Annotated in this window: 213 protein-coding genes, 2 tRNA genes and 1 pseudogene (1 of these 216 cut by a window edge); 102 read left to right on the top strand and 114 right to left on the bottom strand. The window is 56.1% G+C overall.

What is annotated here, in order from left to right:
* From CFA77_RS07320 to CFA77_RS07295, 6 genes are all read left to right on the top strand, one after another.
* Positions 1-129, top strand: the final stretch of a protein-coding gene (locus tag CFA77_RS07320; RefSeq protein WP_206992906.1) for a TrbI/VirB10 family protein. 1,131 nt of this gene lie to the left of the window's left edge; the window shows 129 of its 1,260 coding nt (coding positions 1,132-1,260); its start codon lies off the left edge, out of view; its stop codon occupies positions 127-129.
* Positions 126-362: a DUF2274 domain-containing protein gene (locus tag CFA77_RS07315; protein ID WP_206992905.1), complete on the top strand. Its 237-nt coding sequence runs from the start codon at positions 126-128 to the stop codon at positions 360-362. The genes CFA77_RS07320 and CFA77_RS07315 overlap by 4 nt, the downstream gene beginning before the upstream one ends.
* Before the next feature lie 2 nt (positions 363-364).
* The gene (locus tag CFA77_RS07310; protein ID WP_206992904.1) at positions 365-676 is read left to right on the top strand and encodes a DUF736 domain-containing protein; all 312 of its coding nucleotides are present in this window, start codon (positions 365-367) and stop codon (positions 674-676) included.
* A gap of 6 nt (positions 677-682) precedes the next feature.
* Positions 683-919, top strand: a complete 237-nt coding sequence (locus CFA77_RS07305; RefSeq protein ID WP_206992903.1) for a hypothetical protein — start codon at positions 683-685, stop codon at positions 917-919.
* A 270-nt stretch (positions 920-1,189) separates the two neighbouring features.
* Positions 1,190-2,179, top strand: coding sequence for an AAA family ATPase (locus CFA77_RS07300; protein ID WP_206992902.1), 990 nt, complete (start codon positions 1,190-1,192; stop codon positions 2,177-2,179).
* A complete protein-coding gene (locus CFA77_RS07295) occupies positions 2,176-4,659 on the top strand; it encodes a S8 family peptidase (protein ID WP_206992901.1) in 2,484 nt (827 codons plus the stop codon). The genes CFA77_RS07300 and CFA77_RS07295 overlap by 4 nt, the downstream gene beginning before the upstream one ends.
* Positions 4,660-4,690: 31 nt before the next feature.
* Here CFA77_RS07295 and CFA77_RS07290 read toward each other — a convergent pair whose 3' ends face one another.
* The 10 genes and pseudogenes from CFA77_RS07290 to CFA77_RS07245 all read right to left on the bottom strand — a co-directional run bounded on the left by CFA77_RS07290 (position 4,691) and on the right by CFA77_RS07245 (position 15,142).
* Positions 4,691-6,061: a site-specific integrase gene (locus CFA77_RS07290; protein ID WP_242517515.1), complete on the bottom strand. Its 1,371-nt coding sequence runs from the start codon at positions 6,059-6,061 to the stop codon at positions 4,691-4,693.
* 409 nt (positions 6,062-6,470) lie between these two features.
* Positions 6,471-6,839, bottom strand: coding sequence for a hypothetical protein (locus tag CFA77_RS07285; protein ID WP_206992900.1), 369 nt, complete (start codon positions 6,837-6,839; stop codon positions 6,471-6,473).
* Positions 6,840-6,939: 100 nt separating this feature from the next.
* Positions 6,940-7,764 (bottom strand): hypothetical protein, encoded by an 825-nt coding sequence (locus CFA77_RS07280; RefSeq protein WP_206992899.1) that lies wholly within the window; start codon positions 7,762-7,764, stop codon positions 6,940-6,942.
* Between the two features lie 421 nt (positions 7,765-8,185).
* Positions 8,186-8,980, bottom strand: a complete 795-nt coding sequence (locus CFA77_RS07275; protein WP_256434989.1) for a metallophosphoesterase — start codon at positions 8,978-8,980, stop codon at positions 8,186-8,188.
* Between the two features lie 925 nt (positions 8,981-9,905).
* A pseudogene (locus tag CFA77_RS17275) lies at positions 9,906-10,190 on the bottom strand (cyclic-phosphate processing receiver domain-containing protein); the annotation flags it as partial.
* Positions 10,191-10,201: 11 nt separating this feature from the next.
* On the bottom strand, positions 10,202-11,017 hold the full coding sequence (locus tag CFA77_RS07265) for a WD40 repeat domain-containing protein (RefSeq protein WP_206992896.1): 816 nt from the start codon (positions 11,015-11,017) through the stop codon (positions 10,202-10,204).
* Positions 11,018-11,173: 156 nt separating this feature from the next.
* A complete protein-coding gene (locus CFA77_RS07260) occupies positions 11,174-12,400 on the bottom strand; it encodes a PH domain-containing protein (RefSeq protein ID WP_206992895.1) in 1,227 nt (408 codons plus the stop codon).
* Between the two features lie 95 nt (positions 12,401-12,495).
* The gene (locus CFA77_RS07255; RefSeq protein WP_206992894.1) at positions 12,496-12,744 is read right to left on the bottom strand and encodes a hypothetical protein; all 249 of its coding nucleotides are present in this window, start codon (positions 12,742-12,744) and stop codon (positions 12,496-12,498) included.
* Positions 12,745-12,918: 174 nt separating this feature from the next.
* Positions 12,919-14,310 carry a HAMP domain-containing sensor histidine kinase gene (locus tag CFA77_RS07250; RefSeq protein WP_206992893.1) on the bottom strand — a complete coding sequence of 464 codons (1,392 nt, stop codon included), beginning with the start codon at positions 14,308-14,310 and terminating at the stop codon, positions 12,919-12,921.
* A gap of 46 nt (positions 14,311-14,356) precedes the next feature.
* The gene (locus CFA77_RS07245) at positions 14,357-15,142 is read right to left on the bottom strand and encodes a hypothetical protein (protein WP_206992892.1); all 786 of its coding nucleotides are present in this window, start codon (positions 15,140-15,142) and stop codon (positions 14,357-14,359) included.
* Positions 15,143-15,191: 49 nt separating this feature from the next.
* Here CFA77_RS07245 and CFA77_RS07240 point away from each other — a divergent pair, with 49 nt between their 5' ends.
* The 3 genes from CFA77_RS07240 to CFA77_RS07230 all read left to right on the top strand — a co-directional run bounded on the left by CFA77_RS07240 (position 15,192) and on the right by CFA77_RS07230 (position 18,085).
* Positions 15,192-15,941, top strand: a complete 750-nt coding sequence (locus CFA77_RS07240) for a response regulator transcription factor (RefSeq protein WP_206992891.1) — start codon at positions 15,192-15,194, stop codon at positions 15,939-15,941.
* Positions 15,942-16,002: 61 nt separating this feature from the next.
* Positions 16,003-17,361 carry a hypothetical protein gene (locus tag CFA77_RS07235; protein ID WP_206992890.1) on the top strand — a complete coding sequence of 453 codons (1,359 nt, stop codon included), beginning with the start codon at positions 16,003-16,005 and terminating at the stop codon, positions 17,359-17,361.
* A 40-nt stretch (positions 17,362-17,401) separates the two neighbouring features.
* Positions 17,402-18,085: a hypothetical protein gene (locus tag CFA77_RS07230; RefSeq protein ID WP_206992889.1), complete on the top strand. Its 684-nt coding sequence runs from the start codon at positions 17,402-17,404 to the stop codon at positions 18,083-18,085.
* 96 nt (positions 18,086-18,181) lie between these two features.
* Here the strand turns inward: CFA77_RS07230 and CFA77_RS07225 are convergent, their stop codons facing one another.
* The 12 genes from CFA77_RS07225 to CFA77_RS07170 all read right to left on the bottom strand — a co-directional run bounded on the left by CFA77_RS07225 (position 18,182) and on the right by CFA77_RS07170 (position 30,563).
* Entirely contained in the window at positions 18,182-19,426 is a 1,245-nt protein-coding gene (locus CFA77_RS07225; protein ID WP_206992888.1) for a type II toxin-antitoxin system HipA family toxin, read from the bottom strand.
* Complete coding sequence (locus CFA77_RS07220) at positions 19,423-19,737, bottom strand: helix-turn-helix domain-containing protein (RefSeq protein WP_206992887.1); 315 nt, start codon at positions 19,735-19,737, stop codon at positions 19,423-19,425. The genes CFA77_RS07225 and CFA77_RS07220 overlap by 4 nt, the downstream gene beginning before the upstream one ends.
* A gap of 121 nt (positions 19,738-19,858) precedes the next feature.
* Positions 19,859-20,272, bottom strand: coding sequence for a hypothetical protein (locus tag CFA77_RS07215; protein ID WP_206992886.1), 414 nt, complete (start codon positions 20,270-20,272; stop codon positions 19,859-19,861).
* Between the two features lie 3 nt (positions 20,273-20,275).
* A complete protein-coding gene (locus tag CFA77_RS07210; RefSeq protein WP_206992885.1) occupies positions 20,276-22,240 on the bottom strand; it encodes a conjugal transfer protein TraG in 1,965 nt (654 codons plus the stop codon).
* Between the two features lie 179 nt (positions 22,241-22,419).
* Complete coding sequence (locus tag CFA77_RS07205) at positions 22,420-24,483, bottom strand: hypothetical protein (RefSeq protein ID WP_206992884.1); 2,064 nt, start codon at positions 24,481-24,483, stop codon at positions 22,420-22,422.
* 149 nt (positions 24,484-24,632) lie between these two features.
* The gene (locus CFA77_RS07200) at positions 24,633-26,369 is read right to left on the bottom strand and encodes a DUF3363 domain-containing protein (protein WP_206992883.1); all 1,737 of its coding nucleotides are present in this window, start codon (positions 26,367-26,369) and stop codon (positions 24,633-24,635) included.
* Positions 26,370-26,809: 440 nt separating this feature from the next.
* Complete coding sequence (locus CFA77_RS07195; RefSeq protein ID WP_242517514.1) at positions 26,810-27,421, bottom strand: S26 family signal peptidase; 612 nt, start codon at positions 27,419-27,421, stop codon at positions 26,810-26,812.
* Positions 27,312-27,545: a helix-turn-helix domain-containing protein gene (locus CFA77_RS07190; RefSeq protein ID WP_206992881.1), complete on the bottom strand. Its 234-nt coding sequence runs from the start codon at positions 27,543-27,545 to the stop codon at positions 27,312-27,314. Before CFA77_RS07190 ends, CFA77_RS07195 begins: the two co-directional genes overlap by 110 nt.
* A 177-nt stretch (positions 27,546-27,722) precedes the next feature.
* Positions 27,723-28,046 (bottom strand): DUF736 domain-containing protein, encoded by a 324-nt coding sequence (locus CFA77_RS07185; RefSeq protein WP_206992880.1) that lies wholly within the window; start codon positions 28,044-28,046, stop codon positions 27,723-27,725.
* A gap of 484 nt (positions 28,047-28,530) precedes the next feature.
* A complete protein-coding gene (locus CFA77_RS07180) occupies positions 28,531-29,007 on the bottom strand; it encodes a hypothetical protein (RefSeq protein ID WP_206992879.1) in 477 nt (158 codons plus the stop codon).
* 2 nt (positions 29,008-29,009) lie between these two features.
* Complete coding sequence (locus CFA77_RS07175; protein ID WP_206992878.1) at positions 29,010-29,573, bottom strand: antirestriction protein ArdA; 564 nt, start codon at positions 29,571-29,573, stop codon at positions 29,010-29,012.
* A gap of 276 nt (positions 29,574-29,849) precedes the next feature.
* A complete protein-coding gene (locus CFA77_RS07170) occupies positions 29,850-30,563 on the bottom strand; it encodes a GIY-YIG nuclease family protein (RefSeq protein WP_206992877.1) in 714 nt (237 codons plus the stop codon).
* A gap of 136 nt (positions 30,564-30,699) precedes the next feature.
* Here CFA77_RS07170 and CFA77_RS07165 point away from each other — a divergent pair, with 136 nt between their 5' ends.
* Entirely contained in the window at positions 30,700-31,404 is a 705-nt protein-coding gene (locus CFA77_RS07165) for an IS6 family transposase (protein ID WP_206992876.1), read from the top strand.
* Between the two features lie 160 nt (positions 31,405-31,564).
* On the opposite strand, the gene CFA77_RS07160 is transcribed toward CFA77_RS07165, so the two are convergent.
* From CFA77_RS07160 to CFA77_RS07065, 20 genes are all read right to left on the bottom strand, one after another.
* On the bottom strand, positions 31,565-32,905 hold the full coding sequence (locus CFA77_RS07160) for a hypothetical protein (protein WP_206992875.1): 1,341 nt from the start codon (positions 32,903-32,905) through the stop codon (positions 31,565-31,567).
* A 153-nt stretch (positions 32,906-33,058) separates the two neighbouring features.
* Positions 33,059-35,425 carry a tRNA-dihydrouridine synthase gene (locus CFA77_RS07155; RefSeq protein ID WP_206992874.1) on the bottom strand — a complete coding sequence of 789 codons (2,367 nt, stop codon included), beginning with the start codon at positions 35,423-35,425 and terminating at the stop codon, positions 33,059-33,061.
* A gap of 30 nt (positions 35,426-35,455) precedes the next feature.
* On the bottom strand, positions 35,456-36,661 hold the full coding sequence (locus tag CFA77_RS07150; RefSeq protein ID WP_242517513.1) for an acyl-CoA dehydrogenase: 1,206 nt from the start codon (positions 36,659-36,661) through the stop codon (positions 35,456-35,458).
* Complete coding sequence (locus CFA77_RS07145; protein ID WP_206992873.1) at positions 36,654-37,055, bottom strand: RidA family protein; 402 nt, start codon at positions 37,053-37,055, stop codon at positions 36,654-36,656. Before CFA77_RS07145 ends, CFA77_RS07150 begins: the two co-directional genes overlap by 8 nt.
* Positions 37,048-37,479 carry a thioesterase family protein gene (locus CFA77_RS07140; RefSeq protein ID WP_206992872.1) on the bottom strand — a complete coding sequence of 144 codons (432 nt, stop codon included), beginning with the start codon at positions 37,477-37,479 and terminating at the stop codon, positions 37,048-37,050. Before CFA77_RS07140 ends, CFA77_RS07145 begins: the two co-directional genes overlap by 8 nt.
* A gap of 1 nt (position 37,480) precedes the next feature.
* Positions 37,481-38,686: an acyl-CoA dehydrogenase family protein gene (locus tag CFA77_RS07135; protein WP_206992871.1), complete on the bottom strand. Its 1,206-nt coding sequence runs from the start codon at positions 38,684-38,686 to the stop codon at positions 37,481-37,483.
* 4 nt (positions 38,687-38,690) lie between these two features.
* Positions 38,691-39,515 carry an enoyl-CoA hydratase family protein gene (locus CFA77_RS07130; RefSeq protein WP_206992870.1) on the bottom strand — a complete coding sequence of 275 codons (825 nt, stop codon included), beginning with the start codon at positions 39,513-39,515 and terminating at the stop codon, positions 38,691-38,693.
* Positions 39,512-39,976 carry a MarR family winged helix-turn-helix transcriptional regulator gene (locus tag CFA77_RS07125; RefSeq protein WP_206992869.1) on the bottom strand — a complete coding sequence of 155 codons (465 nt, stop codon included), beginning with the start codon at positions 39,974-39,976 and terminating at the stop codon, positions 39,512-39,514. Before CFA77_RS07125 ends, CFA77_RS07130 begins: the two co-directional genes overlap by 4 nt.
* 1 nt (position 39,977) lies before the next feature.
* A complete protein-coding gene (locus tag CFA77_RS07120) occupies positions 39,978-40,715 on the bottom strand; it encodes an SDR family NAD(P)-dependent oxidoreductase (RefSeq protein ID WP_206992868.1) in 738 nt (245 codons plus the stop codon).
* A 25-nt stretch (positions 40,716-40,740) separates the two neighbouring features.
* A complete protein-coding gene (locus tag CFA77_RS07115; protein ID WP_206992867.1) occupies positions 40,741-42,027 on the bottom strand; it encodes an NAD(P)/FAD-dependent oxidoreductase in 1,287 nt (428 codons plus the stop codon).
* Positions 42,024-43,067 (bottom strand): 4-hydroxy-2-oxovalerate aldolase, encoded by a 1,044-nt coding sequence (gene dmpG / locus CFA77_RS07110; protein ID WP_206992866.1) that lies wholly within the window; start codon positions 43,065-43,067, stop codon positions 42,024-42,026. The genes CFA77_RS07115 and dmpG overlap by 4 nt, the downstream gene beginning before the upstream one ends.
* Positions 43,057-44,010 (bottom strand): acetaldehyde dehydrogenase (acetylating), encoded by a 954-nt coding sequence (locus CFA77_RS07105; RefSeq protein WP_305798375.1) that lies wholly within the window; start codon positions 44,008-44,010, stop codon positions 43,057-43,059. The genes dmpG and CFA77_RS07105 overlap by 11 nt, the downstream gene beginning before the upstream one ends.
* Positions 44,004-44,798 (bottom strand): 2-keto-4-pentenoate hydratase, encoded by a 795-nt coding sequence (locus CFA77_RS07100; protein ID WP_206992864.1) that lies wholly within the window; start codon positions 44,796-44,798, stop codon positions 44,004-44,006. The genes CFA77_RS07105 and CFA77_RS07100 overlap by 7 nt, the downstream gene beginning before the upstream one ends.
* On the bottom strand, positions 44,795-45,058 hold the full coding sequence (locus tag CFA77_RS07095) for an Lrp/AsnC family transcriptional regulator (protein WP_206992863.1): 264 nt from the start codon (positions 45,056-45,058) through the stop codon (positions 44,795-44,797). The genes CFA77_RS07100 and CFA77_RS07095 overlap by 4 nt, the downstream gene beginning before the upstream one ends.
* An 11-nt stretch (positions 45,059-45,069) precedes the next feature.
* Positions 45,070-46,698, bottom strand: a complete 1,629-nt coding sequence (locus tag CFA77_RS07090) for an AMP-binding protein (protein ID WP_206992862.1) — start codon at positions 46,696-46,698, stop codon at positions 45,070-45,072.
* Between the two features lie 84 nt (positions 46,699-46,782).
* Positions 46,783-49,098 carry a TonB-dependent receptor gene (locus tag CFA77_RS07085; RefSeq protein ID WP_206992861.1) on the bottom strand — a complete coding sequence of 772 codons (2,316 nt, stop codon included), beginning with the start codon at positions 49,096-49,098 and terminating at the stop codon, positions 46,783-46,785.
* 44 nt (positions 49,099-49,142) lie between these two features.
* Entirely contained in the window at positions 49,143-49,943 is an 801-nt protein-coding gene (locus tag CFA77_RS07080) for a hypothetical protein (RefSeq protein ID WP_206992860.1), read from the bottom strand.
* Between the two features lies 1 nt (position 49,944).
* Positions 49,945-50,238: a hypothetical protein gene (locus CFA77_RS07075; RefSeq protein WP_206992859.1), complete on the bottom strand. Its 294-nt coding sequence runs from the start codon at positions 50,236-50,238 to the stop codon at positions 49,945-49,947.
* Entirely contained in the window at positions 50,235-51,107 is an 873-nt protein-coding gene (locus CFA77_RS07070) for an alpha/beta fold hydrolase (protein WP_206992858.1), read from the bottom strand. The genes CFA77_RS07075 and CFA77_RS07070 overlap by 4 nt, the downstream gene beginning before the upstream one ends.
* Positions 51,097-52,257, bottom strand: coding sequence for a Rieske 2Fe-2S domain-containing protein (locus CFA77_RS07065; RefSeq protein WP_206992857.1), 1,161 nt, complete (start codon positions 52,255-52,257; stop codon positions 51,097-51,099). Before CFA77_RS07065 ends, CFA77_RS07070 begins: the two co-directional genes overlap by 11 nt.
* A 150-nt stretch (positions 52,258-52,407) precedes the next feature.
* Between CFA77_RS07065 and CFA77_RS07060 the strand changes: the two genes are divergently transcribed.
* The 4 genes from CFA77_RS07060 to CFA77_RS07045 all read left to right on the top strand — a co-directional run bounded on the left by CFA77_RS07060 (position 52,408) and on the right by CFA77_RS07045 (position 54,511).
* Positions 52,408-53,094: a GntR family transcriptional regulator gene (locus tag CFA77_RS07060; RefSeq protein WP_206992856.1), complete on the top strand. Its 687-nt coding sequence runs from the start codon at positions 52,408-52,410 to the stop codon at positions 53,092-53,094.
* Positions 53,095-53,140: 46 nt separating this feature from the next.
* Positions 53,141-53,434 (top strand): hypothetical protein, encoded by a 294-nt coding sequence (locus tag CFA77_RS07055; RefSeq protein ID WP_206992855.1) that lies wholly within the window; start codon positions 53,141-53,143, stop codon positions 53,432-53,434.
* Between the two features lie 81 nt (positions 53,435-53,515).
* Positions 53,516-53,764, top strand: coding sequence for a hypothetical protein (locus CFA77_RS07050; RefSeq protein ID WP_371822981.1), 249 nt, complete (start codon positions 53,516-53,518; stop codon positions 53,762-53,764).
* 42 nt (positions 53,765-53,806) lie between these two features.
* Positions 53,807-54,511, top strand: coding sequence for an IS6 family transposase (locus CFA77_RS07045; protein ID WP_206992854.1), 705 nt, complete (start codon positions 53,807-53,809; stop codon positions 54,509-54,511).
* Here CFA77_RS07045 and CFA77_RS07040 read toward each other — a convergent pair.
* The 3 genes from CFA77_RS07040 to CFA77_RS07030 form a co-directional block, all read right to left on the bottom strand.
* Positions 54,456-54,869, bottom strand: coding sequence for a type IIL restriction-modification enzyme MmeI (locus tag CFA77_RS07040; RefSeq protein WP_206992853.1), 414 nt, complete (start codon positions 54,867-54,869; stop codon positions 54,456-54,458). The genes CFA77_RS07045 and CFA77_RS07040 overlap by 56 nt on opposite strands.
* Positions 54,870-54,872: 3 nt before the next feature.
* Complete coding sequence (locus tag CFA77_RS07035; protein WP_206992852.1) at positions 54,873-55,187, bottom strand: helix-turn-helix domain-containing protein; 315 nt, start codon at positions 55,185-55,187, stop codon at positions 54,873-54,875.
* Positions 55,188-55,305: 118 nt separating this feature from the next.
* A complete protein-coding gene (locus CFA77_RS07030; protein WP_206992851.1) occupies positions 55,306-56,238 on the bottom strand; it encodes a DNA -binding domain-containing protein in 933 nt (310 codons plus the stop codon).
* Between the two features lie 232 nt (positions 56,239-56,470).
* On the opposite strand from CFA77_RS07030, the gene trbB (CFA77_RS07025) reads away from it, so the two are divergent.
* The 11 genes from trbB (CFA77_RS07025) to CFA77_RS06975 are packed head-to-tail and all read left to right on the top strand — an operon-like array spanning position 56,471 to position 66,095.
* On the top strand, positions 56,471-57,466 hold the full coding sequence (trbB, locus tag CFA77_RS07025; RefSeq protein ID WP_206992850.1) for a P-type conjugative transfer ATPase TrbB: 996 nt from the start codon (positions 56,471-56,473) through the stop codon (positions 57,464-57,466).
* A complete protein-coding gene (locus tag CFA77_RS07020; protein ID WP_206992849.1) occupies positions 57,463-57,798 on the top strand; it encodes a TrbC/VirB2 family protein in 336 nt (111 codons plus the stop codon). The genes trbB (CFA77_RS07025) and CFA77_RS07020 overlap by 4 nt, the downstream gene beginning before the upstream one ends.
* Positions 57,798-58,052, top strand: a complete 255-nt coding sequence (locus CFA77_RS07015) for a VirB3 family type IV secretion system protein (RefSeq protein WP_206992848.1) — start codon at positions 57,798-57,800, stop codon at positions 58,050-58,052. The genes CFA77_RS07020 and CFA77_RS07015 overlap by 1 nt, the downstream gene beginning before the upstream one ends.
* Entirely contained in the window at positions 58,046-60,511 is a 2,466-nt protein-coding gene (gene trbE, locus CFA77_RS07010) for a conjugal transfer protein TrbE (RefSeq protein WP_206992847.1), read from the top strand. The genes CFA77_RS07015 and trbE (CFA77_RS07010) overlap by 7 nt, the downstream gene beginning before the upstream one ends.
* 11 nt (positions 60,512-60,522) lie before the next feature.
* Positions 60,523-61,242, top strand: coding sequence for a P-type conjugative transfer protein TrbJ (trbJ, locus tag CFA77_RS07005; RefSeq protein WP_206992846.1), 720 nt, complete (start codon positions 60,523-60,525; stop codon positions 61,240-61,242).
* Positions 61,242-62,549, top strand: a complete 1,308-nt coding sequence (gene trbL, locus CFA77_RS07000; RefSeq protein WP_206992845.1) for a P-type conjugative transfer protein TrbL — start codon at positions 61,242-61,244, stop codon at positions 62,547-62,549. Before trbJ (CFA77_RS07005) ends, trbL (CFA77_RS07000) begins: the two co-directional genes overlap by 1 nt.
* A gap of 3 nt (positions 62,550-62,552) precedes the next feature.
* Positions 62,553-63,245, top strand: a complete 693-nt coding sequence (trbF, locus tag CFA77_RS06995) for a conjugal transfer protein TrbF (protein WP_206992844.1) — start codon at positions 62,553-62,555, stop codon at positions 63,243-63,245.
* A 5-nt stretch (positions 63,246-63,250) separates the two neighbouring features.
* Positions 63,251-64,267 (top strand): P-type conjugative transfer protein TrbG, encoded by a 1,017-nt coding sequence (gene trbG, locus CFA77_RS06990; protein ID WP_206992843.1) that lies wholly within the window; start codon positions 63,251-63,253, stop codon positions 64,265-64,267.
* A 4-nt stretch (positions 64,268-64,271) separates the two neighbouring features.
* Positions 64,272-65,534: a TrbI/VirB10 family protein gene (locus tag CFA77_RS06985; RefSeq protein ID WP_206992842.1), complete on the top strand. Its 1,263-nt coding sequence runs from the start codon at positions 64,272-64,274 to the stop codon at positions 65,532-65,534.
* Positions 65,535-65,545: 11 nt separating this feature from the next.
* Positions 65,546-65,776, top strand: coding sequence for a DUF2274 domain-containing protein (locus CFA77_RS06980; protein WP_206992841.1), 231 nt, complete (start codon positions 65,546-65,548; stop codon positions 65,774-65,776).
* 4 nt (positions 65,777-65,780) lie between these two features.
* Positions 65,781-66,095, top strand: coding sequence for a DUF736 domain-containing protein (locus CFA77_RS06975; RefSeq protein WP_206992840.1), 315 nt, complete (start codon positions 65,781-65,783; stop codon positions 66,093-66,095).
* Between the two features lie 461 nt (positions 66,096-66,556).
* On the opposite strand, the gene CFA77_RS06970 is transcribed toward CFA77_RS06975, so the two are convergent.
* Entirely contained in the window at positions 66,557-67,591 is a 1,035-nt protein-coding gene (locus CFA77_RS06970; protein WP_206992839.1) for an SAVED domain-containing protein, read from the bottom strand.
* Between CFA77_RS06970 and CFA77_RS06965 the strand changes: the two genes are divergently transcribed.
* A complete protein-coding gene (locus CFA77_RS06965; protein WP_206992838.1) occupies positions 67,574-67,954 on the top strand; it encodes a hypothetical protein in 381 nt (126 codons plus the stop codon). The two genes, CFA77_RS06970 and CFA77_RS06965, sit on opposite strands and share 18 nt — an antisense overlap.
* Positions 67,955-68,060: 106 nt before the next feature.
* On the opposite strand, the gene CFA77_RS06960 is transcribed toward CFA77_RS06965, so the two are convergent.
* The 5 genes from CFA77_RS06960 to CFA77_RS06940 all read right to left on the bottom strand — a co-directional run bounded on the left by CFA77_RS06960 (position 68,061) and on the right by CFA77_RS06940 (position 71,567).
* Positions 68,061-68,957, bottom strand: a complete 897-nt coding sequence (locus tag CFA77_RS06960; protein WP_206992837.1) for a CBASS oligonucleotide cyclase — start codon at positions 68,955-68,957, stop codon at positions 68,061-68,063.
* Positions 68,954-69,463 (bottom strand): hypothetical protein, encoded by a 510-nt coding sequence (locus tag CFA77_RS06955; protein WP_206992836.1) that lies wholly within the window; start codon positions 69,461-69,463, stop codon positions 68,954-68,956. The genes CFA77_RS06960 and CFA77_RS06955 overlap by 4 nt, the downstream gene beginning before the upstream one ends.
* Entirely contained in the window at positions 69,460-69,927 is a 468-nt protein-coding gene (locus CFA77_RS06950) for a hypothetical protein (RefSeq protein ID WP_206992835.1), read from the bottom strand. Before CFA77_RS06950 ends, CFA77_RS06955 begins: the two co-directional genes overlap by 4 nt.
* The gene (locus tag CFA77_RS06945; protein ID WP_206992834.1) at positions 69,924-70,796 is read right to left on the bottom strand and encodes an AAA family ATPase; all 873 of its coding nucleotides are present in this window, start codon (positions 70,794-70,796) and stop codon (positions 69,924-69,926) included. The genes CFA77_RS06950 and CFA77_RS06945 overlap by 4 nt, the downstream gene beginning before the upstream one ends.
* Before the next feature lie 294 nt (positions 70,797-71,090).
* Positions 71,091-71,567 carry a hypothetical protein gene (locus CFA77_RS06940; RefSeq protein WP_206992833.1) on the bottom strand — a complete coding sequence of 159 codons (477 nt, stop codon included), beginning with the start codon at positions 71,565-71,567 and terminating at the stop codon, positions 71,091-71,093.
* Positions 71,568-71,601: 34 nt separating this feature from the next.
* Between CFA77_RS06940 and CFA77_RS06935 the strand changes: the two genes are divergently transcribed.
* Positions 71,602-72,306: a DUF2971 domain-containing protein gene (locus CFA77_RS06935; protein ID WP_206992832.1), complete on the top strand. Its 705-nt coding sequence runs from the start codon at positions 71,602-71,604 to the stop codon at positions 72,304-72,306.
* A gap of 150 nt (positions 72,307-72,456) precedes the next feature.
* On the opposite strand, the gene CFA77_RS06930 is transcribed toward CFA77_RS06935, so the two are convergent.
* Complete coding sequence (locus CFA77_RS06930) at positions 72,457-73,284, bottom strand: TetR/AcrR family transcriptional regulator (protein ID WP_206992831.1); 828 nt, start codon at positions 73,282-73,284, stop codon at positions 72,457-72,459.
* On the opposite strand from CFA77_RS06930, the gene CFA77_RS06925 reads away from it, so the two are divergent.
* Genes CFA77_RS06925 through CFA77_RS06915 form a run of 3 tightly spaced genes read left to right on the top strand, consistent with a single transcriptional unit; the run spans position 73,253 to position 78,821 of the window.
* On the top strand, positions 73,253-74,263 hold the full coding sequence (locus CFA77_RS06925) for an efflux RND transporter periplasmic adaptor subunit (protein ID WP_206992830.1): 1,011 nt from the start codon (positions 73,253-73,255) through the stop codon (positions 74,261-74,263). The two genes, CFA77_RS06930 and CFA77_RS06925, sit on opposite strands and share 32 nt — an antisense overlap.
* A 14-nt stretch (positions 74,264-74,277) precedes the next feature.
* Positions 74,278-77,397: an efflux RND transporter permease subunit gene (locus tag CFA77_RS06920; protein WP_206992829.1), complete on the top strand. Its 3,120-nt coding sequence runs from the start codon at positions 74,278-74,280 to the stop codon at positions 77,395-77,397.
* A complete protein-coding gene (locus CFA77_RS06915) occupies positions 77,394-78,821 on the top strand; it encodes an efflux transporter outer membrane subunit (protein WP_206992828.1) in 1,428 nt (475 codons plus the stop codon). Before CFA77_RS06920 ends, CFA77_RS06915 begins: the two co-directional genes overlap by 4 nt.
* Before the next feature lie 194 nt (positions 78,822-79,015).
* Here the strand turns inward: CFA77_RS06915 and CFA77_RS06910 are convergent, their stop codons facing one another.
* The 12 genes from CFA77_RS06910 to CFA77_RS06855 form a co-directional block, all read right to left on the bottom strand.
* Positions 79,016-80,395 carry a DUF6538 domain-containing protein gene (locus CFA77_RS06910; RefSeq protein ID WP_242517512.1) on the bottom strand — a complete coding sequence of 460 codons (1,380 nt, stop codon included), beginning with the start codon at positions 80,393-80,395 and terminating at the stop codon, positions 79,016-79,018.
* A gap of 397 nt (positions 80,396-80,792) precedes the next feature.
* Positions 80,793-82,415, bottom strand: a complete 1,623-nt coding sequence (locus CFA77_RS06905) for a hypothetical protein (RefSeq protein ID WP_139068737.1) — start codon at positions 82,413-82,415, stop codon at positions 80,793-80,795.
* Positions 82,416-82,468: 53 nt separating this feature from the next.
* Positions 82,469-84,634, bottom strand: a complete 2,166-nt coding sequence (locus CFA77_RS06900) for a PQQ-dependent dehydrogenase, methanol/ethanol family (RefSeq protein WP_206992827.1) — start codon at positions 84,632-84,634, stop codon at positions 82,469-82,471.
* A 158-nt stretch (positions 84,635-84,792) separates the two neighbouring features.
* The gene (locus tag CFA77_RS06895) at positions 84,793-85,899 is read right to left on the bottom strand and encodes a CaiB/BaiF CoA-transferase family protein (RefSeq protein ID WP_035551462.1); all 1,107 of its coding nucleotides are present in this window, start codon (positions 85,897-85,899) and stop codon (positions 84,793-84,795) included.
* A 6-nt stretch (positions 85,900-85,905) separates the two neighbouring features.
* Positions 85,906-87,063: an acyl-CoA dehydrogenase family protein gene (locus CFA77_RS06890; RefSeq protein WP_051599724.1), complete on the bottom strand. Its 1,158-nt coding sequence runs from the start codon at positions 87,061-87,063 to the stop codon at positions 85,906-85,908.
* On the bottom strand, positions 87,060-88,316 hold the full coding sequence (locus CFA77_RS06885) for a thiolase family protein (protein ID WP_241764176.1): 1,257 nt from the start codon (positions 88,314-88,316) through the stop codon (positions 87,060-87,062). The genes CFA77_RS06890 and CFA77_RS06885 overlap by 4 nt, the downstream gene beginning before the upstream one ends.
* Positions 88,317-88,343: 27 nt before the next feature.
* Entirely contained in the window at positions 88,344-89,150 is an 807-nt protein-coding gene (locus CFA77_RS06880) for an enoyl-CoA hydratase/isomerase family protein (RefSeq protein WP_051602658.1), read from the bottom strand.
* Positions 89,151-89,298: 148 nt separating this feature from the next.
* A complete protein-coding gene (locus tag CFA77_RS06875; RefSeq protein WP_206992826.1) occupies positions 89,299-90,360 on the bottom strand; it encodes an AraC family transcriptional regulator in 1,062 nt (353 codons plus the stop codon).
* 89 nt (positions 90,361-90,449) lie between these two features.
* The gene (locus tag CFA77_RS06870; RefSeq protein ID WP_206741172.1) at positions 90,450-92,120 is read right to left on the bottom strand and encodes a class I adenylate-forming enzyme family protein; all 1,671 of its coding nucleotides are present in this window, start codon (positions 92,118-92,120) and stop codon (positions 90,450-90,452) included.
* A gap of 57 nt (positions 92,121-92,177) precedes the next feature.
* Positions 92,178-93,683, bottom strand: coding sequence for an aldehyde dehydrogenase family protein (locus CFA77_RS06865; protein WP_241764175.1), 1,506 nt, complete (start codon positions 93,681-93,683; stop codon positions 92,178-92,180).
* Positions 93,602-94,375 carry an SDR family NAD(P)-dependent oxidoreductase gene (locus tag CFA77_RS06860; RefSeq protein ID WP_035551455.1) on the bottom strand — a complete coding sequence of 258 codons (774 nt, stop codon included), beginning with the start codon at positions 94,373-94,375 and terminating at the stop codon, positions 93,602-93,604. Before CFA77_RS06860 ends, CFA77_RS06865 begins: the two co-directional genes overlap by 82 nt.
* A gap of 92 nt (positions 94,376-94,467) precedes the next feature.
* Positions 94,468-96,930: a TonB-dependent receptor gene (locus tag CFA77_RS06855; protein ID WP_206992825.1), complete on the bottom strand. Its 2,463-nt coding sequence runs from the start codon at positions 96,928-96,930 to the stop codon at positions 94,468-94,470.
* Positions 96,931-97,178: 248 nt separating this feature from the next.
* Here CFA77_RS06855 and CFA77_RS06850 point away from each other — a divergent pair, with 248 nt between their 5' ends.
* Complete coding sequence (locus tag CFA77_RS06850; RefSeq protein ID WP_081806120.1) at positions 97,179-97,370, top strand: ion channel; 192 nt, start codon at positions 97,179-97,181, stop codon at positions 97,368-97,370.
* 65 nt (positions 97,371-97,435) lie between these two features.
* On the opposite strand, the gene CFA77_RS06845 is transcribed toward CFA77_RS06850, so the two are convergent.
* The 8 genes from CFA77_RS06845 to CFA77_RS06810 form a co-directional block, all read right to left on the bottom strand.
* On the bottom strand, positions 97,436-97,819 hold the full coding sequence (locus CFA77_RS06845) for a hypothetical protein (RefSeq protein WP_035551450.1): 384 nt from the start codon (positions 97,817-97,819) through the stop codon (positions 97,436-97,438).
* 4 nt (positions 97,820-97,823) lie between these two features.
* The gene (locus tag CFA77_RS06840; protein WP_035551448.1) at positions 97,824-99,785 is read right to left on the bottom strand and encodes a conjugal transfer protein TraG; all 1,962 of its coding nucleotides are present in this window, start codon (positions 99,783-99,785) and stop codon (positions 97,824-97,826) included.
* 118 nt (positions 99,786-99,903) lie between these two features.
* Positions 99,904-101,832 carry a DUF3363 domain-containing protein gene (locus CFA77_RS06835; RefSeq protein ID WP_081806119.1) on the bottom strand — a complete coding sequence of 643 codons (1,929 nt, stop codon included), beginning with the start codon at positions 101,830-101,832 and terminating at the stop codon, positions 99,904-99,906.
* Between the two features lie 217 nt (positions 101,833-102,049).
* Positions 102,050-102,550: a S26 family signal peptidase gene (locus CFA77_RS06830; RefSeq protein WP_206992824.1), complete on the bottom strand. Its 501-nt coding sequence runs from the start codon at positions 102,548-102,550 to the stop codon at positions 102,050-102,052.
* Positions 102,547-102,789, bottom strand: coding sequence for a helix-turn-helix domain-containing protein (locus tag CFA77_RS06825; protein WP_206992823.1), 243 nt, complete (start codon positions 102,787-102,789; stop codon positions 102,547-102,549). The genes CFA77_RS06830 and CFA77_RS06825 overlap by 4 nt, the downstream gene beginning before the upstream one ends.
* 177 nt (positions 102,790-102,966) lie before the next feature.
* Complete coding sequence (locus CFA77_RS06820) at positions 102,967-103,290, bottom strand: DUF736 domain-containing protein (protein ID WP_206992822.1); 324 nt, start codon at positions 103,288-103,290, stop codon at positions 102,967-102,969.
* A 413-nt stretch (positions 103,291-103,703) separates the two neighbouring features.
* Positions 103,704-103,850 carry a hypothetical protein gene (locus CFA77_RS06815; protein WP_206992821.1) on the bottom strand — a complete coding sequence of 49 codons (147 nt, stop codon included), beginning with the start codon at positions 103,848-103,850 and terminating at the stop codon, positions 103,704-103,706.
* 14 nt (positions 103,851-103,864) lie between these two features.
* Positions 103,865-104,428, bottom strand: coding sequence for an antirestriction protein ArdA (locus CFA77_RS06810; protein WP_206992820.1), 564 nt, complete (start codon positions 104,426-104,428; stop codon positions 103,865-103,867).
* Between the two features lie 348 nt (positions 104,429-104,776).
* On the opposite strand from CFA77_RS06810, the gene CFA77_RS06805 reads away from it, so the two are divergent.
* The 5 genes from CFA77_RS06805 to CFA77_RS06785 are packed head-to-tail and all read left to right on the top strand — an operon-like array spanning position 104,777 to position 114,874.
* Positions 104,777-104,971, top strand: coding sequence for a helix-turn-helix domain-containing protein (locus tag CFA77_RS06805; protein ID WP_206992819.1), 195 nt, complete (start codon positions 104,777-104,779; stop codon positions 104,969-104,971).
* 14 nt (positions 104,972-104,985) lie between these two features.
* Complete coding sequence (locus CFA77_RS06800; RefSeq protein WP_206992818.1) at positions 104,986-107,844, top strand: SNF2-related protein; 2,859 nt, start codon at positions 104,986-104,988, stop codon at positions 107,842-107,844.
* Positions 107,841-108,311 (top strand): hypothetical protein, encoded by a 471-nt coding sequence (locus CFA77_RS06795; RefSeq protein WP_206992817.1) that lies wholly within the window; start codon positions 107,841-107,843, stop codon positions 108,309-108,311. The genes CFA77_RS06800 and CFA77_RS06795 overlap by 4 nt, the downstream gene beginning before the upstream one ends.
* Positions 108,296-111,601, top strand: a complete 3,306-nt coding sequence (locus CFA77_RS06790) for a site-specific DNA-methyltransferase (RefSeq protein ID WP_206992816.1) — start codon at positions 108,296-108,298, stop codon at positions 111,599-111,601. Before CFA77_RS06795 ends, CFA77_RS06790 begins: the two co-directional genes overlap by 16 nt.
* Before the next feature lie 3 nt (positions 111,602-111,604).
* Positions 111,605-114,874, top strand: a complete 3,270-nt coding sequence (locus tag CFA77_RS06785) for a DEAD/DEAH box helicase (RefSeq protein WP_206992815.1) — start codon at positions 111,605-111,607, stop codon at positions 114,872-114,874.
* A gap of 24 nt (positions 114,875-114,898) precedes the next feature.
* Here CFA77_RS06785 and CFA77_RS06780 read toward each other — a convergent pair whose 3' ends face one another.
* Both CFA77_RS06780 and CFA77_RS06775 read right to left on the bottom strand, forming a co-directional pair.
* On the bottom strand, positions 114,899-116,290 hold the full coding sequence (locus CFA77_RS06780) for an exonuclease domain-containing protein (RefSeq protein WP_256434988.1): 1,392 nt from the start codon (positions 116,288-116,290) through the stop codon (positions 114,899-114,901).
* Between the two features lie 115 nt (positions 116,291-116,405).
* Positions 116,406-117,257, bottom strand: coding sequence for a DNA -binding domain-containing protein (locus CFA77_RS06775; RefSeq protein WP_206992813.1), 852 nt, complete (start codon positions 117,255-117,257; stop codon positions 116,406-116,408).
* A gap of 319 nt (positions 117,258-117,576) precedes the next feature.
* Between CFA77_RS06775 and trbB (CFA77_RS06770) the strand changes: the two genes are divergently transcribed.
* Genes trbB (CFA77_RS06770) through CFA77_RS06700 form a run of 15 tightly spaced genes read left to right on the top strand, consistent with a single transcriptional unit; the run spans position 117,577 to position 128,935 of the window.
* Complete coding sequence (trbB, locus tag CFA77_RS06770) at positions 117,577-118,572, top strand: P-type conjugative transfer ATPase TrbB (RefSeq protein WP_206992812.1); 996 nt, start codon at positions 117,577-117,579, stop codon at positions 118,570-118,572.
* Positions 118,569-118,904, top strand: coding sequence for a TrbC/VirB2 family protein (locus tag CFA77_RS06765; RefSeq protein ID WP_206992811.1), 336 nt, complete (start codon positions 118,569-118,571; stop codon positions 118,902-118,904). Before trbB (CFA77_RS06770) ends, CFA77_RS06765 begins: the two co-directional genes overlap by 4 nt.
* Positions 118,904-119,158, top strand: coding sequence for a VirB3 family type IV secretion system protein (locus tag CFA77_RS06760; RefSeq protein ID WP_206992810.1), 255 nt, complete (start codon positions 118,904-118,906; stop codon positions 119,156-119,158). Before CFA77_RS06765 ends, CFA77_RS06760 begins: the two co-directional genes overlap by 1 nt.
* On the top strand, positions 119,152-121,617 hold the full coding sequence (gene trbE / locus CFA77_RS06755; RefSeq protein ID WP_206992809.1) for a conjugal transfer protein TrbE: 2,466 nt from the start codon (positions 119,152-119,154) through the stop codon (positions 121,615-121,617). Before CFA77_RS06760 ends, trbE (CFA77_RS06755) begins: the two co-directional genes overlap by 7 nt.
* An 11-nt stretch (positions 121,618-121,628) precedes the next feature.
* Entirely contained in the window at positions 121,629-122,345 is a 717-nt protein-coding gene (gene trbJ, locus CFA77_RS06750; protein WP_206992808.1) for a P-type conjugative transfer protein TrbJ, read from the top strand.
* The gene (gene trbL / locus CFA77_RS06745) at positions 122,345-123,652 is read left to right on the top strand and encodes a P-type conjugative transfer protein TrbL (protein ID WP_206992807.1); all 1,308 of its coding nucleotides are present in this window, start codon (positions 122,345-122,347) and stop codon (positions 123,650-123,652) included. Before trbJ (CFA77_RS06750) ends, trbL (CFA77_RS06745) begins: the two co-directional genes overlap by 1 nt.
* Positions 123,653-124,342, top strand: a complete 690-nt coding sequence (trbF, locus tag CFA77_RS06740; protein ID WP_206992806.1) for a conjugal transfer protein TrbF — start codon at positions 123,653-123,655, stop codon at positions 124,340-124,342.
* Positions 124,343-124,347: 5 nt separating this feature from the next.
* A complete protein-coding gene (trbG, locus tag CFA77_RS06735) occupies positions 124,348-125,334 on the top strand; it encodes a P-type conjugative transfer protein TrbG (protein ID WP_206992805.1) in 987 nt (328 codons plus the stop codon).
* A gap of 4 nt (positions 125,335-125,338) precedes the next feature.
* The gene (locus CFA77_RS06730) at positions 125,339-126,598 is read left to right on the top strand and encodes a TrbI/VirB10 family protein (protein WP_206992804.1); all 1,260 of its coding nucleotides are present in this window, start codon (positions 125,339-125,341) and stop codon (positions 126,596-126,598) included.
* Positions 126,599-126,612: 14 nt separating this feature from the next.
* Positions 126,613-127,020: a hypothetical protein gene (locus CFA77_RS06725; protein WP_206992803.1), complete on the top strand. Its 408-nt coding sequence runs from the start codon at positions 126,613-126,615 to the stop codon at positions 127,018-127,020.
* The gene (locus CFA77_RS06720) at positions 127,020-127,250 is read left to right on the top strand and encodes a DUF2274 domain-containing protein (protein ID WP_206992802.1); all 231 of its coding nucleotides are present in this window, start codon (positions 127,020-127,022) and stop codon (positions 127,248-127,250) included. The genes CFA77_RS06725 and CFA77_RS06720 overlap by 1 nt, the downstream gene beginning before the upstream one ends.
* Positions 127,251-127,254: 4 nt before the next feature.
* Positions 127,255-127,569, top strand: a complete 315-nt coding sequence (locus CFA77_RS06715; RefSeq protein WP_206992801.1) for a DUF736 domain-containing protein — start codon at positions 127,255-127,257, stop codon at positions 127,567-127,569.
* Positions 127,570-127,588: 19 nt separating this feature from the next.
* Positions 127,589-127,786: a hypothetical protein gene (locus CFA77_RS06710; protein ID WP_206992800.1), complete on the top strand. Its 198-nt coding sequence runs from the start codon at positions 127,589-127,591 to the stop codon at positions 127,784-127,786.
* A gap of 50 nt (positions 127,787-127,836) precedes the next feature.
* A complete protein-coding gene (locus CFA77_RS06705) occupies positions 127,837-128,214 on the top strand; it encodes an antitoxin Xre-like helix-turn-helix domain-containing protein (protein ID WP_206992799.1) in 378 nt (125 codons plus the stop codon).
* On the top strand, positions 128,174-128,935 hold the full coding sequence (locus tag CFA77_RS06700) for an RES family NAD+ phosphorylase (RefSeq protein WP_206992798.1): 762 nt from the start codon (positions 128,174-128,176) through the stop codon (positions 128,933-128,935). Before CFA77_RS06705 ends, CFA77_RS06700 begins: the two co-directional genes overlap by 41 nt.
* A gap of 122 nt (positions 128,936-129,057) precedes the next feature.
* Here the strand turns inward: CFA77_RS06700 and CFA77_RS06695 are convergent, their stop codons facing one another.
* The 5 genes from CFA77_RS06695 to CFA77_RS06675 all read right to left on the bottom strand — a co-directional run bounded on the left by CFA77_RS06695 (position 129,058) and on the right by CFA77_RS06675 (position 137,032).
* Positions 129,058-131,376, bottom strand: a complete 2,319-nt coding sequence (locus tag CFA77_RS06695) for an AAA family ATPase (protein WP_206992797.1) — start codon at positions 131,374-131,376, stop codon at positions 129,058-129,060.
* Between the two features lie 116 nt (positions 131,377-131,492).
* Complete coding sequence (locus CFA77_RS06690; RefSeq protein ID WP_206992796.1) at positions 131,493-134,201, bottom strand: AAA family ATPase; 2,709 nt, start codon at positions 134,199-134,201, stop codon at positions 131,493-131,495.
* Complete coding sequence (locus CFA77_RS06685; RefSeq protein WP_206992795.1) at positions 134,198-135,340, bottom strand: metallophosphoesterase; 1,143 nt, start codon at positions 135,338-135,340, stop codon at positions 134,198-134,200. The genes CFA77_RS06690 and CFA77_RS06685 overlap by 4 nt, the downstream gene beginning before the upstream one ends.
* Before the next feature lie 41 nt (positions 135,341-135,381).
* Positions 135,382-136,833 (bottom strand): DUF6538 domain-containing protein, encoded by a 1,452-nt coding sequence (locus tag CFA77_RS06680; RefSeq protein ID WP_242517511.1) that lies wholly within the window; start codon positions 136,831-136,833, stop codon positions 135,382-135,384.
* 122 nt (positions 136,834-136,955) lie between these two features.
* A tRNA-Asp gene (locus CFA77_RS06675) sits at positions 136,956-137,032 on the bottom strand.
* 159 nt (positions 137,033-137,191) lie between these two features.
* Here CFA77_RS06675 and CFA77_RS06670 point away from each other — a divergent pair.
* Positions 137,192-139,492, top strand: coding sequence for an AsmA family protein (locus CFA77_RS06670; RefSeq protein ID WP_206992794.1), 2,301 nt, complete (start codon positions 137,192-137,194; stop codon positions 139,490-139,492).
* 10 nt (positions 139,493-139,502) lie between these two features.
* Here the strand turns inward: CFA77_RS06670 and CFA77_RS06665 are convergent, their stop codons facing one another.
* The 4 genes from CFA77_RS06665 to CFA77_RS06650 form a co-directional block, all read right to left on the bottom strand.
* Positions 139,503-141,902: a bifunctional diguanylate cyclase/phosphodiesterase gene (locus CFA77_RS06665; RefSeq protein WP_206992793.1), complete on the bottom strand. Its 2,400-nt coding sequence runs from the start codon at positions 141,900-141,902 to the stop codon at positions 139,503-139,505.
* Between the two features lie 126 nt (positions 141,903-142,028).
* Entirely contained in the window at positions 142,029-143,573 is a 1,545-nt protein-coding gene (locus CFA77_RS06660) for a cryptochrome/photolyase family protein (protein WP_206992792.1), read from the bottom strand.
* A gap of 12 nt (positions 143,574-143,585) precedes the next feature.
* The gene (locus CFA77_RS06655; protein WP_206992791.1) at positions 143,586-144,254 is read right to left on the bottom strand and encodes a DUF6134 family protein; all 669 of its coding nucleotides are present in this window, start codon (positions 144,252-144,254) and stop codon (positions 143,586-143,588) included.
* Positions 144,251-144,808, bottom strand: a complete 558-nt coding sequence (locus CFA77_RS06650) for a cupin domain-containing protein (RefSeq protein ID WP_206992790.1) — start codon at positions 144,806-144,808, stop codon at positions 144,251-144,253. Before CFA77_RS06650 ends, CFA77_RS06655 begins: the two co-directional genes overlap by 4 nt.
* 157 nt (positions 144,809-144,965) lie before the next feature.
* Here CFA77_RS06650 and CFA77_RS06645 point away from each other — a divergent pair, with 157 nt between their 5' ends.
* The 4 genes from CFA77_RS06645 to CFA77_RS06630 are packed head-to-tail and all read left to right on the top strand — an operon-like array spanning position 144,966 to position 149,420.
* Positions 144,966-145,970: a cysteine synthase A gene (locus CFA77_RS06645; RefSeq protein WP_206992789.1), complete on the top strand. Its 1,005-nt coding sequence runs from the start codon at positions 144,966-144,968 to the stop codon at positions 145,968-145,970.
* A gap of 3 nt (positions 145,971-145,973) precedes the next feature.
* The gene (locus CFA77_RS06640; protein WP_206992788.1) at positions 145,974-146,819 is read left to right on the top strand and encodes a sulfurtransferase; all 846 of its coding nucleotides are present in this window, start codon (positions 145,974-145,976) and stop codon (positions 146,817-146,819) included.
* Positions 146,816-147,970, top strand: a complete 1,155-nt coding sequence (metC, locus tag CFA77_RS06635) for a cystathionine beta-lyase (RefSeq protein ID WP_206992787.1) — start codon at positions 146,816-146,818, stop codon at positions 147,968-147,970. The genes CFA77_RS06640 and metC overlap by 4 nt, the downstream gene beginning before the upstream one ends.
* A 34-nt stretch (positions 147,971-148,004) precedes the next feature.
* A complete protein-coding gene (locus CFA77_RS06630; protein ID WP_206992786.1) occupies positions 148,005-149,420 on the top strand; it encodes a DASS family sodium-coupled anion symporter in 1,416 nt (471 codons plus the stop codon).
* A gap of 122 nt (positions 149,421-149,542) precedes the next feature.
* Here the strand turns inward: CFA77_RS06630 and CFA77_RS06625 are convergent, their stop codons facing one another.
* Positions 149,543-150,559, bottom strand: a complete 1,017-nt coding sequence (locus CFA77_RS06625; protein WP_206993185.1) for an NADP-dependent oxidoreductase — start codon at positions 150,557-150,559, stop codon at positions 149,543-149,545.
* A 54-nt stretch (positions 150,560-150,613) separates the two neighbouring features.
* Positions 150,614-151,054: a hypothetical protein gene (locus CFA77_RS06620; protein ID WP_206992785.1), complete on the bottom strand. Its 441-nt coding sequence runs from the start codon at positions 151,052-151,054 to the stop codon at positions 150,614-150,616.
* Positions 151,055-151,203: 149 nt separating this feature from the next.
* Between CFA77_RS06620 and polA the strand changes: the two genes are divergently transcribed.
* Complete coding sequence (gene polA / locus CFA77_RS06615) at positions 151,204-153,993, top strand: DNA polymerase I (RefSeq protein WP_206992784.1); 2,790 nt, start codon at positions 151,204-151,206, stop codon at positions 153,991-153,993.
* A gap of 189 nt (positions 153,994-154,182) precedes the next feature.
* Positions 154,183-154,968 (top strand): hypothetical protein, encoded by a 786-nt coding sequence (locus CFA77_RS06610; protein WP_206992783.1) that lies wholly within the window; start codon positions 154,183-154,185, stop codon positions 154,966-154,968.
* Between the two features lie 49 nt (positions 154,969-155,017).
* On the opposite strand, the gene nfsB is transcribed toward CFA77_RS06610, so the two are convergent.
* Together nfsB and CFA77_RS06600 are read right to left on the bottom strand one after the other, a co-directional pair.
* Entirely contained in the window at positions 155,018-155,683 is a 666-nt protein-coding gene (nfsB, locus tag CFA77_RS06605) for an oxygen-insensitive NAD(P)H nitroreductase (protein ID WP_206992782.1), read from the bottom strand.
* A 52-nt stretch (positions 155,684-155,735) separates the two neighbouring features.
* Positions 155,736-156,620, bottom strand: a complete 885-nt coding sequence (locus CFA77_RS06600) for a DUF4437 domain-containing protein (protein ID WP_206992781.1) — start codon at positions 156,618-156,620, stop codon at positions 155,736-155,738.
* Between the two features lie 148 nt (positions 156,621-156,768).
* Between CFA77_RS06600 and CFA77_RS06595 the strand changes: the two genes are divergently transcribed.
* The 4 genes from CFA77_RS06595 to CFA77_RS06580 all read left to right on the top strand — a co-directional run bounded on the left by CFA77_RS06595 (position 156,769) and on the right by CFA77_RS06580 (position 160,712).
* Entirely contained in the window at positions 156,769-157,101 is a 333-nt protein-coding gene (locus tag CFA77_RS06595; RefSeq protein WP_206992780.1) for a helix-turn-helix domain-containing protein, read from the top strand.
* A 136-nt stretch (positions 157,102-157,237) separates the two neighbouring features.
* On the top strand, positions 157,238-159,253 hold the full coding sequence (locus tag CFA77_RS06590) for a S9 family peptidase (RefSeq protein WP_206992779.1): 2,016 nt from the start codon (positions 157,238-157,240) through the stop codon (positions 159,251-159,253).
* A 159-nt stretch (positions 159,254-159,412) separates the two neighbouring features.
* Positions 159,413-160,105 (top strand): response regulator transcription factor, encoded by a 693-nt coding sequence (locus CFA77_RS06585; RefSeq protein WP_034813738.1) that lies wholly within the window; start codon positions 159,413-159,415, stop codon positions 160,103-160,105.
* Positions 160,077-160,712, top strand: coding sequence for an alpha/beta fold hydrolase (locus CFA77_RS06580; protein WP_206992778.1), 636 nt, complete (start codon positions 160,077-160,079; stop codon positions 160,710-160,712). Before CFA77_RS06585 ends, CFA77_RS06580 begins: the two co-directional genes overlap by 29 nt.
* On the opposite strand, the gene CFA77_RS06575 is transcribed toward CFA77_RS06580, so the two are convergent.
* A complete protein-coding gene (locus tag CFA77_RS06575; protein ID WP_206992777.1) occupies positions 160,657-161,136 on the bottom strand; it encodes a DUF3995 domain-containing protein in 480 nt (159 codons plus the stop codon). The two genes, CFA77_RS06580 and CFA77_RS06575, sit on opposite strands and share 56 nt — an antisense overlap.
* 109 nt (positions 161,137-161,245) lie before the next feature.
* On the opposite strand from CFA77_RS06575, the gene CFA77_RS06570 reads away from it, so the two are divergent.
* A complete protein-coding gene (locus CFA77_RS06570; RefSeq protein WP_206992776.1) occupies positions 161,246-161,710 on the top strand; it encodes a peptidylprolyl isomerase in 465 nt (154 codons plus the stop codon).
* A gap of 22 nt (positions 161,711-161,732) precedes the next feature.
* Positions 161,733-163,337: a stimulus-sensing domain-containing protein gene (locus CFA77_RS06565; RefSeq protein WP_206992775.1), complete on the top strand. Its 1,605-nt coding sequence runs from the start codon at positions 161,733-161,735 to the stop codon at positions 163,335-163,337.
* 4 nt (positions 163,338-163,341) lie between these two features.
* Here CFA77_RS06565 and acs read toward each other — a convergent pair whose 3' ends face one another.
* A complete protein-coding gene (gene acs, locus CFA77_RS06560; RefSeq protein ID WP_206992774.1) occupies positions 163,342-165,288 on the bottom strand; it encodes an acetate--CoA ligase in 1,947 nt (648 codons plus the stop codon).
* Positions 165,289-165,325: 37 nt separating this feature from the next.
* Positions 165,326-166,615, bottom strand: coding sequence for a DcaP family trimeric outer membrane transporter (locus CFA77_RS06555; protein WP_206992773.1), 1,290 nt, complete (start codon positions 166,613-166,615; stop codon positions 165,326-165,328).
* A 179-nt stretch (positions 166,616-166,794) separates the two neighbouring features.
* On the opposite strand from CFA77_RS06555, the gene CFA77_RS06550 reads away from it, so the two are divergent.
* Positions 166,795-167,430 carry a response regulator transcription factor gene (locus CFA77_RS06550; protein ID WP_206992772.1) on the top strand — a complete coding sequence of 212 codons (636 nt, stop codon included), beginning with the start codon at positions 166,795-166,797 and terminating at the stop codon, positions 167,428-167,430.
* Here CFA77_RS06550 and CFA77_RS06545 read toward each other — a convergent pair.
* The 4 genes from CFA77_RS06545 to CFA77_RS06530 form a co-directional block, all read right to left on the bottom strand.
* Positions 167,403-170,891, bottom strand: a complete 3,489-nt coding sequence (locus tag CFA77_RS06545) for a PAS domain-containing hybrid sensor histidine kinase/response regulator (protein ID WP_206992771.1) — start codon at positions 170,889-170,891, stop codon at positions 167,403-167,405. The two genes, CFA77_RS06550 and CFA77_RS06545, sit on opposite strands and share 28 nt — an antisense overlap.
* A 147-nt stretch (positions 170,892-171,038) precedes the next feature.
* The gene (locus tag CFA77_RS06540; RefSeq protein WP_206992770.1) at positions 171,039-172,814 is read right to left on the bottom strand and encodes a sodium:solute symporter family protein; all 1,776 of its coding nucleotides are present in this window, start codon (positions 172,812-172,814) and stop codon (positions 171,039-171,041) included.
* Positions 172,815-172,818: 4 nt separating this feature from the next.
* A complete protein-coding gene (locus tag CFA77_RS17110) occupies positions 172,819-173,085 on the bottom strand; it encodes a DUF4212 domain-containing protein (RefSeq protein ID WP_242517509.1) in 267 nt (88 codons plus the stop codon).
* 124 nt (positions 173,086-173,209) lie between these two features.
* Positions 173,210-173,425, bottom strand: a complete 216-nt coding sequence (locus CFA77_RS06530) for a hypothetical protein (protein ID WP_206992768.1) — start codon at positions 173,423-173,425, stop codon at positions 173,210-173,212.
* 209 nt (positions 173,426-173,634) lie between these two features.
* Between CFA77_RS06530 and CFA77_RS06525 the strand changes: the two genes are divergently transcribed.
* On the top strand, positions 173,635-174,288 hold the full coding sequence (locus tag CFA77_RS06525) for a 50S ribosomal protein L25/general stress protein Ctc (protein WP_206992767.1): 654 nt from the start codon (positions 173,635-173,637) through the stop codon (positions 174,286-174,288).
* A gap of 86 nt (positions 174,289-174,374) precedes the next feature.
* Entirely contained in the window at positions 174,375-174,977 is a 603-nt protein-coding gene (gene pth / locus CFA77_RS06520; RefSeq protein WP_206992766.1) for an aminoacyl-tRNA hydrolase, read from the top strand.
* A 9-nt stretch (positions 174,978-174,986) separates the two neighbouring features.
* On the opposite strand, the gene CFA77_RS06515 is transcribed toward pth, so the two are convergent.
* Complete coding sequence (locus CFA77_RS06515) at positions 174,987-175,910, bottom strand: Gfo/Idh/MocA family protein (protein ID WP_206992765.1); 924 nt, start codon at positions 175,908-175,910, stop codon at positions 174,987-174,989.
* Between the two features lie 169 nt (positions 175,911-176,079).
* Between CFA77_RS06515 and CFA77_RS06510 the strand changes: the two genes are divergently transcribed.
* The 3 genes from CFA77_RS06510 to CFA77_RS06500 all read left to right on the top strand — a co-directional run bounded on the left by CFA77_RS06510 (position 176,080) and on the right by CFA77_RS06500 (position 178,383).
* On the top strand, positions 176,080-177,102 hold the full coding sequence (locus tag CFA77_RS06510; protein ID WP_206992764.1) for an NADP-dependent oxidoreductase: 1,023 nt from the start codon (positions 176,080-176,082) through the stop codon (positions 177,100-177,102).
* A 2-nt stretch (positions 177,103-177,104) separates the two neighbouring features.
* Complete coding sequence (locus CFA77_RS06505; protein WP_206992763.1) at positions 177,105-178,016, top strand: hypothetical protein; 912 nt, start codon at positions 177,105-177,107, stop codon at positions 178,014-178,016.
* A gap of 100 nt (positions 178,017-178,116) precedes the next feature.
* Entirely contained in the window at positions 178,117-178,383 is a 267-nt protein-coding gene (locus tag CFA77_RS06500; protein ID WP_034813765.1) for an HU family DNA-binding protein, read from the top strand.
* A gap of 35 nt (positions 178,384-178,418) precedes the next feature.
* Here the strand turns inward: CFA77_RS06500 and CFA77_RS06495 are convergent, their stop codons facing one another.
* Positions 178,419-179,837 (bottom strand): MATE family efflux transporter, encoded by a 1,419-nt coding sequence (locus CFA77_RS06495; protein ID WP_206992762.1) that lies wholly within the window; start codon positions 179,835-179,837, stop codon positions 178,419-178,421.
* 12 nt (positions 179,838-179,849) lie between these two features.
* Positions 179,850-181,226, bottom strand: coding sequence for a class II 3-deoxy-7-phosphoheptulonate synthase (locus CFA77_RS06490; protein ID WP_206992761.1), 1,377 nt, complete (start codon positions 181,224-181,226; stop codon positions 179,850-179,852).
* A gap of 153 nt (positions 181,227-181,379) precedes the next feature.
* Between CFA77_RS06490 and CFA77_RS06485 the strand changes: the two genes are divergently transcribed.
* A complete protein-coding gene (locus CFA77_RS06485; RefSeq protein ID WP_206992760.1) occupies positions 181,380-182,678 on the top strand; it encodes an AAA family ATPase in 1,299 nt (432 codons plus the stop codon).
* Positions 182,679-182,743: 65 nt separating this feature from the next.
* Positions 182,744-184,318, top strand: coding sequence for a caspase family protein (locus CFA77_RS06480; protein WP_206992759.1), 1,575 nt, complete (start codon positions 182,744-182,746; stop codon positions 184,316-184,318).
* 27 nt (positions 184,319-184,345) lie between these two features.
* Here CFA77_RS06480 and gor read toward each other — a convergent pair whose 3' ends face one another.
* From gor to glmU, 3 genes are read right to left on the bottom strand one after another with little or no spacing between them, the layout of a single operon-like run.
* Complete coding sequence (gor, locus tag CFA77_RS06475; RefSeq protein WP_206992758.1) at positions 184,346-185,746, bottom strand: glutathione-disulfide reductase; 1,401 nt, start codon at positions 185,744-185,746, stop codon at positions 184,346-184,348.
* Between the two features lie 50 nt (positions 185,747-185,796).
* Complete coding sequence (gene rpiA / locus CFA77_RS06470; protein WP_206992757.1) at positions 185,797-186,498, bottom strand: ribose-5-phosphate isomerase RpiA; 702 nt, start codon at positions 186,496-186,498, stop codon at positions 185,797-185,799.
* Between the two features lie 6 nt (positions 186,499-186,504).
* On the bottom strand, positions 186,505-187,875 hold the full coding sequence (gene glmU, locus CFA77_RS06465; protein WP_206992756.1) for a bifunctional UDP-N-acetylglucosamine diphosphorylase/glucosamine-1-phosphate N-acetyltransferase GlmU: 1,371 nt from the start codon (positions 187,873-187,875) through the stop codon (positions 186,505-186,507).
* An 85-nt stretch (positions 187,876-187,960) separates the two neighbouring features.
* On the opposite strand from glmU, the gene CFA77_RS06460 reads away from it, so the two are divergent.
* The gene (locus tag CFA77_RS06460) at positions 187,961-188,641 is read left to right on the top strand and encodes an HAD family hydrolase (RefSeq protein ID WP_206992755.1); all 681 of its coding nucleotides are present in this window, start codon (positions 187,961-187,963) and stop codon (positions 188,639-188,641) included.
* Here the strand turns inward: CFA77_RS06460 and CFA77_RS06455 are convergent.
* A complete protein-coding gene (locus CFA77_RS06455) occupies positions 188,638-188,886 on the bottom strand; it encodes a hypothetical protein (protein WP_034813781.1) in 249 nt (82 codons plus the stop codon). The genes CFA77_RS06460 and CFA77_RS06455 overlap by 4 nt on opposite strands.
* Positions 188,887-189,359: 473 nt before the next feature.
* Between CFA77_RS06455 and CFA77_RS06450 the strand changes: the two genes are divergently transcribed.
* From CFA77_RS06450 to CFA77_RS06430, 5 genes are all read left to right on the top strand, one after another.
* Positions 189,360-189,434, top strand: a tRNA-Val gene (locus CFA77_RS06450).
* Between the two features lie 121 nt (positions 189,435-189,555).
* The gene (locus tag CFA77_RS06445) at positions 189,556-190,266 is read left to right on the top strand and encodes a lysophospholipid acyltransferase family protein (RefSeq protein WP_206992754.1); all 711 of its coding nucleotides are present in this window, start codon (positions 189,556-189,558) and stop codon (positions 190,264-190,266) included.
* A gap of 62 nt (positions 190,267-190,328) precedes the next feature.
* The gene (locus CFA77_RS06440) at positions 190,329-191,525 is read left to right on the top strand and encodes a 3-deoxy-D-manno-octulosonic acid transferase (RefSeq protein ID WP_206992753.1); all 1,197 of its coding nucleotides are present in this window, start codon (positions 190,329-190,331) and stop codon (positions 191,523-191,525) included.
* The gene (gene lpxK, locus CFA77_RS06435; protein ID WP_206992752.1) at positions 191,522-192,517 is read left to right on the top strand and encodes a tetraacyldisaccharide 4'-kinase; all 996 of its coding nucleotides are present in this window, start codon (positions 191,522-191,524) and stop codon (positions 192,515-192,517) included. Before CFA77_RS06440 ends, lpxK begins: the two co-directional genes overlap by 4 nt.
* Positions 192,514-193,473, top strand: a complete 960-nt coding sequence (locus CFA77_RS06430) for a lysophospholipid acyltransferase family protein (protein ID WP_206992751.1) — start codon at positions 192,514-192,516, stop codon at positions 193,471-193,473. The genes lpxK and CFA77_RS06430 overlap by 4 nt, the downstream gene beginning before the upstream one ends.
* 6 nt (positions 193,474-193,479) lie before the next feature.
* Here the strand turns inward: CFA77_RS06430 and CFA77_RS06425 are convergent, their stop codons facing one another.
* Positions 193,480-194,742, bottom strand: a complete 1,263-nt coding sequence (locus CFA77_RS06425) for a SulP family inorganic anion transporter (protein WP_206992750.1) — start codon at positions 194,740-194,742, stop codon at positions 193,480-193,482.
* A gap of 368 nt (positions 194,743-195,110) precedes the next feature.
* On the opposite strand from CFA77_RS06425, the gene CFA77_RS06420 reads away from it, so the two are divergent.
* The 6 genes from CFA77_RS06420 to CFA77_RS06395 all read left to right on the top strand — a co-directional run bounded on the left by CFA77_RS06420 (position 195,111) and on the right by CFA77_RS06395 (position 200,904).
* Positions 195,111-196,238, top strand: a complete 1,128-nt coding sequence (locus tag CFA77_RS06420) for an EAL domain-containing protein (protein WP_242517508.1) — start codon at positions 195,111-195,113, stop codon at positions 196,236-196,238.
* 70 nt (positions 196,239-196,308) lie between these two features.
* Positions 196,309-196,728 carry a DUF4345 family protein gene (locus CFA77_RS06415; RefSeq protein ID WP_206992748.1) on the top strand — a complete coding sequence of 140 codons (420 nt, stop codon included), beginning with the start codon at positions 196,309-196,311 and terminating at the stop codon, positions 196,726-196,728.
* 20 nt (positions 196,729-196,748) lie between these two features.
* On the top strand, positions 196,749-197,699 hold the full coding sequence (locus CFA77_RS06410) for a pseudouridine synthase (RefSeq protein WP_206992747.1): 951 nt from the start codon (positions 196,749-196,751) through the stop codon (positions 197,697-197,699).
* Between the two features lie 48 nt (positions 197,700-197,747).
* Positions 197,748-199,079, top strand: coding sequence for a cytochrome P450 (locus CFA77_RS06405; RefSeq protein WP_206992746.1), 1,332 nt, complete (start codon positions 197,748-197,750; stop codon positions 199,077-199,079).
* The gene (locus tag CFA77_RS06400; RefSeq protein ID WP_206992745.1) at positions 199,076-199,834 is read left to right on the top strand and encodes an enoyl-CoA hydratase/isomerase family protein; all 759 of its coding nucleotides are present in this window, start codon (positions 199,076-199,078) and stop codon (positions 199,832-199,834) included. The genes CFA77_RS06405 and CFA77_RS06400 overlap by 4 nt, the downstream gene beginning before the upstream one ends.
* A complete protein-coding gene (locus tag CFA77_RS06395; protein ID WP_206992744.1) occupies positions 199,831-200,904 on the top strand; it encodes a DUF2855 family protein in 1,074 nt (357 codons plus the stop codon). The genes CFA77_RS06400 and CFA77_RS06395 overlap by 4 nt, the downstream gene beginning before the upstream one ends.
* A 63-nt stretch (positions 200,905-200,967) precedes the next feature.
* Here CFA77_RS06395 and CFA77_RS06390 read toward each other — a convergent pair whose 3' ends face one another.
* From CFA77_RS06390 to CFA77_RS06355, 8 genes are all read right to left on the bottom strand, one after another.
* A complete protein-coding gene (locus CFA77_RS06390) occupies positions 200,968-201,837 on the bottom strand; it encodes an OmpA family protein (protein WP_206992743.1) in 870 nt (289 codons plus the stop codon).
* Between the two features lie 114 nt (positions 201,838-201,951).
* Positions 201,952-203,244 carry an amidohydrolase family protein gene (locus CFA77_RS06385; protein WP_242517507.1) on the bottom strand — a complete coding sequence of 431 codons (1,293 nt, stop codon included), beginning with the start codon at positions 203,242-203,244 and terminating at the stop codon, positions 201,952-201,954.
* Between the two features lie 15 nt (positions 203,245-203,259).
* Complete coding sequence (locus CFA77_RS06380; RefSeq protein ID WP_206992742.1) at positions 203,260-204,297, bottom strand: alcohol dehydrogenase catalytic domain-containing protein; 1,038 nt, start codon at positions 204,295-204,297, stop codon at positions 203,260-203,262.
* 10 nt (positions 204,298-204,307) lie between these two features.
* Entirely contained in the window at positions 204,308-205,219 is a 912-nt protein-coding gene (locus CFA77_RS06375; protein ID WP_206992741.1) for a hypothetical protein, read from the bottom strand.
* A gap of 48 nt (positions 205,220-205,267) precedes the next feature.
* The gene (locus CFA77_RS06370; RefSeq protein WP_206992740.1) at positions 205,268-206,053 is read right to left on the bottom strand and encodes an acyl-CoA thioesterase II; all 786 of its coding nucleotides are present in this window, start codon (positions 206,051-206,053) and stop codon (positions 205,268-205,270) included.
* Positions 206,046-207,302 carry an MFS transporter gene (locus tag CFA77_RS06365; protein WP_242517506.1) on the bottom strand — a complete coding sequence of 419 codons (1,257 nt, stop codon included), beginning with the start codon at positions 207,300-207,302 and terminating at the stop codon, positions 206,046-206,048. The genes CFA77_RS06370 and CFA77_RS06365 overlap by 8 nt, the downstream gene beginning before the upstream one ends.
* On the bottom strand, positions 207,299-208,387 hold the full coding sequence (locus CFA77_RS06360) for a phosphotransferase family protein (RefSeq protein WP_206992739.1): 1,089 nt from the start codon (positions 208,385-208,387) through the stop codon (positions 207,299-207,301). Before CFA77_RS06360 ends, CFA77_RS06365 begins: the two co-directional genes overlap by 4 nt.
* A gap of 48 nt (positions 208,388-208,435) precedes the next feature.
* Positions 208,436-208,693 (bottom strand): hypothetical protein, encoded by a 258-nt coding sequence (locus CFA77_RS06355; protein WP_206992738.1) that lies wholly within the window; start codon positions 208,691-208,693, stop codon positions 208,436-208,438.
* Here CFA77_RS06355 and CFA77_RS06350 point away from each other — a divergent pair.
* From CFA77_RS06350 to sigJ, 14 genes are all read left to right on the top strand, one after another.
* Positions 208,692-209,273 (top strand): murein L,D-transpeptidase catalytic domain family protein, encoded by a 582-nt coding sequence (locus CFA77_RS06350; RefSeq protein WP_206992737.1) that lies wholly within the window; start codon positions 208,692-208,694, stop codon positions 209,271-209,273. The two genes, CFA77_RS06355 and CFA77_RS06350, sit on opposite strands and share 2 nt — an antisense overlap.
* Before the next feature lie 125 nt (positions 209,274-209,398).
* The gene (locus CFA77_RS06345; protein ID WP_206992736.1) at positions 209,399-210,064 is read left to right on the top strand and encodes a hypothetical protein; all 666 of its coding nucleotides are present in this window, start codon (positions 209,399-209,401) and stop codon (positions 210,062-210,064) included.
* On the top strand, positions 210,061-210,552 hold the full coding sequence (locus tag CFA77_RS06340) for a hypothetical protein (RefSeq protein WP_206992735.1): 492 nt from the start codon (positions 210,061-210,063) through the stop codon (positions 210,550-210,552). The genes CFA77_RS06345 and CFA77_RS06340 overlap by 4 nt, the downstream gene beginning before the upstream one ends.
* The gene (locus CFA77_RS06335) at positions 210,549-211,037 is read left to right on the top strand and encodes a hypothetical protein (protein WP_206992734.1); all 489 of its coding nucleotides are present in this window, start codon (positions 210,549-210,551) and stop codon (positions 211,035-211,037) included. Before CFA77_RS06340 ends, CFA77_RS06335 begins: the two co-directional genes overlap by 4 nt.
* 6 nt (positions 211,038-211,043) lie before the next feature.
* Positions 211,044-211,826, top strand: coding sequence for a hypothetical protein (locus CFA77_RS06330; protein ID WP_206992733.1), 783 nt, complete (start codon positions 211,044-211,046; stop codon positions 211,824-211,826).
* Positions 211,823-212,569: a hypothetical protein gene (locus CFA77_RS06325; protein ID WP_206992732.1), complete on the top strand. Its 747-nt coding sequence runs from the start codon at positions 211,823-211,825 to the stop codon at positions 212,567-212,569. Before CFA77_RS06330 ends, CFA77_RS06325 begins: the two co-directional genes overlap by 4 nt.
* The gene (locus CFA77_RS06320; RefSeq protein WP_206992731.1) at positions 212,566-213,318 is read left to right on the top strand and encodes a hypothetical protein; all 753 of its coding nucleotides are present in this window, start codon (positions 212,566-212,568) and stop codon (positions 213,316-213,318) included. The genes CFA77_RS06325 and CFA77_RS06320 overlap by 4 nt, the downstream gene beginning before the upstream one ends.
* Positions 213,315-214,046: a hypothetical protein gene (locus CFA77_RS06315; protein WP_206992730.1), complete on the top strand. Its 732-nt coding sequence runs from the start codon at positions 213,315-213,317 to the stop codon at positions 214,044-214,046. Before CFA77_RS06320 ends, CFA77_RS06315 begins: the two co-directional genes overlap by 4 nt.
* Complete coding sequence (locus CFA77_RS06310) at positions 214,043-214,789, top strand: hypothetical protein (protein WP_206992729.1); 747 nt, start codon at positions 214,043-214,045, stop codon at positions 214,787-214,789. Before CFA77_RS06315 ends, CFA77_RS06310 begins: the two co-directional genes overlap by 4 nt.
* Before the next feature lie 505 nt (positions 214,790-215,294).
* The gene (locus CFA77_RS06305; RefSeq protein WP_206992728.1) at positions 215,295-217,172 is read left to right on the top strand and encodes an ATP-binding cassette domain-containing protein; all 1,878 of its coding nucleotides are present in this window, start codon (positions 215,295-215,297) and stop codon (positions 217,170-217,172) included.
* A 208-nt stretch (positions 217,173-217,380) separates the two neighbouring features.
* Positions 217,381-217,845, top strand: a complete 465-nt coding sequence (locus CFA77_RS06300) for a hypothetical protein (RefSeq protein ID WP_206992727.1) — start codon at positions 217,381-217,383, stop codon at positions 217,843-217,845.
* Positions 217,846-217,938: 93 nt separating this feature from the next.
* Complete coding sequence (locus CFA77_RS06295; protein WP_206992726.1) at positions 217,939-218,331, top strand: hypothetical protein; 393 nt, start codon at positions 217,939-217,941, stop codon at positions 218,329-218,331.
* Positions 218,328-218,864: a hypothetical protein gene (locus CFA77_RS06290; protein WP_206992725.1), complete on the top strand. Its 537-nt coding sequence runs from the start codon at positions 218,328-218,330 to the stop codon at positions 218,862-218,864. Before CFA77_RS06295 ends, CFA77_RS06290 begins: the two co-directional genes overlap by 4 nt.
* On the top strand, positions 218,861-219,733 hold the full coding sequence (gene sigJ, locus CFA77_RS06285) for an RNA polymerase sigma factor SigJ (RefSeq protein ID WP_206992724.1): 873 nt from the start codon (positions 218,861-218,863) through the stop codon (positions 219,731-219,733). Before CFA77_RS06290 ends, sigJ begins: the two co-directional genes overlap by 4 nt.
* Here the strand turns inward: sigJ and CFA77_RS06280 are convergent.
* From CFA77_RS06280 to CFA77_RS06270, 3 genes are read right to left on the bottom strand one after another with little or no spacing between them, the layout of a single operon-like run.
* Positions 219,726-221,198: an amidohydrolase family protein gene (locus CFA77_RS06280; protein WP_206992723.1), complete on the bottom strand. Its 1,473-nt coding sequence runs from the start codon at positions 221,196-221,198 to the stop codon at positions 219,726-219,728. The genes sigJ and CFA77_RS06280 overlap by 8 nt on opposite strands.
* A gap of 18 nt (positions 221,199-221,216) precedes the next feature.
* Positions 221,217-222,506, bottom strand: coding sequence for a phosphoribosylamine--glycine ligase (gene purD, locus CFA77_RS06275; RefSeq protein ID WP_206992722.1), 1,290 nt, complete (start codon positions 222,504-222,506; stop codon positions 221,217-221,219).
* Between the two features lie 58 nt (positions 222,507-222,564).
* Positions 222,565-223,185, bottom strand: coding sequence for a fatty acid desaturase CarF family protein (locus CFA77_RS06270; protein WP_206992721.1), 621 nt, complete (start codon positions 223,183-223,185; stop codon positions 222,565-222,567).
* A gap of 260 nt (positions 223,186-223,445) precedes the next feature.
* Here CFA77_RS06270 and CFA77_RS06265 point away from each other — a divergent pair, with 260 nt between their 5' ends.
* From CFA77_RS06265 to CFA77_RS06255, 3 genes are all read left to right on the top strand, one after another.
* Positions 223,446-224,153, top strand: a complete 708-nt coding sequence (locus CFA77_RS06265) for a hypothetical protein (RefSeq protein ID WP_206992720.1) — start codon at positions 223,446-223,448, stop codon at positions 224,151-224,153.
* Between the two features lie 185 nt (positions 224,154-224,338).
* On the top strand, positions 224,339-225,775 hold the full coding sequence (locus tag CFA77_RS06260) for a TadE/TadG family type IV pilus assembly protein (RefSeq protein WP_206992719.1): 1,437 nt from the start codon (positions 224,339-224,341) through the stop codon (positions 225,773-225,775).
* Positions 225,776-225,999: 224 nt separating this feature from the next.
* Complete coding sequence (locus CFA77_RS06255; protein WP_206992718.1) at positions 226,000-227,856, top strand: PAS domain S-box protein; 1,857 nt, start codon at positions 226,000-226,002, stop codon at positions 227,854-227,856.
* Positions 227,857-227,862: 6 nt separating this feature from the next.
* On the opposite strand, the gene CFA77_RS06250 is transcribed toward CFA77_RS06255, so the two are convergent.
* Positions 227,863-228,870, bottom strand: coding sequence for a sensor histidine kinase (locus CFA77_RS06250; protein ID WP_206992717.1), 1,008 nt, complete (start codon positions 228,868-228,870; stop codon positions 227,863-227,865).
* Positions 228,871-228,993: 123 nt separating this feature from the next.
* Here CFA77_RS06250 and xseA point away from each other — a divergent pair, with 123 nt between their 5' ends.
* The gene (gene xseA, locus CFA77_RS06245; protein WP_242517505.1) at positions 228,994-230,391 is read left to right on the top strand and encodes an exodeoxyribonuclease VII large subunit; all 1,398 of its coding nucleotides are present in this window, start codon (positions 228,994-228,996) and stop codon (positions 230,389-230,391) included.
* Positions 230,392-230,686: the final 295 nt, after the last annotated feature.

Below are 230,686 nucleotides of genomic sequence, written 5' to 3'. Positions count from 1 at the left end.
GGCCAGCGCGTTGTCGACCGCAATCTCGGCATCCAACCAACGGTCCGCATACGTCCCGGCTGGCCGGTGCGGGTGATCGTGACGCGTGATCTTGTGCTGCGGCCTTATTCTGAGGGAGGTCGGCCATGAGCCTTCGCATCGGACAACTTCCCGACAGGACGCCGGTAAAACTCACCGTATCTGTCGACCCTGATCTTGCTTCCGCGCTTGCCGACTATGCGGTGATCTATGCCGAGACCTATGGCGCGGAAGAGAAACCTGAAACCCTGGTGCCTGCCATGCTGGAGATGTTCCTCAATTCGGATGCCGGGTTCAAGCGGGCCCGCAAGGCCCTTCATGCCAGAGCCAGCAAAGGAGAATAGCAATGGCGACAATCGGCACCTTCAGCCAGAAGGATGGCAAATGGACCGGGACGATCCGGACCATGACAATCAATGTGAAAGCCCAGATAGTCCCGGTGGCCGAGAAGGCCGAAGGCGGGCCCGACTACCGGATCTTTGCCGGCGGCGCAGAGCTCGGCGCGGCCTGGCGCGAAGAAAGCAAGGATGGCGAGACGCCATACCTGGCCGTGAAGCTCGACGATCCGGGGTTTGAGAAGCCGCTGCGGGCTGCCTTCTTCGAGAAGGAAGAGGATGGCAGCGGCGTGCTGGTCTGGAACCGGCAGAAGCTGAACTAAACAAGCATGGGTCGTTCCAAGCCCGTCACAACCAGCGATATCGAGGAAGCCCTTGATATCGCTGCACGTGTGGTCGATCAGTTCGGTTACAAGTATTGGCCGATATTCGAGCGGCTCGAAGCGGAACTTGAAAGTCGGGCTAACCGGGAAAAGCGGCTTCAATCGAGGCTTGATCGACTATGCCATGATGCGTCTATGGCCATAGGACTACGGCCGCCTCAGGAATCGCGAGAAAATAGCTGAAAATGAATATCGCGTACCTTATTGGTCTTGAATGAAACCCAAAAATGTTCTTGTATTGTTCTTTTGTTCGCACTACCTTGACGAACAGATTTGCAGCAACCGCGACCGAACGTCTATCGACGCGGGGCTGCGAGTCCGCTTAGAAGGTTAACGCAATGTCGGGGCCAGCGAAATCATAGATCGTTAAGACAATCGCAAGCGTATCCCCCGACCTCTATTCGAGTAGAAAAGGGAACCTGAGTATTGTCGAATACCAAGCAAATCCTTGCTATGCTCCGCAGCCGTGCCGACGGCGACGATGAGCAATTTTATTCGATTGCGCTTCAGGTAGCCGCGGCGGAGGCACGCCAGGGTCATAGGAAGACCGCAGAAGAACTGCGGGCAGCTGTCGACGAAGCGAGGTCAGCGCGTGGAACGCGTACAACCGTGGCGGTACCGTTCGCGGCCCCACGTGGAGATCTTGAAGGCCTTCTTGATCTGAGAGAGGTCAAAACCACGCTTGCAGATGTGATCTTATCCGAGGGTCTGACCACCCGGCTCAATGCATTGCTACTACAGCAGAGGAAACGCGACTGGCTCCGCGAATACGGCAAGACTCCCAATCGCAGAGTGCTCTTTGTCGGCCCGCCCGGAGCCGGCAAGACGCTGACGGCAGAAGCCCTCGCAGGCGAATTGCACCTGCCATTTTACATAATCCGCCTGGATTCCCTGATCACGCGCTTCATGGGTGAAACTGCCGCTAAGCTGCGATTGATCTTCAACGAAACCCTCAAGCGTCGGGCGGTCTATTTCTTTGATGAATTCGATGCTGTCGGCGGCAAGCGGGCGGCCTCGAATGATGTCGGGGAAATGCGCCGTGTGTTGAACTCCTTCCTCTTGTTCCTGGAAGAACCCGGTGCAGTCGATAGCGTGATCGTAGCGGCAACCAATCATAGCGAACTTCTCGACCGTGCCCTTATCCGGCGATTCGATGAAGTCCTGGAATTCTCAATGCCAAGCGAGGAAGAAATTCGCGCTGTTGTGAAATCGCATATCCGGCCAATGCGATATCCGAGCATTAAATGGGAGACGGTCGTAAATGCGGCCGAAGGGCTCAGCCAGGCCGAGATTGCGCGTGCGACGGAAGAAGCTGTCAAAGTCGCCATTCTGGAAGAACGAAACAGCCTGAACACGTCCGATATCACAAAAAGGCTTCGCGAGCGCCAAGTCATGAGTGAAGCGTTTCATAGACGTCATACGGCAGATGAAGAGCAAACGTGACGCGTTTTACTCGGCCGCACATAGACATCACCCGTCTGGCACAGTCGCGCGCTTACAAATCGAAAGGCGGGGGGCAGCGCCAACGAATACAGCGCATACGCGACGAGCACGGACCACAACTGATCGAGGACTATGCAAAGGCTCTTGAGGAAGCGGTAAAAAGTCGTCCGCAAGACGCGGAACGGGGCATCGAGCCGACCGGCGTAGTACTCGAATTTGAACTCGCCCCCAGATCAGGTCCCGCCAAACTCGACCGAACCACCGAGAAGACCCGCCAGGGTGCTGTGCGCGTCGATGAAAATGGCGTCCAGCGTGTCGCCCTGATTGTGCCGGACGACAAACGCGACGTGATCGCCCGACTACTCGAAGAATACGCCTATGGCGATCTCGTCGGCAAGGAAGGCGATGAGAAGCCTCCCAATGCTGGCCGGATCGAACAGATCGAACACATTCGCCAAGCCAGATTCGAGACATTCTGGCGCGATGACCCTGAAGCGCTCCCCCAATCACGACAGGATTCCATGTGGTGGGGCGTCTGGTGTTTCAACGATGCAGTCGACGCCGTGATCAATGCGGCCAGGCGCATAAATTGCCGCGTTGCCGAGCCCGACACTTATCTGCGATTTCCTGACGTGACCGTTGTTCCGATCCACGGCACGCAAGTGGCGATCGAAATCCTTCTATTCGGAACACTTGGCATTGCAGAAATTCGTCGCGCCAGCGACAGCCCCAGCTTTTTCATGACAGATATCCAGGGCGACGAACGAGCATGGGTCGACGAATATGCCGAACGCGTTGTCTGGCCCGCAGGGGATGCACCAACCGTTTGCCTGCTCGATACCGGCGTCAATCGCGGCCATCCCCTTATTGAACCCGCTCTTTCCGATGAGCATGTCGATAGTATCGACCCCGACTGGGGTAGCGATGATCATCACGGTCACGGGACCGGCATGGCCGGTCTTGCCCTACATGGCGATCTCACCGCACCGCTGGGGGACACCACTCAACGAGACCTCACACACCGAGCGGAGTCGGTGAAAATTCTTCCTCCAGACGGGTTCGATCCGAACGCGCCGAACTCCTATGGCTTTATTACTCAGTCGGCGGTCTCGATTGCGGAGATCAACAACTCCGAGGCTGCATTCCGCAGCTTCTGCATGGCGGTCACCAACAGAGATCGCACCGGTGCAGAAGCGACGTCCTGGAGCGCCGCCATTGACCAGTCCGCCGCGGGCGCAATGATCGGAGATCCTGAAGAGACCCCAAATCGACGGCTCTTCATCTTGTCCGCTGGGAATATCCGCGACCATGAAGCTGTGGACGCTATCGAAGAGCCTGATGCTTTTCCAGCAGAGGATCCTGCCCAAGCATGGAATGCCATTACTGTTGGCGGGTACACGGACAAAACTGAAATTCAAGACAACGGATATGACGGCTTTGACAGTTGGGCCAATCCTGGTGAGCTCAGCCCGTATAGCCGTTCAAGCTATTTGTGGAGCGTACGCAAATCTCCATTGAAGCCGGAATTGGTCTTCGAAGCCGGCAACCGTGCGATCAGTTCGGCGAAGACTGAAGCTGTGGCAGGCCTGCCATCGCTGTCGCTTCTGTCGACGGGTGCGGACGTTACGCAATCGCCTTTTGAACCATTCTGGGCGACAAGTGCTGCGGCGGCCCAGGGCGCAAGAATGGCAACTCAGATCGCCGCTTCACATCCTGACTATTGGCCAGAAACAATCCGCGCCTTGATGATGCACAGCGCCGACTGGACAGGTCCCATGCGAGCTGAGCTGGACGCAAACAACAAGACCGGGCGCACCGAGCTGGTTCGTCGCTACGGATATGGCGTACCCAGTCTGGAACGGGCGCTGGCCTCGGCCCAAAGCCATCTGGCATTGATTGCCCAGCAACAAATCCAGCCTTTCAAACAGAACAAATCCGACGTGAAATTCAACGAGGCGCATATTTATCCCCTGCCCTGGCCAACCGAGGTTTTGGAGGAGCTGGGAGAAGCTCTGGTCAGATTGAAAATGACACTGTCTTACTTCATTGAACCCAATCCGAGCTTTTCTTCTGCAATCGATCCGGCTCGCTACCAATCGTTCGGATTGCGATTTGATCTGAAGCGCGCCGGTGAGACTCGAACTAATTTTCTGAAGCGCCGAAATCTGGAAGAAAGACGCAATGGTGATCCCAAGCCGACAACGCCCGCTGACAGCGGATGGCTGTTAGGAGAGCAGCAGATCACCGTGGGCTCACTTCACTGCGACGTCTGGCAGGGTACAGCAGCAGAACTCGCAGCCCGCAACGCACTATGGGTCTATCCGGTGAATGGTTGGTGGCGTGAGCGTAAGGCGCTCGGCCGGGCCAATCGCAAGACGCGATATAGCCTGGTCATGACCGTTGAAACCGAGGACCAAACCATCGACCTCTACACACCTATCGAGGCGCTGGTTGAAACGCTCGTTGATATCGAAATCTAATACTCCCAGTCAGTGGTTGGTTATCCGGGCATTAGATTGTCAAACCATCCGGAAATGGATGGGCAATTTTGAGCAGCTGGTCACGTCGAAAATTCAATGATCCTCCCTGCCCGTATTCCGGCCGGTTGTTCTTGTGACCCATAAGCGCGCAGCGGAGCCCATAATCGAGATTGCCTTCCAGCATGCGGTCCTCGAAGGAATGTCGCAGCGAATAGATGACGTGATCCTTGCTGGGCAGGAGTTCCCGCTGTTTGAACGCTTTCATGAGATTGGCCGAAACGAGTGTATTGCGGTCGTAATAGTGCTCGAAGCCGTTGGGGCAAAGTTTCATTGCTGGGAGCGCGACACCGACGAGCGGGATTTCGCGTTCTGAATCACTCGTTTTGAGTTCTCTGTTTTGTTCCGGCCGGATGATGATGTGCGGAATATCATGATCGAGCTGGATATCGTCCGGCCGCAGATTGACGATCTCACTGAGACGCGCGCCGGTCTCTATCAACAAGTAGATGATCACACGCAGCTCGAGCCGAAGTTCATCGAACATGCCCGGTGCCAGGATTTTAGTTCGCACCCACTCGTCACTGAATGAAGCGCGCTTCACCTTGGACTTGCCAGCAAAGAAAAAGCCGCGGAACGGATCTTCGACATCCGTTTGACCACGATACTTGAAGTACCGCAGGTAAAGCGAGCGCATGTTGCCGATGTGGCGATTGACCGTGTTTGGCGTAAATGGTTTCGAGCCATCCTTCTGCGGCAGCATGCGGGACTGCCACCAATCTCGGTAGCGCGTAGCGACATCTCTCGTGATGTCCAGCAGTGGGATGTCTCCTTCCCGTTCAATGAAATAGTCGATCGAGACCTGTTTGCGCTTCTCCCACGATTTCCGCTGGGCGTCCGACTTGTTGTACTGATCATCGAAGGCGATTTTCGAGACGTAGAGTTCGAAGGCTTCCGAAACGGTTGTCCGGTCCTTTTCCTCGGGCGCACCGCCAAGGAGCGCTTCAGCCTTCTCTTCGCCGGGCTCAGCGCCGCGATCGACCTTCCTCAGCCGGTCGATAATTTCTTCAATGTCTAGCTGGGTGGCGACTTCCTCGACCGGGCGGTACACGAAGCCCTCTGCCATCGCACGGGCAACTGCGGCACGATGGCGCTCAGCGGCAGCGCGGCTACGTGAGCGCTCGGTATCCTGGGCCTGGAGCGCGAGGCTGCTCCACAGCGCGTCATCTGCTTCCGCGAGGCCATTGCGCCGCATCATGGCGACTTCTAAGGATTGGGTGCGCAGAGCGACCTGAATCAGGCAGCGCTTGTCAACATCTTTAAAGCGTTGTGGAACGCGCCGCACATAGTGCCACCAGCCGCCGCGAGCCTTTAGAAATTTTGTGCCAAGTGAGAAATGCTTCATCGCCGTTTGTAGTGCAAAAAGTTTGCATTTTGTGGTGCAAATTGTAGTGCACGACCGGCGAAAAGGCGTGGAGAACCCGAGGATTCTCCAGTATTTTCAATGATTTCAAGGGATCTGGCGGTTACCATTTCCGGAGAAATGGCGCGAGTGACGGGCATCGAAATCAATTAATATACATAATAATAACAAACACTTAGATCACTATTGTCGCAGTTTTGTATCCCATTTTGTATCCAGTTTGTATCCCATTTTTTGAGTATCTAGGGTTCGAACCCGGCTTATCGCATCCACCCCGTACGCTCTGGGGAGTGATGCGCCCTTCCCAATGACATTCATGCTGCCCGGCACCCCGTCAAGGCGAACAAACGGCCGGGATCAGCTCGATGCAAATGTCCAAGATCGCTTAATCCTATCTGTTGAATGCCTTGTCGTATAAGTCCTCGATATGGCGAGAGAACGTGTCAAGATCATCATCAGAAGGAAATTCATCGGTCATACTTGGAAAGAAAAGCTCGGGATCCATTGTATTAACAGCCCCGACAATTGAAGACATGTTTAGAAGCTGCCGTTGAGACAACGCGAGAGCAACTGCTTTTCCATGCATGTCGGATAAACCCAATTCCACCATGCGATGGAGCTTGTCGGTTTCATCATCGAAAGCATGTCTGAGACTCTGATCAACGACCTTGCCAGCCCGCAACGCAATTTCCAGAATGCGCAGGTCTTCACGAGAAGCTTCTACGATCAATCTATTGTCGTGTAGCTCTGTGATGTCCATCGCGGTATCGCTTTCTAACAAAAATCAGGGACTGCACTTTTTCTTGGCCGTGTTTTCTATCGCCCCCTAAATTCGTATACGTCGAACTATGAAAAGCCCCCTAATCATCCTCCAAGAGGCATTCCATCGAATATTTTTCGAGGTTGTTTTTGTTGACGACTTTAATGGCCTCGTGGAACTCATCACCGTTTGAAATGCTAAATTCGATCAAGTAGACGACATCCTGATGGTTTTCCACGATCTTCCGAGATGGGCACGTACAGAGCCTTTGAAGTGCATCTTCATCAAACAATGTATAGTGATCCCGGCACGACGCGTCCAAAATCGAAACAGAGCGATTCCGTAGTCTCTGCTCCTGCGATATGACGGGTTCGCCTGGCCAGGGTAGCATTGGGTCGTTTTTATCAGGTTTGAGCGTTATCTTCGAAAATACATCATTTGGCTGGATATAAAACGACATGCGGAATTCGTGATGCCCCTCCTTGCACGGGGGCAAAATTTTACTTCGAACTGCCCCTAAACTACCAGTTTCTTCAAACCTTTTATTGCCAGGGAGACACATCACGTTCGTTTCAAAACGTCCCTTCATACGCCGGTCGGTGTTTCGCACGTTGTAGACGGGATTACCCCATACTCCGTTGCGACCTTTCTGACGGAAACCAACAGAAACGCCTCGATAAGTCCCTGGATTCACGTTCTCGCATTTACCCGGTTTGATTTTATACCAGGCGCTCGCTTCTGCTCGATCTCCTGCCCAATAATCTGTCTTGGTCGCGAAGACGGCATACTCCAACAAAACGTCGCCTTTGTTGCAAACCTCGATGACATTGTAGTCATTCATTTGTGCGAAAGAAGCCGTTGATCCGAAAACCCAGACCACGAAGCATAGCCCCAGATATTTTATCCAATGAAGCATGTTATTCATCTTGCATCATTTCGATTGATTGTTCGATCCGATTATCCTCGGAAACGGATCGGTTTTCACTACAAAATTCTCCATCTGAGCAGATAAAATTACCTTTGGTTGCCCATAGGCCTGGCGTAAAGCAACCTGTTACCCAACTCTTCGGCAACCCTTTTGTCGCTCCCACTGAGATTATCGGGGATTGAGAAAAATCGTTCGACTCAGGTGTCTCTTTTGGTACCCGGAGACTGCTGCACGATGAAACGGAAGCGAAAAGCAATGACAAAGCGATGAGGGAAGTGCGCTGGCGCCGAAAGAAACTCGTCATTGTCCATCTTCCCAAAAAACTGATCAGTTCCAAACTATTTTAATCGGGGGTGGCGGAGCAAGTAACCATTTGGGTTAGATGTGCTGAGATGGCGACCCATCGATCACCGCACCATCAATTGGAGGGGTGTGGAACAGGATCTAAAACGTAAGGGGTAAAACGCTCGGACCCAACCGAGATGAAGGTAGGAGCCCTGCCCTGCTGGAGCGTAAGCGCGGTCAACCCGCCGCCATGGACCGCTCCGGTGTCAATGCCGGTCGCATATGTAAACTTTGCTGGCCTGCTCAAAAAAGGTTGGTGGCCAAAAACGACATGTCCGAACCGGCCATCATAAACCTCTGCCCAAAATGGATCGGCTGGCCCTTGGTCTCCGAGGGCGAGAAACTCACCTGACTTCGCATTGACAAAGCGGGTACGATAGATCTTTTCAAATCGCTTTGCTTCCCGCCCGGTCAGCGCATTGGCTTCTTCGACTGAGACGGGAAAGTCTTGCAAGGTTCCGGGAATTCCGCCGTGTAAGACAAGCACATCATGTGTCTTGCAGCGGTAAAACGGAACCGACCAGTCGAGGAACTCCATTCCTTCTGACGCTAGTTGCTCTCTCAGTCGCTCTAGCTCGGGCGCTCGGGCAGCTTGCTCAGTTGCAACGCGTGGCCTCAGTTTCAAGTTTCGCAAATATCGGCGCATTCGGTCTTCGTGATTCCCGACGACGAGGATGACTTCAAAACTGGCATGGCGGCGAAGCCCTTCGACGTATTTGACGACACCAATGGAGTCCGGTCCCTTGTCGATCAGGTCGCCAACAAAAACCAATCCATCCGAAGGTCCAATATCCAACATTTTCACAAGCTCTTGCAGAGGATCAAGCATGCCGTGGACGTCACCAATTATGTGGAGCTTTCCGACCATATCAGAGCTGAAACCGATAGATATCGAACTCATCGATGCCCAGCGTATTCTCCATAACGATCACGTTTGGTTCAATTTCGCCCTTCAGGTGCATGTTGCAGTCATGCCTGCCAACAATTAGAACCCGCAAATTGTAAAATCCGTCCCAAACATAAATTTGTCCTGAAGCACCATAAGTGGTTCCGCCTCCCAAAAGACGTCCATCATTCATCACGAGCCAAGTCGAGTATCCTGCCTCCGCGCCCTCGACATCCAATATGCGATGAGCGCCATGCTCGTCTTTGGTAGGCATCCAGCGGGATACCACTGTCTGTTCTGCACGTGTCGATGGCGCGCATTTATAACTGTGCTGCTCGCCACCTGGTTTGACGATCCAGTCTATCTGCACGTCCGGCGCTGGAAGATGGCGGGTGTCGACATAAAGTTGCTTTTCTAACGGCGCGAGGTCCGCAAAAATCTGGCAAGATAATAGCGCCTGACCTTGTTTTGGATCCGGCCACAAGGGCAGCGGTAAAACATCAGTGCATATCCCCGACCATCGATCCCAAACTCGAATAAGATAGTCTCGGCCCCACGTAATCAGGCGCCCATCGCTGAGGAGCTCTGCTCCTTTTACATCACCCAGATGATGCCCCAGCAAGTCACCGGCACACACGCCTGTTTCCGAATCCCAGATCGCCATCGGCTGCGGGGCAAGAGGCCGACGCCACCCTTCGTCGAGGAACTCTTTACGGTAACATTTCCAACCAAAATCAACCCCAAGAATGGCTCCTTCACCAAGCTCGAAAAACTTTGATACCTCAGCACTCCGTTCAAGCATTATCGGTTCGCCAGATTTTGGAACAAACCAAGCTGGTTTAGATCCATCCCAGCTGGTTAGAAAGTTTCCGTCTTCCCTATGTTTCTCATAGTCCCGATGGGAAGCAACAAGTTTGGCTATTTGTCTGATCGCGGCATCCATCTTTTGACGTGCTGATGAATTTGCAGAGTGCACCGCCATCTTCGGTGGTTTCCAACCACGCTCGCCGACCGCTTCCTCAATCCACAATAGAACGTCATAACCGGTTCCACGGTCATCATCCCCTAAGTCATGGTCAAGACTGACTTCCGTCACTTCGCCAGAGTATAAAAGCTCGATCACCTCATCGGGCCAATAGCACCTGACCCAACCCTCGGGCGTTGCTCGCTCATCGTCCAAATATACTTTCATGACGTCGCCCTTCAAACGTGCATGGATAGGTGCTCAAAACGCACCCAATCGCTCGTCCAGCTAACTGCGCTGACAATTTTCTCTTGATGAGCATGATACAGATCGAGGATTTCTACGGCAGATTGGGTTTTGCAATCTTGCAAGCTTGTTAAATCCACCCGATAGATCGCCGGACCATCCTTATCAGCAATAAGACTGACGCCATCAGGGTGATATCCAACAGCGTAAGTTTGCTTGATATTATTGGAATATATGGCGTATCCGGAGTTTAGGTGAAACAATCGCGCCCCACTTTTAGTCCCAGTGAAAAGTAGGCTTCCATCTGGGCTAAATTTCAACGCGGCCTCATGATCGCAGGCGATGAATTCGCCAAGATAATCCCCGCGATGAACATTCCATATCCGAACAGCGTTATCGTACGCATAGGATACAGCGACCAATTGTGAATCGGGTGAGAACGCCACATTCACGGTGCACGCTTCTGCCGAATTTCGGTCCCAAGCAAGACGCCTGAATTCCTCATCCGTTTCCACATCAAAAACGCCAACAAAATCATGCCGATCCGTGTAGAAACGACCATCAGGACTGCGGGACAGGTCACGGAATATATCGGTCGGGAACTCTTGCTTGGTGTGCTCACCAGCTTTGCCGGTCATCACATCCAATGAAACGATAGTCTCTCCAGAGCGAAATACTATCTCGCAACCGCCATTCACAAACTCTATCGGATCGAAGGCATTCGGCTCGCAATTTAGTGAGAAATGCTGAACTGGCGGCCCCAACGCATCCGGTTGGATTGGGCGATGAAGCACAAGCGCAAGCTGCATCGACATTGCCTCCAGAAGCTCTTGTGATGGGTCGGGGGCTACGCATTTTTCAACGCAGTCTTCCAAATGATCGCAGAATGCCTCAACGGCCTCCATCGTCAGCTACCTTCTAAATAAGTCAAACCTCGGCTTAGCTCGACGTCACAGAATATGAACTCAATTCCACTGGATCTCTTCGTCTTCCATCTTGGGTGCTTTTAATTCGCTTCCAGTAATTGTTCTGACGAACAACACAGGCCGCTCATCTGAAACCTTGAAATCACCCACCGGGAGCCCGCCATCAAACGCCCAGGCAAGACCTCCGCCTACCCCATTCGCTGTCCACAAATATGACTTCATGGCCGCCAGCTCTGGATAAAGTCGCTGAAATACCGCTCGCGCCGCCTTTCCATGCCATTGCCAATCATAGGTATCATCTCGTGATAGATTATGATCTTCGCGACCTGCATCATGTGAGTTGCTATGAATATACGGAGAGAGCCGATCTATATCCTCAGCAGTTGGAAGTCTCCAATCCTTGTACCCCGCAGCGTGGACAACGCAGTTGCCGCTTTTATACCCATTACTAATGGCGGACGCCCTGCGCTTCTCATGCCCCATATAGGCCATTGAGCTGCCGACATTATAGCCGACGTCAACGCCTCTCCCGAAAAGATCTGCTGCCGGTCCCCATTTGAGGGCGATCGGCTCACTGGCAAATCCTGCCCCGGTCCAAACCATTCCCCAAGGGGCACGAAGCCACATCAGTCCGCCCTGCTCATCGGTCACGGTCCCGTCATCATTATCCGTGTAATTGCCCAAAGGAGTCTTGATGCGTTTCGCAATCATCTCCGAGACTTGTTTGTATTCTGGAGCCCGCCCGAAATGGGTGTACTTCGATGACTTAGCCTCTTTCAAGGTTGGCGGTTCTGGAATTCGACTCGCGCCCCCGTCACCGGTCGCCGTGGAGGCCATGCGCGGCTCATCACCGCTCTGATGCGAGGTCGAAGGGTCGCCCGATTTAAGTCGATCCAGGAAGGCAACGACCTGATCTGGGTCTGGTGCATCCTTCCAAGTCAATCGGCTGCGATCATCGCCCGTCCAAAAGGCCAGCGTGCCATAATTGAGAATCCGCCCGACGAAGCTCTGCCCCATATCCGTCTGGACTTTGTCCGTCAGAGGAAATTCGCGTTTTACCCTAGAGATAAAACCGGCAACCAATCGGAGTTTCGTACCGTTCTCAATCTCATAAGCGTGGGTATAACGATGATAGAAAACGCGAATTACGATTGGCAAAAGCCCTATCGCTAATCCAAAGCCAGCAAACTCAGTGGAAAGGCCCAGAGCATCAGCCATGCCGTCAAAGATAGGGCGCTGAGCAATCCACAATCCAATCACAGCCATGGCGGCAAGAAAGCTCCCCCAATAACTGAGCCAAGCCGGACGCATCCTCAAAACGTCCTGGCCTCCCCGTTGTACGGTCTTGAATAGGCGCGATGTCATGAATCCCCCGAAGTGTTCTTGTTAAATGTTTCCAGTTTTCCGTTTACGGTATCCACCGGGCGCAAGGAAAACGGTAAGAAATCTTCACGATATCTGTTCTCGGAAAAGTAGTCCAATGCGCTTTGGACATCCGGGTGCTCAAACAAACCTGCCTCAGAGGCAATCGCTCCAATGACTTGATAGGCTTGGCCCATAATTTCTTGCCCACGACGGTTGGTTTCAGAATTTGGTGTTACGCTCTTCATCTCGTTTCCTTTCCAGTCATATAACCTCGGTCTCGGTGACTAGACCGAGGTTGAGTGCTAAGAACCTATTCCGCATTTCTTTTGACTCTTATCCAAACGCTTTATTGTTTGAACCCTATCCTACATGTTTCCATCATGCAGCTAACCATCCAGGTTAGGTCAAGAAACGCAGGCTTATGACAACCGGAAGAAAAGCGAAGCTTTCAATCCCGGGGCGGCGTTTTCCAACTTCAATTGAGCCCCGTGGCGGATTGCAACAGCTTCCACATGCCGCAATCCAAAGCCGTGCCCGCCGGAATCGCCTGCGCGACCCAATGCTGCCAGCGCTCCCAGCTCGGTGCTTTTTACCCCTGGCCCATGATCTCTGACAACAAACCCCACCCTCTTGCCATCTCGCACCATCGAAACTGTGACTTTCGACCCTCTTGGCGCATGTTTGAGCGCATTGGACAGGAGATTGATTAGCGCACTCTCTATCAATGGCTTCGAGCCCAGTATTTGAGCGTCCGCATCTTCAATATTGACATCTATGGAAACGGCCATTTCGTCGAAGGACTCAGAGTAGAGCTCTAGTGCTGACGTCACGACATCTGCCAGTTTGATTGTCTGCATGGCAAAGCCGGGCGTCGCCTCGATTTTCGCCAATTCCAAAATATGGGTCACCAGTTCAATCAGTTGATCTGCCTGTTTGGCGCCCTCAGTCTCTCCTTTGTCAGACAGACGGTCCCGTAAATTGGTGATCGAATGGTTCAGTTCATGCGCAGCAACCTGACTATAGGATTCAAGCCCCCGCAACAGGCGCTCAACTTCATCAAGTGCTTTGTTTACGTGATGCCCCAGCACACCCAGATCATCATCCAGAGCTGCCCGCGTTGTGGTTGGCATTCGGGCACCAAGTTCTCCTGACTCCACGCTTTGGAACACCTGATTGAAAGCCTGAACTTTTCGGCGAAAGCGCTGATTGAGGTTCCAAAGGAGCAGTGAACTCAGCCCGCTGAGCATAAGCACGCTGATCGCAAGAATGGGCAGGAACCAGGCGATTAGAGATTGGCGTGCAGTCAATCGGCGGCCGACTAATAGACGGTGATCACCTTCAACACTGACAATACGAACAAGAACCGGCCCGGCTGTAATTCCAAGGTCTTGCCCGGTCACTTCTGTCCATATGTCTGTTTGTAACTGGGGTATACGCTTGGCATTACCAACAATGGCGCCCCCTTCAAAACCTGCAAGCAGGTAAACCCAGCCGCCCTCTTCTGCATTTTCGGTAAACATGCGTCGACCAATATTGGTTGTCAGAATTGCCGTGTCGGGAATGGTGTTCCGCTCAGATGCGCGGTCAAGCATGATCGCAATTTCTCGCGATATATCCTCCCTCGCCGCGCGTTCAACAGCCATATCGACGGCTCGAAAAGCAGCAAGAATAGCGATCGCAGCTACACAAAAGGTCACCGCCAAATTCGTGTAGAGAGAAATGGAAATGGGGGATCGCAACGACACTACATGCCCTTTTTTCTGTTCCAGCCATCTGCCAATGTGAGTGAGAGCGCCATTGTGCACGAACATTGTCGCAAAACGGAGCGATCGTCACATAACCAATTCGGTTTGGCACTCATTCCTGCGTCAGCGCCGTCGTGACGCTTGCAGCATTGCCGCTAACGAAAATGAGGACCGGCACACGAAAACGGGTGTGGTTGGTCAGCGATATCTCAACACCTGAATGATCGCCGGGCGCAACATAGCAAGTTAGTCTCCCCTGCTTTGCGCGCGGCGAACAGGCTAAATTAGTTGCATCGAGGGCGACAGGCGAGCGTTTCACGCGCATCGACAATTCGGTGGGTATCTCTGCATAATGACGACCAACGGGTTGCACATAGATCGTCGTCCCCTCGGTCCCGTCGACGGGCAGCTGAAGGCGCTCAGGCACGTTTGGATCCAGCATAGCGTCTATTTCCAATCCTATTGTCACTTTAACCGCACGCCGTTCCCCGATAAGCCCACTAAAATCACCCAATCCGCCTGATTGCGCCATTTGTTCTTGCGGAAAGATGCGCTCAATTCGTGAGCGCGTATCCGGGTCATTTTGCGCCAACGCTCTTGCCGCTCTGACCATTTCGAATGCGCCAGTTTCGATGGCCTCCCAGCGCCTCGAGATTTGCGACTGACCCTCAATCCCTTCAACAGCGCCGGGCTGATTGATCAAGTCCAGTAATTCGAGACGTGCTTTGGCTGATCGCGCCATTCCAACAGCGTCACCGGCAGATTTTCGCTCTTCAAACTGCTGCTCTATGGAAAACAGCTTGCTCGCTATGGAGAAGTCATCACGAGCTATGCTTGTGGCGACTTGATGGGTTGCACATCCAGCGAGCAGCCCCACAAGCAATGGTAAAATGAGCATTATTCTTAACTTCAAAGGATCTAACCTCGATTGTTAGGTGTGATTTTCATTGGTTTCGAATAGTGTAGCGTTAATGCACGGGAACCGCGAAATAAAAATGTCCGAAGACTTCCATCTTCTAATCGTCGAGGACGACAAAACGATAGCGTCGGCGATGGCAGCGGTCGCGATCGAGCTTGGATATCAGGTCCGTTTCGCCGAAACGCTTGATGAAGCGAAAGGCGTAACAGCCACCACTCTTCCTGAGTTGGTGATCCTCGACAGGATGCTTGCTGATGGCAGTGAAGGGCTCGATTATATCGCATGGCTAGATGCGCTCGAAGGCAAGCGTCCGGGCATTCTCGTCGCAAGCCGCCTGACATCAGTCAGTGATCATGTTTTGGGCCTGGAGGCCGGCGCTGATGATTACATCAACAAGCCCTTCGACCCGAAAGAGCTTCGCGCCAGACTGCGCGCTGTGGCACGCCGCGTAGAAACCAATCGTGCGCCAGCAAGCGTTCTCATTTTTGACACGCTGGAACTCCGCAAACTAAGTGGCCAGGCGCTCATTAACAATTCCCCGTTGGATTTGCGCCCACAATCATTTGCCTTGCTGAATGCAATCGCTGAGCGTCAGGGCGAATGGGTCAGCCGTAAGGCGCTTTGGCATGAGGTGTGGACGGACTACAAAAATCTTCCGCCCCAAGATACGGTCATTAACACCGCGATCAGTCGACTGCGGCGTGTTTTGTCAAAAGCAGAATGCGCCCCGGAAATTGTCAGCGAAGATTTCGGGTATCGCCTCGTTCGATGTGATTAGAAGCTAAATTTGTCCCAGTAAGTCCAATTCAATATGTCAGTTTGTTTCGCAAAGGCTCATTATGAAAATAATCTCGTTGTTGTCTCTGATCGTTAGCTTTGCTATCGCCGTACCTGCCTCAGCAGAGACTTACTATCTGAAGGACCATCCCGGCTGGCATGCCTTTGGCGACCCTGAGGGCAAGCTGACCTTTACGCGAGACGATAGTTCACTCGCTAAATTGTCGATAATAACATACCCTGCTCAATCTAATCAGGTTGCGAACGAAGAAGAGGTCGCAAGCGTAATTGAGCAGATTGTTGCTGAAATTGTCAGTAGTCGCCCCACGCAATGTGCCGGATTAACCGGTGTCCCCCCTCAGCCCAACGGCATGGGTTTTGAAATAAAGAACGACCCAACGCATCCTACATGCTTCCTATTTGTCAGCATCACTCCAGAAAAGAGACTTTTTGCGAACCTTTGGATTGAGAATGGTGGCCTTCCCCGCGATGGGCGCGCTTATCAAAACACCGCCAGCTTGTGGCTTCGTCTTGCCTTTAACAGGATACAAGGTTTTCCAATTGTCCCAACCAAGGGCAAGGCGGCAGACTTGAAGTCGATCGCGGAGACTGTCGCTGAAGACCATAGCCCTTCTCAGATGCTTCTCACCCAAAATAACGATCAGTACTCCCCAAAGTACAAGGCTTTGCCCATCTTTGAAGGACAACCCATCACCAATTGTGTGGACTGGGATCCAAATTTTTACTCACCGAGAGATCTTGTAGCCGAATCACCTGTGGAAGCACTTCGTCCGATTATTCCGCCCTGTTCGATCTTTGCCTGGAAGGAAGACATAACGACCGGGCAGCCTGAGACCTTCATTGGTGGCGATTGGCAACCATTGTCAGTCCTTGGTCAAAAAGAACCTTTGCTTTTTTATGATGTGACAGACACCCGTATTGAGCCGTTTGAACCTGGTGAACAAATCAACTTCCTAGGGGGCAGCAAAAAGCGCCTGTTTTCTTATGTCCGCACGGATGGCGACATCAGAGAACTGTCAGCACAAGATGTTTGGTTCACCCCGGACGGGCGCTATACATCAGGCGGATTTGGGCTGGCCAACAGACCTCGGACACTGCCGTCTGGCTCAGACGGTCGCTATTACCTGCATGGCCATATTGCTGTGTTTGAGCGCGATGATGGTCCCGTCCTCATCGCACTTGCCGGAAAAATCATGAAGGATGGCAAAGTTGATCAGATATTTATCGGTGACAGATCCTTTGAAGCCTCAGAAGAGTATGAATATTTTCGCAGCATCTCTCGAGACTCCCAAGGGGATGCCGTGAAAGATCAGCAATCGGAATCTAGCACGAACCCAACCGCCCCTGAAAAACCTGCAAGAATTCCTTTAGTTATCCCACCGAGGAAGACACCTCACTAGACGTCTACCATCGCGCAGTCAGACAAACGCAGGCCTAAAAATGGACGACGATTCTCAAAATGCCTTTAAAGTGTGGTTCGATCCGCATATTAAGAACCTTATTCATGCGACCTTCTCCTACATGGCAGAGAACTACCATATGACTGGCGTCATAGATCATGCGGCCTGGATCATTCAGGAAGGGGAGCTTGAAAGCCTGCTCTCCACATTCGCCCCGCTCGACCAAGCCCCGCACTACATTTCATTTTCCTCCAAAGATTACGACAAATTTGAGCGTCTGATCGACTATGCAGGCCATGCAGCCCCAAAACAGGAAGATCGGGCATTGCTGGAACAGATCCATGAGTGTTTTTTAGACTCAGGAAGCGGCAATAATCGGATTTATGCCCTGATGATGTTTGCCCCAGATAGTTTGACAGCCCTCGTCTCCGTCTTCGGCAAGATTATTGATGACCCCAGCGCCATAGATAATTCAATGTACGACCTCACGCCCTGGCCAAAATTCGTGGACCTGACAAACAGATTGAAAGAGCTTCAGGCGACGCCGGATCGACAAATCTTTGTACCCATGACTTTTGGAGAATGGGCGGCATACTCTTCATATTTAAGCCATGTATTCGATCTGGACGACGAAGATCTGACATCCGGCGAGACCGCTGAGATAGAAAAACTTCTCGCTGAAACGGGTGCCATTCTAATGCTTCATGCGAAGCCGGGGGGATGACTTGGAAAAGTGAGCGGCTCCGAAAACTTATTTGCTCGGATTCACAAGCAAACTAAATTGCGTGCTGATCCAGCCAACATCGCTTGCGACATTCATCTATGAGTTCGCAATCCTCAAATCATCATGCTCGAATGCGCTCGCCATACGATCAATCTGACTTTGGGTCTGTCCGAACTCTGTAGCCACGCAACGCCATTCAGCAACTGCTGCACCGACTTCAGCTACAATTCCTTTTGCATCCTCATTGCCCAGACCGAACAGCTCTGCTTGAGACAGGGCGAGTTCAATAGAACAAGTGCTTTCATCAAGACTAATATTTGTCGTTAGAAATCGCGCTTTCAGATCGGTGGGCGTCGGGTTGAGATCATAGGCCGGTGACAAACACCATCCAGCCTTGCCAGCCCAAAGGAAACCATGATTGCGAAGATGGTCGTCTACATTTGAAATCAGAACATTGAAAACGACACGCCTAAAAAGTTCGGCTGCGTCCTTCTTAGCATTTGCCCCGTGCCTGGAGAGTTCATCAACAATCTCCGGGTAACTCGCCCGCTCGCCATCATTTGCCTGTAACATTGACATTGCGGATAAGAATGGGATGCGAATATCCCCTTGCCGGTCAAAACGCCACGAGATCAAAACCTGCTTGTTCCCAACTCGCTGGAGTTCATGCAGAGGCACCGTTATGCCTGCACGTTTAGCCAAAGTGAGAGCAATATGCTCCCAAGTTTCGATGCTGTAATCGTCTGTATCTTTTGGAAACTTCGCTATGGCCAATGCACCATGAGCATCCACTATAGAGGCCTTGGGTCTCGCACCACCAAGCGATGATCCAGGCGCAAAGATTAAGGACAGATCTTCATCCGTTTCTTCGTCACGCTCAATTCTTTGCGCACTCTCAAGTAAGCGACCAAGCTGAATAAAGCCCGGCACGCCCTCTCCAATTGGTTTTTGAAACTCTTCATCATCCGGTCGCTTGAACCGAAGCGCGCCGAGACGGGAGACATCACTTACACCGAGTAAAAAGTCCGCCTCATGTAGCGTCTTTGGTGGACGACCCTCGGTGCGTGCCGTTCGCCTCTCCGCACGCTGCATAAGTCGCCGCCCCCATGTATCTGGGGCAGAATCTCCGATTGAACCAAACATTTCCCGGCCTTCGCCCGGATGAAACATGCCGCCGCCGACAGCAAGGCTCGGCTCAAGCGAAAATCTGGCGGGATGAGTGAGCCATTCGTCATGATACTGAAAGGTGACAGACTCTCGGCCACGGGCAGCCTGCCGGAAGAGTGTTCCAACGCGCAGCGTTTCGCCGTCAAGCGAGATATGGACTTCTATTTCCGTCATTTTCGTTTGGGCCTGACGCGTTTTGGTAATTCGGCAGAGGACAGCGACAACCCAAGTTCGTCATTAACCGGGTCGGCGATCTCGCCAAGTCCATCCAAGAGCCCCAACGCATTAAGGACGGATGCGTAAATACCAATGCTCACGCCATGGTCTCCATCCTCAATGCGTGACAATGTCTTTCGCGTTGTGAACGCCCTATCCGCGACGGTTTCCATGGTCAGACCCCGGCGTTTGCGCGCATCAGCGATGTCCTGACCTAGCTTTCGCAAGGTCCGGCGCACAGCGTTTGGCGGTGTTGTCGGTGTCGGCATAAATGTACCCTTCAATACTCAATGTCCCATATAATGGGTCACGAAGGTTACTTTTTCAAGAATTTTATCCATTTTGTAGCAATCACATGAAGTCCGATCAAAGCCTTGGTTTCGACCGGCTTCAGCCTGCGTCACCCAGGTCAGCGTTTACGCGTGATACTACGCCTCGCTCATTGCCCAGCTTTCTGGCTACCTGCTGGATGAAATGATCAAACCGGCGTTGCCCCAAGGCATGCGCGGCGTCTCTCTGGCCCTCTGGGATCGGTTCTGTTCGCGTCAGCCAATAGAACACGAAGTGCGCTATTGTTTCGAGACAGAGCGCGGTGTCGCGTTCAATTTCCCCCTGCCTGCGATCAAATGCGTCCATCCGGCGAAGCAAACGCTCTTCAAGCACAAGATTGGATTCCGGATCGAAAAACCGGCTGAGGGCCTCTTCCACTATATCGGTTTTCGTAACGCCTGGCTCTCGGGCCCGCCTCTCAAGTTCAGCATGTAGCTTGTGGGATAAACGAAGGTTCACACGCGGTTTGCTCATGTTCTAAAACTCCGGCAGCGTGTTGTCATCGGCAAGGTCAAGTGCGGCTGCCCGGCGGATCGTTTCAAGTGTCTGCTGCGAACCGACATCCTCTTCATCATCGATTTCTGGAGACACATCCGGTTCGACTTGGGCAGCAACGTCCTGATTAGGCCGATTGAGATTAGGTTCGATCTTTCGGTTCCCCTCGGAAGAGGTTTTCTTTTCTTCAGGCTCAGCCGCTGAACGTGCGGCACAACGAATATCTGTCCAGCCGCTAATACCGTTTGAGAGTATTGGCAGCTCTTTTGGGGACGGCAGTATTCGAACCGTGAAGTTACGATCTTTGAAGTAGCGAAGTTTTTTCGCAAGGATCGGCGGTGTGCCGGACACCATGAGGACCTCATCGGCAGGAGATAATTGCATGACTTCGCCGGGCGTCATGAGCGCGCGCTGCGTTTCCTGACGCGACACCATCATGTGGCTCAGCCAAGGTGCAAGTCGGTGGCCTGTATAATTCTTCTGTGATCGCAGCTCTGTTTTAGCCCCCAAGGCTTCAGAGATGCGTTTGGCAGTGCGCTCATCATTCGTCGAAAAAGCGATTCGAACATGGCAATTGTCTAGGATCGCATTGTTCGGCCCGTAGGCCTTTTCGATTTGATTGAGAGATTGGGCAATCAGATAGGCGCGCACGCCATACCCAGCCATGAAGGCAAGCGCACTTTCAAAGAAGTCGAGTCGCCCAAGCGCTGGAAACTCATCAAGCATAAGCAATATCTTCCGCCGACCCGATTCCGGCATGACTTCAGTCAGTCTTCGGCCAATTTGATTGAGGACTAACCGCATTAGCGGTTTTGTGCGCGACAGATCAGACGGCGGAACGACCAAGTAAAGCGACATAGGCTTATCAGGGCGAGCGAGGTCGCTGATCCGCCAATCACTTGCAGACGTGACTTCTGCAATAACTGGGTCACGATAAAGACCCAGAAAACTGAGTGCCGTGGACAGGACGCCCGATCGCTCATTTTCCGATTTATTGAGGAGTTCACGAGCGGCACCGGCAACGACAGGATGCACGCTGCTTTTGCCATTCGAAAGAACAATGTGCTTTGTTTTGAGCATCGCACCGAGCGTTTTCTCAAAGCTTCTCGAAGGGTCTGACAAAAAGTGCGCGCACCCTGAAAGGGTTTTGTCTTTCTCAGCGTAGAGCACATGCAAAATCACGCCGACAATCAATGAGTGCGCGGTCTTTTCCCAATGGCTGCGACGCTCAAGCGAACCTTCCGGGTCAACTAGGATATCAGCAATGTTCTGTACGTCGCGCACTTCGCTTGCGCCTTTACGAACCTCCATCAACGGATTGAAACGGGAGCTGGTCGCATCTGTGGGATCGAACCGAATGCAATTTGAAAACGAACCGCGCCACCCGGAGGTAAGCTCCCAGTTTTCTCCCTTTATGTCATGGATGACCGCGCTTCCCGTCCAGGAAAGAAGGGTCGGGATGACCAATCCAACGCCCTTACCTGATCTCGTCGGCGCAAAGGCAAGCACGTGTTCAGGTCCGTTGTGACGCAAGTATCTATCTTTCCAGCGTCCTAGAAAAACTCCATCGTCATCTAGTAGCCCTGCTCTAACGAGATCGGATTTTTCCGACCATCGCGCCGAGCCATAGGTTGTGACGCTGCGTTCCCAGCGTGACCGCCAAACCGATCCGGCAACCGCAGCAAGGATACCGAGCAATCCACCACTTGCTGCGATAGCCCCGCCGCGGGCAAACACTTCGGGAGCATAGGCCTCGTAGGCATACCACCATTGGAAAAGCCGCCATGGTCGATAAACGGGCCAGTCATCCCATAAAAACCAAGGCTGCCCGAGCCCTGCTTGGTAACCCAGGGCATGCGCAACCCATTGCGTTGCGCCCCACATGGTCAAAACAATGATGGATAGGACGATTAGAAACTGACCGATCAGTATCTTTGACGGCGACATCGCATAGAGGCTCCCATTCAGAAAACCTCTTCAGTGTTTCGTGTCTGATCAGATTCAGCCAGTGTGAATGGCGGCAAATGGCGGCATAAGTCGCAAGGTTAGTTTTCTGCTCAAACAACGAATACCGAAGGTGTCTTAATAGGCTATAGACATCGTAGTTTAGGATAGGTGAGAAGCCGTTACCGCCAACGAATCTTGTCGCGGTCCACACTTTGCAACACGGTGCCGAGAGCGCTATCCACGTTGGTTAAGTGTATCACTAGATGGTCCATACTGCGCGTGAGCGAAATCATCAGCCAATTTAACGCATATGCATGTTGGGCTGCGAAAACCTTCTCTTTGAATTTAGTTTCATCGAAGAGAAAGCCTTCATTGGTTTTGACCTCATTTCGCAAACCGTGTTGATCGATATCCGGATTAGCCAGCAAGTAATCGAAAAAGCTATCGAGACCCAGACAAACCGTCGACCAGCCTTCCATGCCGCGGCAACTTTGATAAAGCACCGCACGCAATGAAGTCTGTCGACTAGGGTACTCCCGGTTTTGCCGAACCTCCCAATCATAGCCACGCCAATAGTCGGCACCACAGCTCTCTTGAACGGTCTCAAACAAATTACAATAATTGGCATTCGGAGTAGATGCGGGTTGCGGCAAACAAACCAGCGCATCTACTGGGCGCATAGCCGCTTGATCTGAAAAATCCTCATCTAAAATACTTAGCGCACGCTCAATCGCACGGCGTGGTTGGGACTCCACCACTACGGTAACCCTTCCACCGGTCACTGTTTGGTCTGGTTTCACATCCCAATCAGGGACTCGAAGCGCGCTGGCAATATCATTGATTGTGTCGCAAGTCGCAGCCTTGGTACGCCTTGAAGTATACAATGGCTGGATCCTGTTCTTAGGGATATCTCCGCGATCCCAATCACAACGATCTTGATTTACGAATTGATCCACACCGTCAGCAACAATAACGCGCTCCGGACCGAATACATCATAAATTAGATCGCGGTGTGCTTCGCTCCAATCCTGCCCCTCGTCTACGAGTAGAAAATCATATGGCGCCGGAAATTCTTTGCGAAATGTACTAATGTCTGCCCAGGTTGATGGCGTCCGAGGTTCGCACCGACAAACTTTTCCCATCGCGCGTATCGCACAGCATGGTATCTGCTCTTCCAAAAACTCTTCAGGCTTACGCAACGCGCTTAAAAATAGTGCTTCGCGCTCGTCCAACTCATACAATTCAGCCGTGCGGGCCACAGTATCGGCACCGAAGGCAAGACCGAATAATTGACGCATAAGGACCCATCGCGTTTCAACCATCGGGATTGGATAAATGTCTTTATGCCGATCTCGGATAATGGACATAGATCGCGCCATGTCAGAAATCAGACCGTGATTATATGTTACAATTCGCGTACTTTTGCCTTGGCGAGCAAGATAAATCGCCATCTGAATCAACGCGAATGTTTTGCCGGTTCCGGCTCTCCCACGGAACATCAACAAGCCCGAGCCAAGATTACGCACATAATTCTGCTTGTCGGCGTCGAACCGTTTTTCCGTTAGCGCATTAAGTCGTTTCAAGTCCAGTTTGGTGGGCTCTATTTTCTGCGTCAGAGAGCCAACCAGACTATCATAACTGTGGTGTTGGCTGCCTTGATCTGCAGGCACCAAGGTTTGAACTTTACCTTGCGCGCTGTTTACGTCAAAGCCATCTATCAATTGTTGCCAATTGAAATCGCCGCAAATCACATTTGTCCGTCCGGTCGGAAGCGTTTCACCTAAACTGCCCGGCGGAACGCGCCGCAACCAAAGTACCGATTGTACGTAGGTTTTATGGCGCCGCGCTTTTCCCATATAAGAAAACTGCTGAAGATCCTTCAATGCCCAGACTTGGGCATCAGCTTGCGCGGTCGCATCGTGCCACCCATTTTCATACTGAACTTCTACATGCGTGCCATGGCGTCTCACAGCATCCGGTGAATGGTTCTTTACTTCCACACAAGCAACGAAAGACTGAACGGGTATCCCCTCGGAAGTTCGGAACATTTGTTCAGTAGGGCGAGTATCCTCGAATACCAATACGCAATCAATTTCTCGGTCCTTAGCAAAGACCTGAGGCACGATTGCAAGCCGAATATCGGGATGATTAATATCCGGCGCACTCGCTATCAGAGCCTTTTTTAAATGCTCGACATTCGTTTGTTCTGATGTTTCTGATGGTCCGAGTATAACAATCGTCATTTGGTATTGCTTGTATCAACCGCAAATTAAGTCAAATATTTTCAGCGAAAAACCCTTTGTTGTTTATTGCTTCGCTTCAGGATCACTTCGGCCATCAAATAGCGTTAGTACGCACGGTTAGGCCATTCGACTTCGGATGATTGAGACGGCTAGCGCGCCAGCCCTCTTTTTAGCCTGTCAGCGATACTCCAACTGACGCCGCGCTCCCGCGCTTCGATGACCAAAGACCTACCGCGTTGCCGTTCAATCTCCGGTCGCCACGGCACCATGACAAACCCTTTCTCATTGCCGACAATGGCCATTCTACCTTGTGCAAGATCGGTCGTGCGCTCAAATTTTCCCTCGAAACCTTCTCCAGTTTCTAGCACCCTGTGCGAACGTTGAGTTCGCCTGGATTCTGCCTCACCCGCTCGGCGCAGCTCCTCCAACCTTAATTGCTGTCTTACGTCAGCGTTCAGCTCGGTTTCTCCCTCTTTGAGCAATCCTTTGCCGCGCAAGAAAGCAATGCGGGCTCTACGCGCTTCGGAAAATTGTTTACTCTCTGCCAGGTCTGGATGCCTATCTTCGCTGTCGAGCCAAGTCTGCGCATGGACTTTGATCTGCGCTTCAATCGACGTCCATGAATGCACTTTCATGGCTACGCTTCCAGTCTTAGCCGCTTCAAATTCTGCGGCCTTTTCGATGAAGTCATCAGCTATTTCCCAAACCCCTTGGCCATTTCGATTCACGATGCCTGCTCTGCGGAGCGCTTCAAGTCTTCGCTTATGCGCGAGTCGATAAGCGCTCGAAGCGGACGGATCGGCGTCTGCATGCAATTCATCCGAATAGACCCCGCCGCTTCGGGTAGCGATCTCAGCAATCGTGCGATCGGCCTTTCTAGGCCTTAAAGGTCTCGGCCTTAGCTCAACAACCGCGCCTAAAGGCGGTGACGCCCCGCCCAGTTCATCTGTTACAGGCGCGTACCATGGCGTTCCGTGAAAATCCTCCACAAGCATAAACCGCCGGTCTTTCAATTCGTCTTCCGGCCCATGCTGTATCACGACCCCGATGATGGATGGCGCATCACCGGTTCGTTCATCGAAGAACCGAACCTTTGACACATCTTTCCCAGGCTCTACCCCAGCAGCCAAAGTGCGGATGATATCGCCTTTGCGCCCCATCGCTTTCAGCGCCCTCTCCCAGTGAGGGGCGAGTTCCCATCGCCCGTCTCCCAGGTTCTTGGCAAGATGGAGCTGCTCGAGGTGAGACAGACGTTGCTCTTGCAGACTGTTTTTGAACCGCCCGATAGCACCTGACCCGGGAGACAATTCTAAAGCGCCTTTATTCGATTGCTTCGCGAGCTCTCGATCCAGACCTGTGAACCGGTCATTTGTTATCTCGCGATGCCTCGATTTAGCGATCTCTATATCGCGCCTTGGGCCAAGTTCTTGCGTGAGGGTTTCTTCGGCCCGCGCGCGCAAGCCTTTCATAAGATAGTCACGGGCGATGACGAGGTCCTGACCTATGCTGTCCTTGCCGCGAACAACAATATGAGTGTGCGGATGACCTGTGTTGTGGTGATCTACGGCAACCCAGTCGAGCTTTGTACTGAGATCACGCTCCATCTCCGACATGAGCCTGCGCGTCGTTTCTTTAAGGTCGCCTAATTGGTCTGCGTCTTCTGGTGAGACGATAATGCGGAATTGATGGCGGTCATCCATGCTACGCTCGGCGAATGCACGCCCATCCACTTCGCTATCATCGCGCCCATATAGGTGGCCACCTGATCCATCCCTGTCGACACCATCTCGTTGGATGTAATCAATGTGCCGAGAATAGGCCCTTATCCCGATGCCTGTTTTCGCGCGCGCTATGTGAACTTTAACCACAACCCGGCGAAGTCGCATGCGGGGTAGTCTCTGGGACCTTATACGGGCATGCAGTCCTGCCGCGTTACCTCTGCCGATGCGTGCCCCGGTGAAAGCCGGTTTTGTTTGCGGTGCAGACAACTGCCGTGCTGCTTTGAGCAGTCTGGACCGAAAGCGCTTTGACGAGCCGGCACCCGTGTCTCTCAGCTTACCGAGGCGCGGTGTGAAGTCTGCGTCGCCGCTCATGTGGTGCGTCCTGCGTCCATGCACCTGAAAAGTTCAATAGAACCAACAAGGACGAGAATATTCGTGCACCACATATTCCGGCATAAGGCGCCAAAAAAGAGATGTGCAGACAATACCTTATGCACCTTTTGGTGCATGAGCTTCAATCTTGCCCGTCCGGGTTCGCTGTCAAATCTGATGCCTCCTTTCGCCGCTTTATGCCGCCCTATGCCGGAACACGCCGCCATGTCTATTCAGCGCCATTCCAGAATGAGCTGGGCAGTGCTTTGAATATCGCTCAGATTGGTCGGTCCGAAGTAGCGACCATCCAGAGAATCTGGGTGCCGATTCATCAAAAACACCTGGCTTTCATCGAGAAGGAAACAGCCTTCCCATGAGGGCAGTTCTTGCCCAAATGAATCTATTTGTTTGACGGTGCCATGTGGGACTTGATTGATCTGAATACGTCCATTCATCCTACAAATTTCATCCCCTGGCATACCGGCGATACGCTTCAAAAGAGGCCAATCTTTTCCGACAAACCCTCTCTGGTTTGCCCAAGCCGCCTCAGGGCTCTTGGCTGAAACGACAACCCAACGGCCAAGGGTGAATGGCTTGTCGTTCAGCCAATAAAGCCCCATTGGCGCGCTTGCCGTTCGGTTCCAAAGAAGCCTTTCTGAGGGGGAAAACACTATTCCGAAGAGGGAGAGACACACGCCTGCAATCATCAGGCTCAAGAATAATCGACGCATGGTTTCACCGAAGAGGCTCACCGGTGGAAACCCATCTCTGGCCTTCTGACCAGTCGACCAAGTCGGCTTTCGTGTAATAGACACGCCAACCATGTTTTCGATAAATGGGGCCACGTCCCTGATACCGATAATGACTGAGAGTAATGGGTGAAAGGTGCAGAAATTCGGCGGCTTCCTGCGCGGTGAGAAGTTCGGGTAACTCCGAACTACCCTTGGGGTTTTGATTATTCTTTGCCATGATCAGACGCTCCTTTTCGATGGTTCCTTTCGCAGAAAAGCATGCCGCCACATGCCGCAATTCATAGCCGTAAAAAGTCCCATCTGAATTTTCCGCCCCGCTATTAACCCTGCAGTTCCAATACAAAGCCGCCCGGAGAAGATCTCCGAGGCGGCCTGATTTGAGCGATATTCTAGCCTAATCGCGCGGGTTCCAGAGGATCACGTGTCGCCCCTTCTTGCCTTTCACGGGGGCGAGGTTTGCGTAGACCTTGCGCGGCCCTATCTGCGGGTCTGCAAGGGTGATCGAGACATATTCTCTGCCGCTTGCCTTAGCCTTTCTGAGCCAGCCGCCGCCAATTTCGGTTGAGGTTTCACCGGCATAGATGCGGTAGTCGGGCTGACCATCGGCGGCTTTTTCCGCGTTCTTCTCTATGCGGATTGAGCTGGTGAGGTTCATCATTGCAAGAGCGCCTTCAAAGCCTGATTTGGTTTCGCTTACATATCCGAGTGCGTTGGCCATGGTGTAGTTCCTTTCGTTTCCATGTGTCTCTAGGGACACCTTGTCCCCGTCGACGCCGGACCGCTCGGGCGACGCTGGACGGGCCTGAACCGGAACGGGCGAAACGCCAGTGAAGCACCGGCTCGGCGAAGAATTTTGATGCGCGAGGAGCCGCGTATGCGGCGGGGAAAATTCTTTCTAAGGGCCGGTTTCAAGGGCCGGAGAGCGTCGTCCAGGTCATACGGCAAGAGACGGGAAAAGGGGTCCGGAAGCCACCTTCGGAAACGTAACGCACAATTGTGGTCAACACTTCGGAGACCCTATTATAAGCAAAAAAGGCGAGCGGTGAGCGCTTCGCCCCGATGCTGCATGATCAGCATTCTTCGCTATATGGGACAGTCAAAACCACCCGATGATTGCCACCGGGCGGCTCCCTCATCCGCCTGAACAGGAGACAAACAGTCAGGCGGCATTTAACTCACCGAAGGCTTGCGTCTCAGTGATTTCAGGCGCGCGCGGGGCTCGTGTCGAGCGCTGCGCAAAGCCGACGGGCGGCGGCGATCCCGGTGGCGAGTGCTTCGGGCAACAGCTCCTGTGCGGCCTCGGTGAGGTAAGCATTATCGCCATAAGGATAGTTGGTCTCAATGCCCCAAAGGCTCGCTGCATCAGCGTCTAAGATGACGCCTTCCAGCGCAATCGAAAGCACGACCCCGCAATAGAACCATTCATCTTTGCGCCATGCCTCCATGACGGCCTCAGCCCTAGCCTGCGCGTCTGCAAAACGTCGCCGGTGGTTCGATCCGGGGCCAATAAATCCCGGCGCGTCCTTGTAAAGCGATGGCCAGAATCCGTCTTGGCGTTCGTCGGGCGCGTCGGGGCAATCGTCGCGCGCAATGCGCGCGACGATCTTAAAGCCAGCGACTTCGCAAGTGATGCTGTCGCCTTCACAAATGAAGTCAGAGAAGCGTTCAGTGAAAGCCATGATCAGCGGCTCCAGAAGATATGGACTTCATCGAAGCCCGTCTGGAACACCATGATCTCGCCATTCAGCGCCATGTCGCGGACAAGCGCCTGCCAGTCGATATAGTAGCGAAGGCTCTCGGGTATCTCGGTGCCGGTGTCCTCGTGCAGCTGCTCGGCAAAGTCTGCAGCGCTAAGATATTCGCCAGCATACTCCTCGAATGCGGCGCGCGCCTCGGTCAGATCGTCACCGAAATGCGCAAGCACCTTGGCGCCAAGCTCGCCGTGCTCCTCAATGAAATCTGCCAAATCGCACACAGTCTCGAATGAGGCGTATTCGGAAAGATTCGCGCCTTCGAAGCCTTCATAATCATGGATTGCCCATTCTTCAGCATCTGGAATTGGCGAAGCCGCAAGCATGGCGCGGACTGAATCCATGATCTCGTCGGGGCTCGTCGCATCGATCCAACGCCCGTGCAGGCAGCCATTATTATAGGCCGCGAGGCAAGCTACGTAGATGCGGCGTTTCTCGCGAAGCGTGGGCGCGGCGCTTCGTGTTTGCGGGTGGTGGGTTAGTGGTTCGGTCATGTCAGTCTCCTTTGCGCCGCCTCGCATTCTTTCCCGCATCAGGCGGGAGTGGGCGGCGAAAAGGTGCTTGGCCGGAGCGCATTAGGGCGCGGCGCAAGGGGTGGCTGAAGGTAGGACACCTATAGACGCTACATTACGAAAAAGTCCCGCCCCCTTGCGCTGTGACCGCGCTCTGGCAGATGCACCGTCCGCCCAATTCCGACTGTTAGGGAGAATTATTGAGGCAAATGAACGATTGAGAGACCGCGTAAGTGATCCGAACTGAAAGTATTAGGTTTAATCCAACGCTTTCAAAATAGCAGCTTCGACGACATCTGAAGGTGCCTTAAACCATTCGGTGGCTCTGAATGTTCGCCCGTCTGGTCCAGTTACACGAATAGTTACGTGGAAAGCGCTGAGAGCGCGGTGGATGCGCCGCTCAGCCTCTTTCGCTGAAAAACCCGTCAATTCATATGTTTCAACGATTTCGACGGGAGCAAATAGAAATGTCGACTGGGTTTCTGCCCGAGCAACCCTGTCTTCCACATACCCAGAAGTCGTCCCGACTTTCAGCAGACCAAGGGCTTCAGGCTTTTCAGATAATGAACGCAGCACATAAACTGCGCCTGTACGGGCACCCTCAAACAGGGGACCGATTTCTACGGTACCAATACGAAGTGCATCTTTGTCCTCATACAACCGGCGGACTAAGGAAGACATGAGGAGATTGGACTCCGTGCCGTTGTCGAAAATAACCCTCAAACGCGCATCCGGCTTATCATTCCGAAGATGCTCTTCCCTTACGTCAGCAACGTGCACCAACTGACCTTTCAGTACGAAGAACTCGCCCAAATCAACGCGTTCTTGCCGAAAAGGTCTCGGTTTGCGTAGGCCACTTTTGACGCCCTCACGTATTTTGTTGAACAGTGGTTCAAACCGCTCGAAGTCAGGGCATGGCTGACGATCCGCAACGTAATCCGGACGGGCTGCTGGCTTGAGCTCGTCTCGCACTTCAAAGATGCCAATATCGTCATTAAGTAGAGGATCTGCGAGCGGATCAATCGGATCCGCTGTGCCGAATACTAGAAGGGGTATTGTCAGCAGAAACTCGCTTGAAGTCGTTTATCCCCTACCCTAGCCTTGCGCGATGACCAAAAACCCATTTCGCTACTTCAAAACATCACCCGAAATCATCCAACTGGCCGTCCTGATGTATGTTCGGTTTCCTCTATCTCTTCGTAACGTCGAAGATCTCCTCCATGAACGAGGCATAGATATCTGCCATGAAAGTGTGCGCAAGTGGGTAGACCGCTTCGGTCCAATGTTCGCTGGGAAGATCAGAAGTAAACGCGCCTCATACATGCGACAGATCACTCAATGGCAGTGGCACCTCGACGAGGTTTTTGTAAAAATCAGAGGTGAACAACACTATCTTTGGCGCGCCGTCGATCATGAAGGCGAAGTGCTAGAGAGCTTCGTCACAAAGAATCGCGATAAGGCTGCCGCATTGAAATTCTTGAGAAAAGCAATGAAACGGTACGGAAACCCAAATGTCATCGTGACAGACCGCTGTCCATCTTATCGGGCCGCCATGAAGGATATAGGCAACCAAGACCGCCAAGAGGTCGGTCGCCACAAGAACAACAGAGCCGAAAACTCACACCTGCCATTTCGACGACGAGAAAGAGCGATGAACAGATTTCGGCGAATGTCGAACTTGCAGAAATTCGTTTCTACCCACGCCTCACTCCATAATCACTTCAACTTAGATCGCCACATAAATCGTAGACAGACTTTTAAATCACAGCGTGACGCCGCCTTGCTCCAGTGGCGCGATCTTATCGCTATCTAGGATCTGCTAACTCACGCTAAACGGAGACTGGTTCGCATTAAACTGACAGCACCAGGCCGGACACATGACCGCATCCCTCAGATTATCATTCGCTCAAACTTTGTGCTTGCAGAAACGGGGTCGTCCACACATGACAGCACCCTCACTGCATCAGGTTCGGTCATGTCTTTTGTCCGGATGCTTGAGCAGAATTGCTTACCCACTTGGGCGCTGTCGTTCGTCGTTTTCCATCCGGCGTTAATCGCAGTGAGTCAGTTTCCAAATCTTCGCGATCCCAGAGTTGGCAAGTGACCATTTTGTGCTTCTGATCCAGGCCTTCACAATAGTTGGTATATTCACAAATCCGAACTTGGCTACCCTTGCCAGATCGAACTTTCTCGAACCAGTCGGGATCGGCCAGCGCCTGACGTGCAAGCGCGGCAAAATCGCCGATCTCCTGCTTTAGAATGCGTTCAGCCTGTTCGAAGCTGTGAATACCGCCGGCAACAATAATTGGTGTTTCCAGCTCGAGGCCCCGCAGGTGTGATCTTAGGCTTATTGAGGCTGCTTCATTTCGGCCAAACGGGCCAGCTTCATCCGAAATGATCTGAGGCATGCACTCATATCCGCTCTGACCCGTATACGGATAAATCGCTTCTCCGACTTTCGGTTCCTTTGCGTCTTCAAACTTGCCGCCTCTTGATAACGATATGAAATCCATCCCCGCGCGCGCGAACTCTTGCGCAAACCAGCGCGCGTCTTCTTGCCCGGATCCATCAGTTATACATTCGTCAGACAACATTCGACATCCCACGATGAACTGGTCAGAGACAGCTGAACGAACCGCCTCGAACACGTTGATTGGAAGCCTCACACGGTTTGCTCTACTACCCCCAAATCCATCTGACCGTGTGTTCAGCGCAGAGAGAAACGAAGCCATTGTGTAGGCGTGGGCATAGTGCAGTTCCACGCCATCAAATCCCGCTTCTTCAGCTCGCAAGGCCGCCTGCGCGAACAAGGGTGGCAAACGCTCCGGTAGTTCGGCGATATGGGGTAAATGGGTGTCTGTAACCCGCTCTCGGAACCCTCTTGTCATGCTTTCAAAATCGCGCGGGGTGAGCAACACTTCCAACTCATCAACGCTCAACTGTTTTAGCTGGGCTTTAACTTGCTCATCGTCCTTTCCGAGCGCGCCGAGGCGGTTGCGAAGCTCATCGGATATGGGAAGAAATCTATCGATGAAGGTGTCCGCTGACGGACGGCGCTTGATCTGAAGAAAATCAATCAATTGAATGTAAAGTCGCGTGTGTCCCTCGCTCGCGACCTTCACAGCTTGCGTCAACGCCTTCAGACCGGGCAGAAAACGATCATGCCCAATCCGGAGCAACGGCCCGGACGGAACATCCTGTATTCCAGTCGCTTCAACCACGATTGCGCCCGGTTTGCCTTCGGCAAAGCGAGTATACCAGTCAATAACATCCTGGCTGACTTCGCCGCCTTCAGTGGCGCGCCATGGCACCATTGCCGGCACCCATGTTCGGTCATTATGCTGCATACGCCCATAGCGAAAAGGCGAAAACAAGCCTGCCTGAGAAGCTTCGTTGGAGGTTGGCCACCCCGCTGGGTTGGTCCTGTGTCGAATGCGCTGGGGCGGTTTCCACATAAGTCGGTATCCTCAAGCGGAGATGGCGTCTGCGACCTTGTAATGGCGACGATTTGGGCGTGCCTTCAACGCGAGATCAAGCGCCTTCTCGTTGGCTTTTTCAGCTTCGCGATACAACTGATATTCCCCAGACCGAAGTTGATCGGGCCAGTCAAATCTCTGTCCCTGTACACCTGTCACGCCATAATGCGCGGCGGCCTGACGGGTGAAGAACGGATTGTTTAAGTGCGGTCGGGCAAGTGCGCAGAGATCTGCCCGGCTGGCCGCAAGGATCATGTTAATCTGCTCTGGCGAAGTGATATCACCAACCGCGATTGTCGGGATATTGACCGATTGCTTAACAAACTCCGCAAATGGCGTTTGCCACATCCGCCCCCATACGGGCTTTTGCCAACGTACAGTCTCACCTGAGCTGCAATGGATAATATCTACTCCTGCCTCCTTGAACGCGTTGGCGATGACTGCCAGGTCGCTGAGAGTTAGACCGTCCGGTGCCCAATCACTACAGGAGAGGCGGACCGACATTGGCCGCTTATCGGGCCAGACTTTACGCATCGCTTGGAAGACCTCGATTGGAAATCTTGCGCGGGACAGGGCATCACCGCCAAACGCATCTTCTCGGATATTGGTCAAAGGCGAAAGAAAGCTTGCGAGCAAGTATCCATGTGCGCAATGCAGTTCAAGCATGTCGAACCCGGCCCGCGCGGCACGTTCGGTCGATAAGACAAAACTCTCAATCACTTTATCCATCGCGGTTCGGTCAAGCTCTATCGGGACTTGAGAAACACCTTCCATGTAAGCAATTGGAGACGCCGAATAGATCGGCCAGTCGCCAGCATCCATGGGCATGTCCATCCCGCCTTTAGGCGTTTTCGTAGCCCCTTTTCTTCCAGCATGACCGATCTGAAGGGCGATTTTAGCCCCCGTGAGATGTATTTGCTCGACCAGTTCAGTGAAATCATTTTCCTGTGCGTCTGACCATAGGCCGGTGCATCCAGATGTGATGCGCGCGTCGGGCGTTGGACAGGTCATCTCCGTAAAGATCAGGCCGGTCCCCCCCATCGCACGTGCCAGATAATGGGCTTTATGCCAGTCGGTCATATTGCCATCGTCGGCGCAGTATTGCGCCATGGGGGCCATTACCACCCGATTGGGCACCGTCATGCCACGCAAATCAAACGGCGTGAACATAGGCGTAGGACGGTCAGAAGCGACGTCCCGACCTGTCTGGGCTTCGTAGCGTTGATAAAATTCGGCCTCCACTTTCTCCATAAAGGCAGGGTCTCGAAGCTTTATATTGTCCCAGGTCAGAGACTTTGCCCTCGACATCATCGAGAAGGCAAACTCGAACGGTGCCTTTTTCCAATGCATGCCCATATCTTCGAACCATTTCAAAGATACCGCGGCATTGTGCTGAGTGATCTCGACAGGTGTCCTTCGGTCCGCCTCATAGGCAGCTGTTGCCGCGGTGAGATTATCTGAAGAAGCAACAACGTGGTCTGACAAGGAAATCGCACATTCCATGGCGAGTTTTGTCCCGGAACCGATTGACCAGTGGGCCGTCGCCTTAACGTCCCCCAGCAGAACCAGTTTGCCAGACGTCCAATTCTCGCAGGTGATGACCGGGAAATTTCTCCAAATCGACCTGTTCGTAATAAATCCGTGCCCCTCCAATTCGTCAGCGAAAACGCTCTCAAGGAATCTGGCAGACGCTTCTTCGTCCATGTTTTCGCAGCCCGAACCGTTCCAGGCATCTGGAGTTGCCTCAACGACCCATGTCGAGCGGCCCTCTTCATATTGGTAGGAATGCGCGCAAAAGTGTCCGTGCTCTGTTTCTTTGAAAAAGAAGGTGAAAGCATCAAGCGGCTTGGTGGACCCGAGCCAGGTAAAGTAGTTCGGGCGAAGTTCGCTGTGCATACCGAAATCGGCTGCGCGTATGTCGCGTATTTGGCTGCCAATTCCGTTCGCGACCACGATCAGATCACTGTCGGAGAACCGGACTTCGACATCCTCTGGAGGAATGATCGCTTCGAAATGCAACTTGACGCCAACCTGTTCACATCGCTTTGTGAGAAGCTGCAAAAGGGTTTTTCGCGAACATCCAGCAAACCCATTCCCGCTTATGATCGTGCGATCGGTACCTTTTGAGATTACGATATCGCTCCAATAGGCGAAATGATCGCGGATGAGTTCATACGATTCAGGGTCCGCCTCAAAAAACTCGTCCAGCGTTTCATCGGAAAACACCACGCCGAACCCAAACGTGTCATCCGCTTTGTTCTGCTCATAAATGTCTATTTCGCAGTGCGGTAGGCGCTTCTTCGTCAGCAGCGCGAAATAGAGACCGCCAGGGCCACCGCCAATAACCGTGATTTTCATTACGCAGCTCCTTTGTTTGGTTTGGTTGGCCTATTGAAATGCTTGCAAGCCGGTTTGCGCACGCCCAAGAATGAGGGCGTGCACATCGTGCGTGCCTTCATATGTATTAACCGCTTCCAGGTTCATGACGTGCCGGATGACATGATACTCATCAGAAATTCCATTCCCGCCGTGCATATCCCGGGCGGCGCGTGCAATGTCCAAAGCTTTGCCGCAGCTATTTCTTTTGATCAGCGAAATGGCGGTCGGGTTGAGCGTTCCGGAATCCCATTCTCGCCCCGCTTGCAAGCAGGCTGAAAGTCCGATCGTAATCTCTGTTTGCATATCGGCGAGTTTGCGCTGGATCAGCTGCGTTGCCGCGAGCGGGCGCCCGAATTGGATCCGGTCAAGCGTATATTGCCGGGCCGCATGCCAGCAAAACTCCGCAGCGCCCAATGCGCCCCACGCAATGCCAAACCGGGCTGAATTCAGGCATCCGAAAGGGCCTTTAATGCCCTGCACATTGGGCAACAGATTACCCTCCGGCACAAACACATCATCGATGACGATTTCGCCGGTAATCGATGCGCGCAGAGAGAACTTCCCTTCAATTTTCGGGGCAGTTAATCCCTTCATTCCCTTTTCAAGAATGAACCCCCGAATGACCCCATCATCGGTCTTCGCCCAGACCACAAATATGTCTGCAATCGGTGAGTTTGTGATCCATATTTTTGCGCCATTCAGGATATAACCGCCATCAACCGCTTTGGCGCGGGTACGCATGGAGCCTGGGTCCGAACCCGCATCTGGTTCGGTAAGTCCGAAACATCCCACCCATTCACCGGTTGCGAGTTTGGGCAAATACTTCTCGCGCTGATCTTCGCTGCCATAGGCAAAAATGGGATGCATGACGAGTGATGACTGAACGCTCATGGCAGAGCGATATCCGCTATCCACGCGTTCAACTTCACGCGCGATCAACCCGTAGCTCACATAGTTCACGCCGGCACATCCGTACCCGTCAATGGTTGCGCCGAGGAGGCCGAGTTCGCCAAGTTCAGTCATGATCTCGCGGTCAAACCGCTCCTCGCGGTTCGCACTTAGAACGCGCGGCAGCAAACGATCCTGGCAATAGGCGCGCGCCGTTTGCATGATCATGTTTTCATCTTCGCTGAGATGATGAACCAGGTTCAAAGGGTCTTCCCAGTTAAAGCTCGCTGTCTCGGTCTTGGGGGCAATCATTAGAGTATCAGGCATTTTCAGGCACCATAGCTGTGGTTTCAATTTCGATCAGAGCCGCATCTTCCATCAGGCTCTTTACCTCGACAAAAGCGACTGCTGGAAAGACATGCCCAAGCCGGTCTAGCCAAATCTTGCCAACTGTCGGCAGGTTGGACAGGTATTCAGCCTTGTCGGTGAGATAGGCGGTCATTCTGACAATATCCTCCGGTTTCGCGCCGCCCTCAGCAAGGATGGCGACTGTGTTCGCCAGCGTCTGATCGAACTGACCCAGAAAGTCTGATCGCTCAAACACCTCGTCATTGTTCCAACCCACCACACCAGCGGTGAACACCATTCGTCCACTGGCGGCGACACCATTTGAATAGCCCTTGGGCCGGACCCAGCCTTCAGGTTGCAGAAGTTTACGCATGCGCAGTCCTCCCCCCAATTGAGTGACGGGACAGCTTCTCGCGCACGTGCAACGGCCAGTGCGCGGCTTTCGAAATATCGCGCCGCGCACAGATATGGGTCGCGCGGGTGCGGATTTTCAGCGCGCCATCAACTTTCGAAGCAACATCCAGCGTGACCGTCCTGTCCGAGATTTGTGCAACTTCAAGCTCAAATTCGATCACATCGCCGAGCATGCAGGCCCCGCTAAAACGGGTCTGGACCTCACCCATCGGAGAGCCGACATTATGGTCGCTGATCAGTCCGGCAAAACTCGCGCCCAGTTCAACCTCAAACCACTCATCGATAACTGAGTTGAGCATCTCAAAATAACGTGGATAAAAAATAATTCCGGCCACATCGGCGTCGGCCCATTCTACTTTTCGGCGCGTGCGGAAAATCGACATCTCAGACCGTCCCCAAATCCGGGTATGGCCTGGATATAGCTGCTTCTTTCAGCACTTCCCGAGCGATCACGATCTTCTGAACATCCGAGGCGCCTTCATAAATACGAAGCGCCCGGATTTCTCGGTAAAGTTCTTCGACTTTAACGCCAACCTGTACGCCAAGCCCGCCAAAGAGCTGGACTGCCTTATCGATTGTGACCTGCGCCTGATCGGTCGCAAACAGCTTCGCCATCGCGGCTTCGCGCGTTACACGTTGCTTTTTGACGTCCTTGGTCCAGGCTGATCGATAGATCAGTAATGCTGATGCATCCACGTCGAGTGCCATTTCGGCAAGCTGAGCTTGGGCAATCGGTTGGTCGGCGAGCATCGCGCCGAACATTTTCCGCGACAGAGCCCGGTTCGCCGCCTCATCGAGTGCGCGGCGTGCGAAGCCAAGCGCTGCCGCACCAACTGTCGTTCGGAAAATGTCGAGCGTGGACAGGGCGATCTTGAAACCCTGCCCGGGTAACCCGATCAAATTGTCGTGCGGCACAACGGCATTATTAAATCCCAGTCGCCCCAGCGGATGCGGCGCCATCACATCAATACGTTCACGCACTTCAAACCCATCTGTGTCGGCGTCCATAACAACCGCGGAAACCCCTTTGGACCCCTCTTCGGTGCGCGCGAATACACAATAGAAATCCGCAAGCCCGCCATTCGAAATCCAGGTTTTCTCTCCGGTGACTTTCCACCCATCAGAGCATGCCTCCAACCGTGTTGTCATCGCAGCCGCATCTGATCCGGCATCAACTTCGGAAAGCGCGAACGCCGCGATCTTGTGGCCAGCCGCAACAGCCGGCAAATACTTCGCTTTAAGCGCATCGCTCCCAAATGTGCTGATCGCACCGGAGCCGAGGCCCTGCATTGCAAACGAAAAATCAGCCAGGCTCGCATGCCGTGCCAGCGTTTCGCGGATAATCGCCAAAGCGCGCACATCAAGCGTTTCAAGCGCGCCGCCATACGCCCCTGGCACGCAATATCGTAGCCATCCGCCCTGCCCCAACGCTTTAACCAGCGCGCGGCAGGTGCCATCCAGATCATCACGGGCGCCCGGCCGGTCAATAATTGCGGGCAAATTTTCTATCGCCCAATGATCAAGCCTGACGGCCAGATCACGATGGTGATCCTCCAGGAAAGGCCAATCGAGAAAGCTTTTATCCGACACGGTTCTAGTCTCCCTCAAATACGGGTTTGGTTCGCGCGGCAAACGCGGTGTAGGCGCGTTTGAAGTCTTCGGTTTGCATACAAAGCGCCTGCGCCTGCGCCTCTGCCTCAATGGCCGTATCGAGCGACATATCCCATTCCATGTTGAGTTGGTTCTTGGTGATCCCATTTGCGAAAGTGGGGCCTTGCCGCAACCGTTTAGCTTGCGCCATGGCATGCGCGTGCAGCTCATCGGCCGGGATGACTGCATTGAAAAACCCCCAATCGGCGCCCTCTAGCGCTGACATGGATCGACCAAAAAACAGCAATTCGCTTGCCCGTCCTTGGCCAATAATGCGGGGCAGCATAGCGCATGCACCCATATCGCAACCGGCCAGGCCAACACGATTGAACAGGAATGCTGTTTTCGCCTCCGGGCTCGCATAGCGAATATCGCTCGCCATGGAAATGATCGCGCCAGCGCCAACGCTAACCCCGTCAATCGCGGCGATGATAGGCTGCGGGCAACCGCGCATGGCCTTGACCAGATCACCTGTCATGCGGGTGAAATCCAATAGCTCGGACATATTCATTTTGGTCAGCGGACCAATAATGTCATGTACGTCCCCGCCCGAACAAAAATTCCCTTCATTGCTTCCAAACACGATCACATGGACAGATTTGGCATAAACGAGCGCTCTGAATAGGTCGCGTAATTCGGCATAAGACGCGAAAGTCAGGGGATTTTTGCGATCTGGACGCGCCAGCGTGATTTCGCCAATGCCATCTTCAAACGACCAGTTGAAGTGCTCTGGTTTGTAGTCTTCGGGATAAGAAACGGGATGGGTCACACAGACTCCGTAATTTTCGTTGCAATGAGGGCGTGCGGATCGATAGTTCCAATTAAAGATACAATTTGATTGAGGTCTTTGAGCTTCAGCGCCGCAAACGCCTCCAGAAGCCAGGCATGGTGCGCGCGCGCCATGTCTTCAAACAGGGTCAGGCCCTGCTCAGAAATTCTAACAAGGACAACGCGTCCATCGTTTTCATCTTTGGCTCTCGCGATGAGACCGGTTTTCTCTAAGGTTGCGACAAGTTGCGTTGTCGCTCCATCAGAAACACGGAGTTTTTGAGAGAGCACGCCAGCCCGTAAGCCTTTAGGGTCGCCAGCGTGCAAGGCTGCTAGTATATCAAACCCTGACAGCGAAACGCCAAATTGTGCGCGAAGCTGCATATCTAGGCGCTTTTTTATCGCCTCGGTGACCTCCAGCATCCCAAGCCAGGTTTTCAGAACATCTCGTTGTCGGCTCATCCTACGCTGTTTCTCCTCCGTCTATCGCAATCGCTTGTCCATTAACTGCGGCGGCCGCATCGCTCGCAATCCATGCGACGGCGGCGGCTACCTCTTCCGGCGCAATTAGCCGAGATTGCGGATTGGCCACCACGATCTGCTGAAGCGCTTCTTCGCGGCTCGCACCTGTTTTCTTCTCGATATTGCTCAGCGCATCATCGATCAGGGGCGTGTCCGTAAAGCCGGGGCAAACAGCGTTGGCAGTCACCCCCGAATTCGCTAATTCCAGCGCGAGGCAACGAATAAAACCGAGCACGCCATGCTTCGCCGCTGCATAGGCCGCAGTGTACCGATAGCCCTTCAAAGCCGCAGTTGAGGCCACGGCAATAAAACGTCCGTGCCCGCGCATTTTCATCTGGGGCAAGACACTCTGAGCGCAGTGAAAAACACTGGTCAGATTGACCGCGATCATATCGTCCCATGTGGCCGCGGTCAGCTTTAGAGCTGGCGCCGTATCGGCCCGGCCCGCATTTGCGACGAACACATCAATTTGCCCACAGACTTCAACCGCTTCATCAATGGAGGCGCGGTCGGTCACATCCATTTGAATAGGGTTAAAACCGCTTGCTTCTAATATCTCCAAGCGCCGTCCAGCAACAAACACTTCATAACCATTGGCGCCGAGCGACCTGGCTATCGCAAGCCCGATCCCCGTCCCGCCACCGGTAATCAATGCACGTTTTTGAGATCGTTGCTCCATATGATTAGTTTAGCCCTAAAACTAATCAGTGGTCAATATGATTTAGGTCTAAAATGTCTCTTGGTGTAATTGCTGGCCGCAAGTTTAACAGCGCTGAGCGAAAATCGAACTTCTCGTCAGCGATCGTAGCGATGCGAACCCGCGCACCGATCTCCAATGCCCTTTTTGTGAAAAGGAAATTGGAAGCCGCGTTTACCGCATCCACCGCAATCAAATCGCCGCGTTGAAAATAGAAAACAGTAAAGCTCTTGTCGCCATCGGTCTTGACGACGACGTCGTCGAAATCCGCCGAAAGCCCAGCAATCTGAAGTTTCAAGTCAAATTGATCTGACCAAAACCATGGGCACTCGTACTTTGGGCGAGGCATTCCACACAAAACGCTTGCAGCTTGCTTGGCTTGCTCAATGGCGTTGTGAACGCTTTCCAGTTGGACCTGACGAGCACAAAGTTCCAAAGGCCGGCTCGCGCAGTCACCAATCGCAAAGATACGGGGGTCGCTGGTGCGCGCATCGCCGCCAACAAGAATGCCTCTTTCACATTGAAGCCGGGCGGCTGTCGCCAGGTCCGTGTTGGGATCAGCACCGGCCCCGATAATAACAATATCCGCCTCAAACACCGTGCCGTCTGTCGTTCTTACGCCGCACGCCATACCGTCTTTTTCAAGGATTTCAGAAACTTTGGTATCCGTGCGTATATCAACGCCGCGCGCGGTATGTTGGGCCTGAAAAAACCCGCTAAGTTCGGGATGTGTAACGCGCGCCAACACCCGTTTCGCCGCTTCGAGTACTGTAACATCATGACCAAGAGATCGACAGGACGCTGCGGTTTCCAGCCCGATATACCCCCCGCCGATAAGAACGACTTTTTTAATTCCGCCAAGCGCGGCGCGCAGTCGGTCGACATCTTCGCGGGTGCGCACGTAAAGGACGCCGCCCAAACCCTCACCGGGGATAGACAAGCGCCGGGCCCGTGCGCCAGTCGCTAAAATCAGGGCATCGTAGCTAACGACTTCCCCGTTGTTCAAATGAACCGTTCGAGGTCCACGGCTGATTTGCGTCACCCGCGTCTCGCGTTTCAAATCAACATGATTATCCCGAAACCATTTTTCAGGCTTCAACTGCAATCGATCTGTGGCCATCTCACCTTTGAGACAGGCCTTGGACAGTGGCGGGCGCTGATAAGGAAGATCGGGCTCTTCACTGATCAGTGTAATATCACCGCCAAATCCGAAACTTCGAAGCGATTGACAGGCTTGCACCGCGGCTTGCCCGCCCCCGACAATCACGATGCGCCGCGCAGAACCATCGCTCATTTTGCCGCCTCACGCGCTTTGTCCCGTGTCAGGTCCAGCGCCACATCAACGATCATATCCTCTTGGCCGCCAACCATCCGGCGCCGGCCAAGCTCGACCAGGATCTCACGCGTATCGATACCGTAGTCTTTGGACGCTTTTTCAGAATGCCGCAGGAAAGAAGAGTAAACGCCCGCATAGCCCAGCGAGAGCGTCTCGCGATCAACTTGCACCGGACGATCTTGCAGCGGGCGCACCAGATCGTCGGCTGCGTCCATCAAGGCATAAAGATCTGTGCCGTGAAGCCAGCCTTTGCGGTCCGCCGCGGCAATAAAAACCTCCAAAGGGGCGTTTCCCGCGCCGGCTCCCATGCCCGCTAAAGATGCATCGACGCGGCGCGCCCCTGCCTGAACTGCAACAAGAGAATTTGCGACCCCCAATGATAAATTATGGTGGGCATGAACGCCGCGCTCTGTCTCAGGCTTCAAGATCCGTTCATAAGCTTCGAGGCGGGCTCTAATGCCATCCATGTCAAGTGCGCCGCCTGAGTCAGTAACATAAACACATGTTGCTCCGTAATCTTCCATTCGCTTGGCTTGTTGGGCCAAGGCGTCAGGTTCAATCATGTGTGACATCATCAAGAAGCCGACTGTATCCATACCCAGGTCACGCGCGACGCCGATATGCTGTTTGGACACGTCGGCTTCGGTACAATGCGTGGCGACACGCACAGAGCGCACGCCAAGGGCATGAGCTTGTTTGAGATCTTCAACCGTCCCGATGCCCGGCAAAAGCAATGTTGTCAGCACTGCCCTTTCAACCCCGTCAGCAGCCGCTTCGATCCAGGCCCAGTCGGTTTGCGCCCCAAACCCATAGTTGAAACTCGACCCGTTCAAACCGTCGCCATGAGCAATTTCGATGGCGTCCACACCGGCACGATCAAGCGCCCGGGCAATTGCTCGAACATCCTCAAGGCCGTATTGATGTCGGATGGCATGCATGCCATCGCGAAGGGTGACGTCCTGAATATAAAGCTTTGATTTGGTTGGATCAAAAGTCATGCGACACCTGTTTACGATAAAACTGCCGAGCGGCCATTTTTTCCGCCGTCGCCAATCCGGCTGAAGTCATGATGTCGAGGTTGCCAGCATAGGCTGGCAGGTAATGAGCTGCCCCCTCAACCTCCAGGAACACACTTGTCTTCAGGCCTTCAAAGGTACCATGGCCCGGGATGCGTAGCGGACTATTGGACCCAAAGCGTTCAAACTGAACTTTCTGTTTCAGACGATAGCCAGGCACATAGGCTTTCACTTTTTCAACCATCGCTTCAATCGCGGCTTCGATCTGTTCGGGCTCTGCGCCGCTCGATAACGTGAACACTGTATCACGCATGATCATCGGCGGTTCAGCCGGATTGAGAACGATAATGGCTTTCCCTTTGGCCGCTCCGCCAACGCGTTCAATGCCCGCTGAGGTGGTTTCAGTAAACTCGTCGATATTGGCTCGCGTACCAGGTCCTGCGGATTTTGAAGCGATTGAGGCAACGATTTCTGCATAGTGAACATCAGCCACTGAAGAGACCGCCGCCACAATTGGTATCGTGGCCTGACCGCCGCAGGTCACCATATTGACGTTCTGCGCATCAATATAGGCCTCGCCATTTACGACGGGAACGACGTAAGGGCCGATTGCCGCCGGTGTAAGGTCCACCATGAGCTTTCCTGCTTTTTGGACAATCTCATTATGGCGTTTATGTGCGCCAGCAGAGGTTGCATCAAACAGGATCCGAATGTCGCTCCAAATCGGGAGCTTGGTCAGCCCCGCAAGACCCGCATGTGTCGTTTCGACGCCCATGCGCTTTGCACGGGCAAGCCCGTCGGAGTCTGGATCAATCCCAACCATGGCAGCGACTTCAAGAATCTCTGAACGGCGCTTGATCTTGATCATTAAATCCGTGCCGATATTGCCAGACCCAATTATAGCGACTTTGATTTTACTCACGATTTTTCACCATAGTTGAAGCCCACCTCGCCGAGGCCGCCAATTTTGACTTGAATTTGATCGCCGGGCGTTAGCGTCACCATCGGACCCAGCGCGCCTGTCAGGATCAGGTCTCCAGCTTTTAAAAATTCGCCTCGCCTTGCAAGCGCGGAAGCAAGCCAGGCAACGGCGTTGAAAGGATGCCCAAGGCAGGCCGCCCCGGCGCCAATGGAAGCGACAGACTGGTTCACCTCCAAGACCATGCCGCACGAATAGAGGTCCAGATTATCAAGCGGTTTTCGGGCGTCGCCCAAGACGTAGAAGCCTGAAGAGCCATTGTCAGCCACCGTGTCCGCGAACGTAATTTTCCAATCGTCAATACGGCTGTCGACTATCTCGATAGCCGGAATGGCATATTCGGTTGCCGCGGCAATCTCATCCAGTCCCGGCGCGGCCGTGGGGATATCTTTGGCGAGCACGATCGCGATCTCTGCTTCAGCTTTCGGCTGAATGCACTTGCCCGGATCAAGCAGGCCGCCATTGGCAATTTGCATATCCTCGAACAGCGCCCCGAAATCAGGCTGGTCGACGCCAAGCTGCGATTGAACAGCCGGGGCGGTCAGTCCAATTTTCCGCCCTACAAGTTTCCGACCATTGGTCATCCAAAATCGCGTATTGATATCTTGAATCGCATAGGCGCCCGCCTCATCGGTCGGCTCTACAACCCCGCGCAGCGGCGCGAGTGTTAAGCCACCATAGGCGTTGCGAAGCGCCATCGCGGTTGACTGTAACAGGGATTCTGGCGCGCTCATAAAACCCAGTTCTTTCCATAGATCTGATAGCCGAGCACACTGGAAGTCGATGCAACGCCTTCAATCGGCCGGATCTTGTCATTCACAACTTTCTGGATGAACTGAAAATCTTTGCTGACGATCTTCACCATCAAATCGTGATCGCCCATAATGGAATAGATGTCCCGGACTTCCTCGACACTGTCTTTTATGTCATCGCCAACATCCTCTGAGGTCCGGCTATCGACTTTGACGAAAACGAATACGCATATGTCTGACATGTTCAGTTCCTTTATGACGCGCGGTTTGAAGTCGGCGACGGTCCGCTCGGCTTTAAAGCACTGCGCTTGAGTTTTCCGGTATGCGTTTTAGGCAGCGCATCAACAAACTCGACAGCTCTTGGATATTTGTACGGTGCAATGATCGCTTTGGTAAAATTTTGAATATCACTCGCGAGTGTACCGGCGGATGCCATGCCGTCTTGCAGGACAATGAAGGCCTTGCAAATCTGACCGCGTTCAGAGTCCGGCACGCCAATCACCGCGACTTCCTTGACCGCATCATGCTGTTTGATAGCATCTTCCACTTCCACCGCTGCGATATTATAGCCTGATGACACGATCAAATCGTCAGCGCGCGATACAAACCAGAAATATCCATCCTGATCTTGGCGAAACAGATCACCAGTCAGATTCCAGCCATTCTGTACGTATTCAAATTGGCGATCATCCTCCATGTACCGGCATCCCGTGACGCCCCGAACAGCGAGGCGACCAACATCGCCTATCTGCGCGGGGTCCAGGTTCTCGTCTAGAATAGTGGCTTCGTAACCGGGAACCGGTTTACCCGTTGATCCAGGCCGCGCTGCTCCGGGCGGTGAAGCGATAAAGATGTGCATAAGCTCGGTAGCACCTATCCCATCAATCAGTGGCAAACCGGTTGCCTCCTGCCACATCTCAAATGTTTCGGCTGACAGGTGTTCCCCGGCCGATACGCACTTCTCCAGCCTCTCGAAACGCCCCTTGGCGAGTTTTGCGAGCACCCTGTAGGCCGTCGGCGCTGTTGCAAGAAGACTGACTTGCATATCGTCCAGCGCATCTGCGAGTGCTTCATAGCCCGGTTTGGATGGCAACGCTGAACACGCGCCAATCGCGACGGGGAAAATGACAGACATGCCAAGACCAAAAGTGAAGGCCATCGGCGCGGTACAGCACAACACATCATCCGGGCTTGCCTCTAAAGTATTCTTCAGAAAGCCCTCGCAAATCAGTTGGATATCGCGGTGATAGTGAACGCACCCCTTGGGCATCCCCGTTGTTCCAGACGTAAAGGCCAGGAGTGCGGGATCATTCTTTGACGTTGCAACCGGAAGGAAAGGCTTTCCAGTTGGAGCACCAAGCCTTTTGCCCAAACCGTCTTCAGCGTCGAGCACGCCAATTGGGTACGAGAGTTTCGATTGGCTTTGTGCTTCAGATACACGATCGAACAGCGCGGTCGTCGTTATCGCCGCCTGTATCTTTGCCTTGGCCGCAATCTTAGCAATCTCGTCAGCCCGTAGCATCGGCATGATTGAGACCGCGACAGCGCCGATGCGCATCACCGCCCACCACGCCGCAAATGCACGCGGCGTATTTGGGCTCTGAAGCAGGACAGGGTCACCCGGCACAACCCCCATCTGTTCAACAAGGAAATGGGCAACCTCATCGACAAGTGACAAGAGGTCATTATAACACAGGTCACCCGCTTCAGTCCGAATGGCTGGCTTCAGCCCGCGCCCATTCGATATGACACGATCCAATAGAGATGAGGCGTTAAACACATCTGGAATCTGGCTCAGATTCTCTTCCGGTGCGAATACAGGCTGGCTCTGGCGCGCCGGAATTCGGTCGAGGACATAAGTGTTTTTGTGCGCCGTAGTCACGATTTTTTCTCCTCATAGATTAGGCGCCGGGCGGGGTTGGGGAGGAATGACCAACCCCGCCTGACGCGACCTCAGCCGCCGATTTTAAAACTCAACGGCAAGGGAAATGCCCCATTCGGTTGGCCGTCCGATTGCCGCTTCGGCGTAACCTTGGTCTGGCAAATCCGCGAAGCCGCCCATATAGTATTCTTCATCGGTCAGGTTCTTGCCGAAGACTTTCAGCTCCCACGCCGCATTATCAGGGCGGTAGGCGACGGAGGCATTCACAAGCGCGTAACTGTCTTGCTTGAGTGACTCGGTATTCACTGCATCCATGAAGCTTTCAGACTGATAAGCGATATCGATCCGCGGGAGGACTGAACCCGGCCCAAGATCAAACTCATAGGACGCGCTCAGCGATCCGGTCCATTCGGGAACCTGCGCAAAGGCATTACTCTCTGAAATACCCAGCGCCTCAACGCTTGGTTCAAGTTCGGTGTATTCGGCATCGACATAGCCAACGCTACCGGTAATAAGCAGGTCGGCCATTGGCAGCGCTTCAAACTCAAGTTCGAACCCTTGTATCTCCGCTGCGGCGGCGTTTGAGGTCAAAGGCTGTACGCCCACCAGGACAAGCACCTGCAGGTCTGAATAGTCGGTCATGAACGCCGCGCCATTCAGGCGGAATTTACCGCTCTCGGCTTCGAACTTGAAACCAGCCTCAACCGACTCCACAAATTCCGGGTCAAACGGCGGCGGCGCGGGCAGCGGCGGGAAAATTCTCTGCGTAAAGCCACCGCTTTTGAAGCCTTCAGAATAGGTGACATAGGTCATAAGCCGGTCGTTCCAATCATAAGCAACATTGACCATTGGCGTCACTTCTTCGAAATCCACGCTGAATTCTTCGTTCGGCGTCAGCGGGAAACCCGGTACACTTCCAGGGGGAAACAGCCCGGTTGGATCTGCCAGAACAAACTGATCCGGCGTGAACCGCTTGGTCTCATCGGTCCACCGCGCCCCGGCTGTCACCGACAGGCGATCCGTCAGATTATAGGTTGCCTGACCGAAGACGGCGGTATTGTCATTCTCGATTGCGCCGCCGCTTTGAAAGCTGACCACAGGGAAGGTGACGAAGTTAAGGTTCTCACCTTCTTCCTGGAAGTAATAGAGGCCCAAAATCCAGTCGAGTTTGCCATCCAGCATCCCCTCACCAATGAATTCCAGCTCCTGGCTGAACTGCTCATGCTCCCAGGTGTCGCGGGTGTTCTGGATCAATATCGGCGTATGGTCACCGTCCCGATTTCCCAGCGCGGTCGTGTCGCGATACCCGGTAATCGATTTGATCGAGAAGTTGGAATTGAACGCATATTCGCCAATCAACGAGGCGCCAAACGCTTCCAGTTCCGTATTCGATGGGTCCACCCCTTGCTCAGAATACAAATCGCCCGTTACCCATTGCGGATTGAAACATCTGGGGTCGTTCAAGGCCCCTGGCGGCGGCACGCATGGCGGGCCTACAAGGGCGCCATTATGAAATCCTGCAAATTGGGCGGTTTCATTGATTTCAACGACGTTGAACGGCGATGACGTGCCGTCAGTATCCGAATAATCGACGGCCAGATCCACGGTCAGTGCGTCGGTTGGCTCAAACCGCAATGCCCCGCGCAAAGCCAGTGTTTCTTCGGCGCCCAGCGTCGATCCATCGGTGATCCGGTCGACCCAGCCATCGCGATCTCTATACAGCGCAGACAAACGACCGGTCAGCCCTTCTGCCAGCTGGCCATTGATCGATCCCTGTACTTCCTTGCGCTCAAACGAGCCAACCGTCGCTTTCAGTTTCGCTGCAAAGTCTTCGGTGGGCGCCTTTGAAACTAGGTTGACCGCGCCGCCAATTGTGTTTCGGCCGAAAAGCGTGCCTTGCGGGCCGCGCAATACCTCGACGCGGTCAAGCTCGATCAAATCGATGATCGAACCCATTGACCGGGCGAGGTACACGCCATCAACATAGACGCCAACCCCGGGATCGGTGTTCAGAAGATAGTCGATCTGTCCAATCCCTCGGATGAAATAGGCGCCCGCGGAGGCGTTGCCAGATACGCCCTGGCCCTGCGTAATAACCAGGTTTGGTGCCAAACGGCCAAGATCCTCAGTCGTATCAATTTCCTTGGCGTCAAGATCGGCGCCCGACACCGCGGTCACAGATACCGGAGTCGTTTGCAGGCTTTCTTCCACTTTACGCGCTGTGACCGTGACGGTTTGCAGGCGCGCTGTCGCATCTACTTCTGAAGCCGGGCTCTCCTGTGCGCTTGCCGCGAAACTGAGGCTGAATACGCCTGAACACACAAAGGCCGCAGCGGCCGAAGATCGCAGCAGCGATCGCTTTGGCTGAAGATCGTTTCTGGAATTTAGGTAAAGAGACATTGTTCGCCCTCCCTGAGCGTCATTTAAGTTGCTGTTTTAAAACACTAAACTGCCTGGATGCCGCCCATTCCAGTCATCCATTCAGGGACGGGCTCATAGTAGATAGTCTCCGATCTTTTTGCCCGCACGGCTGCCGCCATAAACAACCAGTGAATGACCTCTAACCCGCCATTGCCCGCAGCTTCGAGGATCTCGTCTTTTCCTTTTTGCGCCCATCCGAGGAATTCTCCGGCTTCAAGGTCTGCCAGGAATTGTCGGTCCCAGGCTTCGTTGACCCGCGGCTCATAGCCGACCCAATGCGACAGTCCGCCAGCCGCCAGCACAACAATTCGGTCAGCACTTTTGCACCTGGTTTCAATGAAATCGCCGAACGCCTCTCCGAGACCCCAACAGCGTTGCGGCGACGGCATGGGATCCATCATCAAGTTCAGGTACAAAGGAACCATCGGAACACTATTTGTGGGGTCAGCGAATAGCATTGGCACGCTGACACCATGATCCGGCTTGATACTTTCCACTCTGGCCAGATCAAATCCCTTGGAGGCGCTATATCTTAAAAACTCTTCAGCAAATTCACGATGCCCTGGGCGTTCAATCTGCGGAACAGCCAGGTCGCCGAGCGGGGTATACGTGTCGGCGGTCCCGATCGTAAAGGGCACCTGCAGGTCCAGACCAAAGTTGAACAAATGGTCGTTCGTCACCACCAAAATCACGTCTGGCGACAGCGCCTGTATGCGACGACCAATTTCGGCCATGCCTTCAGTCACACGTCTCGCCTTTTCTTCAACGCCTTGTGATGACATCAAAATATGCGAAGTCGCGAAACCTCCTACAATCTTAGCCATTTTACTTGCCTCCTTGCAGAACCGGCAGAAACTCCGTGACGTTCATCATCTTGGCGCCCTCCGGATCACTCATCATCAGCCAGTGCATACGAAAGACCGGGTGCAGATCAATTGCATCAAGCGCACCAAACGTCCCATCTTGCAGGCCGGCAATTTCACCTTCAGACAAGCCAAAATCGGCGAAGACTGCCTTGGGATCTTTTGCGAACTTTTCCTGTGTCGCATGATCCCGGCCGAGCATTTGGATGAAGTTTTGCACCGGATGAAACCGTTGACGTTTAGGGGTCAGCATCACGCGGCTCCCGTTCCAGGATTGCGGGCCAAGAAGCCTTGCACAACTTCCGCGAACTCTTCAGGCGCCTCGATCATGACCCAATGGCCAATATGCGGCATGAAGTAACCGGTAGAGTTTTCCAGTAACTCCATAAACCGGATGCCATAGGCGAGCGGAACAACAATATCGTCTTTCCCATTCACAACCAGAGTTCTATTTTTCACCTGAGATATTTCCTCCTCGGCATAAGCAAGCCCCCCCTGCTCGCGGATCCATCCCATCGCCTTGGTGTATGCGACCCGCCCGTCTGGATCCAATGAGCCCTCATGGCGGGCTTTGATGATCTCGTCAGACGCCGTATAAAGCGGTCCGGTCAACGCACTGATGAGCTTGTGCATCCCCTCAATTGTAAAGTCGTAGCCTAGAATTGGCATCATAGCTGGCGTGATTTCAACGTTCAGGCCGGCGCTACCCATTAGCACCAGATCGCTGACAGCTTCAGGCCATTTCATACAAATACCGAGAGAGGTCGCACCGCCCATCGAATTTCCAACCAGAGGAATACCGGTCAAGTCCATCGCGTCCAGGAACGCCTTCATATGATTGACCCGGTCATCCTGACTATACGCAATATTCTGGGGTTTCGCGGTTTGCCCAAATCCGAGCATCTCGGGCGCGATAACGTAATGCGTTTTTGCAAACAGATCGAACGTACCCTGCCAATTTCCCATAGCGGTCGCTCCCGCCCCTCCTCCATGGATAAGAATTATTGGCGGCTTGGATGGATCACCGCACGTGAGGTAATGCGTCTTCAATCCGCTCGCATCTATGAAATTGCTTTTCACGTCGACCGGTGTCGGTTGCGTGCGAGAAAGAGTATTAACGGACATGTTGAGGCTCCTGAATTCCGCGATTATGCTGATCGGCCAGCTTGCGCCAGCGCACGATGTTCCCGTCAGCTTCGAACAGAGACTCCCGCAGCCAACCGGTATCGTCGGCATAAAACTCCTGGGTCGCCTCACGCGCCCATATGTCGTCCTGGTTGAACCCGATCAGCGCCTTTTCGACCCAGCGTTCCTTGAACTCTTTTTCAAAGGCCATCTCCTCTTTATCGGAGGTCACATCCTTGGCCAGAAACTGAAAGTAGATGTGGCGCACGCCATCGATTGGAACGTAAAATTCGTACTGCGTCAGGTCAGGCGCAGGCCAGGGCTGGACGCGCAGCGCACAAGGCATCCAGATCGATATTGTCTGAGGGAGCATATTCTTACCCTCTGGTCGGCCCATTTTGACGATCTCGCCTTCAATCTTTCCTTCAAAAACTGGATTGATCGTTTCGGGAGAAAAAATATCGTGCACGCCTTTGGGTCCGCCATCCTCTTCGGTTGTTTCAAACGCCCCATTATGAAGCGGCACCAAACCCAAAGGCAGCGCCAAATCCGCGTCTTCAATCAAGATCGAGTCCTTGTGGATAAATATGTGGGTGGAATCGAACCCATTTTCGGCGCCGATACGCCAATTCGCCGCGACTTCCTGGCTGCGACCACGTAATACATGACCTTCGGCTAGAAATCCTGGAGGTACATCTTCTTCCAACGGAGGGGGCGCAAAATCCTCATCCCCAATGAAGACGAATATGACCCCCTTCTGCTCTTCAACCGCATAGGTCCGCACGCGTTTGCGGCCGATAACATTACTGTCGGGAACACCAACAATCCCGTTCAAGACACCGTCGTCGAAGCGATAGGTGAAGCCGTGATACCAGCAGGTAATTGTGCCCTTCGTGAAACATTCGACCTTCTTGGAGAGCTGGACACCTTTATGTATACATTGATCTTTGATGCAGAAGACTTTGCCATCAATCCGTTTAAAGATAATTTTCTCTCCACAGATCTGCGCGGGAACCACTTGCTCCTCTTCAATCTGATCCGAAAAAATTGCCGGATACCAATGATTTCGAAAACCATATTTGGCGGCGACATATCCCTTCCCAACTTTCACTTGATCGAGAACAGCTTGGTCCACAAATCCTTCTGTCATGTTCAACGCTCCAATTATAATCAGTTTCAGGCAAGTTACAGACTATTTTCGGATTGTCAACAAGATTGTCAGACAATTTTATATGACCAAATAGCTTGACGAAATTTCTCAATCGCGATACGTGTAATGCGTAGAAAAAAGGGAAGATTAATGAACGGCGCGACCTCCCCCACTGTGACCATGCAAGATCGCATGCAATCAGGTCTTTCCGTATCGGAGGCTCTGGCAGAGCAGCTACGGACGCGTATTCTAGATGGAGATTTTGCCGCAGGTCAGAGGCTGATTGAGGCAGACCTGATCGAAGAGTTTGTTGTCGGACGAAGCGCTGTTCGAGAGGCGCTTAAACACCTGGAGGCCACCGGCTTGGTCGACATTAAACGGCAGCGCGGGGCATCCGTCGTGCGACTGACACGGGAAAAGCTCGTTCATCTTTTCGAAATTCGCGAACGGCTGGAAGGGCTGGCTGCGTTTCTGGCCGCTGAACGCAGCGCACGCGAGAAGAACCAGACATGGCTCGCCGGTCAGCTTGAAATCTGGTCAGACAGAACCCTGGATCGATCAGAGCGCGAGCACATGCAGCGCAACGTTGATTTTCACGATGGCTTGGTCGAGATGGGTAAAAACTCATACTTACGAGAAAGCCTGTCACGGCTGCAGATCCCGGCATATCGTCACCGGTTTATACGGGTTATCGATGACCATGTTCGACAGAAATCAGCAGGCGAACACCTCGAAATTATCGCGGCTATTCAGGCCGGTGATCCGCAGCGGGCCGAAGCTGCGATGCGCCATCATGTCCGCGAAACCGCAAAGCTTGCAGCTTCAGTTGCCGATTAAGGGCGCCGCCAACCCGTTGTATTAGACACATAGACGAGGACGAGAAATGACCAAGCTATTTTACTCAGGTATTGCTGCCATGACGCTGATGACGGCTATGGGCCATGCCCAAACCGGCTCTGACGACTTTGAGACAATGTGCCGAACGATCTCGGCCAGCGACGGCCTGTCGGCCGCACAAATTGATGCGTTTTGCCCATGTTTGTCAAACCAGGCGAAAGAGGACGCGGCACTTGAAGCGGAACTGCGAACAGCAGTCGAAACCGAAAGCGATCCTCAGACGCGTATGAGCCAATTATCAGAAGCGGCAAAGGCAGCTGTCGCCTCATGCCAGGCCTGATTGGGCGCTGGCATCGCACTGGCCGGTATTGTCAGCGGAAACTCGCTTGAAAGTCAAAATCCCCTGCCCTAGCCTCAACTGATGAGCAAAAACCCATTCCGCTATTTCAAGACGTCGCCTGAGATCATCCAGCTCGCGGTCCTGATGTATGTCAGATTTCCACTATCACTCCGCAATGTTGAAGACATGCTGCACGAACGCGGCATAGATGTGTGCCACGAAAGTGTACGGCTCTGGGTGGACAGATTTGGACCACTCTTCGCCGGCAAGATAAGATCTAAGCGTGCCTCTTACATGCGACAGACGCCCCAATGGGCACTGTCAGACTAAACGGGCTTGAGACTGCCCTGCCCCGAGCCTAGTCTCGGTCGCATGACCAAGAACCCATTCCGTTACTTCAACACATCGCCAGAAATCATCAGGCTTGCCGTGATGATGTACGTTAGATTTCCACTTTCGCTTCGCAACGTCGAAGACTTGCTTCATGAGCGAGGTATCGATGTTTGCCATGAGAGCGTCCGTCATTGGTGGAACAGATTTGGGCCGATGTTCGCGTCTGAAATCAGGAAGAAGCGATCTCACTCCATGCGGCAAAGCCCGCAATGGAGGTGGCACCTCGACGAGGTTTTCGTGAAGATAAACGGCAAGCAACACTATCTGTGGCGCGCCGTCGATCACGAAGGTGAAGTTCTGGAATGCTTCGTCACGAAACGCCGGGATCGTAAGGCTGCAATACGATTCTTGAAGAAAACGATGAAGCGATACGGCAACCCTGAAGTCATCGTGACAGACAGGCTAGCCTCATATCGCGCTGCTATGAAAGTGATTGGAAACGAAGCTCGACAAGAGACAGCGAGGTGGGCAAACAATCGCGCGGAAAACTCGCATTTACCGTTCCGACGACGAGAACGCGCCATGTTGAAGTTCAGGCAAATGCGAAGCTTGCAGAAGTTCGTCTCGGTCCATTCATCCGTCTACAATCACTTCAATCATCAGCGCAATATCGAACGAAGAACCAGGTTCAAAGATCTCCGCAATGTCGCCCTCGTTGAGTGGCGCCAACTTCTAACTGCCTAAAATCTATCGACTTAAGTAAATCGGAGACCGGTTCGCAATAGACTGACAGCACCTCGTAGGCAGCTATACTGTCTCCATCGAAGGCCAAGAGAATACGGGGCTGACGGCTTTTGGGGGACGCTTCCACCTCTTCAATCATAGTTTGAAGCGCATCGCCTGTTTGTCCCGACTCCACACACTCGAAGCGTAACATGCGCGTCCAAGTAAACGCGCCGTCTGCAGCTTTATCTTTCAATTTGGTGATCGTTGAGCGTGGGGCGCCGACGGCTTCCATCAGCGCCAAACCAAATTCGCCGCCCTCTGGCGGGTTAGCCGCCAGAACATCCAGGTTGGAATAAATTTCACCGGGGGAAAGCATGGATTAGTTGCCTCCCACTATGAAAGAGTTCTCTGACCCATCCGCGCCTTTGACAGTAAATCTGACTTGGTCTCCGAGCGCCGCCAAACAACGGGCCAATCGTTCCACGGAATAGCCATTCAGCTTGCCATGCAGCACTGCAGATAAATCAGGCTGCTTTAGCCCCATGCGTTCGGCTGCTTGAGTTTGTGTGAGCCCCGCGACGCTTATGCTGCGATCAATTCGCTCTGCGATCCAGGCTTTCAGATCTTGAGCATTGCCTTCTAAGGCTTCAGCGTCTGATAACAGACCATCATCATGAATGGGAAAAGAGCTCATGATCGTGGTATAGTCAAACCACTAAGATTCGTAAACGCGGTGCTTTCCGATGCTAAATTGGTGGCAATCCGAGGTTCTCACCAATCAATAAGAACCTCGTTATTGCGTGATCCTCGAACTAAGCCGCCGTCCTTTGAGGCCCCAATTGCGATCCTAGCAATTCAACCAGGTATCCACCATCTCGCAATGCTTCGGCTTTGTTGACGAGGTACCGCATCGCGCTTTTCATTGACCGTCCGCCCCATTCGGCTTTCACCGCCTCTTCTCCGTAGAGCACGACGGCAATTTCTCGCCGTGTCATGCCCAACGCCATGCAATCAAGGGCAACCAGTCCGTCGCGGAGCATTTGTGTGCCCTTGGACCAGAGCGGTGTTTCGAGGTCGGGGTCATCACCATAAATGCGCATGGCATCTTTTTGGGCCTTTAGTTTACGCTCATAGGCTTCCATATCGGAAATTTGCAACTTCATCCTTACAGGTTCCAATCCAAGAACTGACAGCCCTGTGCAACGAACCTGGGCAACACAGCCATTGCCTCGCAGCATTAAAAACTCACGCTGCGCACGATCAGTCACGTGTGTAATATCACAGTGGGGAACTGTACGGTCCCAGATATCGCAAGATTGACCTTCGGCGCGCGGGGTACAATTGACTTCCACTTGATCCGGAAACGCGGTTTTCAACCACACCGCATCAGCGTCGATTCCATTCTGATCGGGATCAGGCATGAAGACCAATCCCCATCGCGAGGCTAGTTTTTGCGGGACACGAGACCTTAGAAGACGGATACTCGCCTCACCGCACGGCCCTTTTAACTCAGATATATCGTCTTTTGAGTGCAGGGTAGCATCGTCACGAAAGTCCTCGTTTCGTCTCAGATATTCCCACGCCCACCGGTCCTGTGACATACGCCAGAGGTAGTTATATTTACCAAGCACCCCGCCTGCCTTTAGAGGATATTTTTTCATCAGCGCCTCCCGTATCAGGAGAAAAGCAGCAAGAATTGCGCCAAATGAATATCTGCATTCCCTGCTTAAGCAGAAATATTTCATCTAAATTATATACAGATATATAAACAAAGTTACGCGTCACTCACAAAATAGGTTCGCGCAAGACGCTAATTATCGCGATACATATTTAAACTCCATTATGCCGCCATATGTGGCGTCATGCCTGAATACGCCGCCCTAGGCCTCCATTTGTCGCCATTTCGACTCCCGTAAATTCGGTTCGCCTGCAAAGCTTCAATCACTCGCAAACGCCAAGTGACAGGAGCAAAACTCGATGGGCCAGACCCCGCACCACTCAGAAACAGACGCCCGCCGTAGCACAATGCTGCGCACGGCGTTCTGCCCGGTGGTGCGGGAAGCTCTTGAAGCTCCGGACACGATTGAGATCATGGCTAACCCGGATGGGTCAGTCTGGATCGAGACGGCTGGCATTGGCTTAGTTGTCTCCGAGCATACTCTCCCAGCCTCCGACCGCGAGCGGGTCATCCGCCTTGTAGCCTCCGGAGTGGGAGAAGCTGCAAACCGCAACTCCCCTATCGTTTCTGCCGAACTCCCCGGCAGTGGCGAGCGCTTTGAAGGGCTTCTCCCACCTGTCTCGACGGCCCCATGCTTTTCGATCCGCAAACCAGCGACAACGCCATTTGAACTCGGCGATTATGTTGACCAGGGCGCACTGGCCCCAGCGCTCGCTGAAGCGCTGAAAGACTCTATCAGAACCCGTTCCAATATTCTCATCGCGGGCGGGACCTCGTCGGGCAAGACGACCTTCACCAATGCCTTGCTCGCTGAGGCCGGTCTCAATGACGATCGCATTGTCATTCTCGAAGACACGCGCGAGCTTAAATGCGCAGCGCCGAATGTGGTTCAGCTGCGAACCCATCGCGGCAGCACAAGCTTGCAGGACCTTGTGCGCTCAACACTGCGCCTCAGACCTGACCGGATCATTGTGGGCGAGGTGCGAGGCGCCGAAGCGCTCGACCTGCTCAAGGCTTGGAACACCGGTCACCCCGGCGGCATCACGACGCTCCATGCAAATTCTGCATACGGCGCGCTTCAACGCCTTGAACAGCTCACGCTCGAAGCAACGCCCCGCGCGCCGTTCGACCTGATTGCAGAAGCGATCGACGTCGTCGTGTTCATGAGCCGCGCCGGTGGTCAGCGCCGCGTCGAAGAGGCGCTGCGCGTCACCGGTTTCAATGGTGAGGGCTATGACACCGCCCCGCTTGTTTCTCGTTCGCTTTCACTCGTCACAGAAGGAACCTCTTTATGATTCTCTATAATCAAATTCGCGCCGTGAACCGGACGGTTCAGGTCGCCGCTGCGATCGGCATTGGGCTACTCCTCGCGGGCCCCGCCCATGCGGCTGGTTCGGGCATGCCCTGGGAAGGCCCGCTGGATCAGATCCTGCAATCGATCGAAGGCCCGGTCGCCCGGATAGTTGCGGTTATCATCATTACCCTGACCGGTTTGACGCTCGCTTTTGGTGAGACGTCAGGCGGCATGCGCAAACTGATCCAGATCGTGTTTGGGCTCTCAATCGCGTTTGCAGCGACCAGCTTCTTCCTGACTTTCTTCAGCTTCGGCGGCGGAGCGCTGATCTGATGGCTGAGGGCTATGAAATCCCGCTGCACCGCTCGCTGACCGAGCCGATCCTGATGGCCGGTGCGCCGCGAAGCGCCGCCATCGCTATCGGGACACTGGCAGCAGCCCTCGCGCTCGGTCTGAGGCTCTGGATACCGGGGCTCCTCTTGTGGGTGCTTGGGCATTCCGCCGCCGTTTTCATGGCGCGGTCTGATCCGGATTTTATGGCTGTGGCCAGTCGCTCGGTGCGTAACAAGGAGCATCTGTCATGCTGAACCTGAAAGAATATGCAGACACGCCTACACTGCTTGCCGATTATCTCCCCTGGGCCTGTATTGTCGCGCCCGGTGTCGTCCTCAACAAGGACGGTTCCTTCCAGACTACGGTCCGCTATCGCGGCCCGGACCTGGACAGCTCGATAGACGAAGAACTCGTCTCCGTCATGGCGCGGGTCAATAATGGGCTGCGCCGGTTTGGCTCGGGCTGGGCGCTCTTCTTCGAGGCACAGCGCCATGAAGTGCATGATTATCCCGAAAGCGATTTCCCCGATGCGCTGTCCTGGCTCGTCGATCAGGAACGCGCGCTGCAGGCCGAAGAATCCGGCACAAGGTTTGAGAGTTCCTACTACCTGACAATCCTCTGGCTGCCGCCCGCCGATGCAACAGGCCGCGCCGAGAAGGCGCTGATCCAGCGCGCTGAAACGGAAGACGCCGCGACGTGGCGCCACCGGCTGGAGACGTTCCAGCAGCATGCGACCCGCGTCTTCGATCTGCTCTCCACCTGCCTCGCCGAAATCGCAAAGCTCTCTGACGATCAGACGCTGACCTACCTGCACTCGACCATCTCGACGAAGCGCCACCCGGTCTTCACACCCGAGCTTCCCGTCTTTCTCGACGCCATTCTCGCCGACGAACCTTTCGCAGGCGGACTCGAACCCATGGTCGGCGAGGCGCACCTGCGCACATTGACCATTCTGGGTTTCCCGGCCTCGACACTGCCCGGGATTTTGGATGAGCTGAACCGGCAGGGCTTCGCCTATCGCTGGGCCACGCGCTTCATTGCGATGGATAAGGCCGAAGCCGAAAAAGTGCTTGGCAAGAAGCGCCGTCACTGGTTCGCCAAGCGCAAATCGATCGGCGCGGTGCTCCGCGAGACCATGTTCAATGAACAAGCGGCGCTCGTAGACAATGATGCCGACAACAAGGCCGCTGACGCGGACGCCGCACTTCAGGAGCTTGGCTCCGATCTTGTCTCCTATGGCTATGTCACCACGACGATTACCGTCGCTGATCCTGATCCGCGCACCGTCGATGAACATATCCGGATCGCTGAGCGCATCGTGAATGGCCGGGGCTTCACCGCGATCCGTGAGACGCTCAATGCTGTCGATGCCTGGCTCGGATCATTGCCTGGTCATCCGTATGCCAATGTCCGCCAACCCATCCTGCACACGCTCAACCTCGCCCATATGGTGCCGCTCTCAGCGGTCTGGGCAGGCGAAGACACCAACAAACACTTGCAAGCCCCTGCGCTTATTCAGGCACAGACCGATGGCACAACGCCATTTCGGCTGAACCTCCACATCGGCGATGTTGGCCACACTCTTGTCGTCGGTCCGACCGGTGCAGGCAAGTCCGTCCTCTTGTCGCTGCTCGCCCTGCAATGGAAACGCTATCAAGGCGCTCAGGTCTTCATCTTCGATAAGGGCCGCTCGGCCCGCGCCGCGACGCTCGCCATGGGCGGCGTACATGTTGATCTCGGCAGCAGCAATGCCCCAAGCCTCCAGCCGCTGAAAGATATCGATACCGAACATGGTGCGAGCTTTGCCGCAGACTGGCTGGCAGGCCTCTGCACAAATGAAGGCGTCGCAATGACGCCAGACCTGAAAGCCCGTCTCTGGGAAGCGATTCAGTCTCTCAGCACTGCGCCTGAAACCGAACGCACGCTGACCGGCCTGACCCTCATGCTGCAGGACGACACGCTCAAATCGGCGCTGCATCCCTTCACCCTCGAAGGCCCGCATGGCCGCTTGATCGACGCCGATCATGAAAGCCTCAGCCTCGCGGACACGGTCTGCTTCGAGATGGAAGAGCTGATGCACGCGAAAGGCGCGGTTGCGCCGGTCATCACCTATCTCTTCCACCGGCTCGAAGCGCGGTTCGATGGCAAGCCCACGCTGCTCATCCTCGATGAGGCCTGGCTTTTCCTTGATGATCCGATGTTTGCCGCACGCATCCGCGAATGGCTCAAGACCCTGCGAAAAAAGAACGTGTCCGTGGTGTTCGCGACGCAGAGCCTTGCGGACATTGCCAATTCAAGCATTGCGCCAACCCTTGTCGAGTCCTGCCCGACACGGATTTTCCTGCCGAACGAACGCGCACAGGAACCGCAGTCAAAAGAGACCTATGATCGGTTTGGCCTTAATGCCCGTCAGATCGAGTTGATCAGCAGGGCAACGCCCAAGCGCGACTATTACTATCAATCGCCCCTCGGTGCGCGGGTCTTCGATCTGGGGCTTGGACCCATCGCTTTATCCGTTTGCGGCGCCTCCGCTCCAGAAGATCAGGCGCTGCTCGACCGTATATGGGCAGAAACCGAAGGCGACGGCTTCGCAGAATGCTGGTTCCACGAAAAGGGCCCGCCCTGGGCGGCCGAGTTGCTCGCACGCTGGCCCGGCCATGCGCTTGATGCGTCCAAACCCTTCCCACCCTCTCACGCCATCGCTGCAGAATAGGAGCCACACCGATGAAACGCCTTCTCCTCTCCGCTGCGCTCTGTGCTCTTCCAATCAGTGTAATTGTTGCGCCGCCTGCCGCTGCGCAATTGTTTGGCGGTGGCATCGTCTATGATCCAGCCAATCATACGCAGAATATTCTGACGGCGGTTCGGTCCCTCCAGCAGATCAATCAGCAAATCCAGCAACTCACCCATGAGATCGAGATGCTGGAGAATATGGCGCGTGATTTGGAAAACCTGCCCGATTCCATCGCCGATGACATTCTGCGCCGTATGCGCCGCATCGATGATCTCATGCGCGAGGCCGAAGGCATCGGCTATGGCGTCGAAGAAATCGAACGCGACTATGAAGTGATCTACCCGGAAGAATACGGTGAGACGCCGCCTGAACACCGGGTACTTGTCGAAGAGGCCCGCACGCGCTGGCGTCAGTCCCGCACCGCGTATCGCGAAAGCCTTCTGGTCACCGCAGAAGTCGTCTCATCCGCCCGCGCGGACTCAGAAAGTCTCGACCGCTTGATCGGAGACAGCCAGTCCGCCGTCGGCAATCTCCAGGTCCTGCAGGCGGGCAATCAGATCGAGGCGCTGCAGACCGAGCAGCTCATGCAGATGGAAGCCATGATGGCCTCACACTACCGCGCCGAAGCGCTGGAGCGCGCCCGCCAGCTTGCTGAAGCCGAACGTGGCCGCGCCCGGACCCGCAGCTTCCTTGGAGGCGACAGCTACTAATGGACGTCATCGACACCTTCCTGGCGACCTTTATCGCTTACATTGATAGCGGGTTCGGCCTGCTGGCGGGCGATGTCGCATATCTTACGACCACGCTGATTGCCATCGATATTACGCTCGCTGGGCTGTTCTGGGCGCTCTCCCAGAACAGTGATGTCATCGCGGGCCTGATCAAGAAGGTCCTCTATGTGGGCTTCTTCGCCTTCGTGATCGGCAACTTTTCGCTCCTTGCCAATATTGTCTTTGACAGTTTTGCGCAGCTCGGCGTGACCGCAGGGGGCGGGACCATGACAGCGGCGGACTTGCTTCGTCCGGGTTTCATTGCCGGGGTCGGCTTTGATGCGGCAAACCCGCTACTCTCCGAGATTAGCGACATGCTGGGGCCGATCTCCTTCTTTCATAATTTCATCATGATCGCGGTGATGTTCATCGCCTGGGCGATCATCATGGTGGCCTTCTTCGTGCTCGCCGTGCAGCTCTTCATCACCATTCTGGAATTCAAGCTGACAACGCTTGCTGGATTTGTGCTGGTGCCTTTCGCGCTCTGGAACAAGTCTGCTTTCCTCGCTGAGCGTGTACTTGGCAATGTGATCACGTCGGGCATCAAGCTGATGGTTCTCGCCGTCATTATCGGCATTGGCTCGACGCTCTTTTCCTCCGTGACCGATGCGTTCCGCACCGGCGATGATGTGACCCTCGCTCAAGTCATGGGCACGGTGCTCGCGGCCATTGTGTTCTTCTGGATGGGCATCTTTGCGCCTGGCGTTGCGAGCGGTCTCATCACCGGCGCGCCGCAGCTCGGCGCGGGTTCAGCCGCAGGCGCGGCTGCCGGTGTTGCGGCAGGCACATATGTCGCCGGTGCAGGTGGGCGCGCGGCGATTGGTGCAGCGGCGGGCGGCGCTTCAAGCGCCGTCAAAGCTGGCGCCAGCATGGCTGGTGCGGCGCGCACCTCATATTCCCTCGGCTCTGTTGCGTCTGGTGCGTCCGGCGTCGGCGCTGTCGCAGCAGGTATGGCAGGTATGGCCCGCGCGGGCGGAGACGCTGTGCGCCGTGCCGCAAGCAGACCCGCTCAATCCATGCGCGAGGCTTACCGCCGTGGCAGTCAAGGCGCATGGCGCGCGACCGGCGGCTCCGGAGGGGGCGATGCCTCTACGTCTTCTTCTTCAAGTTCAAGCCCGGGATGGGCGCGCCGAATGCAGGCTCGCCAGAATGCGAGCCAGGCTGGTCAGATGGCCGCTCACAGTCTTCGCGAGGGTGATCGCGGTTCCTCCGGCGCTGCTCCGCAACTCAATGACAAGGACGACTAAGCCATGGTCTTCAAACGATCTTCCACAAGCTATGGGCCAAGCCCATTTCCTGAAACGCCTTATCAGAAGGCGGGGCAAGTCTGGGACGAACGCATCGGATCAGCCCGCGTGCAGGCCAGGAACTGGCGGCTGATGGCGCTCGGCTGTCTCGGGCTTTGCTTTGTCACCTCCAGCGCGCTCGTCTGGCGCTCAATGCAATCGGCGGTCACGCCTTATGTGGTCGAAGTCGATGAGACAGGCGCGGCCCGCGCTGTGGCGCCAGCGACGGAACGCTACACGCCGACCGACGCCCAGATCGCCCATCACCTGGCAGGTTTTATCGAGAATGTGCGCGGGCTTTCCGTTGACCCTGTCGTCGTGCGCGAGAACTGGCTGCGAGCCTATGATTTTGTCACTGACCGGGCGTCCACCACGCTTAATCAGTACGCCCAGGAAAATGACCCCTTCGCCGATGTGGGTCGCAAGTCCCGCACCGTGGATGTGGTCAGCGTTGTACGCGTGTCCGATGACAGCTTTCAGGCGCGCTGGATCGAGAAGACCTATGAGAATGGCGCGCTCATGCAGGCGCAGCGCTTCACCGGCAATTTCACCATCATCACGCAACCGCCGACCGACGCAGAGACCCTGCGCGCTAACCCGCTCGGCCTTTATGTCCATGCCCTGAACTGGGGACAGGACCTCGTCACAGGAGAATGATCCCCATGTTTCGCTTAATCCTCGCCACATCCGCCCTCGCGCTCACCACGGCTTGCGCTACGACTGAACTCGAACCGATAGACGCCAGCGCTTTCGTCGCCGCGACGCCGATCGAAGACGACACCGACTATCCCGTCGAAATCGTAGAGACCGCCGTACCTCTGCCGCTACCGGGCCAGATGATGCGTGTGGGAGAGGTCAGTGAACGCCGCCGCATTACGCGCACCACTGTCAGCTCGTCTGCGTCGCCGCGCGAAACAATCGCGAGAGGCCGTGAAGGCGCGCTGATCGAACCTTCGGTCGATGGTTATGTGAACGCGATCCAGGTCTATCCCTATACTGAAGGCGCGCTTTACCGCCTCTATGCCAGTCCCGGCCAGGTCAGCGATGTTGCGCTTCAACCTGGCGAGGAACTCGTCTCTGTCTCTGCAGGTGACACGGTGCGCTGGGTGGTGGGCGACACAATCTCCGGCTCTGGCAACACCGCCCGCGCCCATGTGCTGGTCAAACCCATCTCATCCGGCATCCGCACCAATCTCATGATCGCCACGGACCGGCGCACCTATCACCTTGAACTGGAAAGCGTGGATGGCGGCTATATGGCCGCGCTGTCCTGGCGCTACCCGGCTGATGAGCTGGCAGGTCTTACCGCCCGAAATGAACGTGCTGTGGCCCGTGAAGCTGGCAGTATCGGAAACGGCCTTACGCTTGAGGGATTGAACTTCGACTACAGAATGTCTGGAGATAGTCCTGCCTGGAAACCGGTGCGGGTCTTCGATGACGGTCGTCAGGTTTTCATCCAGATGCCCGAAAACATTATGGCCACAGATATGCCGCCTCTCTTCGTGCTCGGCGAAGACGGCGACGCCGAACTCGTGAACTACCGTGTGCGTAGCAATTATTATGTCGTCGATCGGCTGTTCCGTGCAGCGGAGCTTAGGCTTGGGACAAGCAACCAGACCGTTGTGCGCATCTCCCGCCATGAACGCCGTTCGCCCCTTGCGGCGATCTTCGGGGGCTGAGGCGATGACCGAGCCCATTCCCTTTGATGAGCATGCCGAGCGGTTGAAGATCCGCTCCAGTCCGAAACCCGTGACGCGGATCAATCGCAAGGTGTTGATGGTGGGTGCTGGACTTGGCGTGCTCGCCCTGTTTGCCGCCATGAGTGTTGCGCTGAAGCCGCCAACCGCTATCGACCCGGACGCAAGGCGCGAGCTATACAACACAAAGAACACAAGAACGCCTGAAGGGCTTGGAACGCTGCCTGCCAGCTATAGCGACATCGCTCCAATAGAGGATCGCGCCACCCGTCTCGGCCCGCCGCTTTCAGGCGATCTCGGCGCGACCATGCTCCGCGCCGAACGGGAACTCGGCATCGAACCGGAATATGTCACGAGAGTGGAAGACGACTTCCGCCCAAACCCGGTCGATGAAGCCGAACGCGCCCGGCGCATGCGCGAAGCGGCGCTTGCCGATGAGGCCGCCCGCGCGCCCGTCTTTTTCCAGCTTCAATCGGAAACAGGCGGACAATCCGTCGGCGACAGCCGTCCTGCCTATCGTGACCCCGTACTTGATCTTGGCTCGGAACTTCTGGCACTCGCGGCCCTGCCGCAAGGCCCACCATCTGCGTTCGGCACGCCAGCAGATACCAATCTTCAAAGCCGCAAGCTCGCCTTTGCGAGCGAAGGCGCGGGCAGCGACATCTACAATCCGAACCAGGTCGAAGACCCAGCCTCGCCTTATCAGGTCATGGCGGGCACCCTGATCCCAGCCTCGCTTGTGACCGGCATCAATTCCGACCTGCCAGGTACAGTGGTCGCGCAAGTCACACAGCCCGTCTATGATACGGTCACCGGGCAATACGTCCTGATCCCGCAAGGCTCACGCCTCATCGGGCGTTACCAGTCCGAAGTCTCGTTCGGTCAGAACCGCGCGCTGGTCACCTGGGACCGAATCATTTTCCCTGACGGGTCGTCGATTGTGATTTCGGCGCCAGGTGCCGACGCGCAGGGCTTTGCTGGCCTGTCTGACCGCACCGATCATCATTGGGACCGCGTGTTTATCGCGGCAGGCCTGGCAACCATTCTCGGGGTTGGCGCTGAACTCGGCGCGGATGGAGACGGCGACATCGAACGCGCCATAAGGCGCGGCACGACCGACACAATCAATCAGGCCGGTCAGCGCGTCGTCGACCGCAGTCTCGGCATCCAGCCGACCATAAAAGTGCGCCCCGGCTGGCCGGTGCGCGTGGTTGTTACGCGCGACCTCATTCTCAGATCTCACTCATAAGGAGCAAACCCATGACCCTAAGACTTGGTCAATTACCCGACCGCACACCGGTCCGCATGAACCTTTCGGTTGATCCCGACCTTGCGTGCGCACTCAGCGATTACGCGGAAATCTACCGTCAGACTTATGGCGCAGAGGAAAAAGCCGAAGCGCTGATCCCGGCCATGCTGGAAAGTTTTCTCGGCTCGGACGCCGGGTTCAAACGGGCGCGCCGCGCTCTTCATGCCAATACAGGAGATTAGACCGATGGCACAGATTGGAACCTTCACCGCTAAGGATGGAGCCTATACCGGCACGATCCGCACCATGACCATCAACGTGAAAGCGCAGCTTGTTCCCAATGCGGACAAGTCAAGCGATGGCGCACCAGACTTCCGGCTGTATGCTGGTGGCGCAGAGCTGGGCGCAGCCTGGCGTCAAGAGAGTAAGGACGGCGAAACACCCTACCTGGCGGTCAAGCTGGATGATCCTAGCTTTGCCGATCCTGTACGGGCGGCTTTCTTTGAGAATGAAGCTGACGGAACCGGCGTGTTGGTCTGGAACCGACCAAGAGCGAACTAAACTCGGTTTCTCGTCGCCATGGCCAATAACATATCAGATACCTATTCCGATGACGATATTGAACGAGCGATGGCGACGGTCGCTCGAGTCATCGAACTCTATGGTGACAGCTATTGGCCAATTCTTGAGAGGCTGGAAAGCGAACTCGAAGACAGACGGGCAAAATCAGCCAGACTGAACAGGCACCTCACGCGCTTCCAAAAAAGGCACCGGTCGGTCAGAAACGACAGCCGAACCTCTGCTACCGCTAGACAGTCTCGGTTTACGATGGGTTGATTCAAAATCTCATCACTAGTTGCGCGGCAGAAATTTCCTAAAACCGGACATAAGATTTATCGGAATCCAAACTTGGGTGCTTCTCCCGGATAATCGTTGAGAAGCGCTTCATCGACTGGACGCATCCATTGTAACTTCATCGGTCATCCCCGATAGGAATGCACTTTGAGTATTGAATGGACCGCTCAGCCAAATCGGATACCTGGACGGTATCCTCCGCCGTGCTCTTGTTCAAAGTCCCACTCATAAACGATCAGAGATTTGAAGACGACCGAGAGTTGGCCGAGCACAAACGCGACAGCATTTGGTGCTGCGATATAGAGATGGAGCGTAACCGGAGAGCCGCGCTCCGCCTGGACCTTAGCACTCGCATTAATCGCGGCTTCAGCGATTGATAGGGCGTGAGACCCGTCGATGACCGCTCCTTGTGACGAGCCTGTCACGGGATAGACACTCACCCTCGCGACCGTCTCAAGACCTCGGTTTTGCAAATCGTGCGCGACTGCCTCGCCGATGTCTCGTGTAAGAGAAAGGTCTAAGACAAGGTCTCTGCCACGCCCACTGTCGTGAACGCGAATATCGCACGCGTCAGCGGACGCTCTCGCTGCTTTTGGATCAAGATCCCAGACCTGACGCTCGCCCGTACGCTGTTCAAGTGTCAGCTTTTTTCCGCATTTGACATTCAAGGCGCGCCCGGCTCCAACAGCGACTGAAAAATGTCCATCAATTACAAGATGTAGGCTGTCCACGTCGCGCGCGCCTTCTATTAAGTTCGATTTGATTTTCGGGCCTACTGCGTAGCGCCAATCATCCTCGTTTTTGATCTGGCGACGATCAAAATATTCGGTGAGGTCCAACAACCGATCAGTGCGCGTCACGATATCGTCAATCGGATGCATGAAAGTCCGGATGCCAATGGTGCGCGAGCGTTTGGAGTGTATGAACAGGTTTTCGCCTTCGCACAGCTCGCGCAGAATGGTTGGTGTAAACACACGCTTGCCCTGCTCATACCAACGCCAAATCAGATCATCGTAGACATAAGAGGCTGTTGAGCGCTCAATGGGTTTCAGCCCGACAGATTGAAACACCAAATTTACCTGCTCGGAGAGCGTTTCCAGGTTTGGTTGGCGCGTACTGAGAGCGAGGCGCGAAAGGATCGCCTCAAGCTCACCTTCGTCAAAATCTGCTGCGTTAGACCAGGCTTGACGGACGCGTCCCATTTTGGACGTTGGACCTTTTTTGTCGAACAAGCGATGGATAAGAATTTCGCCGCGTTCATTTCCAACGATTTCGCTCAACTGATCGCTCACGGCAACCTGCTTGGTGGACACCCACGTGAAACGGTCCGTTTCTGCCCCGATGCGCACGGCGTTCCGCAACCGCTCCATAAAAGTTACCGATGTCGCGCCAATAGCTTTTGGATCTATCAGGTCTTGGTGGGTGAGTTCACCTTGCCCGACATGCCATTTGCATTGAAAGTGCTCAGTTTTGATCCGGTTTCCTGTGTGATCGAATACGCCATCACCTCGATAGGTCACGACTACATCGTCAAAGCCTTTCGGCCCATCCTCAAACTGCACTGAATCAAACGGGGACGTTTCTAACAAGAGCCGGGCGGCCTTCGACCAGAAGAACAGCGCCTGCCAACGTTCGCCTAGATTCCGCGCCCTAATCGCCCCAGCCATCTGCCTACCTCAAAGGAAAATAGTCGCCAAGCACACCGCGCCAGGTCTTCAATGCTTCGCCTTGTTTGCCTTGCGTTTCTAAACGTTGAGCTTTCGCAGCTTGCATATCTGCCTGTCTGAGTGCAGCTCGCGCGATGTCGATTTTCGCCGGGGTCATCTGGTCTGATACTGGCGGTCCGTAACCAGCAGGGTCCGGCCAATCTTGCGAAACAGCATCCTGAGCGGCGCCGAAGAAACGCCGGATTTCGTCGGGATAAGAGGTGAAGGTCGGTTGCACCAGATCATGCGCCATCACTTCAATCAGAAAAGACGGTTTGATCGGTTTCCCCTGAGAGCGGTTCCAGGCCTTGAGCATTTTTACGAGCGGCACCCAAGTCCCCCCCATTTGCTTATTCTTCGCGGTGGCTTTGTTTTTGTGGATCGAAGGGTCGGTCTTGATCCACTGCCCCAAATGCCGGTCTGGAATTTCATAAGCGCCGCCAGACTTAAACGCTGGCACCGCATCGACGGACAAGACTTTACCGTCTTCGGCCGCGGTCGGAACAGCGCTATCGAACTCAACAGTTACGCAACGTCGATTATCACCGTCTTTGTCCACTTTGTTGGCACCATAGGCCTTTTCCAAGGTCGCTTTGAACGCATCTAAAACCTTCGCTGGCGCTTCATTCCTTCTATGAGCCTCATTCGCCCCAAGCACGAAGAAAATGTCGACGTCTTTTAGAGGCTTCGTCTTGGTGTTGCGTCCGTAGGAGCCGGTCAGGAAACTCGTGTCGATATGAAAATCGGCGTCGATTGTGTCGCGCACATCTTTCTGTCGCTTACTGGCATCTTTCTGCTCGGTATCGCTGAGTTCCAGGCGCGACTTGAACTTCATGAAGGCGTCATAGGTGGAAAGGCTCATGAATAGGTCCTCACAGAGGCCATGATGTCGGGCGTAGACATGACTGTTCCTTGCGTGCGCGCAGTTAGGTGTGTGACCGATTTCAATTGCACCGTTGAGAGGCCAGGCACGTTCGGCGCTCCATAACCCGGCACGAGCAGGATACGGTAGGTGCACCCCGAGGGCGGGCGCTTGCCCTTGGCGATTGAGTTTTCAAAGAAGGCGTAGTCGACCCACAGGTCTTGATCATCCGCATCGCCATCATAGGCGATCGGAAAATCCCACCGCGCTTCGGCATAGTCTGATCCTGGCTTGTAGAACTCAATCACGACCTTCTCGAGGTGCCCTGATACCAACCACGTGCGCGCGGCTTCATCGACCCAATCTGTCCACGAGTTCAGTAGTTTTTCGGGATTGAACCCGTAGTCCCGCACAAGCCGTCGCAACAGTGCGCGCAGCTTATCTGAAACAAAGGCCGCCGTGTGCGTTCGCGTATAAGTGGAGGTTGAAACACTTACAAAACTCATGATGCGTTCACCTTTGACCAGTCGATATCCAACGCCGCCACTTGGCCGGACTTTTCTGTTTCTTCAGCGGTAAATCCAACGGCAATATCGTATGCTTTGAACCGCGGCGCGCTCGCTGCGAACATCGCGTTCAGCCACTTCAAATCATCCTTGATGGCAGGGACTTGCACTGACCAATCTTCGCTTTTCGTTGGCGTCCAATGCAGCCCATCAATCACATTGCCGCGCGACACCGCCTTGTCGTAATATTCAAGATAGAGCCGCAACTGCGGTCCCGACCCGCTAAATACAATTGGGTGAGCGGCAGGGTTTTCTTCTGTGATCACGTCACCCATGGCAGACGCTGCGGCTCGAAGTTGGTCGCGATCGACCGTATCCGACCCGGTGACCAGATCGACGATGGCATCCCAAGTTGCCTTCGCGCTGCGCTGAGGAAGCGAAGCGATATCGCGTCTCACTTTCATGCAACCATCTCCAATTTCCTCGATTGTTGCGCTCGATTAAGCGCGCCGATTACTTGGGTGTCGGACAGTTTGGACAGGTCTTGCGCGGTTTGCGGCGTTGACGCTGCTGCAGCGACCAGCGCCTTTCTTAAAGCACGACCGTCAAGGCCATCTGAGGCGTGCACAAATGCAGCTATGTTTTGCTTCAACTTTGCGACCCCAGGCCATTTGCTTGCGAATAGGGTGAGGACCTCTTCAATGATCGCTTGACGAGCAGCCGCGTTTGGCGCCCCCATCTCTTCGATCAAATCGGCTCGAGAGAGGAAGGCGCCATCGACTGCACCAGGATAGTTTGTGGTCGCAACGAGAAGCGCGTTTGGCGCGTGGCGCGCGACATGATCGGCGCCAGCGAGCGCGGCATCGGTGGCCCGATGCACGTCGATGGGGTTGGCTTCCAGGCTCAGTTTTTGTCGGTCGGCAGCCAGGGTTTCAACCTCATCCAGAAGCACAATTAAAGGACCGCTCGCGGCCCGTTCGGGGATGGTCTCGGTGAAGAGTTTGGTGACTTCCTTTTGAGATTGCCCAAGATTTGATCCGGTCAAAGCATGTGCATCGATCTGGATAAAATTGACCGTCTGACCTTTGAGGGTTTCGGCGAGCTTATGCGCAAGTCCCCGCGCCAGCGTCGTTTTCCCTGTGCCAGGCGAGCCTGCCAGAACGATCAAACCGTGTACCGGCAAATCTTCAAACGCAAATGCGCGCCGCATGGTGAACGCCATAAGGCTCTGCGCGATCAATCTTTGTTTAAACGCGGCCTCAGTTTTAATCGCGTCCCAAGCCGCTCGAAACTTATCGTTCGGCAGTGTCGCTTCATCGACAATTGCGCGCATATCGCACTCCAATCCCGTTTCCCTGCGCCCTCAATCACAATACCCATCAGCGAGCGCGACAATCGCCACATATATGGTGAGCGGACCCAGCAGACGCAACATGTTGTGCCTACTGTGACAAAAAGTTCACATTATGTTCCGTTTATATGACTGTTCTCGGCGAACGATAGCGTCAGCGTTAAAGTTTAATACCGGGCCATGCAAACGCCGGATGTCTGTTTGCTTGTGCATCCTATTTGAGCCCTGGTAGCCGCAAAACTGAATGACGCCACACTCTTGAATCCGATGCTCGCGCTATAGAACTAGGCTTAAGGTGAGAAACACCGCGAAGAGTATCGTCACCCATACAACCAGATGAGTGGCGAACTTGAAACTCTGTCGCTTTGCGATGAACTCACGCTCCAACCATGCGAGATCCTTAGGCCATTCACCTTCAAATTTCTCGAGCAGCACATGGGTCGTCGTCAACTTATTACAGCGGATACACAAGATGGCTGCGAATAGATACAGAAGCAATGCTAGCACCAGAAAGTTCCGTTCGAAAATGCTCACCCCTGCGTTCAGCGGTGAAGTCATCAAGCTCAAAACCCCGATCATGATTGAAATGTGAGTTAGCAATGCGCCGGATTTTGAATCAAGCGCGTTGAACTGTCCGATCAAAATACTCTTTCTCGAAGCGATACCTTTGTCGCTATCCGGCACCGTGGGCGATGTTTTATCTTCCTCAGCCGAGAGTAAGAGGACGAGTTTATCAAGTAACCGGTATATCATTTTTATGAGATAGTAGCACCTCCACCGCAGTTCCATGCCCCAAGCTTCGACAGTTCGGGCAGAAAAAACATTGGCCCACGGAATGATTGTCTACCATTTTCTAAATGAAGAATTCGGCCTCCAAAGCCTCCAAAAAAAGCGTCTGAAGGTTTCAATTGCTGACGATCTGAATGATCCGTTCGAACACTTGGCAATTGAACTGGGTGATAAAGAGCTTCGGGGTGCGATGACGCGTATGTTGCGTGGCCTTGCAAAAAGGCAGGGTCTTATTTGCTTCAGCAAATCATGGAGAAGCCCAGTCATGTGGAGCCACTATGCGGATCGGCACGAAGGCATCTGTCTCGGGTTTGAAATCCCGAAAGAGCTCCTGTCGAAAGTTAGCTATCAAAACGATCGACTACCGTATCAATCAGATATCTTCGATTCTGATCCGGAAAGCGCTGCGGAGGTTATGCTCAAGCTCGCGACAACAAAATTCTCAGCATGGTCATACGAGAACGAATGGAGGGTTTTCACCGATCTAGCTGAAACAACTGAGGAAAACGGGCTCCATTTCGTGAGTTACTCAGAGCGGTTGCAACTTAAGGAGATCATTGTCGGTCACCATTCCGCGGTCACCCGACAACAAATTGAAGATCTAGTCGCGGTGCAAGATGATCGCCCAGACTACTTTAAGGCACGTCCGGCATTTAAAAGCTTTCGGATGACTCGACAGAAAAACCATAGTCTTTGGAAATAGTCGAACGGCCGATCCAATAGCGGTTTTGTGTTCCAATAAACCAAAACCGGACCTTCGCGTTATGTCTCCTTATGCTCGCTTAGCGGCAGTGACCACGGCTTTGACTTTGTTTAATCTAGACTGCAGTACCTAATTTCTACAGATCTCATATTATTCGAACCCCAAAATAATAGACAGGCACCTTCGGACATGTGCGTCCGTGTCTGGGTAGGGGTGATCCTCCAGCCCTAATTGCAACCTGGCGTGTGTCATGCCTTTCCAGGCGCTGAGCAATATGTCGGCAAGTGCTGCCGCATCATGTTCGCTTGATATAATCTCGTGCGACTGGCCAAGTTGAATAATGCGTGTGAGTTCGCTCAGGGTTCGCATGAGGGCGTGGGCGTGGAATGTGGCTGCGCCGTCCGGGTGACTGCGCGCTTCACTGATCATGAGGTGCTCAAAGCTGCGCACCTCAGGGTCGGCGATAAGGTTCAAAAAACCCTTTCCATAATCAATAAGGGCTTTGGTATATCGGTCTTTATCTGTCGGGATCTGTCCGACTTCCAGCCAAAACCGATGCCCTTCATTTTCCACGACAGCCGATAAGAGTTCTGTTTTGCCGCCAAAATGCTTATACAGCGTTGCTTTTGACGAACCGGCTTCTGCCGCAAGCATATCTGTCGTCACTGCCGCAAAACCATAACGGAAGAAAAGCCGGCGTGCTGCCTCAACGAGGCGATCGCGCGGTGACGCTATTTCACGCTTGGCCTGTTTCTGGTCGGACATCATGTCGGCGGATCCTGTCTTTTTTAATTGATTACCCTTGACGCGGGGCAAAAAGCAATCATTTGGCAGCGGTGTACTGTACCGTTCAGTTTTGGAGATAATGATGCAACGGCGAAAATCAATATGTATAGCGGTCGCTGCGTTGACGCTTGCCGCGTGTGGCGCGGAACAAGAGGCTGAGATGCCAGCACCGCGGGTGGTGGAAACCTTCACGCTGTCATCATCTTCGCTGGGAATGGACCGCGCGTATCCCGGAATGGTTCGCGCGAGTGAGCGATCTAATCTTAGTTTTGAGGCGCCGGGCGTGATTTTGTCGCTGAACGTGGATCTAGGCGATACATTTGCTGCAGGCGATACACTTGGCACCGTTGACGCGCGTCAGGCTAGACTGGGCCTGGAAAGCGCTCAGGCGCAGCTGCGTGAAGCCGTGGCGGAGCGTGATGACGCCAAGCTTGACTATGACCGGCGGGATGCGCTGCGTGGAACAGGGGCGATTGCGCCCGCCGCCATTGACGCTGCCGAGGCGCGTCTGGACCGCGCCGAAGCACGGGTCGAAGCGCTAGAAGCTTCCGTCGCAACAGCGCGCGACCGCATTACGGATACACGCATGATTGCCCCCTTTGACGGCGAAGTGGTTGCACGCCTGCGTGAGCCATCCGAGATTGTGTCTACAGGGCAGCCGGTCTTTCAGGTTGTGGGCAATGGGGCTTCGCTGGAAGTTGTGTCCAATCTGCCGAAACGCTCGATTGATATGCTGAAGATTGGCGATGTGCTGAACATTAGCGGGGCAAACGGGCAAAGCGCGAAAGCAACCGTCATTGAAACTGGCCGCGATGCGGGCGTGTCGGGCCTCTATCCCGTCACTCTGACCTTCGAAAACGACTCGCTGCGCTCTGGTGAGCGCGTAAGCGTCAGTGTGCCGACAGAGCGCGCGTCGGGCGAGCTAACAATTCCGCTGACCGCTTACATCCCAAGGGCCAATAGCGACGAAGCCACCGTGTTCGTGGTACAGGAAGCTGACGGCAAGGTGAAAGAAAAGACGGTGATCCTCGGCCCGGTAAATGAAGACGGCGCTGTGGTGCTGTCCGGGCTTGAGGCCGGCGACCGTATTGCGGCGCGCGGGCTGACCGTGCTGCGCGATGGTGAGACCGTTGCCTTCGCAAACAGCGCCGTTGCGCGCTACAATCAATAAGTCGGAGACCGGTCATGCAACCGCTTGCTTTGCGCTATCGCTCAGTCATTTTCCTGATTGTCGGACTTTTAATGGCCTTCGGAGCCTATAGTTATTTCACGCTGCCAGCCCGAGAGGATCCGGAAATCCTGATCCGGGATGCCGTTGTGGTGACGCCCTATCCAGGCCTCGAAACCGAGCAGGTCGAGCTACTGATCACAAAACCGCTGGAAGAAGCGATTCTCACACTGCCGGAGCTGAAAGAGGTCAAATCAACCTCGATGGAAGGCATGTCGATTATCCATGCCATCATCGAGGATCAATATACTGACCTTGATACAATCTTCGACCAACTCGCCGAGACAATCGACGAAGCCCAGCCTCAGCTGCCGCAAGGAACGATACCGTCCGTAGTAAACGATGACTTTGGCGACGTGGCCGTCATCACACTGGCGCTTTGGGGGGACGATTATTCCCTCGCAGATCTCAATGATTACGGGCAGCATTTACGCGATCAGCTTTTCACCATACCCGGGGCGAAAAAGGTCGAAGTGGTCGGTGTTCAGGAAGAGCGCATTTTCGTCGAGTACGAGAATGCGGTTCTGTCACAAGCCGGAATTACGCCGGGAGCCATTGGCGCAGCCCTGCAAGACCAAAATATCGTGCGGTCAGGCGGCCAGATTGACACTGGTGAGACAGCCTTTGCGATCAATCCGTCCGGCGACCTGCAATCGGTCGCTGATATCGAGAATGTTCTCGTTGCCGTTCCAGGCACGAGCACCTTGTTGCGCCTAGGCGATGTGGCGACAGTCAAGCGGGGCTATGTCGACCCGCCATCAAACAAAGCGTTTTACAACGGCAAGGAAACGGTCGTTCTGACTATCGCCATGCAAAGCGATCAATCGGTGATAAACTTTTCTCGGCGGGCGAGCGAGAAAATCGATGCCTTACGTCAAACCCTTCCGGCGGGTTTGAACTTCGACATCATCACCTATCAGTCAGATCAGGTGGAAAACGCGGTCTATGGCGCGACCATCAATATGCTGCAAACGCTCGCCATCGTTCTAATTGTCGTCATCATTTTCCTCGGGGTCAGAACAGGTCTTATTGTGGGGTCGATCATTCCCGCCGTGGTTCTGGCAACGCTCGGCATCATGGGCGTTTTCGGCATGCAATTGGAACGCATGAGCCTTGCCACCCTGATCATATCCTTAGGCCTGCTGGTCGATAACGGGATCGTTGTGGCTGAAGACTTTAAGCGCCGTCTTGAGGAGCATGGCGACCGCGATAAAGCCTACGGGCAGACGATCAAAGAGCTTGCTTTCCCATTGCTGGCCTCAAGTTTCACAACCATCGCCGTTTTCCTGCCGCTGCTGATCGCAGAGACCGCTTCTACAGAATATACCCGCTCAATCTCTCTGGTGGTTCTGATCGCTCTGACCACATCCTGGGTGCTGGCCATGACCGTCACCACAACGCTTTGCTATTTCTTTGCAAAGCCCGGAGCCGCGGGATCGTCTGACGAGAAGGACGCCGATCTGGTGACAAAGGGCTTTCACGCGCTTGAGGGAGGGTACAAAGCCGTTTTGAAACTGATCCTTCGATTTAGACTGGCCTATGTCGCCTTTATGATTGGCCTCTTTGTGCTCGGCGGTATGCTGATGGGAACGGTGCAGCAGCAATTCTTCCCGTCTTCAGACCGCGCGCAGCTATTGGTTTATGTTGACATGCCTGCAGGCGTCACGGCCCGCACCACGGAAGCGCGGATGAAAGATCTGATGGCGGTTGCGGCCGATAAGGAGACCTATCCCGACATTCAGGATTATGCCGCTTATGTCGGCTTTGGTGGCCCGCGATTTGTGCTGTCGCTATCGCCCGTCGATCCGGCGCCGAATAAAGGCTTCATGGTGATGAACATCACCGATATCGAAGCTGCCGATGCGCTTGTCCCCAAACTCAGAAACGCCTTCCGCGCCGCTGCGCCGGACGCCAATACCCGCGTGTCGCGCATGTTTCTGGGGCCCGCTGATCCGAACGTCCTGCATGTTCAGGTCCGCGGACCCGACGCCGACTATATCTTTGAAAAATCCAAAGAGCTTGAGCGAATGCTGCTCGATATTCCGGGAACCTTCGATGTGTGGACCGACTGGCATAACCGCGTCGATCGGATTGATGTGAAGATCGATCAGCAGAAAGCGCGCATCGCCGGCGTGACCTCCAGCGATGTCAGCCAGGCGCTGGCGCAATATGTCAGCGGCGTTGAAATTTCAGAGTATCGCGAGGGCGACGAGACCATCCCAATCGTGATGCGCGGCGCGGAAAATGAGCGCACGAGCCTTTCGCAGCTCGAGACAACCGCCATTTATTCGCGCCTGACCGGGCAGTCTGTCCCGCTCTCTCAGGTTGCCACCTTGGAGCGCTCGCCGGGCTTCAGCTTCATCCAGCGCGAAGATATGATCCGCACCGTCACCGTGGAGGGACTCAATCTGACGCTGACACCAGAGGATATGGCGCCCATGCTGGCTGAGCCCTTGGCCGCGTTTAATGATGCTCTTGCGCCGGGTCATTTTGCAGAGCTTGATGGTATTCTGGATGATAGCGGGGCCACGAATGCTGCGCTGGCGGCGACACTGCCGCTAATCCTCGGCATGATTTTGGTGTTCTTGGTCGCGCTATTCAATGGCTTTTCGAGACCTCTTATTCTCCTGCTGTGTCTTCCTTTTGCGGTGATCGGCGCGGCTGTCGGGCTGGTTGTTATGGGCGCAACCTTTGGCTTTATGGTGATCCTTGGCCTCTATGCGCTAATGGGAATTATCATCAACAATTCCATTGTCTTGGTCGACCGCATAGACATTGAGCGCCGCGAGGCCGAAGAAGACACCGTCGATGCCGTCATCAGTGCGTGCCTGCGGCGTCTACGCCCAATTCTGATGGCGTCGATCACGACAATTATCGGGCTTCTGCCGCTGATCATTTTTCAGGACATTCTGTTTTACGGCATGGCCGTCGCCATTGCCTTTGGCTTAGGGATCGGAACGCTGATCATCTCGCTCGGCCTGACGCCTGTGCTTTACTGCCTCTTCTTTGGACTGCGGTATGAGGGCAAAGCCAAAACCAAGCAGCCCTCCGGCGAGCCCCAGGGAGCTTCAGCATGAACCGCGCCGTTACCCTTGCCTTACCGCTCGCCGCGATTGTGAGCGGGTGCGTCATTGGCCCTGACTATAGCGGCCCCGAGCCTATGGAGGCGCGCTACAGTAAATTTGTGGCCGCCGAAGGCCTGCTCGACACGAGCGTTTCCCCACAAGCTAATTGGTGGGCGCGCTACAAGGATCCGGTTCTCGTCGATCTGATGCGCGCGGCGCAGGCCGGTAATCTCGATATTGCCCAGGCGGTATTGAGAGTTGAAGAGGCCCGGGCCAACCGCCGCCTTATCGACAGCGCGCGCTTCCCGATCATAGGCGGGCGGGCAGGTGCCAGCCGGCAGGAAGCGAGTACGAATGCAGGCGGCCTCGGTCCACCGCCGGGCGCGCCGTCTGTGCAAAACCTGTTCGATTTGGGCTTGAACCTGTCATGGGAAGTCGATCTCTTCGGACGTCTCAAGCGCCGTGAGGCCGCAGCAGACGCCCAGATCGAAGCGAGCGCGCTTGATCGTGAAGCGGTCAATGTCGCCGTTCTCGCAGAGACTGCCTTGGCCTATGCCGATCTTCGCGGCCTGCAGGCGCAATACCAGGTCGGCGACCAAAATATCGCTTTAGCCCAGCGTATAGTGGACCTGACCGAGACCCTAGTTGAACAAGACCTGTCGAGCGAGTTTGACCTAGTGCGCGCTAGAGCGGATGTGACTGAACTGCAAGCGCGTCAGAACGCGCTCTTAGGCGGGCAGCGCGTGGCCGTCGCAAGGCTGGCGCTTTTAACTGGGAAACAACCTGCGGGCCTGATGTCTGACCTTCTGATTCAAAGGCCGTTACCCGATACAGAAGGCTCCGTCGCGGTTGGCCTGTCATCGGACTTATTGCGCAGGCGTTCAGATATTGCCGCGGCCGAGCGGCGTCTGGCAGCCGCAAACGAAAATATCGGCGCAGAGATTGCCGACCTGTATCCAAGCTTTTCGCTTACGGGCGGTTATGGATTTCAGGCTGACCAGATTTCAGACTTGTTTGAAAATGCCAGTCAGGCATGGAACTACGGCGCTGTCATGAACTGGCCTGTCTTCAATCGCGGGGTACAGGATTTTGAGATTGATTTGGCTGAAATCCGCTTTGGACAGGCAGGGCTTGCATACCGGCAGGCCGTTTTAGGCGCGTTATCCGAGGTCGAGATTGCGCTGGCTGATTATGTCTTTGCGGTCAAAGAGCTCCAGTCCCTAGAAAAGGCAAAAAGAGACCGGCAGCGCGCTTATGAGCTTGCCGAACTGCGCTTCAATACAGACAACGATTCACTCTTCCCAGCCCTAGAGGCCGCGCGCCGACTAAACGGCCTAAACGCAGAAATCGCGACAAAGGAAGTTGATGTGCTAAAGGCCCAGATTACGATCTATCGCGCGCTCGGCGGCGGTTGGATGGGAACGGATGAGAGTTGAAGAACACGAAAAATCAGATTGCCTTGACCTAGGCTTCTGATTTCGCCGCCCAGTCGCAAATCCGAGACCCACAATCGAAGAAGATCGTATCCGCGAAACTTGCTGCCGATTTTTCGACTGCAACAGGACGGCGATGGTCAAATTTCTTATGTCTGCTTTTGCTCGCACTGCAGCCTTAGAGCAGTATAAGATACTTAGAAAAGAGCCGCTTGGACGGGATGCGCAATTTTCAAAAGTTCGCCTCTCCGGTAATCGAGTGAGCCACCTTGGCCATATTCCGGTCGATTGTTCTTATGACCCATAAGCGCGCAGCGAAGACCGTAATCGAGGCCTCCCTCTAGCATGCGATCTTCGAACGAATGCCGGAAAGAATAAATGACGTGATCCGACGATGGTAACAGCTTTCGCTGACGGAAGGCCTTCATCAGATTGGCAGATACAAGCGTGCTTTTGTCATAGTAGTATGGAAAGCCTTCAGGGCATGATCGCATGGCAATCTCAGCAACGCCAACCAGTGGAATTTCTCGCCGAGAATCTTCTGTCTTTAGCTCGCGGTTTTGTTCCGGACGGATTGCGATATGCGGGACTTTAGCATTCAGCCGAATGTCTTCTGACTGCAGGTTCACGAGTTCACTCAATCTCGCACCTGTTTCGATCAGCAGGTAAATCAATACCCGCAATTCTATACGTAACCCGTCGAATAATCCCGGCACAAGGATTCGAGAGCGGACCCAATCATCGCTAAATGATGCTCGCTTCGCTTCGGTCTTGCCTGAGAAATAGAAATCGCGAAACGGATCTTCAAAATCTGTTTCTCCGATATGCTTGTAATAGCGCTGCAGAAGCGAACGTATGTTGCCGATATGCCGGTTCGCCGTATTTGGGGCGACAGGCTTTCTAGCACCATCCTGAGGCTGCATCCGCTCTACCCACCAATCACGATATTCAAGCGCCTTGTCGCGCGTAATCTCGCTGAGTGGCAGATCACCGATCTGTTCGATGAAATAGTTGATCGAAGTCCGCTTGGTTTTCTCCCAAGAACGCCTTTGGGCTTCGGACTTATTGTATTGATCATCAAATGCGATCTTAGAGACATAGAGTTCGAAGGCTTCAGAAACGGGGATTGTTGACGCAGGATTCGGTGCGCCGCCGAGAAGTGCTTCGCTGTCCGCACGTTTCGGATCACCGTCCGAACCTGATTGAGCCTCAAGCGTCTTGATCCGCTCCATCAACTCGGCGATCGAACGACTTTCCGCAAGTGGCTCGGCAGGTTTGTAAGAAAAGCCGTACGCCATCGCCCGTGAAATTGCGGCTTTGTATCGATGCTCTAAAGCCGCACGGACGGTCGTCCCGTTTGCATTGTCTTCTGCTAGCTCAATCGCCAATGCCATCCAATACTCGTCATCCGCTTCTGCGAGTTGATCTCGCCGAACACGCGCGATTTCAAGTGAGTCAGTCTTGAGCGAAACCTTTGCGAACCGTCTCTGATCAAGATGTGCAAATTGTCCGGGTACACGACGTTGATAGTACCAACGTCTTCCACGCTTGAGCAAAAATCTATCGGGATCGCGCATGAATGCCATACGCTCTTGTATCCCAAATTGTATCCAATTTGTATCCCAGTTTTAGAAAAAAAGCAGACGGGGCGCCATTCTCAAACCTAAAGCCTTGATTTTATTAGGAAATAAATTTTGAGAATGGCGCGAGTGACGTGCCACATTCCATATTTTTTATCCATATTTTTCAATCACTTACGGGAAGTGTAATCGATTCTTGGTCCTCAGCTCGGTCTGATTTTGGTCCACAGTTTTGTAGACCGCTTGAGTTCGACGCCGCTCACCGGCACCGATAGCCATAGTTAACGCGGATTGTACTCCCTGCCAAATCAAGCTTGATCTATAGAACTAGATTTCACCGCTAACTACAATGCACAGAGCGCCGAAACTCAACACATCATACTAAAGTCAACACCTAGCGCTCGACCGATATCCGCATCATGCCCAGCAATCCTCCAAGAACGATATCGCCGCCCGGCAGGAGGTGAATGACAGAGTAAGCGCCATTGTAAATGTGGCTATCACCAAGGCGAAGCCGTGTAACGGCTTCACCCGTCTCCCAATCAAGACCTGTGACCTCCCATTTTCCGTCTACGAAACCATTGACATAGACCTGTTGGGCGCCGCCAGAAATCATGGGGACGGTTGATGGGCTCGATACAGTGGGATTTGCCCAGGCACGCACCCAGCGGTCAGCTTCAACGTCCCATTCAAACTTTTCAGCACCCGTCGGTCCTTTGCGTAGTCTACCAGACATGACAACATTCTCCAGCATTGTTGGCAATGGCGATGGCAATGTGTTGTTTACCACCAAGGCACCGTAGCCATATACCGCAACGGATTGCTCAGACTGGGCGCGCTCAAGGTCAGACTTTCCGAAACTAACCTGAATCTGGTCGGCAATTCGACGCGATTTGGTCCCTGGCTTCTGGACGAAATCCTCTGGAATATCGTCGCGCCAGAAGGCGACGACATTCATAATCAACTCTCCGTCCGTGATGACAACAAGTTTGTCTTCCTCGTCTCCGAAGCCCATAAGTGAGGGCGTAGAGCCTGATCCGTTGCCGAGACTCACGCCGCCAAGTTTGCCGGTGAAGGAATCGTATTCTGATGACCACGCGCCATACCCTCTAGAGTGAAGTGTTTCCCCGTCCCAAACCAGTTTATGGAGCCTCCTATTTGAGAGAACATAAATGCCACCACCCTCATCAATGGCGATCGAGTTCGTAACCTGCTCATCGTCAGCCAACTCATGAATGATCGGTGCCTGTTCAAAATTTCGGTCTACGATGACGACAACGCCGCCCATCGTCACCAGCGCCAGCATGCCATCATAAGTCAGATTCAATCCGAACACAGCATCAGGGTCTTCCAGTGTTGGATTGAAATATTCGCGCGGCAGCTGAAAGCGGCGCTTTTCCACCAGTGGTGACAGCGGATTGCCGGGTTCGGCATCACCATAAACGACGACATCGTTGTTGACGACAGTGTAGAAGTCACCATTGCGGTCGACGACATTATAGATTGCTGCTCTGGCGACGACCCGCTCAACATAACGTGGATAGTTCCGATTGAGATAGCCAAGCAGTTCAGCTTCTGAGGCCGTACTATCCATTTCGACGGCGATACGTTCAGCATCCTCGACAGACATGAAGGGTTGACCTTCCACAGGCAGAGCATTGATCAGTTGAAACTTGCCATCGCTAATCAGGATTTTGGAGATACGATTATTGTTGGCGGAGATGGCCACCTGCTCACCTGAAGGATAAGTTGGTAATTGCATAAGCGTGAGGTTCACCAACCCTGCCGGGACCCTTTGAATACCCTCATCATCAATCTCGTGAATACCGACCGGCCCAGCAAACGGAAGGGAATCCTGTTGAGCCGGATTAAAATGCGTGGTGGCAAGCTCGCTGTCCACCAGATTTGGGTTCATTGGAGGAAACTCCGGACCCGACGCATCAAAGACTGGGATAGTGGAGCATGCACCAAGCACGGCTACGATTGCGACTGCAGCAGCAGCGATATGAGGTTTCATTTGTTGTCTCCCAGAGTGACAGATTTGTACTGGTTTAGCGAATTGTCAGAATACTATTCAGCTTGAGACGTCGACTGTTGCTCGTCTTGAAACGCCATCCAGGCTCGAGAGAGGATGAAATCCTCAATATCATCGACTTCCTGTTGGCTTAGGCGGCCGGCGAAGTTGGGCATGCCAATCGCTTCGCCGGCCCCTTGAAGGAGGAAAGCATCAAAAGTGTCTATCCCGAGAGTCGCTGACTGCCTCAGATCGGGGAGCGTTCCGGACGAAATGGCCGCGCCGCCATGGCAGACACCGCAGAATCGACCGTAGAGGTCTGTGCCCCGTACAACCGCTTCAGCCGAATGCGGCTGTCGCGCTGGCTCAGGCGTTGCCTTCTGCGGAAGCGCGGCGACGTTTAGCTCGCCCTCTCCGCCAAGTTTGAAGGCAAGTACATGGCCTTCAACCGGGCCTCCTGTCTGCCCGACATAGAAGCCGGCGAGCAAATTGGCACCACTGCCCCAACCAGCTGATACAGCAACATACTGCTCGCCATTGACCTCATACGCCACAGGTCCACCGACCATTGCGACACCAACCGGATACGACCACAGTTCTTCGCCTGTTTTGGCGTTGTAAGCATTGAAAACGCCGCTCGTCGTGCCTTGGAATACCAGATCTCCAGACGTTGTCAGCGTACCTCCATTCCACATTCGCTCATGCTGAACACGCCAGACTTCTTTCTGAGCTACCGGATCCCAGGCAGCAAGATGTGCTTGGACAAGTTGGCGCAGAAGTGTGCGACGTGCTTCTTCTGTTTCCGGTAATGCGTCTGTCAGGCTGACACCGATATTGATTGCGTCTCGGTCAAAGCGGGCAATCTCGCCCTCGATCTGATCGGAATAGAGGAAAGGAACATCTTGTGCGGGAATATATACCAGCCCTGTTTCCGGATTGAATGACATGGGGTGCCAGTTGTGGGCACCAAATGGGCTGGGTTTGACGAGCGCAGGTCCACCAGACAGATAGCGCGCCTCGGGGTTTTCAACAGGACGCCCGGTCTCCATATCGATATGTGTGGCCCAGTTAATGGGAACAAATGGCTCTGCGGAAATAAGTTCGCCGCTTATTCGGTCGATGACATAAAAGAAGCCGTTTTTCGGCGCTTGCATCAGCACCTGACGAAGCTCTCCCTCGATCTCAAGATCAGCTAGAATGATATTCTGCGTAGCTGTGTAGTCCCAAGTTTCGCCCGGCGTCGTCTGATAGTGCCAGACATATTCTCCTGTGTCTGGACGTAACGCGACGATTGATGACAGGAACAGATTGTCGCCGCCGTCCGGGCTTCGTACTTTCTGATTCCAGGGCGAGCCGTTTCCAACGCCGATATAGAGGAGGTCCAGTTCAGGATCGAATGCCATGCTGTCCCAGACAGTCCCGCCACCGCCCAGCTTCCACCATTCGCCTGTCCAGGTCTCAGCAGCCATCTCGATGGCTTCGTTTTCGAATCCATTATCCGGATTTCCCGGCACAGTGTAGAACTTCCAGGCCTGTTCACCTGTTTCAGCATCATAGGCTGCAACAAATCCGCGAACGCCGAACTCACCACCGCCATTTCCGATGATGACCTTGCCTTTCACAATGCGAGGCGCCCCTGTGATCGTATAGGGTTCTTCGAGCGGTACAGTACGGGTCTCCCAGATCTGTTCGCCTGACTTTGAATCAAGAGCGATCAGACGACCATCCAGCGACCCGAATATGACCTTGTCGTTATAGACAGCCACGCCGCGATTGACGACATCGCAACAAGCATGTGCGCCCTTTGATCGGGGAACCTCCGGATCGTAGCGCCAAAGAATTTCTCCTGTGGCAGCATTAAGCGCCAGCACTTCGCTCCACGAACCCGTAGTGTACATGACACCATCAACAATGATCGGGGTTGCCTCTACGCCACGATAGCTGCCAAGCGGTGCCGCCCAGGCAAGATCCAGCTGGTCGATTGTTTCCAGATTAATGGCGTCAAGCGCGCTAAACCGCGTTTCTGAAAACGTGCCACCATGAGTAAGCCAGTTATGTGGTTCGCCTGCGGCATTGAGCAAACGTTCCTCATTGATCCCCTGGGAGGCTTGTGTGGAAGCGTCGCCAGAGTCGACCGCCCCTCCACAGGCAGCCAGAAGACCGATCGTAGCGCCCGTCAGAATGACTTTCAGCGCTGTAGCGGGCATTTTTTTGCCGTTCATTTTGTCCTCCCGGACACCCCAGTGGATGAGGTTCTGGATTTTTTCTCATACCAAGCAAGATTGCACTGGAACGGCGAAGTTTCTCAAGCCCCGCGCAACGCCAATGTTCCGTCATTTTGTGCCAGCGACAAAGCCTGGGACACCTACTTGCAACGGATCTAGTTGCGGGTTTTCAACTCCTTGAGCAGCTCTTGCTGGTGCTGACCATGCTCAGGTGCTGGACCGGGGATTGCCTGCACGTTCGATTGGAAACGCGGGGCCGGAACAGCCTGAACATAACCCTGGCTGTTTTCAAAGATTCCGCGCGCCAGATTATGAGGGTGCAAAGGTGCACTGATCGGACTTTCCACAAGGCCAAAGCATGCATCGGTCCCCTCTAGTAAGTCTTGCCAGTATGCAGATGGTTCGGTTGCGAAAAGAGCACGAAACTTCTCTGACTGCTTCGACCAGCTATCACGATCATACTGGTCTTCGAAGTCGGGATCGCCTGTAAGACCGAGGCGCTGTAGAAGTTCTGCGTAAAATTTCGGTTCTAGCGCGCCAAGCGTGATGTCACGCCCGTCTGCACAGCGATAGGAACTGTACCAAGGGGAATCATCCAGAAAGCCGCGCCCGCGCTCGGCTTGCATCATGCCGCTGGGCAGCAAATCGAAGATGAGGTTCATCATATGCGCCGACCCATCGACAATCGCTGCATCAATCACATCGCCCTCACCGGTGGCTCTGGCCTTTAGAATGCCCGCGAGAATGCCAATCGTCAGATAGTTCGCACCGCCGCCAATGTCCCCGACCAAGCCTGGTGGCGGCAGTGATCGCGTTCCAGTTGGGCTTGCAAACCAGGCAGCTGAACTGACGGATACATAATTGATATCATGTCCAGCCGCCTGGGCGAGCGGTCCCGCCTGCCCCCAGCCCGTCATGCGACCAAAGACAAGCTGTGGGTTCCGCCCCAGACAAACTTCCGGACCAAGGCCCAGGCGTTCCATCACTCCCGGCCGCATGCCCTCGATCAGGGCGTCCGCCGTCGCAATCAGATCCAGCGCGACCGCGCGGTCTTCAGAGTCTTTCAGGTCCAGAGCGATCGAGCGCTTGCCTCTTTTCAGAATGCCGACAGGCAAAGTCGATCCCGGATCGGAGCCCTTGGTCTTTCGCTCTATGAGAACGACATCCGCGCCCAGATCGGCCAGATGCATGCCACAAAAGGGCGCCGGCCCAATGCCCTCGATTTCGACAATCCGAATGCCCTGCAGAGGCCCTTTAGACACGGGACGTCACCTGAACGCCGAGACGCCCGTCAGGCTCCGCCCGATAAGGAGTTTCTGGATCTCAGTCGTTCCATCCGGAATGGGTGCGATCATCGCTTCGCGGGCGAGGCGCTCGACAATGAACTCCTTCGTGACGCCATTACCGCCGTGAATCTGTACTGCCTGGCGCGTTGCACTGACAGCGATTTCGGTACCGTACCATTTTGCCATTGCGCACTCCTTGTCGCAGCGCTGTCCGGCGTCAATCATGCCCGCTGCGCGCAAAGACAACAGGCGCGCTGCATCGATCTCTGTGGCCATTACAGCTAACTTTTCTGCAATGAGCTGGTGGCCGGCAATTGGTTTGCCATGCTGCGAACGGTCGATTGCATATTTTATTGACTCATCAAGCGCGCGCCGCGCCATGCCATAGCCCCACGACCCGACGTGAACTCGCGCGCGTTCGAACAGGGTGAGCGTGTTCTTCAGACCCGAGCCTATTTCACCGATAGTATTCTCGACCGGAACGCGCACATCATCGAGAAAAACCTGTGATGTTGATTGTCGATTGAGCGCGATCTTTGGAATACCGCGGACTTCATAAGGATGCTCATTGCGATCGAGCAGGATATGGGTCAGTTCGTTCTCGCCAGTTCGGCAGGTGCAGATGAAAAAATCTGAGTACTCACCATTGGTGATCCATGTTTTCTCACCAGAAATCACCCAATGGTCACCATCTCGCACAGCCCTGGTTTTCGCCGCCGCGACATCCGAACCGACATCCGGCTCGGAAATGCCGACAGACGCAAAAAGTTCCCCCGCCAACAATCTAGGCAGGTAACGTGTCTTGATGTGCTCCGGCGCGAGTTTGACCAGCATCGACGCTGCGCTGCCATTAACAAGTGCGGCTATCGCCAAGTCTCCCGAACTATAGGCAAGCTCTTCAATTAGTTGAACGTGCAGCTTCCAGGACAACCCCAGCCCGCCGGCAGATTCCGGCTGTGGGGCGTTGACGAGACCAAATTCTGCCAGCTTTTGCGTCCAGCTTTGCATTTTGTCCTTTGGAACGAAGTCTTCCCCATGCGCAGCCAGTTCCGGCTCCAGCTGCTCATCAAGATAGCGACGCAGGCTTTCGATTGCGGCGAGCTCAGCCTTGTCAAAGAAAATATCTAATCCCCCAATCATGCATTTGCCCTCTTGAAAATGTTGACCACAGCAACACCCTCCTCAATGCCAATTAGGCCGCCGCTGTTTTCGTGGATAGCGTGTCGGGCACCATCAACCTGGCGCTTTCCAGCTTCGCCGCGTAATTGGGTGACAAGCTCATGAATTTGCCCCAGCCCGGTTGCGCCGATGGGGTGGCCTTTGGACTCCAGCCCGCCAGACGGATTGATCGGGATTGAGCCGCCAATCGTGAAGTCCCCGCGTTCCGCTGCCGGGCCTGCTTCACCGATCGGAACTAACATCAAGTTCTCGGCGTGCATCAACTCACCAATCGCGGTTGCATCGTGCACCTCGGCAACGTCCATGTCTTCTGGTGAAAGGCAGGCCATTTCATACGCCCTCTCAGCGGCAATTCGCGCAACATGGCGTTCCGGTGCATCGGCGCTGCGCGCGGGGTTTCCACTTGCAACGGCGCTGGCCATAACCTGGACGGCTCGTGACGTAGTGGCACCAATCTTCCTCAAGCCTTCCTCATTGCAAAGGATGACCGCTGCAGCACCATCCGAGATCGGTGAGCACATTGGCAGCGTCAAAGGGTAAGTGATGGGAGGTGCTGAAAGAATTTCATCAATCGTGTAAGGCTGACGGTATTGCGAATACTCATTGTGCTCTGAATGCTGATGATTTTTCGCGGCTATCGCAGCAATCTGGCGCTGAGTCGTGCCATAGCGCTTCATATGGTTCCGGCCGAACGCTGCGTAGATTTTCATGAATACGCTATAAGGGCGTTCAGATTCCGATCCCTCCGGTTCGGCAACACCTTCACCCAACTGGAGAAGCCTTTTGGCATTCTCCTCAGGTGTCTCAACATCCCAACCGCCATCGAACACAGCGAACATCCTCGCCTTGTCAGGCACGTTCATTTTCTCGACACCCGCCGCCAGGACAACGTCCTGCATACCAGCCTTAAGCGCCTGAACAGCAAGGTGAAAGGAGGATGAACTGGACGCACAGGCGTTTTCAATATTGAATGCGGGAATACCTGTCAGCCCGATCTTGCTGAGCGCAACCTGGCCAGGAACAAAGGTTTGTCCCTGCAAGAAACCTTGGGTCGCACTGGAATGGTAAACTGCCTCCACGGCGGCCTTGGTGCAGCCTGCATCATCCGCCGCACGCAAAATGGCGGTGTCCAGCAATTCAGAAATACTTGTTTCCAGATGCCGCCCGAAATGCGTCATGCCGACGCCTACAATATAAATCTTACTATCCGACAAGACTCTCTCCCCATCTACAGATGGCCGCTACTGGCCTGAATATTTCGGTGTTCGTTTCTCACTGAAGGCTGAAAGCCCTTCGAGGAAGTCAGCGGATTTTGCATGCGCTTCGAGATGGCGCATTTCCAACGCGATGGCTTCGCGCGCGGACAAGTGTGCGCTTCCGGCAACCATCTCCTTCATACGCTGAAGTACAAGCGGGCTTTTCTCCGCCAGCTTTGCAGCAAGCGCCTCTGCAGCCGATGACAAGTCGTCATCCTCAACAACTTGGCTTACAAATCCGGCTTCACGAAACGCTTCCGCCGACCAATGATCGCCGGAGAATAGGAGATAATTCGCTTTCTTTTCGCCAACATACCTCGGCAAGAGAGATCCCCCGCCGCCCGGCAGAACACCAAAATTGGAATGGGCGTCGCCCAGCCGCGCACTGCGCGCCGCCATCACGACATCGCAGGTCATGGCTAGCTCCAGTCCGCCGGCCAAAGTCAATCCATTGAGCGCTGCAATTGTCGGCTTCGGCAAAGCACGAATAGCCAAAAACACGTTCTGAATGTCGCGAAGGAAGCCAAGAAACCCGGTATTGTCACCAGCCTGAACTTCCCCCAAAACGCCCTTCAGGTCAGCACCGCAGCAAAAGGCGCGCCCGCTCCCAGTGATAGTCAGCACTCGAATCTCATCGCGCTCGGCAACATCTTTCACACATTGCGCAAGTTCATTCACCATTAGAGCGGACAGTGCATTCATGCTGCCCGGACGCGTCAGGGTAATTCGTGCACACGAATCTTCCGCCTCAAATTTCAGGGTTTCAAACGACAATTGTCCAATTCCAAGCATTGGGCCGCGTTCGCTCCAAAACTTGGCCCGTTCCAGATGAGGCTTCACTTTATCGGGCCAGAAAACTTATTGAACATCAGACGCATGTCACCGTGCGCCAAAGCGTCGTCAGTCGAGCCGCCCAAGGCAATGCAGAGCTCTAGCGATGTCAGCTGTCGTCCAGCTGGCGCTCATTCTCGAGGAATTCCTGCGGGGACTGCCCCGTTAACCGGCGAAACGCACGGGAGAAATTGCTGGGGTCCTTGTATCCCAACAGATACGATATCTCCTTGATGGACCGACGACCTGTCCGCAAATAGCCGATAGCGAGATGCTGGCGAACATCGTCGAGCACGGTGTTGAAGGTTGTGCCCTCATCCTGTAATTGGCGCTGAAGACTTCGGTTACTTGTATTTAGCTCTCTTGAAACCGACTCCAGGGAGACAGCTCCATCCGGTAGCATTTCGACAATCGCCGCCCGGATCCGCGGAATAATTTGTTGTTCATCGAACCGGGCAATGTATTCCATCGCAATCTGGTCATTCCCTCGAACAATGTCGGAATTCGCGCCGCGCAGCACGCGCGTATAGTCCTTCTCGGCCACATGCAGCTCTAGACTGTCGTGACCATATTCGATCGGACAACAGAAAAAGGCATCAAATTCATCCATCGCGACCTTACCAGGTTTCGGACGACGCATTCTTACCAAAACAGGAGAATAGTCCGCTCGGTAAACCATTCTGACGAAGCGAAGCACCGTCGCCAAAAAAACATCCTGGCGGACCGGCGGCACGTCTTCCTTGAGTTCAATGGAATGAATGAGGCACCCCTTCCTGATTTCAGACCTTGTCTCAGCAGAATGAGAAATTAGCCTGAAAAAACGATCAAACCGGTGGAAGAATGTTTCCAGCGTTCGGCTTGAGAACAATGAATACCCAAGCGCATGCATTGAGCCGGGCGTATTTCGCTCGGCCAGCTTCAGCCCGATCGTCTCATCACCTGTCGCCTCTACGATGAGCTCAATGAAGCGACTGAATCGTCTAGACCGCACCCTGGCATTCGGGTCCTGGAGAATATCAGGATCAACTTCCGCACGCCGGAGTAGATCTGGCACATCAATGGAAAAGTCAAATTCGTCCAATATGGCCACAATCTGTATGAGCCAGGATGCAATGACTGACCGCGTCTCACTCAATTCTGGTTGCGCCTTACCTGATGATGTGTTGTTCAAATATCGATTGTCCTGTACGACCGTCTTCGATGACGAGCTTTATCGGTTCATGACGGTTTGTCCAATTTCTGAACAGGATTGTACACGCTTCAACCAATACTGCGGACCTGGCCGCCCCAGTATTTCTTACGTACATCCTTTCGCAACACCTTACCAACGACGCTCAGAGGCAGTTCTTCCACGAACAACACGGATTTTGGTGTTTTGAAAGATCCGATCTGCTCTTTTACATAGGCGATCAGGTCAGATTCGGCCACCTCAACAGAGTCATTAAGGATGACTTCCGCATGTACAGCCTCGCCCCATTCTTCGTGGGGAACACCGACAACCGCCGACATCAAAACGCCAGGATGGGAGTTGACTGCGGCCTCAACTTCAGTCGCATAGACATTAAAACCACCCGTGATGATCATGTCCTTCTTCCGATCAACCAGGTAGCAATATCCGTTTTCGTCCGTATATCCGATATCCCCTGACTTCCAGTATCCGTTGACGAATTCCTCCTTCGTCTTCTCTGGATTGCCTTCATAGCCAAGACAGGTTGAGCGCGATCGCAAATAGAACTCGCCGAGTTCGCCTACAGGAACTGGATTGCCATCATCATCGCAAACCGACAGTTCGATCCCGGTTGAGCGTCGACCCGCGGACGCGAGTCGGCCTTCAGTCTCGGAGTCTACGATATGATCTTTCTTGCTCAGGCAGAGGGTTGCCGCCAGGTGTTCCGTGGAGCCGTACACTTGTGTGAATATTGAACCGAACCGCTCAACCAGGAGCTTAGCCTTGGCCGGGCTCATGGGGGCCGCGCCATACAACACCGTGCGCAATGAGGACAGGTCATATTCTCGGGCTTCGGGCATTTCCAAAAGGCGGTACGCCAGAGTCGGTACGATGAAGGCGTGGGAAATCTTTTCTTGCTGGATATAGCGGCACCAGTTCTCCAGACTGGGCGCGTTCATTGTGACCGTGCAACCACCGCTGAACAGAACCGGCAAAAGCATCATACCGCTGCCATGGCTAATGGGAGCTATATGCAGCATGCGGCAGCCATCGAAGAAATCCGGGTCTGGAAGTGTCAGGAAACTATCGCGGCACCCCAGAATGTTGTCGATTGAATACTTCGCGCACTTGCTGTCACCAGTCGTGCCTCCTGTAAAGCGCATGAGCACGACGTGCGTTCGATCATCGATTTCAATATCTGTGTTCTCTGTCGACGCGTTCGCCAAAAGATCGGGAAGGGCCAACACGCCTGAATATGGCTTGACCAGAGCATCCATCACAACAATCTGAATGCCGCGTTCGGTAAGCGGGCCAGCATGGGAGGCCAGGAGGTCATTCTCGATGAACGCGACTTTGGGCTTGACGATGTCGATCTGGCCGAGATGCGTTTCCAGGCTGTCGAGGTAGTTGGCATGACAACATGTTGCATAAGCTTTTGCAGCTGACCCCCAATGGAACAGGGAGAGATTGTCATTTTGCAGCATACAGACATATCGGTCGCCCGCGCCGAGATTCAGGTTTCCATTGAGAATATGTGCAATCTGATTGGTTATGATGTGATAGTCACGAAAACTCAGCCGGCGGCCACGCTCAAGATTCACAATCGCCTCACGATCCCCGAAGGATTCCGCGAGCCCTTGCATGATACGGCTGTAATTTAGTCGCCCGCCTTCTGTCGAAACCAATGCTGCAGCAGAACTTGGAGCGACGTCAACAGGCACCAGTTCACGGTCATTGCGCTTTTTTGAGAAAATTCCGAACACAGAGACTGTCCTCCCTTTTGTCTACACCACCCTAAGATTGCCGCGTACAGGATCGATTTAGAGCAGCTTTCTAAATAGATTCAGCAACCGGCCCGTCTTCGAAGAATAGGGAGGCAGCAATTGGCTAAGCACACTGATCTTCGATTGTGAGAACACCGGCTTCAAATGACTGAACCGCTCGAAACTTCCCGGCCCCAAATAGGATCCGATCCCGCTTTGCCCGATGCCGCCAAATGGAAGACGGCGCTGGAAGACGTGCATCACCGTGCCGTTCAGGGTCACGCCGCCAGCATGAGTTTCGCCAAGGATTTTTCGTCGACCTGCACTATCTTTACCGAAATAGTAAAGTGCCAGTGGCCGCTCGCCAGCATTGATGTACTCGATTACTTCGTCTTCCGTACGATAGGTCAGGATCGGCAGAATCGGCCCGAAAATCTCTTCCTGCATCAGCCCCATATCGCTTGCAACATTGGTCACAACCAGCGGGGCTATTCGATGAGCAGCCTCGAACATGCCATCACCACTGCCTGCGAGATTGGTCACTCCGGCACCTTTTGCGCGGGCGTCATCAACCAGTCCCCGCAAACGGTCAAACTGCCGGTGATTTATAATGCTTGTATAGTCCTGATTGGCTTCGATCTCGCCAAAACACTTGTGCACCTGCCTGGCGAGCGCTGACACAAAGTCTTCTACGCTCCCTTCTGGAACGAATGCGTAGTCGACACCGATGCACGTTTGTCCTGCGTTGAGGAGCTTGCCGAAAACAAGGCTCTGCGCGACTTCTGGAAAATGAGCACTTTTATCAATGATAATGGGGCACTTGCCGCCAAGCTCAAGCGTCACTGGTGTCAAATTGGCTGCGGCCGACTGGGCGACTTTTTTACCTGTATTGGGCGAACCGGTGAAGAGAATATGATCGAATGGAAGAGACGTCATCTGCTGCGCGACATCCGGGCCGCCGGTTACCACTGCCATCTCTTCTTCTGAAAAATACTTGCGAACAAGACTCTGCGAAATTTCAGCTGAATGAGCCGAAATTTCACTCGGCTTGGCAATAATCCGGTTGCCAGCCGCCAACGCACCCGCCGCACCGGCGAACACTGTGCCATAGGGATAGTTCCAGGTTCCGAGAATGCCGACGACCCCAAGGGGTTGCGGAATTAGGCGCGAAGATCCCGGCAATCCAAACGTGTCGGTTTTGACACTGCGCGGCTTCATCCATTGTTTCAAATGGCGCCGCGCGAATTTTACGTCCGACAGGACCAACATGATGTCCGTCAGTATGGTTTCATACCGGCTGCGCATACCGAAATCGGCAGCGACGGCGTCGATCAGTTCGTCTTCATGCGTCTCGAACATCTTGCCGAGCCGGGCGAGCAGGTCCATGCGCGCCTCATAACTGCGCGACACCTGCTGACGCGTGAGGCTGCGCTGCAGGGCGAAAACCCGCTCAAGCTCGGTGATGCCGCTCTCAACACCCATTATCTCGCCCTCAGCCGTGTCGCCGCGTCCAGCCGGATCGTCTCGCCATTGAGGTAACCGTTCTCGACGATAAACTGGCATGCGTGCGCGAATTCCATCGGGTCTCCAGCCCGGCGTGGCGCCTCGATTGTATCGACCAATGAGGCAACCACTTTGTCGCCCAGGCCTTTGACCATCTGTGTAAGGAACAAGCCCGGCGCGATCGCATTTACCCGAACGCCGACGGCTCCGAGCTCCCTCGCCGCCGGCATGTTCATGCCGATCACACCCGCTTTGGACGCCGAATAGCCAGACTGACCGACTTGCCCTTCATAGGCGGCACCGGATGACACATTGATTACAACGCCGCGCTCGCCTTGATCATCTGGCGTGTTCTTTGCCATCTCGGCAACGCATTTGCTCATGACATTAAACGTGCCGACCAGGTTGACCATTATCACCTTTGTGAACTTGGAGAGTTCGCAAGGGTTGCCTTCCCTGTCGAGAATTTTGGTCGGGGCCGGAATGCCCGCCGCGTTGACGGCAATATGAACTGCGCCGAACTGATCTCTCGTTTTCTCAACTGCCTCAGCAACTGACTGATCATCGGTCACATCGACCTTGAAGAACTGGCAGACCTTGTTTCCAAGTTCGCCACAGAGCGCGTTTCCTGCGACTTCGCTCAGATCGAAGAGCGCGACGCGTGCGCCCTGCTCAACAAAACTGCGCGCCGCAGCAGCGCCTAGTCCAGAGGCACCACCTGTAACCACAGCGACTTTTCCATCGAGTTTCATGTTCGCAAGCTCCTGACCTGTTATTGTAAGCTTTCAACTGCTCAAGTCTGGAGCAGCCTCCCTTCGATGGAAAGGAGGCTGCTACAAGACGATCAGAAATTTATACGGCCTTCGGCACCAATCACGCGCGGCTCTTCGATCCAGCCAACATACACGCCCGGGCTGAGTGGCGCGTCGACCGAGGCGGTATAGGTGGCTTCATCGGTTAGGTTGCGACCGAATACACGGAATCCGTAGCGGCCAAACTCCACCCCGACATGAGCATCGAATTTCGTATATCCTTCCTGAAACGCGTTCGGGTCGAGGTCGCCATCCAGGAACATCTCGTCCTTGAAGTTGGCTCCAATCCGGGCATTCAGATCGAAATTCTCGAAACTGCGATTGAAGGCGAGATAGACGTTACCACTGAACTCGGGCGCAAAGGCCCCGCGTTCGCCGGCAAGGTCCTTGGTACCCACACCTGCAGAATCCGGGCATGTGCCCAAGCCCGTTTCGATGACTGAACACCCTGCCCCTGGGAAGGACTGGAATTCGTGATCGAGATAGGCGAACGCACCGCCAATCTCGATTTCGTCGCTGAGAAGGAACTGGCCATCAAGTTCCAGCCCCTGCACTTGAAGTTCAGCCGCGTTCCCAACCACGAAGCTTGTCCCACTCCACGAGGTTACCTGCAGGTCTTCTAACTCGCTTCGGAAAATGACTGCCCCGATGCGAGCACGGTCACCCATGAACTGGTGCTTGATACCAGCTTCCCAAGCCGTGACTTTCTCATCATCAAATTCATGACCCGGACGCGGGCTCCCATCCGGTTCCGCCGTGTCAGGACTGAAATTGTAACCACCAGATTTATAGCCAGTGGAATAGGAAATATAGGCCGACCCGTTGTCAGCATACTGCCAGCGCAGTTTTACAGATGGATCAAAATGATCTTCTGTTCGCGTATCGTTGAGGTCAGCAGCAAAGCGGTTGAGCAATGCGGCAAAAGTCGTTGCAGAGTTCAATCCATCTGCACCTCCAACAGTAGCGGCGGCGGTTAGATATTCGGTTAGATCGGCAGACCCGATCGTGTCTGCGGGTGTGACAAGGCCAACGAAGTCTCGGGGTGTGCCGGCTCCAACAACAACACTCTTATCGATGCTCTTCTCATCTTCGGAGTAACGCAAACCTAGTTCAAGTGTGACGCTGTCGGTCAGGTCAATGCCAAGCTCGCCAAAAAGCGCAATCGTTTCGGCTTGTTGATCGAAGAAAGTGCGTTGAGCAACGTTAACAATACCGCCGGGCAAAATCGATGTTGGCAAAACGCCAAATGTGCCATTGAACGCCGTTGTGGCTTCAAGATAAGCATCCTGGTTTTCATAATACAGCCCGCCCAAGAAATTTATGCGCCCATCCCAGTCTGTGGCAATGCGAAGTTCCTGGCTAAACATGTCCAGTTCTTCTTCATCAAGATTGTGAATGAAGCTGACAGGCAGAAAATCCACATCGTGATGTTGAGCGAAATCGAAAGAGGAGTAGCCAGTAATCGAAGTGAGGGTAAAGTTATCGAACTCCCATTCTGCCTTCACAGATCCGCTCAATGATTCGGTTGTCTCCGTGTCGGAGATTGGAGGATCGCCGACACGGAATGCGGGATTGCCGCTGAAGCTGACATAAGCGGTATCGCCAGTAGAAACTCCAAAGTCTGGATGAAGCATTTGTGAGAGCGCTATCGTGCTAGGCGTCGGCAGGCGATCATCAATCGCATTAATGGTAAGCTCCTTACCGACCCCGTCCATTTCAAGATAGCTCAGTTTCGTCTCAACGTTTAAACTCTCCGTTGGTTGCCAGGCGAGCGTCGCCCGGGCGAACATGTCTTCGCGCTCGGCTTCGTCGCGATCAAAGACACGGTTCTCAACATATCCGTCAGTTGTCGTATAACGAATTGCCAACCGGCCTGCCAAATTATCCGCCAAGCCCGCGGAAAAGACGCCCGAGTAGCTTTGCGTATTGAATTCTGGTTCCCAGGTGACACCGACCCAACCATTGAGTTCCTCTCCGACTTCTGGCGAGGCCGTTTCAAGCTTGATCGCGCCAGCAACCGTGTTCTTACCGAATAGAACGCCTTGGGGCCCACGCAGAACCTCGACTTGCTGCAGGTCGAACTGGGACTGTGAGAATTGGCGGCTGCGCGGCTGATAAACGCCATCCACATAAAGGCCAACCGATTGCTCGAATCCCTTGTTGATACCAGATCCGACACCTCGGATAAAGATGTTCGAGGTTTGCGCTCCCCGACCGACCTGCAGGCCCGGCACGCGCGCGGAAATCTGCTCAAGGTTCGTGACCCCTTGCGCTTCCAGCTCTGCTCCGGAAACGGCGGTCACGGCCACCGGCGCATTGATCAGCGTCTCGTCCCGTTTACGTGCCGTAACAGTCACTGTTGTCAGTCTTGCTTCCCGCTCCGCTTCTGTTTCGGCAGGGACATCTGCCACTTGCCCATAGGCCGGCGTGGCAAGGGCAATGGCGATCGGCAAAATTGCTGCGCCGCTCAAATTGAGTCTAAACTTCTGGTTCATATATATCCTCCCAAGAGCCCTTTTGTGCTCCGTGTTTCCGTTCCCGCTATGATGCACAAGGACGCGAAAGTAGATTATGAACTCTGGTGAAAGATGGCTCTGTTAGAGTCATACCAGTTCACGCCAACAGATCGTCATTCCGCGATACGAGAGGGCCTTATCCTGCTCAAATCCTTCCATGCCCGACATCCGCGATCGTCCGACCAGATGACCTAGCCCCCTGAACAGCCTAGTTCTATAACTAAAACATGGCTGCAGTTCAGGGGGCTAGGTCACTCGGATATGGCGATATCACCCCTCAAGGGCATTACCCTCAAGCCGCCGCCGCGTTCGAGGCGGTCATTGGTGTTCTGTATACGGTAATATTGTTGTCTCGGTTGGTGGGCATGTACGGAACTCGCACCGCAACGAAACCATCGAGCCAGCGCCTGCTCGTGTGAAATGTATCCATACTTCCGAATCAAGACTTCTGAACCGAGAATTATGATGGGTCCATTTCTCCCGTCTAGGCGGCCGGCTCAGGCGCGGCAGACATTTTGCTGCTCACCTGCTCATTGAAATACTCCAATCGCCTCTGCCCCAGCGCATGCGCGATATCACGCTCCCCCTCAGGAATAGGTTCGGTCCGCGTAAGCCAATAGTACACAAAGTGCGACAGCGTGGCGTAAGTGTAGGCTAGGTCCTTTTCCATATCCGCCTGATGCTGATCGAAGGCGTCCATGCGGGCGAGCAAACGCTCTTCCAGCACTGAACGCGCTTCTGGATCGAACCATGCTCTCAGTGCGTCTTCAACGATCGCCGTTTTTGTCACCCCTGGCTTGTCAGCTGCCTCACACAGTTGCGCATAGAGCTTTGTCGAAATCCGTATGTTGACGCGCGGCTTTCCCATCCACTCAGAACCCCGGAAGGACGTCAGGGTCGCCGCGATCCGCAGCAACGGCGCGTCTTACGGCTTCGAGGTTTTGATCGCTGGTCGGATCAACCTCATCGTCGATGTCGGCATCAACGCTTGGCTCGGCAGTGCGTTTTTCCGGCAGATCATCATTCGTGTGCTCAGGTTCTCGAGTCCGTTTCAGCGACACACTATCAGGATGTTCCCTATCCTCAGCCTCCGGCTCCTTGAAGGGCGGCGCTGCAACAATGGATGTCCACTCTGCGTCACACGCGGCGTCGTCCCATTCGACGGGCGCTGGCGACAAGACTCGTTTCGTAAAATTTGCGTCTTTGAAATAACAAAGCTTCCTGGCGAGCACGGGCGGCGCTCCGGACACCATGATAATTTCATCACTGGCAGAAAGTTGCATGACCTCGCCGGGCGTTATAAGCGCGCGCTGAGTTTCCTGGCGTGAAACCATCAAGTGAGAGAGCCAGGGCGCAAGCCGGTGACCGGTATAGTTCTTCTGCGAGCGGAGTTCCGTTGTTGTTCCGAGCGCATCAGAGACGCGCTTGGCGGTGCGTTCATCATTGGTCGCGAAAGCAATGCGCACATGACAATTATCCAGGATCGAATTATTGGGCCCGTAAGCCTTTTCGATCTGGTTCAGGGATTGAGCGATCAGATAGGCGCGGATGCCATAGCCTGCCATGAAGGCGAGTGCACTTTCAAAGAAGTCCAGCCGCCCGAGCGCAGGAAACTCATCCAGCATGAAGAGCAGTTTCCGGCGGTTCTTTTCGGGCAAATCTTCCGTCAGCCTGCGTCCAATCTGGTTAAGGATCAGCCGGATCAGCGGCTTCGTCCGAGACAGGTCGGATGGCGGGACGACCAGATAGAGCGAAAGCGGGCTCTCCCCTTCAACCAGGTCCTCGATGCGCCAGTCTGATCGGCTGGTGACTTCCGCGATGACTGGGTCACGATAAAGCGACAGGAAACTCATGGCCGTGGACAGAACCCCGGAGCGCTCATTTTCAGACTTGTTCAAAAGCTCGCGTGCGGCTTGCGCGACAATCGGGTGAACGCCTCTATCTCCCAGATGCGGCGTCGTCATCATGATACGGAGTGTGACGGCAAAGGAGCGTTTCGGATCGGATAGGAACCGCACGCAGCCGCTGAGCGTCTTGTCTTCTTCGGCATAAAGCACGTGCAGGATAATGCCGACCAGCAAGGCATGTCCGGTTTTCTCCCAATGATTACGGCGCTCGAGTGAGCCTTCTGGATCAACCAGAATGTCTGCAATGTTCTGAACATCGCGCACTTCGCGCTCGCCGCAGCGCACAGCTATAAGCGGATTGTATTTCGGCGAGCGCCTGTCGGTCGGATCAAACCGAATGCAGCGCGAAAAACTTGAGCGCCAGCCAGAAGTGAGTTCCCAGTTTTCGCCTTTGATGTCGTGGATGACGGCGCTGCCGGTCCAGGACAGCAAGGTCGGCACCACAAGCCCCACGCCCTTGCCTGAGCGTGTTGGCGCAAACGCCATGACATGTTCAGGGCCATCATGACGCAGATAGCGCTTTTGCCAACGTCCCAGGAACACGCCCTTGTCCGCAAACAGTCCGGCGCGTTTCAAATCGGGTGCGCTGGCCCACCGCGCCGAGCCGTAAGTGGTGACATGGCGCTCGTGGCGACTGCGCAAGACAGAACCAATGATCGCGGCCAGAAATCCGAGCGCCGAACCGGAGACCGCGATCAGGCCGCCACGTGCGAACACTTCCGGCGCATAGGCTTCATAGGCGTACCACCATTGGAACAGCCGCCAGGGTTTATAGATTGGTGTCTCGCCTGCAATGAACCAAGGCGCGCCGAGCGCAGCCTGATGGCCAAGCGCGTCAGCGGTAATTTGTGTGGCCAGCCAGACCGCGCCAATGATCAGTGCGAATACCACCATGATCTGGCCAATGAGTATCTTTGTGCCGGTCACGGCGCGCCTCCTTGAAAAAGCAATTTGTCTTCTCCCAAGGATGATTGCTGAGACTGGTCCTGGACCAGCGGGATTCTGCGCCATTTCCTGCATCGCTCTGCAAAGCCATCCAAACCGTCTAGCGGGACAGCCCTCTGGAACGCCCTATATCCACGCTCCAACCAATACCTGACGCGGTGCGCTTGATGGTCATCTCGCGCCCCATTTGCCGACCAATACTGCCACGCCATGGCACCAGTGCGAATTCCTTTGCGTTGCCAATGATCGCCATACGCCCTGCTGCAAGATCGACATGACCTTCGAGTTTTCCGTCAAAACGGTCGCCTTTCGCTAGCTGAACAGGGGTTCGGCCTGAGGCCGCCCCGATCGCGTCCCGCTCGCGCTGCAGTTCCAGAGCGCGCAGCTGGCTTCTCTGCTCTTCCATGAGTTCTGGTTGGTTGGAACCCAGATAGCCTTGTTCGCGGAGCCAGATCTCCCGACGTGCTTTCAAGTCCTTCAAGGTTTGCTGCTGCGCTGCTGCACCCTCTGACAGGTCGTCGATCCAGGTTGCGCCAAAGCGGTCGATCTGCATCTCCGGTGAAAGCCAGGACAGGACACTCATTTTGACGCCGCCGGATCCGCGCGCCTCATATGCCGCTGCGCGCTCCAGAAACTCTTCGCCGACGTGCCACTCGCCGGTCGCAAGGCGCTCCCCAATTCCTGCCCGTCGCAAGGCTTCGAGCCGCCGCTTCAAGCTGAGATGATAGGCCGGTTTTGATCCAGGATCATGGCGGGCGTGCAAGTCTTCCGACCAGATACCGCCGGTTTGCTCTGCGACCTTGGCAATAGCCTTGTCCGAGGCACGCGCCATGGCTCTTGCTTCGGAGAGCTCCACCACAGCGCCTTGCGGCGGTCGGGCGTGAACATCGACCGTTGCAGCGGGTACATGCCAGATACCGCCATCAAAATCTTCAACGAGCAGATAGCGCGTATCGCGAAGTTCATCCTCCGGGCCATAAGCCTTCACGATCCCACGAATGGGAGCGGCATCTTTTGCGCGGTCCTGAACAAATCGAATGTCGGGCTCACGCTCCCCGAATTCAGCGGCAAGTGTGCGGATGATATCACCGCGCCGCGCCCGGCGTTTCAGCTGTTCTTGCCAGTCCTGTTTCATTCGCCAGGAGAGCGTTCTGTCCCGTTCAGCAAGTCCAAGGGATTCAAGGTGCCTGATGCGCGCGAGTCGCAAGGACCGATCAAACCGCTCTTTACTTGAGCTTGCACCACCTGGACCGAATACGCCGTTCTCCAATCTCGTTTCGATCTCATGATCGAGCCCGGTCCAGCGGTCCTGATCCACCTGCTTCTGGCGCGCACCCGCAATCTCCAGAGTACGTCTTGGTCCGAGCCTTTGGGTGGCAAGCTCTTCGGCAGCTTCGCGAAGGCCCTTTGTGAGATAGTCCCGCGCGATGACGACATCCTTCATCCGGGCGTCGCGACCCCGCACAACAATATGGGTATGCGGATGACCTGTATTGTGATGATCGACGGCGACCCAATCGAGACGTCGCCCGACATCGCGTTCCATTTTGCCCATGAGCTCGCGGGTTGACTGTTTGAGGTCACCCATACGCGCACCATCCTCCGGCGAAACGATGATCCGGAACTGGTGGCGGTCATGCTCGCTGCGTTCCAGAAAGTCGCGGGGGCTGATCCCCTCCTGGTCGCGGTCATAAAGCACGCCGCCTTCTCCCTCGCGATCGACACCGTCGCGCTGCAGATAGCTGACATGGGCGCGAAAGAGGCCCGGACCTGCGCCGCGCGCTCTTGCGATATGCACTTTGACAATGACGCGGCGCATTTGCTGGCGGGACAAATGCCTGTAGCGAGAACCGCCGGTTCGGGCCGCGCCACCCGTGCCATAACGTGCGCCGGTAAAGGCAGACTTCCGAGAGACTTTAGAAAGTCTCGCTCCGGTCTTGTTCAACTGTCGTGATAGACGCTTGCCTGCAGGCGCGCCTTGATCGCGTATGCGTCCGAGTCGCGGCGTGAAAGGTCTTTCCTCGCTCATTGCAGGCCGCTCAATCCGCACACCATGGAATTCGTAGTAATTTCAACGCGTTTCCAGAAACACATGCACCACAATGCTGTGCAAAGGGCGCCAAAAAACAGATGTGCAGACAAGGGGTTAGGCGCCATGTGGTGCCATAGCTTCAATCTTGCCCTACCGGGTTCGCTTGTTCTGTCCTTGCCTATGCTTGTATCGCTTTGCATACGCTTGCAGCCTGTCAGTCCTGAGATGTCATGAGGGGGATGGCGGTGCCATCCAGGTCTGATTGTTTTATAGGGCCGAAATATCGGCCATCGAGCGATGCTGGATGCGCTGTAAGCACGAAGACTTCATCGCTCTGGAGCACGCTACAGCCTTCCCAGACCGGCAGCATTCGCCCCGATGAATCGACGATTTTGGCGATTGCAACAGGCTCACTATTGATCCGAATCTCATGGCCATTGCGGCAAATTTCATCGCCTGGCATGCCTGCAATCTGCTTCAAAAAGGGCCAATCTTTTCCAACATATCCGCGTGTTTCTGCCCATTCAACTACAGCGCTCTGGCTAGAGACGACGACCCATCTGCCATGGATGAATGGCTCGTCGCTCAGCCAGTAAATTCCTGTCGGCGCACTTGCTGTGCGGTTCCAGATCAGGCGATCCAGCGGATCAAAAATCGATCCGAAAGTCACCAGAGAGATGCCCGAAAGTGTCAGCCAGAAACTGAGCTTTTTCATTTGGGATCACGCAAGCGTTCAGACGTGGAGGCATAGGAATTTCGCTCTGACCAACGAATGAGATCGGGCTTTGGATAGAAGACGCGCGCGCCATGTTTGCGATAGATGGGACCGCGCCCTTCACAACGATAATGATCGAGCGTGGAGCGCTTGAGGCGCAGAAACTTTGCGGCCTCTTCGACGCTTAGAAGCTCTGGCCAATTGTCTCCATACGAATTTTTCTTGCGGTTTCTTGTCATTGTACAGTCTTCCTTTCTCCTGTTTGTGCTGGGAAAGGATTGGCCAGACGTGCGGGCGTTTGCAGGGTTAAAATTCGCATGATGCATTTTCTCCCCGGCCTTTAACCAAGGAATACACGCAAAAAAACGCCCCGGAGATGAACTCCGAGGCGGTCTTTACTTGCGTTAGTTTCTGATCTAATCGCGCGGATTCCAGAGGATCACGTGGCGACCTTTCTTGCCTTTGACGGGCGCAAGGTTAGCGTAGATCTTGCGCGGCCCAATTTGTGGATCTGCGAGTGTGATAGAGACATATTCGCGGCCTGATGCTTTGGCTTTCCTGAGCCATCCACCGCCGATTTCGGTTGAGGTTTCGCCTGCATAGATGCGGTAATCGGGCTGTCCTTCGGCGGCTTTGTCCGCGTTCTTCTCGATGCGGATTGAGCTCGTAAGGTTCATCATTGCGAGGGCGCCTTCAAAGCCTGATTTGGTTTCGCTGACATATCCGAGTGCGTTAGCCATGGTGTTCTTCCTTTCGTTTCCATGTGTCGAAGAAGACCCCTTGTCCCCGTCGACGCCGGACCGATCGGGCGGCGCAAGACGGGCCTGAACCGGAACGGGCGAAACGGAGTGGAGCACCGGCCCGACGAAGAATTTTGCTTCGCGGTGAATGCGCAAAGCGCAGAGGAAAATTCTTTCAGAGGGCTGGTTTCAAGGCCCGGCAGGCGTCGTCCAGGTCATGAGGCATGAGACGGGAACAAGGGGCTCAAGGCGTACTTTCCGGAAACGGAATAGCACGTCTGGCTGACAGGTCGGCTTGTCCCTTGCGCCCAGATACGATGCGACAATTGGCGTCTCGATACTCAACGAACCCCGCGAGGATCAGAGTTCCGACGACAATAAACGCACAGAATGTCGACTGATCAGCACATTGATCATTCGAGCGGAATAGCCAGTGGATTGATGAAGACCTGCCAGGCATCGCGCGCGAGGGCCATCTTCCATTTGAGCGCATCGTCGGCATTTGCCGCCAGATGGCTCCTGGTTGTTCCATCACCATAAAGGGCCGTGACCAGAAACATGTGTCTGAGCCTCCCTATCGTGACCAGAAAATATGGACTTCATCGAACCCGGTCTGAAAGACCATGATCTCACCATTCAGCGCCATGTCGCGGGCGAGCGCTTCCCAGTCGATATAGTAGCGAAGGTTCTGCGGAATCTGTGTGCCGGTGTCCTCGCGAAACTGTTCCGCGAAGTCTGCAGCGCTGCGATACTCGCCAGCATATTCGTCAAAGGCAGCACGCGCGTCAGCGAGATCATCGCCAAAATGACTGAGGAGCTTAGCGCCCAGCTCGCCATGGTCCTCGATAAAATCAGCGAGCTCGCACACGGTCTCGAAGCTTGCATATTCGGAGAGGTGTGCCCCTTCAAAGCCTTCATAATCGTGGATCGCCCACTCTTCCGCGTCCGGGATCGGCGAAGCGGCGAGCATGGCGCGCACTTGCGTTCTGATCTCATCCGGGGTGGTCGCCGTGATCCATCGGCCATGCAGGCAGCCATTATTGTAGGCTGCAAGGCAGGCCACGTAGATGCGCGGTCTATCGGGATACGCGGGTGCGGTGCATGTTATCTGCGCGGGGTCCGGGTGGTGTTCGGTCATGTCAGTCTCCTTTGCGCCGCCTCGCATTCTTTCCCGCATCAGGCGGGGGTGGGCGGCGAAAAGGTGCTCCGCCTGAGCGTGCAAGGGCGCGGCGCAAGGGGCGCTGAAGGTAGGACACCTAAAGACGATTGATCCCGAAACAGTCCCGCTCCCTTGCGCGGTGACCGCGCTCTGGCAGACGCACCGTCCGTCCAATCCCGACTGTTTGGAAGAACCCATGAGGCCATTAGAAAACGGACAAAATGTGCCCGAAAGCCAACGATGACCCTGCCGAGAAATATCGGTTGAGCCATTTCCCGATTCTGCCTAATTTTCTCAAATAGGCTGATTTCGGCTCAAGGAGCGGCCATGGAAACTGACATTCTGACCATCAAGGAAGTGGCGGAATATCTGCGATTAACGGAGAAAACCGCCTATCGGTTGGCCTCCGAGCGCAAGATTCCGGGGTTCAAAGTTGGCGGATCGTGGCGGTTTCGCAAAGGTGAGATCGACGAATGGATAGAGGACCAGAAGACAGGTTCAAACAAGGCTGAGAAGCCATAATTAAGGGGGCGAGCATGATCACCGACTATCACTCGAAACTGTTCGCTCACGAGCTGCTGCGCCGTCATTCGGTTGCGGATGCTGAGAAAATGGCGGGTACATTGTTCGATGCGCAAGTCGACTTAAACCCGCACCAGGTTGAGGCCGCCCTATTCGCTTTTAAGTCCCCGCTTTCGAAAGGCGCGATCCTTGCCGATGAGGTTGGTCTCGGCAAAACGATCGAAGCGGGCTTGGTGCTTTCTCAGAAGTGGACTGAGGGAAAACGGCGTATCCTGATTGTGGGCCCTGCGAGCCTTCGCAAGCAATGGGCCCAGGAAATCGAAGAAAAGTTCTTCCTGCCGAGCTTCATTATCGAGTCGCGTAATTACAAGAAGATCATCAAGGACGGCGGACATCGACCATTTGAACAACCCGCCATTGTGATTTGTTCGTTCCAATTTGCCGCGCGCCATGCAGACGAATTGATGGTCACGCCGTGGGACCTGGTCGTTATCGACGAAGCTCACCGCCTCAGAAATGTCTATCGACCTGACAATAAAGTGGGACGTGCGCTGAAGACTGCTTTCGGCAATGTTCCAAAGATCCTGTTAACAGCGACACCACTCCAAAATTCTCTGATGGAGCTCTATGGACTGGTCAGCATCATTGATGATTATGCATTCGGTGATGCCAAAAGTTTTCGCGCGCAATATGCCCGGCTTGGCGATGGTCAGTTTGATGAACTAAAAGCGCGTCTCGAACCGATCTGCCATCGGACACTCCGCCGCCAGGTGCTGGAGTATATTCGCTACACGAACCGTATCCCGATCACCCAAGAATTCGTCCCTGGCCCGGAAGAGCAAAAGCTCTACGATTTCGTCTCAGAGTATCTACAAAGACCGACCCTAGCGGCGCTGCCATCCAGCCAACGCACGCTCATGACGCTTATTCTGCGCAAGCTGCTGGCGTCATCGACTTTCGCCATTGCGGGCGCGTTGAATTCACTAGCGAATAAGCTCGAGCGTCAGTTGAAAGATGATGCGGCGCTTAAGAACAATCTCGAAGACCTCATCCCTGACGATATTGAAGAAGATTATGATGGGTTTGAGGAAACGGCAGAAGAATGGGTGGATGACGAGACGCCGCCCGAATTGCTGTCTGAGGATGACATTGCCGTTATTGAAGAAGAGATTGCAGAGCTTCGACGCTTTAAAGACCTAGCTGTTTCGATTACCGAAAACGCCAAAGGCAAATCGCTTCTGACAGCATTGGCGGCTGGTTTTGACAAAGCCGACGAGCTGGGAGCCGCACAGAAGACGATCATCTTCACTGAGTCCCGGCGCACTCAGGATTATCTCCTCCGTCTGTTGTCAGAGAATGGCTATGCGGGCGACATCGTCCTCTTCAATGGCTCGAACGCCGATGAGCAGTCGAAAGCCATTTACGAGCAATGGAAGGCAACCCATGCCGGGACCGACAAGGTCACCGGCTCACGCACAGCAGATATGCGTGCGGCGCTGGTCGATCATTTCCGCAACCACGCAAAAATCATGATCGCAACAGAGGCGGCAGCGGAAGGCATCAATTTGCAGTTCTGTTCCATGGTTGTGAACTATGACCTGCCTTGGAACCCGCAACGGATCGAACAACGCATAGGCCGCTGCCACCGGTATGGTCAGAAGCATGATGTGGTGGTGGTCAACTTCCTTAACCGGAACAATGCCGCAGACCAGCGTGTGTTCGAACTCCTTTCAGAGAAGTTCCAACTGTTCAATGGTGTCTTCGGCGCGAGCGACGAGGTGCTTGGATCAATCGAATCCGGCGTCGATTTTGAGCGCCGCATTTCAAAGATCTATCAAAGCTGTCGAACGCCTGATGAAATCGAAACCGCCTTTGAGACGCTGCGCACAGAAATGGATGAGCAGATCGCGGAAACCATGGACAATACGCGCCAAAAACTGCTCGAGCATTTCGACGCTGAGGTGCATGACCGTCTTAAGATGAATATGGAGAAGGCAAGCGCCTATCTCGACCGCTACACGACATTGCTCTGGGCGCTGACCAAGCATGAGCTTGGCAAGCGGGCGAGCTTCGACGATGGCCACCACACCTTCACGCTGAAGCAGGCGATTGATGGCGTCGAAGCGCCTGTCGGCGGCTACTTCCTGCGCAAGGAAGGGCTGGAAGGCCACCGCTACCGGCTCGGACACCCCCTAGCCCAACACGTACTTGAGCGCGCGGCTGATCGCCCCCTCATTGGCGCATCGCTCACTCTCGATTACACAAACTGGCCCGCCAAGGCCGCCGCGCTAGAGCCTTTTGTCGGCACCAGCGGAACGGCTCTCGTACACAAATTGTCAGTACGTGGCTCAGATGACCAGGACCACATCATTATCGTCGCCCGCACTGATGACGGACAAGAATTGCCCGAGAGTGCCGCGCGGCGGCTGTTCGACCTACCAGTCGATGACGTAACTGATAAGGCAGTGGCGACGCCAGACAGTATGCAAGCCGCAATTTCGGAAGCCGAGGAAGCTATCCTCGCAGATGTGCAAAAACGAAAATCTGAATGGATGATCGAGGAATCAAAAAAGCTCGATGGCTGGGCAGATGACCTCGTCGCGCAGGCCGAGAAAGAGCTGGTCGATGCCAAGAGCCGCGAACGAGACCTGAAGCGCGAGATGCGCGCATCTAACGATCCTCAGCGCCAGCATGAAATCCAAACCGAAATTCATGAGATTGAAAAATCCAAACGCCGACTTCGTCAGAATATTTTTGAGGTCGAGGACAAGATTTACGAAAAACGCGACGCCATGATCGCTGAGATCGAAGCCCGCCTTCAACAAGAAGTGGGGCGAAAAGTACTATTCGCTATAAGTTGGACTATAAGATGAGTGACGGTTTTGCATTTAAAGCAGCTGGCCAGGAAGATGCTTCTAATGAGATCGTGGTCTCATTTTCAGCTCACTGGCGCGGAAGTTTGTTGAACGCGGATATCAAGCACGTGTTTCGAAAGCGCGTACCAAAGTCATTTGAACCCAGACTTATGTATATTTATGTCGGCTCTCCGCATTCAGAGATAATTGGTCGTGCAGAAATAAACTCAATCGAACTTTTGGATTTTGATAGCGCAGTTTCACTATTAGAATCAGCCAAACTCACGAAACAGGAGCTATCTTCTTATTTCGGGAACGATCCAGTTGTCGGTTGCTATGATATTGCAAACATCGAATTGGCGGCAGAACCGCTTTCGCTGAATAGCCTCTTTCATCACAGCGGCTTTCACCCTCCACAATCATTTGTTCGCGCTTCAATTGGTGCAAGCAGCTGGCTGAAAACGCAGACATGGACCACGAAATGATAGCAGCAACACAACGCGCGCGGCTAATTCAACTCCTGAAAGAGCTGTTCCAGCTTGATCAGCCCGATCTTGATTTTGGGCTTTATCGGATCATGCATGCCAAGGCCGGTCAGGTGACGCAGTTTCTTGAGGAAGACCTACTTGAGATCATTCAGGCCGCATTTGGCGAAGCCGATGAAGCCAAGCTAAACGAAGCACAGACAGCCTATGAAGCTGCTAAGAAGCAGGCTGCCGACTATGGTGCGCCTGACCCGGATATGACCCCGCCGGTCATGAAGGCCAAGGCGGCGCTCGATGCTGTCCGCAATGCTGAGACGCATGAGGGCGATGTCTATGACCATCTCTATCGCTTCTTCGAGCGCTATTACGACGCTGGGGATTTCATGTCGCGCCGCTATTTCGCACGCGAGACCGATGGGAAGGCCGCGCCCTATGCCGTGCCCTACGATGGCCGCGAAGTTTATATGCACTGGGCGAACCGCGACCAATATTACATCAAGACGTCAGAGTATCTGACCAATTTCACTTTCGATCCGACCAAGGCGCCGGAGCACCCAAAGCTCGACACCGCCAGGTCGATGAAAGTGCATTGCCGCATCGTGTCGGCCAGCGAAGGCGAGCACAACAATGTCAAAGCAAGCGAACAGACCGAGCGCTTCTTCCTGATCTATGAGGCCGAGCCAGTAAAGCTCGAAACCAGCGAAGTCGGCGAGCCAGAGCTTGTGCTGCAGTTCGAATATCGCGCCGATCCAAAGAAGTCCGGTCAGTCCGGCGCATGGGCGAAGAAGCGGCTGGAAGAAGCCGCCGAATTGATCAAGGCCACGCTGCCCAACCTCGCGGGCGCGGAGAGCTTCGCCGCCGCGCTGATGACCCCCGCGCCGACGGAAAAACATAAAGATCGCGCCCTACTGGAGAAATATCTCGCGCAATATACGGCGCGCAACACGATGGATTATTTTATCCATAAGGACCTTGGCGGCTTCCTGCGCCGCGAGCTCGATTTCTATATCAAGAATGAAATCATGCGCCTTGACGATATCGAGGCGGCAGACGCGCTGCAGGTGGAAGGCTATCTGGCGCGTGTGAAAGTGCTGCGCCGCATTGCGCGCCATTTGATCGACTTCCTTGCCCAGCTGGAGGACTTCCAAAAAAAGCTCTGGCTAAAGAAGAAATTCGTTTCCGACACGCAATATTGCATCACGCTCGATCGTATCCCGGAACGCTTCTATCCTGAAATAGCCGCCAATGAGGCTCAACACGAGGAATGGGTCCGCCTCTTCGCGATTGACGATCTGGACGGCTATTCCACGCCGCTGTCGGTCCAATTTCTTGAAGCCAATGACAAACTGTCCGTCGACACATCGCATTTTAAACTGAGTTTCCGTGACGAGCTCGTTTCAACCATTCAAGGCTTAGACAAGGACTTGGCAGGCGTAGCCGTCTGCGCGGAAAACGGTCAAGCGCTTCGAACAATCCGCAGCAAGGCTAGGGATATTGTAGACGCTATATACATCGACCCTCCTTATAATACTGACGCCTCATCAATCATTTACAAGAATGGTTACAAGAGTTCGTCGTGGCTTAGTCTGATACAGGAACGACTCCTGGAAGCCTCTACACTTCTATCAAACAAAGGTATCATTTGCGCAGCTATCGATGATGAGCAGATGCCGCAACTCTCTGAGGTCATGGGAAGTATCTTCTCCACAGACTTAGGGAAGGCAGTAGTGCGGTCTAATCCTCAGAGCAGAAAATCGAAGACCACACTATCACCATCTCACGAGTACGCGCTGTTTTATGGTCGCTCTAGCTTATCGAAACCTGCCAGTCTGGGCTTAACTGATAAACGTTTGGCTCGTTATCCTTTGCGTGATGAACGGGGACATTACTCGTGGATGAGCTTCATTCGTACTGGGACAAATGAGCTGCGGTCGGATAGGCCGAAAATGCACTATCCGATTGTGGTTGACTTGGATGACCGATTACGGGTCCCAAAAATGTCATGGCATGCTGATCGAGGTGAGCATGGGGAATATGAAATTGAAGAGGAAATTAGTGACGGGGAAGTCTCAGTTTATCCAATTTCGGAGAAAAACGGTGAAAGGATTGAGAAACGTTGGCATCGCGGCTGGGAACGCGTGTTGGACGACTTAACCGAGTACAGGGTTCGCAGAAACAAGGACAACGAGCCTCAAATAGACTTTAAAACACGAATTGATGAAAATTCAACACCGTCAACTTGGTGGGATAAATCTGAATACGCTTCAGCAAATTATGGCGCAATCGAACTTAAGGAATTATTCTCAGACAAACCATTCGATTTTCCAAAGGCAGTGGTATTGGTTGAGGATTGCATCCAAACAAGCGCCAATAATCTTGATGCTGAAATTTTGGACTTCTTTGCTGGCTCGGGAACCACAGCACATGCTGTAATAAATTTGAATAGGAAAGATGGAGGGAAAAGAAGGTTCACCGTTATCGAAATGGGCGCCCATTTTGATTCAGTTTTACTTCCACGCACAAAAAAGGCGATGAACTCCTCAGACTGGAAAGATGGCAAACCCATCTCCCGCGACGGCCTTTCCCATACTTTCAAATATCTCCGCCTCGAATCCTATGAAGACGCGCTGAACAATCTCGCTCTGCGGACCTCACCCGACCTAAGCGCCACTGGCGAGGATTTCCGCCGGGACTATATGCTGAAATACTGGCTCGATTTTGAGACCAAGGGCAGCCCGTCGCTTCTCAATATCGAGACCTTTGACGATCCGACCGATTATCGCCTCAACATCAAGACGCCGGGTACGGATGAATATACGGATCGCGCGGTTGATCTGGTGGAAACCTTTAACTGGCTGATCGGCCTGCATGTGGAGCATCTCGACCGCTGGCGCAGCTTTGACGCCAAGTTCAAGCGCGAGCCTGACCCCGAGCTGCCCAAGGATGAGACCACGCGCCTCATCCTCGAGGGCAAGCTGACCGAAAGCGATGCCGGTAAATGGCGCTTCCGCAAGGTGGAGGGCTATACGCTAACCACGCCCGGCGATGACACATCGCGCGAAAAGACACTGGTCATCTGGCGCGCGCTCACCGGCAATCTCGAAGAAGACAATCTGATGCTCGACGAGTGGTTCCGCAAATATCGCCTCTCGACGCAGGACAGCGAGTTTGACGTCATCTATGTCAACGGCTCGAACAACCTGCCGAACCTGCGCCAGGAAGGCGAAAGCTGGAAAGTCCGCCTCCTCGAAGAGGCCTTCCACCAGGCCATGTGGGATGTGGAGGGATAGATCGTGGCCAAAGCGAAAAAACCTAAACAGCTCCCTTTCGGCCACAAGCTCGTCCTCAATCAATGGATCGTGAGCCTGTTCGGCTATGATCCGCTCCTACAGCACAAGCGCGGCCATAAAAGCCTCAAGCCCTTCAAGCCGTTTGCAGATATGCTTTCGACGAAAGCGGACGGGCTCGATGCGGACAATCTCCACCGCTTCTACAAGCATCTCGACCTGGAGCTTCAGGAAGGCGCGGCGATCACCAAGGGCGACCTACTGCGCTATGAGCAGAACATTGTCAGCCATACGCTGGCGATCAATGAGAAACGCCAGCGCCCGATTGTCTGGAAGTATTATCAGTGGCTGTCACTGCTGTTTGCGGAGATTTACCTCGACCGCTATTTCGCCGACATCCACGCCCTGCGCCGTGATCTCAATACCTATGTGATGACATTCAACGCCTATTGGGAAGGCGAAGGCTATGAGACCGGTATCACGCCTTTCACCCTCGATGAGCTGAACAAGGTCTGCCTGCAGAACGCCACCGGTTCGGGCAAGACGCTTCTTATGCACGTCAATTTCCTGCAGTTCAGGCACTATGCAGGCAAGTCAGCGCTAAAAGATGATCTGACACGGACGATTCTAATCACGCCGAACGAAGGCCTTTCGCGGCAACATGCGGGCGAATTGAAAGCGAGCGGCATCATCGCTGAGCGACTTATAACAGACAGCGGAGACCTTCTCTCAATGGGTCGCAACGGTCTGCGGCAGGTTGATTTTACTGAGGTTACGAAACTCGCCGAACAAGATGGTCCCAACATCATCGCAGTGCGGAACTTAGGTGACCAGAACCTGTTACTGGTAGACGAAGCACATCGCGGTATGGGGAGCACGGAGGAACGCGGCTGGTTCGCTAACCGCGCCAAGCTAGCTGAGCGCGGCTTTGTGTTTGAGTATTCCGCTACTTTTAAGGAAGCGACGACTGCGGCAAAGCGAGACACGATCACCGAAGCCTATGCCAAATCGGTCCTGTTTGATTATTCGTACCGCTATTTTTATGAAGACGGCTACGGCAAGGATTACCGGATTTTCAACCTGCCGCGCACATTCGACGAGCTACAATTTTCTTATCTGACAGCCTGCCTGCTCGCCTATTACCAACAGCTGCGCCTTTATGAAGACAAAAAAATAGAGTTCGCAGACTACAATATGGAGAAGCCCCTATGGGTCTTTGTTGGCGCGAGCGTTACTGGCGGTAAGAAGACAAAAATCGAAGAAGGTACGATTTCTGATGTCGGCAAAATCATCGCTTTTCTAGCGAGATTTTTGAGTGACAGTTCAGCCGCCGAAAATGAAATTCAGAATATCATCTCGGGGAATGGCGAGAAAACCGGCCTCCTCGATGCGGGCGGCAACGACATTTTTTCTGGAGGCTTCGCTTATCTGAACACACAGATGACATCGGAAGGAATGACTGCGCGAGATTTTCTCAAAGACATTCACCAGCGTGTTTTTCAGTCATCGGCAGGCGGACAATTGGCGATCGCCCGCATCAAAGGCGATGACAATGAGATTATGCTGCGAGTCGGGCAGTCAGAAACGCCCTTTGGCCTTATAAATGTTGGCGACGCCTCAGGCCTGTCCAGCCATATCGCGGATCGAGGTTTCGATAACGTGACCGTCTTAGACAGTGAGTTCTCAGACACTCTTTTCGGTCAGATCAATGAATCATCGTCGCCACTCAATCTACTGATCGGGTCAAAAAGATTTGTCGAAGGTTGGGATTGCTGGCGCGTTAGCACGCTCGGCCTTATGCATGTCGGGAAGTCTGAAGGCTCACAGATCATCCAACTCTTTGGTCGCGGTGTGCGTCTGAAAGGCCATGATTGGTCATTGCAGCGGAGCGGTTTTTCTACCCCCTCATATCAGCCAGACTTTATCCAATATGCAGAAACGCTGAACGTGTTTGGCGTTGAAGCAGATTTTATGGAGCGCTTTCGGGCCTTTCTGGAAGAGGAAGAGCTGCCTTCAAATGACAAGAAGGAAGTCTTCCAGATTCCTCTCAATGTCACCTATGATTTCGGCCAGAACCTTATGGTCCTCCGACCTCGTCGAAAGAAAGCAAACGGCAAAGAGTACGACTTCAAACGCGATGCAGCTGTGCCGATGTTCGGCGAGGTTCCAGATAAATTGCGGGAGAAGATAATCGCAATTGATTGGTATCCAAGAATCCAATCATTGGAGTCACGTCGCGGCGACACGATCGGCTTGAAGAACGAGCAAACATTCTCAAGTTTGCATGCTGCATTCCTCGATGAACACGATCTTTTCTTCCGCTTAGAGCGCTTCAAACGCGAGAGAACCTGGCACAACTTCAACATTCAAAAAGATCAGCTCAAGCCGCTTCTTGCCGATGGCTCTTGGTACAAGATCATCGTGCCGTCGGGGCGCATGACTTTTGACGATCCATCAAACATTGCACTGTGGCATGAAATGGCGGCAGAGCTCCTGCAGAAGTATGCTGAGGAATATTACAATTATCGCAAAGCGGCCTTTATCGAACCGCGGCTGGAATTGCGACCGCTCGCCCATGATGATCAAAATATCCCTACGTCAGACTTCTATCAGCTGCTTGTCGATTCAAGTGAGAGCAAACTGATCTCAGACATAGAGGCTCTTTCAAAAGAACTCGCCGCCAAGAAAAAAGGTGTGCTGACTGCGGGCGATCTTAAAGGCTGCCTTCTTTCGAACCATCTCTACGAACCCGTCTTGCATGTGCGCAAAGGCGGAAAAGTTCAGGTCACACCTGTCTCGTTAAACGAGAGTGAAATTCAGTTTGTTGAAGATCTGGTCTCTTACCTCGATCTCTCGCAGGCCAATTTCAATCAAGATGGCATAGAGGCATTTCTGCTGCGCAATGAAAGTCGCGGTCGAGGCATGGGTTTCTTTGAAGCTGGTAATTTTTATCCGGACTTTTTGCTTTGGCTGGTTAAAGGTGATCTTCAGAGCTTAGCATTCATTGAGCCGCACGGGCTTCAACACGAAGGTCCAGGGCATAAGAAAATTGCCTTCCATCAAACGATAAAAGACATCGAACAGCGTCTCGGTAATCCGAATGTCTCGCTCAACAGTTTCATTATAACGCCTTCGCGGCATTCGAAGCTCAATTGGGGGCTCTCGATTGATGAGTTGAACGACCTCAATGTCTATTTCATGGAGGATCAAGCTGAAACTTACGTGCCATCTATCTTTGACGCACTTTTAGCGAGCGGTGTTTTAGCCGCCGCTTGATCCCAGGAAGTGGAACTCGCCTGATTAAGATGAGATCGATTGGTATTTAGAGCCGAGAGCGCTCAACCAAGTTTCAATATCCGCCGCAATCGCTTCGCCATCTTCAAGGCCCCGCACTTCCGAGAGCTCCTCAATCGCCTGTGGAATGGTGCGCCAGAGACCCGGATCGGCATCGTCATCGTGAAGCCTGCCTGCAATGGCCTCAGCCATGCGCTTTCGGTCTACTTCACTGAGTGCGTCAGGCGCGGACGCAAAGACGATGCGCTGGGCTAATTGCTGCAATCGCTCGTCTTCAAAAGACCGGATCAAGGCGGCTTTTCCAGACCAGTCTGCACGATGAAACTCTTTCATGCGTGCGGAATCTTCTCGAGACGGAAAGCCTTCAAATATCCGCTGCTCAAGATGCTCTGCTTCCGGCCAGGGTTCTTTCAGCGCTGCGGCCGTCTGGAGAAGCTTCGCGCACGCTTCCTCACTTGAAGCCAGGAACTCGCTCTGTGAGAGGATGTCGGTTTCTGGCGCGTAACCGATACGGCTTGCTGTAGTCTGATCGAGAACGATCGGTGCCTTATTGAGCGCGATGTCTCTGAGCGGCTTTGGCGACGCGGTGAGCCGTTTCTCAAGCGCCTCGTCATCCAGGGTGAAGATATCGTTCCAGTTAGCATCGAGGCGCAGGCAGCTCGCGGCACTAGTTGACGTGCCATGTTGATCAACGCGCTGCCCCCACCAGACACTTGGACCACTGATAAAGTATTCAACAAAAAGGAATGGCTCACCGGGTACGAGCCTTGAGGCCAAATCGGATTTCCGGGTGGAAGCCACATTGGATGTCCATAGTTCGGAACATTTCTCCGCCAGGATACGGGCAATAAAAATGGTGGCTTCGACATCGGCCAGCGCGTCATGGGCGTTTTGATGGTCAAAGCCATTCAGAGGCGCGAGCTGATCAAGCTTGAAGCCGGTCCGGCCTCTTGGTGTTGTCGGATAGTTAAAGACACCTTCGTAGAGATGTGACGCGGCTTGCACGAGCGGAAGAATATCCATGCGCGCATTATCGTTCGTGACCGTGAGGTATGGAGGATGAAGCGCTTGCCAGAAAGCCCGCTGCATGAGCGGCTCGTCGAAGCGCATGGAATTATAGCCTGCATAGATGGCCGGTCCCCAGCATTCGAGCTTTGTCCGTATGGCCGACATCATATCGTAAAAGCTCGGAAGGCTCTGGTCGTCCAGCATGTCTGGCGTCACGCCCGTGACCTTCAGGGCCATGGGGGCAGGAACAATCCAGGGCAGACACCGACACCGGATTTCGAAGCGGTCGACTTCTTCCAGTTGATCATTGGTCAGAATGGCTGCGAACTGCAGGACCTGATCGAACACCGTATTGGTGCCGCTCGTCTCGGTGTCGTAAAATACAAACAGGCGGTTGTCCCTCCAGATATTGAATACACCATCGTGGCGCGATTCAGGTTCTGACGCTGTTATATCAGCGATTTATGGGGCTTTGCCAATTTGGCGGATGTCTTCGCCTGTTGGCTCAGGCGGCTTGCGTATCCGGTCCGAGCCTCGCGCCGAGAAGTTCGACAAGATATCCGCCGTCGCGAAGACCTTCTGCCTTGCGGATGACATAGCGCAGCTGGTTCCTGAGGGCGCTGCAATCATCGCCCCAGTCTGAGGCGACGGCCTCTTCACCGTAGATGACGGCAGCGATTTCACGCTGTTTCATGCCAAGGTACTGGCAGTCGAGCGCGATCAGACCATTGCGAAGAATCTGCGTTTTCTTTGTCCAGAGGGCTTCCGACGTATCCGGACCATCTCCGTAAAGCTTCATGGCCTCTTTCTGTACTTTGAGCTTTTGCTCGTAGGCTTCCATGTCAGAGATTTGGAGCTTCATGCGCACCGGTTCCAGGCTGAGTAGAGACATGCCGGTGCAGCGGATCTGCGCGACGCATCCTTTGCCGCGCACCAGTAGATATTCTCGCGCTGAACGATCGGTGATGTGCGTGATCTGGCAATGCGGGACCGTGCGATCCCAGATATCGCAATTCTGGCCGGGCTTTCGCGGTGTGCAATTGACCTCGACCTGATCCGGAAAAACGTAATGGCTCCAGACGGCGTTTGCATCAAATCCGTTCAGCTCAGGATCGGGCATGAACAAGAGGCCCCAGCGTTCAGCGAGGGTTTGTGTGACACGCGGTCGAATAATACGAATGGTTTCCGGACATGGCGCAGGCATTTCCGACACATCATCGGGTGATCGTGTTGCTGCGTCGCGTCTGAATTCCCGGTTGCGTCTCAGAAATTCCCAGGCCCATCGATCCGGCGAAAGCCGTGAGAGATAGTCATAACGCGCCAATGCGCCATCGGAATTCAAGGTAAAAGTCTTCATATACGCCTCCCCGTATGGGGGAAATCGAGCAAGAAGAATGCCAGACTATATTTAGCCGCCGATCACAAAGAGTTGAAAAGACTGAAATCATTACAGTCCTTTGATTGAATAATTTGAGCGAAAGCTCACTGACTTAAATCGCTTAAAACGAGAACTCCGAATTTCTGTTCTGCAGCGATCGCTACAGAACTGGTTTTGTATTGATCTGCATTTTTACGCAGCGTCTTGCCTATGTTGGCCTCCAATCCAACTCCCGAAAACCAGACCCACCTGCCAAGCTTCAATCACTCACAAACGCCAAGTGACAGGAGCAAATTCGATGGGCCAGACCCCGCACCACTCAGAAACAGATGCCCGGCGCACCACTATGCTGCGCACGGCCTTCTGCCCGGTGGTGCGGGAAGCGCTTGAAGCGCCTGAAACAATCGAGATCATGGCTAATCCGGATGGATCGGTCTGGATTGAGAAAGCCGGAATCGGCCTCATAATTTCTGAACAGACTCTCCAACCCTCCGACCGCGAGCGCGTCATCCGCCTTGTGGCCTCCGGGGTGGGAGAAGCGACAGACCGCAATTCCCCAATCGTCTCTGCCGAACTCCCCGGCAGCGGCGAGCGGTTTGAAGGGCTTCTCCCGCCTGTTTCGACAGCGCCATGCTTCTCGATACGCAAACCCGCCAGCACGCCATTTGAACTTGGTGACTATGTTGATCAGGGCGCGCTCGCGCCAGCGCTCGCCGAAGCGCTGAAAGACTCCATCAGAACCCATTCCAATATTCTGATTGCGGGTGGGACATCATCCGGCAAGACGACTTTCACCAATGCGCTGCTTGCCGAGCAGAGCCTCAATGATGACCGTATCGTCATTCTGGAAGATACGCGTGAGCTGAAATGCACTGCGCCCAATACAGTGCAGCTCAGAACCCATCGCGGCAGCACCAGTTTACAGGACCTCGTCCGGTCAACGCTGCGCCTGAGACCTGACCGGATCGTGGTGGGTGAAGTACGCGGACCTGAAGCCCTCGATCTTCTGAAAGCCTGGAACACGGGTCATCCCGGCGGCATCACGACATTGCATGCAAATTCTGCACACGGCGCACTCACCCGTCTTGAGCAACTGACTCTGGAAGCAACGCCGCGCGCACCGTTCGATCTGATCGCAGAGGCGATTGATGTGGTTGTCTTCATGAGCCGCGCTGGCGGTCAGCGCCGTATCGAAGAGGCGCTCAGGGTCACCGGTTTCAATGGTGAGGGCTATGACACGGCCCCACTCGTCTCCCGCTGCCTTTCACTCGTCACAGAAGGAACCTCTTCATGATTGTCTATAATCAAACTCACGCCGTGAACCGGACGGTTCAGGTCGCTGCCGCTATCGGCATCGGACTGTTAATCGCTGGACCCGCCCATGCAGCTGGCTCAGGCATGCCCTGGGAAGGCCCGCTTGATCAGATCCTGCAATCGATCGAAGGCCCGGTTGCCCGAATTGTCGCGGTGATCATCATTACCCTGACGGGTCTGACGCTGGCTTTTGGTGAAACGTCTGGCGGCATGCGCAAACTGATCCAGATCGTCTTCGGACTTTCGATTGCCTTTGCCGCAACCTCTTTCTTCCTGACCTTCTTCAGCTTTGGCGGGGGCGCGTTGATCTAATGGCTGACGGCTATGAAATCCCCCTTCATCGCTCGTTGACTGAGCCGATCCTGATGGCAGGCGCACCGCGAAGTGCAGCCATCGCTATCGGGACGTTGGCCGCTGCCCTCGCGCTCGGTCTTCGGCTCTGGATACCTGGGCTCCTTCTCTGGGTGTTGGGTCACTCAGCAGCGGTGTTCATGGCGCGGAGCGATCCAGATTTCATGGCGGTCGCCTCACGCTCCACCCGGCACAAGGAGCATCTGACATGCTGAACCTCAAAGAATACGCAGATACGCCCACGCTTCTTGCCGATTATCTGCCCTGGGCCTGCATCGTCGCACCGGGCGTCGTTCTGAACAAGGACGGAAGCTTCCAGACCACGTTCCGCTATCGAGGGCCCGATCTAGAAAGCTCGACACAAGAAGAACTCGTCTCAGTCATGGCGCGGGTCAATAATGTGCTGCGCCGGTTCGGCTCGGGTTGGGCGCTGTTCTTTGAGGCGCAGCGCCATGAGGTGCATGACTATCCGGAAGCGGACTTTCCTGACGCCCTGTCCTGGCTCGTCGATCAGGAACGCGCGCTACAGGCTGAAGAAAGCGGCACCCGTTTCGAGAGCTCTTACTTCCTGACTCTTCTCTGGCTCCCGCCTGCTGATGCCACGGGCCGGGCCGAAAAGGCCCTGATCCAGCGTGCCGAAACCGAAGATACGGCGACCTGGCGACACCGGTTGGAGACCTTCCAGCAACACGCGGACCGCGTCTTCGATCTCCTTTCCACCTGTCTCGCGGAAATCGCAAAGCTCTCAGACGATGAAACGCTGACTTATCTGCACTCGACCATCTCGACCAAACGTCATCCGGTCGTGACCCCCGAACTTCCCGTCTTCCTTGACGCGGTGCTCGCAGACGAGCCCTTCGCTGGTGGGCTTGAGCCGATGATCGGTGACGCGCATTTGCGCACCCTGACCATTCTTGGCTTTCCGGCCTCCACCTTACCTGGCATTCTGGATGAGCTGAACCGTCAGGGCTTTGCCTATCGCTGGGCAACACGGTTTATCGCCATGGACAAGGCGGAAGCGGAAAAGGTCCTTGGCAAGAAACGCCGTCACTGGTTCGCCAAGCGAAAGTCGATCGGCGCGGTGTTGCGCGAGACGATGTTCAATGAACAGGCAGCGCTCGTCGACAATGACGCCGACAACAAGGCGGGTGATGCCGATGCAGCGCTGCAAGAGCTTGGCAGCGATCTCGTTTCATACGGGTACGTCACGACAACGATCACTGTCTCGGACCCAGACCGTCGCGCTGTCGATGAGCATATCCGCATCGCAGAGCGCATCGTAAATGGCCGTGGTTTCACGGCGATCAGGGAAACACTGAATGCCGTGGACGCCTGGCTCGGCTCTTTACCGGGTCATCCGTACGCCAATGTCCGCCAACCGATCCTGCACACGCTGAACCTGGCCCATATGGTGCCGCTATCTGCGGTCTGGGCCGGCGAAGAGACGAACCACCACTTCAATGCTCCAGCGCTCATTCAGGCGCAGACCGATGGCACGACGCCGTTCCGGCTCAATCTGCACATTGGCGATGTTGGCCACACGCTCGTCGTCGGCCCGACCGGCGCGGGCAAGTCGGTTCTTCTTTCGCTCTTTGCCTTGCAATGGAAGCGCTACACAGACGCTCAGATTTTCATTTTCGACAAGGGCCGCTCAGCCCGCACGGCAGCACTTTGTATGGGCGGCGCGCATGTCGATCTCGGAAGCTCCAATGCTCCGAGTCTTCAGCCCCTGAAGGACATCGATACCGAGACCGGCGCGAGCTTTGCGGCAGACTGGCTGGCTGACCTTTGCGCCAATGAAGGCGTGACGATGACGCCGGACCTTAAGGCGAGGCTATGGGAAGGCATCCAGTCACTTGCCAGCGCCCCCGAAGCTGAACGCACTCTGACAGGCCTGTCGCTGATGCTACAAGACGAGACCCTCAAATCAGCCCTGCACCCTTTCACGCTGGAAGGCCCGCATGGACGGCTTCTCGATGCTGATCAGGAAAGCCTCAGCCTCGCCGACACAGTTTGCTTCGAGATGGAAGAGCTGATGCACACCAAGGGCGCGGCCCTCCCAGTTCTCACCTATCTCTTTCATCGGCTTGAAGCGCGGTTCGATGGCAAGCCAACACTACTCATCCTCGATGAGGCCTGGCTTTTCCTCGATGATCCCATGTTCGCAGCGCGCACCCGCGAATGGCTGAAGACCCTGCGCAAGAAGAACGTGTCCGTTGTATTTGCGACGCAAAGCCTCGCCGACATTGCAAATTCAAGCATCGCGCCCGCTCTGGTCGAATCCTGCCCGACACGCATCTTTCTGCCGAATGAGCGGGCCCAAGAACCGCAATCGAAAGAAACCTATGAGCGGTTCGGCCTTAACGCCCGCCAGATTGAGCTGATCTCAAGGGCGACGCCGAAGCGCGACTATTACTATCAGTCGCCGCTCGGTGCGCGGGTCTTCGATCTCGGCCTCGGCCCAATCGCTTTATCCGTCTGCGGAGCCTCAACGCCAGAAGATCAGGCGATGCTCGACCGTGTGCTTGCCGAAACGGACGGCGACGGGCTCGCAGAATGCTGGCTTCACGAAAAGGGCCTGCCCTGGGCGGCTGAACTGCTCAGCCGTTGGCCGGGCGACATGCCGGGCGCCAACGAACCCTTCCCACCCTCACACGCCATCGCTGCAGAGTAGGAGCAACACCCATGAAACGTCTTCTTCTGTCCGCAACCCTCTGCGCTCTTCCCATGAGTGCGATCATCGCGCCACCTGCCGCTGCGCAGCTATTTGGCGGCGGGATTGTCTATGATCCTGCAAATCATACCCAGAATATCCTGACAGCGGTTCGATCACTCCAGCAGATCAATCAGCAGATTCAGCAACTCACCCATGAAATCGAGATGCTGGAGAACATGGCGCGTGACCTGGAAAGCCTGCCGGACTCCATCGCTGATGACATATTGCGTCGTATGCGGCGCATCGATGAGTTGATGCGTGAAGCCGAAGGTATCGGCTATGGCGTCGAAGAAATCGAGCGCGACTATGAAGAGATCTACCCGGAAGATTATGGGACAGAACCGCCATCTCAGGCTGTCCTTGTAGAAGACGCCCGCGCAAGGTGGCGCCAGTCGCGTACGGCCTATCGTGAAAGCCTGCTCGTCACGGCTGAAGTTGTCTCTTCCGCCCGCGCGGATAGCGAAAGTCTCGATCGTCTTATTGGTGATAGCCAGTCCGCTGCTGGGAACCTCCAAGTCCTGCAAGCGGGCAATCAGATTGAGGCGCTGCAGACCGAGCAGCTGATGCAGATGGAAGCCATGATGGCCTCGCACTACCGCGCCGAAGCGCTTGAGCGTGCCCGCCAACTTGCTGAAGCTGAACGTGGCCGCGCCCGCACCCGCGCCTTCCTAGGATCGCCTGACTAATGGACGTGATCGACACCTTCCTCGCGACCTTCATCGCTTACATTGATAGCGGGTTCGGCCTGCTGGCGGGGGATGTCGCCTATCTGACGACCACCTTGATCGCGATCGATATTACTTTGGCTGGCCTCTTCTGGGCGCTCTCCCAGAATAGCGATGTCATCGCAGGTCTAATCAAGAAGGTGCTGTATGTCGGCTTCTTCGCCTTTGTAATCGGCAACTTTGCTCTGCTTGCCAATATTGTCTTCGACAGCTTTGCACAGCTGGGTGTGACGGCAGGCGGCGGCACGATGACGGCGGCAGATTTGCTCCGTCCAGGGTTTATTGCAGGCGTTGGCTTCGACGCGGCGCAGCCACTGCTGGCCGAAATCAGCGATATGCTTGGGCCGATCTCGTTCTTTCACAATTTCATCATGATCGCGGTCATGTTCATCGCCTGGGCGATCATCATGGTGGCCTTCTTCGTGCTCGCCGTTCAGCTCTTCATCACGATTCTGGAATTCAAACTGACGACGCTGGCCGGGTTTGTGCTCGTGCCTTTTGCGCTCTGGAACAAGTCGGCTTTTCTGGCAGAACGTGTTCTCGGCAATGTCATCACGTCTGGCATCAAACTCATGGTGCTGGCCGTCATCATCGGCATCGGCTCAACGCTTTTTGCGTCGGTGACCGACGCGTTCCGCACCGGCGATGATGTCACGCTGGCACAAGTCATGGGGACGGTGCTTGCGGCGATTGTCTTCTTCTGGATGGGCATCTTTGCGCCGGGCGTGGCGAGCGGCCTAATCACGGGCGCGCCGCAACTGGGTGCAGGCTCGGCTGCAGGCGCTGTCGCAGGTGCGGCTGCCGGGACTTATGTTGCAGGGGCTGGTGGGCGCGCAGCGATTGGCGCGGCTGCGGGCGGCGCGTCAAGCGCTGTCAAAGCAGGTGCCAGCATGGCTGGCGCTGCGCGTACCTCCTATACGCTCGGCTCAGTCGCATCGGGAACAAGCGGTGTGGGCGCAGTCGCCGCTGGCGTTGCGGGCATGGCCCGCGCAGGGAGCGACGCCATACGCAGAACCGCCGGTCGACCAGCTCAGTCTCTCAGAGACGCCCACAGACGCGGCAGTCAGGGCGCGTGGCGCGCAACCGGCGGCTCCGGTGGAAGCGACGGGTCCGGATCATCCACTTCAAGTTCAAGCCCGGGATGGGCGCGCCGGATGCAAGCTCGTCAGAATGCCAGCCAGGCCGGTCAGATGGCTGCCCACAGTCTTCGCGACGGTGATCGCGGTTCGTCCGGCGCAGCCCCGCAACTTAATGACAAGGACGAATAGATGTTCAAGCGCTCCTCTAACTCATACGGCCCAAGCCCGTTTCCGGAAACGCCCTATCAGAAGGCGGGTCAGGTCTGGGATGAACGCATCGGGTTTGCCCGTGTGCAGGCGAAGAACTGGCGATTGATGGCGCTGGGATGCCTCGCGCTGTGCTTCGTGACCTCGGGCGCGCTGGTCTGGCGAAGCCTTCAATCAACCGTGACGCCCTATGTAATCGAAGTCGATCAGACAGGTGCAGCCCGCGCGATTGGTCCGGCAACGGAGCGCTATAATCCAACCGATGCGCAGATCGCGCATCACCTCGCGGGCTTCATTGAGCATGTCAGAGGCCTGAGTGTCGACCCAGTTGTCGTCCGTGAGAACTGGCTGCGCGCTTATGAATTCGTGACGGATCGCGCCTCCACAACGCTCAATCAGTATGCGCAAGAAAATGACCCCTTCGCCGATGTCGGACGCAAGTCCCGCACAGTGGATGTCGTCAGTGTGGTGCGCGTCTCCGATGACAGCTTCCAAGCTCGCTGGATCGAAAAGACCTATGAAAATGGCGCGCTTATGCAGGCGCAGCGCTTCACCGGAAATTTCACAATCATCACGCAACCGCCGACGGACGCAGAGACGCTCCGTGCCAATCCGCTCGGCATTTATGTCCATGCCCTCAACTGGGGACAGGACCTTGTCACAGGAGAATGATTCCCATGTTTCGCTTTATCCTCGCCACATCCGCACTCGCGCTTACAACTGCTTGCGCAACGACTGAACTGGAACCCATTGATTCCGGCGCCTTCGTCGCCGCGATGCCATTAGAAAATGAAACTGAATATCCTGCCCGGATCATAGAAACGGCGGTACCACTTCCATTGCCGGGGCAGATGAAGGCCATAGAAACCGTTTCTTCGCCGCGCGTCTCGCCTCGCCAGGCTATTGAAGAAGGTCGGACAAGCGCGCTGATAGAACCATCGGTCGACGGCTATGTGAATGCGATCCAGGTCTATCCCTACACTGAGGGGGCGCTCTACCGGTTATATGCAAGCCCCGGCCAGGTCAGTGATGTTGCGCTTCAACCGGGCGAAGAGCTGGTCTCGGTTTCTGCAGGCGACACAGTGCGTTGGGTGGTTGGAGATACGGTTTCCGGATCGGGCAACACAGCCCGAGCGCATGTACTGGTCAAACCCATCTCATCTGGCATCCGCACCAATCTCATGATCGCCACCGACCGTCGCACTTATCACCTTGAATTGGAAAGCGTCGAAGGCGGCTATATGGCTGCCCTGTCCTGGCGCTATCCTGCAGATGAGTTGGCGGGTCTTACCGCCCGAAATGAGCGTGCTGTTGCCCGTGAGGCTGGTAGCATTGGAAGTGGCCTAACATTGGAGGGGCTAAACTTTGACTACCGCATGAGCGGTGACAGCCCCGCCTGGAAACCTGTGCGCGTCTTTGATGATGGGCGGCAAGTCTTCATCCAGATGCCGGATAACATCATGGCCACCGACATGCCGCCGCTCTTCGTGCTCGGCGAAGACGGTGACGCCGAACTCGTAAACTATCGTGTGCGCAGCAATTACTATGTCGTGGATCGACTGTTCCGCGCAGCCGAGCTGCGCCTCGGCGAGCGCAACCAGACCGTGGTCCGCATTTCCCGTCATGAACGCCGTTCGCCGCTCGCCGCAATCTTTGGGGGCTAGGAAGATGTCCGAGCCCATTCCCTTTGACGAGCATGCTGAGCGGTTGAAGATCCGCTCTAGCCCGAAACCCGTCACCCGGATCAATCGCAAGGTTCTAATGGTGGGCGCAGGTCTAGGCGTGCTCGGCTTATTCGCAGCGATGAGCATCGCCCTAAAACCGCCTACTGCGGTCGATCCCGATGCGAGACGGGAACTCTACAACACTACGAACACCAGAACGCCTGAGGGGCTTGGGGCGCTGCCCGCCAGCTACAGCGACATTTCACCGATTGAGACCCGCATAACCCGGCTTGGCCCGCCGCTCTCCGGCGATCTTGGAGCGACCATGCTCCGCGCCGAGCGCGAACTTGGGCTGGAACCCGAATTCGTTACAAGGGTGGAAGATGATTTCCGGCCAAGTCCCGTCGATGAAGCCGAGAGGGCGAGGCGCATGCGAGAAGCGGCGCTTGCCGATGAGGCGGCCCGCGCGCCGGTCTTCTTTCAGCTTCAATCCGAAACCGGTGGCCAGACCGTTTCCGATTCCAGGCCGTCATATCGTGATCCTACACTTGATCTTGGATCGGAACTTCTTGCGCTCGCCGCGCTGCCGCAAGGCGCGCCGTCAGCGTTCAGTCAAGCCGCTGATACAAATCTCCAATCCCGCAAGCTTGCATTTGCCGGTGAAGGTGCGGGCGGCGATATTTATAACCAGCACGGCGTCGAAGACCCCGCTTCGCCCTATCAGGTCATGGCGGGAACGCTAATCCCGGCATCACTCGTTACCGGCATCAACTCCGACCTGCCAGGAACGATCGTCGCTCAAGTTACTCAGCCGGTCTACGATACAGTGACTGGGCAATATGTTCTGATCCCGCAGGGGTCACGCCTGATCGGACGTTATCAGTCTGAAGTCTCATTCGGGCAAAACCGTGCACTGGTGACCTGGGATCGGATCATTTTCCCTGATGGGTCGTCGATTGTCATCTCCGCGCCGGGTGCAGATGCACAAGGGTATGCGGGTCTCTCCGACAGAACGGATCACCATTGGGACCGCGTCTTCATCGCAGCGGGGCTCGCCACCATTCTTGGTGTTGGCGCAGAGCTTGGCGCGGATGGTGATGGCGACATTGAGCGCGCCATCCGGCGCGGGACAACAGACACGATCAATCAGGCGGGCCAGCGCGTCGTCGACCGCAATCTTGGAATTCAACCGACTATCCGTGTGCGCCCTGGCTGGCCTGTGCGCGTCGTTGTCACCCGTGACCTCATTCTCAGACCTCAGTGAAAAGGAGATAAATCATGTTTCACATCCCGCCACCGCCACGACAAAGACAGATCGCAGATTTATGTGCCGATCGGCAGGTGCTGATCGAACGTGAAGGTCAAGCACCGCTGACACCGGCAAAAGCATCAGCTCTATATGCGGTATTAGCGCTGCAAGGCGCGGCACTTTCTTTCAGTGCGGTATCTCAGGCCTCACAGATCTCGGGTGGGTCAGCATATGGCGTCTTTATTGCGATTGCCTGCTTGCTCTGCGGAGTGCTCTTGACCCGGGACTACTGGAACTGGGCTTTACGCCCACCGGCGCAGATCGAATATGCTCGCATTGTCGCCTATGAGGTAAGCGATCAGCATCTGAGCGCAATTGCCAAGGCCTCCAATGCCCAGTTTGTTGAGTATGTGCGGCCTGCAACGGGAGCGCACTGATGCCCCTGCGCCTCGACAAACTCCCTGACCGCACGCCGGTACGCATGAGCCTTTCGGTCGATCCAGACCTTGCGAGCGCGCTCAGCGACTATGCTGAAATCTATCGCCAGACTTATGGCGCGGAGGAAAAACCCGAAGCGCTGATCCCGGCCATGCTGGAAAGCTTTCTCGGCTCGGATGCCGGGTTCAAACGAGCGCGCCGCGCTCTTCACGCCAATACAGGAGATTAGACCCATGGCACAGATTGGAACGTTCACCGCAAAGGATGGAGCCTATACCGGCACCATCCGTACCATGACCATAAATGTGAAAGCGCAGCTTGTTCCTAACAAGGAAAAGGCAAGCGATGGCGCACCGGACTTCCGACTCTATGCGGGCGGCGCTGAACTCGGCGCTGCCTGGCGTCAGGAAAGCAAGCAAGGGGAAACGCCTTATCTTGCTGTCAAGCTTGATGATCCAAGCTTCGCGAGCCCCGTGCGTGCCGCCTTCTTCGAGAATGAAAATGACGGTACAGGCGTCATGGTCTGGAACCGGGCGAAATCCAACTGACGGATCAATGAGCGGTAGAATGAGCATTTCCCTCAAAGAGCTCGAAGAAGGCCGCAGGATCGCTGCCCTCGTCGTGCGTTATTGTGGGGAGAAGTACTTTCCGCTCTTCGATCGCTTTGACCGCGAGGTGCAGAAGCGCCGATCCGCAGCCGACCGGATTGAAGCAGCTATTGGTCGGCAAGTCCCTGAAATACAACGCGAAAGCCCACCACCTTGATTTCTACAGAAAGAAATGATACATATTCTTTCGAAAGAAAGGATGGTTCGATGTCACAGACACTCGCTGCGGATAGCCCGGAACGGGCACGCGTCATGACCATGGCTGTTGTGCGCGCTGCTGAGAAGCTTGGGCTTTCCGGAAAGGATCTCGCCACGATTCTGGGGGTTTCGGAACCGACCATATCCCGGATGCGCAAAGATGAGTTTAGGCTGGAAGAAGGCTCCAAGGCTTTTGAACTCGGCGCGCTGTTCGTTCGGCTATTCCGCTCGCTCGATGCGATCACGGGCGGCGATGGAACAGTGGCGCATGCCTGGCTGCGCAATGACAACCGGGCGCTTGGCGGTCGTCCTCTCGATCAGATCAAGACGATTAAAGGACTGACCCATGGCCTTGCCTATCTGGATTCCAGACGCGCTCCGCTCTGAGCAGTCGCCCGTAAAGAAAACCTACTGGCGCTGCGTGGAGGCGCAACATGTCGTCTCCACGCTTCAGCTTGTCGATACGCTGGATGAGCAACGCCTGCTGGAAGACATTCTGGAAGAAACCAAGACGCCCGTTCCGCCGGAATGCGAAGGTTTGCATTATCTCTACATGACACCGTTTCGCTACGGGCTTTACCCGAACGGTTCGCGCTTCCGGAAAGCCGGACCAACACCCGGCGTCTACTATGTCTCTGAAGAACCAAGGACCGCGATCATCGAAACCGCATTTCATCTGTTACTTTTCTATTCGGACTCTCCGGGCACGCCCTTTCCAGCCCAGCCAAGCGAGCACACAGCATTTGATGTGCCCGTCAAAACAAAAGCGGCCATCAACCTGACAGCAAAGCCGTTCTCAGACGCCAGCGATATCTGGATGCACCCGTCAGACTATGAACCGTGCCAGCAACTCGAAAAGGCTGCGCGCGCAGAAGACATACAGCTCATCCACTATGCGTCCGTCCGCGACCCAGATCACAAACCCAATGCAGCCATCCTGACGTGTGAAGCCTTCGCAGCACCGGTACCGACACAAAACCAGACCTGGCGTCTATGGTTCAACAAGGCCGGGGTTCATGCGATTTGTGAATTTCTCGAAGAGAAGTTCAGTGTTTCGCCTACGCAGTGGGCAAGCGATGAAAGGCTGCAAAGCATCATTTGGTCTTAAGCTAATATTCCCTATTAGCAGGTGTTTTGACCAACAATGGAAATCGAAGAATAACCCGTCAAAATAGGGCCAAAATGCTGGACGATATAGATCTGGGTTCGGTACCGCTCCCTGTTGAGTTTTCAGCCCGTTTTCTTCAATAGCTCTAACTGCCCAATCGCAAATCGTTCTACCACAGCGATTGCCTCCTCGCAGGCCAACTTAAGGTCATCCGGCGATGGCGTCTCATCATAGTACGTTCCATGGCTCAAAGAATTGATCAGAACACTCTTTATTTGGAAGCCTTGGTCACCCGCCAAAAATGTAATGAAGTTCGATAAGTCATGCGATTTGTCAGGCCTACAAAAACGGCCGACAGCCTCCAATACCTGCCTAATCGCATTCCCAGTAGCATGATCGGGATCATCACCGTTCGCGACGCGATATACGTGCTCAAGTTGTTGCTCAAAGGGCGCAACATAGCTGTGCAAATGAACTAATTTGTGCGTACTTCCGTCTTTGTAAAATGAGAATGTCGCGTCCTTTTTAATGACGCTGTTGGTCCGCGATATATTGAAGAAGTAGCTGCTGTGGGTCAGCACCAACAGGTCTGGACGCCTATTTTTGTTGCCATCTATTTTGGCCGGATTGATCGAAACCTCACCTTGATCTGAAATGTTCAGGTTCTTAAGCGTTTGAGCAATTGAGAACACGAAGTCATAGGACATCGAAGTTATTGGATCGTCGAAAACAAGAAACAGTTTTCTATAGTCACTGTTCGATGCGACTTTCCGATGTATGCAGGCTACGAAATAGCAAAATGCTATGGCTGTCTTTTCGCCGTCGCTTAGTGTGCGATGCGGCCCCCTCTCCATTTCCTTATCGCCACGTTTGAGGACAAAATTCTTCCTATCAAACACGTATTTTTCGGCAAAAAACTCCTTGAGGAGCAGCTCAAACGTATCTGCAACACGATCTCTTGCATTCGTTGACGGAGCCGCCTTTTCCAGATCGATTAGTTCCTTTTGTTTTGATTGAACGGCCTTGTGGAGGTTCCGGAGGGCTTCAATTTCGAACCAACCATTTATGGCAAACTCTTGTACAAAGACATCACAGGCCTTGCGCTGTAAGGCCTTCCGTTCATCATCAGCTTTCTCGACCGCGCTAGTGAGCTCAGCAATCTTTGTGTTGTTATCTTCAATGATCTCGTTGATCGTGGCGAGGTGTGCGGCAAGATCTTCAGCGGGTAGCGAGTGTGCAGAGACAAGCGTCTTAGCCTTATGTTCTAAAGTTGACTTGATTGCAGAAATGGCAGCGCGCGCATTCTTGAGTGCGGCCTCGCCATCAGCGATTTCGACATCCTTTTTTGACGGTACATAGTGCTTTAATTCGTCATAGCGGGACTTCTGCCGGGTGAGCTGCGTCTCGATTTCTTTCAGGCTAGAGTCTTTTTGATTGAGCTTGCTGAAGTAAGCCCTCAGCTCCTTTTTGTGTTTCTCCTCCTCATCGGCGAAGTAACTGACATAGGCATCTATGATTGTCTTCGGATCAGGAGCTGTAATCCCTTGCTCACAGAACGGACATGTGGTGCGATGTTCGTCCTGAATTATTTGGGTGCCAGTCTCATAGAAGCCGTGATGGGCATCGATCTTCTTTTTGATCTCCTCGGACACGCTTGAAGGGGACGTAACCTTCTGGAGGCACTTTTCGAGCGCTTTTAGATCGATGTCTTCGCTACCAACTAAATCTAACGTTTCCGGATAGACAGGCTCTGCTGGAATAGACTTCAGGCTGTCCAAGTCAGAGAGAATACTGACGAAAGTTTTCTCCGGCACGTCGGGTTTTTCGGAGAAAAGCTCCAAAAGGTTCTCGAGATTAAGGCGCCTGTATTCCGATAGATTCTTATTGATCCCCGCTTTCTCGACGAGGCTTTCGACTTTTGCCGTATCGAGTTGGCTTCGAAGCTTGGCGTCCGCTGCTTGCTCTGCCTCTTGCGCCTTTTTTAGCTCCTCCTGCGTGTCCTTGAGTTCGATGTTTGAACTATCGACAGCGATCTGATTTTCGATCTCACCATTAATGACGTACTGACGGTCTCTCAGTTCGTCATGAACGAAATCTTCCGAAAAAACGTGGAAAATGGTGTCAGATACATTAGCGGTAACTATGTCGCCAGGCTTCTCTAGACTAAGTGTTCCCAGCGCATTCGTTCCACGCGAGAACGAAAATGAACCTTTAGCGTCTACCGACTCGTCTGAAACCAGATAGAAGGCCGCTTTAGAAACATCTTTTCCTTGCCTGTGTAGATCTAGATAGCGAAACGCTCGGGAAAGAAAGGATTTACCGGTTCCGTTTCTGGCGAATACCAGATTTTGGGCATTCTTTGAGAGCTCTGCATCTACGGAGAATATCGGCCCCAAGTATGTAGCCTGGATTTTAAAGGCTGGATTTGGAGGAGTACTCATATCGACGGCTTTTCAATTTTACGGTCCGTAATTGAGGGTATTACCATTGCCTTCATCACAAACTTTCGAGATCGGTTAAATCATGTTTTAAGAACAGGTCATCCTCTGAAATCTGTTCACGCTGATACTAGGTCTTCTGAGTTTACGGCTTTCAAAGAAAGGTGTTTACCTCCAACGCCTTCAAACAACTGCTCACGACAGGTCAGTACAATAATTTGAACTTGCTGCCCTACCATGTTCAGTATGTCGAACATGCGGTCCATCCTTCGATCATCGGAAAACACCAACGCGTCATCCAGCACGACAGTAGCGGGATGTCCCTGTTCGACCAGCATCTCCGCAAAGGCGAGACGCACCAAGACGGCGATTTGCTCCTGTGTTCCCATACTCAGATGGTGGAAGGATTCTTCGTACCCATCCTGCCTAACAACACCAACAATATGCAAATTTTCATCTATGGTGACTTCGGCGCCGGGGAACAAAAGCTGCAGGTAAGGACGAACACGTTTCAGCACCGGAGAAAGATAGCGCTCTTTTGCGTCTGTCTCGGCAGAACGCAGTGTCGTCGAAAGGAGTGATAGCACTGTGACCTCGCGCTCGTAGCGCCGAAGCTGTTCTTCAACCAGCTCTAACTCGCGTTCTAGCTGCTGGATAGCCTCGTCCAGACCGGCCCCCTCAAGGGCTTCAATATGTGACCTGAAGCCAGCTATATTTTCTTTTAGATCGGTACGTTTGTCACGCCTATCCTGAAGCGCTCTTTCAAGCCTTGAGATGCGCGCATCCAATTGTAGTAGGGTCTCGCCCTCACGCTGTTCCTCAAGCGAGGAGACTACTCTCTCCTGATCGGCAAGAGCCTGTCCAGCTGCGGATACGGCGGTATCTAGATCGTCTTCGGAAGTTTGTTTTTCGGTTTCGGTCAGATCGCTTTTGAGTCTGTCTAGACGTTCCTTACCGTCTTCATATCGCGTCTTTACGCCACCCAGCTCGGTCTGGACGCGGCTAATCTCCTCTTCCGGTCCGAACAAACCTGCACGGGCAGCGGAGAGCGTATCTCTTGTTTCCTGAGCATCAGCTTGAGCAGCGGCCAGAGCATCCTCCGCATCCTTTTCCGATGGCAAGCCATCCATGCCAAGATCGGCGAGTTCTGTTTCGAGGATTGTCTTCAAACCGGCAATATGGTCGGCAAGAGGTTGCGCACCGGCGTCACAGTTATCATTTGCCGGCGCGTGTAATTCAGCTTCCTGCCTTGCAAGTTCGGCATCCCGGAGCAGCTTCTCGCGCATTGCTAGCTGCTTCTCGGCCAACTCGACGGACTTCACACCGCAATCTTCAAGTGCGGCCTTGAGGGTTTGTTTCGCCTCGCGCTGCTGCTCCATTAGCTTGTTGCGATCTTTGATAGCGGGTTGAACAGTGATGCTGCCGTAGTCTGGGACGGTTATAATCGTCGCATCGACTACTTCAATCGCCGTCTGGTCGTCGGCAAGTGCAGCTCCGTCGACTTCGATTTGCGACAACTGGTCGGAATCCATATCGAACGTAACTAGTGTCGCAGAAGCGGAAAGACGCGCACGCGCGGTTTCGAGTTCCTTTGCTGCATCGCGGATTGCTTCGATGTTTTCGTTAGTTACAAGAATAGCCGCCGCACCTTGTAGTGCTGCCCTTTGCTTTTTTTCAGCTGCGTGCGCTTTGTCATAACGTCCCTGAAGTTCGCGAATACGAGATTCTCGCTGCACGGCGTTGAGAACACGGCGGGCCTGTGAGACGGCATTATCTGCCTCATTCACAGCATTCTCCGCTTGCCTAGTATCGTTACGAAGCCGTTCGACCTGCCTCCTTAAGTCCAATTCGCTCTGCCGGACTTCGTCGAGCTTCTTCTTCGCAGCCTCTAACGCTTCCCCTTCGGCTTCTATTTGTTCTTTTAGATCGCGGCGCGCAGCAAGGGCTTGCTGGGCCTGTTCCAAATTCCGCTTTTTCAGCTCGATTTCAATCAACGCTGCATCGATACGTGATTCCAATTTTGCGAGATCAGCATGCCGAGCTCGAGTTGCGTCGAGGTTCTCTTTGTCCGTCTGATCGTATTCGTCTGATGAGATACGGGCGAGAGTCTCCTGCGCTGCCTCAAGATTTTCCAATGTGGTTGAAAGATCGCTTCTGCGGATTCTCAACCCTTCAAGTTCGGAGCGTAGGGACTCAATTTCGTCAATCCGTTCCTTGTAAACACCTCGTGGCCGACCCGTTTTGGTTACCAACTCGGAGAGTTGTTTATCCACCGCATCGGGCAAGGCCCTACCGCGTTTGCCTCCTAGAACCTCGCCGACCTCTGACTCCAATGCACTGTGAAGGTTTGAACGCGCGCTATCTGGAAGATTAAGCGCGCCGAAGGATTGACCTTGCTGAACCCAAAGCACGTTCCACATACCAAGGGTTTCGGGTTTTGCACCCGACTTACCAGGCTCATCGAATCCGAGAAGATCACGAAGTGTGTCCTCTGCTTCATCGCCCTCCAACTTTCGTCCGTCCGGGCAAAACAGGTGAGCATAGGGCTTTTTAACAAACCGCTTTCTGATCCGATAAGTCCCTTCGTCGACCTCAAATGCCAGTTCGACAACAGGTGCGGCCTGGTTCCGGTCATTTTGTAAAGCGGTGATCGGTTGGGCCTTAGAGCTGTATTTCTCGAACAGCGCGGCACGCAGCGCATCAAGCAGTGTTGACTTACCCATTTCGTTGGGGCCGACGATGACGTTCAGACCGTCGCCGATGTCATCAAGACACATCGGCGTCGTGAACTTTTTGAACTGATTGACTGCAATGGAGCGTATCTTCATTGGCTCCTCATCTGCAGTTTCATGTGTTCGACAAATAGCCTCTGAAGTGCCAGCACCGCGACCTCATGGTCAGGATCACTAATGTCCTCAGCTTTGTGCCGCAGAATATCGGCGGCAGTTCGTACGAAGCCCCCCCGGTCAATTTGGTCGAGGTCTTCTTCGCTAGGATTAGGGAATAGCCGCGCTTCATCGACTCGCAGGTAGCATAGTGCAGCAGAGACCCGCTCGATGACTTGTTCTTCAAAATACTGCCGGTCCTGAAGCGAAACTGTACCTTCAACAAGAAGTCGCACGAGAGTCCGGCTAAGGTCCTCTCCACTCCCACGAAGGTTTGCAACCAGGGCGTCAATTTCTTCGCGGCTGTTAATCTGCTGACGGAATGTGATCCAACGGTAGTGGCCGATCTCGATAGGTGTGACCTCCGGCGCGGCGTGAGCACCCTCGATTTCGACGCACAGCGCCTGTCCGCCACCTTCGACATCGAAGGCATCGATCTCGTGTGTGCCGCTATACCAAACCTTGTCGTTGATTTTCTTCTGTCCGTGCCAGTCGCCCAAAGCAAGGTAAGCAAGCCCCGCCGTGTCCGGCCTATTCGGGCTAATGAAGTTTGGAACATCCTTGTCGTCGGAACCAAACCCCCTGACCGTCCCGTGCGCGAGCCCCAACCGGATAATGTTGTCAGGAGTCTCTGCATCATCCATGTAAGCCGTCGGGTCTTGAAGTGTGCGCCGATACCGCAATGGTGCCGGGAGCAAGGCAAACCTTTCGCTTTCGAATACTATGGGCTGAGCAGATAGGTGAACTAGAACATTATCGGGAACCCCACGACGCATCAGCTGGTCCCAAAGACCGTGCGGTCTATGCGGATCGTGGTTTCCAGGCATCAAATGCCAGGTCACCCTCTCAAACTTCCGCATGCGTTCCATTGGCTGGTTGAGCGACCGTGGAGACAACGCCTCCATGTCGTAGACATCACCCGCTACTAGAATATGCTTAGCGCCAAGCTCAATAGCCTTCTCGCCGAGCCTTGTTATTGCTGCAAGACGCGCTTCCTGAAGCAGCCCCATAGTGCTGTCATCAACAAAGCGAAAAACTTTCCCGATTTGCCAATCAGCAGAATGCAGAAATCTTAAACCCATGATTAATATCACTAGCTAGATTTGGCTAATACTCCAATTTGTTATTTCGTGCTGTTCAAACCCCAAATCGACCACTCGGGATTTTCCTGCTCAAACTGCTCCAGCACCCGCTCGTCAAACGGATGGACAATCTTCAGCAGCTCATCCCGTCGATACTCCAACGAGCCACCATCACCGTAAACTGGCCTCGTCGTCTTGTGGCCCATGAGAAGGCAGCGCAAGCCATAGTCGATATTGGCTTCCTGCATGCGTTTCTCAAAGGCGTGGCGGAGTGAATAGACCTTATGGTTAGGCGTCTCGAGCAAGCCTCGATTGCGCAGGTTCTTCATCATGTTCGCGGAAACGAGTTCGTTCCGATCATAGTAATGTGAGAATGCTCTCGGTGCCGCCCGTTTTGCCGCCTCTAGTGAAATTCCAACAAGTGGAATGTCTCGTTCAGACGTATCGGTTTTCACCTCGCGGTCCGTACGAGCCCGAATAGCGATATAAGGAACCGGTCCATCCATATGGAAGTCCTCGATCCGTAAATTGATGATCTCGCTCGGGCGGCACCCCGTCTCGATTAGCATGAGAAGGATCAACTGTAGTTCAGGATTCCATCGACGTGTCGCGCCCGGTGCCAGGATCTTTTTGCAAACCCAGTCGGACGAGAATGGCGGCACTTCGGTTCGCGCTTTGGCTTTGAAGTGCATATTGCGGAATGGATTGGGCCGTTCTTCTTCACCGATATGCTTGAAATAATCTGTGTAGAGCGAGCGGATATTGCCGATGTGCCGGTTGGCTGTGTTCGGGGCCATTGGCTTGGTCTTACAATCTTTCGGTTTAACCTGCCTAGCCCAGTGCTTTTGATATTTGAGCGCCAGCTCTCGAGTGATGTTTTCAAGTGCGATATCCCCGGCAAAATCGATGAAGTACTGGATGGAGGTGCGCTTGGTCTTTTCCCATGACGCTCTCTGGTTCGGCGACTTGTAGAGCTGCGCGTTATAAGCAATCTCCGAGAGATAAATCTCGAAAGCTTCGGTGACAGTTATTGTGGGTTTGGTTGCCCCGCCCAGCAGAGCCTCGGCGTCGCGTTCTTTCGGTATCTCTTGCGGACCGGCCTGAGTTTGAACGGCCAGCAACCTCGCCAGGGCTTCTTCAATGGGGGCTTCGGTCGCGAGATGGTCGATTGGTTGATAGATGAACCCGCTTGCCAAAGCCTTGACGGTCGCCATCTTGTATCGGCGACGTACAGCTTCAGACACTTCGCGATTGGTAGAGGGACCTGCCTCATCGGCAATCTGTAATGATGCCCAGTAATGATCGTCGGCTTCCGCTAGGAGATCACGTTTGTAACGCGCTTGTTCAAGCGAGGTAGTGCTGAGCGACCCCTTGATACGTTTTCGGGTATCGAGGTGTGCGAACTTTCTCGGTACCCGGCGGTTATACCACCAGACCCGGCCTCTCTGTTCGAGGTAAGAATTGTCTTCGACGCGCTTCATGACGTCGACCATTGGTCCACAAATTGGTCCCAATTTGGTCCACAATTTCCGGCCAATTTAGACAAAGAAATCCAAACAGAACCAATAATTCCGTTTAATTTCAATGATTTGCGTGAATTCCATTTCGTGAGAAATGGCGCGAGTGACGGGGCTCGAACCCGCGACCTCCGGCGTGACAGGCCGGCACTCTAACCAGCTGAGCTACACCCGCGCATTTCCTTGCCGAAACTCGGCGAAGCGCTTCTCTATTAAACCCGGCATGGCGGGTCAAGCGGGGAACTTCACGCGAATTTGCACTTTTCTGTATAAAGCTGTCATTCCCAAGCCATATTCCCATATCAGGTTAGACTCCCAGTCCTGAGGTTATTCCATGAAGCGCGTTCTCCTAATTGTTTCCGGCATCGCGGCACTGCTGATTATCGCAGCCTTTTCAGTGCCCTTCTTCATTCCGAAATCGGTTTACAAGAACCAGATTGAGAATGCGGCGACCAACGCGTTGCAACGTGACGTGACGCTCGCAGGCGATGTGAAAATATCCGTGTTTCCGCGCATCTCGGCCTCGGTCGAACAGGTGAGCGTTGCCAATCCCGACGGATTTGCCACACCGAACATGATTGAGGCAGGTGCGTTGCGCGGCTCGGTCAAATGGATGCCGCTGCTGTCGCGGCGCGTGGATGTGCAGGAAATCGCTTTCGTGGATGCAGATGTGTTCCTTCAGCGCAAAGCCGATGGGAATACGAACTGGGAATTCGCCTCTTCAAAAGAAGCATCGCCACCACCTGAAGGGACAAATGGTTCATTCGATGCGGGAATCGAATCGGCAATCCTCAAGAACGCTTCGCTCATCTTTCAGGACGACCAATCTGGCGAAACATACAAATTGTCCGAACTTGACCTGGAAGCATCTCTACGAGGCATGGACCAGCCTCTCAGTGCGACAGCCAGCGGCCGGTTTCAGGAGCAAGCCTTCACCGTCGACATCTGGCTGGATGCGCCCGAAGCGCTCACCCGTAATCTGCCCGCTCAGGCCCAGCTGGATCTGGCATCCGACCTGGCAAATATCAAATATGATGGCAGCGTCCAACTTGGTGACGCGCCGAGTTTGAACGGCACGTTCGAAACCGTGGTGGCAGATCTGGCCGCGCTCACACAGCAATTCGAGTTGGATGTGCCGGCACGGTCAGCCTTGGGTCGTCTACAAGTCGCGGGCAAGGCATCCGGCGCGCTCGACTCACCATCTCTTACAGAACTCAAATTGACCCATGACAGTGACTTGTTGAGCGCGTCATATGAGGGATCCGTTTCGCTCAATGGTGATGGGACTGTTGCCGGCACCCTCTCCATCGCCAGCGACAGAATGCGTGACTTGCTGAGCGCTGCGGCAATTGAACTGGCTCCGGGTGATACACTCCAGACCTTCGCCGTCTCCGGTACGGCAAACGGCACATTCAAGTCCGTCATGGTCAACAATTTGAACCTGTCGCTAGATGCATTGAGGGGCACCGGACAGGCGAGGATTGATGTGTCGGCGACAACACCGCGCATTATCGGCGATCTCAGCGTACCCGCTCTCGACCTCACACCCTTTATGGGAGAGCCGGATCCGGAAAAGACCAATCAAGGAATTCAGCCTTGGAGTGATGAAACACTCGAATTGTCCGGGCTGAAATCCGTGAACGCAAACCTCAGTCTTGAGGTCGGATCACTCACCATTGGTGATGTCGAATTGACCGATGCAGTCATGGACGTCGATCTGACCGATGGATTGTTGACAGCAGATTTGTCGCAATTCAAAGCCTTCAGCGGACTTTGGTTGGGCAAGCTGACCGTGGATGCCCGACCTGCCACACCGAAAGTCGGCTTCGACATGCAGGGCCAGAATGTTGCCGTCGCAAATCTGCTCGGAACGTTGGCCGGATTCAACAGCCTCACAGGAACAGGACAATTCAAGGTTTCTGCGCAGTCGTCTGGTACATCCATTGACGCAATCATGCAGGCAATTGACGGAGAGGTCTCCACGAGCCTTTCAGATGGTGTAGTCAAAGGCTTGAATGTTGCAGCCTTGGTACGAAGCGCCTCCTCTCTCAAGCAGGCCATAGCGACAGGCTCGATTCAGGAACTCAATTTTGGCGAAGCTTTATCGCAGAATGCCGCAACCGATTTTTCAAGCTTCAACACTGTGTTGAAAGTCAATAACGGCGTTGCGAATGTGGATGTGATGAAACTGCTGAGTCCCATTCTGGGCGTAGATGGGACTGGACAGATCAATCTGGCGGGACAGTCCATGGACCTGCGCCTTGCGACCAGTGTGGACAAATCGGCCCAAGGTCAGGGCAGCGTGGTGCAATTGAACGGCATTCCAGTCCCGATCCGTATATCGGGCGCGTGGACGAATCCGAAAGTCACACCAGATCTGAGCGGCGTAAGTTCTGCGTTCAAGGCAGAGTTGGGCTCCCGCGTGTTGGAAGAGCTTGGTGTCTCCAACTCAGCAGGCTCCGGCAGCACCGAAGATGTTATCGGCGGACTCCTTGGCATCAAGAAGCCTGCCCCAGAAGCTCCGACGGACGACGCGCCTGCCGAGACATCTGCTGAAGATGTAGCGATCAAAGCGCTCGGCGGCTTGTTGAACAATCGCAAGAAAAAAGAGGCCGACACTTCAAACGAAAACTGAAATCCAGGGATCAGGCTTGGGCGGACTTCGCCGCTGGAAACTGGATAGTATTATCGGCTGCGGTCGCGACATCCGACTCCCGCTTGGGTGATGCAAAATCGGCAGGTAGAAGGTCGATAATATGGTGAAGTTTGTCGAGCGGCTTGGCCCGGCTGATGAAGAAACCCTGCAATTCCTGGCATCCAATGTCACGCAGGAACTCTGCTTGAAAATGCGTCTCGACACCCTCCGCTGTGCACCGCATGCCCAGTGAGTGCGCCAGTGCGATGGTGGCTTGCGTGATAGAACGGCTGTCTGATCGGCTTTCAATGTCTCGCACGAAGCTCTTGTCGATCTTGATCTTGTCGAACGGAAAGCTCCGCAAATAAGACAGAGAAGAATAGCCTGTGCCGAAATCATCAAGCGCAATGCCGACGCCGATCTCCTTCAGTTTGTGAAGGCGCTTGAGCGTGAAATTTGTGTCCGACATCAGGACCGTTTCCGTGATCTCAAGCTCGAGCCGTCGCGGATCGATCTTGTTGGCGGCAATCGCATTCACGATGGTCGTCATCAAATTGGATGAGTGTATTTGCAACGGCGAGATATTCACCGAAACTTTGACATGATTGGGCAGACGACGCGCCTCTGCCAAAGCCGCCCGAATGACCCAGTCTCCGATCCGGGTAATCAGACCATTGTCTTCTGCGTGCTCAATGAAGTCGCCGGGATAAACCAGGCCCCGCTCAGGGTGGTTCCATCGCAGCAAGGCTTCGCATCCCACCACATCATGTGTGTGAGCATCAACTTGAGGCTGGAAATGAAGTTCGAACTCGCTGTGCTCCAGCGCGGAATGCAAATCGGCCTCGACTTGCAAATGGGCTCGCGCGCGTTCGTCGAGCGCGGGTGTGAACATGCACCAAGTGGACTTTCCGAGCTTCTTGGCCTGATAGAGCGCCAAGTCAGCATGCTTCAGCATGGTGCGGGCATCTTTCGTGTACGGATCGAACATCCTGACACCTACCGACGCGGAGCAATTGGCGGTCGACCCCCACAGGTCATAGGGCTCGCTCAGGCGTTCGGTTATCTCGTCGAAAAAGAGTTCGAGGTCGCCCATCGTCGGACGCTGAACGATCATGGCGAACTCGTCACCACTGATCCGCGCCACCATGTCATGATCGCCGCTCAATTCGTTCAGGCGACCGGAGACATGCTGCAAGAGCTCATCACCCGCCGGATGGCCCAGCGTATCGTTCACCCATTTGAAGTTATCCAGATCGAGCCAAACCAACGCTCTTTGGACTGTTTCAACATCCGGTTTGCGGAGCGCCTTTTCCAGTCGTTCCTGCATGTTCATCCGGTTTGGCAGACCCGTCAGCCCGTCATAATGCGCCATAAAGGCAATACGATCTTCTATTTCCTTGGACTGGGTGATGTCCGATGCCACCCCGCGGAAGCCTCGGAACTTGCCATCATTGAAGATTGGCTTTCCGGTAAGGGACAACCAGCGTTCGGTCTCTGAACCTTTGAGCCTCATGGCGATATCGCGAAAGCCCTGGCGGCGCATGAGGCTGGTATTGAGCACTCTGGTAGAATCGTCCGCCTCGAACTGATCGACCAACAGATTGCCAAGCGTTAGGTAACCATTGTCATGCTCAGCGCCCTCAAACACGAGAGGAATGTCTACGAGCACGCCTCTGGCGTCAGTTTGCCAGAGCCAATCGGACGTACTTTCCTCAAAATCCCTCAACAGCAACCCAATCAGATGCGACTGCTCTCTGACCGCCGTTTCGTTGATGCTTTTGAGCACGAACTGGCGATGCGACCAGCGAATGGCTAGGATGAGTATCGCGACATAAGCCAACGTCAAAATAGATGTATACTGATATTTTGGATTTTGCTGAAACTGCATTTCCGCAACCAGTCCCAGTCCGATCGGAACAATAAAGGCAAAGGCTGCCTTGGGCAGACGCGACATCAGGAGCGCACCGGTGAACATGACTCCAGCCAGAACGACGCCCACAATCATCTGGCCATAGCTATCCGTGACATTCATCACAATGATAGGTACCGACGCCCACAGAAGTCCGGCAATCGCCGCAACAAACGTATATTCCCTCATCACCTTGCGCGCGATCGCAAGATCGCTGGGCCGGTAGGTTCGAACCTTGTTCGTAACAAAAGCCGCTGCGCATATGGCGGCGATACAGACGAGCCATACAGACAAGGCAAAGTCCGCTGGCGTCTCCTTGAAGGACAGCCAGACAACCGACGCATTGATGAGGTTGGCCAGAACCAGAGGAATCGTGATCGTGCCCACGATTTCCAGCTGGCTTTCTCGCCAGGCCGCCTCATGCTTTCGTTCGTCGTCCGAGTCCCTAACGATCTCGGACAGCGGCCCATCGCCGCTATCCTTCATAGCCAACAGTTTCATGCGTCCACCCCGGAATTCATCCGACTTCTCGGAATCACCATTGTCAGCATGTCTAAGCGACGGAGGTGAAAATCAGTGTAGTGTGACGTCGAAAATTCTCTGAAACCGGTAACGATGCGTAAGTCATCAATCTTTGGTTGGATAAATATTCAAGGATTTCAACACGGTTCTGGCTCGCCGCTGTATCAGATCACGTTCACGATCCGGCATTTTTATCGCATTTTTCATGAGCAATGACATGCGGGGATTACCCTGCAATCGTTGGGAATGGCGGATCAGGAAGTCCCAATAAAGCGTATTGAAGGGACACGAGTCCTCATCGGTCCGGGTTTTGGAATTGTAACGACACCCGGCGCAATAATCTGACATCTTGTTTATATAGTTTGCACTGGCAGCGTAAGGCTTTGACGCAATCACACCCCCGTCTGCAAAGAGCGCCATTCCATGCGTATTCGGCAGTTCCACCCATTCGTACGCGTCGGCATAAACACTCATGTACCAATCATTGACGTGGTCCGGATGGATGCCCGCGAGAAGCGCAAAATTTCCCGTGATCATAAGGCGTTGAATATGATGGGCATAAGCATGCCGAATGGTCTGCCCCAGCGCATCGGCCAGACAGGCCATATCGGTTTCGCCGGTCCAGTAGAAATCGGGAAGCGCGTTCTGCGCATTCAGAAAGTTGCTCTTTGCGTACTTAGGGCCGCTCCACCAGTAGAGCCCCCGCACGTATTCGCGCCAGCCAAGGATTTGCCGAATGAAGCCTTCCACAGCATTGAGCGGCGCACGGCCGCATTTCCATTCCGCCTCAGCGCGTTCACACAAATCCAACGGATCCAACAAACCGACATTCAGATAAATCGAGAGGATTGAATGCCACATCCACGGCTCATCCTTTGCCATGGCATCCTGGTAGTCTCCAAAGCCAGGCAGGATCTCCGCCATGAAAGCATCGCGAGCGGCCTCGGCATCGTGACGTGTGACTCCGAACACGAAGGGTTCCAAATCTCCGAAATTGTCTGGAAACCTGTGCGTGATCATATCGAGCACGTCTTGCGTAACCTGATCTGGCTGGCAGAACCATCGTTGAGGAGTAACCGCGGATTTCGGCAACCGCTTGCGGTTGTCCTGATCATAATTCCACTTGCCGCCAGCAGGGCTATCTCCCTCCATGAGCAGACCTGTCTTCTGTCTCATCTCGCGATAGAAATACTCCATCCGCAACTGCTTGCGATGGGCAGCCCAGGTCGAGAATTCACTCAGTGTCGCGATGAACCGCGTGTCGTCGCGAAGTTCCACCTCTACATCGAAGATGTTGGCCCACACCTCCATATCGCTCAACAGGCGCCATTCGCCGGGTTTCGTGATGATCAAGGTGTCGATGCCGGGATCGGCATCCAACGCACGCGCTACTTCACCGCGCAATGAGCCTTCATTTTCAGGATCCGTTAATTTGACATAGCGAACCGCAACACCCGTTGCTTCCAACTCCTCAGCGAAGTGGCGCATGGCAGAGAACACAAATGCGAGCTTCTTCTTGTGGTGGCCCACATAGGTCGCCTCTTCCATGACTTCGGCCATCAAGACAGTATCTGTGGACGGATTGAAATCAGAAAGAGATGACAGGTCGGGCGTTGGCTGATCGCCAAGAATGAGTGTCAGAGCCGACATTCGGTAGCGAAATCAGTATGGCTTCGCCAAAACGTATTCGATATCCTGACCGCGTGCTTCGAAAGCCAACTTCATCCAACGTCCGGCTTGGTCATACCAAAGCATAACATCAATATCAGAATCCATCAGATACCGCGTGGTCTCGATCTCTTCACCCGCCACACGTATGGTCTCATTCCCTTGTTCAGATACGGTGACCTCCAATATTTCTCCATTGCCGGTCGACAGCAGCTTTGAGGAATTCGTGGCGGCAAAGTTCCAATGACTTGAAGGCACGATTGAGCCTGCAACAACACCGTCATACTCTGTGCCATCGACCTCCAACCCATCACCGCTGCGCACTGCCTTCACCGACCCTTCATCGCCATCATCGTCAACCTGACCGGTGAGAGACACAAGTTGTCCATCCTCCCACACTTCAGTGGCGTCGAGCTCATACTTGAAAACGGTGATAGGCCCCAGGCCGGCTTTGAGGTTCACGTCAGTCGTTGCAGTCAGACGTCCCTGGCTATCCTGCCCAAACGTGACGGAGTGGGAGCCGAATGGCTTGCCCTTGCGCAGCACATCAAACTCGATCACGTCTCCCGGGCTTGGTGCCCAACTCGCATCCGACGTCTTTCCGCTTGCGGGTGCGCTAAACAGCGCGGCCGATAGCAGAATGGCTCCCAGAAAACGCTTCATTGGAAAATACTCCAGAACCTGTTGGGCCGATGGGCGACAAAGCAAATACAACTTTCGTCTCCCACAGCAGCGGGCTTGTGACGCATGCCGGGTTCACCGAGCACAAGGTCACCGCGAGAATATGTGCCATATCCATCTGTAAAACGCCCGGACAGGACAACGGTTGCCTCAAGGCCACCATGACCATGCATCGGCGCGCTTTGACCGGGCTCCAGTTTCATGAACTTTGTCCCCGGCGTGCCTGCAGATGCATATTGAACGCCGGAGAAACCGCGCCGCCAGCTCAAATCGCCAGATGATTGGAACAGGACCTCATCAGCTGAGAGACCTGACCATCGGGCGCGACCAGTTCTCGAACTCTGCTGGGCCGGGTCGGCAAGTATCGGGTCAGATCGTTCCAGCATCACACCGCCGATCATTGACCAGAGATGCGCGGTCTCAGCCCCCCTCTCACTCAGTGAAATGTGCAGGTCCCCCGCCACAGCAAAGGACTCCGGATGGTTCCCGGCGGCATGGTCCATCATGAAAGCAATATAGGTGTCGGTGTGGGTCAAGCAGGCGGTCCTGTCTCGGTTGGTCTATTCATGCTTCTTACGCAGACCGGCACGAATTGGATCACACGGGCCCTGTGGGACTCACAACGGTTGTGAAAACCTCTGCGCCGCACTAGCTTCGTCCCAAAGAAAATTGACCAGAATCGGACCTAATCTGATGAAGTTTCATCGCTCGGTGATCGACCTTATCGGCAACACCCCCCTGCTTCGCCTGAACCAGGCATCTGACGAAACCGGCTGCGAAATTCTCGGCAAATGCGAATTCCTCAATCCGGGGCAGTCTGTGAAAGACCGACCGGCACTGGGCATTGTTCGCGACGCTGAAGCGGCTGGAGAGCTGAAACCCGGTGGCACCATTGTCGAAGGAACGGCTGGAAACACCGGCATCGGGCTCGCATTGGTCGGCGCAGCACTCGGCTACCGCGTGGTCATCGTTATGCCACGCACGCAAAGCCAGGAGAAAAAGGATGCAATCCGCCTACTCGGCGCAGAGCTGATCGAGGTCGATGCGGTCCCCTACAAGAACCCAAACAACTACCAGCACTTCTCGAAGCGCCTGGCCGAAGACCTTGCCAAGTCGGAACCAAACGGCGCGATCTGGGCAAACCAGTTCGACAATATCTCGAACCGCAAGGCCCACTACGACACCACTGGTCAGGAAATCTGGACCCAAACCGATGGCAAGCTTGACGCTTTCATCTGCGCGGTCGGATCTGGCGGCACGCTCGGCGGTGTATCGCTCGCACTAAAGGAAAAGAACAAGGACATTCAGATCGGTGTCGCAGATCCCGGCGGGGCTGCGATGTATGAATACTACAAGAACGGTGAGTTGAAATCCGAAGGCACCTCAATCACTGAAGGCATCGGACAAGGTCGCATCACAGCCAATCTTGAAGGTATTGAAGTGGATCGCGCTTATCGCTGTACGGATGAGGAAGCGCTCAACATCCTTTTCGGCCTCGTTCAGAATGAAGGTCTGTGTCTTGGCGGCTCCGCGGGAATAAATGTCGCCGGGGCCGTTCAGATGGCGAAGGATCTGGGGCCCGGGCACACAATCGTCACGGTGCTCTGCGACTATGGCAACCGATACCAGTCGAAACTCTACAATCCCGATTTCCTGAGATCGAAGGATCTGCCGGTTCCCGCATGGATGGAGGCTTGAATTATGGAATCCGGAGACCCGCTTGTCACAGCCGAATGGCTGAAAGAACATATCTCTGCGCCAGACGTCCGGGTCGTGGACGCAACCTGGTTCCCTCCCTTCCTCAATCCCGAGAAGACGGGGCGCCAGGCATGGGCTGAAGGGCACATCCCGGGGGCCGTCTATTTCGACATCGACGCCATCAAGGCAGGCGGAACCGATCTGCCGCACATGCTGCCCGATCCCGTCATGTTCTCGTCGCGTGCGCGCAAGCTCGGCCTGGGAGACGGCAACCGGATCATCGTCTATGACCAGTTCAACTTCTTCGCCTCGGCTCGCGTATGGTGGATGTTGCGCGTAATGGGCCAACGCGACGTAAAAGTACTTGATGGTGGGCTCAAGGCCTGGACGGATGCTGGTGGCGAGACCGAGGACCTGCCACCGGTGGCCGTCGAACGCCATTTCACAGCGCGCGTCCGGTCCGATCTGCTGAAGGATTCAGACCAAATGCTTGCAGCATCTGCGAACAGCTCCCACAACATCATAGACTCCCGCTCGGCCGAGCGTTTCTCCGGCGAGGCTCCCGAACCGAGAGAGGGGCTTCCCTCCGGCCACATCCCTGGCAGCATTTGCCTGCCCTCCGGCGAACTCCGCACGGAAGACGGCAGGATGAAATCCGCCGAGGAACTTGGCAAACTGTTTCCAAATCCCCTCGCGCCTACAATCGCGACCTGCGGGTCTGGCGTGTCTGCCGCTGTCACGGCGCTGGCGCTGGCCCGACTCGGTAATTGGGACGTCGCGGTCTATGATGGATCGTGGGCGGAATGGGCGTCTGACGCATCCCGTCCCGTCGCCACTGGCACAGCATGACAAAGGACACTGCGACACGTCTCATCCATACGCGTGGCCGCCGGTTGGCCCAGAACACAGTCAATCCGCCAATCGAGCGGGCGTCCACACTCCTGTTTGATACATCCTCAGACCTCTATGGCGCGAAGCCCGGCTACGGCCGTATGGGCCTGGCGGTTCATCGTGAACTTGAAGACGCACTTTGCGTACTTGAGAATGCGACCTTCGCAAAACTGACCTCGAACGGATTACAGGCCTGCGCGCTTGCCATCGGCAGCCAGGTAAAAGCCGGGGATCACATCCTTTTCACCGACTCCGCCTATGGCCCCACCGCGCGCTATCTTGATCGTCGATTGGAAAAAATGGGGGTAGAGGCGACGCACTTCGATCCGCGATGTGGCGCAACCATTTCTAACCTGATCAAACCCAACACGCGCGTAATTTACCTGGAATCGCCGGGCTCACTCACCTTCGAGATCAGCGATACGCCTGCCATCGTGGACGTGGCGCAGCAGCGTGGTATTCGCACCATTCTCGATAATACATGGGGCGCTGGAATTCTGCACAAGCCACTGGACCTCGGCGTGGACATCTCTGTCCAGGCGTTGACAAAATATGCGGTTGGCCATGCGGACGTGTTTGGCGGCGCTGTCATGAGCCGCGACAAGCGCGTGGCGCAAGACATTATCGACTGCGGAGATGATTGGGGCATCAGTCTGGGCCCGGACGATGCTTACACGGCCTTGCGCGGCTTGCGCAGCCTGAAGACGCGCATGGATGCGCACGAGGCCGCTGGTCTCAGGATCGCGAATTGGTTGTCTGAACGCCCGGAAGTCTCTCAAGTCCTGCACCCGGCACTCGAACAGCATCCGGACCATGTCATCTGGAAGCGCGACTTCACTGGCTCAAACGGCCTGTTTTCCGTCATTCTCAACGCGGTCAGCCCAGAAGGCCTGAAACGCTTCTTTGACGCATTGGAATTGTTTTCGATGGGCTTTTCCTGGGGTGGCTTTGAAAGCCTGATCATCCCGTGCGACCCGCAACTGAAACGATCAAAAGGCCACTGGATTGACCAAAAGGTCGGCCCTCTGCTGCGCATACATGTCGGTTTGGAGACCGTAGATGACCTGATTGCCGATCTCCGGGCAGGGTTTGAGGCTATGGGGGAATAAGAGCGTGGAATTGGGGGCTCGCAAAATCGGATTGATGCTGGGCCCTGCCCTGGCCGCGCTCATGTTGCTGTTCGGCCCACCGGAAGGCCTCAGCCATGCGGCCTGGGGCACGGGAGCTCTGATGGCGCTTATGGCGGTCTGGTGGGCCACCGAGGCTATTCCCATACCTGCCACCTCTCTGTTGCCGCTTTTTGTTCTGCCGCTCGTTGGAGCGGGCTCACCAGCCCAGACGGGCAGTGATTATGCCAACCATATTGTCATCCTGTTGCTCGGCGGCTTCATCGTTGCCCTCGGCATTGAACGCTGGAACCTGCACCAGCGGATTGCACTCAACGTCATCAGCCGGGTGGGCACGTCGCCCGGCGCTATTGTCTTCGGCTTCATGCTCGCAACGGCCGTCCTGTCGATGTGGATATCCAATACGGCCTCGACATTGATGATGGTCCCCATCGCCATCTCAGCCAGCGCTGTGCTTGGGAGTGTTTCGAAACACTTCACCACGGCACTCCTGCTCGGTGTTTGCTACGCGGCATCCATCGGTGGAGTCGCCACCCCGATCGGCACGCCGACCAATCTGATTGCAATCAGCTGGTTGCAGACCGAAGCGGGTGCTCATATCGGGTTCGCACAATGGATGGCCTTTGGCCTGCCGGCCATGGCGCTATTATTGCCGGTCGCATGGTGGAATGTCACACGCGGTATGCCGGTCCGCTCCGAAAATGCGGAAGCTGTGTCGGCTCACGTCAAATCCCAGCTTATCGGCATTGGCAAAATGACCGTCCAAGAAACCCGCGTCGCAATCGTTTTCGGGATCACGGCCACCCTGTGGCTGCTCAGACTGCCACTTCAGCTATTCCTCGAAGCGTCTGGAATAGAGTTGCTCGCGAATTATGGTGGCGCGGAAGTCGACATGATGATCGCGATCTTCGGCGGGGTACTCATGTTTCTGGTCCCGGCGGGCGGCGGTGAAGATCGTGGCCTGCTCAACTGGCAGGAAGCTGAACAAATTCCGTGGGGCGTGTTGCTCCTGTTTGGTGGCGGCATCGCAATGGGCAAGGCCATTTCGCGCACCGGACTGTCGGAATGGATCGGCGAGAATCTGCGTGTTCTGGACGTGCTCCCGCCGCTAATCTTCATCGTTATTGTGGTTGCTCTGGTCATCTTCCTGACGGAAGTCACCTCAAACGTGGCCACAATGACCACGCTTGCACCCGTACTGGGTTCGCTCGCTGTTGCGCTCGGCACAGCTCCGGAAAGCCTGCTCGGCCCGGCCGCCGTGGCAGCGTCCTGTGCCTTCATGCTGCCGGTTGCCACCGCACCAAACGCCATCGTCTATGGCACGGGCCACATCACCATCCAGCAGATGATCCGCAAGGGCTTCTACATCAATCTGGCAGGTATCGTGATCATCGCTGCGGTAGGCTACTGGATCGCTCCGCTGGTCCTGTAGAGGAATCCAGCGACACGCGCCGAATTCCTCCTACACCCGACAAGCCTGCGTCCCTCAATCCCAGCCCCGTCTGCAGCAAGGCATACAGGGGCAAGCTGAACGCCACCTGAACTTAGGTTAACTCAGGCAGCTGGTGGCTCGCTGACCTGGACCATCAGTTTGCCTAGATTCTTGCCTTCGAAGAGACGCGACAAGCTGGCTGGTGCATTTTCCAGACCATCGACAATGTCCGCCTCGAACTTGATCTTGCCGGCCATCAACCATTGCGCCATCTGCTGAATGCCTTCCGGAAACCGCGGGAAGTAATCGATCACGATGAACCCTTTCAGCAAAGTCCGGCGCATCAACAGGTTCGAGAAATTGTACGGCCCCGGCACGGGGTCAGTTGCATTATAGGTGCTGATCAGTCCGCATAGCGGCATGCGCGAGAAATCATTCAGACGCGCAATCACTTCATCCATGATTTTGCCGCCCACATTCTCGAAATTGACGTCGATTCCCTTCGGACAGTGCTTGTCGAGCGCTGCCCCAACGTCTTCCGTCTTGTAGTTTATCGCAGCATCGAAGCCGGCCACCTCGGTCAGCCATTTGCATTTCTCGTCACTGCCCGCGATGCCAACAACCCGGCAGCCCTGGATCTTTGCAATCTGTCCCACCATGGAGCCGACTGCGCCGGCCGCCGCAGAGACGACCACCGTCTCGCCAGCCTTTGGCTTCGCAATATCCATCAGTCCGAAATAGGCCGTCATGCCAGTTGCGCCGAGCGGCCCCATATAGGCGGTCAGCGGCACACCTGGCAGGCGCGGCAGTGCGTTCAGCGAACTTCCGGGCAGATTCGAATAGAGCGACCAGGTGCCGAGACCCGTGTTTACGATGTCTCCTTCCTTCAGCCCGTCAAAACGGCTTTCGGTGACCACGGCCAGACCGCCGCCACGCATGGCATCCCCGATGCCGACGGGCGGCAGATAACCATCCACATCGCTCATCCAGATGCGATTGGTCGGGTCGAGGGACAGGTAAATCAGGCGGGTTCGCACTTCACCATCTTCCAACGGCACAAGCGGAGACTCGACCAGTTCGAGGTCTCCCTCCTTCAGGTCACCTACAGGCCGCTGACGCAAAACCCAGCTCTTGTTCATCTCAGTCATTTTTATCCTCCCATGTCTTGACCGGGAGGCTAGGTCGAATTCCGGCTAGCGCAAGACTCCGCGTCGCGTCATCCGCCACGCATATGCAAGCAACAAGGCACCAATCAGGATGATGACTGCCGCAAACGCGGGATTTGAAGCTCCTTCCGGAACATCTTTCAGCGACATCCCATGAACCATGGATGCGAGCGCGGCCAGCAGCGATATCAAGAACGCCCAAACGGCAAACCGGCTGCGCAACAGGAGCAGAATGGATCCGATCAACGCGCCCCAGACGCCGAATGCCCAGATGACATACTGCCAGACTGGAAACGAATAGAAAAAGGCTCGCTGCTCTTCCGTGAAGTTCGACATATACGGCGCCCAATGGGTCACTGTGGCGGTGTAATCAAACGCGCCAAATCCGTTCCACAGTACCGCAAGAATACCCACGACCCAGAGATGCCAAGGCGTACCGGCGGCTTGTGGTTCCAGTGTTTCACTCATGCTTCCCTCCCAGAATTGTACGCGCAAGTTTACGCTGCGACGGCGCATTCGGCAAATCCCTATAGGTGAGGGTGCAATACCCCCTTCCGGATGGGTGACGTCGCGCATGACACGGGCTACACATTCGGCCAGCAAAGGATTCCCGAACCATGGCCACTGCCCCCGTCAACAAGGACAGCCACCTCTACCTGGTAGATGCCAGCGCATACATTTTTCGCGCTTTCCACGCCCTTCCCCCTCTGACCCGGGCCAGCGATGATTTGCCAATCGGCGCCGTGAGCGGGTTCTGCAACATGTTGTTCAAGCTGCTGGAAGATCTGAAGGGCGACGAGCGGCCCACCCATTTCGCCTGCATCTTCGACAAATCCTCCATCACGTTTCGCAATGAACTGTACGACCAGTACAAAGCGAACCGCTCGGACCCCCCGGAAGAACTGCGCCCCCAATTCCCGCTCGTGCGCCGCGCCGCCGAAGCCTTCGCGGCCCATGCCATCGAGAAGGAAGGATTCGAAGCCGACGATCTGATCGCCACCTATGCGCGTCAGGCCGAGGCGAAAGGCGCGCGCGTCACCATCGTCTCATCTGACAAGGACTTGATGCAACTTGTTTCCGATACCGTCCTCATGCTCGACACGATGAAGAACAAGACAATGGGTCGTGAACAGGTCTTTGAGAAGTTCGGCGTCGGCCCGGAAAAGGTCGTCGACATCCAGTCACTTGCCGGAGACAGCGTCGACAATGTACCCGGTGCCCCCGGAATCGGCGTGAAAACTGCGGCCCAGCTGCTGGATGAATATGGCGACCTCGACACGTTGCTCGCGCGCGCTGAAGAAATCAAGCAGCCAAAACGCCGCCAGACCCTGATCGACAATGCCGATCTCATCCGCATATCCAAGCAATTGGTGACGCTCAAAGACGACGTGCCGCTCGACGTACCGCTCGAAGACCTCGCCGTGCAGGATCCGGACCCAGACACGCTGATCAATTTCCTGGAAGAAATGGAATTCCGCACCATCACGCGGCGCGTGCGGGAAATGATGGAACTCGAAGGTACCTTGGAGTCCGCCCAGCCCGCAGAAGATCCGATCGACCGCAGCAAATACATCTGCATCCGCGATTTCGAAGAGCTGGAAGAGTGGATCACACGCGCCACCAAACAGGGCTATGTTGCAGTTGACACTGAGACCGACAGCCTCGATTCCATCGCGGCCAACCTTGTCGGCATATCCTTGGCGCTCGCACCGAATGAAGCCTGCTACATCCCGCTCGCGCATGTCGATCCAGACAATGCGGGCGACGGAGACATGTTTGGCGCAGATCCGCCACGGCAGATCCGCATGCAGGATGCACTGCGCGCTCTGAAACCGATGCTCGAAGATCCGGCGATCCTGAAGATCGGGCAGAATATCAAGTACGACCTCTCGGTCTTCGCCACGCACAACATCAATGTCGCGCCGATTGATGACACGATGTTGCTGTCTTACGTATTGAATGCGGGCAAGCACAATCACGGCATGGACACACTGTCGGAGCGATACCTGCAGCACAACACTATTCCGTTCAAGGAGATTGCCGGAACGGGCAAGTCGCAGGTGACGTTCGATCGGATCGCGCTGGACAAGGCGACAGAATACGCCGCCGAGGATGCCGACATCACCCTGCGCCTGTGGCAGGTTTTCAAGCCCCAGCTGCGCACGGAAAAGGTCATGACGGTTTACGAAACGCTGGAACGCCCGCTCGTCCCCGTCCTCGCCCATATGGAGCAGGAGGGGATCAAGGTCGACCGCGATCACCTCTCGCGCCTGTCATCCGATTTTTCCCAACGCATGGCTGCGCTTGAGGCCGAAGCGTATGAACAGGCTGGCCGCGAATTCAATATCGGCAGCCCGAAACAGCTCGGGGAAATCCTGTTCGACGAGATGGGTCTTGAGGGCGGCAAGAAGACCAAGACCGGCGCATGGCAGACGGACGCCGACGTGCTCGAAGGGCTCGCTGCAGAAGGCCATGGCCTGCCCCGCACGATCGTCGACTGGCGAACCCTCTCCAAGCTCCGGTCGACCTATACCGAAGCACTGCAAGCGGCGATCAATCCCGACACAGGGCGCGTGCATACCAGTTACTCGATGGCGGTTGCCCAAACTGGTCGCCTGTCCTCCACAGATCCGAACCTTCAAAACATTCCCGTTCGCACCGAGGAGGGCCGCAAGATCCGCGAAGCCTTTGTCGCCGAAAAGGGCAATGTTCTGGTCAGCGCGGACTACAGCCAGATCGAGTTACGTATCCTGGCGCATATAGCCGATATTGATGCGCTGAAGGACGCCTTCAAGGAAGGCCTCGACATCCATGCCATGACGGCCAGCGAAATGTTTGGTGTGCCTATCGAAGGCATGGACCCCATGGTCCGCCGTCAGGCAAAGGCGATCAATTTTGGTATCATATACGGCATTTCCGGCTTCGGCCTCGCACGCCAGCTGGGCATTCCCCAGAGCGAAGCCAGCGAGTACATAAAAACCTATTTCAAACGCTTCCCCGGAATCCGCGCATACATGGACGAGACCAAAGCTTTCGCCAAGGAGCATGGATACGTTACCACCGCCTACGGACGGAAAATCAATCTCTCTGGCATCAAGTCCAAAGGACCACAGCGCTCCTTTGCTGAGCGCCAGGCCATCAACGCGCCCATTCAGGGATCCGCTGCCGACATCATCAAACGCGCCATGATCCGCATGCCAGATGTACTGGCCAAAGCAGGCCTGTCTGCGCGTATGCTGCTTCAGGTACATGATGAACTCGTCTTTGAATGCCCGGAGGCCGAGGCCGACAAATTGATCGAAACCGTGAAGACCACCATGCAGGGAGCCGCCGGACCGTCACTTCAGCTATCTGTACCCTTGGTTGTCGACGCGCGCGCCGCCGGCAACTGGGCCGAGGCGCACTAAAGAACATAAACAAGTTTTCACACTTAGGGCCTCTCCTCTATGTTAGCGTTCCCGTCAGACGGGAAGCAAAACATGGTTCGCAGCATCGTAGTCGGAATGATCGCAGCATGCATGGGGGGCGCAGCGACAGCGGAGGTGGATTTATCCAAACTCAGGGCTCAGATTGAGCGCGCAGTGGAAAGTGAGGACTTGTCCGCAATAACCACAGTGTTCGGACCTGAAGTCCGGATCATGCCGGAATACCAGAAGACAATGACCGGACCGGACCATGCGGCCCTGTACTACGAGACGCTGTTTGACGGCATCGACATCAATTTGTTTGACAGAACCCTCACCGAGACAATTCCGATCGACATGCTAAAAGTGGACATCGGCGCGTTCACTCTGAACTATACTGCAGCGCAGTCCGCTGAGGCGAAGGAAGTATCCGGGCACTACTTCGATATCTGGGAAGAAAGTGCGGCTGGCGATTATGTGCTGATCGCACAAGCTTGGAATTTCGACAGCGTGTACACGGAAATCCGGGAAACCACGATGTTCGACACTCTGCCTGGCATACATCTGGCCTTCACGCCATCAGTCCCAGTCGATTCCGGCGCGGCGTTCGATCACCTCGCCGTCAACCTGTACAATGATGCTGCGATGATAAGACAGCAATCCGACATTCTCTACCATGTCTACTCAGAAGATGCCGTTATGTACCCACATGACAGTGGACCGAGAGTTGGGCAGGAGGCCATCAAGGAATTCCTTGAAGACTATACGTCTGGCTGGCCCAGTTTTGACTATATAAAAACGGCGTCACACAGAATAGAAGGCACCGCACCTTACGCAATGTCACTGATATCCTACAATCTGCGCTGGGACTCATTGGATAATTCCGGCGTCTCCATCGGCAAGGGCATCCGCATCATGAAACGAAACGAGGATGGATCATTGCGAACCTACAGGCTTATATCAATGCACGACCAATAAAGTTGCGTCGCCGCCCCGGCGCGGGTGAGCAACCGGGACGGCGAACAGGTCAGACCTCTGTCAGAATATCCGGATATGGAAGGCGGGACTTCGGGAGCGAGGCGTTATAGTCCTGCTCAGGATCGTGATATCCGAGCGGCACAACAACGAGCGAGGAGAAGCCCCTCTCGCGCAGGCCGAACTCGGCGTCGAGCACTGCCGTTTCAATGCCTTCCATCGGCGTGGAGTCTATGCCCAAGGTGGCTGCGCCCAACATGAACTGGCCAATATTCAGATAGACCTGCTTATCCATCCAGTGCTGGACATCCTTCAAGTCCTGCTTATGGAGGTTCACGAACATTGACCGGCCACCGTGCATGGCGGGCTTGTGCGTGTCTTTGTCCACATCGAAGCGACCATCTTTGTCTTCCTGTTCGAGCACATGCTGGAGATAGTCTTCATCCACGGCAAGGCGGCTGGCAAACACCACGACATGCGAAGCGTTCAGGATCGAGGGGCGGTTGAAGGGGTACTTCTCTGTTGCCTTGGCAACGCGCGCCTTGCCTTCCGGTGTTGAGGCGAGAATGAAATGCCAAGGCTGGATATTCGTGCTTGATGGACTGAACCGCAACAGCTCTTTCAGCTTTTCCACATTCTCGTCAGAGATACGACGTTTGGGGTCGTAGGCCTTCGTCGTGTAACGGGCCTTGGCGTAGTGAGTGATATCATGTTTCATGGGAGGGTCCTTTGATACTTGGAAAAATGGAAAGTTTCGGGAGGGGGATTGATCAGCTCTTTGTAGAGACGATTTCGAATTCGCCTTCGGACCGGACATAGAAAAGGCAATCCGCGTCCGCGCCGCAGGCGAGATTATCGCTTGTGTTGGCCTCAAGGCCGACATAGCTACCCGGCGCAAGGGGCGCCGATTCCGCCTTGCCCTTCAGGTGCACTTCTGGCGCGCCAGAAATCGCCACAACCCGCAGGTCACTTTGATTACTGCGCAGGCGGGCGGCCTGCCCAGCCGGCAGTTTGACCAGTGCGCCTTGTGCGCCATTGTTTTCCGGGGAGTTCCAAAGAAACGAAATTTTCGCGCCGCCGTCCCGGTCGATCCAGGTAATGTCTGAGGCATCAAGCCAAACGAGATTGGTGTGATCAAAGCTCACCGGACGTTCGCCCGAATCGAAGGACTCATCCGCAGGTTTTACGAGATATGGACCGTCATCAATCTCGACATAGGCCATGTTGAACGCATCACCGGCCGACGTGACATGGGCCTCACCCGCCGGCTGAGTCCAGAATGAGCCGGCCGGCAGCCACATATCGGCCGCTCCCGGATCGTCATTGTGGACCACCCCTTCAATCACGACCCCGCGATATGTCACGTTGTGAATGTGGGGCGGAGACGAGAAACCTTCCTTGAACTGAACGAGGAAACCGGATTCACCGGTGGAGGTGCGATCCCCCCAAAGCGTTCCGGCCCGTGGACTTGCATCGCCCCGCGCCGGGTTGAGCGGGCCCCATTCAACCGCTGAGACCGGGACGATATCCGCCCCTGACACAGCGCGAGAAATATCCGGCGCGCTGGCGCATCCAGCGCCAGCAGATACGAACAATAGCGCGCTCAACGCACCAAAGGGGATTTTGCGTAAGGTTTCAGTCAGGGACATGGCCATTCTTGGGTCTCTCGAAGGGTGATTGGAAAGCAGGTTGCGTTACGGGATGTGGGCTCAATTGGTTGACGCCCCCCGATTTATTCATACAAACCAATTTCACAAGTACGCACAATTTTGGATTATACGCACAGAAAGTATACTGTAGAACATGACCCGCTTTGAAAAGTATGACTGCTCCGGCGGCTGCCCCGTGGAAGCTGCATTGGAAGTGATTGGCGGCAAGTGGAAAGGCGTCACGCTGTTTCACCTGCTGGACGGCGTGAAACGGTTTAACGAGTTGCAACGTGATGTCGGCAACGTCACCCAACGTATGCTGACCAAGCAGCTACGCGAGCTTGAAGATGCCGGCCTCGTCAATCGTGAGGTCTATCCAGTGGTCCCGCCAAAGGTGGAGTACAGCCTGACCAAAAAGGGCGAAACCCTGCGTCCGATCCTCAACGCACTGAAAGACTGGGGCGAGACACATGTCATGACCAGCTAAGTATTCAAAGGCTGGCCATTTAAGTACGAGCAATTTGAAGCACTCCACCCCCCGTATAGTTTGAAGCAATTTGAAATTGCAATCCTGCATTCCTGACCTTAGCCTTGAGACGATTCACTAAAGAAGAAGGCCGGGAATGCATCCAATACTATTCAAGCTCTTAGTATGTTTTGTGCTTTCATTTGCTTGCAGCGCGAATGTTTTCGCTGACTATCCAGCTGCATATGTTGGAAAAGCGGAATTGCGCGACATTGCCGTCTCTCCGGACGGCACAGCGCTCGTTCTTTTGAAGACGGGCCACCAGGATGATATCGTCCAGAAGTTCGGGTGGGACGAGATCATGGTTGAGGACAGCGCCACCGGCGACACTCGATTAGAGATCAAGCAGACCTACACGTATTACAGTAAATCCGTGAACTGGCTATATGATTGGGTATCATGGCCATTCGATGACACTATTCTGTCGAGCGCCGTCGAGTTCACCGTTTCCGGAGACAAGTTCAAATCACGCTCAGTATTTCTGACCATCAACCCCGAAACGGGTGAAAAGAAAGTCCTCGCAGCCAGCAGAAAGAGAAACCTCGACAAGGAGATCGATTCACCAAAGCTCATTGCGAGCGATGCAGAACGTCGCGAAGTCACTCTGGCCATACACAAAAAAGCATCTGTTGAGCTTGTTTCCATCAATGTGGACACAGGCAGGCAGCGTTTGCTGGATACAGCGAATTCGCGAACCCTGACGTGGCTTCTGGATGACTCGATGCGTCCCGTAATGCGGATAGAAAAAAGCAAATCCGGCGGACTTCACCAATACTATTCAAGCCAGGATGGCGGTCGGAACTGGACACTGAGATTTCAACACGATCCTCTCAATGAAGGATTCTATCCGGTTTCCTATTCCTCGAAGAACAACAAATTTATCGTCGTGTCCCGGCCCGCAGACGCAGAGCATGCCGGCCTCTACGAATTCGATCTCCACACTGGTCAATTCGGCAAACAACTCTTCAGCGATTCCGAGTACGATCTCAGCTCCGCGCGCAAAAGACGCGGGTCTGATGACCTGCTCTACTCCGCACTCTGGAAGGACAAGCTCGAAAAGCACTGGTTCACACCAGAAGATGCCAAACTGGGACGAGCAATCGACTCTGCGCTTCCTGATGAAGCCAACTGGTCCGTATTCGACATGAGTCTGCATGGGCAGGCTTGGGTGATATATGTCAGCTCCCCAATCAATCCGGGAGCATATTATGTTTTGCGCAATGACCTGAAAAGACTTCGCAAGATTTCAGACGCGCGGCCTCATATCGATCTCAGTACGACATCAATGCCGCGACGGGTTGATTACCAGACTTCTGAAGGCCTTGCATTGCGGGGATATTTCACACCCTCCACACGTTCACCAGGTCACGCTCCGCTAATCGTCATGCCTCACGGCGGTCCTGTGTCTCGAGACGTGATGGATTGGGACGGATGGGCCCAGTATTTTGCGCATCGCGGATACGCAGTCTTTCAACCCCAGTTTCGCGGCTCTGGTGGCTTCGGCCAAACATTTGAGCGTCTGGGGCACGGCGAGTGGGGTAGAGCAATGCAACAAGACATTGCGGACGGAGTACACGCCCTCGAACAAGCCGGGCTGGTGAGTCCAGACCAGCCAAGAAGCATCGTGGGCGCGTCCTATGGCGGCTACGCTGCACTGGCAGCCGCAACCATGACTCCCGATGCCTACCAATGCGCGATAAGTTATGCAGGGGTGAGTGATCTTCCGCGAATTCTACGTCAGTACGACCCCTCAGACGCAGTGGACGCTTTCGTTCGGAGTATCTGGACACAACGCATGAACAATGGACGCGATGATGAGACCGAATTGTGGCATCGGTCTCCAATATCCTACATTGAATATCTCAAGGCACCCGTGTTCCTGATTCATGGGACGGAAGACGAAATCGTTCACATGGATCAGACCACTGCGTTCTATGATGCTGCGGTACAGGCTGGGAAACAGGCTCAAATACTCTTGCTGGATCATACCGGCCACCAGATTTACAGCGATGATACAAACACAGATTTGCTCGTCGCGATGAACGCCTTTCTGGTGCAATGCATGCCGCCCGCACCAAAAACGCCGACAACCAATGGAGCCAATCTCCATTAAAATGCCGTAATGTGAGCCTTCGCTCGCCTTGATCCCTTGATTTCATTGCAATTGCATTGAAGGAGGGCTTTTGCCGTGACGCGAACCATGTTTGAACACCGTAGTGCAAGACGACCGGATCCCGTTCACGGATATGGGTTGGTTGAGAAGGATAGAGCGATGACGACATTGGCGCTGGTGGATGATGACGAGAATATCGTTGCGTCCCTGAAGATCTTCTTCGAGGCCGAGGGCTATGATGTGCGCACCTACCATGATGGTGAGACGGCTCTCCCGGCATTAACGGAGACGCCGCCCGACATCGCTATACTGGACGTGAAAATGCCCCGTATGGACGGTATGGAATTGCTGCGTCGCCTGCGCCAGACCTCCGAATTGCCAGTCATCTTCCTGACGTCAAAAGACGAGGAAATCGACGAAGTGATCGGCTTCAATATTGGCGCCGACGATTTCGTGCGCAAACCCTGCTCCAATCGCCTGCTGGCGGAACGCGTCAAGGCCGTGCTCCGGCGTGCCCGCGGCGGCGTGGCCGGATCTGAAGAAGGTGACCAGAAGCCAATCGTGCGTGGCAAGTTGACGCTTGATCCGAACCGTCACGCCTGTACGTGGGATGGACATCCGGTCCGCCTGACCGTCACCGAATTTCTGATCCTGCAAGCGCTCGCCCAGCGCCCTGGCTATGTCAAAAGCCGCGACCAACTGATGGACGCCGCCTATGATGATCAGATCTACGTCGACGATCGCACCATCGACAGCCACATCAAGCGGCTTCGCAAGAAGTTCCGCGAAGTGACCGACGAATTCGATGCGATCGAGACCCTGTATGGCGTCGGCTACCGCTACACTGAATAGGCGCGGCACTTCGGAGATCTATATCGGCGGGGCGGGCGATACCCGCACCCGTCTCGTGGCCGCTTATGCGGAAGCGCGGCAACGTGACTTTGCGCATGAGGCCCATCATGATGCGCACTATTTTCCGCATTACGCGTTGCGGCGTATTCTCAATCTGGCCCGTCAGCACGCCGATGCCGGCCGCACGTTGATACTGGTCGGGCATAGTTGGGGCGGCGATACAGCGCTTCGTGTATTGAAGGCGCTCCAACCGCGCCGGGTAGATTTGCTTGTCTGCGTTGATCCAGTTCCCAAATCCCGGCTGAATCCCCCTCCGACTCCACGCAACGCCCGTCGGATCATCCATGTTGATGCAAGGCCAAGTCATCCGAATCGATCGGACCAGGTGAAGGAGATGGGGCAATGGTTCGGCGGCACGCTGCACCGAAGATTGTCGTCCGCCGACACGCGCATCGTCGCCGATCTGAATCATTTCGCCTTCGCCCAAATGATGTCGGCGCCCGGTGAAGACGGCCTGTCCGCTGCCCACCATATCAACGAACTGGACAGTCCTAAGCGATCCCGAGGCGCCAGCTCCAATTCGGCAAGCTCAGGACAAGTAAAATGAATCCCAGCCCGATCAGGAAGCTCAACGGCGAATACACACGTCGGTTGAGGGTTAGAAAAGGCGATTCAGGCGACGAGCGCTCGAACGCTGGCAGGACGCCGATGATACCCCGCCCAAGAAACACCGTCCCTGCTCCCAGTCCTGCCAGGACCAACACGCCTTTTTGGATGACAGACGGCAACGGCAGAGAAAAGTACCCGCCCAGCCAAGCTGCCAGGACGGCGGCCGCAAACAGGCAAAGCGCTACCATGAAGCAGGAAAATGCCGACGGCATCTTGGTTATACCCCGACGGCCCACGACCGCACGGGCAAGTGCCTGCTCATTCGCACACGGGAAATTGCTGCCAAACGCCCACAGCAGGTGCAGACAGCCGAGAACGAACAACACAGCCACCAGAATAGGTGAAATGAACGGTGCAATCATGCGGACACTCCTGCGGCAATGCGGGGCAGTAAAATGCGCCGCCCACTTGCCGTTCCCTCCATCATTCAATAGCCAGACACGAGACTAACACAAGCAATAGGATAACTTCATGGCAGACCCGGAAAATACGCTTCTCCTCGAAACCTCCAAAGGCTCGGTAAAAATCGACCTGCGTCCCGACCTGGCCCCCGGCCATGTCGAACGCATCAAGGAACTGGCCCGCGAAGGCTTTTACGACGGCATCGTCTTTCACCGCGTGATTGATGGATTCATGGCGCAAGTCGGTTGTCCACAAGGCACCGGCATGGGCGGTTCTTCCAAGCCGGACCTGAAGGCAGAATTCAATGCCGAATCCCATGTCCGCGGCACATGTTCCATGGCCCGCACATCGGCCCCGAACTCGGCAAACAGCCAATTCTTCATCTGCTTTGACGATGCCAGCTTCCTGAACCGCCAATATACGGTCTGGGGTCAGGTCAGCGAAGGTATGGACGTAATCGACCAATTGGCCAAGGGAGAGCCACCGCGGAACCCTGACAAGATTGTCAGCATGAAAGTGGCTGCCGACGCCTGATCTCAGGCAGGCAGAATCCCGTATGACGGACAGGAAAATCAGGCGAAAGGCGATTGCGCGCCACGGGTCGAAAATCTTCGGCTCACGCATCGCACGTCTGATTTTCGCGTCCAATTTGGCGGGACTGGCCATCCTCATTATTGGCGCGATGGTTCTTAACGAAATGCGTGCCGGTTTTGTTGTCTCCAAGAAGCAGGACCTTGTTGCGCAAGCTCAGATTTTTACCAGCTTGCTTGGCGACGATGCAACCACGCCTGCCCCCAAGCTCGATGATGAAGCCGCGCGCCAGACGATCGTGCGCCTTAACCTGCCCGAACGGGTGCGCGCACGTATCTATTCACCCGATGGCGAACTTGTTGGCGACAGCTTCTATCTTTCAGAGCGGGTCGACATTGACGCCCTGCCGCCGCTACAGGAGCCCAGCAGTTTTGCCAGGCTAGGTGCCAATCTGTCGGAATGGGCAAGCCGTACGCTCGGCCCGATCATGCCCCGGCGCAGTTCTGATGCGCTCGTCGCTCAGAGCTTTGAGGAAGAATTCGAGATCGCCGTGCGCGGTCAGGAAGCGGCCAGTCAGCGCTTTTCAGACCGGGGCCAGCGGATCATTTCCGTTTCCATGCCGATCCAGCGTGTGTCTGCTGTCGTGGGAGTCCTGACACTGGAATCGAATGATATTGATGAGATCATTCGCTCCGAACGCGCTGCACTCATCCCCTTCATCGGGGTCGCAGTTCTTGTCGCTTTCGTCACATCGGTCCTGCTGACTCTTGGTATTGCCCGCCCACTGCGCCGTCTATCGGTTGCAGCAGACCGTATCCGGGCCGGCGCATCCGATCGGATCGACATTCCGGCCCTGACCAATCGCAAGGACGAGATCGGCAACCTGGCCGCCTCCATGCAAAGCATGACCGAAGCATTGCTCGAACGGATTGAAGCAAATGAACAATTCGCTGCTGACGTGGCCCATGAGCTGAAGAACCCCCTCACCTCTATACGCTCGGCCGTCGAAACCGCTGACCGGGTGCAGGATGATCCGGTCGCGCTCGAACGCCTGCGGCAAGTCATCGCCCAGGATGTGAAGCGACTGGACCGTCTGATTACAGATATTTCAAACGCATCCCGTATCGAAGCGGAAATGACGCGGGTGCCGACGGAGCAAATGGACATTGCCGGATTCGTCCACGATGTCGTGCAGACCTATGAAGCCTTCAGCCGCGAGGAGCGATCAGTATCGGTTCATTTCCGAGATGATACGATGGGTGCACGCCTGCTTGTCCGCGGGCGTGATGGCCCGCTCGGCCAAGTTGTTCGCAATCTGGTAGACAATGCGCGCTCTTTCTCGCCCCCTGGCGCAGAGGTCAATGTGATTGTCGACCAATCGAATGATGGCCCGCAAACCATCGCGCGGATCATGATCGAGGATAGCGGCCCGGGTATACCTGAAGACAAACTGGAAAAGATCTTCAGCCGTTTCTATACGGACCGCCCGGCTGGAACAGCTTTTGGCAACAATTCCGGCTTGGGACTCTCAATCGTACAACAGATAGTCACGACCCATCGCGGCAAGGTCTGGGCTGAAAACCGCGCAGAAGGGGGCGCGCGGTTCATTGTAGACCTTCCCGCGATCTAGGGCATTACCGGTTCTTTCGGTTATCGATCAGATCATCGACAACTTCCGGTTCTGCCAATGTCGATGTGTCGCCAAGATTTGAATACTCGTTCTCGGCAATCTTGCGCAGGATGCGGCGCATGATCTTGCCAGACCGTGTCTTGGGCAGACCGGGCGCGATCTGGATAAGGTCAGGGCTCGCAATCGGACCGATTTCCTGGCGCACATGCTGGATCAGATTCTTGACCAGCGCATCATCCACTTCGACGCCCTGACGCAATGTGACATAGGCATATATGCCCTGCCCCTTCACATCATGCGGATAGCCAACCACAGCGGCCTCTGCGACCGCATCATGGCTGACCAGTGCGCTTTCGACTTCAGCGGTACCCATGCGATGACCGGAGACATTGATCACGTCATCAACGCGGCCGGTGATCCAGTAGAAGCCATCCTCGTCGCGGCGGCAGCCATCGCCGGTAAAATACGTGCCGGGATAGGCCGTAAAATACGTGTCGATGAATCGCTGATGATCGCCGTAGACCGTTCTCATTTGTCCCGGCCAACTATCCGTGATCAGCAGATTGCCATCGGCCGCGCCTTCCAATTCGTTACCGTCCGCGTCCACCAGCACTGGCTTCACGCCAAAGAAAGGATGACTGCCGGCGCCCGGCTTCATTTCGGTCGTGCCCGGCAACGGAACAATCATGGTCCCGCCTGTCTCGGTCTGCCACCAAGTGTCGACGATCGGACACCGCGCTTCACCTACGACGTGGAAATACCATTCCCATGCTTCCGGATTGATCGGCTCGCCAACTGTGCCCAGCAAACGGATCGAATTGCGCGATGTCTTGTTCACTGGCTCTTCGCCTTCGCGCATCAGTGCGCGAATGGCGGTTGGCGCGGTGTAGAAGATGGTAACGTTCTGCTCGTCGCACACCTGCCAGAACCGCGAAGCATCCGGATAGGTCGGCACACCTTCAAAGACGAGACTTGTCGCGCCATTTGCCAGAGGTCCGTACACGATATATGTGTGCCCGGTTACCCAACCCACATCTGCCGAACACCAGAACACGTCATCTTCCTTGAGGTCGAATACATACTCGTGCGTCATTGACGCCCAGACAAGATAACCGCCAGTGGTGTGCATCACGCCTTTAGGCTGCCCCGTTGAGCCAGACGTGTAGAGGATGAAAAGAGGATCTTCGGCATTCATCGGTTCGGGCGGGCAATCGGCGGAGATACCCTCGGCAGCCTCGTGCAGCCAATAGTCCCGCCCCGCCTCCATGTTGACCTCAGCGCCTGTGCGCTTCACGACCAACATCTTCTCAACCACACCTCCGGCAATCTCGGCGGCCTTGTCGGCGTTTACCTTCAACGGCACACGGCGACCACCCCGCACGCCTTCATCGGCTGTGATGAGGAATTTCGAGTCGCAATCGGTAATTCGCCCTGACAATGCCTCGGGGCTGAAGCCCCCGAACACGATGGAATGTACTGCGCCAATTCGCGTGCACGCCAGCATCGCATATGTGGCTTCGAGAATCATCGGCATGTAGATCGTGACGCGATCGCCCTTTTTTACACCCATCTTTTTCAGCACGTTTGCGAACTTGCAGACCGCGGCGTGCAACTGGCGATAGGTCATCTTGTGGGTGTTGCCGGGCTCGTCGCCTTCCCAGATCAACGCGACCTTGTCACCACGCGTTTCCAAGTGGCGGTCCAGGCAGTTTGCCGACACATTAAGGACACCATCAGAATACCATTTCACATGTAGATCGCCGGTCTCCCAGGAGACATCCTTTACGACCGTGTAGGGTTTGATCCAGTCGAGCCGCTTGCCGTGCTCCCCCCAGAAAGCCTCCGGGTCTGAGATCGACGCGGCATACATCTCTCGATAGGTTTCCGGGCTCAGGTTCGCCTTTGCTGCAAACTCCGCCGGCACTGGATAGGTTTTCGCTGCGTCGCTCATGAAAGGCTCTCCGTCTGGCATGTTTTCTGTTCTCACCTCAGAATGCATACTTTGTCGAGAAGGTGAACCGGGTGATCGAGCCATCAGCTCCACTTTCGACCTCGCGGAGGCCGTGCATCAATTCGGTCCCCAGTGTCACATTCGGCGCAACGTCCCAGAGAATGGCCCCGAACACCGACTGGACAGACGATGTCACCGTGTCAGCCAGATAGTCCGGATTGTCGATGAACAGGCCGGAATAGCCGCCGCTAAACCGCGCCGTTTCCCCGAAAGCGTGGCGCCAGGCAATCAGCCCGCCATATGAGGGCACCGCTTCCAGCTCCCCGTTCGGGTCGAGGGCCGTCGAGCGGCTGGCGGCCAGCCCGACATAGCGGCCGATCCCGTCGCCTCCGACCAGGTTGAAGCGGATGTCATCGGTGTCCCCAACATTCAAGCGGCCCGAGACGCTGAGGCCATATCCGAAGGTTTCGTCTTCGACCGTGCCGAAATCGGCCCGCAGCTGGCGCGCGATGCCAGCGATCGAGACATTGCCGAATTCACCGCTCATATTGTAGCGGGCCACGACGTCCGGGATGAGATTCTCGTCCCGCGATCCCGAATTCAGGGTTGTCGTGTTCGGATTCTCGACGGCAAACATCCAGTTGCCATGCGTGTAACGTATCTGCGGCTGGCGCACGAACACCATGCCGTCCGACAGGATAAGGAAGCTTGCGCTTTCCGGAATGGCTGACGTGTTCTGGAAAGTCGACCATTCCTGCCCGACCAGCCAGTTGCCATATTTCATGAAGGCCCGACGCAAACGTGGCGAGTAGGAGTTCGAGACCAGTTCATTGCCCTGCCCCGATCCGAGGAAATCCATCTCGATATGCGCGCTCAGCGTCTTGTCGCCCACAGGCCGGGATGCGGCCAGGAAGAAACGAGTGGATTCAGCAGTAAAGTCCGTGGACGTTGTTCCGTTCCCACCGATGGGTGTCGCACCGGGAATGTAAAAGTCGCGCGCGATGGAACTGCCGGAGATGGTGCCATCGCTCAGCGAGGTGACATGCACGTCCGCATCCACAAAGCCGCCGAACTTCAGCGTCGTGTCACCGACCCTGAATCCATCTGTCGGAGGAGGAGGCGCGGCCTCCGGCTGGGCGGCGACCGGCTGGACGCGGACGATTTCTTCATGCCCGGCGCGCGTCGCGGCCAGTTCGGATTTGAGTTCGGAAACCATGGCCTCGAGCGCTGCGATCCGCGACTCAAGATCATCCGCTTCCGCAGCGGCGCCGAGACTTGTCGTCAGAGCTGCCGAAGACAACAGCAGGGCCTTGAAAGTACGAGACATGCATTCCTCCCTCATATTGATTATGAGAAGGAGTATCCGTTGCTTGTGCTCGGGCCGCCATTAGCCATTGGTGCTACGACAAAAGTCGTAGTGCGCTGCGGCGCGATCCATGACATACTACACAGGTTCTGGTTAAGTCCACAGACCGCAAAAGCGGCACGGATTCGGGGAGGAATATCTTGGTACAGGCACCGCGCGTGCTGATCGTGGACGACCATCCATTGTTTCGTGACGCGCTGGAAACCGCACTGGAATGCGCCTATCCCGCTGGCGCCGCCGCCTCGCATGCGTCCAGTCTTTCAGATGCCCTGGCCCGCCTGCAGGCCGATGACGTGGATTTGGTGCTGCTTGATCTCAATCTCGGCGACTCGGCAGAGTTCGAGGGCCTTACCCGGCTGCGGGCTGCCAGGCCGGACTGCCCCGTTGTGGTTGTATCCGCCACGGAAACGCCAGAAGCCTTTGAAACGGCCCGTATGCTCGGTGCGGCCGGATACCTCCCCAAGAGCATGTCCCTGGACGACCTGTCGGCGGCGCTCGCCACGACGCTGGATGGGGGGCAATGGTTTCCGGAATGTGTCGGAAAGTCCCTGCCAGCCAATTGTGCCGCCGAACGCATTGCCAGCCTCACCCCCGCCCAGAGACGCGTGCTCGCCCGATTGTCCGATGGCCTGCTCAACAAGCAGATCGCCTATGAAATGGATATTTCCGTGGCGACGGTGAAGGCGCACATGACAGCGATCTTCCGGAAGCTCGGGGCGAATAATCGCACACAGGCCTTGCTGATCTATCAGGACGCCACATCGCTGACCGATTGAGCCGCGCTTTCCGTCCCTCCGGCAGTGGCACAGTCTTTCAGAAATTTGCGGATGTCCGCCGGATTGCTCGGCTTGTGAAGGATGGCAAAGCCGACCGTCCTGGCGGATGACGATTCGGCGGTGGACGTGGCTGCGGTCAGCAATAAAACATTGCCGGCATGGGCGAGCCGCTTGCGTAGTCCCAGGAGCAGATCCAGTCCATTCTGCCCGTCGCCGAGATTGAGGTCTGCAATCACTGCGTCAAATTGCGCTGACTGCATGGCAGCCAGCGCCTCTTCAGGTGTCCGGACACAGGTCGCCTGACACTCCCAGCCTTTCAGCAACCGGCTCATGCCGTCAACAATGGCAGGCTCGTCATCCACGAACAGGACGCGCAGGCCGACCAGATCCCGGTCAGCCGGCTCAACCGGCGCCGACTGCATCCGGCGCGGGCGTCTATGCAATTCAGCCATTGGCACAATCACCGAAAAAACGCTGCCGCGACCCGGTGTCGACTGCACATCAATGGACGCCCCCATCAGACCAGCCAGACGGCGCACGACAGACAGGCCAAGCCCTGCTCCCCGAATGCCGGTATTGTCGGAATCCTCATACCGACGAAACTCCTCGAAGATCCGTTCCAGACGGTCTGCCGGTATGCCAGGCCCGGTATCGTGAACTTCGATCCTTACCGCATCCCCGCGTCGGCGTGCCCCGACAAGGACTCCGCCCGACTGTGTATATCGCCGGGCATTCGAGATGAGATTGCGCAGAATGCTCTTGAGAAAATCCGGATCGGCAAGCACTGCCAGCTGTGTGGGTGCCAGCCGCACGGAAAGCCCCGCCGCCTGCGCCATCGGAAGCGCCTCGTCGACCAGGTCCTCCATCAACGGGCCCAAGGGAAGGCGTACGGGGACTGCCTCGACCTGGCTATGGTCCAGACGGGATATGTCGAGCAATCCCTTGAGCAATTCATCTGCAGACTGAATGGATCGGTCCGCGCGTGCCGCCAGATCACATTCTGTGTCACTAGCCATGAGCGATCCAAGATACAGCCGCGCGGCGTTCAGCGGCTGCAACAGGTCATGACTCGCCGCAGCCAGGAAGCGCGTCTTGGACGCATTCGCGCCTTCCGCCTCTTTCCGGGCAAGGGTGAGATCTTCTGCCATTTGCTCAAGCTCACGGGTTCGCGTCTTGACCCGGCTTTCCAGCAACTCGTTTGCCTCAACCAGGGCGCGTTCACGCAGCTTGTCGTCGGTAATGTCAGCAAAAGTGGTGACATACCCGCCGCCCGGCATGGGGTTGCCGCTGATGCGCAGGTAGCGCCCGTCCGGATTTCGTCTTTCATAGGTATACGGACTGCCGGATCGCATATGTCCGACGCGCCTGCGCGCCTCCTCGACAGGATCCCCATCGATCCAGCCAGTGTGGATGTTGTGCTCGATCAGTTCAGCCACGGGAACACCGACGCCCACCTTGTCCGCCGGATAATCGAACAAATCCACATAGGCCGTATTCCAGGCTACCAATCTTTGATCGGAATCCACGACGCTGATCCCCTGCGGGACATTCTCGAGCATGGATTGCAGCATGTGGCGTTCAAACCGGGCCGCCTGCGTCTTGTGATCCAGCATGGACAGAACATCCGGCAGGGCCACATCGCTGCCACCGATCGCCGAGGAAAGGACGACCCGTGCCGAAGATGAACCGAGTGCGCTGGCGAGCAGTTTCTCGGTGCGCTGGACCAGTCTCCAGTCCGCAGGCGCATCTCCGGTTGCGACAATACCTGTTTCAGTCTCGAACTGGTCAAAGGCATGGTCCACCGCTTCCGGCGTGAGAAAGCGGGAAGCGAGTGTCTTCAGGCCATTGGGCGACACCTGGAAGGCGTGGCTCTCGACCGCGCCTTCCGCGATCTCGACCACTTCATCGCCGCTGACAAAGGCGGATGCCTGAACCCGGTCCCTCAACCGTTCCCGTGATCGTATCGATACGATTGCGAACAGGAACAGATTGGTGCCAAGGCTCCACAGGACGCCATGGGTCAGACTGTCATCGATCCGCAATCCGAACAGAGCATGCGGGTCCAGAACCCTCGGCACAAGCGCGGCCATCGCATCATACCCGAAAATGGCGGGCAGGAAGAGCGTGTAGGCCCACAACCCCATCCCCGCGACCAGACCTGCGAGGACACCGGACCGACGCCCACCTCGCCAAGTGACCGCCCCGATCAGCGCCGGAGAAAATTGCGCTGCCGCGGCAAAGGACAGGAGGCCGATCTGGGCCAGCGCACCTGTCCCCGCCACGCGGTAATAGGCATAGGCGAGAAGCAGCACGACCACGATCACGATGCGGCGGGCCGACACGATCCTTGATCCGGCATCTCCGCTAAGGCTGGCAAATCGTCCGGACTGCATGATGGCCGGCACGACCAGATCATTCGTGACCATGGTGGACAGGGCGACAGTGGAGATGATGACCATGCCGGTCGCAGCTGAAAAGCCGCCCAGAAAGACGAGGGTCGCCAGCAGGCCATTGCCTTGTTCGAGAGGCAGATCCAGGACGAACAGATCCGGCTGCGCTGCCGCGCCGAAGAGGCTCAGACCAGCCATCGCGATGGGCACCACGACCAGACTCGTGAGCAACATGTAGAGTGGGAACACCCATCTGGCCGTATCAAGATCCTTCTGCCCCTGACGCTCGATCATGGCGACATGGAATTGGCGCGGCAGGCAGACAATGGCCGCCGTCGACAGAAGCGTCATGGTCAGGAATCGTTCCGACACGGAAAAGCGGTCAAAGGGCTGTGTGGCCAATTCACGATCCGGCAAGCCCCCCTGCACCAGAAGGAACACCGACAGGATCGCAACAGCCACCAGTGCGGCGAGCTTGAGCACGGCCTCCAACGCCAGCACGCGCATCAGGCCGGAATTGTGCCGCGTGGCGTCCGACTGTCGCGTGCCGAACAGGATGGCAAAAATCGCCAGCACAATAGCGGTCAGCAGAACTGTTTCATTGGTCGGTGTGTTGATCGCGCCGTCTGCGCCATATGCCAGTGCCTGAAAGCTCATGCCGATGGATTTCAGCTGCAGTGCGATATAGGGCAGACTTCCTGCGACGGCGGCCAGCGTTGCAGCGGCAGCAACCGCGCGGCTCTTGCCATACCTGGCCGACAGGAAATCAGACAAGGAAGAGATGCCCTCTCGCTGTGTGACATCGCCGATCCGGCGCACGATGCCGGGAAATGCCACGAAGACGAGCGTCGGGCCAAGATAGATGGTCAGATAGTCCCACCCGCTTTGCGCCGCAGTGCCAACCGCGCCGAAATAGGTCCAGGAGGTACAGTAGACGGCCAATGCCAGCGCATAGACGAGCGGATGCTGGACAAAGCCCGGCCGCGTGGCTTGCCGGTCGCCCTGCCAGGCGATCAGGAACAATCCAAGCATGTAGAGCGTCGTTGCGCCCAGGATCAGCCAGACTGGCATGAACACCTCTCTATGCGTCTTCCCCCAGCATACACGTACTGACGCCCCGGCAAATGCGCCCTTTGTCTAAAGCCTCTGCTGCAGGCATGAAAAAGCGGGCGGCCCGGAGAGGGAGGCCGCCCGCAGCAATCACCGGGAAGTGGCGCGCTACTCTGCCGGGATCGGCGCCATGTCCTGATCGGCGATGCCATGCGGCGAGCGCTGTCCGGGGACCCGGATGTCCTCGACCAGGTCCTGGATGTCCTGCGGAGGCGGGGCCGTGACAAGGGCCACCACGATCCCCACAGCCAGGGACAGGAACATGAACAGGAAGCCGATGCCTTCAGGCGACACACCGAACCACCAGTTCGCCGGATCCGTGTCGACGAACTTGAAGTAGTAGATGTAGCTGAAGGTCGAGACGAGCCCCGTCAGCATGGACGCAATCGCGCCTTCCCGGTTCATCCGCTTCCAGAAGATGCCCAGAACGATGACCGGGAACAGGGACGCTGCCGCCAGTCCGAAAGCGAAGGCCACCACCTGCGCCACGAAGCCCAGCTTGGCCGTGTTCATCCCCATGATTCCAGCCAGGATCACGGCTCCGGCGGCCGAGACCCGCGCCACTCGCAACTCGTCCTTGTCCGACATGCCGGTAAAGAAGGTACGTCGGCACAGATCGTGTGAGATCGATGACGATATGACCATGAGCAAGCCTGCCGCCGTGGACAGGGCCGCGGCAAGCCCGCCTGCCACCACGAGCCCGATCACCCAGGCCGGCAGATTGGCAATGGACGGATTGGCCATCACGAAGATGTCTCGATCCAGCTTGGTGACCTCATTTTCGTCCCCGGCGCGGTACTGGATGATGCCATCGCCATTCTTGTCCTCGACGCCGAGCAGGCCCGTCTTTTCCCAGTCCTTGAACCATTTCGGGGTCGGCTTGCCGCCGGCCGCAAGGATCGCCGCCGCTTCGGCGTCATAGTCGGCATCATCCGCGATATAGGTCGACTCGTTCACTGTATCGATGAAGTTCAGACGGGCGAATGAAGCCACCGCAGGTGCGGTCGTATAGAGCAGTGCGATGAAGACCAGCGCCCACCCCGCCGACACACGGGCCGCGCCCGGGCTTGATACGGTGAAGAAGCGGATGATCACGTGCGGCAGGCCGGCGGTGCCGAACATTAGCGCGCCGGTGATCGCAAAGACATCGATCATCGACTTGTTGGTCTGGGTGTATTCGAGGAAACCCAGATCCTGCACCACCGTGTTCAGCTTTTCGAGCATCGCCACATCCTCGCCGCGCACATTCGAGATGAACCCCAGCTGCGGGATCGGATTGCCCGTGATGATCAGGGAGATGAAGATCGCCGGAACCGTATAGGCAAAGATCAGCACGCAATATTGCGCCACCTGGGTGTAGGTGATGCCTTTCATGCCGCCCAGAACCGCATAAACGAACACAATCGCCATGCCGACCATGATGCCCGTATTGAACTCGACCCCCAGGAAGCCGGAAAAGGCCACGCCGACGCCCTTCATCTGGCCGGCAATATAGGTGAACGAGACGAACAGGGCACACATCACGGCGATCAATCGGGCCGTGGTCGAATAATACCGGTCCCCCACGAAATCCGGCACAGTGAACTTGCCGAACTCTCGCAGGAACGGCGCCAGCAAAAGCGCCAGAAGCACATAGCCGCCGGTCCAGCCCATAAGGTAGACCGAACCGCCATAGCCTAGGAAGGCGATCAGGCCCGCCATCGACAGGAAGGAGGCTGCCGACATCCAGTCGGCCGCCGTTGCCATGCCATTGACAGTGGGGTGAACATCATGGCCGGCCACATAGAAATCATCCGTAGACGAAGCCCGAGCCCACACGGCGATCGCGATATAGGTGCCGAACGTGCCGACAACCCAGAAATATGTCCAGAAGTCCTGTCCCATCGTCTCAGGCCTCCACGCCGTATTTCTTCTCGAGACGGTTCATGGCGCGGCAGTAGTAGAAGATCAGTCCGACGAAGACATAGATCGATCCATTCTGCGCAAACCAGAAACCGAGTGGCGCACCGCCAATCGAGAGATTGTCCAGCAGGTCGCGGAACAGGATGCCCGCCCCGTATGACACTACAAACCAGATGACGAGCAGGCTGAGGGTCAGGCGGATGACATCCCGCCAATACCCTTTCGCATCAATTTCCTTGCTTGGTTCCGACACTTTTTCCTCCCTGACATTTTTATCTGTGCGGGGTTCCGCAGCTTGCAGGCTGCCGGAAGCGGACGGAATGGAAAAGATAAACTTTGGTCTAAGACGATGATCCGGGTCATCCGGTCCTGCGCCATCAATCCTCTGAGGATGGCTGCCGCACTTTGCCGGTTGCATGAGTATGGCGCCATTCCGCGACCCCTCCCAGCATCAGCCAGGCCGACAGGACAAGTCCACCCGCGAGATAGACTTCACGAAAGCCCAGCCCCGGCTGGAGTATGGCCACGGCCAGCCGAACGGCGAAGACGAGCCCTAGCAGTATGCCGAGCGCCAGCATGATATGATGTTTCACGGGCAGAATCCTCCAGAACGGAGCATACACGCGCCACGCACTTCGGACAGGGGGGACTTTGGTCTAAGGGGGCTGCCGCCGTGCCCTTGCCATTCCGGACGGTATGGGCTATCCGCGCGCCTTCAGAAACGGCGGCGCAAGGCCGTTCGTGTCAGCTTCTTACCTCATCCCAAGATGGAGAGGCGGAGTCGAGGGCGAAAGGAAACCCCATGTCGAAATCCAAGATTAGTTTCAATGTCGAACTGCGTGAGCGCGTAGGCACCGGCGGATCCCGCGCAGCACGTCGTGAAGGCCTCGTGCCCGGCGTTCTTTATGGTGGTGGTGAAGACCCCGTCGCGATCTCCCTGAAGCGCAACGAAGTGCTCAAGGCCATCGAAACCGGTCACTTCCTGTCGTCGACTGCAACACTCGTTCACAAGGGCGAGAAGCAGATGGTGATCCCACAGGCGATCCAGATGCACCCGGTCTCCGATCAGCCCATGCACGTCGATCTGTTCCGCGTCAGCCGCGATCAGAAGATCAAGGTCGAAGTCCAGGTTCACTTCATCGGCGAAGAAGTTTCCCCTGGCCTCAAGAAGGGCGGCACGCTCAACGTGGTGCGTCACACGGTCGAACTTCTGGTTCCAGCCGGCAACATTCCGGAATCCCTGGAAGCAGACGTTTCCGAGTTGGAAGTCGGCGACAATGTGAAAATCTCCGACATCAAGTTGCCGGGCGATGCAGAGCCAACCATCACCGACCGCGACTTCACGATCGCCACGATCGCTGGCCGTACGGCAACCACCGAAACCACGACGGAAGAAGGTGAAGAGGCCGAAGGCGAAGAGCCAGCAGCCGAAGCTGACGCAGAGTCGGAAGACTGATCGGTACGTTATGGTCTCGTGTGTCCAGCCTTTTGGGGCTGGGCACACAGCCAAACCCTGCTAATTCGGAAGAGGGAGGCCAAGTCGTGCTCATTCTTTCCGGTCAGGGTAATCCAGGCGAAAAATATGCGAAGAACCGGCACAATGCCGGTTTTCTTGTCTTGGACGAGATCCACGCCGCCCATGGATTCCAACCCTGGCGCTCCAAATTCGAAAGCGAGATTGCGGAGGGCTTTATTGGCCCCGGCCGCATCAAGACCCTGCTGGTGAAGCCGCAGACTTTCTACAATGAGACCGGGCGTGCGCTCTCCAAAGTGGCTCAGTTCTACAAGCTCTCTCCGGAAGATATCGTTGTCCTGCATGACGAGATCGACCTTGCGCCTGGCCGCGTCCGCCTGAAACAGGGTGGCGGTCATTCCGGCAATAATGGCGTTCGCTCGATGATTGCCCACCTCGGCGAGAACGTGCGCCGCGTGCGAATTGGTGTCGGCCACCCCGGCGACAAGTCGCGGGTCATGCCTTACGTATTGTCCGATTTCTCAAAAACCGATCATGACTGGTTCGATCCGCTGGTCAGGGCGATTTCCGACGCGCTGCCTTTCCTCGCCGACGGCAATGATGAACGCTTCCAAACCGAAGTGATGCGTCTTGCCCCAGCGCCAAAGCACGATCCCAAACAGAACCGATAGCGCCGTCGGTTAGTCGTCGAGTTTGGCCAGTACCGACTTTTCAGCGGCTTCTGCCATGGCAACAGCGCCGACCGTGCCATGCGCGGGAACAGGGCTGCGCCCCAAACCGAGGCAGGCTGCGTAGAAACCCTCATCAGCGGCTCCCAGAGGGTCCGGCAGATCCGCAGCGATCTCTACCCTCACATCATATGGCGTCGTATTGACCAGTTGCCGTGTCAGGAAGTCGATGGAGATCTCGCCCGACGGATAGACAACGTGCATGGAACGCTGGCGCGCTTCCGCTGCCCGGCTGGCCATCAGACGCGCCACGCCACCGCTCGCATAGGTGAACTGGGCGTTTGCTTCGTCGATATGGTCGGAATGAACCCGCTTGCCACTCGCCATGACGCCGGTGAACTCATTCCCCATCATCATCGCGGCAAGGTCCAGATCGTGGATCATGAGATCCCAGATGACCGAGACATCGCCTGCACGATTGTCTGGCGCCGGCGGTCCGGCGCGGACGGATTCGATCAGCAGGGGTGTCTCTTCGATCGCCAGCACGCCCATTGCCCGCGCGACAAACCGCTCCTGATGCCCCACCTGCAGGATACGGCCGCGGGCCGCGGCCTCATCAGCGAGATCACGCGCAGCCTTGCCGGTCAGCGCCAGCGGTTTCTCGACGAGCACATGGCAGTGCGCCTCAATGGCCTGCCGCGCCAGCTTTTCATGCCAGATAGCCGGAACCGCAATGACGATTGCATCACACGCATCCAGAAATGCCTCGTAATTGTCGAAACCCTTGGCGCCGAACTGGCTGGCGATCCGCGTCGCGCGCTCAAGATCGATGTCGTAAACACCGACAAGCTCGGTTCGGGCAGACGCAGCGGCCTTCTGGGCGTGATAGTTTCCAAAAACTCCGGCGCCCGCGACGCCGACTTTTAGTGTGGTCATAACAGATTAGCCCTCTTCCCACCTTAAAGACACTGCATCGCCAAGTGCTGCAAGTCTTGGGCTCAGGCCTCGCTCACACAGAGAATTACAGAATCTTTCCGTCGCCCCCCTTCACACGTCCGGTATGCCGGTCCACTTACGCCTCTACAAAATAGAGGAAGGAAACATCATGACTGCACTCACATCCACCGAATGGTCCCTTGCCGCCCGCCCGGTTGGCATGCCGAAATTGTCAGATTTCCAGATGAAAACCATCGACATCGCCCCACCCGGCGCTGGCGAAATCCAGGTCAAGAATGAGTGGATGTCGGTCGACCCTTATATGCGCGGCCGTATGCAGGACCGCGAAAGCTATGTTCCGCCGTTCCAGATCGGTGAAACCATGCAAGGTGGCGCTGTGGGCCGCGTGACGGTTTCCAACCACCCAGACTACAAGGAAGGCGATCTCGTCTCCTCCATGGCAGGCTGGCGCACGGCGTGGGTTGGCAAGCCCGAAATGGCCATGGCTCAGAAGCTTCCCGAAGTCGGCCTGCCGGAAAGCGCGTTTCTTGGCGTCGCAGGCATGCCGGGCCTGACGGCCTATGCAGGTCTGCTGCGGGTTGCCGAACTGAAAGAAGGCGACACGGTCTTCGTGTCCGGTGCAGCCGGTGCGGTCGGCTCAACCGTGGTCCAGATTGCCAAGATCAAAGGCTGCACTGTGATTGGTTCGGCGGGCGGCAAAGAGAAATGCGACGTCGTCAAATCGCTCGGCGCGGATCATGTCATCGACTACAAGGCCGCTGGCGGCTTCGACGGACTTGTCAAAGCGCTGCGCGAAGCAGCTCCCAAAGGCATTGATGTCTATTTCGACAATGTCGGCGGCGATCACCTGACCGCTGCTATTGAAGTTGCCAGGCCAATGGCGCGTTTCGCCGAATGCGGCATGATTGCGCAATACAATGAGACCGCCCAACCAACCGGCCCGCACAATGTTATTCAGATCGTCGGCAAACAGCTGAAGATCCAAGGTTTCATTGTATCTACGCATGCCGATATGCAGCCCGACTTTTTCCAGGACATGGCAAAGTGGATTCCGTCTGGTCAGATGAAATACGAAGAGACCGTCAAAGAGGGTATCGAAAAGGCACCCGAAGCATTCATCGGCCTGTTTGAAGGCGCCAATACCGGCAAGATGCTGGTCAAGCTGGGGTAGTTATGTCGCGTCTGTTTGATGCCTATATCATGGTGGACTGGAGTGCCGCGTCCAAACCTGTGACGGGCAAGAACTCCATCTGGATCGGGATTCTTGCAAAAGATGCCCGGCTCAAGCTGCAGTACCAGTCCGTCAATATTGATACGCGCCTCAAGGCGCGGACTTTCCTTGATGGCATCATCGCCAAGCTGACAGGGCGCGGAGACCGCGTCCTGATCGGCTTTGACTTCTCGCTAGGTTATCCGGCAGGCACCGCGGCTGCATTGGGCCTCGACACATCGACCAAGGCACCTTGGCAGGCCATGCATGCGCACCTGGCATCCAAGATGAAGGACAAGGCCGACAATTCCAATCCGCGCTACGCGATTGCGGCCGGCATGAATTATGCGATCTCGAAAGGACCTTTTCCTTTCTGGGGGGCTCCCGCACGCGATGTCGTCTCGACACTCTCCGACAAGAAGCCGGAATTCAGCGGTCAGACCCTACCTGAGTACCGTATCGTTGAAACCCATCTGAGAGACTCAAAGCGTGGACAGCCGAAATCGGTCTGGCAGTTGGCTTATACGGGTAGCGTGGGCAGCCAGTCGCTGACCGGAATTCCCCATGTGCACGCGCTCAGGCAGTCACTACCCTCCTCACGCATCTGGCCATTCGAATTCGAGGATGGCGAGATGACCGAGGAGACGCTTGAAGGCATTCAGGTCGTTATTGCCGAAGTCTACCCGTCACTCATTCCCTCAAAGCCGGAAAAGGGGGAAACGCCAGATGCTGCACAAGTCCGCCAGATCGCCCATTACTATTCGGAAATGGACGAAAAAGGCCGGTTGAATGGGCGAATTTCCACAAATAGTTCTCTTGACGAGGGAAAAATATCGCAAATTCAGTCAGAAGAGGGCTGGATTCTCGGCGCATAGCCCGTCTTTATTGGGCTTTCGTCATATTCACGCCTTACGAATCGTGGGTATGTCGCTGCAACGGCGGGGGATCGCCGTTTAACATTAGAGGAGAACCCCTATGAATAAGGGCGAACTTACAAAAGCTGTCGCAGGTGAATCCGGTCTGTCGCAAAGCGACGCCGGCAAGGCTGTAGACGCTGTTTTCGACGCAATTGCTGGTGCCGTGAAAGACCGTCAGCAAGTGGCGATCGCAGGCTTCGGCACATTCTCGGCCAAAACCCGGAATGCTCGCACGGGCCGCAACCCAGCCACCGGCGAAGAAATCAAGATCCCGGAAAAGACATCGGCTGCTTTCAAGCCGGCTTCGGCTCTGAAAGACCTCTAGGGTTCCTCAGGACTGATAGGTCCTGACCATGGAATTCAAGCGGCGCGTCGGCTCGGCTGGCGCGCCGTTTTCCATTCCAGCAACACGGTTTGCAGTATCCCAGCCGTAAACACGCCGACAAACACCCCCTCCATCATGCCGCGTGCACCCCGGCCTTCGACAATGCCGAGCCAGTAGCAGGCTGGCAGCATCACCAGGAAGAACGAGCCGATATGGATAAGGCTTGGCGACCAGACGATCTCCTGCGCCCTGAGCGCGAATGAGGCTGTCGCCTGCAGCCCGTCAAAAACCGTTACAAATGACACCATCACGAGCAGGGCAGCGATGCCGGATGCGAGATGAACACCGTTGATCACGGCATCATCCTTCACGAGGAAGCCGGCCAACGAATTATTGAAAACGATCAGAACCACACCAAGCGCCACCCCCATCACAAGTGTGGCTGCCACGCCAAGACGCCCTGCATCCCGCATCTCCGTCAGGTTTCGTCGGCCATAGGCCTCCGCCACGCGGACGCTGGTGGCGGTCGCAATGCCCAGATAGAACATGAAGCAAAGCCCCATGATCTGAATTGCATAGCCATAGACAGAGTTGGCAGCGAGGCTGATCCATGTCGCGATCACATAGGTCAGGTTAAACCCACCCCACTCGGCAACATTGCTGATGGCGGTGCCCGTGCCGACCGACAGCTGCCGTTTGGCCTCGTTTTCGGGACTGGTTGGTGACTTTCTGAAGGCGGGAGTCAGCAAGATCACGGCAACGAGCAACAAGATCGTGATCAATAGGCGAGAGCCTGTGGTCGCCCACGCCACACCTGCGGCCCCCATGGGCTCGAACCCCCAAAATCCGCCGACCAATGCGAGGTCAATGATAACGTTGAGTAGTACACCGAAATACATCACGGCCGAGACCAGCAAGGGTCGGCGCAGCGCTTCCAGATAGTAGCCGCAAACCGTGGAGATCATGAAGCCTACCATCCCGTAGGACAGGATGCGGGTTACGCCCGCCACGGATTCAGCGACCGTATGAGGGTCGACCGATGCCGCAACCTCGGTCGGGGGAGCAATATCGACAAAGAGCCATGTGAACAGCGCGCTGGCCGAAAAATAGACGACCGCCATCAATAGGATGCCAAGCCAGACGCTGGTCCACAGGCCGCGCCGGAAGATGCGGCCGCTTTCCTTCTCACGTCCAATACCGAGCAGTTCAGAGGTCAGCACCTGCACACCCAACAGAATGCCGAGTCCCAACCCGAGCGAAACGCCCATCGGCAGCCACGAGTTCAGAATATATGGCAGCTCACCGGGCGCATATTGCCCAAGCACAACGGCATCCGTCACAGCCATCAGCATTTGCGACATGCGCGTGAAGGCTATCGGTACCGATAGCCGCAACAGGTCTGCAATGTCGGCTGGCCGCGCCCAGGCAGGCCAGCCCAGGCGGTGCGTGCGCATGGAACTGTCTTTCTATCCCGCTTTGAGTTCGGCGGTGCCGGAGGCCCCGACGGACTGCAGCTTCTCTGCGATCATGAAAGCCAGTTCAAGGGCCTGTTCGCCATTCAGGCGAGGATCGCAATGAGTGTGGTATCGAGACGACAGATCTTCTTCTGAAATCGCCTGAGCACCGCCAATGCATTCGGTCACGTCCTGGCCAGTCATTTCAAAATGTACGCCACCCGGATAGCAGCCTTCCGACGACAGCACGTCCACGAACTGGCGCACTTCCGACAGGATGCGATCCACGGGACGCGTCTTGAAGCCACTATCGGTCTTCAGCGTGTTTCCGTGCATCGGATCACATGACCAGACCACGGTCCGGCCACTTTTCTTCACGGCGCGCGCCAGTGGCGGCAGGCCTTGCGCCACACCGTCCGATCCGAAACGAGAGATCAGAGTGATCCGGCCCGGCTCGTCATTCGGGTTCAGCGTCTCGATCAGGCGCAGCAACTCGTCCGTTTCCAGTCCGGGTCCACATTTGATGCCGATCGGATTCCGCACGCCCTTGCAGAAATTGACATGAGCGTGGTCTATCTGGCGCGTACGATGGCCAATCCACAGCATGTGAGCTGACGTATCGTACCATTCGCCGGATGTGGAATCGATGCGTGTCATCGCTTCTTCGTAGCCGAGCAATAGTGCTTCATGACTGGTATAGAATTCGACCTGAGACATTTGCGGAACGCTATCGGGCGTCACACCACAAGCTTTCATGAAGTCCAGTGACTTCGAAATCTGGTCCGCCAATTGCTCATACCGCTCGCCCTGCGGGCTACGGTCAACAAAGCCGAGCATCCAGCGGTGGACGTTGGCGAGGTTCGCATAGCCGCCCTGGCTGAAGGCGCGCAGCAGGTTCAGCGTGGCCGCTGACTGGGAGTAGGCTTGAGTCAGACGCTCGGGATCTGGAATGCGGCTCTCGGTCGTGAAGTCCATGCCATTGATATTGTCACCGCGATAAGAAGGCAGCGTCACCCCATCAATCGTCTCGATGGGCGACGACCGCGGCTTGCCGAACTGGCCAGCAATTCGGCCAACTTTGACCACGGGCTTCGATGCCGCAAAGGTCAGCACGACCGCCATCTGCAGGATCACGCGGAAAGTGTCGCGAATATTGTCGGGATGGAACTCCTTGAAGCTCTCGGCGCAATCGCCGCCCTGCAGTAGAAATGCCTCTCCGGCCGCCACTTCGCCAAGGCGCTGCTTCAATCGACGAGCCTCGCCAGCAAAGACCAGCGGCGGAAAGCCTTTCAGCTTCTCCTCGACTGCAGCAAGCGCGGCAGAATCCGGATAGTCTTCCGGAATGTGCTTTGCTGGCAGTTGGCGCCAATCTGAGGGGGTCCAGGTCATCTCGGTTACTCCAATTATGAGCCGCATTAATCACATGGCAGGCACACGCTCAAGTTTCACTATAATTTCACAGCAGATTGGTGGAGGAATCATGATTTGGCCTTTTAGTAATTGCATAGGCCTTTTGTCGCTCGGAGAACCTCAAATCTAGTCATGTCGCACGTCTATATCAGCCACTCCGCCAAGGATTTCGATGCGCTTCTGGAGCTGCACGAAGCCCTCCGCACGGCGGCCATTCCTGACTGGTATGTGCCGAACGATGGGGCTTCCCGCGACATGGCAAACCAGTCGATTGACGACGCGTTTGCCATGATTGTTCTCGTGTCGGCATCCTCCGTCCGGTCCAAGGCCGTGCGCCAGGATGTCGAACGCGCCAAGGCACGCGGCCTCAAACTGATCCCGTATCAGATCGACAAGGCCCGCCTGAATGGCTTCTTCAAGCATGAAGTCCTGCCGCACCTTCGCCTGTCATCGACAACGCCAGACGGCATCAAGCAACTCGTGAACGAGACGCGGCAAGCCTACAAGAGCAAATGCCCCGTGCTGGCGGTGATGAACTTGAAGGGCGGCGTCGGCAAGACGACGATATCCAGCCAGGTCTTCGGCGCATGGCAAGGCGCGCTTGGTGGGCGCATCCTGCTGGTTGATCTCGATCCGCAATACAATCTCACTCAGACCTTTTTTGAAATGGATGTCGCAGATGCCAGCGCTGCCGCAGACAAGTCGGTCATCTCCCTGTTCGAGAAGTCGCGCCTGCATGCGCGGGATGCGACCAGTCCGGCAGAATCCTGGCTCACCCTCTCCACCGACCCGTTCGCGCCAGTTCCGAAAGAAAAACTCATCCATGAATTGATGGGCGAAGGCAGTCCGGGCGGGCGGCTCGACCTGATCTCCGGCCAGTTCGAAATATCAAAGTACGCCTTCGCATCAGACCCGGCCTCACTCGCACTGATCAAGGAACACTTCCTTCAGTCCATTGAGCGCTATCGCAGCGATTATGATCTGATCGTGTTCGATACCAATCCCAACGCCACCTTCCTGACGCGATGCGCATTGGAGGCAGCCGACCGCGTGCTCGCCCCCATGCATGCCGACATCTACTCCCTGCGCGGTGTGCGCCTTCTGAACCAGGTCATCCGGGAACAGATTGCCCCCGAACACCGCCCGGACCTGTCTGTGCTGTTCAATGCGGTTGGCCGGTCGGAGCAATCCACCTTTGAAGCTGATGCTCGCAACGGCGCATACAATTCCAAAGCAGGCTTTGACCTGGCGGGGGCCTTGCTACGCTCAGCACTGCCCCGCTCTGGTCATTTGCAGGTCAAGGCGCCGCGTGAAGGCGAGCCCGCCTGGAAACAATTGGTCATTCATGCCGGTCGCGGCGGCGGGCTGAAACCCATCCGGGAGAGCCTCAAGACGGTCGCGTTGGAGCTGAAATCGCTCGTTGAAGCTTGATGGCGGGTGACACTACGGACGTGTGCCCCTAGTATCAGCTCTGGTGGATATAGGGGACACGCACAATGTCGATGCTCAGATCGTTCTCGGCCTTGCTCGTTTGCCTGTTACTAGTGAGCCATGCGCGGGCTGACGAAAAACGCATTGCCCTGCTGATCGGAAACCAGGACTACCCGGCAGAAGTCGGCGCTCTGACCAACACGCACAAGGATGTGCGCACAATGGAAGAAGCGCTGGCCGCGGTCGGGTTCGAGACCCTGCCCCGGTTTGATCTTGACGAAGACGGGATGGAAGATGCGTTCGACGAGTTCGAGGCCCGCATCGGAGAAAAAGCCGATGCTGGCCATGAAGTGATCGCGTTCTTCTACTATTCCGGGCACGGCGCGGCCGCCTACGATGATCGCGAAGCGCGCAACTACCTGATCCCCGCCAAGGAAACCATCACCGCGGCAAGCCACATATTCCGCAAGGGGATCGAACTCGAAGAAGTCCTCGCCAGCCTTCAGGCCTCCAGGGCAAAAGCGGTCTTCGTCGTGTCCGATGCCTGCCGCAACGAGCTGAAATTCGCCTTTTCGAAATCCATTGCCGACAAAGGCATGACGCGCGTATCGCAACGTCCCGGAATGCTGGTTGCCTTCGCCACAGCAGCAGGAGAGACCACGCCGGATGACGGCCTGTTCGCCGATACGCTGGCAGAGGAAATTCGCCGCCCCGGACAGGACGCAGTCGTTGCGTTCTATCAGGCACTCGCTGAAGTTTCCGACAAGCGCAAATCTTCCAGCCGCCCTTTCATGGCGCCGGGAAAACTGCCACGTGGGCTTTGCTTTGCGGGCTGCACGGCCGGCCCCGCCGCGCCCGCTCAGCCTGAAGAGCCGACGCGCAAGGCGGAATACTGGTTTGAGCAGGAAGACGAATTCTCTTTCCTGCAGGAGAATGTCGTCCTGAAGGCAACCGTCAATGGCCTAGAATACACAATTCACGAATTTGGCTACGGCGCCCCAACGGTGGAATTACTCAAGGATTTCAATGCGGACGGCACGCTGGACGCCATCGTGTCCGTGCATGGCGGCGGCAATTGCTGTCCGGCTGAATACTTCTTCGTCGCCGACATGGGCAGCGGCCACTTCCTCGTCAGCAAGATTGAGGACATCTATGCTTGGGATCCACCGACCGCAGAACTCCATGAAGGGCGCTGGGTTGCCAAGTTCATTTCTTCCAATGAAGGCATGAACACGGACGATTTCAAACAGGATGTTCACCTATACGCCCTGAAGGCTGACAAGCCGGAGCTTGTCCTCAAGACGTTCAAGCGCGAGGTCACCGCGCTCGTCGAGCTTCGGTCCAGCATGTTCGGCTTGGACACTGATGACGCCGCGGCTACCCAGTCGATCTCATTCGACATGGACGATGATGGCACAGCCGATACTTTGACCTGCGGATTTTGGTCCCGCTGGGGCAGGCTCAGCGATTGCAAGGTGACGCTCGCGACAGAACCTGCACCGATCCCGGTTGATACCGCCTGCAAGCGCCTCGGTATCGTGAATGCCCGACAGAACGGACTATCGCTGCTCGTCTGTGATTCCGACAATGTCCATGCCTTCAATGCCGCCTCCAACGCCTATCTCCCCGTGGAGAATTAGGCGCCGGAGCACTGACCGGGGCGTCGGCTAGGTCGCCTGCACGTCCGGTACCCATTTCTGGCGCATGGTTACCAACTCCTCGGCGGAAGAGGGGTGCAGCGCGCAGGTCCGGTCGAAGTCCGGCTTTGTGGCGCCCATCTTCACGGCGATACCAACCATTTGGATCATTTCAGCGGCATCATCGCCAACAATATGAACACCCAGGACTTTTTCGTCGGATGCGCGCACAACCAGCTTCATCAGGATGCGTGTTTGGTCACCGTTCAGCGCATTCTTCATCGGCTTGAACCTGGTCTTGTAGATATCGATTTCGCCGAACTCTTTTCGAGCATCGGCCTCGGTCATTCCAACCGTGCCGACTTCTGGCTGAGTGAATACGGCCGTCGGAATGTCACTGTGATCAAAATGCCAAGGCTTGTCGTAGAATTCCGTCTCCGCAAATGCGTGGCCCTCGCGAATGGCCACAGGCGTCAACGCGACACGGTCGGTCACATCACCAACAGCCCATACCGTATCGACATTTGTCTTCGACCACTCATTGACCGGAATGGCACCCTTCTCATTTAATTCGACGCCGGCATTTTCGCAACCTAGGCCTTCCGTGTTCGGACGGCGCCCAACGCCCATCATGATAACGTCGCAGTCGAGCGTATGGCCATTGGTCATGGTCAGGTGCAAGGGCAGATCCGCCCCGTCCCGCTTCTCGATTTTCTCAAACACCGTCCCGGTGATGACCTGCACGCCAGCTTCCTTCAGACCCTCATGCACTTCGGTGCGTACATCGGCATCAAAACCGCGCAGCACTTCCTCGCCGCGATAGACCAGGCAGGTCGGCACGCCGAGACCGGCAAACACGTGTGCGAACTCTACCGCAATGTATCCGCCCCCTGCGATAACGAGATGCTTCGGAAGTTCTTCCAGATGGAAAATCTCGTCAGAGGTAATTGTATGCTCAACGCCCGGCAGCTCTTCCGGAGAGGGTCGCCACGGACGCCCGCCAACGGCCACCAGAATTTTCTTTGCCGTCACGGTCTTTCCGCTGTGCTTCAGGCGTAGCGAATTCTTGTCCACGAACTCGGCCCGATCTTCGAAAATCTCGACGCCAGCATTTTTCAGATTACGGAAATAGATGCCGGATAAGCGGTCGACTTCAGCATGCATTGCCGTTGCGAACGCCGAATGATCGTAGCTGACCTCCCCCGTAGACCAGCCATAGCCAGCCGCTTTCTTGATGTCTTTGCCGTACTTGCTGGCGTAAACCATAAACTTCTTCGGTACGCACCCGCGGATCACGCATGTGCCGCCCATGCGATACTCTTCCGCCAGTCCAACCTTGGCACCAGACAATGCTGCCAGACGCGCCGCACGGACACCGCCCGACCCTCCGCCGATTACGAATAAGTCAAAGTCATGTGTCGCGTCGGTCATGGGAGGGTCCTTGAATCTTTACAGGTTTCGACCACCCATATGAGGCGGGATCAGGAGAATTCAAACACCGTGGCGCCATTCTCATTGCCGATGATGACAGTCCGCGCGAGACCAATGAACAGGCCATGCTCCACTACGCCCGGCACATTGGACAATCGCGCTGCCAACGCCTCAGCGTCTGGGATGCGCTCGCAATGACAGTCCAGGATATGGTTGCCGCCATCAGTGACCACGAGTTCACCATTGGTCAGCGACCTCAGCTGCACGCGTGGGCGGTCAATACCGGCAGCCGCCAACACGTCGTAAACAAGCTTCGCAGTGATTGTGTATCCGAACGGCGTAACTTCCACCGGCAGAGGAAACTTCCCGAGCCGTTCGACCTGTTTTGACGGGTCCGCGATCACCACCATGTGATCGCTGGCATTGGCGATAATCTTCTCGCGCAGCAAAGCGGCGCCGCCGCCCTTGATCAATTGCCCCTGCGGATCGACCTCATCCGCGCCGTCTACAGTCAAATGAATGCGCTCGACCTGTTCGAAGGGGATCAGCGGAACACCAAGGCTGCTGGCAAGACGGCGTGTCTGTTCGCTTGTCTCGATACACCGGACCACAAGTCCGTCAGCCACTTCCTCAGCCAACATCTCGACAAAATACTTCGCCGTCGAACCGGTGCCGAGGCCGATGGTCATGCCGTCCTCGACATATTCCATCGCTGCCATCGCGGCATTCTCTTTCTCGTGCTCGTTCGCCATCAGCCTTCAGCCCTTTTGCTTGTCTGCCTTTTCCGATGCCTTCCGGCTCCGGAATTCAATCGCCCAATCCTTGATTTCCGTCTGACGGGCGCGCCCCAATGCCAAGGCATCGGCAGAAACGTCGTCCGTAACGACACTGCCAGAGCCAACGACCGCTCCGCGCCCAATCCTGACCGGTGCCACGAGCGCACTGTTGGAACCGATAAACGCGCCATCTTCAATGCGGACGTGATACTTCAGGAAGCCATCATAATTGCAGAAGATCGTGCCCGCGCCGATATTCACATCCGCACCAACCTGGCCATCACCCAGATAGGAAAGATGACTCGCCTTGGCCCCTTCTCCCATCGTTGTACTCTTCACCTCAACGAAGTTTCCGATGAAGGCGTCCTTCTCCAGAACCGTACCGGGGCGAAGCCGGGCATAGGGACCGACGGAACAACCCGGCCCAACCTGCGCACCTTCCAGATGGCTGAAGGCCCGGATCACCGCACCAGACTGCACGATGACACCGGGTCCGAACACAACATTCGGCTCCACGGTCACATCGGCCTCAAGCAAAGTATCGTGGGAAAACCAGACCGTTTCCGGCGCAATCAGAGATACCCCATCCGCCATGGCTTGCATGCGGCGGCGATTTTGGAAAATGGATTCCGCCTCGGCAAGGTCAGCCTTGGAATCACACCCGATCAGATCGTCCTCATCGCAGCGCACGGCCTTGCAGGTCATGTCCTCGGCCCGCGCCAATGCGACAAGATCAGTCAGATAGTATTCGCCCTTGGCATTGTCGTTCGTCACCTTCTGCAAAAGGCTGAACATGGTGACCGCATCGCCTGCCATGACGCCGGAATTGCAGAGCGTTACATCCAGTTGCTCGGGGGTCGCCTCACGCGCTTCGACGATTGCTTCGAGGTCTCCATGACCGGAGGTGATGAGGCGGCCATACAGACCGGGCTCGGCCGCATCAAAGCCCAGCACCCCAATCGCCGCGCCGTCGCTCAGACTGTCGAACAGGCTCCCGATCGCAGAGGCCGGCACGAGCGGGCTGTCGCCATACAGGACAACAAGGTCGCCTTCGAAACCCGCAAGCGCTTCCTCGGCGCACCGCACAGCATGACCAGTTCCCATAGGCGGATCCTGATAGGCAAGAGAGTCGGCTCCCAGCAACGCGCCAACATGATCGATCAGAATCGTTTGCGATGGGTGTGCAACAACAACGATCCGGTCGCATCCGACGTCTCTGGCAAGCGCTATTGACCAGTCGATCATCGGCCTGCCAGCCACCTTGTGCATCACCTTGGGCAGATCGGACTTCATCCGCGTGCCCTTGCCAGCCGCAAGAATGACCGCTGCACGTTCTCTGGCCGGTTTTTCCACAGGTTCTGCCCTCTCGCTTTCCCTAGTCCTTTCGCCTAGACCAAAGGCCGATTCAAGGCGAGACCGAAAAGGAATTGCGGCGCATATGTCAAAACCCTTCGACGGATGGACAATTGTCTTCGACCTGGACGGTACGCTTGTGAACACGGCGCCCGATCTGCTGGAAGCGCTGAACCATGTGCTGACCAATGCCGATCTCACGCCGGTCACTTTGGACACAATCGCCACGATGATCGGTCACGGTGCCCGCGCGATGATCGTAAAAGGCCTGCTGGCGCACGGCATCACGCCGTCCGATTCGGACCTGGATGTCTTTCTTGAGCAGTTTCTGGACTATTACGCCGCAAACATCGCAGACCACTCGCATGCCTTTGATGGCGTAGTTAAAGCGATGACCACCCTGTCCGCCGGTGGCGCAACGCTGGCTGTCTGCACGAACAAGAAACAGGCCCTTTCCGACCAGTTGCTGGCGGAACTGGACCTTACCCGTTACTTCGCCGCGATTGTGGGAGCAGACAGCGTACCCAACCGGAAACCGGATGGAGACCATATCCTGCGCACGATCGAGGCCGCCGGCGGTTCGCCCGAACGCGCTTTGATGATCGGAGACTCCCGCACAGATGAAAGGGCAGCCCGGAATGCCGGACTGCCCTTCATTTTCGTCCCGTTCGGGTACGAAGAGGAATCACCACAACAGCTTGAACCTGACATCGTGCTGGAGCACTATTCCAAGTTGGTCTCAGTTGTGGATGGATTTGTCAGCTAAGCCGAAAGTTCACGCTGTTCGCGTGGACGGTAGCTAGGACGGGCGGAGCCCGTTTCATTTGCAATACGGCGACGCGGCATGCCGTTCACCATGTTGCTGCGTACATCAGTGCGTGCAGACCGCATGGCAGGAACAAAGCCAGCATCGATCAGGTCGACATCAACTTCATAGCCACGCTCTGCCCAATAGGCACTAATTTTCTCACGAAGGCGCTTTGCGCCGTCTTCGTCACACCAGTCTTTCATTTTTCTCTCTCTCCAGGCTGTACTGTTATTAGGGCCTTAGGCCCCCGCCTGTCCTTCTTATATGTTTATGCAGTCCGTTCGTCGGGCTGTCTTGTGTGACCGGAACATGACCATTTTTTGTGGTTTTCTCAAGGCTAATTTCGAATGAAACTAGTGTAAGGTTCTCCGATGAACATCCGTTCATAATGAACGCCTGTTCATATTCATGTTATCGCAAACAAAAATCTGCTCGCAATCAGAAAAAATCTAAAGAACTACCAAATCCTTGTAACCAGATCATGGTACAGCGAGGCATTTCTACCCTTAGCGCGAGAAGTCGTCCCCCCAAGGGTGCATGCGCAAACGATTGTAATGCATGCGAGGAATGTGTTTATGCATAGCTATAATCAGTCATTTTACGCGACGCAGCGCCAGCAGACATCCGGACTTGACCTCGACTCAGGCGCAGATTACGCCATCTGCTTCGCTGAATTGGGTGATTAGCTCAGTGGTAGAGCACTGCCTTCACACGGCAGGGGTCAGTGGTTCGAACCCACTATCGCCCACCATTCGCCCCGTTGCGCCCTGCTTCAACCTGTCATTCACTTATCCCGCGCATCTAATTCATGGTGAGCGCGCCGAAGCGCAGTATAAGGCGGTGCGATGAAATCCCTGTTCCGATCCAAGGTTATGACCTCCATACTCGGCGTTCTGATTTGGGGCTGGATGTCCCTCATTGCGCGTTCCGTCCGGTGGAAGGTCGAAGGGGAAGAGTCAGCGCGCAGCTTGTGGACCAACTATAACGGCGTCGTCCTTACGGGCTGGCATTCTCGTATCCTCCTCCTGCCCAGTGGCTGGATCCGCAACATGAAGCATTGGCCCGGACAGATACAGAACGGCGCGATGTTGGTTTCATTGTCCCCCGATGGGGAGGCCGTCACCCGCGCGATCGCCCATCTTGGGCTTCACCCCATTCGGGGCTCAGCCGGGAACAAGAAAAAGGCAAAGAAGGACAAGGGTGGCATCCGCGCGATTGCCGAAGCAGTCCGTTTGCTCAAATCGGGTACTGTGGTCTGTATCACGCCCGATGGCCCCCGCGGTCCGGCGGAAATCGTCAGCCCCGGTGCGGTCATGATTGCCCAGCGCGCGGGCGTGCCAATACTGCCCTACGCGCTCTCGATAAAACCGGCCTCGCGCCTGTCGACCTGGGACCGCCTGATTATTCCCTATCCGTTCGCACGAGGTGCCATTGTATATGGCGAACCAATCCTCGTATCACGCGACAGCGATCCTCAGCAGATTCAGGCCGAATTGCAGAAACGGCTTGATGAGGCGACCCGGAGAGCCGACATGCTGGCGGGCTATCCTGCTGAGACGCAATCGGATTCAGACAAGACATGACAGCCGCGATCCATCTTTACCGGACCCTGACGCAGGCCGCCTCGCCTTTTTTGGGCGGCTTAATGAAACGTCGTGCCCGCGCCGGCAAGGAAGACTATGGCCGCATCAATGAGCGGCTCGCGCGCAACATGCCCCGCCGCATGCCGGGCGGCACGCTCGTCTGGCTACACGGTGCCAGTGTCGGTGAGAGCCAACTCCTGCTCGAACTGGGCCAGCGACTGCTCGAAAAGCGCCCGGACCTGCTGCTCCTCTTCACCAGCCAGACCCAGACATCGGCGCGCCTGCTCGGCCCCGCCCTGCCCGACCGTGCCATCCATCTCATGGCACCACTCGATACACCGGCGATTGCGCGCCGCTTCATCCAGCACTGGCAACCTGATCTTTGCATTTTTGGCGAAGGCGAATTCTGGCCCAACCTGATCCTCGAAGCGGAAAAGTCCGGCGCGAAACGCGCACTGGTGAACGGACGCATGACGGATTCGTCTGCCGAAGGCTGGCAGAAGCTCAGCCGAGCCTTCCAACGCCTGGTCGGTCGGTTTGATGTCGTCCTTGCCGCCGACACCGACACGGCCCGACGTTTGGAAACCCTGCTCGATCAGCCAGTCCAGTCCACCGGCAACATGAAGTCTGCCCTCCCGCCGCCTTCGGCCAGTGACGTGGAGATCCGCCGCCTGCGCGAGAACTTCCTTGGCGACCGGCGTTGTATCCTGGCCGCATCGACGCATGACGGCGAGGAAGCGATTTTCCTCGATGCCCTCAAAGGCAATGACGACACCGCGCTGATCATTGCCCCGCGCCATCCGGACCGCGGCGACGCCATCGAAAGCCTGCTCAAGACGCGCGGCCTGCCGCTGGCGCGTCGGTCCCGCGGCGAGACGCCCACACCCCGTACCCGAATCCTGCTCGCTGATACTATGGGAGAAATGGGCCTCTGGTATCGCTTGGCAGATGCCGTCTTTCTTGGCGGCGGGCACACGGAAGGCGTCGGCGGACACAATCCGCTGGAACCTGTTCGCCTCGGTCGCCCTGTCGTGACGGGTCCCGATGTGTTCAACTTCGCCACAATGATGGATGATCTGGAAAAGCGCGGTCTAATCCGGCGCCTGAAGACGCCCAAGGCCATAGGCAAGGCACTGCTGACAATGGAACCGCCAGCTGCCGAAGCGCTCGCCGCCCTGAATGAAGCGGCTGATGCGCCCATGACGGTGACTTTGGAAGCCCTGTTGCCGCTTCTTCCCGAACCAGGCCTGCTACAATGAAGGCGCCGTACTTCTGGTCGGCCGGGCTCGATCCGAAATCTCGGGAAGCTGCGCCCCTGACTCGCGCTCTGCTCAGCCCTCTTGCCGCTCTTTATACATGGGGCATCCGCCGCAAGCTGGCCAAGGCCACCCCGGCGCGCACATCAATCCCCGTCATTTGCGTCGGCAACCTGACGACCGGCGGCGTCGGCAAGACGCCCATCGTGCAGGCTATCCGCCATCATATCGAGCTGAAAGGCATTCACGCGTCCAGCCTGTCACGCGGCTATGGTGGCTCCGAAATCAGTCCACAGAAGATCTATCCAACCTGGCATACCGCAGACATGTGCGGCGATGAGCCTCTTCTGCTGTCCCAGACCGGCGAAAGCTGGATCGGCAAGGACAGGTTCGCCGGGGTCCAACTGATGGCCTTTTATGGCACCAAGGTCGCCATCATGGATGACGGCCATCAGAACCCAAGCGTCGTGAAGGACCTGTCGTTCGTCGTGATTGATGCGGCTGCCCCTTTCGGCAATGGCTACGTCCTGCCCAAAGGCCCATTAAGGGAACCTGTTGAGGATGGACTCGCCCGCGCCGATGCGGTGATCCTGATGGGGGATGGCGATGTCCCTCAACGCGTGCAGCAGAGCGGCCTGCCCGTGCTGCGCGCCAGAATTGTCCCGTCGGGGCCAGCGCCGTCTGGCCCGCTGGTGGCATTCGCGGGCATCGGACGTCCGCAGAAATTCTTTGAGAGCCTGAAAGATCATGGCGGCGATATCAGCGAAGCGGTCGGCTATCCGGATCATCACGACTATTCCCCGAAGGAACTCGGCTTCCTCCACAAGCTCGCAAAATCCCGCGGCGCGCGCCTGATCACGACCAGCAAGGACTATGTCCGCATCCATCCTGATGATCGTGGCGGCATCCTGCAATTCCCGGTCACCGCAGAGTTTGATGACATCCGCCAACTTGACGCGCTGCTCAACCCGCTCCTCTATCCAGATGATTCATGACCCAGACCGCCCCGAAATATATTCGCCCAAAAGATATCGACAATCGAGCGACGTTTTGGCAGCGCGTTCAGTGGCGGCTGGAAACCATTGGCTGGGATCTACTCTATTGGGGGCCGATGAAGCTGCTCGGCCCAGATCGTGCCTCCAATTTTGGTGGCTGGCTGATGAAGAAGATCGGCCCGCGCCTTTCCCAGCACAAGACAGTGAAGCGCAATCTCCGGCTCGCTTTTCCGGATTGGACAGATGTACAGATCGAGCAGACCGCACTCGATGCATGGGAGAGTGCCGGCCGCGTCGCAGGCGAGCTGCCGCACCTGCCATCCATCGATCCGTACACGTCTGGAAGAGTAGACATTGTCGGTCTTGACGTGCTGGATCGCCTGAAGGCCAGCGACAAGGGTGCGGTCTTCATTTCCGGCCACTTCGCCAATTGGGAAATCATGCCTGCCACAATCACCCAGCGCCTGCCGGACGCGGTGATGACCTATCGCGCCTTGAATAACCCCCATATTGATCGACGCATTTCGGATCTCCGCGCGGCCTATGGCACCCAGATCAACGCACCCAAAGGCGTCGGCACCCGCGAATTGATGCGTGCTCTGGCCAAGGGCCAGACCATCGCGCTGATGAACGACCAGAAATTCAATGAGGGCATCGCCGTCCCTTTCTTTGGGCATGACGCCATGACCGCGCCGGGGCCGACACGGCTTGCCATGAAATACGGTGTGCCGATCGTGCCCGTCTCGACCGTGCGCACAGGCCCAGCCCGGTTCCGGATCACCTTCCATGAACCCTTCATGCCGGAAACGACCGGGGACGAGACCGCAGACATCCAGCGCAGCGTCCAGCGTATTACGGATTTCATTGAAGAACAGGTCCGCGCAAATCCGGGCCAATGGTTCTGGCAGCATCGCCGCTGGCCAAAGGAAGCCTGGAAGGTCGCCGGCATCACCTGATCCGAGCTAGCGCTCCGGTTCGCTCCAATCGGCAGGCCCCACATGCCGACGCCGCAGACGGATCGCGAGTCCCAGAGAAACACCTACGCCGATCGCGATTGTCAGATCAGCCACCACGGTCAGCACAAGCGTGATCAGCAACAGTGCGACATTCGCTTTCTCGTCCGACATATAAGCTCGCCATTTGTGCGGCTCACTCATGTTCCATGCCGTCAACATCAACAGTCCCGCCAGTGCGGGCATCGCCAGATAACCCGCCAGGGGCGCCGCAAACAAAACGGCCATCAGGATTGTGAACGCGTGAACAATACCGGCGACCGGCGTCTTTCCGCCCGCCCGCACATTCGTCGCCGTGCGCGCAATCGCGCCCGTCGCAGGCAGGCCACCGAACAATGCAGATCCCATGTTCGCTGCCCCCTGTGCCATCACTTCGGCATTGCGTCGGTACTGCCCGCCCGTCATCCGGTCCGCCACCATAGCGGACAGAAGGGATTCCACACCCGCCAGGAAGGCAATCACAAAAGCTGAAGGCAGGAGTTCCGTCACACGGTCCAGACTGAGCCCGGGCAGTTTCGGCATCGGCAACTGGCTCGGCAATGCCCCGAACCGGCTGCCAATTGTATCGACTGGCAGGTGAAACAAATACACGACCGCTGATGTCAGCCCCACGGCCACGATCAGGCCCGGGAATTTCGGTGCAACCCGCCTCAACCCGACAATCAAAACCATTGTCGCAGCCCCGATTCCCACGGATGCCCAATTTACCGTCCCGCGCGCCGCCCACAGCACTTCCAGTTTGCTGAAGAATTCCGCCGGCAGGTCGGAAGTTGTCAGGCCGAACAAATCATTCAGCTGACTCGCCGCAATGATAATGGCGATACCGATGGTGAAACCGTTCACGACCGCTTCCGGAACAAAACTGATCAGGTTGCCTGCCCTCATCAGTCCGGCGACAATCAGAATGACCCCTGCCATGAACGTCGCCAGAACGAGTCCGCCATAACCGTGCGCAACGATTACGCCGAAAACGACGACGATGAATGCGCCAGTCGGCCCGCCGATCTGAACCCGGCTGCCGCCCAGGAATGAAATCAGGAACCCCGCGATGATTGCCGTGACAAGACCCGCCGCCGGGTCGGCTCCTGACGCAATGGCAATCGCCAGGCTAAGCGGGATGGCGACGAGCGCCACTGTCACACCTGCAAACAGGTCCGCCACAAAGAGCGGCCCCGAATAGGTCTGGATCGTTGTCAGAATCTTCGGCTTCATTCGTGCCCGGCCATGCCATGCCACCCCGTTACCCATACAAGTACGCCTACACCCGCACCACGCGCATCGAAAAGGGCCGAATTTGTCGCGATGGATAGACTTTCGATCTGGCAAATCGCCTTCGAAAATTCTTACGAAAGTCCGAAGAAAGAGTGTTGGGCTTCAATGAAGTGTGGAACGGAGTTTAAGGGACACTGGGATACGGTTGCCGCTGAAACTGGTTTTCTTTGCCAGTAAACCATTGCGAGTCTCAGGGGCTTGAACGAATGACCGGATTCTCACTTCCTTCAACGATTCCAGACGGACGTGAGGAAACATCCCGGCAGGCAATCAACTCTGCATTGACAGCCATTCGCCAACACCTAGGAATGCCGATCGCCTATATTTCGGAATTCGTAGATGGTGAGTCCGTGTTTAGATATGTAGACGCACCGGGCCTCGAAAACCTGATCAAGCCGGGAGACAGTAGAGACCTGACGGATGTCTATTGCCTTCACATACTGGAAGGTCGCCTACCCGAACTTATTCCGGATACCTCCAAAAACCCCCTCGCCCTGGCCATGCCGATCACGCGCGAAATTCCGATTGGGGCGCATATGAGCATTCCAATCCGGCTTGTGGACGGCACACCATACGGCATGTTCTGTTGCCTCAGCCCGGAAGCGAACACGAGTCTCAACGATCGCGATCTGGAAACCATGCGCTTGTTCGCAAACCTGGCCGCACAACAGATCGACAAGGATTACGAGGAGCGCCGCATCCTGGAGGAGAAGCGCGAGCGTATCCTCGAGACCCTGAATACAAGCGCGTTCGCCATTGCCTACCAGCCAATTGTTGACCTCGGCCAGATGCACCCCAGCGGGTATGAAGCCCTCTGTCGCTTCTCGGCTGAACCTTATCGGTCACCGGATGTCTGGTTTGACGAGGCGGCTGCCGTCGGCTTGTCCGTGGAACTGGAACTGGCTTCAATCCGGCAGGCGGTGGAAAAGATCCGCGAGATCGCGCCCGACCAATACATTTCCGTCAATGCCTCACCTTCCACAGTGATCAGCGATCAATTCGCGAGCACCTTCCTGAATTTGCCGCTCGACCGCATCCTGCTGGAAATTACCGAGCACGCCGTCATCGACGACTATGAGAGCTTCACCAAGGTGCTGCGCCCATTACGCCATGCAGGCCTGCGGCTCGCCGTGGATGATGCTGGCGCCGGTCACTCCTCGCTGCGCCACATTGTCCAGCTCAATCCGGACTATGTGAAGGTCGACATGAGCCTGACCCGGAATGTGGATTCAGACTTGGCCCGTCGCGCACTGATCGGCGCATTGCTGTTTTATACGCGAGAAACCTCGGCTCACATCATTGCCGAAGGTATCGAGACCGAGGCAGAGCTGAATACACTGAAACTGTTGGGCGTTCGCAGGGGCCAGGGCTATCTGCTTGGCCGCCCGGAGCAGGATATCGCCAAGACGATCAATTTGTTCAGCAAGGCATCCTGACAGCATTCAGACCCTGTGCATTCCGCAAAATCGTTCTAGATTGAGCTGACAACCCCGGAGCACGCGCCTCATGAATATCGGTGAAATCATTTCAGTCGTCATCCTTCTGTTTGGGGCCGTTCTCGGCCTGTCCGCCATGTTTTCCCCGGCTTGGGCCAGCCGCATTGTCCGCCTCGTCGAGGATCCGGACCCGCTCCGCCCCGGTGGCTATTCGGAATTTCGCGCCACTTATGGCGGCCTGTTCCTGTTCGCACATCTGATGACGGCCATTCTGGTTGTGAATCTGTCGACGGGTTCCGAAGACATCCTGACGACGCTCGTTGTCCTGCCGCTCGCTGCAGGGTGGGTTGGCGCTGGCACCGGTCGCCTGATGTCCCTGGTCTTCGACCGAGCCAAGAACCGGGAGCCCGGTCTGATCCCGATCTGGATTCCGATGGAGATCATACTGGGCCTTGCTATTGCGGCGCCCTTCCTTCACTTCCTGCTCTAAAGCAACAGAAAGAATATCCCATGACGGAGCGTCGAGAGACGGGCCGCCCGCGCCGGAAACCTTCCAGCCCGAGCAAGCAACGCCCAGCCCCAAAATCCAAGCGTCCAGCCGAAGAGAAAGACTGGAGCGAAGGCGAACGGATCGCCAAATACCTCGCGCGCGCGGGTGTCGCCTCGCGCCGCGAAGTCGAACGCATGATCGAGGATGGCAAGATCACGGTCGATGGCGTCAAGCTGACCTCTCCTGCCTTCAAGGTCACAGGCCGCGAACTGATCCGCGTGGGCCGCAAGACCATTCAGGCCCCTGATGCGACGCGCGTCTGGCGATATCACAAACCGGCTGGCCTCATCACCACCACTGTTGACCCGGAAGGTCGGCGCACGGTCTTTGACGAGTTGCCCAAATCCCTGCCACGCGTGGTCACCGTCGGCCGGCTAGACCTGAACACCGAAGGCCTGCTGCTACTGACCAATGACGGCGCGCTTGCCCGCGCCCTGGAGCTGCCGAAGAACGAGCTTGAACGCACCTATCGTGTGCGGGCCAAGGGCACTGTGACCGACTACAAGATTGCCGAGCTGGCCGAAGGCATCACGGTCGATGGCGTCGACTACAAGCCGATCACCGCCGTTTTCGACCGGGAAACCGGCGCAAACAGCTGGCTAACCGTGACCCTCTCGGAAGGCAAGAAACGCGAAGTCCGTCGTGCACTGGAAGCGGTGAATCTCATGGTGAACCGCCTGATCCGCGTGCAGTACGGCCCGTTCCTGCTGGACGATCTTCGCCCGGGCGCGGTCGAGGAAGTGCCGACAGACCTGCTACAACAAGCCATCGGCCACTTGATGACGAATGAGCACGCTGCCCGGCCTGCCGAGCCGGCTCGCACCTCCAAAAAGCCTGCCCCTAAGTCACGCCTTGGCAGCAGGTCACCTTCAGGTAAGCTGACTTCCAGGAAACGCACAAAGCCTCGCTGAGACGGCCATTGATAGGTCTCCGGCGGCAAAGCCATACGGAGGTCCCTCATGCCACTTCAGAACGTTACCGAGACCTATCAGGTCGATACCGCGCCGCGGCCACCGAAGAACAACCCTGTCTTCGATCTCGCGCCGCCAGTCGACCTGACGGACCCGACCGTCTTCTCTTCCCGCGGCGGCTACACTCATGAAGCCTTCGCGGAAATGCGCGAGAAGGCCCCGGTCATGTGGCACCCCGAACAGGTCGGCGCCGGTTTCTGGGCGGTGAGTTCCTATGATCTCGTCAAGAAAGTCGAACTCGACCCGGTTATCTATTCCTCGCAGCGCGGTGGCATCCTAATGACCTATGGTCAGGAAGACACGCCCCGCCATCCGCTGCTACACTCATCCAGCCTGAACAGCCTGATCAATCTCGACCGTCCCTACCATACGACACTCCGTATGGAACATATGCAGTTCTTCCGGCCCGGATTCGTGGCGGAGTTGCGCAAACGCGTTGATGTACAGGTCAACCTCCTGCTCGACGCGATGGAGAAACAGGGCCCTGTGGTCGACATGGTGGAGCTGTTCTCCGCCGAATTGCCGCTATTCACGCTGTGCGAAATCCTTGGCGTACCACCAGAGGACCGGCCGAAACTTGTCCACTGGATGCACTTCCTGGAAAATTCGCAATACCAGGCCCAGCAGGAAGGCCTCGGCAATGTCACGCCCGAACAGATCATGGCCTTCATGTCAGAGATTCAGGCCATGTTCGATTACGGTCGACATATGCTGGCCAAGCGCCGCGCCGATCCACAGAACGATCTTCTGTCCGCGATCGCCAATGTCGAGATCGACGGCGAGCCACTGAGCCCCGAATTCCTTGATGGTTCCTGGCTCCTGATCGTCTTTGCTGGCAATGACACGACCCGCAACTCGCTGTCGGGCACAATGCGCCTTCTGACCGAATTCGCCGACCAGAAGGAAAAGCTGATCGCGAACGAGGATCTGTTTCCCAATTTCGTCCATGAATCGATCCGCATGGTCAGTCCCGTCACTTATATGCGCCGCACAGCAACAGCGGAGGCGGACCTTGGCGGCCAGACCATCGCCGAGGGCGACAAAGTGGTCATGTACTATGCTGCGGCCAATCGAGACCCGTCCAAGTTTCCCGAACCGAACCGTTTCGACATCACCCGCGCCAATGCGAAGGAACATCTGGCGTTCGGCCATGGCCCGCATGTCTGCCTGGGCCAGCGCGTTGCCAACATGCAGCTGGACTCAGCCTATCGCAACATCCTCTCACGCTTCCCGAACATAAAGTGGACTGGCGAACAAACCCTCGCGCCCAGCAATTTCGTGCACGCCATTTCAAGCCTCATGGTGGACCTCGGCACATGAGCGAGCCGCTGGTCCTTCGTCAGGACAAAGACGGCCTTGCGACTCTTACCCTGAATCGGCCCGACAAACTCAATTCACTCACGGTCGGAATGTTCCGCGAACTTCGCCATCATGTGCTCGACCTCGAGACGGATGACAGTGTGAATTGCGTTATCCTGCGCGGGGCGGGCAGATGCTTCTCTGCCGGGCATGATCTTGGCGACATTGCCGAAGGTGAAAAAGTCCCGTCACCGGGGTGGCACTCTGAAACGCTCCGCCTGATGGAGCGCCTGCCCAAGCCGGTCATCGCGGCCGTCCACGGCCACTGCTATACAGGTGCGTTGGAAGTTGCCCTCGCGGCTGATTTCATCATCGCCGCGGAAAGCGCACGTTTCGGAGACACACATGCCAAATGGGCGCTTGCCCCGATCTGGGGCATGAGCCAGCGCCTGCCACGCCGTGTAGGGATTGCCACGGCAAAACGCCTGATGTTCACCGCCGACATGATCAGTGCTGATGAGGCCTTCCGCATCGGCCTCGTCGAGCAAGTTGTGGCAGACGCCGACTTCGACAGCGCCTGTCAGGACTTGGCGGATCGCATACTCGCCAACTCGCCATTCTCCCATGCGGCAAACAAGCGTCTGCTGGAGGCGACCGACGCGCGAGACTTGGATAGTGGCCTGCAATGGGAGATACTCAATTGCGAAGGGGTTGGGCCTGACATGCAGGACCGAATCGCGGCCTTTACGGGCAAGAGCAAGAAAGCGAAGACATGAGTGATTTCCTGATCCGCCGTGATGATTTGCGCGACACGCGCTGGACCCCAGCCGACCTGCCTGCCCTGGCCGACGGCGCTGCCCGTCTCAAGGTCGATACGTTTGCCCTGACGGCCAACAATGTCACCTACGCCACTTTTGGCGACCAGATGCAGTATTGGAACTTCTTCCCCGCCGCAGATGCAAGCTTTGGCCGCGTGCCCGTCTGGGGGTTCGCGACTGTGGTTGAATCCAAGGCTGAGCATGTGAATGAGGGTGACCGCCTGTACGGATATCTCCCCATTTCCGAACATTTCGATGTTGAGCCGGTCAGCGTCGGCAAACATGGTTTCATGGATGGCGCCGCCCACCGCCAGGGCCTCGCGCCCATCTACAACACATACATCAACACTGCTGGCGACCCTTCCTACCATGCCGCGCTCGAAGACCAGCAAATGCTTTTCCGTCCACTCTTCACGACGGGTTGGATGATTGATGACTGCCTGATGGAAACCGGGGACCCGGTTCCGGAAACCGTTGTGATCTCCTCGGCCTCGTCCAAGACCGCCATGGCGCTGGCTCACTGCCTGAAGGTTCGCGGCGGTGTCGACACGGTTGCGCTGACCTCGCCCGGCAACAAGGACTTTCTGGAGAAGACCGGCCTCTATGGCCGTGTCCGCACCTATGATGACGCCGACCGCCTGCATGCGCGCGGCCTGACAGCCTTTGTCGATTTCCTCGGACGCCCCACACTGACGGCAGATGTCCATAATGCCCTGAAAGACCGGCTTGTTCGCAGTCTCGTCATCGGCGTGACCGATTGGGAAGGCGACCGTTCGCCCGTCGCGCTGCCAGATCCTCAGCCGGAATTCTTCTTCGTGCCGACTTATGCCGCTGAACGCGCAGCCACGCTCGGTGGCGCTGAGATCAATCGTCGGCTCGGTTCTGCCTTGAAGAGTTTCTACACGGCTTCGAAGGGCTTCGTCACGCCGCGCCACGCCAAAGGTGCAGACGCAATCACGAAAGCATGGACGCAGACCATCGACGCCCAGGTCAGCCCCTCCGAAGGACTGATCCTCTCAATCTCCTGATCGCAAAAACAAAAGCCCCCGCTGCGGCCAAACAGCGGGGGCAGGTCGCACACCTGGAGCGCTCTAGCGTCGCTCCGAGACCTTGAATTCCATGCGCCGGTTCTTTGCCCAGGCTTCATAGGTTTCCGCCCTGTCCAGCGGACGGGACTCCCCATACCCCATCGCCGTCAACGCTTCAGCCTCGACGCCGTGCTCGACCATATAGTCACGCACTGCTTCTGACCTCTGTTGGGAGATCACTTCATTATATTGATTGGAGCCGCGAGAATCCGTATGGCCGCCAATCTCGATGGCATACGCATCGCACAGCAACGCCACCCCGGTCAGCGCATCCAGCAATCGTTCGCTGGTCGGCGAGATGATGGCCAGATTGCTCTGGAACATGATCGTGCGGCCATCCATCGTGGCATTGAACGCAGATTGGCACCGCCCGGCATTGGCTTCGCCATCAGACAATGCCGCCAGCGCCTCGCCAACGCCCCGCTCGCCTTCTTCAACCGAGATGCCATCCACGACGAGGGTCACATCTGAGGCGACTTCGGCATTGTCCTCGAGGGCCGCCTGCCCGACCAGAAAGCCCTGCTCCTTGGCGGCCGGATCCGGCGCCAGGCCAGTCAGAACGGCAACCGGCCCACTGACATGCAGGCCCATCCACGGGAACCCGGCATCCGGGAAGGTACGCTCTAGCGCGCCCACCCAGCCAACACTTGCTGGCCGCGTCTCGGTGGCGGCGGGTTGTGATGCCGGGGGTGTACTGGAGACAACAAACGCCGTCCCGTCCCAGAAATAGTCGCCTTCAGCGAGTTGAACACACTGAGGTCCGCTTTCGGCGGCCACTGCTTTCGGCGCATCTGCCGATTCCCCTCCACACGCCGCGACACTGAACAGCGCAGCCCCGGCAATCGCGCGGGCAAGGAAAAGATCTCGTTTCATGCAACTCACTCTAAATATCTCGGGGCTTGCGCCGCTTCCTCATCAATCGCCAAGTCTCTGGCGATTGATTGGGAAAGTCAAAACGCTTCGCGGCTGAGGCGAAGTTCGGACCGGTCATTGCGCCTGCTTGTAGACCGTTCCGCCTTTCATCACGAAATCAACATCGTGCAATTCAGTAATGTCTTTCAGGGGGTCTCCCATGACCGCAATGATGTCGGCATGCTTGCCCGCCGTGATCGTGCCGATGACATCGGACATCTCCACATGTTCTGACGCAATCACAGTCGCTGCGCGGATGGCCTCTTCCGGCGTGAACCCCGCCTCCACCATCAGCGCGAATTCCTGCGCATTATCGCCATGCTTGGACACGCCCGTATCCGTGCCGAACGCCACCTTGACCCCGCCTTCATGTGCGCGACGCAACATATCCAGCATCAACGGCCCGACAATTGCGGCCTTTTCCCGGCTCGGTGCCGGCAGCCAGGGCTCATTGACCCAACCCGTCACCGTCGCTCCGGCCAGCACCGTCGGAACCAGAACAGCGTCATGCTCCTTGAACAGGGCGATCGTTTCATCGTCGGTATAGGTGCCGTGCTCAATGGAATCGATGCCAGCCTTCAACGCCGACACGATGCCGCCCTTGCCATGCGCATGCCCGGTTACCTTCCGGCCCATCGAATGCGCCGTCTCGACAATCGCGACCAGTTCATCATCCGTAAACTGCTGTTCCAGTCCGGCCCGCGTATTTGACAGCACTCCGCCGGTCGCGGTGATTTTGATGACGTCTGCGCCTTCCTTGATCTGCTGGCGCACCGCCCGACGGCAATCATCGGCGCCATTGCAGATATTCTTGCCGGTGAACATCGCCATGACTTCCGGAGAATAACCATTGATGTCGCCATGCCCGCCGGTCACGCTGATCGCCTGGCCTGCGGCCCGAATACGCGGCCCCGGTACGTTGCCATTCGCAATTGCGTCGCGCAGGCCGAAGATCGCTGCGTTCGAGGCCCCGACATCCTGAACCGTTGTGAAGCCGGTCAACAATGTCTTGTAGGCAAAGCCCGCGCCATCGAAAGCCGCATCCACATCCGTGTCCTCGAACGCCTTGATCCGCTCATTCGGCCCATTCTCGCCGGTGATGTGCACATGGCTGTCGATCAGGCCGGGCAGGACATAAGCCTCCTTGAGATCTATCAGGTCCGCCCCCCGCGGCGCGCGCTTGTAGCCCGCTTCAATCGAGACGATCTCGCCGTCTTCCACCGTAATCGTCTGGCGGGTCAGGTAACCTTCGCCCGGCTCGGCCAGCACATGCCCGGCATGAATCAGGGTTGTCTCGGCCAGTGCTGCGCCGGTTATCACGGTTGCCAGCGCCGCGCTCGCAGCCAGTTTGCTCATCATCGAAGTCATCAGGTCAGCCCTCCCTCAAGGTGTCAGGATCATTTTCATCGCACCATTCTCGCGTGCGTCAAACATACGATACGCCTCTGCCCCTTCCGACAGCGGCATATGGTGGGTAATGGTGCGCTCGGGCGTAAGCTTGCCCGCCTGCACCAGCGGAATCAATTCCGGCCAATGTTCAGGCACTGAGCAAGTGCCCGTCCGGAACGTCAAATTCTTGATAAAGGCCAGCGCCATCGGGAATTTGAAATCCATCGTTTGGTTCACACCGATGCAGGAAACCGTGCCCGCTGCCTTGGCGAGTTTCAGCGACAGATGGATCGCCGGGTCCGCGCCGACACATTCCACGACGCTGTCACACATCCGGCCTCTGGTCTGTTCCTCGATCACGGCCTTGGCTTCGCTCGCATCGAGCGCAATCGCGCCCATCGCCTCTGCCATGGCGCGCCGCTCCGCAACCAGATCGACCGCATAGACTTTCGCTGCGCCCATCAGGAGCGCGCCTTCCACGGCCATCAGGCCAATCGGACCGCACCCGACCACGGCAACAGTCGCACCGGGATGAATGTCCGCGCCCTTCAGCCCATGCCAGGCCGTTGGCAAATTGTCCGTCAACAGAACGGCCTGGTCATCACTGATCCCGTCCGGAATGCGCGCCAGGCCAAAATCTGCGACCGGTACCATCGCATATTCGGCCTGCACGCCCTGCAGGCCGGGGCCGAGCCCATAGCAACGCCCGCCATGCGTGTCGCATTCATTCATATTGCCTGACATGCAGGGCACGCACGCGCCACAGCCCACAGCGGCCGAGATCATGACCCGGTCGCCTGTCCTGAATCGCGACACGCCGCTGCCCGTCTCGACAATCTCGCCCACGGCTTCGTGCCCGACGCAATAGCCAGTCTCCTCGCTGAAACCGTGGCCCTGATAGATATGAAGGTCCGACCCGCATATCCCGCAGGCGGTCATCTTGACGATGGCGCTCCGCGTATCTTCCGGTTTCAATTCGGGCGCCTCGCCATAAGCAATGTCGCGCGTGCCCTGATACAGCAATCCCTTCATGCGATCCTCCTCAGGCCGGCAGCCGGTCGGCGGGATAGTGCGGATAGCTCGCTTTCATCACGCCATGATTCAGCAGCATCTCGGCGACCTGCTTTTCGCCCGCCGCATCGAAGAAGCGTGTGCGGATCCAGTAATTCTCGACCCGTCGGCTTTCCGACAGTGCCACGACCTCGCGACGCAACAGATAGGTCTCTCCCACCAGGAGCGGCCCATCAACCATGCGAATTTCCAGATCGGCAAACAGACCAATCGCAGGTTGCTTGACCGGGAATTTGGAATTCCGGTTGGAGTAGTTTCCCAGCACACTGACCATTTCCAGGGGCACAATCGGTTTGCCCCACGGCCCCGCAGCGCCATCAGAGTATACATTCATCGGCTCTGTGATGACCTTCAACTTGTCAGCCAGTGAGAAGGGATAGAGATTTCCCATATGCTGATCAGGGCCCATCGTAACCGTCTCGTCGGCTGCGCCGGTCATGCCCACTTTCATATCGGCGAGGATCACGAGGTCTCCCGCCGGGCGCAGCTTTGCCATGCGCGCTTCGAGCAATGTCTCACCATGATCCGGCCCAATCGACGCGCTGGCCTCCAGCACCGGCGTACCATCCTCCTTGAACGCCCGGCACATTGTCCGCGTCGCCCCCGGCGCTGGGCGATCGACTTCGACACGCACCTTCTCACCCTCGAACACCATGTTCAGGAAATGACTGGAGAAACAGCCGCGCTCGAACCAGGCGTCGCCCCAGATTTCGGCAAGGTATGGCACGAATTGCGAGAAATGCGTCGGCCCTTCAATCGGCCCGGCCTTGATGCCGAGGCGCTCCGCTTCGCTGTCATCATGAAGGCTCTTGTGCCCATCATAAGATTGCTCTTGCAGCATCTGAGCGGGCGCGCGCAATGGCCCCTTGATTGTCTCTGTCATGTTTTCTCCGTCATTCATCGTCTTCTATCTGGGGTGTTCCGGCAAGGTTTATCGCGGCGGCAACAGGCCTGTCTGGCTGGCCGTTGTCAGCAAGGTGCCGTCTTCTCCGAACTGGTACAGCACGCCATGAGCGACGCCGGCAGCAAAGCCCGACATGCGCGTCACATTCAGCACCCAGTCTGTCTTCGGAAGCGCGTGGATGCGCACTGTGTTGTCGAGGCTTCGCCCGCCTCGCGTGCGGGTATGTGCGCCAAGGAAAAAGTCTGAGATCAGCGACAGTCGCGCGGCATCCGCGGGTCCGGTATCCTTCACCCGCACCCAGACCATTTCCTCCGCTGTCGCATCATCCTGATGCACAGACCGGCGCTCGATCCGCCCGGCGAGATTGTCGTCGCGCGAGAAGGGAATCTCGTGACTTTCCGCACATTCCGCTGGCGGCGGCACAGGGGGCATGTTCAAAAACTGCCGCCCCTCGCTGTCATCCCATCCGCCCAAGGCGGCTGAAACGTGCAAGACCGAGCGACCGTCTTCCGTCAAATCGGCAACCGCTTGCACAACGGTCCTTCCCTCGGCCAGCTTGCGCACCGTGATGTCGATGCGCGAGTTCAGCGTCGCGCCGCCCGCAAACTGTGCCGTTGCCCATAGCAGAGGGCGCCCGATCGCAGTCTCCAATGCATGCACGCCTGCGGCCATGGACACGCCGCCCATCAGGAATTGCCGGTCTGGCGGTCCCGCACAGGCGCTCTGGCGCGCGACGAATTCAAACCGGTTGGGGTCCTCTGTCGATTGGGTTGGTATCCAGAAGGTCGGGCGTGGGCCCTCACTGTCAGCCATCTGCATCCTCCTCAGCATGTGTTTTCGACCGTTTTGGATCCAGCCGCACAGCAATCAATGCCAACACCAACAAGGTAGCTGACAAGCAAAGCGCCATCATCGCCGTGCCCGGCCAACCCCAGATTTCATAAACAGATGTGCCCGCCCAGCTGCCTAGCCCGCCTCCGATGAACATCAGCACAATATATGCGGTCATCAGGCGTGTGCGCACTTCCGGCGGCTGATTCAGGAACGTCATCCGCCCGGTCACATCAATCAGTGGCCCGACCACATTCATCAGCATCAATGGCACCAGCAACATCCACAGGCTGTGGCCGAACACGCCGAGCAGGCAGACGCCGGAAAACTGCACCAGCGCCACGAATGCTCTCAGCCGTCGGGGCCCGATCCGGTCGGCCCAACCACCAAAGAACGGCGTGGTGAACACATTGATCAGGGCAAGCGCCGCCAGATAGCCGACCGTATCAGCACCATAGCCCATTTCAGGACTGGTCAGGTAGAGGCCGAGCCCGAGCCACACCGCCAGGAAGACACCGAAGCCGAGCCCCTGCATCGCACCAGACAGCAGAACTTCCGGGTGTCGCCGCACAACCGGGAACACAGACATGACAAGTCCGACATAGCTTTGCTTTTCCTGCGCATCGCCGCGCCCCTGTCGCTCATCCATGATCTGCGGCAGCAACAGCGTCACCCCGCCCATCAATGCTGCAGCAACATAGTATACCGTCCGCCAGCCATAATGCTCACCCAGCCAGCCGCCGCCCACGCGCGCAACGAGAATGCCGGAGATGACGCCCGTGGTCAGCATCGCCATGGTCTGTCCCAGCCGTTCGGGCGGCACGCGCTTCGACGCATAGGCCGGCAGCAAATAGGGCGTGATCGTTGAAAATCCGAGAAATGTCGAACCTGCAATGAACAGCCGGAAATCGGTTGCGAATGCCATGGCCAGCATGCCCGCGAACTGGCCTGCGGCAAACACGGTCGCCAACCGCTTGTTGCTGAACCGGTCCCCCAGCGGCAGCAACAGGAAAATGCCGAGCGCCAGCGCAATCTGGTTGAACGCAGGCACCAACCCAATTTCCGACGGCGACGCGCCAAAATCGTCCGCCACCAGAGCGATGATCGGATGGATGTAATAGGCGTTGGCCGTCACCACCGCGCAGGCCAGCGTCAACAGCCAGATGTCACGTCGGCTCAGATACCGGTAATCAGACCCGCTGCCCGGCAGGCCGGGCGGGACGGAACTCACCCCGGCATCCCGGCCCGGCGCGCATACTCGGCCGCAAACTGCGCCAGCGGCACCACCCGCGCGGCGTTCGACTCGGCATTGGCACTGTTGGCCGTGCCATCGCGGACGCGCCCAATGATGCCCTGCAGGATTCCCGCAAGCCGGAAGCCATTATAGGCGAAGTAATAGTCGAGCTCCGGCAAGCCATCGCGGCCCGTATGCTTGCAATACATGTCGACATATTCGTCCATGCTCGGAATGCCCCAGGCCGCGAGGTCATCAATCGCCATGATCGAACCGCGCGAGGAATCCCCCGGTGGCATCACCCAGTTCATGAGGTGATAGGAGAAGTCCGCGAGCGGGTCGCCCAGCGTGCAAAGCTCCCAATCCAGCACCGCGATCACTTTTGGCTCGGTCGGATGCAGCACCATATTGTCGAGACGGTAGTCGCCATGCACGATCGTGGTCTTGTCGCCCGGTGGAATATTCTTGGGCAGCCATTCGATCAGTTGTTCCATTTCCGGGATATGCTGGGTTTCGGATGCCTTGTACTGTTTCGTCCAGCGATGGATCTGGCGGGCCACATAATCGCCCTCCTTGCCAAAGCCTTCCAGGCCTGCGGCGCGCCAGTCGACATTGTGGAGATCGGCAAACGTCTTCACCTTTGCCTCATAGATGGCGCGACGTTCAGCAGGCTCATATTCCGGCAGCGTGCCATCCCACAGAATGCGGCCCTCGACCATGTCCATGACGTAAAACATCGTGCCCACGACGCTCTCATCGGTGCACAGGCCATAAGGCCGGGCGACGGGATATCCCAGCGGGTAAAGCGCGGAAATCACGCGGAATTCACGGTCCACGGCGTGCGCACTCGGCAACAGCTTGCCCGGCGGCTTGCGGCGCATGACATATTTCTTGTTGGGCGTGACCAACTGGTAGGTCGGGTTGGACTGTCCGCCCTTGAACTGGCGCACTTCCAGAGGGCCCTGATAACCCTCGACATTGGCCTCCATCCACGCGGCGAGCTTCGCCTCATCGAATTTGTGCGACTCGACCACAGGCTTGGTGCCCGTGAACAATTCTGCAGCGGTTTCTCCCTCGGCCATTTTCTGCCCTCTTTTCTACAAGTTTTGCTGTCACACCATACTCACGGCTTACGCGACGCCAAGGCCTTCCGCGACGTCCGCATTGGCCAGCTCACACGAAAGGTTCGCACTGTGCGAAAATTGGAAACACTCGTCACCGCCCTCGCCTTGCTCAGTTTTGCCATGCTCACCCTCGTGGCGGTCATGATTATCATCCTCGCCCGCGAAATCGTATTTGTCTTCCGGCGTCTTCGCGGCGTCTTTCATCCGCCCCCCCGTCCAGCCAATCGACACCTCGTTCACACGCTCGAAAGCCCGATAGCCCATGCGCCGCTTGCTGATCCTGCTTTATCTCTGTTTCCTTCCGCTCCCGTCGCACGCCGCCGAGATTGATCCCGATCGCATGATCCGACCGGAATTGCTGGGCGAGGCCATACAGGCGATGAGCCGGCATTCCGACCGAACCAATCCGAGCCGACTGGTCATCGTCGATTACGGCCTGCATTCTGCGCAGAAACGCCTCTTCGTGGTCGATCTCGAAACCGGCCTCGTCAACGCCTATCGCACCACGCATGGCCGGGGTTCCGACAAGGATCATGATGGCTTCCTTGATGCCTTCTCTGATGTGCCCGGCTCCTCGGCGAGTCCGCAAGGCGCCTATCTCACGGCCGAGGAATATTACGGCAAGCATGGCCGCTCGCTGCGTCTCGATGGCCTCGACAAGACCAATGCCAATGCCCGTCGTCGCGCCATCGTCATCCATTCTGCCGCCTATGCCGAACCTGCGATGATCGACAACTATGGCAAGCTGGGGCGCTCGAATGGCTGCATCGCCTTTTCGCGCACCGACCTCGACACCTTCATGACCCTCGTCCCGCAAGGCACGCTGATATATGTCGGGCGTTAAGCCTCCCCGGAAAATACTTGTCACCCCCCATTCCCGGCCTAAAGTGCGCGGCTGGGGGACGAAAACATGCTGGCGGACGACATGTCTGATCATCTTGGGACAAATTGTGCGAGGCCGGACGCCTCGTGAAACTTCCATCCGTCCTGTCCCGTCTGCGACGCAAGCAAGCGCGTGTTGATACACCGCCTCTACCGCCCGCCGCGACTTCCCCGACAGTACCACCCTCCGCGCCGCGCCCCACGCCGCTGGAGCGGCTCAATCGCTGGCTGACCCTTGCCGCGAATGTCGGCGTCCTGCTGGGCCTTGTCGTCCTGATCGTGGAAGTTCGCCAGAACGCGGCTCTGACGCGCGCGGCGATGGACCAGCAGAAGAATGATTTGCTGGCCCAGATCGAGTTCAACATCGCCAGGCCGGAGATGTCGGTCATCTGGGTCAAGGCGATCCGTACGCCGGAAGCCTTGAGCGACACCGAGAACCAGGCGGTTGGCAGCGTCCTCGTCGCGATCATGCTGCAATGGGACCAGATGTTCATGATGCGCGATGCCGGGCTGATCTCGGACGAGCGCGTGCGCCAGCATATCGCGAACACCGCCCCCTTCTATTTCGGATCGCGGTTCGCCAAACACTGGTGGGCACTGCAGGCGCCCGGCTGGGAAGGCACGGCCATGCAAAGGGACGCCGGCCCGATCATCGCCGCCCTCGATGAGGATTTCCTCGTCGGGTACCTGGACGCACTGAAAGTGCCGGCAGAAGCGGCGGCCGACGAAACAGATGAGGGGGCGCAGGAATGACGCTGGAACAGCTCTATTTCGTTGCCGGGATTATCTCTTCGGTTGCGGTGATTGCGTCGCTGATCTTCGTCGGTTTCCAGCTCAGACACTCTGCCGACCAACAGCGCATCGCGGCAGCGGTTGGCTATTATGACATCTTCCGCGACCATATGAAGATCCTCAGCGAAGCCGGGATGGTCGACCTGTTCCTGCGGGGGCTGGACACGGATCCACAGGAATTTGAGGCCGCTGAAAGGACGCGGCTCAACGTGTTCTACACAATGGTCACACGCGGCTATCAGGTGATGCATTACCAGGCCCGCAAGAAGGTCTTCGAGGAAGACTTCTGGCTGCATTCGCAAAACCATTTTCGCGACCATCTGGCTTCCAAATATTATCAGGGCTTCTGGAAGGCGCGCCGCCATCACTTCCCGCCCGGCTTCCGCGAGCTTGTCGACGGGCTGATCAAGGCCGGGCCGACCGCCCCATTGCTGGAGATGGAGCCATGACGCTCGAACAGATCGCCCTTATTGCACAGATCATTGGCGTGGCCGTTGTGGCTGGAACGCTTATTTACCTTGCATTGCAGGTGCATCAGGGGGCGCAGCAGATGCGCTCTGAAAGCCGGCAGGCCCAGCTCACCTATGACCAGACCGGCGTCTACAAATTCGTCGATTTCCCGGAACTTGGCCGCATCTTCTCGCAGGTCGAAACACCGAGCTTCGAGGAGAAGACCAAGCTGTTTTTCTGGATGATCGGCCAGATGCGGGCGCGCGAGTATGAATGGCTGCAATACCAGAACGGCGCGATCACGAAAGAATCGTGGGAGACGTATCAGGGCGTCATCTATTTCGTCCTTGGCACGCCGCGCGGACGGGCCCTGTGGCAGCTCTGCCGGGGCTATTTCAATGCGGGGTTCGCGGACATGGTCGACGGCATGGTGAATGATACGCCGCCGATTGATCTCTGGGACCAGCTGCAGGCTGTGGAGTAGACGGGCATGATCCTCCGCCGCCTGACTAAGCATGTAAAAGACCAGAACTGGTTCGCGGTGGGGCTGGATTTCGTCATTGTGGTGACGGGTGTGTTCATCGGCCTGCAGGCGTCGAACTGGAACGACGATCGCGAAACGCGCCAGCGCGCGGCCGTGTTCAGCGAGCGCCTGACGCAGGACCTGCGCTATGAAGCTTGGGCCTATGAATACCTGATCGCCTACAATCGGGACGTCCGCGCCGGAGCGAAGGCTGCGATCGACGCACTGTCGGGCACGGGGCCCTTGTCTGATGAGCAATTCCTGGTCAGCGCCTATCGCGCGACCCAGTACAAATACATGGACCGGAACCGTGCGACGTTTGACGAGTTGATCTCGACTGGCGATATCGGGCTGATCGCGAGTGATAAGCTTCGAGCGACGGCCGTCTCTATCTACACGACGACGCTGATCGATGTGATTGCCGACGAGGGGCGTGAGGCGCCCATAAGGACACTGTTCCGGCGCCGCGTGCCTGCCGATGTCCAGCAGGCGCTGCTTGAAAAGTGCGGCGACCGGTTCGCACCGACTGGCGACTATGATGCGATCATCGGCTCGCTGGCCTATCCATGCGAACTGGGGCTTGCGCCGGATGCCATCGCCGCTGCCGCCACGCTGTTACGCACTGACGCAGGAATTGTGGAAGCGCTGCAGATCCGCTTCGCCGACCTGGAAACCGCGATCACCGATCTCGAAACCGTCAATGCGGACACGCTAAAAAGTCTCCGCACCATCGCAGGCAGAAACCCATGATCCTCCGCCGCCTGACCAAACATGTCAAAGATCAGAACTGGTTCGCGGTGGCGCTCGATTTCCTCATCGTCGTGGTCGGGGTATTCATCGGTATTCAGGTCGCAAACTGGAATGATGCGCGCGCAGACAGGGGACAGGCGGCTGATTTGATGACCCGGATAGTGTCTGAGGCCACCACAGCGCGCAGCGAAATGTCGCGTTACATAGAGGTCCATCAGGGGATCAGCGATGACGCTGCCCGGTTCGCCCTGGCGCTCAGGGACAAAGACTCCTGCATGGCCATGGGGAACGAACTGACGATCCTGATTATCAGTATCGCGGATTTTCCGCCGCCACGGTTTTCCCTGGCAAACGCTGAGCAAGCGCTGAATACAGGCAGTCTGTCGCTTATCCGGTCGACCAGTATCCGCGCCAATATTCAGACCATGACGGATGAAATGGGTTTCGTCGATCGCCAGTGGCAACGCTATATCCGCGTAAAACAGGACGCCAATCGGGAAGCGCAAAGAGTGGCCGGGGTTTCGTTGACTGGGCGCAGCGAAATCGTGGTGGTCCCCATGGGGGGCTACGATCCCGGCAGCTATGAATTGCTGACCCCCGGAAAGATTTGCGGGAATACCGAAATCATCGGTCTCGCCGCCAATGTGGCAGTCTTGCAGGCCATCTATGTTGACTATCTGGGGCAGGTTGCGGGCGCGCTTGACGACTATCTCGCGACTCTCAGTGAGGAGACCAGCACATGATCCTCCGCCGCCTGACAGACGCCCTGCGCAAGCAGGACTGGTTCACCGTCGTGATCGAGACGCTGATCGTGGTGCTGGGTGTCTTCCTCGGCCTTCAGGTCAATAACTGGAATGAGGCGCGCGGCGAGCGGTCCATGGAGCGCCAGTACATCTTGCGTCTGCATAGCGACATGCAGCGAAGCGCTGAAGCCATCCGGAGTTCGGGCTCGTTCCTGGCACGTCAGGTCGAGAATGAAGGTGTTCTTCTGTCCAGCCTCGCCACTTGCGAAATAGCCGAAACAGATCGGCAGGCGGTGGTCGCGGCGCTCGGTTCGCTGGGAAAGTACAATTTTGCGGTTGTCGACAGGGAGCTGGTGGACCAGCTGCGGGCATCCGGCCAGTTCGAAGTGATCTCAAACCCCGACGTCCGTGAGGCCATAAATCTGATGTCTCAGGAATCCGACGGCCAGCTACGCGTCGAACCCCAATGGCTCGAACACGCCGCGCCGTGGACCAGTTATGCGCGGCGCTTCTACTATTTTGACAGTCCGGAAGGCGTCGATTCCGGGCGTTGGGAACGTTGGGAGAATCTGGAATTCGAGCTGGAACGTGCCTGTCAGGACTTCGAATTTCTTTCAGCCGTGGGCAATACACGGGAAGCCACGCGCAACCTCTACCACTGGAACAACGCCGTCCTTGACCGTGTGGACGAGGCCGAACAGGCGCTCGCGCAAGAAATCGGCGCGCGCGGATGGGACACAGCGAAATGATCCTCCGCCGCCTCTCCACCGCGCTACGCAAGCAGGACTGGTTCACCGTCGCGGTGGAGACGCTGATCGTCATGTTCGGTGTCTTCCTCGGCCTGCAGGTCAATAACTGGAACCAGGCGCGGTTCGAGCGGGCAGATACGCAGAATGTTCTGGAAAGGCTGGAGCGTGATTTCGAAGTGCAGCTCACGCTCACCAATCGCGGTATTGGCCAGCAAGTCCTGGTGCTCGAAGCAACCAGCCGACTCATCGCGGGCATTCGTACAGGCGACCTCGATGAGCAGACGCTAAACGAAGACCTCGCGCTCGTGGACTCGGTATCGACGTTCCCCGGACCTTCGGCGGCCTTTCAGGAGCTCGTCTCTACCGGGCGCATGAACCTGATCGCGAATGGCGACTTGCGAGATGAGCTCTATGAGTTCGACAGCTCGATCACGTTTGGTCGCGAAATTTTCAGTGGCTCGTTCACCGCGCCAGTCGATGAGCTGGCACGGGTCCTCTCCAGGGCGAAAACACTGGTTGCACCGGGCACCCCGTCCGAGACGTTCGCCCAGATCGGAGCAGTTGAAACAGTCGATCACACGGTCCTGCTAGAGGATCCCGAGATCCATATTGCGTTGCAGAACGCATATCTTGTCCAGGACAATTATCACCTATTCCTGATCAGGTACCGTAACCAGATCAAAGACATCCTTGAGCTCCTCGCGGAAGAGCGGGAGCGGGCCCCATGATCCTCCGCCGTCTCACCAATGCGATCCGCAGGCGGGACTGGTTCACGGTCGTCATCGAAACGCTGATCGTCGTGCTGGGTGTCTTCCTCGGTCTGCAGGTGAACAACTGGAACGTGGTGCGCGGCAACCGGGTCGCCGAGGCCGATTTCATGGAACGCCTGCACCCTGATATTGTCAGGGTTGAGCAATCGTCAGAGCGCGTTCGTGCGCGCAGGGTGTCTGTCGTTGATGATCTTCGCTCAGCGACCGAAGTCATTTTTGACGTTGTTGAGCGAGACCGGCTGACTCAAGCCGAATGCATGGCGATCGCCACATCTCATTACTACAATATCAATGTCCTCAGTTTGCCCTCGGTCACGGAGCTGACAAATGCCGGGCGGCTTTCCATTATCAGGGATCCGGCGCTACGCGCAGCACTTGTTGACTATGAGCAACGCGTTGAAGCGCTTCTAGCCTATATCGAGAAAGATCACGCCCTGGCGAATAATTTGCTGATGCTCAGACCAGAGCTTGTAAAGGTTCAACCGGTCTTTGACGCCGAGCTGGGCGAAATGCAGACACGACCCGACTGCGATTTGGAAGCTATGAGAGAGGATCGAGCCTTTCTGAATGCGGTGGCCGAAAACCTTGACGCCTATGACGCTTACCTGCGCGACGGTTTGCTGCCATGGGACGCCCAGCTCGCTGAGATTCATCGCCTGATCGACACCGCACTTGAGATAACACATGAGGCGGCGCAATAGACGCCAGCGCCGATGAATTGGCCGAAGGCGTTCGCGCGCTGCGAAGCGTTCCGGATAGTCTCAAGGCGCTGAAGCTTCGCAATGCGCAAGTCGACGGCCGAGTAACTGACCTTGTGACCACCGTTGAAACATTTGGCATGAACGAAATATTTGCCAGGGACATCGCCCCCTGACCCCGCGCCGGGGTGCTTGAGGGCTCTCCTCCAACATTACCCAAACTTCACGCTTCACGAAGGCGTGAGCCGCTTGGACCCGGCCAGCCTGCTACCTATATCTGGTTGGAGAGAGAGGTTTGCGTTCGCTGCGTTTGTCCCCCTCCCCCCAGAGTAATGCAGCGAACCGCCCGTCATGCCATTTACAGTTCTCCCCCTACTGGTGGCATGGCGGGCATACTCTCTGATCTCTCCCGCCCGCAGATACCCGCAATCTGCCCGGGATCGCCCGCATCATCCGATAGCGCACCCACACCCTTGCTTTCACGGTAGTCTCTAGTAGACCGCCGCGCATGCTTACCATTTCAAATCTCGATTTTCAGGTCGAAGCGCGGCCCCTGTTTGAATCTGCCACGGCGCAGATCTCGGCCGGCTGGAAAGTCGGCCTTGTGGGCCGCAACGGCACGGGCAAATCCACCCTGCTGCGCCTGATCCGCGAGGATGTGGAAAACCCGCGCAATGACAGCGCCATCCGCTTGAATACCGGCGCCCGGCTCGGCTGGGTCGCGCAGGAGGTCGCCGCCACTGACGAGACCATTCTCGACGTCGTGCTGGCCGCTGACACAGAGCGCCACGCCCTGATGCAGGAATCCGAGACCGCGACCGACCCCGACCGCATCGGTGAAATCCATGAGCGCCTGCTCGACATTGATGCCTGGACCGCCGAAGCGCGCGCCGCCGAAGTGCTGAACGGCCTCGGCTTCACCACTGAAGACCTTGGCCGCGCCACGAAAGAATTCTCCGGCGGCTGGCGTATGCGCGCGGCGATTGCCGGTGTCCTGTTCTCCCAGCCGGATTTCCTGCTGCTCGATGAGCCGACCAACTATCTCGACCTTGAAGGCGCGGCCTGGCTCGAAACCTATATCAAGAAATATCCGTACACCGTCCTGATCGTCAGCCATGACCGCGAGCTGCTGAACCGCTGTGTCACGCACACAATGGCGCTGGAGCACCGCAAGCTCTCAATCACGCCGGGCGGCTATGATGACTGGCTGAAACTGCGCGCGGCCAAGCTCGCCCAGCTGGAATCCCAGAAAGCCAAACAGGACAAGGACCGCGAACACTTGCAGGCCTTCGTGGACAGGTTCCGCGCCAAGGCCTCCAAGGCTCGCCAGGCCCAGTCGCGCATCAAGATGCTGGAAAAGATGCAGGACATCTCCATCCCGGTGGGTGACCGCACGACGCCGTTCCACTTTGCCCCGCCAAAGGACAAGCTCGCCCCACCCATGCTGGAGCTGCGCAATGCCACCCTCGGCTACGGCGAGGACGCAGTCATCCTCGACAAGGTCAACCTTCGTCTGGACCCGGACGACCGCATCGCGATTGTCGGCGCAAACGGACAAGGCAAGACGACGCTGGTCAAATCCATCGGCGAACGCCTCTCGCTGATTGGCGGCGACCGGGTCGTGCCCAAGGCGGTCCGTATCGGTTACTTCTCGCAGGACCAGCTCGACGAACTCTCCGAAGGTGACAGCGTGCTGATGCACGTCCAGCGCATCATGCCGCCCGGCACACCGCCAGCGCGAGTCCGTGCAGCTGCCGCGGCGATGGGCTTCAGCCACGAGAAAGTGGAAACCAATGTCGAGAAGCTGTCGGGTGGCGAAAAGGTGCGCCTCCTGCTCGGCCTGATGTCATCGGCCGCGCCGCACATCCTGATCCTCGACGAGCCGACGTCCCACCTCGACATCGACAGCCGCGAAGCGCTGATCTACGCACTGAACGAATTCCCCGGCGCGGTCCTGCTCATCACCCACGATGTCTACCTTGCCGAGGCCACGGCCGACCGGCTCTGGCTGGTCAATAATGGCCGCGCCGCGCCCTATGATGGCGACCTTGCCGACTATCGCGCCCTCGTCATGAAGGCCGACCGCGACGACACCAAGGGGGCCAAGCCTGCCAAACAGGCCAAGCCGGCTGCTCCGAAGGAGATCACTCCCGAAGAGAAGAAGCGCCTCAGCGCCCTCAAGAAAACAGCCCGCGACGCCGAAGACCGGCTCGAAAAGGCGAACACCGCCATTGCGAAGATCGACGCCAAGCTCGCCAGCGGCACACCTCCTGCGGACGAACTGGAAAAGCTCCTGAAAGACCGCGCAAAGCATGCCAGCGCAGCCGAAACCGCCGAAACCGAATGGATGGACGCTGCGGAAGAGCTTGAATTGGCGAGCTCATAAGGGACGGCCTCCTGAGTACGCGACCTGCAACAGCCGCATCAGTACCAGATATGACCGGCACGCAAAATACGCCGCCCTCTGACTATTTTTATTTGATTACGGACCGTCTTTTGCTTGCCTCGGACGTTAACCAACATTAACCTGTTGTCGTGGTGGCGGTGGGGCCACTGACGAGCGCGCAGGCGCTCTTTCGTCTTGGAGACAGATAATGAACATCAAGGGACTACTTTTGTCAGCAGCGCTGACGGCTTTCGCGACTCCGGCACTGGCGCAATTGAACGCATACGAAGATTATACGATCAGCGATACCGTGTGGGAGATCGCGACAATCAAGGTCGATTCCAATATGGGGGACTATTACCTCGAAGGCATCAAATCCACATGGGTTGAATCCAATGACGTGGCCAAATCACTCGGCCATATTGAAGACTACACCATCATGGTCAGCGCCATGCCGGACAGTGGACACTTCAACATCCTCCTCGGCGTGAAGTATGCGAGCATGGCAGATATCGGCCCTTCCAGGGAAAAATATGATGCGTTCATGGCGGCCTGGGGTGAAGCCAATCAGGATAGTTCACGCGAGACATCGAAGACATATCCCGAACTCCGCAAGATTACGGGTCAATATCTGATGCATGAACTCACCATGCTGGACTCCAGCAGCGAGTAAATCCTGGTCTGAGGCCCGCTTGTCTTTCGGCAGCCGGGCCTCACCTGTCACAAAATCCACCCCTGTCTCGTCTGACTCCTGAAACAGGGAGTTATGAACATGTGGAGACTGTGCCTGATCGCCATTGCGGCGTTTCATTTTGCCAATGGACTGGTCATGTGGTTTGCGCCGCATTTCTGGTACGAAGCCGTCCCCGGCGTTGCGATGATGGGGCCATTCAACCTCCACTTTATCCGCGACATCGCGCTGGTTTTCGGCATGAGCGCCGGGGCGCTCGCCTATGGCGCCTATGCGCGTAACCGGGCCGCCGCCATCATCGGCGCGACATGGCCGGCCCTGCATGCGCTCTTCCATATCTGGATCTGGATCAGCCGCGGCTTTCCGCTTGATCATGTCGCTTCCTCCAATCTTACCGCCATTCAGCTGCCGGCCTGGCTCGCCCTCGCCGCCGCGCTCAATTTTGCCCGCAAGGAGACCGCCCGATGATCCGCAAACTCTTCCATGCTCAGGCGCGCAAGATGCAGCGCGCTTTCCACTATGACACCAGCTATATGCACGAGATCATCGACATCTCGCCCGTCGCGGCCTGGGGCCTGTCCCGCTTGCCCGCCTTCTACAAATATCGCGGCGCGCCCGCCGGACAAATCCCGTGGACCGGCGCATTGCTCGCCTCCACGCTTGACGGCGATTGCGGGCCTTGCGCCCAACTGGTCGTCGACATGGCGCTGGCGGGGGGGGCAGATGCTGACGCCCTGCAGGCCTGCGCCGAAGGCCGCCCGCTGGAGGCTGGCGCGATGGGGCTCGGCTACCGCTTTGCCAAGGCCGCCATATCTGGTGATCCGGTGGCGGATGATCTGCGCGGCGAGATCATCTCCGAATTCGGGGAGCAGGCCGCCCTCTCCTGTGCCTTCGCCGCCGCCTCCGGCCGGATCTATCCCGTGCTCAAGCGCGGCATGGGCCATGGCAAGGCCTGCCAGAGGCTGGACTTTGCCGGCAAAGAAGTGATCCTCCCCGCATGAGCGCCGACACCGCCATCTTCGAGGCCGAACGCCCCGGCCTGACTGCCCTGTGCTATCGCATGCTGGGCGAGCGGGCCGGCGCCGAAGATGCCGTGCAGGACACATGGCTGCGCTGGCAGCGGTCTGACCGCACAGCCATCGAAAACCCCCGCGCCTGGCTGCGCCGCACCGCCGCCCGCATCGCTATTGACGCGCTGCGCTCGGCCCGTGCCCGCCGGGAAACCTATCCCGGCCCGTGGCTGCCCGAACCCATTGTCGAGTCTCCCTCGCTTGGCGTCGAGGAGAAATTCGCCCTCGCCCAGGAATGCGAGCTCGCCTTGCTGTGGGCGATGGAGCGTTTGTCGGAAACCGAGCGCGCCGCCTTCATCCTGCGTGAAGCCTTCGACGCCGGCTATGACGAAATTGCCGCCGTCACAGGCAAGTCCGAAGCCGCCTGCCGCCAACTGGTCAGCCGCGCCCACAAACGCCTGCAGGAGAGCGGCCCGCGCTTTGACGCCGCCCCGTCTGAAGTCGCGGACCTCCTCCAGCGCTTCATGGCCGCCGCCGCTGCACAGGACCATGCCGCCGTGCTCGGCCTGCTCGCGCCAGAGGCCACCGCCTACACCGATGGCGGCCGCAAGGCCCGCGCCGCACTACGTCCGCTGCGCGGACCGGCTGACATTGTTCAGGTCTTGATGGCCGTGATGATGAAGGATGCCAAGTCTGACGCTACATGGACCATGGAGCCCGCTCTTGCGAATGGCGCCCCGGCGCTCCTCCGCAGACTGAACGGAAAGGTCGATCTCGTCCTCACCCTCGCCCCGGACACAACCGGCCGCATCGCCTGGCTCTACGCCATGCGCAACCCGGATAAACTGCCCGCTAATTGAGGCCGAGCGCCGAGATGTTCACGCCTTGCGCGGCGAGGCCGCCCAGTACGTTTTCCTGTGTGCGCTCCAGATTATGATTGCGGGCGCTGTCGCGCAGGGCCGTCAGATCCGCTTTATTCAGCCAGACTCCGGCTCGGATCAGGGCCTCAGGCGAGTGCAGGCAGGATATGTCCGCCAGCGGATCACAGGCATAAAGCACCAGATCCGCCGCGCAGCCTTCAAGCGCGCAGCCGTCCAGACCTTTGCGTTCCAACACCTGAGCGGGCGCATCCGTCGCCGCCTTCAGCGCGTCAAACGGCGTCAGCCCCGCCGCCACCATCAGCTCCAATTCCTCGACCAGCGACAGGCCCGGCACATTGGTGAAGATCCCGGCATCGCTGCCTGCGACCAGCGTGACGCCCGCCGTGTGCAGCCATCTGGTCATGCGCAGGTGAAACGCATCCCGCTCTGCGGTGGGCCCTGTCGGTGCGCCTGACCAGTATTCGTACATGTCCGTTTCAGTGGCCTGCACCAACGGATTCAACAGGTCCGTCTCCGGACGGGTCAGCGCCGCGCCTTGCGTGTCTGCCACACGCCAGAGATTGTGAAAGGCCAGCAGCGTCGGCGTGACCGGCACGCCAGCCTCGGCGATCTGACCGGCCAGCGCCTGCGCGGCAACCGCATCTTCCCGATCGCTCAACCCATGCCAGACAAGCGACTCCACATGCTCGATCGTCTCGAACCCATCATTCAGCACCTCATCGAACGCAATGTCGAACGGCGCTTCAAATGGCACGCCCGGCCCGCGCACGCCTTCCGGCGTATGGCCCGTCACGATCATCCCCCGCGCCTCCGCCTCTTGCAGCACCGCGTCATAGGCTTCACGGGGCAAATTCGAATACACCTTCAACCGGGTGAAGCCCTGCTCGGCCTGCCACGCTACCGCGGCGCGCGCCTCCTCCTCGGTCTCGACCAATTGGTGGTTCACCTGCGCATTCGGGCCGGCGCTGTTGAGGATCGGCCCGGTGGTGACCAGGTGCGGCCCAAGCACACTCCCCGCCTCAATCTGTTCGGCCAAGGTCAGGTGAAAGGGCAGGCCCGACATGTTGCGCACCCGCGTCACGCCCCAGGAGAGATACGCGCCCAGCTCCGCCTCATCCCAGATATGGACATGCATGTCCGTCAGGCCGGGGATCATGGTTAGCCCGCTGGCATCCTGCTCAGTGGCCGCAATCAGGCCCTCCCGCGTATCCGCCACGGCGATAATCGCGCCCTCATCCACCAGCACGAATACATCTTCGCGTACGTCTGGCGCCTCGCCCGAAAAGTCGACCACTCTTACATGTGAGATCAGCAGATCGCCGTCCAGCGTCGGGGTGGCGGGCTGGGTGGCACAGGCCGTCAACAGTGCGCCAAACACCAAGCTTGCCCGGCCTGCCCATTTGCGCGCGTTTGATCGGAACATCTCGGACACAGATTTGCGCATGATCCGGGCTCCAATCTCCTACTTCAGGGCGCGCCAGCCAATGTCGCGGCGGCAGAAGCCTTCCGGCCAGTCGATGGCATCGACGCCAGCATAGGCCCGTGTGACAGCTTCCTGCAAATCGTCACCGCTCGCCGTCACGGCCAGCACGCGCCCGCCATTGGCCACCAGTGCGCCGCCCTCGTCCATGTCCGTGCCCGCCTGGAACACGGTCACGCCGGGCAAGTCATTGGCAGACTTCACGCCGCGAATGACAGAGCCCTTGGCGTAGCTGCCCGGATAACCTTCCGTGGCCAGAACAATCGTCGCCGTCGGTTCGAACCGGTCCAGCTCCAGCAGCGCCTCAAACGCTTCTTCATTGCCCTCAAGGCCGCCCGTCGCCGCACCAAGGATCGCCGGCACGATATCGCCCGCGAGGCCCTTCATCAGAACCTGGCATTCGGGGTCACCGAAGCGCGCATTGAACTCAACCACTTTCGGCCCGTCCGTTGTCACCATGATGCCGACATAGAGCACACCCTGATACGGCATGCCGTCCGCCTTCATGCCTTTCAGCATGGGCTGGACGATCTCGGCCTTCACGCGGGCAAGAATCTCATCCGTTACGACCGGCGCCGGCGCATAGGCGCCCATGCCGCCTGTATTCGGCCCGGTATCGCCATCGCCCGCGCGCTTGTGGTCCTGTGCGGCAGGCAGATAGATCGCCCCCGTGCCGTCGGTGATGACGAAAATGCTGGCTTCCTCGCCATGCATGAATTCCTCGATCACCAGCGTGGCGGAGGCATCGCCGAACTTGCCCGAAAGCATCTCGTCGATCTCGGCATCGGCCTGGTCCAGCGTCTCGGCAATCACGACGCCCTTGCCGGCGGCGAGGCCATCGGCCTTCAACACATAAGGCGCTTCCAGCGTCCGCAGATAGGATTTCGCCAGCACCGGATCGGTGAACTCGCCATAGGCCGCGGTCGGCACGCCATATTGCACCATGCGCGCCTTGGAGAAGGCTTTCGAGCTTTCCAGCTGCGCCGCCTGCTGGCTCGGCCCGAACACGTCAAAGCCGCGCGCCCGCAAGATGTCCGACAGGCCCTCGGCCAGCGGCGCTTCCGGCCCGATCACGATCAGGTCCGGCTCGACCTGCAGGGTCAGCTGCACCAGTTTCTGAATGTCGGTGACGGCCACGTCAAAACACGGGCCTTCCTCATCCATGCCGGGATTGCCCGGAGTCGAATGCACCATGTCCACCAATGGCGACTGCGCCATTTTCCACGCCAGGGCATGTTCACGCCCGCCCGATCCGATCAGAAGTATGTTCATGACTGCGCTCAATGCGCAGGTTGGCGGCGGGAATCAAGCCCTCAGCGGCGGCCAGCGCTCAGGCGGACCGCCATCTGCGCCGCTGCTGACGGCGCACCACGGGGTCGCGGCGTGTGCGGATGCCGCGGCTCAAGCGGATCAGCGCCTCCAGGCGACGCCAGAACCGGACCCGCTCCAAAACCGGATTGGTCCAATCCGTCAACGTACAGAAATTCACATTCTTCAACGCCCGATGGTGCGCGGCATGGTGCAAAGGTGACTGAACCACGCCGGCGCGCTGCAGGCGGCGTACCCAGCCCGGCAACTCGCTCGGGCGCGCATGGGCGGCCGCGTGCACTTCATTCGAAACAAATATGCCAAGTGCGAGTGCGGCCGTGAACGCAATTGGCGCGCCGATCAGCAGGGCAGCAGTTCCAACCGCCACAGCAAAGCCAAACATGCGCCCGCTGCGCGCCAAGACGCCTTTGGAGAGGAAGCCCCGTGGCTTGCGATGGTGCCGGATCGTGTCGCGGACAATCGGTCCCACCAATGGCCAACGCGGTGAGCCGTACCGATCCTGCGCCCAATGGATCACGCCGCTGCCAAGATCGGCGACCAGCCAGCCCGCGACGAACTGTGCGGCTATACATGCAATCACTATCAGCCATCCGGCCAGCCCCTCCCACGGCGCAAGCGACATCACTGTGTTCAATATATCAGGAAAATACAAAACAGCGCTCCAAGTTTGTGATCACTCACTTCTCTCGCAAGAAATGGCCCGCCTTTCAAGCGGGAAACGATGAATTCCCTTGGGGCAAGCAGAGGAGCGGTACGCCCCTATCCCCGTCACAAAGCTGGACGGCTTCCAAATTTCGGCATCTTTTCAATGATATAGATATTCGAGATCGCTCTATCGGCCGACCCACTTCGTCGTACTGCCGAAGAGGCGACGCTAAAGGCATGAAATCGCCATTTCCCCTCGCCGTTCACAGCCTCACCCGTTTCTGGTGGGATGCCGCCGATTATCTCGCGTCAGTGGCCCAGAAGCGGCTGGGACTCTGGCCGGTGCCCGCCAAACCCTTCCTGCCGCGCGCAGAGCTTGAGGAACTGGCCGGGCGCGTAAGCTTCCTCGAAGCCATCCTGAGACGCCTGTTCTGCCTTGCGGCGCTTGAGCTCGGCCCCCTGCCGCCCCCCACCGCGACGGCCCGGGTGGAGCCGGATACCGCAAAGCCCACCTCCCGCGCCGGCACCGCTCATGCCTCTGAACCGGTACGCCCTTTCACCCGTCGCGCCATTCCCCGCTTCCGCCTCATCGAAGCGACGAAAGCTACCCCTGCCACACCGCCAAGAGCTCGGTTTCGTACCGGTCCCCGCATCCGGTTCCTTGACGAAGAGACGCCCGTAGACTTGCGGGATTATCCTGCAAGCCCAACTGACATTTTACCGGCCGGAAAGCTCGTGCGACGCTTGCTGGCTGTTAACCACGCGCTGGATCACGCGGCCGACTACGTCGCCAGAATGCGCCAGATAATGGCGTCGGCCAGCCCGGTGCTGAAGCGTGCTGTGCCGCCCGTCTTCAAGACGCGAAAACTGAGGCATTTACAACAGGATAGCGCCTGCCAATTGCACGCGGCCACTTGGGATTTCCTGTCGCCGGACACGTCGTGAAATTTGCTGAAAACATGAGCTTTCCCGCGCGGTGCCACAAGGCATTCGCGGCGCTGGTCGTGGTTAAGCAAACCTTTCCGTCAGCGGAGAAATCCTGACCCCTGATTTTACCGAGAAGTTATCCAGTTCTGGCAATGTGCAAACCAGAACCTTTGGGCCAGGTGCGGCCAAAACCGGGGTGGGTAATGATGACGAACACGAATTTGATCAAGAGGACTGTCGAAACAATTCGCCGGTTCAAGGACGAAACACAGGGCAACATCGCGATCATTTTCGCGCTGATGACCATTCCGCTCTTCCTTCTCATGGGCTTTGCGATTGACCTGCAACAGGTCAACACCGCAAAAAACCGCGTCCAGTTCATTCTGGACAGCGCGGTTATCGCGGGTGCCCGCGAAATGCAGGAAGGCAAGAACGACACCGAAATCAAGACGTACATCGAGAACTATTTCAAATCGGCAATGAAGGCCCAGGGCAAAGGCACCGATTGTGCCGAACCCGTTGCGTCTATTGCCGCCGAGTCTCAGGATCTTTCGGTGAAGGTGCGCTGTGCGCAGCCGACATCGATCATGCAGATGACCGGCACGAAGGAATTGAACTTCTCCGTCACCTCCGCTTCGACCTACGGTATCGGTAAAGTCGACATCGCTTTCGTGTTCGATATCTCCGGGTCGATGGGCGGCACCAAGATGTCCGCTCTGAAAAGCGCGGCCGACACGGCGATCAATGTACTCGTGCCCGCAGACGATGACGGTACGACCGGCGAAGTCCGTATCGGAATGGCCTCCTATTCCTCCATGGTGGACGCAGGCGAGGACTATTTCTTCAAGGCAACCGGACAATTGCCAATTCGCACATACACCTTCTCGTACGATGAAACCTACGAGTCTGGCGGCGACTGGGAAGAAGTCTGCAAATGGAAAAAGAAAAGAGGAAGATGGTATTGGACCTGTGACGATGAGTGGGTGCCTAACTACGCCACCCGTACAGTCACCGAAACCAAGACGATCAACAATACTTGCGTCAAGGAACGTGTGGGTGACGAGCAATTCACCGACGAAGACCCAGGTCCATTCCAGTGGATCGAAGCCGCCGAAGCGTATGGCAGCGTCAACTGGAGAGGCGATGTCAGCTGGTACACAGAATCCTGCAACCCGATCGGTCCACTGCCCATGACCAGCAATCGCGACAAGCTGTTCGATTATATTGATGGCCTTAACGCCAGCGGCGGTACGGCTGGTCACCTCGGCATCGCCTGGGGCTGGTATCTGATTGCACCGGATTGGGATGTCGTCTGGCCCGCCGGCTCTGACCCATATCCCTATGATGAGCCGGATTCGGCCAAGGCCATGATCATCATGACCGATGGTGAGTTCAACCAGGAATACGACACGTCCAACGGTGACTCCTTCGACCAGGCTGAAACGATGTGTGACGCCATCAAGGATCAGGGCATCAAAGTCTACACCGTCGCCTTCCAGGCCCCGCCTTCGGGTCAGGCCATCCTCAATTATTGCGCGTCGGGCGACGACTTTGCGTTTACCCCGGAAAGCTCCGAGGAACTGACCGAAGCCTATACCAAGATCGCCCAGTCCATTTCGGACCTGCGCATCCGGTATTGATCTCTCACTCTGGCAGCGGTGCGGGCGCATCGCTGCCAGTTTCTTCATCCAGATTTTTTTCTTACATTACAATGTAATGACCCGAGGATCACAAGGGCACGCCCTTCCTGGGCGGGCGGCTCGACCGCCTGATCTGGGTTATGGACAAATGCCTCTGATTCACAGTAAAAAAGATGTTGATAACAGCGCATTGGGCGTTGGACATTTTTTTCGGGAGCCCCGTCATGAAGCGGGATCGTCTGTCTAGCGCTCCCTCTCCGGTTGCGCCTGCCCCTGCCCCTGCCTTGTCAGCAGCGGAGAGCTCTTGGCTTAGCGCCATCATCACATCGTCATCCGATGCGATCATTTCAAAAAACCTGGACGGTATCATTGCCAGCTGGAACCCTGCCGCCGAGCGCGTGTTCGGTTACACACCTCAGGAGATCATAGGCCAGTCGATCCGCGTATTGATCCCGGAAGATCGCCAGAGTGAAGAGGATGAAATCCTCGCTACAATCCAGGCCGGCCGCACCGTGGCGGATTTCGAGACAATCCGTCTTCACAAGGACGGCACCGCAATCCCCATCATGGTCACGGTCTCTCCCGTTCATGATAAAAGCGGCACGATTGTTGGCGCCTCGAAAATCGTGCGTGACATCTCTCGCGAGCACGAAAATCAAGAACGCCTCCGCCAGAGCGAAGCCCAGTTCAAGGCGCTCGCAGACAACATCCCTCAGCTGGCTTGGATGTCGGACCCTGAAGGTCACATCTTCTGGTACAACAAGCGCTGGTATGAATATACCGGGGCCGACGAAGAAACGACACGCGGACATGGCTGGCGCTCCGTGCACCATCCCGAACATGAAGCGCGCGCCACCGAACATTTCCTGAATTCGCTGAAGACCGGACAAGTCTGGGAAGACACATTCCCCCTGCGCGGCAAGAATGGAAAATTCCGCTGGTTCCTGTCTCGCGCGCTGCCCATCCACGACAAGGATGGCCAGATCGAGATGTGGTTCGGCACCAATACCGACGTGACCGAACAGAAACAACGCGAGGAGCAGATCCAGCTTCTTCTGGGCGAGGTAAACCACCGCGCCAAGAACATGTTGACCCTTGTTCAGGCGATTGCGCGCCAGACCATGGCCAGCGGCGACAATTTCATGGATCGCTTTGCTGAGCGTATGCGCTCGCTGGCCTCCAGTCAGGACTTGCTGGTCAGTTCCGGCTGGCGCGGCGCGCGGGTCGAAGACATCATGAATTCCCAGCTTGCGCACCTGGAAGACTTCATCGGCACCCGGATCAAGCTGGAAGGCCCTCATGTTCGCCTGACTTCCGCAGCGGCGCAGTCGCTCGGCATGGCTCTCCACGAGCTTGCCACCAATGCTGGCAAGTATGGCGCCTTGTCCAATGATACCGGCCAAGTCGATATTCGTTGGAACATCCGTCAGGAAGAAGGTACGAACCGATTTGAAATCAGCTGGACGGAAAGCGGCGGCCCACCCGTCATTGCCCCCGACCGGCGCGGCTTCGGCTCGACGGTCATCGAGCGGATGACGCGCATCGCCTTTGGATATCCAGTCAAGCTAGACTTTGCCCCTGAAGGCTTGCACTGGCACCTCATCAGCGTTGATGAGCGCGTTTTCGAAGCCGACTTCGTGGCAGAAGTGAAAGACTCGTCTGTAGACCTGTCCCGTTCTCCCCGTTCGCCTGCGACGGCTCAATCATCCACTGCCGGACGACGCGTACTCGTCGTCGAAGATGAAGCAATCATCGCCATCGACATGGCAGCCGCCCTGGAAGATGCCGGTTTCTGCGTGGTCGGTCCGGTGGGATCTGTTTACGAGGCGATGAAACTCCTGGACGAGCAAGTGTGCGATTGCGCCGTTCTGGACATCAACCTTGCAGGCGAAACCTCAGCGCCCCTGGCAAGTCGCCTGCTCACAAGCGAAATTCCTTTTGTGACCGTGTCTGGCAACACACAAGAATCGATAACTGAAGAATTCAGTCAGTCACCTTTCCTGTCAAAACCAATTGTGACGAGCAAGCTGTTGTCGAAACTGTCGACAATCCTGCGCGAGCCTGACCACGTGGTCAGTTAAGAAAAATCACATCACGAAAGAATCGAATTCCGTTTTCAGCAGAGGCGCTTCAACGGTTATCTGAAGGCCGTCCTCCGTGATCGTGCGAGTTGAAACCAACTTTGGAAACATATCGAACAACCGCGTTCCGAAGCCCACCCGTTTCGGGGGCTGAATGCCGGGGACGCCGGTTTCGGTCCACGTAACATACAACGTATCGCCCTTCAGGGTCCACTCTACGGTCAGATGCCCGGTCGGCGTGCTGAAGCAACCGAACTTTCGCGCATTCGCCGCCAGTTCGTGCACGATCAGTGCCGCGTCCTTGCTGCCTTTCACCGACAGGATCGTATCGTTGCCTTTCAGCGTGTAGCGTTCGCTGCCCCGGCCCAGCATCCCGTCGAGTTCCTCGATCATGATCTTGCGCAGGCTGAGACCCGTCCAGTCATTTCGGGTGAGGTTGGAATAGACCCGGCTCATGGAGACAAGCCGCTCATTGAAGTCATCGACAAATGTGTCGACGCTTTCAGCGCTCTCTCCTGAAATACGGGAGGTCGCCATGATGACGGAAAACATGTTCCGGATCCGGTGAGCCAGTTCATTTTGCATGAAGTCATTCTGGCGCTGCAACTCCATTTGGGCGGTAATGTCCTCGGCCCGCTGGATCATGTGGGTCACGACACCATCATCATTCCGGTAGGGGTCCTGAACGGCCTGCCACATTCTGGTTTGAACCGTGCCATCCGGCTGTTTCAAGTCGTAGGGCTGTGCTTCCAAACGGGTCTGCACGCCCTCAAACACCCGACGAAACTTCGCCTCTACGGGATCTTGACGTTCTTCGACATCCGGGAAAATCTCAAAGATGTATTTCTGCCGAATACTTGCCCATTCCGTATTGGTCGCAGTCAAATATGCCTTGTTCGCATACACAAAGCACAGGTCCCGATCGAGCACCATCAACGGAACCGTCCACCTGTCAGCGACCTCACGGAAACTCAAATCTCCGGTGATTTCCTGCGTCTGGGAATCCTGATCCATGACATCCTCACTGGACTGCGTAGAAGGTCTGCACCCTCGCGCACTTCCGTTAACCTTGAATGACCAAATAGGGCCAATGTCAGCGCACTTGCCCTTGCCGCTGCGAGGTTTATGACTGTCGGAATGCCTTCTGAATCGCCCCCCTCCAATGATGTCGCCCTGTCCGTATCTGATCTCGCCGCAAGCCTGAAACGGACTGTGGAGACCAATTACGATCATGTCGTCGTGCGCGGTGAGCTCGGCCGGGTCACAATTGCGCGTTCCGGCCACATGTATTGTGACCTGAAGGATGAACGGGCAGTCCTGAACACTGTAATGTGGAAAGGCCAAGTGAGCCGCCTGCCCTTCAAGCCCGAAGAAGGACTTGAAGTCATCGCTACTGGCCGACTCTCCATTTATGAGGGGCGCTCAAATTACCAGATGATCGCCGCCTCCATGCGCCCGGCTGGCGCGGGGGCGCTCATGGCGCTGCTGGAGGAGCGGAAGAAGAAATTCGCTGCCGAAGGCCTGTTTGCCCCGGAACACAAGAAGCCTTTGCCCTACCTGCCTCGCACAATCGGCGTGGTCACCAGCCCGACCGGCGCAGTCATCCGGGATATTCTGCACCGCATCGGGGACCGCTTCCCGGTTCGCGTCATCGTCTGGCCGGCGCTGGTTCAGGGCGACAACGCCGCAGGCCAGATCACAGCGGGAATCCAGGGCTTCAACGCCATGACTGGCGCCGACCGACCCGACGTGCTGATCGTTGCGCGCGGCGGGGGCTCGATCGAGGACCTCTGGCCGTTCAACGAGGAAAATGTCGTCCGCGCGGCCTTCAACAGTGAGATCCCGCTGATCTCTGCCGTCGGTCACGAGACCGACACGACCCTGATCGACTATGTATCTGATGCACGCGCGCCCACTCCGACCGGCGCGGCAGAAATCGCGGTACCGGTTCGCTCCGAGCTGCTGCTGACAACCGGCGAACAGGGTGAACGCCTCAAGCGCGCCTTGGCCCGCCGCACCGGGCAGGCCAGGGACAAGCTGGCTGCGGCACGCCTACCCCGACCAGAAGCCTTGCTTCAACCCAAACGCCAACGCCTGGACTATGCCAGCGCCAGCTTGCCCAAGGCCGCGCTCGCCCTCGTCCAGACGGCCCGCCTTCGGCTGTCTCGGCTCGCGATTAGTCCGGCCAGCCTGAAATCGGACATACGCGCGTCGAAACAGCGCCTGCGCGACACAGCTGTTCGCGCCCGCCCGGCACTGACCCGGTTGATCGAAACCCGACGCACCGCCCTCGCCTCTCAGGGAAAGTTGCTTGAGACCCTGTCGTACCAGTCCACACTGAAGCGCGGTTACACTATTGTGCGCGACACGAACGGAAACCTGATCCGTTCGGCCAGTTCTGCTGCGGCGAGCGACGCTTTCAAGATCAGCTTTGGCGATGGTGACGTAATCGCTCACCCGGATGGATCCAGCCCCCCAACGGCCGCAAAGCCTGCCAAAGCGAAGCCCAAGGGCGATCAAGGCTCCCTGTTCTAGCTTTCCGGCGCTGAGTGCCTCCTCACAACTTCCGCGGTGATTCCCTCACTGCGCTGCCAGATTGTTAAGCAAACGTGCACGGTGTGACAAAATGGCTTCACTTGATCGCCTGCGCCATAGTTGGAAATTGTTCATCCGTATACCTCTTGCACGTATCAACAATCTAACTTTCCAGAAGTTTTCGTGACAATCTCGTTGAATTTATCGCGCTCCGCGCGAACGCCTGTTCTGCAGTATTTGCTGTAGCAAAACTTTCATTTGAGCCCATTCACCCTGCTGAGTACCCAGCGCGCGA

The organism is Hyphomonas sp. KY3 (assembly GCF_017309975.1).
Taxonomy (GTDB): Bacteria; Pseudomonadota; Alphaproteobacteria; order Caulobacterales; family Hyphomonadaceae; genus Hyphomonas.
Note: the sequence above shows the minus strand (reverse complement) of the source record. Positions and strands in the feature narration are given on the sequence as shown.

Excerpts from the sequence above, each read along its gene's own strand:
- CFA77_RS07315 (WP_206992905.1), top strand. The coding sequence starts at position 126 with ATGAGCCTTCGCATCGGACAACTTCCCGACAGGACGCCGGTAAAACTC.
- CFA77_RS07310 (WP_206992904.1), top strand. The coding sequence starts at position 365 with ATGGCGACAATCGGCACCTTCAGCCAGAAGGATGGCAAATGGACCGGG.
- CFA77_RS07305 (WP_206992903.1), top strand. The coding sequence starts at position 683 with ATGGGTCGTTCCAAGCCCGTCACAACCAGCGATATCGAGGAAGCCCTT.
- CFA77_RS07300 (WP_206992902.1), top strand. The coding sequence starts at position 1,190 with ATGCTCCGCAGCCGTGCCGACGGCGACGATGAGCAATTTTATTCGATT.
- CFA77_RS07290 (WP_242517515.1), bottom strand. The coding sequence starts at position 6,061 with ATGAAGCATTTCTCACTTGGCACAAAATTTCTAAAGGCTCGCGGCGGC.
- CFA77_RS07285 (WP_206992900.1), bottom strand. The coding sequence starts at position 6,839 with ATGGACATCACAGAGCTACACGACAATAGATTGATCGTAGAAGCTTCT.
- CFA77_RS07280 (WP_206992899.1), bottom strand. The coding sequence starts at position 7,764 with ATGAATAACATGCTTCATTGGATAAAATATCTGGGGCTATGCTTCGTG.
- CFA77_RS07275 (WP_256434989.1), bottom strand. The coding sequence starts at position 8,980 with ATGGTCGGAAAGCTCCACATAATTGGTGACGTCCACGGCATGCTTGAT.
- CFA77_RS07265 (WP_206992896.1), bottom strand. The coding sequence starts at position 11,017 with ATGCAGCTTGCGCTTGTGCTTCATCGCCCAATCCAACCGGATGCGTTG.
- CFA77_RS07260 (WP_206992895.1), bottom strand. The coding sequence starts at position 12,400 with ATGGCTGTGATTGGATTGTGGATTGCTCAGCGCCCTATCTTTGACGGC.
- CFA77_RS07255 (WP_206992894.1), bottom strand. The coding sequence starts at position 12,744 with ATGAAGAGCGTAACACCAAATTCTGAAACCAACCGTCGTGGGCAAGAA.
- CFA77_RS07250 (WP_206992893.1), bottom strand. The coding sequence starts at position 14,310 with ATGTTCGTGCACAATGGCGCTCTCACTCACATTGGCAGATGGCTGGAA.
- CFA77_RS07245 (WP_206992892.1), bottom strand. The coding sequence starts at position 15,142 with ATGCTCATTTTACCATTGCTTGTGGGGCTGCTCGCTGGATGTGCAACC.
- CFA77_RS07235 (WP_206992890.1), top strand. The coding sequence starts at position 16,003 with ATGAAAATAATCTCGTTGTTGTCTCTGATCGTTAGCTTTGCTATCGCC.
- CFA77_RS07230 (WP_206992889.1), top strand. The coding sequence starts at position 17,402 with ATGGACGACGATTCTCAAAATGCCTTTAAAGTGTGGTTCGATCCGCAT.
- CFA77_RS07225 (WP_206992888.1), bottom strand. The coding sequence starts at position 19,426 with ATGACGGAAATAGAAGTCCATATCTCGCTTGACGGCGAAACGCTGCGC.
- CFA77_RS07220 (WP_206992887.1), bottom strand. The coding sequence starts at position 19,737 with ATGCCGACACCGACAACACCGCCAAACGCTGTGCGCCGGACCTTGCGA.
- CFA77_RS07215 (WP_206992886.1), bottom strand. The coding sequence starts at position 20,272 with ATGAGCAAACCGCGTGTGAACCTTCGTTTATCCCACAAGCTACATGCT.
- CFA77_RS07210 (WP_206992885.1), bottom strand. The coding sequence starts at position 22,240 with ATGTCGCCGTCAAAGATACTGATCGGTCAGTTTCTAATCGTCCTATCC.
- CFA77_RS07205 (WP_206992884.1), bottom strand. The coding sequence starts at position 24,483 with ATGACGATTGTTATACTCGGACCATCAGAAACATCAGAACAAACGAAT.
- CFA77_RS07200 (WP_206992883.1), bottom strand. The coding sequence starts at position 26,369 with ATGCGACTTCGCCGGGTTGTGGTTAAAGTTCACATAGCGCGCGCGAAA.
- CFA77_RS07190 (WP_206992881.1), bottom strand. The coding sequence starts at position 27,545 with ATGGCAAAGAATAATCAAAACCCCAAGGGTAGTTCGGAGTTACCCGAA.
- CFA77_RS07185 (WP_206992880.1), bottom strand. The coding sequence starts at position 28,046 with ATGGCCAACGCACTCGGATATGTAAGCGAAACCAAATCAGGCTTTGAA.
- CFA77_RS07180 (WP_206992879.1), bottom strand. The coding sequence starts at position 29,007 with ATGGCTTTCACTGAACGCTTCTCTGACTTCATTTGTGAAGGCGACAGC.
- CFA77_RS07175 (WP_206992878.1), bottom strand. The coding sequence starts at position 29,573 with ATGACCGAACCACTAACCCACCACCCGCAAACACGAAGCGCCGCGCCC.
- CFA77_RS07165 (WP_206992876.1), top strand. The coding sequence starts at position 30,700 with ATGACCAAAAACCCATTTCGCTACTTCAAAACATCACCCGAAATCATC.
- CFA77_RS07160 (WP_206992875.1), bottom strand. The coding sequence starts at position 32,905 with ATGGTGCCATGGCGCGCCACTGAAGGCGGCGAAGTCAGCCAGGATGTT.
- CFA77_RS07155 (WP_206992874.1), bottom strand. The coding sequence starts at position 35,425 with ATGAAAATCACGGTTATTGGCGGTGGCCCTGGCGGTCTCTATTTCGCG.
- CFA77_RS07150 (WP_242517513.1), bottom strand. The coding sequence starts at position 36,661 with ATGCCTGATACTCTAATGATTGCCCCCAAGACCGAGACAGCGAGCTTT.
- CFA77_RS07145 (WP_206992873.1), bottom strand. The coding sequence starts at position 37,055 with ATGCGTAAACTTCTGCAACCTGAAGGCTGGGTCCGGCCCAAGGGCTAT.
- CFA77_RS07140 (WP_206992872.1), bottom strand. The coding sequence starts at position 37,479 with ATGTCGATTTTCCGCACGCGCCGAAAAGTAGAATGGGCCGACGCCGAT.
- CFA77_RS07125 (WP_206992869.1), bottom strand. The coding sequence starts at position 39,976 with ATGAGCCGACAACGAGATGTTCTGAAAACCTGGCTTGGGATGCTGGAG.
- CFA77_RS07120 (WP_206992868.1), bottom strand. The coding sequence starts at position 40,715 with ATGGAGCAACGATCTCAAAAACGTGCATTGATTACCGGTGGCGGGACG.
- CFA77_RS07115 (WP_206992867.1), bottom strand. The coding sequence starts at position 42,027 with ATGAGCGATGGTTCTGCGCGGCGCATCGTGATTGTCGGGGGCGGGCAA.
- dmpG (WP_206992866.1), bottom strand. The coding sequence starts at position 43,067 with ATGACTTTTGATCCAACCAAATCAAAGCTTTATATTCAGGACGTCACC.
- CFA77_RS07100 (WP_206992864.1), bottom strand. The coding sequence starts at position 44,798 with ATGAGCGCGCCAGAATCCCTGTTACAGTCAACCGCGATGGCGCTTCGC.
- CFA77_RS07095 (WP_206992863.1), bottom strand. The coding sequence starts at position 45,058 with ATGTCAGACATATGCGTATTCGTTTTCGTCAAAGTCGATAGCCGGACC.
- CFA77_RS07085 (WP_206992861.1), bottom strand. The coding sequence starts at position 49,098 with ATGTCTCTTTACCTAAATTCCAGAAACGATCTTCAGCCAAAGCGATCG.
- CFA77_RS07080 (WP_206992860.1), bottom strand. The coding sequence starts at position 49,943 with ATGGCTAAGATTGTAGGAGGTTTCGCGACTTCGCATATTTTGATGTCA.
- CFA77_RS07070 (WP_206992858.1), bottom strand. The coding sequence starts at position 51,107 with ATGTCCGTTAATACTCTTTCTCGCACGCAACCGACACCGGTCGACGTG.
- CFA77_RS07065 (WP_206992857.1), bottom strand. The coding sequence starts at position 52,257 with ATGACAGAAGGATTTGTGGACCAAGCTGTTCTCGATCAAGTGAAAGTT.
- CFA77_RS07060 (WP_206992856.1), top strand. The coding sequence starts at position 52,408 with ATGAACGGCGCGACCTCCCCCACTGTGACCATGCAAGATCGCATGCAA.
- CFA77_RS07055 (WP_206992855.1), top strand. The coding sequence starts at position 53,141 with ATGACCAAGCTATTTTACTCAGGTATTGCTGCCATGACGCTGATGACG.
- CFA77_RS07050 (WP_371822981.1), top strand. The coding sequence starts at position 53,516 with ATGAGCAAAAACCCATTCCGCTATTTCAAGACGTCGCCTGAGATCATC.
- CFA77_RS07045 (WP_206992854.1), top strand. The coding sequence starts at position 53,807 with ATGACCAAGAACCCATTCCGTTACTTCAACACATCGCCAGAAATCATC.
- CFA77_RS07040 (WP_206992853.1), bottom strand. The coding sequence starts at position 54,869 with ATGCTTTCCCCCGGTGAAATTTATTCCAACCTGGATGTTCTGGCGGCT.
- CFA77_RS07035 (WP_206992852.1), bottom strand. The coding sequence starts at position 55,187 with ATGAGCTCTTTTCCCATTCATGATGATGGTCTGTTATCAGACGCTGAA.
- CFA77_RS07030 (WP_206992851.1), bottom strand. The coding sequence starts at position 56,238 with ATGAAATATTTCTGCTTAAGCAGGGAATGCAGATATTCATTTGGCGCA.
- trbB (WP_206992850.1), top strand. The coding sequence starts at position 56,471 with ATGGGCCAGACCCCGCACCACTCAGAAACAGACGCCCGCCGTAGCACA.
- CFA77_RS07020 (WP_206992849.1), top strand. The coding sequence starts at position 57,463 with ATGATTCTCTATAATCAAATTCGCGCCGTGAACCGGACGGTTCAGGTC.
- CFA77_RS07015 (WP_206992848.1), top strand. The coding sequence starts at position 57,798 with ATGGCTGAGGGCTATGAAATCCCGCTGCACCGCTCGCTGACCGAGCCG.
- trbE (WP_206992847.1), top strand. The coding sequence starts at position 58,046 with ATGCTGAACCTGAAAGAATATGCAGACACGCCTACACTGCTTGCCGAT.
- trbJ (WP_206992846.1), top strand. The coding sequence starts at position 60,523 with ATGAAACGCCTTCTCCTCTCCGCTGCGCTCTGTGCTCTTCCAATCAGT.
- trbL (WP_206992845.1), top strand. The coding sequence starts at position 61,242 with ATGGACGTCATCGACACCTTCCTGGCGACCTTTATCGCTTACATTGAT.
- trbF (WP_206992844.1), top strand. The coding sequence starts at position 62,553 with ATGGTCTTCAAACGATCTTCCACAAGCTATGGGCCAAGCCCATTTCCT.
- trbG (WP_206992843.1), top strand. The coding sequence starts at position 63,251 with ATGTTTCGCTTAATCCTCGCCACATCCGCCCTCGCGCTCACCACGGCT.
- CFA77_RS06985 (WP_206992842.1), top strand. The coding sequence starts at position 64,272 with ATGACCGAGCCCATTCCCTTTGATGAGCATGCCGAGCGGTTGAAGATC.
- CFA77_RS06980 (WP_206992841.1), top strand. The coding sequence starts at position 65,546 with ATGACCCTAAGACTTGGTCAATTACCCGACCGCACACCGGTCCGCATG.
- CFA77_RS06975 (WP_206992840.1), top strand. The coding sequence starts at position 65,781 with ATGGCACAGATTGGAACCTTCACCGCTAAGGATGGAGCCTATACCGGC.
- CFA77_RS06970 (WP_206992839.1), bottom strand. The coding sequence starts at position 67,591 with ATGGGACGCGTCCGTCAAGCCTGGTCTAACGCAGCAGATTTTGACGAA.
- CFA77_RS06960 (WP_206992837.1), bottom strand. The coding sequence starts at position 68,957 with ATGAGCCTTTCCACCTATGACGCCTTCATGAAGTTCAAGTCGCGCCTG.
- CFA77_RS06955 (WP_206992836.1), bottom strand. The coding sequence starts at position 69,463 with ATGAGTTTTGTAAGTGTTTCAACCTCCACTTATACGCGAACGCACACG.
- CFA77_RS06950 (WP_206992835.1), bottom strand. The coding sequence starts at position 69,927 with ATGAAAGTGAGACGCGATATCGCTTCGCTTCCTCAGCGCAGCGCGAAG.
- CFA77_RS06945 (WP_206992834.1), bottom strand. The coding sequence starts at position 70,796 with ATGCGCGCAATTGTCGATGAAGCGACACTGCCGAACGATAAGTTTCGA.
- CFA77_RS06940 (WP_206992833.1), bottom strand. The coding sequence starts at position 71,567 with ATGATATACCGGTTACTTGATAAACTCGTCCTCTTACTCTCGGCTGAG.
- CFA77_RS06935 (WP_206992832.1), top strand. The coding sequence starts at position 71,602 with ATGCCCCAAGCTTCGACAGTTCGGGCAGAAAAAACATTGGCCCACGGA.
- CFA77_RS06925 (WP_206992830.1), top strand. The coding sequence starts at position 73,253 with ATGCCAGCACCGCGGGTGGTGGAAACCTTCACGCTGTCATCATCTTCG.
- CFA77_RS06920 (WP_206992829.1), top strand. The coding sequence starts at position 74,278 with ATGCAACCGCTTGCTTTGCGCTATCGCTCAGTCATTTTCCTGATTGTC.
- CFA77_RS06915 (WP_206992828.1), top strand. The coding sequence starts at position 77,394 with ATGAACCGCGCCGTTACCCTTGCCTTACCGCTCGCCGCGATTGTGAGC.
- CFA77_RS06910 (WP_242517512.1), bottom strand. The coding sequence starts at position 80,395 with ATGCGCGATCCCGATAGATTTTTGCTCAAGCGTGGAAGACGTTGGTAC.
- CFA77_RS06905 (WP_139068737.1), bottom strand. The coding sequence starts at position 82,415 with ATGAAACCTCATATCGCTGCTGCTGCAGTCGCAATCGTAGCCGTGCTT.
- CFA77_RS06900 (WP_206992827.1), bottom strand. The coding sequence starts at position 84,634 with ATGAACGGCAAAAAAATGCCCGCTACAGCGCTGAAAGTCATTCTGACG.
- CFA77_RS06890 (WP_051599724.1), bottom strand. The coding sequence starts at position 87,063 with ATGATTGGGGGATTAGATATTTTCTTTGACAAGGCTGAGCTCGCCGCA.
- CFA77_RS06880 (WP_051602658.1), bottom strand. The coding sequence starts at position 89,150 with ATGCTTGGAATTGGACAATTGTCGTTTGAAACCCTGAAATTTGAGGCG.
- CFA77_RS06865 (WP_241764175.1), bottom strand. The coding sequence starts at position 93,683 with ATGCCAGTTTATCGTCGAGAACGGTTACCTCAATGGCGAGACGATCCG.
- CFA77_RS06860 (WP_035551455.1), bottom strand. The coding sequence starts at position 94,375 with ATGAAACTCGATGGAAAAGTCGCTGTGGTTACAGGTGGTGCCTCTGGA.
- CFA77_RS06855 (WP_206992825.1), bottom strand. The coding sequence starts at position 96,930 with ATGAACCAGAAGTTTAGACTCAATTTGAGCGGCGCAGCAATTTTGCCG.
- CFA77_RS06850 (WP_081806120.1), top strand. The coding sequence starts at position 97,179 with ATGGCTGCAGTTCAGGGGGCTAGGTCACTCGGATATGGCGATATCACC.
- CFA77_RS06845 (WP_035551450.1), bottom strand. The coding sequence starts at position 97,819 with ATGGGAAAGCCGCGCGTCAACATACGGATTTCGACAAAGCTCTATGCG.
- CFA77_RS06835 (WP_081806119.1), bottom strand. The coding sequence starts at position 101,832 with ATGAGCGAGGAAAGACCTTTCACGCCGCGACTCGGACGCATACGCGAT.
- CFA77_RS06830 (WP_206992824.1), bottom strand. The coding sequence starts at position 102,550 with ATGAAAAAGCTCAGTTTCTGGCTGACACTTTCGGGCATCTCTCTGGTG.
- CFA77_RS06825 (WP_206992823.1), bottom strand. The coding sequence starts at position 102,789 with ATGACAAGAAACCGCAAGAAAAATTCGTATGGAGACAATTGGCCAGAG.
- CFA77_RS06820 (WP_206992822.1), bottom strand. The coding sequence starts at position 103,290 with ATGGCTAACGCACTCGGATATGTCAGCGAAACCAAATCAGGCTTTGAA.
- CFA77_RS06815 (WP_206992821.1), bottom strand. The coding sequence starts at position 103,850 with ATGTTTCTGGTCACGGCCCTTTATGGTGATGGAACAACCAGGAGCCAT.
- CFA77_RS06810 (WP_206992820.1), bottom strand. The coding sequence starts at position 104,428 with ATGACCGAACACCACCCGGACCCCGCGCAGATAACATGCACCGCACCC.
- CFA77_RS06805 (WP_206992819.1), top strand. The coding sequence starts at position 104,777 with ATGGAAACTGACATTCTGACCATCAAGGAAGTGGCGGAATATCTGCGA.
- CFA77_RS06800 (WP_206992818.1), top strand. The coding sequence starts at position 104,986 with ATGATCACCGACTATCACTCGAAACTGTTCGCTCACGAGCTGCTGCGC.
- CFA77_RS06795 (WP_206992817.1), top strand. The coding sequence starts at position 107,841 with ATGAGTGACGGTTTTGCATTTAAAGCAGCTGGCCAGGAAGATGCTTCT.
- CFA77_RS06790 (WP_206992816.1), top strand. The coding sequence starts at position 108,296 with ATGGACCACGAAATGATAGCAGCAACACAACGCGCGCGGCTAATTCAA.
- CFA77_RS06775 (WP_206992813.1), bottom strand. The coding sequence starts at position 117,257 with ATGAAGACTTTTACCTTGAATTCCGATGGCGCATTGGCGCGTTATGAC.
- trbB (WP_206992812.1), top strand. The coding sequence starts at position 117,577 with ATGGGCCAGACCCCGCACCACTCAGAAACAGATGCCCGGCGCACCACT.
- CFA77_RS06765 (WP_206992811.1), top strand. The coding sequence starts at position 118,569 with ATGATTGTCTATAATCAAACTCACGCCGTGAACCGGACGGTTCAGGTC.
- CFA77_RS06760 (WP_206992810.1), top strand. The coding sequence starts at position 118,904 with ATGGCTGACGGCTATGAAATCCCCCTTCATCGCTCGTTGACTGAGCCG.
- trbE (WP_206992809.1), top strand. The coding sequence starts at position 119,152 with ATGCTGAACCTCAAAGAATACGCAGATACGCCCACGCTTCTTGCCGAT.
- trbJ (WP_206992808.1), top strand. The coding sequence starts at position 121,629 with ATGAAACGTCTTCTTCTGTCCGCAACCCTCTGCGCTCTTCCCATGAGT.
- trbL (WP_206992807.1), top strand. The coding sequence starts at position 122,345 with ATGGACGTGATCGACACCTTCCTCGCGACCTTCATCGCTTACATTGAT.
- trbF (WP_206992806.1), top strand. The coding sequence starts at position 123,653 with ATGTTCAAGCGCTCCTCTAACTCATACGGCCCAAGCCCGTTTCCGGAA.
- trbG (WP_206992805.1), top strand. The coding sequence starts at position 124,348 with ATGTTTCGCTTTATCCTCGCCACATCCGCACTCGCGCTTACAACTGCT.
- CFA77_RS06730 (WP_206992804.1), top strand. The coding sequence starts at position 125,339 with ATGTCCGAGCCCATTCCCTTTGACGAGCATGCTGAGCGGTTGAAGATC.
- CFA77_RS06725 (WP_206992803.1), top strand. The coding sequence starts at position 126,613 with ATGTTTCACATCCCGCCACCGCCACGACAAAGACAGATCGCAGATTTA.
- CFA77_RS06720 (WP_206992802.1), top strand. The coding sequence starts at position 127,020 with ATGCCCCTGCGCCTCGACAAACTCCCTGACCGCACGCCGGTACGCATG.
- CFA77_RS06715 (WP_206992801.1), top strand. The coding sequence starts at position 127,255 with ATGGCACAGATTGGAACGTTCACCGCAAAGGATGGAGCCTATACCGGC.
- CFA77_RS06710 (WP_206992800.1), top strand. The coding sequence starts at position 127,589 with ATGAGCATTTCCCTCAAAGAGCTCGAAGAAGGCCGCAGGATCGCTGCC.
- CFA77_RS06705 (WP_206992799.1), top strand. The coding sequence starts at position 127,837 with ATGTCACAGACACTCGCTGCGGATAGCCCGGAACGGGCACGCGTCATG.
- CFA77_RS06700 (WP_206992798.1), top strand. The coding sequence starts at position 128,174 with ATGGCCTTGCCTATCTGGATTCCAGACGCGCTCCGCTCTGAGCAGTCG.
- CFA77_RS06695 (WP_206992797.1), bottom strand. The coding sequence starts at position 131,376 with ATGAGTACTCCTCCAAATCCAGCCTTTAAAATCCAGGCTACATACTTG.
- CFA77_RS06690 (WP_206992796.1), bottom strand. The coding sequence starts at position 134,201 with ATGAAGATACGCTCCATTGCAGTCAATCAGTTCAAAAAGTTCACGACG.
- CFA77_RS06685 (WP_206992795.1), bottom strand. The coding sequence starts at position 135,340 with ATGGGTTTAAGATTTCTGCATTCTGCTGATTGGCAAATCGGGAAAGTT.
- CFA77_RS06680 (WP_242517511.1), bottom strand. The coding sequence starts at position 136,833 with ATGGTCGACGTCATGAAGCGCGTCGAAGACAATTCTTACCTCGAACAG.
- CFA77_RS06670 (WP_206992794.1), top strand. The coding sequence starts at position 137,192 with ATGAAGCGCGTTCTCCTAATTGTTTCCGGCATCGCGGCACTGCTGATT.
- CFA77_RS06665 (WP_206992793.1), bottom strand. The coding sequence starts at position 141,902 with ATGAAACTGTTGGCTATGAAGGATAGCGGCGATGGGCCGCTGTCCGAG.
- CFA77_RS06660 (WP_206992792.1), bottom strand. The coding sequence starts at position 143,573 with ATGTCGGCTCTGACACTCATTCTTGGCGATCAGCCAACGCCCGACCTG.
- CFA77_RS06655 (WP_206992791.1), bottom strand. The coding sequence starts at position 144,254 with ATGAAGCGTTTTCTGGGAGCCATTCTGCTATCGGCCGCGCTGTTTAGC.
- CFA77_RS06645 (WP_206992789.1), top strand. The coding sequence starts at position 144,966 with ATGAAGTTTCATCGCTCGGTGATCGACCTTATCGGCAACACCCCCCTG.
- CFA77_RS06640 (WP_206992788.1), top strand. The coding sequence starts at position 145,974 with ATGGAATCCGGAGACCCGCTTGTCACAGCCGAATGGCTGAAAGAACAT.
- metC (WP_206992787.1), top strand. The coding sequence starts at position 146,816 with ATGACAAAGGACACTGCGACACGTCTCATCCATACGCGTGGCCGCCGG.
- CFA77_RS06630 (WP_206992786.1), top strand. The coding sequence starts at position 148,005 with ATGCTGGGCCCTGCCCTGGCCGCGCTCATGTTGCTGTTCGGCCCACCG.
- CFA77_RS06625 (WP_206993185.1), bottom strand. The coding sequence starts at position 150,559 with ATGAACAAGAGCTGGGTTTTGCGTCAGCGGCCTGTAGGTGACCTGAAG.
- CFA77_RS06620 (WP_206992785.1), bottom strand. The coding sequence starts at position 151,054 with ATGAGTGAAACACTGGAACCACAAGCCGCCGGTACGCCTTGGCATCTC.
- polA (WP_206992784.1), top strand. The coding sequence starts at position 151,204 with ATGGCCACTGCCCCCGTCAACAAGGACAGCCACCTCTACCTGGTAGAT.
- nfsB (WP_206992782.1), bottom strand. The coding sequence starts at position 155,683 with ATGAAACATGATATCACTCACTACGCCAAGGCCCGTTACACGACGAAG.
- CFA77_RS06600 (WP_206992781.1), bottom strand. The coding sequence starts at position 156,620 with ATGGCCATGTCCCTGACTGAAACCTTACGCAAAATCCCCTTTGGTGCG.
- CFA77_RS06595 (WP_206992780.1), top strand. The coding sequence starts at position 156,769 with ATGACCCGCTTTGAAAAGTATGACTGCTCCGGCGGCTGCCCCGTGGAA.
- CFA77_RS06590 (WP_206992779.1), top strand. The coding sequence starts at position 157,238 with ATGCATCCAATACTATTCAAGCTCTTAGTATGTTTTGTGCTTTCATTT.
- CFA77_RS06585 (WP_034813738.1), top strand. The coding sequence starts at position 159,413 with ATGACGACATTGGCGCTGGTGGATGATGACGAGAATATCGTTGCGTCC.
- CFA77_RS06580 (WP_206992778.1), top strand. The coding sequence starts at position 160,077 with ATGGCGTCGGCTACCGCTACACTGAATAGGCGCGGCACTTCGGAGATC.
- CFA77_RS06575 (WP_206992777.1), bottom strand. The coding sequence starts at position 161,136 with ATGATTGCACCGTTCATTTCACCTATTCTGGTGGCTGTGTTGTTCGTT.
- CFA77_RS06570 (WP_206992776.1), top strand. The coding sequence starts at position 161,246 with ATGGCAGACCCGGAAAATACGCTTCTCCTCGAAACCTCCAAAGGCTCG.
- CFA77_RS06565 (WP_206992775.1), top strand. The coding sequence starts at position 161,733 with ATGACGGACAGGAAAATCAGGCGAAAGGCGATTGCGCGCCACGGGTCG.
- acs (WP_206992774.1), bottom strand. The coding sequence starts at position 165,288 with ATGAGCGACGCAGCGAAAACCTATCCAGTGCCGGCGGAGTTTGCAGCA.
- CFA77_RS06555 (WP_206992773.1), bottom strand. The coding sequence starts at position 166,615 with ATGTCTCGTACTTTCAAGGCCCTGCTGTTGTCTTCGGCAGCTCTGACG.
- CFA77_RS06545 (WP_206992771.1), bottom strand. The coding sequence starts at position 170,891 with ATGCCAGTCTGGCTGATCCTGGGCGCAACGACGCTCTACATGCTTGGA.
- CFA77_RS06540 (WP_206992770.1), bottom strand. The coding sequence starts at position 172,814 with ATGGGACAGGACTTCTGGACATATTTCTGGGTTGTCGGCACGTTCGGC.
- CFA77_RS06525 (WP_206992767.1), top strand. The coding sequence starts at position 173,635 with ATGTCGAAATCCAAGATTAGTTTCAATGTCGAACTGCGTGAGCGCGTA.
- CFA77_RS06515 (WP_206992765.1), bottom strand. The coding sequence starts at position 175,910 with ATGACCACACTAAAAGTCGGCGTCGCGGGCGCCGGAGTTTTTGGAAAC.
- CFA77_RS06510 (WP_206992764.1), top strand. The coding sequence starts at position 176,080 with ATGACTGCACTCACATCCACCGAATGGTCCCTTGCCGCCCGCCCGGTT.
- CFA77_RS06505 (WP_206992763.1), top strand. The coding sequence starts at position 177,105 with ATGTCGCGTCTGTTTGATGCCTATATCATGGTGGACTGGAGTGCCGCG.
- CFA77_RS06500 (WP_034813765.1), top strand. The coding sequence starts at position 178,117 with ATGAATAAGGGCGAACTTACAAAAGCTGTCGCAGGTGAATCCGGTCTG.
- CFA77_RS06495 (WP_206992762.1), bottom strand. The coding sequence starts at position 179,837 with ATGCGCACGCACCGCCTGGGCTGGCCTGCCTGGGCGCGGCCAGCCGAC.
- CFA77_RS06490 (WP_206992761.1), bottom strand. The coding sequence starts at position 181,226 with ATGACCTGGACCCCCTCAGATTGGCGCCAACTGCCAGCAAAGCACATT.
- CFA77_RS06485 (WP_206992760.1), top strand. The coding sequence starts at position 181,380 with ATGTCGCACGTCTATATCAGCCACTCCGCCAAGGATTTCGATGCGCTT.
- CFA77_RS06480 (WP_206992759.1), top strand. The coding sequence starts at position 182,744 with ATGTCGATGCTCAGATCGTTCTCGGCCTTGCTCGTTTGCCTGTTACTA.
- gor (WP_206992758.1), bottom strand. The coding sequence starts at position 185,746 with ATGACCGACGCGACACATGACTTTGACTTATTCGTAATCGGCGGAGGG.
- rpiA (WP_206992757.1), bottom strand. The coding sequence starts at position 186,498 with ATGGCGAACGAGCACGAGAAAGAGAATGCCGCGATGGCAGCGATGGAA.
- CFA77_RS06460 (WP_206992755.1), top strand. The coding sequence starts at position 187,961 with ATGTCAAAACCCTTCGACGGATGGACAATTGTCTTCGACCTGGACGGT.
- CFA77_RS06455 (WP_034813781.1), bottom strand. The coding sequence starts at position 188,886 with ATGAAAGACTGGTGTGACGAAGACGGCGCAAAGCGCCTTCGTGAGAAA.
- CFA77_RS06445 (WP_206992754.1), top strand. The coding sequence starts at position 189,556 with ATGACCTCCATACTCGGCGTTCTGATTTGGGGCTGGATGTCCCTCATT.
- CFA77_RS06440 (WP_206992753.1), top strand. The coding sequence starts at position 190,329 with ATGAAACGTCGTGCCCGCGCCGGCAAGGAAGACTATGGCCGCATCAAT.
- lpxK (WP_206992752.1), top strand. The coding sequence starts at position 191,522 with ATGAAGGCGCCGTACTTCTGGTCGGCCGGGCTCGATCCGAAATCTCGG.
- CFA77_RS06430 (WP_206992751.1), top strand. The coding sequence starts at position 192,514 with ATGACCCAGACCGCCCCGAAATATATTCGCCCAAAAGATATCGACAAT.
- CFA77_RS06425 (WP_206992750.1), bottom strand. The coding sequence starts at position 194,742 with ATGAAGCCGAAGATTCTGACAACGATCCAGACCTATTCGGGGCCGCTC.
- CFA77_RS06420 (WP_242517508.1), top strand. The coding sequence starts at position 195,111 with ATGCCGATCGCCTATATTTCGGAATTCGTAGATGGTGAGTCCGTGTTT.
- CFA77_RS06415 (WP_206992748.1), top strand. The coding sequence starts at position 196,309 with ATGAATATCGGTGAAATCATTTCAGTCGTCATCCTTCTGTTTGGGGCC.
- CFA77_RS06410 (WP_206992747.1), top strand. The coding sequence starts at position 196,749 with ATGACGGAGCGTCGAGAGACGGGCCGCCCGCGCCGGAAACCTTCCAGC.
- CFA77_RS06405 (WP_206992746.1), top strand. The coding sequence starts at position 197,748 with ATGCCACTTCAGAACGTTACCGAGACCTATCAGGTCGATACCGCGCCG.
- CFA77_RS06400 (WP_206992745.1), top strand. The coding sequence starts at position 199,076 with ATGAGCGAGCCGCTGGTCCTTCGTCAGGACAAAGACGGCCTTGCGACT.
- CFA77_RS06395 (WP_206992744.1), top strand. The coding sequence starts at position 199,831 with ATGAGTGATTTCCTGATCCGCCGTGATGATTTGCGCGACACGCGCTGG.
- CFA77_RS06390 (WP_206992743.1), bottom strand. The coding sequence starts at position 201,837 with ATGAAACGAGATCTTTTCCTTGCCCGCGCGATTGCCGGGGCTGCGCTG.
- CFA77_RS06385 (WP_242517507.1), bottom strand. The coding sequence starts at position 203,244 with ATGACTTCGATGATGAGCAAACTGGCTGCGAGCGCGGCGCTGGCAACC.
- CFA77_RS06380 (WP_206992742.1), bottom strand. The coding sequence starts at position 204,297 with ATGAAGGGATTGCTGTATCAGGGCACGCGCGACATTGCTTATGGCGAG.
- CFA77_RS06375 (WP_206992741.1), bottom strand. The coding sequence starts at position 205,219 with ATGACAGAGACAATCAAGGGGCCATTGCGCGCGCCCGCTCAGATGCTG.
- CFA77_RS06370 (WP_206992740.1), bottom strand. The coding sequence starts at position 206,053 with ATGGCTGACAGTGAGGGCCCACGCCCGACCTTCTGGATACCAACCCAA.
- CFA77_RS06360 (WP_206992739.1), bottom strand. The coding sequence starts at position 208,387 with ATGGCCGAGGGAGAAACCGCTGCAGAATTGTTCACGGGCACCAAGCCT.
- CFA77_RS06350 (WP_206992737.1), top strand. The coding sequence starts at position 208,692 with ATGCGCCGCTTGCTGATCCTGCTTTATCTCTGTTTCCTTCCGCTCCCG.
- CFA77_RS06355 (WP_206992738.1), bottom strand. The coding sequence starts at position 208,693 with ATGGGCTATCGGGCTTTCGAGCGTGTGAACGAGGTGTCGATTGGCTGG.
- CFA77_RS06340 (WP_206992735.1), top strand. The coding sequence starts at position 210,061 with ATGACGCTGGAACAGCTCTATTTCGTTGCCGGGATTATCTCTTCGGTT.
- CFA77_RS06335 (WP_206992734.1), top strand. The coding sequence starts at position 210,549 with ATGACGCTCGAACAGATCGCCCTTATTGCACAGATCATTGGCGTGGCC.
- CFA77_RS06330 (WP_206992733.1), top strand. The coding sequence starts at position 211,044 with ATGATCCTCCGCCGCCTGACTAAGCATGTAAAAGACCAGAACTGGTTC.
- CFA77_RS06325 (WP_206992732.1), top strand. The coding sequence starts at position 211,823 with ATGATCCTCCGCCGCCTGACCAAACATGTCAAAGATCAGAACTGGTTC.
- CFA77_RS06320 (WP_206992731.1), top strand. The coding sequence starts at position 212,566 with ATGATCCTCCGCCGCCTGACAGACGCCCTGCGCAAGCAGGACTGGTTC.
- CFA77_RS06315 (WP_206992730.1), top strand. The coding sequence starts at position 213,315 with ATGATCCTCCGCCGCCTCTCCACCGCGCTACGCAAGCAGGACTGGTTC.
- CFA77_RS06310 (WP_206992729.1), top strand. The coding sequence starts at position 214,043 with ATGATCCTCCGCCGTCTCACCAATGCGATCCGCAGGCGGGACTGGTTC.
- CFA77_RS06305 (WP_206992728.1), top strand. The coding sequence starts at position 215,295 with ATGCTTACCATTTCAAATCTCGATTTTCAGGTCGAAGCGCGGCCCCTG.
- CFA77_RS06300 (WP_206992727.1), top strand. The coding sequence starts at position 217,381 with ATGAACATCAAGGGACTACTTTTGTCAGCAGCGCTGACGGCTTTCGCG.
- CFA77_RS06295 (WP_206992726.1), top strand. The coding sequence starts at position 217,939 with ATGAACATGTGGAGACTGTGCCTGATCGCCATTGCGGCGTTTCATTTT.
- CFA77_RS06290 (WP_206992725.1), top strand. The coding sequence starts at position 218,328 with ATGATCCGCAAACTCTTCCATGCTCAGGCGCGCAAGATGCAGCGCGCT.
- sigJ (WP_206992724.1), top strand. The coding sequence starts at position 218,861 with ATGAGCGCCGACACCGCCATCTTCGAGGCCGAACGCCCCGGCCTGACT.
- CFA77_RS06280 (WP_206992723.1), bottom strand. The coding sequence starts at position 221,198 with ATGCGCAAATCTGTGTCCGAGATGTTCCGATCAAACGCGCGCAAATGG.
- purD (WP_206992722.1), bottom strand. The coding sequence starts at position 222,506 with ATGAACATACTTCTGATCGGATCGGGCGGGCGTGAACATGCCCTGGCG.
- CFA77_RS06270 (WP_206992721.1), bottom strand. The coding sequence starts at position 223,185 with ATGTCGCTTGCGCCGTGGGAGGGGCTGGCCGGATGGCTGATAGTGATT.
- CFA77_RS06265 (WP_206992720.1), top strand. The coding sequence starts at position 223,446 with ATGAAATCGCCATTTCCCCTCGCCGTTCACAGCCTCACCCGTTTCTGG.
- CFA77_RS06260 (WP_206992719.1), top strand. The coding sequence starts at position 224,339 with ATGATGACGAACACGAATTTGATCAAGAGGACTGTCGAAACAATTCGC.
- CFA77_RS06255 (WP_206992718.1), top strand. The coding sequence starts at position 226,000 with ATGAAGCGGGATCGTCTGTCTAGCGCTCCCTCTCCGGTTGCGCCTGCC.
- CFA77_RS06250 (WP_206992717.1), bottom strand. The coding sequence starts at position 228,870 with ATGGATCAGGATTCCCAGACGCAGGAAATCACCGGAGATTTGAGTTTC.
- xseA (WP_242517505.1), top strand. The coding sequence starts at position 228,994 with ATGCCTTCTGAATCGCCCCCCTCCAATGATGTCGCCCTGTCCGTATCT.